This is a genomic window from Pelomonas margarita (assembly GCF_043555875.1).
Taxonomy (GTDB): Bacteria; Pseudomonadota; Gammaproteobacteria; order Burkholderiales; family Burkholderiaceae_C; genus Pelomonas; species Pelomonas margarita.
The window spans coordinates 1-228,681 of the sequence record NZ_JBIGHW010000005.1; the positions used below are offsets into that span (position 1 = coordinate 1).

Here is a 228,681-nt window from a genome sequence, read left to right on the forward strand (position 1 = left end):
TCGGGCCAAGAGGTCTCCCTCAACGACCTGGGGTCTGCTACCCGGCGCACCGACGCCTACCGGGACGGGACTCTCACCCGTTGGACATGCGCAGCATGCAGCAGCTTCACCTCGCCCCTGCGGGCTCAGTCTCGCTTTTGCTTCGTGACGCACCATGCGCCCAGTCTAGCCAGCCCGGATCTCAGGGCTGCATCTGCACGGTCGAGTAGTCGACAAAGACGCCCGCGCTGGCGTCGGGTGCCGGCGCCCCTGGACAGACCGCATCACCACGGACGACCAGGAAGTTCTGCCGAGCGAGCGAGTAGCTGACCCGCTGGTAGGCAGCCGGGTGCTCCTCGTTGTCGATCTTGTCCAGCCCCTCGGGGTCGGTCGTCGGGATGTGCGTGTATCCGTTGCCGTTGTAGTCGGCGCTGTAACGGCAGACCTTGTAGGTGCTGCTCGTGGCTCCCAGGCTCAGGCCGGTCAGCAGCAGTTGGCCCCACCAGTTGCGTGGGGATTGGGTGTTGGGATGCACCAGGCACGAGTAGTTCACCGCCGTGCGGGTCGTCGCGCCAGCCTCGGGCGCATCGCTGAAACACACATGGTTCGGCGACACCGGGTAGTCGCCGCCGGGGGCGAGCACGAGCACGCCGTTGCGCCGGGTTTTGAACTGGCTGGGCGTGAGGTTCAGGCTCGCGTTCAACGGCTGGGGCAGGGCCGTGGATTGCGGCGCGGTTGCATCCGGCGTGTCACCGAGGGAGAAGCGGATGGTGCCGCTCACCAGGTAGCCGACGGTGTTGTTGCGGCAGGACTCGACATCGCTGGCCATGAGCGTCGAGACGGCCTGGTCGACCGGGATCTCGCACACGCCGGTGATGACGCCGGTACGGTTGTTGAACACCCACACGGCGGAGCTGCCACCACCGGGGCGGAAGGCACTGGCGCCATTGCCCAGGTCCTTCGCCGACTGCGGGATGACCGGGTTGCGCTTGTCGGGCAGGCGAAGGCCGCTGCTGGGCGGCGCCACGCCCATGGCCAGCGAGAACACCGGTGCCGCCCGGGAGATGATGGTGTCCAGCACCAACTGCTGCTGGGCGCCACTGCGGTCCTCCCAGCCCACGGTCACCGACACCGCCTGCGCCCGCAGCGTTTGCGGCTCGTTCACGCCAGCCGGCAACGTGACGCCTTGCACGAGCGGTCTGACCGTGCGGGCCAACTGGAAAACGGTATTCGTGTTCTCTGCTGGCACCGTGCGAGCCGCCACGGCGGGCAGCAGGTCCTGGTCGTAGTCGCGGATGTTGGCGGCGGCACCTGCGGGCTTGGTCAGGGTCGAGAAGCTGCGCAGCAATTCAAGCTCAGCCTGTGCGATGCGCATGGCCTCACCGCGCTGCTTGGCGATGTCGCCGCTGTATCGCAGATTGCCCAGCAGGCCGACCAGCGCCACCATGCCGAACGACATGACCACCAGCGCCACCAGCGCCTCGATCAAGGTGACGCCGCGCTGTGCGGACATCGGTCGACGCAACATCATGACCGTCATTGCCTTCCGTCAATCCAGCTGCCAGACACGCGCACATAGCTGCCCATGCGGTTGCGCAGATGATCGGCGACCACCTGCTGGTAGGCGATGTCCATGCGGCCGGTGGTCTGCATGTCACCGCCTACGAGCAGAATGCCATTGATCATTGACGGCAGGCCGGAGTCGTTGCTCCAGCTGAGGTTGCCTGGCGTGACCAGCATGCCGTTGAGCTGGAATGGGCCGGTGAGCGTGACGTTGCCGGTCGCCACGATCAGCATGGGGTCGCCCACGGCGCCCAGCACACGGTTGCTGCCGATCGACAGGGCCCCGGAGACCCACACCATCCTCTGCCCGGCCTGGTAGGCCGCCGCAAGATCCGCGCTGCAATCACCGTTGCAGCTCAAGGTGCGGATGGCCGCATGCTGGGGGTAGCGGGCCAGGCTGGTGCCCATGTACATCATGAACACGGCCTCTGCGCTGGCGGCCATGAGTCCTGCGTCGCCCTGCAGGACGGCCTGGTTGACCGTCGACCCCGGAACAGAGTCCAGCCGGGATTCAACAGGGCTCACCCAAGCGCCCCCGATGGTCGCCAGCAGACCCGCCGAACGCGCATCGCTGTTGTGCAAACCAAGGCCAGCTCCGCTGCTGTTGACGTTGCCCTTCACGACCAGCGGCGCAGCGGGTGGGGTGCGCACTGCGCTGACCAGCCCCACCAGCAAGGTCGTGCGCGCGACTGCGACCTGCGCCTTGCTGATGTTGGCGCGATTTTCGCGACACTTGTCCACGACACTGTCCGTGCAGCCCAGCGTCACCAGCTCTATCGTCCCGCTGCGCTTGCCGCCAGTCAGATTGATGGTGAAGCTGGGCGTCAACCGATCGCCCCCCATGGCCGCACGAGCAACGTGGGCTGCATCGGCGGCCGGGCAACGACAGGCCCAGCCCCCATCGGCGACATCCCGGGCACAGTCCACCAGGTATTGCGCTGTGATGCGGGACGACATGCGACGGTCCGACAGATCGAACGACAGGTACTTGTCGGCGAAGCGCTGACCCGCATTGGCCACAGGCTTGCAGGCGGTGTCGATGGCGGTCCCGTTGAGCTGCGCCAGCGTCCATTCCACGGCGCCCTCTGCAGCCTCCTGAGCCAGCCCGGCGCGGAAATAGCTGGTCGCCACGCGCTGCTCGAACAGCATGCTGCGATTGGCGTAGGCCGCCAGCAGCGCCATGATGAGAAACAGCATCATGACGATGACCAGCGTGGCAGCACCGCGCTGTGCCTGCCGATTTGTGCGCAAGGCTGCATTCATGCGGGGCAGGCTCCAGTGATCTGGTCGGCGCGCACGCGCTCCACGCCGGAAAGGGTGCGACGCACCCGCGGATCATGTTTGGCCTCCCCGACGATGGTGAAACGCACTTGTCTGACCGCCAGGCTAGGGCAGGCGTTCGCGCCGCCGGCCATACTGCACGCCACCTCGCAGAAATCCGCCACGGGTGTGCTCTGCTCAATCAATTCGATGTTGAAGCCAGTGATGCGCACGGTATCGGGGTCGGTGATGGGCTGCCAGTTGTCCTGGCCGTTGACCAGCCCGACCCTCAAATAGAGCGTCTCGCCATCCCTGTTCCACTTCACGCCGAAATGCTCGGCACTTCTGGGGGCAAGGGCGCCGACCTGGTCGTCGAAGCTGCGCGCATAGGTGTAGGAGACGGCGCGAGCACCATCCTCATCCGTCAGCGTCAGCGGTGAGTAGTTGTTGTCGGCGGCAGGCATCTCGGCCGTCTCGTCAGTCGTTCCTACCGCCGTGGGCGGCGCCCACACGCTGCGCTCCGTCATGCCTCGGTAGCCGGCTCGCCGGATGTCCAGTTGCAACAGGTCCGCTGCGGTGCGCAAGTCTTGCTGAATCTGCGTCTCCAGCATCAGGCGACGGTGTTCCGTGATCTGGTTGACAGCCACCAGCGACGCGCCAGCCGCCACGATCAGGCCGACGGTGATGCCCACCATCAACTCGACCAGACCCATGCCGCGCTGGCTTGGGAAATTCATCAGCTGCATGCTGGAAATCCACCGATGCTGCCGTCCGGACTGCAGGTTCGCACCCGACCAGCATTGTTGAACTCGACATGCAGCAAGGCGTTGGACTTGACGCCCTTCACCACGATGCGGATGTCACTCACGTCAGTGGGGTAAGCCCCTCGGGTGAACGCGACGAGATAGTCCGACCAGCCCCACCTGGCGACCGTCTCGTCGACTGCGAAACGGACCGATGACGCATGCGGCAACACATATTCGCGCAACAGTCTTCCCTGACCAACCGCGCACAACTGGCTGGCAGGGCGGTCACATCCGCAAACATCCGTGTTGGCAGCGGTGCTCAGGCGCAGGCAACTGAAGGCACCAACACTCGCAGGCACGGGCTCCATGTGCAGATGGACCCGGTAACCCTCTTGGATGGCCGACTCAGACCTGGCCTGTGCAAAGAAGCTCGCGACCTCGCCAGCAGTGGCCACCACGCGCCTGCGTTCCATCATGTTGGTAAGCGACGGCGTTGCGACAGCCAGCAGAACACCAACAATGGCTACGCCTACCAGCATCTCGACCAGCGTCAGGCCGGCGCTCAGCAAGCGGGAACAGCGGCGCGACATGTCAGTGCCTCCAGCAGTTCTGCGCGGTCGTGTCGGCGCCGGCGAGGTCTTCAGACGAGTAGGTGTAGCGTGAGCCTTCCAGCTTCAGCTTCAGGACCTGGCAATGCTTGTCATAGTTCTGCGGACTGTTCGCGCGCGGCCTGGCGGTCAGGATGTAGCCGGTGGAGTAGGCCGGTTCGCCCAGCCCGCTCATGGTTACCTCGTAATACTTGTGCGCAGCGGCAAGATCGAGATTGAGGCCTTCATCATCAAAGCTGCTGGCATATCGGGTGCGGTTGGAGCGAAAGCGCTCCTGCGTCTGCATGACCGTCGTCAGCGCGGCAATCGCATCGGCCCGGCGGCCGCGGGCCACCATTGACGTGAAAGCCGGATAGGCCGCCGCTGCAAGAACGCCGGCCACCACGACAGCAACCATCAGTTCAATTAGCGTGAATCCGCGATTGCGGCCAGGGATGTGGGGGCACATGTGTGACATTTTCAACAGAGCGTTTGGCACAACAGGTTACAAGATCACCGCTCGTCCGCCCGGGCCAACCGCTGGTCGCGGGCCACCACGAACAAGGGGTTCACGCACACCGCTGCATCCCGGCCAGCTTGACGCCGCTGTAGCAATGCCGAACACGCCCGGTGATGGCGACGACCTGACGGATGCTGGCGCCGCCGGCCAGGCTGACCTCGATGCTGCCGGTCTGGGTCACCAGCCCCTGCCGATGCTGGAATTGCAGCGTCTCGGCATTGCTGCGCAGTTGCATCGGATGCTGGGTCGGCAGCCATTCGGCCTTGATCACCGCGCTGCCCGGCGCCGTGCAGACGGCCTGACCGCCCGCGCAGTCACAGTCGTTGCGATTGCCCGTGTAGATCACATAGCAAGCCTGGGCGCCCTTGCCGCTGACGCGGAAGTAGACGGCATCGCTCAACCGGGCCGCCTCGGCGCGCGCCAGACGCAGGTCGCCGCCCAGCGCCTCAGCCGTGGCACGCAACGCGCGCTCCTGGTGCAACTTGAGCAGCGCCGGCAGGGCTTGACCAGCCAGCGTGCCGACGATGCTCAGGCCCACGCACAACTCGACCAGCGTGAAACCAGCGTTGCCGGTGCGGCGAACAAAGGGGAAGGGGGTGCGGTTCATGGCGCTTCCTGCGGTTCGTTGGCGATGAACGAACTCTAGAAAGCGGCCGTGCGGACGTCTTTCCCCCTTAAGGCGGATCGAGGGGGGAGATGAGGCCTGCGCATCCCCCCGACTCCCCCTGAAGAGGGATAGGGAAAGCCCGCCTTAAATTTCCCGAATCAGCTGACGGAACTCGTCCACGTCCTCGAAGCTGCGGTAGACAGACGCAAAGCGCACGTAGGCGACCTTGTCGATGCGCTTCAACTCGCGCATGACCAGTTCGCCCAGCCGCGTGGACGCGATCTCTCGGGCACCGCTGGCGAGCAGCTTCTCCTCGATGTGGTTGATCGCCGCGTCGATCTGCTCGACGCTGACCGGCCGCTTGCGCAGCGCCAGTTGCATGGAGGCGCGCAACTTGCCGGCGTCGAAATCGGCGCGCCGCCCGTCCTTCTTGACGACCGAGGGCAGCGCGATGTCAGGCCGCTCGTAGGTCGTGAAGCGTTTGTCGCAGGACAGGCAGCGGCGCCGGCGCCGGACGACGTCGCCCTCGTCCGATTCCCGGGTCTCGGCGACCTGGGTTTCAGTGTGAGAGCAGAACGGGCAGCGCATTGGGCGCCTTAACCGCGGTAGACCGGGAAGGCTGCCGTGAGCGCAGCGACCTTCTCGCGCACGGCAGCCAAGTTGGCCTCATCGTGCGGCTTGTCCAGCACGTCGGCGATCAGGTGGGCCGTGGCGCGCACCTGCTCTTCCTTGAAACCGCGCGTAGTCATGGCCGGCGTACCCAGGCGGATGCCGCTGGTGACCATGGGCTTCTGCGGGTCGTTGGGGATGCCGTTCTTGTTGCAGGTCATGTGGGCGGCGCCCAGGATGGCCTCGGCTTCCTTGCCGGTCAGGTTCTTGGGCCGCAGGTCCACCAGCATGACGTGGCTTTCCGTGCCGCCGGAGACGATGCGCAGGCCGCGTTCGATCAGCGTCTCGGCCAGCACCTTGGCGTTCTTGACGACCTGTTGCTGGTAGGCCTTGAACTCAGGCGTCAGCGCTTCCTTGAAGGCCACGGCCTTGCCGGCGATGACGTGCATCAGCGGGCCGCCCTGGATGCCGGGGAAGATCGCCGAGTTGATCTTCTTGGCGATGTCTTCCTTGTTCGTCAGGATGATGCCGCCGCGCGGGCCGCGCAGGCTTTTGTGCGTGGTGGACGTGACGACGTCGGCGTGCGGCAGCGGGTTCGGGTAGACGCCCGCGGCGATCAGGCCGGCGTAGTGGGCCATGTCGACCATGAAGTAGGCGCCGATCTCCTTGGCGATCTTGCCGAAACGCTCGAAGTCGATGCGCAGCGAGTAGGCCGACGCGCCGGCGATGATGAGCTTGGGCTTCTTCTCGCGGGCCAGTGCTTCCATCGCGTCGTAGTCGATGGCTTCATTCGCGTCCAGACCGTAGCTGATGACGTTGAACCACTTGCCGCTCATGTTCAGCGGCATGCCATGGGTCAGGTGGCCGCCTTCGGCCAGGCTCATGCCCATGATGGTGTCGCCGGGCTGCAGCAGCGCGAAGAACACGCCCTGGTTGGCCTGCGAGCCGGAGTTTGGCTGCACGTTGGCGAACTCGGCGCCGAACAGTTGCTTCAGACGGTCGATGGCCAGCTGTTCGGCCACGTCGACGTACTCGCAGCCGCCGTAGTAACGCTTGCCGGGATAGCCCTCGGCGTACTTGTTGGTCAGCTGACTGCCCTGGGCTTCCATTACGGCCGGCGAGGTGTAGTTCTCGCTGGCGATCAGCTCGATGTGGTCTTCCTGGCGGCGCGTCTCGTTCTGGACGGCGGTCCAGAGCTCGGGGTCGACCAGGGCGAGGGTGGAGGTGTTGCGGTCAAACATGGCAGGTGTTCCGAAGGTCAGGCGGTCAATCCCCGGCGGTCACGGCGGACGTGAAGCTCAGGGCTGCCCAGGCGAACGGCTGAAAGCGGTTGCCATCCAAAGACAGCCGCCTCACGCTCCCCGGTGGTGGCCCACCTCAGGGCAGCTTGTGCCCCTGATCGCCAGTCGCGTGAGCCCGCAGTGTAGTTCAGCGGAGCAGGGCAATCTGGGCGGAATCGTCGCCCGTGGACGGCGCCGAGGCCGCATCGCGCAGTTGGCGCAGTGCTGGGACCGTACTGGGCGACACGGCGCGGCCCGAGATGACGGCTTTCAGCAGGTCATGCTCAGCCAGCACGCGGGCGGTGTAGCCCGTGTCCTCCGGCAGATTGGCGGCGCCCACGTAGAAGCGCAGACCTTCCTCCAGGCTCCCGCCGCGCTGGATGCATTCCTTGAGCACTTGCACGCCCACGCGCAGGTTGGTCACGGGGTCGAACGCGGCCAGCGAGCCACCGAAGGCCTCGTACTTGTCGTCGTGCACACGGGTCATGACCTGCATCAGGCCTTGCGCGCCGACGGCGCTCTGCGCGAACGGGTTGAAGCGCGACTCGATGGCCATGATGGCCAGGATCAGCGTCGGCTCGACCTTGGCGCGATTGCCCACGGCCCATGCCTCCTGCACGAGGCGGCTGATGGGCTCCGGCGCCACGCTGTAGCGGCGAGCCAGCCAGTGAGCGATGGCCGCCTGTTGGCGGCTCAACTCCTTCGGATCGGTGGCGGTGGCGCGCGCAACGGCGTCGGGCTCGGCAGCGGCCAGCAGCGTGTTGCCCTCGGCCTCGGCGCGCGCTTCCTGGCGGGCGTTCAGCCAGCCCAGGGCAGACGATTCCAGCTTGTGGCGCAAGCCGGCCTGGCTGGAGAACACCAACAGCACCGACACCACGGCCAGGCCCAGCAGGGCCAGCGTGTTGTGGCTAACCACCAGCAGGCCGTTGCCGATGTCCTTCACGAACAACGACGCCGAATCGCGCGTCAGGCGAACCAGGCTGATGAGATCTTGACGTGTCGTCATGCGACTCCTTGGTGTCGCGGCCCGCCACGGGCTGCCGTGGAAGCGGCGGCCTGGGCGAGGCGACGGTGATAATTTCCCGGCCGTTGACACACGGTCTGTGGCACCCGAGTGCCCGGTGGACCTGGCCGGTTGGGTTCCGTAGAAACCCGAGGCGGGCGAATTCTAGGGTTTGAAGATAACCCGTCAAGGCTGTTTTGGCCGATCAAAACTACTTTTAGTTATGAAATACAGCGACCTGCGGGACTTCATCGCCGGCTTAGAAGGATTGGGCGAACTCAAGCGCGTGCGTGAAAAAGTCTCGCCCGTGCTGGAGATGACAGCCCTCAGCGACCGCGTGCTGCGGGCGGGCGGACCGGCCCTGTTGTTCGAGAACCCAGCGGGGCATGCCACCCCGGCCTTGACCAATCTTTTTGGGACAACGCGTCGCGTCGCATTGGGCATGGGCGCTGAGTCTCTGGCCGATTTGAGGGATGTGGGGCGGGTGCTGGCCAGCCTCAAGGAACCCGAGCCGCCCAAAGGATTGAAGGACGCCGGGAAACTGCTGCAGATGGCCAAGGCGCTGTGGGACATGAAGCCTGCCGTGCAGCGCAAGGCGCCGTGCCAGGAGGAGGTGTTCGCAGGCGCGGACATCGACCTTGGCCGCCTGCCCATCCAGCATTGCTGGCCGGACGACGCAGCCCCCCTGATCACGTGGGGTCTGGTCATCACGCGCGGCCCGACGCGCACGCGCCAAAACCTCGGCATCTACCGCCAGCAGCTCATCGGGCCGCGTCAGGTCATCATGCGTTGGCTCGCACACCGTGGTGGCGCATTGGACTTCCGCGACTTCGCATTGGCGAACCCCGGCCAGCCATTCCCCATCGCCGTGGCGCTGGGCGCGGACCCGGCCACCATCCTCGGCGCTGTCACGCCGGTGCCGGACAGCCTGTCCGAGTACCAGTTCGCCGGCCTGCTGCGTGGGTCGCGGACGGAACTGGTCAACACCGGCGTCGGCGGCGACAAGCCGCTGCAGGCACCGGCTTCCGCCGAGATCGTGCTGGAAGGCCACATCCCGCCCGCGCCCCCCGGCTACACCGGCGTCAGCGAGCGTGGCGTGCCGCTGAAAGAGAAGGGCGGCTACCTGCACGCGCTGGAAGGTCCGTTTGGCGACCACACCGGTTACTACAACGAGCAGGACTGGTTCCCCGTCTTCGAGATCACGCGCCAAACCCAGCGCGCTAACCCCATCTACCACTCCACTTACACGGGCAAGCCGCCGGACGAACCGGCCATCCTGGGCGTGGCACTGAACGAAGTCTTCGTGCCCATCTTGCAGAAGCAGTTCCCGGAGATCGTCGACTTCTACCTGCCACCCGAGGGCTGCAGCTACCGTATGGCCGTCGTGTCCATCAAAAAGAGCTACCCCGGCCACGCCAAGCGGCTGATGTTCGGCATCTGGAGCTTCCTGCGCCAGTTCATGTACACCAAGTTCATCTTCGTCGTGGACGACGACATCGACACGCGCAACTGGCAGGAAGTGATCTGGGCGATCACGACGCGCATGGACCCGGTGCGCGACACGACGCTGGTGGACAGCACGCCCATCGACTACCTGGACTTCGCGTCGCCCGTCAGCGGCCTGGGCGGCAAGATGGGACTGGACGCCACCAACAAATGGCCCGGCGAGACCGACCGCGAATGGGGCCGCGGCATCACGTTGCCGGCGGACGTCAGCGCGCGCGCCGAAACGCTATACGGACAACTCTTCTTGAAGCCGTGACGCTGCTCGCCTATCTTTGTCAGGCCTTTTGAGGCAAATCCTCTGGCGCAATCTTTGCGCGCCAGGAGCCCAGGGGCAGATCGCCTCTGAGCCCCAAGGTGGCATCGCCACCCGACCCCGCCCGGCCCGCAAGCCCGGCGGGGTTTCTACTTCTAGCGGCCGCCCACGCGGGCCATCGCTTCATAGACGACGTAGCGCACGCGTTCGAAGCCGCTGTGGCTCGGGCACCAGTCGTCCCAGCTCATAGGGCCGGCTGCCCGCAGCCCGACGGGCGCGGCCACGATGCGCAGGCCCAGCGATGCGGCCTGGGCCTCGAAGGCGCGCAGCGCCCGCGCCATGTGCTCCTCGTGCGTGACGAGCAGCACCTGCCGCACGCCGTCCTGCGCCAGCAGCGGCAGCGTGTTGGCGGCGTTTTCCCGGGTGTCCCGCGAACGACCTTCGGCCCAGCGCAAGGGCAGGCCGTAGTCCTCCTGCGCCACGCGGCTGACGATGCTGGCCTCCGACTGCTGCAACTCCCTGGCCGTCCACCCGATACCGCCGGTGAAACCCAGCGGCCAGCCCGTGCGGCGCGCCAGCCAGACACCGTAGGCTAAGCGCTCGGCAGTGATCGCCTTCGGCCGGCCCATGCCGTACTCCGGCGCCTGGCGGCGCACGCCGCCGCCGAGCACCAGCACGGCGCCATCGCGTTGCTCCTTCAGCGCATCAACCTGGGCCGGCGTCAGCAGCGGCGGCTGGCCGGCCAGGCGGCTCAACGCCTCGCCAGTCGCCTCGGTGGCGGACAGCCATGCCAGCACCAGGCCCAGTGCCAGCAAACTGCCGCCGCCGCGACGCGCCTGCTTCAGGCGCCAGCCGCCCCAGGCGGCCAGCAGCAGCATCGGCGCCGGTGGCAGCGCGAGCACCAGCAGTAGCGTCTTGAAACCTGAATAGTCGAGGGGAAAGCTCACGGCGCCATCATCGTCGACATCAATAATGCGGCCGCCGTGATGCCTGTTTCCCGCTCCCCCTTCCGTATCGCCCTCTGGACCCTGGTCGGCCTGTCGGCCCTGGTCTCGCTGCTGCTGCTCATCGTCACCCTCGCGCTGCCAGGGTGGATGGCGGGCCGCGGCGTGGCGCTGGCCAGCGAGGCGCTGGGCCGGCCCGTGCGCATCGAGCAGGCGCACTTCCAGCCCTGGCGGTTGGCCGTGGTGCTGGACGGCCTGCAGATTGACGCCGCCAAACCGGGCCAGCCACCGCTGTTCACGCTCGTCCGGCTGGACGCGGCGCTGTCGCTGCGTTCGCTGCTGCGCGGCCATGTCGTCATCGAATCGCTTGCGCTGGACCAGCCGGTGCTGCGTGTCGCCCGGCTGGCCGAGGGGCGCTACGACATCGACGATCTGCTGCAGCGTTTCGCCACCCAGCCCGGCACGCCGCCGAGCGAGGACACCGAGTTCGCCGTCTACAACATCGAGCTCAGCGACGGCCGGGTGCTGTTTGACGACCGGCCCGTGCAGCGCCGACACGAGCTTGCCCAGCTGCGGCTGGCGCTGCCCTTCGTGTCGACGCTGGAGGCGGACGTGAAGGTCCAGGTGCAGCCCCACCTGAGCGGCCGCCTGGACGGCGTCGCCTTCGACAGCCGCGCCGAGGCGCTGCCGTTTGAAGACGACGCCAGCGCGCGCCTGTCCTTCAAGCTGGCCGGGCTGGACCTCGCGCCGCTGGCGGCTTACCTGCCGGCCAGCCTGCCACTGCGCCTCGCGGCAGGCCGGCTCGACCTGGATCTCGCACTGGACTTCGCCGAACGCACCGGCAAGCCGCCCAACGTCAAACTCAGCGGCGACGTGCAGTTGCACGAGTTGGCGCTGACGCAGCCGGACGGTCAGCCGCTGCTGGGCTTGAAACGTCTGCGGCTGCCGCTGACCGATGTGCAGCCGCTGCAACGCCAGCTGGGCTTCGGGCAGGTGGTGCTGGCGTCGCCCCGCGCCTGGCTGCGCCCGCTGTCCAGCCCCACGCCTGCCAGCGCCGGCACTGGCGCGCCGTGGACGCTGTCCGCGGCCGGGCTGCAGCTCAGCGACGGCAGCTTCACGGCGGGCGAGGTGGCGCTGTCGGCCATCGAGCTCAAGGTCGGTGCGGCCACCTGGCCTCTGAGGCAGCCCGTGTCGATGGACGCCAGCCTGCGCCTGGATAACGCCACGTTGAGCGCCCAGGCCCGCTTGTCACCCCAGATGCTGGAGGCGAACGCCGAATTGCAGGACCTGGCCGTGCAACAGCTGGCTGCCTGGCTGCCGCTGCCCGGCGGTGTCAGGCTCGCGGCCGGCCTGTCTGGCAGGGTGACGCTGCGCGTGGAGAAACCGCTGGAGGACGTGGCCGTCAACCGTGCGCGGCTGACGCTGCGCGACTGGCGGGTTGACGACGCCCGGCTCACGCTCGCCGGCAAACCGGTGCTGACGCTGGCCGGTGCGCGTCTCGATCAGGCGGAGGTCGACCTGGGCCCGCGCCTGCTGCGCGCTGGCACGCTCAAGCTGGACGCCCCGCGTGCGCAACTGGCCCGTGAGGCAGATGGACGCATCGACCTGCTGGCGCTGCAGCCCGCCGAGCCCGCCGTGTCAGCCCCTGCGCCCAGCCCGGCGTGGTCGCTGCGCCTGGCCGGCCTACAGGTCGAGCGGGGCGCACTGCGCTGGCGTGATGCGGCCGTGCCGGCCGGCGTGGCGCCGGTGGCCGTGGCGGTGGAGCCGCTGAATCTGCAGCTCGGCGCACTGACTTGGCCTGCCACCGCGCCCGTTCAGGCGCAATTCAGCGTTCAGCTGGCCGCGCTGGGCGCCAATGACAGGCCCGTGGCGGCCAGCGCCGGCAGCCTGCGCTGGCAGGGCAGGCTGGGCCTCGCGCCGCTGTCTGCGGCTGGCAGCCTGCGAGCCCAGGCGCTGCCACTGCGCTTGCTGGACGCCTACCTCGACCCCGCCTGGGGCGTGCAGATCGAGCGCGCCGAGCTGGGTTTCGCCACTGAACTGCAGGCGACGCAGCAGCCCGATGGCGCCTGGCAGGCCTCACTGACGGGTGACATGCGCATCGGCCCGCTGGCGTTGGCGCAGACGCGGCTCATCGACGGCCGACGGGTCACCGGTGAGGACCTGTTGAGCTGGCAGGTGCTGCAGCTGGACGGCCTGCGGCTTGCGCTTGCGCCCGGCGCGCCGCCACGGCTGGCGGTGCGTGACGCCCAGCTGGACGACGCCTACGCACGTCTCATCGTCGACGAGGCGGGGCGCTTCAACCTGCGCGACCTCGGTCCGGCGCGAGCGGCTTCGGCGCCCGAGCCCGCTGTCGCGACCGCGTCTGCCGCCTCGGCACCACCGCCCGAGATCGCTGTCGAGCGCATCCGCGTGCAACGCGTAACCGTGGACTTCAACGACCGCTTCGTGAAGCCCAGCTACAGCGCGCGGCTGACCGAGCTGCAGGGATCGCTCGGCGCGTTCTCGACCGCAGCGGCCGCCATGGCGCCGCTGACCGTGCGTGGCAAGGTCGCCGGCACCGGACTGCTGGAGATCGACGGCCAGCTCAGGCCCGGCAGCCCGCCAGCGCTGGACATCCGCGCCAACGCGAGCGACATCGAGCTCGCGCCGCTGTCCACCTACGCGGGCAAGTACGCCGGCCACGCCATCGAGCGCGGCAAGCTGTCGGCGCGGCTGGCCTACCAGGTCGATACAAGCGGCCAGCTCGTGGCTAGCAACCAGATCATCCTGAACCAGCTGACGTTCGGCGAGCGTGTGGAAAGCCCGGACGCGACCTCTTTGCCGGTGCGCTTCGCCCTGGCACTGCTGAAGGATGGCAACGGCGTCATCGACCTCAACCTGCCCGTCAGCGGTTCGCTGAACGACCCGGAGTTCAGCATCGGCGGCCTGGTGTGGAAGCTGTTCCTGAACCTGACGGCCAAGGCGCTGACCTCGCCGTTCTCGCTGTTCACCGGCAGCGATGCGCCCGAGGAAGCCCAGGTCGCCTTCGCGCCGGCCAGCACCACGCTGGCCAGCACCGATCAGCTGGACCGTATCGCCCGGCTTTTGACCGACAAGCCCGGCGTGCAACTCACGCTGACCGGATGGGCCGATGCCGAGAGCGAGATTCCCGCGCTGCGTGAGCAGCGGCTGGCCGTTGCACTGAAGGCCGAGAACGCCGCCACGCCCGAGGCTGCACTCAAGCGCCTGTACACCGCCACCCCATTGCCCAACAAGCCGCGCAACCTGCTGGGCCTGGCCCAGGACCTGCCGCCCGCTCAGATGCGCGGCCTGCTGATGGCCAGCTACGCGGTGGACGACGAGGCGCTGCGCCAACTGGCCGTGGCCCGCGCGGTGGCCGTGCGGGACGCACTGCTCGCCCGTGGCGCGCCCAATGCCCGCGTCTTCCTGGCCGCGCCCAAGCTCTGCGACGGGGCTTGCGCGACCGGCTGGCGCCCCCATGTCGAGCTGTCGCTCGCAGCCCACTGAAAGGCAACACATGACTCTCGAACGCATCACGCTAGCCGGCGGTTGTTTCTGGTGCTTGGAGGCCGTCTACGAGCACGTGCGCGGCGTGCACCGAGTGGAGAGCGGCTACAGCAATGGCGCGCATCCCAGCCCGAACTACGAGCAGGTCTGCAGTGGCACCACCGGCCATGCCGAGGTCGTGCGGCTGGATTTCGATCCCGCCGTCGTGTCGCTGCGCGAGCTGCTGGAGGTGTTCTTCACCATCCACGACCCGACGACGCTGAACCGCCAGGGCGCCGACGTCGGGACGCAGTACCGCTCGGCCATCTACTGGCACACCGAGGCGCAGCGCGCTCTGGCGGCCGAGGTCATCCGGGAGGCCAATGAGCACCACGGCGGCCGCGTCGTCACCGAACTGCAACCCGAGACCAACTACCACCCGGCCGAGGCATACCACCAGCATTACTACGCCCGCCACCCGGATCAGGGCTACTGCGCATTCGTCGTTGCCAGCAAGGTGGACAAGTTCCTTGCCAGCTTCAAGCGCCTCGTCAAATGATGCTGGCCTGGGACGGGCTGAGCCACCGCTATGCCGGCGGCGCCGAGATGGCGTATGCGGACTTCCTGCTGCCCGCCGGCCGGCACCTGCTGCTGCGGGGCGTGTCGGGCTCGGGCAAGTCCACGCTGCTGGCCCTGCTGGCCGGTCTGCTGCGCGTTCAGCAGGGGCTGCTCAGCGTGGCGGGCACCGAACTGCAGACCATGAATCCGCGCGCGCTGGACGCCTGGCGCGGTGCGACGCTGGGCGTCGTGCCGCAGCGGCTGCACCTCAGCGACGCGCTGACCGTGGCCGAGAACCTCGCGCTGCCGGCGCTGGCCGCAGGGCAGAGCGCTGACACGGCGCGGGCGGCCGAACTGCTCGCTGCGCTGGACATCGCCGACCTCGCCGGCCGCCGCCCACACCAGCTCAGCGTGGGCCAAGCCCAGCGTGTGGCGCTGGCGCGCGCCCTGATGCGCCGGCCTCGGCTGTTGCTGGCCGACGAGCCCAGCGCCAGCCTGGACGACGAACATGCGCTGCACATGCTGGCGCTGCTGCTCACCACGGCCGCGCGCGAGGGCTGCACGCTCATCATCGCCAGCCACGACGGCCGAGTTATTGACGCGCTGGGCGACCGCGATGACGTGACCGAGCTGGTGTTGCCCGGCCGCACGCTGGACGGGCGGCCGACCGGCGGCTCATCAGACCGCACGACGCTTTGGGCCAGCGGGGTGACGCGATGATGCGGCTGGCCTGGCGCTATCTTTGGTCGAGCCCGCTGACGACGGCGCTGAACCTGCTGCTACTGACCCTGGGCCTCGCGGCCGTGACCTTCGTGCTGCGCGCCAGCGCCCAGGTCGAGGCAGGGCTGCGGCGCGACCTCGCTGGCATCGACCTCGTCGTCGGCGCCAAGGGCAGCCCCATGCAGATCATGCTGGCCGGCGTGTTCCACCTCGATGCGCCCACCGGCAACATCCCGCTGGCCACGCTGGATTTGCTGAAGCGCCAGCCGCTGGTGGCCGAGGCGGTGCCGCTGTCGCTGGGCGATTCGTTCCGCGGCTTTCGCATCGTCGGCACGACGCACGAGTACCTCGGGCTGTACGGCGCCAAGATCGGGCAGGGCACGTTGTGGGCACAACCCATGCAGGCCGTGTTGGGCGCCGAGGTGGCACGCGCGAGCGGCTTTAAGCCGGGCGACCGCTTCGCCGGCAGCCACGGCCTGGCCGGCGGTGATGACCATGGCGAGCATCAGTTCGAAGTCGTCGGCGTGCTGGCCGACTCGGGCAGCGTGCTGGACCGCCTCGTGCTGACCGACCTTGCCTCGGTCTGGGAGGTGCATGGCGAACACCACGCTGACGCGCACGAGGGCCACGACGCTCATCACGAGGAGGACGAGGCGCGCGAGATCACGCTCGCCCTGGTGCGCTACCGCAGTCCGCTGGGCGCCGCCATGCTGCCACGCTGGGTCAACGCGCAGGAGGGACTGCAGTCCGCTGCGCCGGCGCTGGAAACGGCCCGGCTGATGCGTCTGGTGGGCGCCGGCACCGAGGTGCTGCGTGGCTTCGGCGTCGTGCTGCTGATCGCGGCGGGTCTGTCGGTCTGGGTCGCGCTGCTGCACGCGGTGCGCGCCCGCCAGGGCGACCTCGCCATGCTGCGCATGCTGGGCGCGCCGGCCCGGCGCATCGCCGCGCTCATCGCGCTGGAGGCATTGCTGCTGGCCGGGTTGGCCGCGGTGCTGGGCCTGGCGGCGGGCCATGGCCTCGTGGCCGGGCTGGAGCACCTGCTGGCCGAGCGGCAGTCGCTGCGGCTGGGCCAACTCGGCGTCAGCGAGGCCGAGTGGCTGGTGCCGCTGCTGGCCGGCGGCTTGGCGCTGCTGGCAGCGGCATGGCCGGCGTGGCGGGCCTACCGGCTGGATGTGACCACGCTGCTGCAGGCGCCGCGCTGAAGCCCGACAATCCGGCGCCATGAAGTTCAAGACCGTCCTCGCCCTCTGCCTGGCCGCCTCGGCCGCCTCCGTCGCGTTCGCGCAGAGCCCGCCTGCCATGGGCCAGGGCCCCGGCTATCACGACCCGCGCAGCCCCTTCAAGCCGCTGGAGGAGCGTGCCGACATCCTGTCGTGGAAGCTGCTGTCCCAGGTGACGGCCCGGGCCGAGAAGAAGAAGCTGGTGCCGACTTTCCCGGCCGCCGTGCAGGCGCTGGACCGCAAGACGGTCAAGGTGCAGGGCTTCATGACGCCGCTGGAGGCGGGCGACAAGCAGCAGCATTTTCTGCTGTCGTCGGTGCCCACGAGCTGCTCCTTCTGCGTGCCCGCCGGCCCCGAGGGCATGGTGGAGGTGCGCACCAAGAAGCCCGTGCGCTACACGCTGGAGCCGGTCGTCGTCGAGGGCATGCTGGCCGTGCTGACCGACGACCCGTACGGCCTGTACTACCGCGTGGAAGATGGTCTGGCCGTCAACTGATCAGGGCGCGAGCCGGTCACGGCGCCAGGCGCCGCCGTCCAGCGTGAACACCAGCCGGTCGTGCAGCCGCGAGCGGCGGCCCTGCCAGAACTCGTAGCGCTCCGGCACCAGCCGGTAGCCGCCCCAGTGCGGCGGTCGCTCCGGGTTGAGCCCGTGCTGCACGGCCGCCTTGGCCGCGTTGGTGACCAGCACCGCCCGCGAGCTGATGACGCGGCTTTGCGGCGACGCCCAGGCGCCCAGCCGCGAGTCCAGCGGACGGCTTTTAAAGTAGTCGTCCGACTCCTGCGCCGACGTCTTTTCGACACGGCCCTCGATGCGCACGACACGCTCCATCTCCACCCAGTGGAACTGCAACGCTGCGAACGGATTGCCTGCTAACTCCTCACCTTTGCGGCTTTCGTAGTTCGTGAACCAGACCATGCCGCGCGCGTCGGCGCCCTTCAGCAGCACCACACGCGTGGACGGCCGGCCGTTGGCTGCCACGGTCGCCACGGTCATGGCGGTGGGCTCGGACACATCGTGTGCGATGGCCTCGTCCATCCAGCGGTTGAACAGCACCAAGGGGCCGTCGGCGGCCTCGGCCTCGTCCAGTTCCCCCAGTTCGTAGCTCTTTCGGAAATCGCTTAACTTGCTCATGCCCCGAAGTATGCAGACCTTCCCTTAGGTGAACGTCCCAGTTGGTCAACATCGAACACGCCCGGCATGCTTCCGGCACTGCAGCAAAGAATTCACTCCCGATGATGAAACGACGCCCCGCCGTCGTCGTGCTCGCAGCAGGACGTGGCTCACGCTTTCGCGGTCCGGGACACAAGCTGGAACAGCGACTGGGTGGCGCGCCCGGCGCAGACACCTTGCTGACGCGCACGCTGCGGCACGCCATCGCCACGCAGCTGCCCGTGGTCGTCGTGACGACGGCCGCATTTGCTGCCACGGCTCATCGGTTCGTAGCAGCACGCGACGTGGTGACGCTGCCAGAGCGCGATGCCGCCGGCCAGCCGCAGCCCATCGGCATGGGGCATTCCATCGTTGCTGGCGTCAGCGCCTCGGGTGACGCCGACGGCTGGCTCATCCTGCCTGCCGACATGCCGCTGGTACAGCCCGCCACCATGCTGGCCGTGGCCCAGGGGCTGGAGCGCTACCCGGTCTGCTTCGCGCAGTACCGCGGCATACAGGGTCATCCGGTGGGCTTCGGCACGGAGCTCTACTCGGAGCTGATGGCGCTGCACGGCGACGAAGGCGCGCGGCGCATCGTCGCGCGCTACGCGGCCCAGCCCGTCCCCGTCGACGACCCTGGCGTGCACATCGACGTGGACACCGCCGAAGACCTCGCCCGCCTGCTCGGCTGACTCACAGCGGCGCGCACAGCCCGTGCCGCGCCGCCAGATGGGCCTGACGCTCCAGCTCCCTGTCCCGGATGCCATGCTCGCGCAAACCCTGGACGGTGCGCAGCAGGTAGTCCAGCGTCGTGCCGTAGCGGCCGCTGGCGTGCCGGAAGATGTGCAGCAGTTCTGGCTCGTGCAGCGGCCCGGTCCAGTTGGGGCTCTGGCGCGACAGCGTGAAGGCCAGCGCGCGCAGCCGGCAGGCCTCGCCAGTGCCGGTCTCGCAGTTCAGCCAGCGCGGCTCGTAGACGCCGTTGGGCATCTCGCGCGCCCAAAGACGTGGCAGCACCTCTTCGCCGGCCTCGCGCGGGACGCGGTAGACCAGGCCGCGACAGCTGCCACCGGACAACAGCGCCAGCACCAGGCCGGGCTCCTGCGGCGAACCGCGGTTCACGCGCGAGCGCATGCGCAGCACGCGGTGAAAGCCCAGCACACGGGCGGGCAGGGCCTGCGTGAAGTCAAATTCGGGCCGCCAGATCAGCGAGCCGTAGGCGAACAGCAGCAGGTCGTCGCCGCTGGCGCGCCATTCGGCCGTCGTGCGCTGCAGCAGGTGGCGGCTGCGTTCCGGGCCATGGGGGATGTGGATTGCCTGTGACGCCATCACCTTCAATCTTGTCACGGAGAAACGCCGAAGGTACCCAGCCCGTAACCCGAAAGCCCTTGTGGGCAAGTAATATGGTTACCTAAATTCTCAACGCCCGGTTACGAACGCCGAGGCGCCCGGAGACCAGAGATGAATACCACCCTGAACGAAGTCACCGCCCGCATCCGCGAGCGCAGCGCCAAGCTGCGCGGTGACTACCTTGCCCGCATCGCCCAGATGAACAACCGCCAGCGCGGTTTCGAACGCATGGGCTGCGCCAACGTGGCGCACGCCGTCGCGGCGCTGCCGGCCAACGACAAGCTGCGCATCGTGGCCGAGAAGGCGCCGCACCTCGGCGTCGTCACGGCCTACAACGACATGCTGTCGGCCCACCAGCCCTACGAAGACTACCCGGCGCAGATCCGCGCCGAGGCGCATCGCCTGGGCGCCACCGTGCAGGTGGCTGGCGGCGTTCCGGCCATGTGCGACGGTGTCACGCAGGGCCTGCCGGGCATGGAGCTGAGCCTGTTCTCGCGCGACACCATCGCGATGAGCACGGCCATCGCGCTGACGCACGACGTGTTCGATGCAGCGCTGCTGCTGGGCATCTGCGACAAGATCGTGCCGGGCCTGCTGATCGGCGCGTTGCACTTCGGCCACCTGCCTACCGTGTTCGTGCCGGCCGGCCCCATGGGCACCGGCATCTCCAACAGCGACAAGGCCAAGGTGCGCGAGTTGTACGCGCAGGGCAAGGTGGGCCGCGACGAACTGCTGAAGAGCGAGTCCGCCGCGTACCACGGTGCCGGCACCTGCACCTTCTACGGCACCGCCAACAGCAACCAGATGCTGCTGGAAGCCATGGGCCTGCACGTGCCCGGCAGCGCCTTCGTGCACCCGCACGACGACCTGCGCACGGCACTGACGCGCGAGGCCGTCGCGACGGCACTCAACATCTCCGGCCGCGTGGCCGGTAAGGCTGCCAAACCGATCGGCCATGTCGTCGACGAGCGCTGCATCGTCAACGCGATGGTGGCGCTGCTGGCCACTGGCGGCTCCACCAACCATCTGATCCACTGGGTCGCCGTCGCGCGCTCGGCCGGCATCCTGATCAACTGGACGGACTTCTCCGACCTGTCCAGCGTCGTGCCGCTGCTGGCGCGCGTCTACCCCAACGGCAGCGCTGACGTGAACCAGTTCCAGGCCGCGGGCGGCCCGAGTTTCGTCATCCGCGAGTTGCTGGATGCCGGCCTCATGCACGAGGACGTGCTGAGCGTGGGCGGCGACAACCTGCGCCCCTACACCACCGTGCCGCGTGCGGTGGGGCAGGGCGGCGAGGTGGTGCGCGAAGTGCTGCCGGCCGCGCCTATCGACGACAGCGTCGTGCGCACCGCGAGCGCGCCGTTCAGCGCCACTGGCGGCCTGAAGCTGCTGGACGGCAACCTGGGCCGTGCCGTCATCAAGTCCTCCGCAGTGCCGGAAGACCGCCACACCATCGAGGCACCCTGCCGCATCTTCACGACGCAGGAGGCCATGTTGGCCGCGTTCAAGAACGGCGAGTTGGAGAAGGACGTCGTCGTCGTCGTGCGCTTCCAGGGCCCGCACGCCAATGGCATGCCCGAGCTGCATAAGCTGACGCCGCCGCTGGCCGTGCTGCAGGGCAAGGGCTTCCGCGTTGCACTGGTCACCGACGGCCGCATGAGCGGCGCGTCGGGCAAGGTGCCTGCGGCCATCCACGTCAGCCCCGAGGCGCTGGCCGGCGGCCCGCTGGCCAAGTTGCGTGACGGCGACGTCGTGCGCGTCTGCGCCGTCAACGGCGTGCTGGCCGCGCTGGTGGACGATGCCGAGTGGGCCGCGCGCGAGAACGTGACGCTGGCGTCCGCCGAAGCCGACGTCAACGCGCACGGCCTTGGCCGCGAACTCTTCGCAGGTCTGCGACGCAACGTGCTGAGTGCCGAAGAGGGCGCTGTCACCTGGTTGTGAGAATCAAAGAATGCTTGAAACCCTGAGCCTGGCCAGCCACGGCCCCGTCATCCCCGTCATCGTCATCCAACGCCTGGAAGACGCCGTGCCTCTCGCCGAAGCCCTGGTGGCCGGCGGCATCAAGGTGCTCGAAGTGACCTTGCGCACGCCCGTCGCGCTGCAGGCCATGGAAGCCATGGCCAAGGTGCCCGGTGCCATCGTCGGCGCCGGCACGCTGCGCACGCCGCAGGACGTCACCAACGCGAAGAACGCCGGCTGCGTGTTTGGCGTCAGTCCCGGTTACACCGACGCGCTGGCCGCAGCCTGTAAGGCCGAGGGCCTGCCACTGCTGCCGGGCGTGTCCACCGCGTCGGAAGTGATGCAGGCCAATGCGGCCGGCTTCAATTTCCTGAAGCTGTTCCCGGCGACGGCGGTGGGCGGCGTGAACCTGCTGAAGGCCCTTGGCGGCCCGTTCCCTGACGTGGCGTTCTGCCCCACCGGCGGCATCTCGCTGCAGACGGCGCCGGACTTCCTGAAGCTGTCCAACGTCAAGGTCTGTGGTGGTTCGTGGCTGACGCCGCAGGACGCGATCGACGCCAAGGACTGGGGCCGCATCACGCGCCTGGCCGCCGAGGCGGCCGCCCTGCGCGGCGCCTGAACGCGCGGCGCGGCGTCAGTCGCCGCGCCTGTCGAACAACAGGCAGGTGGTGCTGGCGTGTGCGTACAGCCGCCCGTCGTGGCCCACCAACTCGGCCTCGGCCGTCATCACCTGGCGGCCGCGGTGCACCACGCGCCCCGTCGCCCGCACCAGCGGGACCTGCGCCGTCAGCGCGCGCACGAGGTTCACCTTGAACTCCAGCGTCGTGTAGGCGCGCCCCGGCGGCAGGGTCGTGTGCACAGCGCAGCCCAGCGCTGAGTCCAGCAGCGTCGCGAACCAGCCGCCATGCACGCTGCCCAGCGGGTTGTAGTGCTTCTCCTGGGGTTGCCCCTGGAAGACGGCCTCGCCGTCGGCGACCGAGATCAACATGAAATCCAGCGTCTCGCCGATGGGCGCGCGCGGCGCAAGGCCGTCAAGCATGGCCTGCATCTGCTGCAGCCCGGTCTTGCCGGCCAACAATGCCGGCGACGCCACGCCGACCTGCGGCATCAGGCGGGCGCGCACGGCCGCTTCGTCGGCGCGCCAGCGCGCGAGGGTTTCGTCAAGGTCGGGTGTGGCGGACATGGGGGCAACTCAAGTGTGGAGCCGCCGATTCTGCGCAGCGCCGCCCGGCCGGAGTGTCACTTCGGTTCAGGCCGCCAGTCGCATGGGCGCGGCCGCAGAGGCCGACACACGGCGTTGAGGGGCGCTTTGGCGCAACTCGTCCAGCACCGCACCCTGCCAGGGCAGCAGGTAGACCAGCGTGGCCAGCGTCGCCCGGCGCCGCGACGACAGCAGCGGCCGGCCGCGCTCGTCCAGCAGAAGCACGTTGGAGCGCACGTTCAGCGGGTCGGCCTGCACCACGGTGCCTTCGTCCATCTCGACCCAATTCCATTCCACCCAGGCCAGCATGTCGGCGTAACGACGCTCCCAACGCGTGATGCCACTCAGAAATGGGGCGTTGTCGGCACCGCGGGCGATGCGGGTCTGCGCATGGTGCACGTCCTGGGCAGCACTGGAGAGGGCCCCCACGGGCCAGCAGACACTGCCTTCAGGCAGGCGGATCAGGGATGACATGGTCAGCACCTCGCGGTCGTGTGATTCGAACGGGAGGCAGTCTCGTTTTCCGGTGAGGGGTACAACAAGCTGGCAGACTTGTCAGGTATGGCAGCCCCGGAAATGAACTATCAGCAACTGATCGATGTCGGCATGAGCGAGGACTTCGAGAGCTTCGAGCGTCGGCTGGTGGCGACGGCTGATGCGATGGGGTTTCCGATCATTTCAGGTTCGCTGATGAGAGGCGTGCTGAAAGATCCGGAGCGGCAGATCACTGTCTACGGGAACATTCCTCAGGCTTACCTCGAGGCCACGCACGACCGAGACGCAGCGCTACGTGATCCAGTCACGGAGCACTTGATGAACCATACGGTGCCGATCATCTACAGTCAGGCCACGTACGTAAATGCCGGCGTGGGGGAGCTCTGGGAGATGCAAGCCCCATACGGATACAAAAACGGCATCGCCGTCAAACTGCATCTGCCCGGAGACAAACACTTTCTCCTCGGTGTGGACCGTGACGAAGCGCTTCCTGCCTCTGGGCCAGCCTTGATGCAACTCGTCGCTGGCCTGCAACTGCTCGCCGCACATGCGTTGACCGCCGCAGACCGCCTGCTCAGTCCCAAGCTGCAAGTCGAATTGCCCAAGCTCACCAAACGGGAGATGGACGTTCTTAGCTGGACCGCGCAAGGCAAGACGGCTTGGGAAGTCAGCGTGATTCTTGCCATGAGCGAGAAGACAGTGAACTTCCACCTGGCCAACGTCATGCGCAAGCTTCAGGTCAACTCGAAGCATCAAGCGGTGCTTCGTTGTGTAGCCGCTGGGGTTCTTTAGCGGTAGACAACCTGGAAGACTTGCTAGGTTTCTAGGGGGAGAAAAAAAGAGACAGTTCGTTCCAAGCCAACTGCTCTCGACTCCAAGGAGCCCCTCATGGAACTCATCGACCTGATCTACGAACTCTTCGGCATTCCTCGACTCGGGAGCTGACTACCGATCTGCTTGCCGCAGTGGTTCACATGTTTGCCTACTCCGGTCGGTCAAGCGGCTGTCAATCACCGAATGCGGTCAAGCGACTGCACGCAACCGTGACCTCGCCTTCGAACGCTCCCAACTCCAAGGCCAGCACTGTGCCCATCTCGGCGGAGACCTACGCCAAGTTGATCAGCCTCGCAGACCAAGCGCCCCTGGAGTGCCTTTCTATCACCTCGCGGACATTGGCCTGCGCCAAGACGCTGGGCTACAACCAGATCGGCCAGATCCGAAGCACGCCGGCCAGTCGGCTGGCTGGGGATCTGGGCCAGGAGCGCGCCGACGAACTGCAGCGCGCGCTCAATGACTTTGGCATGAGGCAGACGGGCACCGCCGCTTGAGGCCCGGCCCGCTGACCGTTTTCATGCATGGCCCAGGGCGCTGAGGGCGGCCTGGGCTTTTTTTGCGCCGGGCGTGCGAGCATGTCGCCCATGCAAGATCGCCATATTTCCCTGGATGCCTGGCCGCGACGTGCGGCCCTTGAACATTTCCGCCACATGGCCCAGCCGGCCTTCAGCGTCACCGTGCCAGTGGACGTGACGGGCCTGCGCGAGCGTGCGCTGCGGCATGCCGCCACGCCCTGGCTGGCCTATCACCATGCTGCACTGGAGGCGGCCAACAGCGTACCGGCCATGCGCCAGACCCTGCTGCCGGCCGATCAGGGCGTGCATGAGTTCGGTGCCGTGCACGCCAGCACGACGGTGCTTCGCAGCGACGGCAGCTTCGGCTTCATCACCCTGGTCCGTGATCCGTCGCTAGCCGCATTTGCCGAGCGGGCGAGACCCCATCTGGAACGTGTGCGGCAAGCCAGCGGCAGCCTGTCGGCGGCGGACGAGCCCGGTGGCAGCGATCCGCTGGCTACCGTGCACATGACGGCCTTGCCTTGGTTTGCGTTCACTGCCTTCACGCACGCCCGCGGCAAGGGCGACGACAGGCCCAAGGTTGCCTTCGGGCGATTCAAGGAGGAGGGCGCCCGGCTGCTGATGCCGGTCGCCGTGGACGTTCACCACGCGCTCTGCGATGGCCTGCATGTGGGCCGCTTCTTCGAGCAGCTGCAGGCCAATCTCGACGCCATCTGACGCGCAGCCTGTCGAGAGGAGCGCGCTTCGTTCGTCGTCTCAGCACCACCCGAGGAGACTTCCCATGAGCCCAGCATCGCCCGTCAAGGGGCCGGCGTCCTACTTCCCATCCATCGAGAAGAAATACGGCCATCCCATCGACCACTGGCAGCAGATCCTCGCCGCGGCGGGGCCGCTCAAACACATGGAACTGGTGGGGCTGCTGAAGGTCGAGCATGGCCTGGGCCATGGTCACGCCAACGCCCTGGTAGCCCATTTCATGGCCCACCGGGCCTAGGGCGGTTACTCAGTCCTGCAGCGTCACGATGACGGGGGCGTGATCGCTGGGCCGCTCGTTTCGGCGCGGCTGTTTGTCGATCTCGCAGGCTGTCACGCGGCGCTTCAGCGCTTCGCTGACGAGGATGTGATCGATGCGCAGTCCCTGGTTCTTGCGGAAGGCCAGGTTGCGGTAGTCCCACCAGCTCCAGCTCTTGGGCGCCTGATCGAAAATGCGGAACGCATCGGACAGCCCCAGGTTCAAGAGCTGCTGGAAATGCTCCCGCTCCTCGGCGGTGCAGTGGATCTGGCCCGCCCAAGCGACCGGGTCGTACACATCGCGGTCATCCGGAGCAATGTTGAAGTCGCCCATCAGCACCAACTGCTCGTGCGCCTTCAGCTCATCGGCCAGCCAGCGGCGCAGCCCGTTCAGCCAGTTCATCTTGTAGGCAAACTTGTCACTGCCCGGTGCCTGGCCGTTGGGGAAATAGCCGCCGATGACGCGCACGCCGCCCACCGTGCCGGCAATGACTCGGGCCTGCTCGTCGGGCAGCCCGGGGATGTTCTTGACGACGTTTTCGGCCCGTTCACGGCTGATCAGCGCCACGCCGTTGTAGGTTTTCTGGCCGAACCACTGCACCTGGTAGCCGGCTTCGCCGATCTCCATCGTGGGGAACTTGTCGTCGGTGAGCTTGGTCTCCTGCAACACGAGGGCATCGACCGGATGCGCGGCCAACCAGTCCAGCAACTGCGGCAGACGGACGGCGAGTGAATTGACGTTCCAGGTGGCGAACTTTTTCATCGCGTCATCCTAGCGGCGCCGCCATCCGAAGAAAATCGACAATGTGCATTATGTAAACAATAGACATACCAATGTACATGGCACAATTGCGAACCATTCGCATTTAAAGAATCCACCGTAGCGGCTGCGCGCTTCCCGACGCGTCGTGCTGCCAGGCCATAGTGACGTGAGCGCCTCGACCCATCCCGCACCGCCACCCATCGCCACGCTGTACGGCGATCACCACGCCTGGCTACAGGCCTGGCTACGTCGGCGGCTGGGCAATGCAGCCGACGCAGCGGACCTCGCCCAGGACGCCTTCGTGCGCCTCCTGCGCCGACCCTTGCGCTTCGATAGCGCGCCACAGGCACGTGTCTACCTGCGCACCTTGGCCCAGGGCCTGTGCGTGGACCTGTGGCGCCGCCGGGAGATCGAGCAAGCCTGGCTGGACACGCTGGCCGCACAGCCACAAAGCCTGGCGGTCTCCGCCGAGGACCACGCGGCCGTGCTGCAGGCGCTGCAGGACATCGACCGGCTGCTGCAAGGCCTGTCCGCCCGCGCCGCCCAGGCCTTCGTGCTGGCCCAGGCCTGCGGCATGACGGACCAGGAAGTCGCCGACGCGCTGGGCGTGTCGTCCCGCATGGTGCGCAAGTACGTCGCGCAGGCCATGCTCTTGTGCCTGCAACTGGACGTGGCATGACGGCCGGCGACGCCGGCGCCTCTCACGAGGCGGCAGCCTTGCCGCACGCCACGCTGGCCGAGGCCGCAGATTGGCTATTTTTGCCCATCCCCCGAAAATGCAAAAATTCTCGTAAGTGGTTGAAGCATATAAATAATTCTGCGTAGATGTTTGGGGTTTTGGCTGCTATTGGCGCCCCGGAAATCTCTCTAAACTGCACGCCAGCGACGAACGCACCCAACGTCAACGCCTCGACGTGAACCGCTGCAAGGCGCGGACAAAACCCGCCACTTTGGACGGCCAACGAGTCCATCGCGCGTGCCGCATTCGCTAACGAATGGGCCGAGCGCGCGCAGGTCGATGTCGGCGTGCGAGGGGCCGTGACGACCGGCGCGGCGCAGCGTGTGAAGGAACTCGAACGCGACCTTTGCGAACTGCACAGGGCCAGGGCGTATCCCCAAGGCCTTGGCCGCCACTCCAGTAGCGCCGCCGGCCTTGACGTGCCTGACCGCCTCCTGCTTGGACTCTAGCCTGTCCTTCCCTCGGCTTCTTCCTTCGTTCACCACTCGGCCCCTGATTCGGGATTCTCCCGGGCTGCGCTATGAACTCCGAAGTTCGGCGCAACCTCAGACGCTGTCCTCTGCTGGCTGAGTCGAAGTCTTCGGCGTCAGCCTCGCTGCGGCTCGCGACTTCTCCCTTCGTCAGCAAGCTTCAAAGAGTCTGTAGCGGCTTCACGTTGGTGTAGTAAGATTGACAGAATGAAATGGTTGCTACTGATTCTCTCGCTTCCGACGGAGAACGCCACCGCCCGCATGCGCTGTTGGCGGGCGCTCAAGTCTTGCGGCGCCGCGGTGCTGAGAGACGGTGTCTACCTGTTGCCTGACTCAGGTGCGAACGCAGCCACGCTGCAGGCCATTGCCGAGGACCTGCGAGCCAACTCCGGCACCGCGCACCTGATGCCCACGCAGAGCGACGCCCAGGATTTCCACGCGCTCTTTGACCGCACGACGGAGTTCGGTGAACTATTCGCTTTGATCGCAGCAGCCCGTACCGACCTGCGTGAGGACAGCGCCCTGCACGTGCTCAAGCAGTGCCGCAAGCTGCGCAAGAGTCTGGAGCAGCTCGTCGCCATCGACTTCTTCCCTGGCGAGGCCCAGCGCCAGACCGACGCGGCCCTGCAGGCCCTCGAACTTGACGCCAACCGCGTGCTCTCGCCCAATGAGCCCCAAGCCGTCGAGCAGGGCATTGCCCGGCTGAACATCGCCGACTATCGAGGCCGTACCTGGGCGACCCGCAGTCGCCCGTGGGTGGACCGCCTTGCCAGCGCCTGGCTAATCCGCCGCTTCATCGACCCGGACGCCAGGTTCATCTGGCTCGATGCTCCCGGCGACTGCCCCAGGATCGCGCTCGGTTTCGATTTCGATGGCGCGGACTTCACCCACGTGGGCGCGCGCGTAACTTTCGAGACCCTGCTGGCCAGCTTCGGTCTAGAGACGCCCCCGCTGCAGCGCCTTGGCCTGCTAGTGCACAGCCTGGACGCGGGCGGCGTGCAGCCGCCCGAGGCCACCGGCGTCGAGCGCGTGCTGGCCGGCATGCGCGAGGCGATCACAGACGACGACCAGCTCATGCAGGTTGCGGCCGGCGTCTTCGACGGCCTGCTGACCGCTTTTCAACGCGAGACGGAGAAGTCATGAATGCGATCCCTGCGGCCCTTCCTTTCGACCCTGGCCTGTTCCAAGGCCTGTCCGAGGAGCTGCTGCGCAGCCACCACCAGAACAACTACGGCGGCGCGGTGAAACGCCTGAATGCCATCCGTGCGGCCTTGGCACAGGCCAGCGCCAGCAGCCTGGCCGGCTTCGAGCTCAACGGCCTGAAGCGCGAGGAGCTGATTGCGACGAATTCCATGCTGCTGCACGAGCTGTACTTCGACAGTCTGGCGCCTGAACCGCCCGCCATGACGCCGGCCATGGCCTTGGCACTGACGGGCAGCTTTGACAGCGTTGAGCGCTGGCGAGAGGAGTTTGTCGCGATGGGCAAGGCCCTTGGCGGCGGCTCGGGCTGGGTATTGCTGAGCTTCCAGCCGCGCGAGGGAACCCTCGTCAACCAGTGGGCGGCCGATCACACCCACGCCCTGGCCAGCGCAGTTCCGATTCTGGCGCTCGACATGTACGAGCACGCCTATCACCTCGACCACGGCGCAGCAGCAGGAGCCTATGTCGACGCCTTCATGGCCCACATTGACTGGGCCAAGGTCTACGAGCGTTACCAGCACGCCGTACATGCGGCCAGCGATGGCGCCGCAGCAGATCTCGCCGGGCTGGACCTTGCCGCGCAGGTGGTGGTTGACGTGCGGCGCGACGCCATGTTCAAGCAAGCCGCCACGGTGCTTCCCGGCGCACGCTGGCGAGATCCGGCCACGGTGCAGGACTGGGCGGCCGATATGCCGACCGACCGTGAGGTGCTGGTCTATTGCATCTATGGCCATGAGGTGGGGCGTGCCACCGCGCTGAAGCTGCGCGCACAGGGAGTCAAAGCCAGCTTCCTGCCGGGCGGCATCGACGCCTGGGCTGCAGCCGGCAAACCCCTGCAAGCCAAGGAGACGCTCGCATGAGTGAGCAGGATCATTCCGGCCCTCGATACACCCTCTGGCAGCTGGTGGCCTACATGCTCGGCCTGGGCACTTGGGGTTTCGGTGGTCCGGTGGCCCTGGTGGGCTTCATGTACCGCGACCTGGTCGAGCACCGGCGTTGGATCTCCGAGGCCGACTACAAGGAAGGCATGGCCCTGGCCCAGTTGATGCCTGGCCCCTTGGCCGCACAGTTGGCCATCTACCTGGGCTACGTACATTTCAGGACATGGGGCGCGACGCTGGTGGGGCTGGCCTTTGTGATCCCGTCTTTCCTGATGGTCGTGGCTATCGGGGCAGCCTATGTCGCCTTCGGCGGCATCGCCTGGATGCAGGCGGTGTTCTACGGCGTCGGTGCTGCAGTCATCGGCATCATCGCCATGAGCGCCTACAAGCTGACCACCAAGAATGTCGGACGCGACAAGCTGCTATGGGTCATCTTCGTGGCCAGCGCGGCCGTTACGGTCATCACGAAGTCCGAGGTGATCTGGCTCTTCTTGGGTGCCGGGGTGCTGGTCTGGCTGTTGCGCGCGCCGCCCAAGCTGGGTGGGCGCCTGAACAGCCTGGCCCTGGCGGCGCCCATCGCTGGCGCCGCCGCCGTCTCGGCGGTGGACTGGCCGCGCCTTGTCGAGATCGGCGCCTTCTTCGCCTATGCGGGCAGCTTCGTTTTCGGCAGTGGCCTCGCCATCGTGCCCTTTCTCTACGGAGGCGTGGTGCAGGATCACCACTGGCTCAACGACCGCCAGTTCGTCGATGCTGTCGCTGTGGCCATGATCACGCCAGGGCCGGTGGTCATCACCACGGCTTTCATCGGCTATCTGGTGGCGGGCTTCTGGGGTGCGGTCGTGGCGGCCATGGGCACATTCGTACCCTGCTATCTGCTCACCATACTGCCGGCGCCGTATTTCAAGAAGCATGGCAAGAAGCCCGGCATCGTCGCCTTCGTCGACGGCGTGACAGCCGCAGCCATCGGCGCAATCACGGGTGCGGTCATCGTCATCGGCCAGCGTTCGATTACCGACTGGGTCACGGCCGCACTGGCCCTGGCCACTGTGGTTGCGTTGTGGCGCTTCAAAAAGCTGCCCGAGCCTGTCACGGTTGCAGTAGCCGCAGTCGCCGGCCTCGTGCTGTATCCGCTGGCCCACCCCACTTGATCGCCTGGCAAGAAGAGAGTTCCATGGCCGCGAAATCCTCACCTGCGTATTCCACGCCATCGCGGACACCGTTCCGCTCTGATGGCGGACAGCATTCCACTGTGATGGCGGACACCGTTCCAGGCTGAAGGCGGACAGCGTTCCACGCCGATCGCGGACACCGGCGGGGTGTTCTGAGTGACCCAACGAGGCATAGGCTGCCCGGCTTTTTGGCCGGGAGAGGCGATGCCCACACCAAGGGTCCTCATGAGCAAGATCAGACAAGCACTTCGACTGCTGGCCGACGCCGGCCTGAGCATGCGGCAGGTCGCCGCCGCGCTGGGGGTGAGCAAGACCACCGTCAGCGAGATCGCGATGTACGCGCGTGACGCAGGGGTGGACTGGCCGCTGGCCAACACCCTCAGCGACGACGAACTGCAGGCCCGCCTGTACCCGCCGCCGCGCCCGCGCAGCAGCACCCGGCAGGAGCCGAGCTACGCCGTGCTGCACCAGGAGCTCGCACGCCCTGGCGTGACGCTGCAACTGCTGTGGGAGGAGTACCGCGCCGGGGCCGGTGACGCGGCCTACCGCTACAGCGCCTTCTGCGAGAAGTACCGCGCCTGGGTCAAGCGCCAGAAGCGCTCGATGCGCCAGGTGCACCCCGGTGGCGAGCGGCTGTTCGTCGACTACGCCGGCCAGACCGTGCCGGTGGTCGATGCGGCCACCGGCGAGATCCGCCGCGCGCAGGTGTTCGTGGCGGTGCTGGGCGCGTCGAACTACACCTACGCCTGCGCCACCTGGCAGCAGACGGCTGCCGACTGGGTGGGCGCCATCATCGGGTCGCTGGAGTTCATCGGCGGCGTGCCGCGGCTGCTGGTGCCCGACCAGCCCCGGGCGCTGATCGCCAATCCCGATGCCTACGAGCCCGTCACCGCCCGGCTGATGCAGGAGCTGGCCGAGCACTACGGCGTGGCGGTGCTGCCCGCACGCCCCGGTCGGCCGCAGGACAAGGCGAAGGTCGAGGTCGGCGTGCAGGTGGTCGAGCGCTGGATCCTGGCGCGGTTGCGCCACCAGCGCTTCTTCACGCTGGCCGAGCTCAACCGCAAGATCGGGGAACTGCTGGCCGCGCTGAACCAGAGGCCGTTCAAGGCACTGCCCGGCTGCAGGGCGTCGGCCTTCGCAGCGCTGGACGCCCCGGTCCTGAAGCCGCTGCCGGCGCAGGCCATGGTGCTGGCGCAGTTCAAGCCGGCCCGGGTCAACATCGACTACCACGTCGCCTTCGAGGGCCACCACTACTCGGTGCCGCACCAGCATGTCGGCGCGGCGGTGGAGCTGCGGGTGACCGCCACCACGCTGGAGGTGCTGCTGCGCCGCCAGCGCATTGCCGCCCATGCACGCAGCGACCGGGTGGGCGGCTTCACCACGGTGGCCGAGCACATGCCCGCCTCGCACCGGGCACATGCCCAGTGGACGCCGGCCAAGCTCATCGCCTGGGGTGAGCGCATCGGCGCGGCCACCGCCAGCGTGGTGCGCTGGCAGATGGAGCGCCGCCCGCACCCCGAGCAGGGCTACCGCGCCTGCCTGGGCCTGATGCGCCTGGCCCGCGAGTACGGCAACGACAGGCTGGAGGCCGCCTGCGCCCGTGCGCAGTCCATCCGCGCGCCCCACTACCGCAGCGTCAAGTCGATCCTGGCCTGCGGGCTGGATCGGCAGAGCAGCGCGCTACTAGGCGGGGACCGCAACCCCACCGCGCCCATGCCCAGCCACGACAACGTGCGTGGCGCCGGCTACTACGGCCACCACTGATGGCGGACACGACGCCCGCGACCGCAACCACCACCGACAACCCCGACATCACCATCCCCATGCTGCAACAACACACCCTGGACCAACTGCGCGGCCTGCGCCTGGACGGCATGATCGCCGCGCTCACCGACACCGCCACCCAGCACGCCGCCGAGGCGCTGCCCTTCGATCAACGCCTGGCGCTGCTGGTGCAGCGCGAGCTCGACTGGCGCGGCGGCAAGCGCGTGGCGCGGCTGCTGAAGGCCGCCAAGCTCAAGGTCAGCGCGGCCTGCGTGGAAGACATCGACTGGCGCGCCAGCCGCGGCCTGGACCGGCATCTGGTCACCGCCCTGGCCGGCGGCGACTGGATACGCCACGGCCGCAACGTGCTCATCACCGGTGCCACCGGCTGCGGCAAGACCTGGCTGGGTTGCGCCCTGGCCCAGCAGGCCGCCCGCCAGGGCTTCAGCGTGCTCTACACCCGCGCCACGCGGCTGCTGCAGGAGCTGCAGGTGGCCCATGGCGACGGCAGCTTCAGCCGCCGTCTGGCCCAGTTGGCACGGCTGGACCTGCTGGTGCTCGACGACCTGGCCATCGCCCCAATCACCGCGCCCGAGCGGCAGGACCTGCTGGAGCTGCTGGACGACCGCGTGGGCAGCCGCAGCACGCTCATCACCAGCCAGTTGCCCACCAGCGCCTGGCACGCCTGGCTGGCCGAGCCCACCATCGCCGACGCCATCATGGACCGGCTGCTGCACAGCGCGCACACCATCGCGCTCAAGGGCGAGTCACTGCGCCGGGCCCGGGCGCAGGCCTGACGGCATCGGCGGCGTGCCCCCAATGGTGCGCTGCCGACCCGCCTTGCCCACCGCGGCGGCTGTTCGTCGCAGGCGACGCCGCCGCCGTGGACAAGGCTGCCGGGCGCACCACCAGCGGCATCAAGACCGCCTTCGGCACCGGGTTGCCCACCCGGCGCTGACGCGCCGCGTGGACAGCCCGGCTGGGCGCGTTCCACGCTGATCGCGGACAGCGTTCCAGCGTGATGGCGGACAACTGCCCTACCATCCGCCCCGTCACTCAGGCACCCCGCTCAGGGTGTCCGCGATCGCATGGAACGCTGTCCGCGATCAGCCTGGAATGGGTGTCCGCGATCAGTGGAATGCGCACCGTAGCCATGAAGCGGTGCAGGTTGCGGGGTCGATCAGGCGCCAGCGCGCGGAGGGCGGGCAACACGTGCTCGAAGGGGGCATAGCAGGCGCTGCCATGTCGCTGGTTGGAGGGGTGGGCCACGCCGTCGTCGCCGGGCGCGGCGGCACGGGCGGCGAGGGCCTGGGGCGTACTGAATCGCGTCGCCTGCAGCACGGGGTAGTCGGCCGCGTTCGGAGTCATTTCCAGCAGGGCCAGCTCGCCGATGCCGCCGGCGGTTCAGCGTCAAAAGCACCTGCTCGCAGCGGCCGAAGACCTCGTAGCCGGCCGCCTCAGGCGAATCGGCACCCTCGTTCTGCTCGGAACGTACAAGCTCCTGGAAATCCGGGACCACAGCGCCCAGCTCATGCGCCGGAGCCAGATCGTGCATTTCCCCAGCTACCGGCTGGAGCAAAGGGAGGACCAAGTCGCTTTCAAGTCGACCCTGGATGCCCTGGCCAAGGCGCTACCCATACCGCTTGAGGCGGGCATGCTCAAGCGCGTGGACTACTTCTTCAACAAGACAGCCGGCTGCATCGGCATCCGCAGCTGCTCGCGCCGCTCATGTTCCGGCTTCGCCACGAGGCCATCGCCAAGTCACACAGACCCGTCAAGGTCGTCGAAGAATCCGGCCTCATTCCCGCCGGCCATGAGCGCGTCGAAGAGATGCTGGTGGGCGCGCACGGCGCCAGCATCGCCGCCCTGCGCAGCGTCATCCTCGAACGGGACATCAAGGAGATCCGCGCCAACCTCAGCGCGATCGCGAGGATCGAGCCTTGGGGGCGTGCCCAGCGCAACCCGGAAGGCACGCTGGCAGTCCAGACGCAAGGTCGGGCGCTGCTGCGCTTCTTCCGCTACGGCAACGACGCAGCCAACGCGAGGCTATTCGAGGCCGTCAAGGGCCTATTGAGCCACCTTGGACTGAAGCACCGGTTCTTCCGCCAGGGACGCCATGGCTGGTTCTTCGCGAGCCTGCTGGAGGTCGGTCAGATCACCGACGAGAAGTTCGACCAGTTGCTCTCCTTCCCAGGCCTTCGGCGGCTGATGCCCGAGCCGCGCATGCAGTCGGCGGCCACGCGCCGGCCCATTGGCGCCGCGGCCGCGCCGCCTCATCTCGCGCGACCTATCGAGGGCCTGCCGACGGTGGCTGTCTTCGACACCGGGACGTCGGCGGCGGCCACGGATCTGCGGCCGTGGGTGGTCGGCACGAAGACCTACGTGCTGCCGCCCGACACGGACCATGAGCATGGCACCCACGTCGCCTCCCTGGTGGCGGGCGCGCACGGCCTGAACGCGGGCCATGCGGACTTCCCCGCCCTGGGCGCCAAGGTCTACGACGTCTGCGGCCTGGAGGCCGGCGCCGGCGGCTACATCGGCGACCCGATCGGCCGGCTGGAAGAGGCCATCAGGGGCCGTCCCGATGTGCACGTCTGGAACCTGTCGTTGGGCACAGTCAAGTTCGTTAAGTTGGATTGTAGAAAGCAGCGCTAGGGATGCAAGGCCAGCGAATCCACGCATCTAACCGGGGCGCGCGCGGAGAACGGACCCCAGTAGACGCACGGTTTAAAATACATATGATTTACAACTAATTGTTGTAGACGGCAATCATGCCAACCCCTATGCGCGAACTAAGAGCCCTTGCCACGTTGTTGAAGGCGGCCGAACTCGGCAGCCTGACCAACGCCGCTGCCGACCAGGGCATCACGCCCCAGGCCGCGAGCAAGACGCTGGCACAGCTGGAGCGGCAGCTCGGAGTCAAACTGCTGGAGCGCACGACGCGGCGGCTGGCGCTGACACCCGAAGGTCAGGTGCTGGTCGACGCATCCCGACCGGCACTGGAGGCGATGAACGCAGCGTTGGACGCCGTGCGCAAGGCGCCGTCCAAGCCGCTCACCGGCCACCTGTCCATCGCAGCGCCGCGGATGGTGGTGTCGACCGTGCTCGCGCCGGTGGTCGACGCCTTCAGCGCTTTGCATCCCAAGCTGAACCTGCACGTCAGGTCTGTCGACCAAGCCACGCCGGCGATTCAGGGGGAAGACGAGGTGTGCTTCAGTTTCGGGCCGATGCTGGAGCAGGACGTCAGCAGCACCTTCCTGATGGAAGCGCTACTCCTGTACTGCGCCTCGCCGGGCTACCTGGCCAAGCACGGCGTGCCGCGGTCGGTAGAGGCGCTGGACGCGCGCCAAGCCGGGATGCCGGTGCTTGAGGCCCGGACCGGCGGCAAGGATCGCGGGCCGATGCTTTCGACCAACGACGACCAACTCGAACTGCAGATCGCCCGGTCTGGCCGCTTGGCGATGCAGCTGATCTCGCTGACGGCGATGCCGTGCATCGAGGACGGCACGCTTGTGCCGCTGCCATCACTGGGGGTCGATTCGGCTCACCTGTTTATTTGCCACTACAGCAGTGAAGTGCTGCCGCAGGTCGGCGCCTTCGTCGAGTTCGCGCTGGACCGCTTGCAAGGCAGCCAGGCATTTGCACCATCGGAAACCCGCCTGGCGGCGCTGGAGCGGGCGGCGACGCGGCGACGGCCTTCACCGAAGTCCTTCCGCCGATTGGAAGCGACGAGCGTGGCGCCATGAGCGCCACCGTTGAGCAGTACGTCCTAGCGGCCGACCGGGACAACACGGTCAAGAGCTATGCCGCAGCGCTGCGCAACTTCGAGCAAGTCTGGAACGGGCTGCTGCCCGCGACGGCTGACACGGTGGCGCGCTACCTGGCCGAGCACGCGGAGGTCTACCGCATCAGCACGCTGCGTCTGCATCTGGCTGCACTGGCGCGATGGCATGCCGACAACGGCTTCGGCGATCCCACCCGGTCGCCGCTGGTGCAGAAGGTGCTGCGCGGCGTCCGGGCCAAGCACGCCGTGCCGCAGAAGCGGGCCCGGCCGCTGCAGCTCGACGTGCTCGAAGCGGTGTCCGACTGGCTGCTGAAGGCGCAGGCGTCGGCACGCGAGCACGGCCGCCAGGCCGAGCAACTGCGCCGCAGCCGCGACCGCGCGATGCTCCTGCTGGGCTTCTGGCGCGCCTTCCGATCCGACGAGCTGGCCAGCATGCGCATCGAGGAGGTCCAAGCCCAGCGTGGCAAAGGGCTGACCTGCCGGCCTCGAAAGACCAAGACCACTGACGAGGGCGAGGACCGTGCATTCCATTGCCCGGCGCTGTCGCGGCTGTGCCCGGTGGACGCCTACCTCGACTGGATCGAACTGCGCGGCCGCAAGACCGGGCCGGTGTTCCCTGGCATCGATCGTTGGGGCAAAGTCTCGGACGAGCACATGCTGAGCAAGACTGTGCTGCCGCTGCTGCGGCGCATCCTGCACGAGGCTGGCGCCGAGGAGGCCGCCAGTTATTCCAGCCACTCGCTTCGCCGTGGTTTCGCCAACTGGGCCAGCAGCAACGGCTGGGACCTCAAGGAACTGATGGAGCACGTGGGCTGGCGCGACGTCGGCTCGGCATTGCGCTACGTCGATGTGTCTCACGCCGCGTTGAAGGGCAAGTTCGAGCGCGGCCTGGCCAATAGCCCGCCAGCGTCAGCACTGGGCACCACGAAGCCGAACAACTCGATGCCACCGACTGGCGGCGATGATGCGCTCGCGCAGCCCGACGAGCGGCCTCGCGACCCACCGCACTGAATGTCGACGGCCGCCGACTCGCACCGCCTCGCGCTACTCAGCGCCGCGGAAATCGAAGCCCTGTATGGCTTCCCTAATTTTTCCGACGAGGATCGGCAGGCCTACTTCGAGCTGTCCGAGCAGGAATTGGCTGTCGTCGAGGCGCGATATCGATCCGTCGGCCTCTTCTTGGCGCTGGAACTCGGGTACTTCAAGGCCAAGCAGCGGTTTTTCGACTTCACGCTGGAGCAGGCCCAGCAGGACCTGCGCTTCCTCGCGGCCCGCTATTTTCCAGACTTCTCCCTCAAGTCATTCAAGCTGCCGTCCAGGCCGACCCGGACCGGGCTGCAGCAGGACATCCTTAAGCTGACCGGCTATCGGCTGTGCGACGCCCAAGGCACGAAGGACCTCGAAGCGCGGGCCGAGCGCCTGGCGACGCGCTCCACGCAGCCGCAGTACGTGCTTCGTGAGCTGATGCAGCATCTGGCCAACGAGAACATGGTTCTGCCCGTGTACACGGCGCTCCAGGATCTCATCGGCCGAGTGTTGAGCCGGGAGCGCCAGCGCGTCGTGAGCCGGCTTGAGGAGAGCCTTCCGCGCCGCGTCAAGACCCAGTTGATGGAATTGCTCGCGACCGGCGACGACGACAGCCTGTACCAGATCACCGCACTCAAGAAGGAGGCCCGAGACTTCAGCCGCCGTGAGCTCAAGCAGGAAGTCCAACGGCGCCAGGTGTTCAAGCCCCTGCACGATTTCGCCACCCAGTTCCTGGTACAGGCCGGCCTGTCCAATGAAAGCAGCCGCTACTACGCCTCGTTGGTCAGGTTTTACACGGTCTACAAGCTGCGCCGGCAGCCCCAGGGCACCTCCAGGCTGTACCTGCTGTGCTTCGCCCATCAGCGATTCCGGGAGATCAACGACAACCTGATCGAGGCCTTCATGCACTTGGTCTCGACCTACAAGAAGGAAGCCAAGACGGCGGCTGAGGACGCCATGCGGCAGGCCCAGGTGGACGCCGCGAAGAATCTCGGTGCGGCGGGCCAAGTGCTGCGCCTGTTCATCGATCCGGCCACCCGCGCCGAGACCCCGTTTTCCAAGGTCCAGGCCAAGGCCTTCAAGCTGCTGGAGCGAGAGCAGTTCCCAACCGTTGCTGACTACCTGCTCAACATCGACTTCGACCGGACCGCCTACCAGTGGGCGCAGTACACCAAGCTCTCCAGCCGGTTCAAGATCAACCTGCGCCACCTGTTCTGCGAGCTGGAATTCGGTGTCCGCGTGGACAACGCTCCGCTGCTCAAGGCCGTCGAATTCCTGCAACGCGTATTGCGCGAGGGCAAGTCGCCGCAGCAGATTCCACCGCAGGATTTCCCGCAGCGCTTCATCGCGCAGGTACACCGGCCTTACCTGTACCAGGACGCCGAGAACTTGCGCGGCAAGGCCCGGGCCAAGCGGCTCATCGTCGATCGCTACGAATTCCTGGTCTACCGAGAGCTGTGCGATGCCCTGCAGGCGGGCAATGTCTTTGTCCGTCACAGCAACGAGTACAAGCGTTTCGAGGACGATCTCATCAGCGATGAGCGCTGGGCTGCCAAGGACCAGATCCTGAAGGACATCGCGGCGCCGCTGCTGACCACGCCGATCGAGACGACGCTGACCACGCTGCGTCAAGCGTTGGTGGATCGCTTCGACGAAGTCAACCAGCGCATCATCGACTCGACCAATGAGCACATCCGTGTCCGCGGCAAGGGCGAGAACCGGCGCTGGACACTGGCCTACCCGACGTCCGACGAGCCGGTGAACAGCCCCTTCTACACGCAGCTGCCGGGCATCGATATTGCCGATCTGCTGTGGTTCGTCGCCGGGCGCACGCAGTTCCTGAGCAAATTCACCCACGTCCTGGAACGCTACGTCAAGCAGCCGCCCGATCCGCGGCTAATCCTGGCCAGCTTGGTCGCCATGGGCACCAACATGGGCCTGGGCAAGATGGCGGAGGTCTCCGGCCTGGGGCTGGCGCCGCTGCAATCGGCTTCGCGCAACTTCCTGCGCCTGGAGACGCTAAAGGCGGCCAACGATGCGATCAGCAACGCTACTGCGCAGTTGCCGGCCTTCAAGCTGTACAACATCCAGGACAAATTGCATTCCAGCAGCGACGGCCAGCGCTTCGAGACGCAGATCAATACCTTCAACTCTCGGTACTCACCGAAGTATTTCGGGCTGAAGAAGGGCGTCAGCGCCTGCACTCTGGTCGCGAACCATGTGCCCATCAACGCCCGGATCATCGGCACCCAGGAGCACGAGAGCCACTACGTCTTCGACCTGCTGTACAACAACACCTCGGACATCAAGCCCGAGCGCCACTCGACCGACACCCATGGCACCAACCAGGTGAACTTCTGGATCTTGCAGGTGTTCGGCCACGGCTTCGCGCCGCGCTACAAGAACCTGCGCAAGAAGACCGAGACCCTGGTGGGACCCGAGTCGCCGAGCCACTACGCCGACAAGCTCATTCAGCCGCAGCGCAAATTCAACGAGAAGTTGATCATTGCGGAGTGGCCCAACATCCAGCGCATCATGGCCTCGCTGGCCGACAAGGACGTTAGCCAGGCCACCATCGTGCGCAAGCTCAGCAGCTATGCGCTGCAGAACCAGACCAAGAAGGCGCTCTGGGAACTGGACGACATCTATCGCACGCTCTACGTGCTGGATTTCATCGACCATGCCGACCTGCGCCAAGCGGTGCAGAAGGCGCTCAACCGCGGCGAGGCCTATCACCGCTTCCGCAAGGCCGTGGCCTTTGTGAACACTGGCGCGTTCCGGGTCAAGACCGAAGCAGAGCAGGCGCTGTGGAACGAATGCTCCCGGCTGATCGCCAACGCGGTGATCTTCTACAACACGGCGTTGCTGTCCAAGATCTACGAGCAGAAGCTGGCTGCCGGCGATGACGCCGCGATCCAGATCCTGCGCGGCATCTCGCCGGTGGCCTGGCAGCACATCAATCTGTTCGGCAGCTTCGAGTTCAGCGAGACGCCGGCGACGGTCGACCTCGATGGCCTAGCCGCACTGTACGAACGGGCGGACTACTGGCAGCAGGCGATGGCCGGGGATGATGCTGCCCCCGATGTCGGATGACCAGATTGGGGGAAAGGGTGGTCAGCATCGGGGTCTTCACGACCCGCAGCAGGTCGACCGGTATGGCATTGAAGCCAAACCCACACTTTGGCGGGAGCATGCGGGCGTGTGTGGCCGCGTGCGCAGGCAAGTCCCATCCTCGCGTTTCGATCAGATGCTCCCGGCGGCAATCTCGCATCGTCGTGCAGGGCGAGGGGGCAAATGTCGCAGAGACGGTCGCTGGATGGGACGTCGGAGGCCCATTTCTGGAGAGACTGGTTCATCAAATCTAGAGGGCGTCCGCGCACATCAGAAGTGAGCAAAAGGCACCTTCAGGCAGAAAAAGGTCGTTGCAAGTCAGATGCTTACGACAATTTTCTCGTTTTCGGGGGTTGGGCAAAAATAGCCAGATTGGTTTGCGTTACTGCGCTCCGGCGAGGCCACGCCGGCCGACCAGGCCCGCTGGCACGACTGGCTGGCCGCCGGGGCTGCCCACCGGGAGGCGTGGAGTCAGGTCGAACGCATCAGCCAGCGATTCGGGCCGCTACGCAACAGTCCCGATCCGCAGGCCACCGTCGGCGCTCTCGCTACGGCCCGCCAGCGCCTGGCGACGCGCCGCCACGTACTGCGCGGCGTGAGCTGGATGGCGGGCGGCGGCGTCGCCGGCTGGATGGCCTGGCGTTGCACCGAGCTGCCACTGCTGGCAGCGCACTGGACGGCCGACCACCGCGCCGCCAGCGGCGAGCTCGCCACCCGCGTGCTGTCCGACGGCTCCCGCATCTGGCTGGCACCCGGCGCCGCCGTGACGCTGCATTTCGACGCGCAGACCCGCTGCCTGCAACTGTTGGCCGGCCAGCTCTTCGTCGACACCGCCCCGGACGCCCACCGCCGCTTCATCGTCGACACTCCGCAAGGCCGACTGCGGGCACTGGGCACGCGCTTCCATGTGCGCCTGCTGGCGGACGAGCGTGCGACGCTGGCCGTCTACGACGGTGCCGTCGAGCTGCGCGCGGCCGGCAGCGCTGCCACTACCGTGGTGCAGGCCGGCCAGCAGCGCCATTTCGACGCTCAGGCCCTGGACGGCGCCACGCCGGCCGACCCGAATGGCCGCGCCTGGATCCGCGGCATCCTGCTGGCCCAGGACATGGCGCTCGGGGACGTGCTGGCCGAGCTGGCCCGCTACCGGCCCGGCCACCTCGCCGTGGCGCCCGAAGTGGCTGGACTGCGGGTGCACGGCAGCTTCCCGCTGACCAACACCGACCGCGCGCTGGCCATGCTGGCCGGCATCCTGCCCATCCGCCTGCACCAGCCGCTGCCGTGGTGGACATCGATCGAGCCCCGCCGCTGAACTTTTTTCATCGACGCGGTTCCGCTTTTGTCCGGCTCATTCGATCAGACGGGTAAGCAGCTTTTTCCATCGTCGATATCTCCAGCCACCCAGCGGTGAAGCGCGCGACGCGCGCGTTCAGCCCAGGCAGCCAGCATGAGTCGCGAAGGACCGTCCTTCAACGCCACGCCTTGCCTGACACGGGCACTCACTGCCATGCCTCTCCCGCTTTCACTACGCCGCCCTCCCCTGCGCCCGGCGCCGCTGTCGCTGTCGCTGGCGCTGCGCCTCGCGCTCTGCGGCGCCACAGCCCTTGCCACCGGCCATGCCGGCGCGCAACCGGCGCCAGCCCCGGCAACACCGGCGGGCGCTGCCCAGCGCCATGACATCCCGGCCGGCCCGCTGGGCGCCGTGCTGGCGCGCTTCGCCGCCGATTCCGGCGTGCTGCTGGCGGCGCCGTCGGCGCTGGTGCAGGGGCGCCAGAGCCCGGGGCTGCGCGGCAGCCATTCGGAGGCCAACGCATTGGCCGCGCTGCTACAAGGCACGGGCCTGCAGGCGCAGCGCCAGCCCGACGGTAGCTACGCCCTGCGCCAGACCGTCACGCCTGCCATCAGGCCCGCGTCTCCAGCGCCCGCCAGGCCCACCACGCCGGCCCGCCAGGACGCCGCCGCGACTGAGCTGCCACTGGACACCCTGCCCCATGTCAGCGTGCGCGCCGCCCACGAGCCCGGCACGACGACCACCGACGCCGCCTCCATCCGCCGCCTGCCGGCGCCCAACAACGACGTGCTCAGCGTGTTGCGCCAGTCACCCAGCCTGCGCTACGCCAACACGCGCGACAGTGCGCTGACGCAAGGCGAGCTGGCGCCGCCCGAGATCTCCATCCACGGCGCGAAGCCTTACCAGAACCTCTTCCTGCTTGACGGTCTGAGCCTGAACAACGACATCGACCCGGTGTCGCGCGTGGCCACCTCGGTGGCCGACGTGCCGGGCACGCCGCTGGGCATGCCCATCGACAAGGAACTGATCTGCGAGCTGCAGCTGCTGGACAGCAACATCAGCGCCGAGCATGGCAATTTCCAGGGAGGGGTCGTCAAGGCCGAGCTGTGCGAGGCGCGCGCGGCCCTCGCCGGCCGCGTGACGCTGAAGCTGGCGCGCAGCGCCTGGCAGACGCTGTACGTGGACCCGGCCGAAGCCGCCGCGCTCGAACAGTCCACCAACGAAGACCGCCAGGCGCGCTGGGACAAGCAGTTCTGGACCGTCCAACTTGAAGGCCGGCCGACGGCTGAGCTGGGCATCGTGGCCCAGGGCAGCTACGCCCAGTCCAAGATCCCGCTGCGTGGCTATGCGGCCAGCATGACCCCAGGCGACGAGACCCTCGCCGCCAAGGAACAGCGCCGCACGCAGCGTGATGGCATGGTCAAGCTGACCTGGCGGCCCGACGCTCAGACCAGCGCCTGGCTGAGCGTGCGCGAGCAGCCGCTGGCCGATCGCTATTTCATCGTCAACGGCCGCAACTCCAACTTCGAGGTGCAGGGCGGCGGCCGCGCCGTGAGCACTGGCGCCCAGCATGTCTTGGCCGACTGGACACTGCGCCACGACCTCAGCGTCACCGAGGTGCGGCAGTCGCGCCGCAGCGACGCGGACGTCTTCCGGGTCTGGTCCTGGTCGGCCACCGACAAGAACTGGGGTGACGGCACGCGCGGCACCTCGTCGATCAGCACCGAGGGCAGTTGGGGCGACATCGACTCCCGCCAGCGCGATGCGGCCTACAAGCTCAAGCTGACCCGCAGCGCGCCCATCGAGGCGCTGGGCGGCCAGCACCGGCTGAGCGCCGGGCTGGACCTGTCGCAGCGCGAGGCCTTCTACGCGCGGCCCGAGGCGCTGGTGGCCTACATCGGCACCACGGCCTACCGCGTGGCCACCAGCACCTGCACCTCGCCGCTGGGCGTGGTGGACACGGAAAGCTGCTCGCTCGCGCCGTCGGCCCGCTTCCCGACCAGCGGGCAGTTCTGGCGCTACCGCGACGTCTATCGCGCCGGCAGCTTCGATGTGCAGGCCGGGCAGTACGCGCTGTGGCTGCAGGACGCCATGCGCTGGGGCGCGCTGAACGTGCGTGCAGGCCTGCGGGCTGACCGCGACGAGCTGGCCCGCACTGCCGTGCTGGCACCGCGCCTGTCGGCCACCTGGGCCTTCGGCCCGCGCCGCGCCACGGAACTGGACGCCGGCCTCAATCGCTACTACGGCCGCAGCCTGTTCGGCATGGTCGTGCGCGAGAAGCAGGCCACGCTGCAGACCCAGGAGCAGCGCCGCGCCAGCGACTGGGCCTGGGTCAGCAGCGGCCAGTCGCTGCCGGCCAACCGGCTCAAGGAGCTGGACGTGCCCTACGACGACGAACTGCGGCTGGGCGTGCGCCACCGCTTCCTGGGTGGGCTGACAGTGGCCGGCAGCTGGGTGCACCGCGAGGCGCGCGATCAGATCACCCGCGTGCGCGAGCGCGACACCAGCGGCAACTACGCCAACAACCAGGCCTACTCGTACCAGAACAACGGCCGCGGCTCGGCCGACACGCTGGCGCTTGAAATCTCGCCGTGGCGGCCCTTCAAGGCCCTGGCCGGCACGCACGGCTGGCAGGTCTCGATGGGCCAGTCCAAGCGACGCAGCAACCACAACACCTACGACGACACGCTGACCGACGCCCAGGCCGACGAGCCTATCCTCTACCGCGGCCAGGTGATCCGCTACGGCGACCGCCCGGTCGAGAACTTCAACGCGCCCTGGGCCGCGCATGCGCAGTTGCAGAGCGAGTTCCCGGCGGCCGACATCGCGCTGGTGCAGACACTGCGCTGGCAGGGCGGCTACCAGCGCGTCGTGGACACCGGCCGCACCGAGACGCGCGACGGCGTGGCGCTCGCGGTGCATGAGTTGACGAGTTTCCCGGCCACGCTGTCCTGGGACGTCTCGCTGCGCTGGGAGCCGCACCTGGGCCGCCACCGGCCCTTCGTGCAGCTGTCGGTCAGCAACCTGAGCAACCGGCGCAACGTCATCGCGATCAGCGCCACCGGCATCGTCAGCTACGAAAGCGGCCGCGCCGCCACGCTGCAGGTGGGCTATGGCTTCTGAGCGCTCGCTGAACCTGGCCGCGCTTGCCCTGCTGCTGACCGGCGCGATGCTGGCCCCCGCAGCCCGTGCCGACGACTGCGCCGCCGTGCTGGCCCAGGGCGCCGGCACGGCGGCCGACACCCGCTGCGTGGAGCAGGCCTACCGGGCGCCGCGCGCGCAGTGGCCGGCGCCGACCGTGGACCCCGGCGTGACGTGGCAGGAGCTGGGCCCGCGCCCGTCGCTGTCGGCGCAGCCAGCGGCGCTGGTGGCGCTGGGCGAGCAGCTGTTCCATGACCGCCGCCTGTCCCGCGCGCAGGACATCAGCTGCGCGAGTTGCCACGCGCCGCACCTGGGCTTCGGCGACGGTCGCCGCTTTGCGGCCGGCCACGATGGCCAGTTGGGAACCCGCAACTCGCCCGGCCTGTGGGGTGTGGGCCTGGTGCCTCAGCTGATGTGGGACGGTCGCGCCGACAGCCTGGAGGCCCAGGCGCTGCTGCCCATCGTCAACCCCGTCGAGATGGCGATGGACCTGCCCGCGCTGCTGAAGCGACTGAACACCGAGACCGACTACCCGCAGCAGTTCGCCCGCGCCTTTGGCGGCCATGGGCCGACGCTGGCGGTGACGCTGACGCGGCTGTCCAGCGCCCTGGCCAGCTTCCAGCGCACGCTGCAGGCGCCGCGCACGCGCTTCGACGAGTTCATCGAGGGCCGCACGACGGCGCTGAACGCGCAGGAGCTGCGCGGCCTGCACCTGTTCCGAACCAAGGCGCGCTGCATGAACTGCCACAGTGGCCCACAGCTCACGCAGCACGAGTTCCACCAGATCGGCATCAGCCTGCTGGGCCGGCCCGCGCAGGATCTGGGCCGCCAGGCCATCACGCGCCGGGCCGAGGATGCCGGCGCCATGCGCACGCCCAGCCTGCGCGGCGTTGCCCGCACGGCGCCCTATATGCACAACGGCCTGCTGCCGCAGCTGCGCGGCGTGCTGGACCTCTACAACGCCGGCATGCCCCAGCCTCGCAACCGGCCCGACATCCCGCCGCCCTCGCCGCTGATCAAACCCCTGAAGCTGACGCCGGACGAGGCGCAAGCGGTGGAAGCATTCCTAAGAACCTTGTGACGTAGAAAGTTGAGCCATGGGATGGATGACAGAACGACGCTGTGCCGCGCTATCCGTGGGCCTGTGCGCCCTGGGCGCCACCGTGCACATCGCGGGTTGGCTGCTGGGTGCGGCGACGCGGGACTTCTTCGTGCTGTGCCTGATCGGCACGCTGTGGGCACAGTCCGCCCGGCACGGCTTGATGATCCAGCGCCTGCTTGCAGGCACACCCGCCGAGACGGTTGATCAGCAGCGCGCGCGCAGCTGACGCGGCGTGCAGCCGAAGCGCCGCTTGAACGCCGTGGCGAAGTTGGCCGCGTCGGCGTAGCCGCCAACGGCGGCCGCTTGGCTCACGCTGACGCCGTCGCGCTCCAGGGCCTGCCGGGCCAGGTCCAGCCGGCGGCCACGGAGATGGGCGAACAGGCTTTCGCCGCAAAAGTCCTTGAAGGCCCGTTGCAGGCTGCTGGGGCTCATGCCGACGCTGCGGGCGATCTCGTCCAGCGGGGCGGCATCGAACTCACCGGCGTCCAGGCGCGCCTGCAATTGACGCAACCGGCGGTGCATGCGCGTGCTCAGCGGGCCCGCCGGCGGCGGCGCACCGGCGATCGCGGCCAGCGCCTCCGCCACGATCTCCGTGACGCGGGCTTCCTGGTACAGGCGCTCGACCAGGCCCGGCTTCGACGGGGCATGCACCACCTGATGTGCCAGGCCGACCGCGCGCGCGGAGGGCTGCCAGTCCAGCCGCGCCAGATGGCTTGCGCAGAAGGCGCGGATGCGCGCCTGCACGGCTGGGTCGTCGGAACCGTACTGCTGCAGCCACTCGGGCAGCAGCGTCAGCACCAGCTTGTGCTCGTCCTGCCCACGGTGCGCCTGGCGGCAATACCCATCGGGTTCGGCCACCGCCACCAGCATGCCGCTCAAGGGCCCGGCCACCTGCGGCCCCAGCCGGAATCGCTCCACGCCCAACGCGAAATCCGAGCGCCCGCCCACGACGACGCCGATCTTCAGGCCGGGCAGGACCGTGCCCCGGGTTTCGCGGTCCTCCACGTCGCGCACTTTCATGCGCTGCACGATCAGCCCCGGGCGGGTCTCGCGCATCTCCACCAGCCCCGTGACGTGGTGATGGCTGCTGGCGCCCGCTGGCGACGGCAGTTGCAGCTTGGCCAGCAGGCTTGGCTGCGGCACAAAGGTTTCTTGCGCGGGCGCAAAGGTGTCTGGCATGGCGTACGGTCAGAATTCTTATTTGCGAATAATTCCCATTTACAGTGTGCCATGTCCAGCAGCCTGCCGTCCTTGAAACCCGTCTTCAAACTCAACCCGCTGAGCCAACTGCTCGCCCTGGCGCTCTGCGGGGCCGCCGGTGCGCAGCCTGTTGAACACAAGCTGCCCGACGTCGTCGTCACCGGCGCCGCCATCGAGAAGCGACTCGAGGACGCGCCGGCCAGCATCGCCGTCGTCACCCGCGCGGACCTGGAGCGCCGCCCGGTGCAGGAACTGGCCGAAGTGCTGGGCGCGGTGCCCGGCGTCACGCTGACGCGCAACGGCAACGGCGTGCCGGGCGTGCAGATCCGCGGCCTGAGCAGCAGCTACACGCTCATCCTCGTCGACGGGCGGCGCGTCAACTCGGGCTCGGCCGTGTTCCGCGGCAACGACTACGACCTGGGCTGGGTGCCGGCCGAGGAGGTCGAGCGCATCGAGGTCGTGCGCGGCCCGATGTCGTCGCTGTACGGCTCTGACGCCATCGGCGGCGTCGTCAACATCATCACGCGCAAGGTCGGCACGCACTGGCGCGGCTCGGTCCGGCTGGACGCCATCCACCAGGAAAACCGCCTGGCTGGCGACAGCCATATCGCCGGCTTCTCGTTCTCCGGCCCGATCATCGACAAACAGCTGGGCCTGAAGATCTACGGCGGCGCCGACAAGCGCGAGGCCGACGACCCGGCACTCAATCCCGCAGCGGCCAACGGCGCGCGCCAGGCCGCCCTGCCGGGCCTGAAGAACCGCTACGTCAGCGGCCAGTTGGCCTGGACGCCCAGCGATCAGCACACCGTGACGCTGGACCTGGACACCAGCCACCGTGACCACGCCGGCTTCAAGCTGGAGCGCAACGCGCTGTCGCTGCGCCACAGCGGCCGCTATGACTTCGGCCGCAGCGACCTGCGCTTCTACAACGACGACACCAAGAACCTGACCGGCACCGTCACCGGCCAGACCAACCCGAACAAATCCAAGACCCAGGTGCTGGACGGCAAGCTCAGCCTGCCGCTGGACCTGCTCGACCAGAACCTCACCATCGGCGGTGAGATCCGCCACGAGGAGCTGTGGGACCCCGCCAACCTCGCCGGCTCACCCGGCAGCCCGGCGCGCACCAGCCCGACGACGACGGTGCGCCAGAAGGCCGTGTTCTTCGAAGACGAGATCAAGCTCGCGCCCGACCTCGCGCTGACCCTCGGCGACCGCTACGACGACCACGAGAACTTCGGCGGCCACCACAGCCCGCGCGTCTACGGCGTCTGGCACCCGGCCAAGGCCTGGACGCTGCGCGCCGGCTGGGCCAAGGCCTTCCGCGCGCCCACGCTGCTGCAGAACAGCCCGGACTGGGGCTCGCCGTCGTGCGGCAGCGCCACGGTCGGCTGCTACATCGTCGGCAGCCGCGAGCTGCAGCCAGAGACCAGCACCAGCAAGGAACTCGGCGCGGCCTTCGACGGCGGCGCCTGGCATGTCGGCCTGACGGTCTACGACACCCAGCTGAAGAACATGCTGGACATCAACAACCGCACGTCCAACAAGACGCTGGCGCCGACGTATGCCAACTTCGTCGGCTTCCTGCCCGACGGCCGGCCCATGTTCCGCTACCAGAACCTGGCCAGCGTCAAGAGCCGCGGCGCCGAGCTGAGCAGCCGCTTCACCGTCAGCCCGACGCTGAGCCTGCGCGCCAACTACACGTACACGGACGCCAAGAACACCAGCGGCGCCATCGCGCTACCGCTGACCTACCGCTCCAAGCACGTGGCCAACCTCGGCGCTGACTGGCAGGCACTGCCGCAACTGGGCCTGAGTCTCTCGGGCCGCTACAACGGCGCGCAGTACATCAGCGTGCCGTCCAACGGCCAGAACCTCGTGCAGGCGCCGGCCTACTCGGTGTTCGACGCCAGCGCCGCGTGGACGGTCAACCCGACCTTCACCGTACGCGCCGGCCTGCTGAACCTGGCCGACAAGACCGTCGACCGCGAGACCAGCAACGAGTTCAACGAAGAGGGTCGGCGCCTCTACGTGTCGGCCACGGCGCGCTTCTGATGCGGGCGCTGCTGACGACGCTGCTGCTCGCCACGGCCCTGCCGCTGGCGGCGCAGGAGCTGCGCGTGCCCGCCCAGGCCGGCGACTACATCGTGGGCAGCGTCACGCTGCCCGACGCCGGCGTGCTGGAACTGCGCTCGCCCGACGGCCGGCTGCTGCGCCGCCAGGCCGCGCCGGCCGGCGAGTCGGACTTCCGCTTCGTTGCGAGCCAGGCCGGCGCCTACCGCGCCACGCTCGCTAGCCCGCAGCCGGCGGGCCGCCTGGCACTCGTCGAGCAGCGCCCGCTGGCCGAGCAGCAGCCCGAGGTGCCGCCGCCCGAGGCCGCGCTGCCAAGCCCGCGGCTGCAAGCGCTGGCCAGCGAGCACGGCGCCGGCACGCCGGCCTTCTGGGCCGCCGTCAAGGCGCTGGGCACGCCCATCGTCGAGCCCGTCGACGACAGCAAGACCGCGTACCGCGTGACCTTCCTGTGGCGCGGCGACGCGGCCACGCGCAGCGTGCGCCTGTTCTGGCCCGTGCGCCAGGGCGACCAGGAGCGCTTCGCCCGCGTGGCCGGCACCGACGTCTGGCACTACAGCCTGCGCCTGCCCAACGGCACACGGCTGGCCTACCAACTCGCGCCCGACGTTCCGCAACTGAAGGGCGCCGCGCGCCAGCCGCAGCGCCGCGCCATCCTGGCGCGCGTGCAGGCGGACCCGCTGAACCCGCAGCGCTGGAGCGCCGGCACGCCCGCGCTTGCCGGCTTCGACAACCGGCTGGGCGAGCACTCCGTGCTGGCGCTGCCCGGCGCGCCCGACGAGCCGTGGCTGGCCGAGCGCGCCGACGTGCCGCGCGGCACCGTCGAGCATGTGCGCTTCGCCAGCACGCAGCTGGGCAACGAGCGCCGGCTGACGGTCTACACGCCGGCCCACAAGTCCGCGGGCCTGCTGCCGCTGCTGGTGCTGTTCGACGAGGACGCCTACCTGACGCGCGTGCCCACGCTCACCATCCTGGACAACCTCATCGCCGCCGGCCGCATCCCGCCGCTGGTGGCCGTGCTGGTGGGCAACCCGACGCGCGACTCGCGCTCCGTTGAGCTGCCCTGCAACCCGCGCTTCGCCGACATGATGGCCACCGAGCTGCTGCCGTGGCTGGCGAAGCGCTGGCCCGTCACGGCCGACCCGGCGCAGACCGTCGTCGCTGGCTCCAGCTACGGCGGCCTCGCGTCGGCATGGCTGGCGCTGCGCCACCCGCAGCGCTTCGGCCGTGTGCTGAGCCTGTCGGGCTCGTTCTGGTGGGCACCGGCCCGACCGCCGGGCTTCATCGCCGGCGGGCTGGACGACACCGCCGAAGGCGAGTGGCTGACGCACCAGTTCGTCGGCGCGCCGCGCACCGACACGGTGTTCTACCTGGCCCCGGGCCTGCTGGAGCGCAGCGCGCCGTCCGACGGCCCGGGCATCCTGGAGACCAACCGCCACTTGCGCGATGTGCTGCGCGCGCGCGGCCACCGCGTGCTGTACCGCGAGTTCGCCGGCGGGCATGACTACGTGAACTGGCGCAGCGAACTGGCCGAGGGCCTGATCGCCTTGATGGGGCGGCCATGAGCAGCCGCCTCGTCTACCACCCGCTGCGCGCCCGCCTGCTGCAGGTGCTGCGCGTGGACGAACTCTCGCCACGCCTGCGCCGCATCACGCTGACAGGCCCAGGACTGGAGGACTTCACCAGCCCGGCGCCTGACGACCATGTCCGGCTGATCTTCCCGGCCGCTGGCGCGTCCCAGCCCATGCTGCCGACATTCGGCGCCCAGGGCGCCAGCTTTCCCGAGGGCCAAAGGCCGATCGCCCGGGACTACACGCCCCGTGCCTTCGACAAGCAGCGGCAGACGCTGACGCTGGATTTCGTGTTGCACGGCGACGGCCAGGCATCCGCCTGGGCGGCGCAGGCGCGGCCCGGCGACACCATCGCCGTCGCCGGGCCGCGCGCATCGCGCATCCTCGCCCCACACGCGCACAACCACTGGCTTCTGCTGGGTGACGAGACCGCGCTGCCCGCCATCGCCCGCTGGCTGGAATGGATTCCGCCAACACACCAGGTGACCGTGCGCGTGGAAATCGAAACCGCCGCAGAGTGCATCCCGCTGCCGGCCCATGACGGCCTCGACCTGGGCTGGGTGCAACGACGCGCGCCGGCCCAGGGCTGTGCGTTGCTGGCCCACATCACCGCGCTGGCGCTGCGGCCCGGCTACGCCTGGATCGCCTGCGAGTCCGCTCAGATGCGCGACCTCCGCCAGCACCTGCTGACCGAACGCGGCTGGCCGCGCGAACACCTCTACGCCGCGGGCTACTGGAAGCGCGGCACTGCCGACCATGACGATGAACACTGACCTCACCCGCCGCCAACTGGTCCTGGCTACCCTGATGGCACCGGCCCTGGCCAGCGCCAGGACCGTCACCGACCTCGCCGGCCGCCAGGTCGAGCTGCCTCGCAAGGTCGAGCGCATCGTCCTGGGCGAGGGCCGACAGCTCTACACGCTGGCGCTGCTGGAAGACCCGCCGCTGGCCCGCGTCGTGGGCTGGCAGGGCGACATGGCCAGCTTCGACCCCCAGACCTACCAGCAGTACCGGGCCCGGCACCCGCAGATCGACGGCATCGCCAAGATTGGCGCCACGAGCGAAGCCAGCGTCAGCCCCGAGAAGGTGCTGTCGCTGCGGCCCGACCTGGCCATTTTCAGCCTCAGCGGCCACGGGCCAGGCCGCCGCAACCCGCTGGTGGAGCAGTTGCAGAAGATCGGCGTGCCGGTGATCTTCATCGACTTCCGCGAGCACCCGCTGGCCAACACGATTCCCAGCCTGCGGGTGCTGGGCCAGGCGCTGGGGAGGGAGGCACGTGCCGAGAAGTTCATCGCCTTCTACGAGGCGCAGACACGTCGCGTCACCGAACTCACTGCAGGCATCCCCGTCAGCCAGCGCCCGCGTGTGCTGCTGGATGCGCGCGCCGGAGATATCGGTGGCGTGCTGACGGCCGGCAAGGGCAGCTTCGGCGAACTGATCGAGCTGGCGGGCGGCGTCAACGTCGGCAACGACCTCATCCCGTCGCCGCTGGGAGAAGCCAGCCTGGAGGCGGTCATGGCGTCCAAGCCCGATGTCTATATCGCCACCGGGTACCAGCATCCCGGCGCCACCGCACCGGGCCTGCGCATGGGCGCCCAGGTCGGCGAGCTGCTGGCGCGCGACAGCCTGCTGACCGTGGCCCGGCGCCGCCCCGAGATCGCCGCGCTGCCGGCCGTGCGCACGGGCCGCGTGCACGGCGTGTGGCACCACTTCTACAACACGCCCTACCACGTCGTCATGCTGCAGGCGACGGCCCGCTGGCTGCACCCGCAGCGGCTGGCCGCCGTCGACCCGCACGAGGCCTGGCGAACGCTGCACCGCGACTTCCTGGGCCTGGCGCCCAGCGGCAGCTACTGGATCTCGGCCACATGAGCGTGGACATGGGCATGGGACAGGCCTACGCCGGCCTGTTGCGCCGCCGCCTGGGGTTGATCGTCATGATCGCGCTGGCCATCGTCGCCAGCTTCGCCTGGGACTTCACGACCGGCCCGGCGGGCCTTGCGCCGGCGCGGCTGCTGGAGCTGCTGCTCGCGCCGCTGAACGATGCGGCGCACTTGGACGCGGACCGCGTCATCGTCTGGGACATCCGGCTGCCGCAGGCGCTGATGGCGGTCCTCGTCGGCGCCGCTTTAGGCCTGGCCGGCGCGGAGATGCAGACCGTGCTGGACAACCCGCTGGCCAGCCCGTTCACGCTGGGCCTGTCGGAGGCCGCCGCCTTCGGTGCGGCGCTGGCCATCGTGCTGGGCGCGGCCAGCGGCTGGATGGTCGCGGGCGCGGCCTTCGGCTTCGCGCTGCTGGCGGCGCTGCTGCTGGACCTCGTCGCGCGCCGGCTGGCGATGAACGCCAGTGGCGTCGTGCTGTTCGGCATCGCGCTGGTGTTCAGCTTCAACGCGCTGCTGTGGCTGCTGCAGTACCTGGCCTCGCCGGAGACGCTGCAGGCCATCGTGTTCTGGATCATGGGCAGCCTGGTGCGCGCCAACTGGCCCATGCTGGGTGGCCTGGCCGCGGTGCTGGCGCTGTGCCTGCCGCTGGCGCTGCGCGACGCGTGGAAGCTCACTGCGCTGCGGCTGGGCGAGGACCGCGCCGCCAGCCTGGGCATCGACGTGGCCAGGCTGCGCCGCGCCAGCCTGCTGCGCGTGGCGCTGCTGGCCGGCACGGCGGTGTCGTGCGTGGGCACCATCGGCTTCATCGGCCTGGTGGCGCCGCACATCGCCCGGCGCCTGTGCGGGGAGGACCACCGCTTCTACCTGCCTGCCAGCGGCCTGATCGGGGCACTGGTGCTGTCGGGCGCCGCCATCTCGGCCAAGCAGATCCTGCCCGGCGCCTCGCTGCCGGTGGGCGTCGTCACGGCGCTGGTGGGCGTGCCGTTCTTCCTGGCCATCGTGCTGCGCCGCGGAGGTTTGTCGTGACAGCGCCCCTCGCCCAATCTCGCCCCGCTGGACGCGGGCGCGCCCGGTCGGTCCCCCGAGGGGACGGCGATGCTCGCGGCGTTGAGCCACGAGCACATCGCCATGCCGGGCCGGCTTGGGGCGGTCCGGCGCTCAGCCCGCAATGCAACGGGACGCTGAAATGAGCCTCGAAGTCGTCGACCTGAGCGCCGGCTACCCCGGCAAACGCGTGCTGCACAGCCTGACGCTGCCGCGCCTGGCGGGCGGCAGCCTGACCGCACTGCTGGGCCCCAACGGCAGCGGCAAGTCCACGCTGCTGAAGGCGCTGGCCGGCCTGCTGCCCGCTGAAGGCGGCATACGACTGGACGGCACCGAGCTGCGCGGCCTGCCGCTGGCGCAGCGCATAGCGCGCATCGCCTACCTGCCTCAGTCGCTGCCGCGCGGCGTGCACCTGCGTGTGCTGGAGGCCGTGCTGGCGTCGCTGCGCGCCGGCGGCAGCCGCCGCCCGGATGACCTGGCCCGCGCCGAGGCCGTGCTGGCGCGGCTGGGCTGCGAGGCGTTGGCGCTGCAGCACCTGGACGCGTTGTCGGGCGGCCAGCGCCAGTTGGTCGGCCTGGCCCAGGCGCTGGTCCGCGAACCGCGCGTGCTGCTGCTGGACGAGCCGCTGTCGGCGCTGGACCTGCGGCACCAGCTGCGCACCATGCTGCTGCTGGCCGACCTCGCCGTCGAGCGGGACATGGCCGCCGTCATCGTGCTGCATGACCTCAACGTCGCGCTGCGCCACTGCACCGGCGCCGTGCTGCTGCATGACGGCTGTGTCGCTGCCGCCGGCCGCCCGGTTCAGGCGCTCACGCCGGCGACGCTGGCCCGAGTCTATGGCGTGCAGGCCCGCGTGGAGGCCTGCACGCTAGGGCATTTCCAGGTGCTCGTAGACAGGGAAACCTGAGTGCCGCGTACGATGCCGCCCCTGGAACAAGGGGTCGTTGTCGATGGCAAGCAGGTGGTTGGGCGGGAGTGATGCATGGGCGTGAAGCTGCTCGTTGGCCTGGTGTGGCTGCTGAGCTGGCTGCCGTTTCGGGCCATCTCGGCATTGGGCTGGCTGATCGGCAGCTTGATCCACGCGCTGCCGTCCTCACGACGGCGCATCGGCCGCGTGAACCTGCGGCTGTGCCTGCCCGACATGCCGGCCGCGGAGCGCGAGCGCCTGCTGCACCGGCACTTCGTGGCCATGGTGCAGATGCTGCTGGAGTACGGCTACTGCTGGTTTGCTTCGCCCGAGCGGCTCAAGCGCCTGATGCCCATCGAGGGGCTGGAGCACCTGCGCGCGCTGGACGGCCGCAATGTCATTCTGATGATGCCTCACTTCACCGGGCTGGACCTGGCCGGCCTGCGCATCTCGCTGGAGACCCACGTGGTGAGCATCTACTCGGTGCAGAAGAACCCGTGGCTGGACGCCTTCTTTCGCGCCAAGCGCATGCGCTTCGGCACCGGCACCATCTTCTCGCGCCAGCAAGGCACGCGGCCCACGCTGCGCGCGCTGAAGGACGGCGGGCGGCTGTATTACCTGCCGGACCAGGACTTCGGCGCCCGCGACTCCGTGTTCGTGCCCTTCTTCGGCGTGCCGGCCGCCACCATCACCGGCGTGTCGCGCATGGCCAGCATGGCGGACGCCGTGGTGCTGCCCTGCTACCCGCGCCGCGAGGCGGGCGGCTACACGCTGGTCATCGAGCCGCCGCTGCAGGACTTCCCCACGCGCGACCTCACGGCCGACGCTGCCCGCATGAACGCCGTCATCGAGGCACAGGCGCGTCGACAATTGCACCAGTACTTCTGGCTCCACAAGCGTTTCAAGTCCCGCCCGCCCGGCGAGCCGGACTTCTATGCCCATGACTGACATTCCCTACTTCAAGATCGCCGTCGTGGCGGTGTTCGTCGCGAGCACCGTCTACGTGCACTTCCGTGGCCGCGTGCGCCTGAAGTTCTTCCGCCAGCTGACGGACCACTCCACGTTCATGGCGCCGATCAACTGCTTCATGTACCTGTTTTCGAAGCTGCCGGCAAAGCCCTACCTGCCGGTGTCGGGCTTCCCGGAGCTGCAGCTGCTGCAGGACCACTGGCAGGACATTCGCGCCGAGGCCTACAAGCTGGCTGCGGCCGGCGAGATCAAGAAAAGCGACAAGTACAACGACGCAGGCTTCAACAGCTTCTTCAAGACCGGCTGGACGCGCTTTCACCTGAAGTGGTACGGCGACGCCCACGCCTCGGCCAAGACGCTGTGCCCGGTGACGACCGAGCTGCTGCAGCGCATTCCGACGGTGAAGGCCGCGATGTTCGCCGCACTCCCGCCGGGCGGGCGCCTGGTGACGCACCGCGACCCCTTCGCCGGCTCGGTGCGCTACCACCTGGGCCTGGTCACGCCCAATGCGGACAGTTGCTACATCTCGGTGGACGGTGAGCGCTACGCCTGGCGCGACGGCGAAGGCGTCATCTTCGACGAGACCTACCTGCACTACGCCGAAAACCAGTCGGACCAGATGCGCATCATCCTGTTCTGCGACGTCGAGCGGCCGCTGAACAACCCGCTGGCCCGCTGGGTCAACCGCTTCATCAGCCACACGCTGATCCGCGCGGCCTCGGCCCCCAACGCCGACACCGACAAGACCGGCGGCATCAACAAGGCCTTCGCCTACGTGCAGCAGGTGCGCCTGTTCGGCAAGCGCATCAAGGCGCGCAGCCGCTTCGCCTACTACGCCATCCAGTGGGTGCTGTTCGGTGGCCTGCTGCTGTGGTGGCTGTGGCCCTGAGCGACACCGCGGCACCCCGCTGACGCCCGGGCAAACCCGCCCGTGACGAACGGGCCGGCAAGCCTGGCTTCGCTAGCATCGAAGGTTTTGGTCACCCCCAAACCCTCACCATGCTCCGTCCGTCCGCCGCCCCTGCCCTGCTGCTGGCCGCCGCCCTGGCCGCCAACGCGCAGGACGCCGCCAAGCCCGCGTCTGCCGCCTGGAACGTCAACGCGCCGCCCGGTGCGGCCAAGACGGCAAGCATCGATACCCGCACCGGCACGTGGATGAGCGTGGACGTCAGCCCCGACGGCAAGACGCTCGTCTTCGACCTGCTGGGCGATCTCTACACACTGCCCATCACCGGCGGCGAGGCCCGGCCGCTGACGCATTCCATGGCCTGGGAACAGCAGGCCCGTTTCTCGCCCGATGGCAAGCAGATCGCCTTCCTGAGCGATGCCGGCGGCGGCGACAACCTGTGGCTGATGAACGCTGATGGCAGCGGCGCCCGCGCGGTCACCAAGGAAGACTTCCGCCTGCTGAACAACCCGGTCTGGCACCCGGACGGCAAGTACCTGCTCGCCCGAAAGCACTACACCGGCACGCGCAGCGCCGGCTCGGGCGAGATCTGGCTGTACCACGTCGACGCCGAGGCAGCCAAGAACAAGGGCGTGCAGCTCAACGAGAAGCCCAACTGGCAGAAAGACCTGGGCGAACCCGCCGTCTCGCCGGACGGCAAGTACCTGTACTACTCGCAGGACACGACGCCGGGCCGCACGTTCGAGTACAACAAGAACAGCAACGGCGAGATCTACAAGATCTTCCGCCAAGACCTCAGGGACGGCTCGGTAGAGGCCTTCGTGCAGGGGCCCGGCGGCGCGGTGCGACCCACGCCGTCGCCGGACGGCAAGTACCTCGCCTTCGTCCGCCGCGTGCGCAACCAGAGCACGCTGTTCCTGAAGGACCTGGCCACGGGCCGTGAGTTCCCGGCCTGGAGCGGCCTGTCGCGCGACCTGCAGGAAAGCTGGGCCATGTGGGGCGTGTACCCCAGCTTCGCCTGGCTGCCGAGCAGCCAGGAGATCGTCGTCTGGGCCGAGGGCCGCATCTGGCGCGTGGACCCGTTCAAGGGCACGGCCGCCGACATCCCCTTCCACGTCAAGCACACCCGCGAGCTGCGCGAGCCGCTGCGCTTTGCGCATGAGGTGGCGCCGGAGCGCTTCGCCGTGCGCCAACTGCGCGGCGCTCAGGTGTCGCCGGACGGCAAGCGCGTGGTCTACGCCGCGCTGGGCGCGCTCTACCTGAAGGACCTACCGAACGGCGAACCGCGCCGGCTGACGCGCCAGACCGAGGCCTTCGAACTGGCGCCTCACTGGTCGCGGGATGGCAAGTCCCTGGTCTACGCCACCTGGCGCGACGACACGCAGGGCAGCATCCGCCGGCGGGAGCTGGACTCGGGCAAGGAGACCGTGCTGGTCAAGGCACCTGGCAAGTACCTGGAGCCGCGCCTGTCGCCGGACGGCCGCCGGCTGGTGTACCGCAAGGTGCGCGGCGGCGCGCTGACCAGCCCCTGGCATGGCCTGGACACCGGCATCTACGTCGCGGCCGCCGACGGCTCGGGCAAGGCCGAGCGCATCAGCAAGGACGGCAGCGGCGCCCACTTCGGCGCCCGCAGCGACGAGCTGTTCTTCACCCGCGTCAGCAGCACCAGCGAGGTCGACCAGCGGTTCTCGCTGCTGCGCATGGACCTGCAGGACCGCAGCGAGACCGAGGTGGTGCGCAGCGATTTCGCATCCGAGTACAGCGTCTCGCCCGATGGGCAGTGGCTGGGCTTCGTGGAGCGCTTCCATGCCTATGTCGTGCCGCTGCCGTCGGTGCAGGGGCAGGCAGGCAAGGTGATCACCGTGGGCGGCAAGATGGACGCGCTGCCCGTGCGGCAGTTGGACGTCAATGCCGGCTACGCTTTGCACTGGAGCGGCGACGCGCGGCGCGTGCACTTCACGCTGGGCGAGGAGCTGTTCACCGCCAGCACCACCGGCAAGGACAAGGCCACCGCACAGAAGATCGGTTTCCAGCAGACCAGCGACAAGCCCGCCGGCAAGATCGCGCTGACCGGCGCGCGCATCGTGACGATGAAGGGCGACGAAGTCATTGAAGGCGGCACCGTGCTGGTGGACGGCAACCGCATCGTCGCCGTCGGCAAGGACGTGGCAATTCCGGCGGAAGCCCGCCGCATCGATGCCAGCGGCAAGACCATCGTGCCGGGCTTCATCGACGGCCACTGGCACGGCGCGATGAACGACGCCGGGCTGATCCCGCAGCAGAGCTGGGTCAACCTCGCCTCGCTGGCCTTTGGCGTCACGACGCTGCACGACCCCAGCAACCTCAACGCGGCCGTCTTCACGCAAGCCGAGATGCAGCGTGCCGGCGTTGTCGTGGGCCCGCGCATCTACTCGACAGGCAGCATCCTGTACGGCGCCCGCACGCCCATCACGGCCACGGTCGCCAACCTGGACGACGCCCTCACCCACCTGAATCGCCAGAAGGCCGAAGGCGCCATCAGCGTGAAGAGCTACCAGCAGCCGCGCCGCGACCAGCGCCAGCAGGTGCTGGAGGCTGGCCGGCAGACCGGCGTGATGGTGGTGCCCGAGGGCGGCGCGCTGTTCCAGAACAACATGACCATGGTGATCGACGGCCACACCACAGTCGAGCACGCGCTGCCGATCGCCGAGGTGTGGGACGACGTCAAACAGCTGTGGGGCCAGAACGGCGTGGGCTACAACCCGACGCTGAACGTGGGCTATGGCGGCCTGGACGGTGAGCATTACTGGTACGCCCGGACTGAGGTCTGGAAGCACCCGCTGCTGACCCGCTACGTGCCGAAGGCCGTGCTGGAGCCGCGCGCCATCCGCCGCGAGACCGCGCCCGAGGAAGACTTCAACATCCTCAAGGTCGCCCGCACCGCCAACGACCTGGCCAAGGCCGGCGTCAACGTGATGATCGGCGCGCACGGCCAGCGCGAGGGCCTGGGCGCGCACTGGGAGATGTGGATGCTGGCGCTGGGGGGCATGAAGCCGCACGAAGCGCTGCGCGCCGCGACCCTCAATCCAGCGCGCAACTTCGGGCTGGACAAGGATCTCGGCTCGCTGGAACCCGGCAAGCTGGCCGATCTCGTCATCATCGACGGTAACCCGCTGGCCGACATCCGGCAGAGCGACCGCGTTGTGCAGGTCATGCAGAACGGCCGGCTGTTCGATGCGCTGACGATGAACCAGATCGCGCCCGTGGCCAAACCTCGCAAGCCGCTGTTCTTCGAGGGCGCCGCTGCTGTGGGCATGCCCATCGACGCCGAAGGCCTGGAAGCCACGCACGGTCACGGCCACTGATGCCAAGCGCTGCGGTAGGCGGCTAGAATCCCGCCCGTCAGGAGAGCGTCCCGGTGCAGTTGGGGATCGCCGAAGGCGCAGGGTCACGCGATTCGAACGCTCAGGCAAAAGGACTGACAAACGCCCCGCAGTGCTCGACACTGCCGGCGTTCCTCACTGGAGAGAGGCGGGCCCGCGAGCTCGTCCACCGAAGGGGCAAGCGAGCGCGGGACAGGCCACCCGCTCGTCAATCTCTCAGGTACCCCGGACAGCGAGGACATCCAAACCCGAATTCCGTCGGAGCTTCTGATGTCCTCTTTGCTGCAAACACCGCTTCACGCCCTGCACGTCGAACTCGGCGCCAAGATGGTGCCCTTCGCCGGCTACGACATGCCGGTGCAGTACCCCACCGGCGTGATGGCCGAGCACAAGCACACGCGCGCGGCCGCCGGCCTGTTCGACGTATCCCACATGGGCCAGGTGCGCCTCGTGGGCGCCGACGCTGCCGCGGCGCTTGAAACGCTGGTGCCCGTCGACATCATCGACCTGGGCGTTTTCAAGCAGCGCTACGCGCTGTTCACGAACGACCAGGGCGGCCTGCTAGACGACCTGATGGTCTGCAAGCGGCCGGACGACCTGTTCGTCGTGGTGAATGCCGGCTGCAAGGACCAGGACATCGCCCACATGCAAAAGCATCTGGCCGGTCGCTGCGAGGTCATCCCCGTGCCCGAGCGCGCGCTGCTGGCGCTGCAAGGCCCCGAGGCCGTGACGGTGCTGTCGCGCCTGAACCCCGACGTCGCCAAGCTGACCTTCATGACCGGCAGGTTCTTCACGCTGGACGGCATTGACACCTTCCTGACCCGCTCCGGCTACACCGGCGAAGACGGCTACGAGATCTCCGTCCACGAGGATGACGCCGTGGCGCTGGCGCGCAAGCTGCTTGCGCATGCCGAGGTCAAGCCGATTGGTCTCGGCGCGCGCGATTCGCTGCGCCTGGAAGCTGGCCTGTGCCTGTACGGCCACGACATCAACGAGACGACCACGCCGGTCGAAGCGTCCATCACCTGGGCCATCCAGAAGGTGCGCCGCGCCGGTGGCGCCCGTGCCGGTGGCTATCCTGGCGCGGCGTGCATCGACGAGCAGTTGGCCAATGGTGCAGCGCGCAAGCGTGTGGGCCTGGTCGGCAAGGAGCGCATGCCTGTGCGCGAGGGCGCCAAGATCGTCGCTGCCGACGGCACCGAGATCGGCGTCGTCACCAGCGGCACGCTGGGCCCCACGGTCAACCAGCCGGTCGCCCTCGCCTACCTGGCGAAGGAGCACACCGCTGTCGGCACCGAAGTCTTCGCCATCGTGCGCGACAAGCGCACGCCGATGGTGGTCTCTTCCACCCCCTTCACCCCCAACCGCTACTACCGAGGTTAAGCATGTCCATCAAGTACACCCCCGACCACGAATGGCTGGAAGTCCACGGTGACGGCACCGCGACGGTCGGCATCACCGTGCACGCGCAGGACGCGCTGGGCGACGTGGTCTTCGTGGACCTGCCCGAAGTGGGCAAGACCTACGCCGAGAAGGAAGTCGCCGGCGTCGTCGAATCCGTCAAGGCCGCGGCCGACGTCTACATGCCCGTCGACGGCGAGATCACCGAGGTCAACGAAGCCCTGCGCGACGACCCGGCGCTCGCCAACTCCGACCCGCTCAAGGCCGGCTGGTTCTTCAAGGTCAAGCTGAGCAATCCCGCCCAGCTCGACGCGCTGATGGACTCGACCGCCTACGACGCCCTGCTCAAGACCCTGTAAATCTCCGAAGTGCCCGCCATGCCGACGCCGCTCTCCATTCTCGAAGACGCCACCGAATTCCACGCCCGCCACATCGGGCCGGATGCCGTCGATGAATCCCTGATGTGCGCCGCCGTCGGCGTGGCCAGCCGCACCGCGCTGATCGACGCGGTCGTGCCTGCGGCCATCCGCCGCTCGCAAGGCATGAAGCTGCCCGCCCCCATCACCGAGGCGGGCGCGCTGGCCGAACTCAAGGCCATCGCCGGCAAGAACAAGGTCTACAAGAGCTTCATCGGCCAGGGCTACTACGGCGTGCACACGCCAGGCGTCATCCTGCGCAACATCCTCGAGAACCCCGCCTGGTACACGGCCTACACGCCCTACCAGGCTGAGATCTCGCAGGGCCGCATGGAAGCCATTCTGAACTTCCAGACGCTGGTGACAGACCTGACCGGCATGGACATCGCCAACGGCTCCATGCTGGACGAGGCCACCTCGGCCGCAGAGGCGGTCACGCTGGCCAAGCGCTCGGTCAAGAGCAAGAGCAACACGCTGATCGTCGCCGGCGATGTGCACCCGCAGACCATCGAGGTCATCCAGACGCGCTGCAAGCCGCTGGGCCTCGAGGTGCTGGTCGGCATGGCGCCCGCGCTGATGGCCGAGCACGACTACTTCGCCGTCGTCTGCCAGTACCCCAGCACCACCGGGCTCATCCATGACCTGAAGGCCTTCACCGAACAGGCTCACGCCAAGCAGGCCGCGTTCATCGTCTGTACCGACCTGCTGGCGCTGACGCTGCTGACCTCGCCCGGTGAGTTTGGCGCCGACATCGTCGTCGGCAACAGCCAGCGCTTCGGCATGCCCATGGGCGCTGGCGGCCCGCACGCCGCTTTCCTGGCCTGCAAGGACGCGTTCAAGCGCTCCATGCCCGGCCGCCTGGTCGGTGTGAGCAAAGACGCACAAGGCCACTCGGCCATGCGCCTGGCGCTGCAGACCCGCGAGCAGCACATCCGCCGCGAGAAGGCCACCTCCAACATCTGCACGGCGCAGGTGCTGCCGGCCGTCGTGGCCAGCATGTACGCCGTCTACCACGGCCCGCAAGGCCTGAAGCGCATCGCCGAGCGCGTGGCCAGCTACACGGCCATCTTGCACGCCGGCCTGACCCGCATGGGCGTCAAGGTCGTCACGCCGCACGTGTTCGACACGCTGCTGGTGGAGTGCGACGTGGCGACCGTGATGGCCAAGGCCGTCGCGGCCCAGGCCAACCTGCGCAAGCTGAGCGACCAGCATGTCGGCATCGCGCTGGACGAGACGACGTCGCGCGCCGACATCGAGGCGATCTGGGGCTGGTTCGCGCCCGCTGGCGCCACCGTACCGACGGTGTCCGAGTTCGCCGCCGGCGTCGACAGCCTGATCCCGCCGCAGCTGCGCCGCACCAGCGCCTTCCTGACGCACCCGGTCTTCAACACCCACCACAGCGAAACCGAGATGCTGCGCTACATCCGCAGCTTGTCCGACAAGGACCTGGCGCTGGACCGCAGCATGATCCCGCTGGGCTCGTGCACGATGAAGCTCAACGCCACGGCCGAGATGATCCCCATCACCTGGCCCGAGTTCGCCAACCTGCACCCGTTCGCGCCGCAGGACCAACTGGCCGGCTACACCGAGCTGGACACGCTGCTGCAGCAGTGGCTGACCGAGTGCACCGGCTACGCCGGCATCAGCCTGCAGCCCAACGCCGGCTCGCAGGGCGAGTACGCCGGCCTGCTGGCCATCAAGGCCTGGCACGAGTCGCGCGGCGACCACCAGCGCACGGTCTGCCTGATCCCCGAGTCGGCCCACGGCACGAACCCGGCTTCGGCACAAATGTGCGGCATGTCGGTGGTCGTCACCAAGTGCGACAAGGAAGGCAATATCGACCTGGCTGACCTGAAGGCCAAGTGTGAGCAGCACGCCGACAAGCTGGCCGCCATCATGATCACCTATCCCTCCACGTACGGCGTGTTCGACACGCACGTGAAGGAGATCTGCGCCATGGTGAAGGCGCACGGCGGCCGCGTCTACGTGGACGGCGCCAATATGAACGCGCTGGTCGGTGTGGCCGCGCCTGGCGAGTTTGGCGGCGACGTCAGCCACCTGAACCTGCACAAGACCTTCTGCATCCCCCATGGCGGTGGCGGCCCGGGCGTCGGCCCCGTCTGCGTGGTCGAAGACCTCGTGCCCTTCCTGCCGGCGCACCGCACCGCGGGCCTGGGCAAGGAAACGAACATCGGCGCCGTGTCCGCCGCCCCGCTGGGCAACGCGGCCGTGCTGCCGATCTCGTGGATGTACATCCGCATGATGGGTGCCGAGGGCCTGAAGAAGGCGACCGAGGTCGCCATCCTGTCGGCCAACTACGTCGCCGCACGCCTGTCCGACCACTACGACATCCACTTCTCCGGCGGCATCGCCGGCGTGAAGGGTGGCGGCGTGGCCCACGAGTGCATCCTGGACCTGCGGCCGCTGAAGGACAGCTCGGGCGTCAGCGCCGAGGACGTCGCCAAGCGCCTCATCGACTACGGCTTCCATGCGCCGACGCTGAGCTTCCCCGTGGCCGGCACGCTGATGGTCGAACCGACCGAGAGCGAATCGCGCGCCGAGCTGGACCGCTTCATCGACGCGATGATCCAGATCCGCCACGAGATCGCTGACGTCGAGGCCGGCAAGGTCAGCCGCGAGGACAACCCGCTGGTCAACGCGCCGCACACCGCGATGGTCGTCAGCGCCAGTGACTGGGTCCACGGCTACAGCCGCGAGGTGGCGGCCTTCCCGCTGCCCAGCCTGCGCCGCCAGAAGTACTGGTCCCCGGTGGGCCGCGTGGACAACGTCTATGGCGACCGCAACCTGTTCTGCTCCTGCGTGCCGCTCAGCGAGTACGAGGACGCCTGATCATCACCAGGCCCCCTGAGATGGGGGCGAGTCGCGGCCGCCGGCAAACCCGGCGCCCCGGCTCCGCTGGATGAGCTGGGGCGGCCACAAGCCGCCCCCTAACCAATCGAGGCATCCATGGCCGTTTCCGTTTTCGACCTCTTCAAGATCGGCATCGGCCCGAGCAGCTCGCACACCGTCGGGCCCATGCGCGCCGCGCGCCTGTTCGGCCTGCGACTGCAACACGACGGACTGTTGGAGCATGTGGCCCGCTTGCAGGTCATCCTGTACGGGTCGCTCGGCGCCACCGGCAAGGGCCACGGCAGCGACAAGGCCGTGCTGCTGGGCCTGGCCGGGCATGAGCCGGACACGGTGGATGTCGAGACCATTCCCGCGATGCTGGATGCCATCCGCGCCGGCGACCTGAACCTGGTAGGCCAGCATCGCGTCGCGTTCGACGAGGCCAAGGATCTCGTCTTCAAACGCCGAGAGAGCCTGCCCTTTCACGCCAACGGCATGCGCTGCCTGGCCTTCGACGCCGAAGGCGCCGAACTCGCCAATCGCGTGTATTACTCGGTCGGCGGCGGCTTCATCGTCAGCGACGAGGTGGCCGCAGACGGCAGCAAGCACAGGGCAATAGCGCCTGACGCAACCGTGCTGCCCTACCCGTTCAAAACGGGCGACGAGTTGCTGGCGCTGACGAAGAAATACGGCCTGTCCATCGCCGAGGTCATGCGCCGCAACGAGGGCCACTGGCGGCCTGAGGCCGAGACGCGTGCCGGACTGCTGAAGATCTGGGGCGTCATGCAGGCCTGCGTGCAGCGCGGCTGCAGAACCGAGGGCATCCTGCCCGGCGGCTTCAAGGTCAAGCGCCGCGCGCCCAGCCTCTTCAACAGTCTGATCTCCAACCCCGAACAGGCGCTGCGCGACCCGCTTCAGGTCATGGACTGGGTCAACCTCTACGCGCTGGCGGTCAACGAGGAGAACGCCGCCGGCGGCCGCGTCGTCACGGCGCCCACCAACGGCGCGGCCGGCATCGTGCCCGCGGTGTTGCACTACTACGCCCGCTTCGTGCACGGCGCGACGGAAGACGGCGTCATCGACTTCCTGCTCACCGCTGCCGCCATCGGCATCCTCTACAAGGAGAACGCGTCCATCAGTGGCGCCGAGGTCGGCTGCCAGGGCGAAGTGGGCGTGGCCTGCTCGATGGCCGCCGGCGCGCTGTGCGCCGTCATGGGCGGCACGCCCGAGCAGGTGGAGAACGCCGCCGAGATCGGCATGGAGCACCACCTGGGCCTGACCTGTGACCCGGTCGGCGGCCTGGTGCAGATCCCTTGCATCGAGCGCAACGCCATCGCATCGGTCAAGGCCATCAACGCCGCGCGCATGGCGCTGCGCGGCGACGGCACGCACTTCGTGAGCCTGGACAAGGTCATCAAGACCATGCGCGACACCGGCGCCGACATGATGACCAAATACAAGGAAACGGCGCGCGGCGGCCTGGCGGTGAACATCGTCGAGTGCTGAGCTTTCAGGGCTGAGCCATGTGCCTTGCTGCCTTTGCGCTTAACGCCCACCCGCGCTTCCCGCTGGTGCTTGCCGCCAACCGGGACGAGTTCTTCGCTCGCCCCACAGCGGCCATGGACTGGTGGGCCGACGCGCCCGACCTGCTGGCAGGGCGCGATCTGACGTCCGGTGGCAGTTGGTTCGGCCTCACGCGCTCCGGCCGCCTTGCGCTGCTGACCAATGTGCGCGAACCGGGCCGGAACGACCCCACCGCCCCATCGCGCGGTGCGCTGGTGACGGACTGGCTGCGCAGCAACGCGCCCTTTGCCGACTTCGCCGCGCAGCAGCTGCCGGCCGGCCACAACGGCTTCAACCTGATCGCTGCAGACGTGGCAAGCAACACCTGGCACTGGCTCAGCAACCGTGTACCGGCGTCGAGGCGGCTCGGGCCCGGCCTGTATGCGCTGTCAAACGCCGCGCTGGACACGCCCTGGCCCAAGACCACCGGCCTGCGCGCGGCGTTAGCCGACGCGCTGGACCAGTCCGCCGACGCCCCCTCGCTGATCGAGCGGCTGTTGGCCGTGCTGGCCGACGACACCGCCGCACCCGACGCCACACTGCCCGACACCGGCGTGGGACTGGAACGGGAGCGCCTGCTGTCGCCGCGCTTCATCCGCATCCCGCCTTTGCCCGGCGCAGCTGTCTACGGCACACGCTGCTCGACGGTGCTGGTGCGAGAGGCCGACGGGGCCACCTGGGTCGTGGAGCGCAGCGTCACCGCGAACGGCGAGTCCCTGCCGCGCCGGGTACACCAGCTGTCGCACTGGCCGGCCTGAGCGCGCACGGCGCAGGCCACAATCGGCCCGCCGTGAGCGCCGTCGCCGTCCATCCCCGCCGCCCGCCTGACCCTCGCCTGGTGCAGCGCTCCCTGCTGCTGGCGGCGCTGCTGCATGTGTGGCTGGTGCTGGTGTTCGGCAACGCCCCCGGCAGCGCGGCGCCGGGCCAGAGCACCTGGGGCAGCCTGACCGTCAAGTTGCGCGGCCTGAGCGGCGCACAGGCCGATGCACCGCCGTCCCCCCAGCCCGGCGCCAGCCCCGCGCCCGAGGCCGGCGCGGCCACGACGGCTGTGCGTGTGTCGGCCATGAACGACGGTACGGACGTGCCAGCCGACGCCGCACCGAGCACCGCGACGCTGGTGCTGCCCGAAGGCTTTCGCCCGGTCGAGCGCCAGGATCTGGGGCCGCCACCCACTGCCACTGCGACCGACCTGCCGGCCGCTGACCTGCCCACCGGCCGGCTCGCGCGGCTGGAGGCGCGCCCCGACGTCACTGTCGCGCCGCTGGCGCCCGCCGCCCGGCTGGCCCAATCGCCGCCGCTGGCGGTGCGCCCGGATCTGCCCACGCTGGACGCCATGCTGCCCGCCCCCGTGAACCGGCTGGACGCCCCGGCGGCAGACACTGCCGTCAACCCCGCCCTGCCCCGGCCGGCCGAACTGCGTGCCACGGCGCCGCCCACCCCTGCCCTGCCGGCCGCTGCCGAGCTGCCCAACCCCGTGGCCCGGTTGGAAGCGCCGCAGGCTACGGTCGCCGCTGGCGCGCTGCCCCGCGCCGCCGACCTACGCGCCACGCCGCCCGGCGCTTCACCGCTGCCGCCGCCCACCACCTTGCCAGCCCCGGTCCAAAGGCTGGAAGCCGCCACACCCGACGGCAGCGGCCTCAAGCCGCTGAGCCGCGCCAGCGCGCTGCGGCCGGTGCCTACCACCGCCAGCACGGCAGCGCTGCCCGGAGCACAGGACCTGCCCGCGCCCGTACGCCGGCTGGAGTCCGAGAGCTCAGCGGCCGTGGCACCGCTGCAGCCCGCCGCCCCGCCGCGCGCGGCCGTGGCCGCGCCGGCGCCGGACGGTCTCGCCGAGCTGGCCAGCACTTTGCCCGGCCAGGTCAGCGCGCCCGCCGGCCCCGCCTCGGGTGACCCGGCAGCCCGCGTTCAGGCGGCCCCACGGGGTGTAGCGCCAGGCGCCGACGCCGGCACACGCCTCGGGCCCGAGCTGCCGCCGCCCCCGCAAGCGGCGGCCAGTGCGGCGCGGGCACCGCTGAACCTGTCGCTGCCCCGGGGAGACATGACGGCCCGGCGCGGCAGCAGCGGTGTCATCGACCTGATCCCGCCGCCGCCGGAGCGCAAGTCCAAGCTGGAGCAGTCGGTGGAGGATGCGGCCAACAAGGACTGCCGCAAGGCCTACAGCGGCGTGGGCCTGCTGGCCGTCGTGCCCCTGGCCATCGACGCGGCTCGCGGCAAGGGCTGCAAGTGGTGAAGCACCAGGTCTTCCGGCGCTGACGCCCAGGTTGTACGACCACTTGCAGGCCCGCTGGCATGCGATGCATGCAGGCCGCAAGGCTGGTGCGGCCGTACGCCCGACCCCCAGCACCCTCCGCTCCTGAGCGCTGCCTCAGCAGGGGACGCCTGACAAGCCCCAAGAAACAAAGTCAGCGCTGGGTCATGCAGTCGTCAAATCACCACACCCCTTCGGGGTATCCCGTAGGCCTGGCAAGCATCCGCTTGAGCGTTTGACAGCCGAGCATTGCCGCCACCCAGTTGTCCGATGACCATCGCAGCGCCCCGCCACAGAGGGCAACCGACGACTGGAGTAGACATGACCGAATTTCGTGGAAACAAGACCCGCGGCCCCTGGCGCCGCAGCGCCATCGCGCTGGCCATCGCAGCGGCCGGCAGCCCGGCCCTGGCACAGGAAGACACAAGCAAGCTCGATGCCGTCGTGGTCACGGGCTTCCGCGCCAGCCTGAACAACGCACTGGCCAGCAAGAAGAACGCCGACGGCATCGTCGACGTCATCAAGGCCGAGGACGTGTCCAAGTTCCCCGACGCCAACCTGGCCGAGTCGCTGCAGCGCGTGCCGGGCGTGTCGCTGGCCCGCGGCGATGGCGGCGAGGGCAAGCAGATCACCGTGCGCGGCCTGAACGCCGGCTTCACTCGCGTGCGCATCAACGGCATCGAGGCTATCTCGGCCACCGGCGCCTCGGACATCAACGGCAGCACCAACCGCAGCCGCGCGTTCGACTTCTCGGTGTTCGCCGCCGAACTGTTCAACAGTCTGGAGGTGCGCAAGACCTCGCAGGCCGACGTCGAGGAAGGCTCGCTGGGCGCCACCGTAGACCTGCGCGGCGCCCGCCCCTTCGACTTCAAGGGCCAGACGCTGAGCATCGGCCTGCAGCAGAACTACAACACGCTGGCACGCAGCTCGTCGCCGCGCGTGACTGGGCTGTTCTCCACCCGCGCCAACACCGGCGTGGGCGAGGTGGGCGTGCTGGTGTCCGGCGCCTATTCCAAGCGCAGCGCGACCGAGGAAGGCTATGAGGCCGTCGAGATGCTGAGCGCCAACGCCGACGGGGGCTTCTGCTCGCCGCTGGGCGCCACGCCGCAGAGCCCGGCCGACAACGCCCAGCGCGGCGTGACGGCCGCCAATTGCGGCTTCAACCTGCCGCGCACCTCCAGCACCACGGCCTACAACAACGTCTTCGGCCGCACCGACAACTACGGCGGCACCGTGGCGACGCCGGCCGCCGGCAGCGGCGCCTTCCACCCGCGCATCCCGCGCTACCGCCGCTCGGTGGCCGAGTACGAGCGCCTGGGCGTCAGCGCCGCGCTGCAGTGGAAGGCCTCGGAAGCCACCGAGGTCAACCTGGATCTGCTGGGCGGCCAGTTCAACAACAACCGCTACGACAACTACATCTCGGCCATCTCCTTTGGCCGCACGCTGGCCGCCGCCAACGGCAAGCCGCAGACCTCCATCGTCGAGGCCTCGTTCAATGGCAACGGCAGCTGGGAGTACGGCAAGTTCAACGGCGTGGACGTGCGCTCCGAGGGCCTGCTGGACGTCAACAACACCAGCTTCCGCCAGCATGTGCTGAGCGCCACGCACAAGCTCACCAACGACATCAAGCTCGAAGCCATGACCGGCATCTCGGCCAGCCGGCTGAGCTCGCCCATGCGCACGACGGTGCAGTTCGACGCACCCAACGTGAACGGCTTCTCGTACGACTTCCGCAACAACCGCAATGTGCCGGCGCTGAACTTCGGCATCGACGTTGCCAACCCGGCCAACTTCACCTTCGGCCCCACCGATGCCGACGGCACCGTGCACGGCCAGTTCGTCGGACGCCAGCTCAACACCGGCAACACGCTGAAGACCAACGCCGTGGGCGCGACCTGGGACGTCAACGACCACCTTGCCCTCAAGGCCGGCTACTCGGCGCGCAACAACACCTGGGACAACTTCGAGATCAGCTACGGCGCGGCCAACGGCCTGGCCAACCCAGCCGGCTTCACGATGGCCAGCGTGTCGCGCCTGATCACGAACTTCGGCAAGGGTCTGGAAGGCTCGGGCTACCCCAGCCAGTGGGTGGCGGTGGACCTGGACAAGTTCCGCAAGGTCTGGGACATCGAGTGCAACTGCGCCGCCGTGCCCGGCTCGCAGCTGGTGACGCTGAACCAAGCCAATCGCACGGTCAGCGAGAAGATCAACGCCGCCTACCTGTCGGCCGACTTCAACTACCAGCTCGCCGGCATCACCTTCCGCGGCAACGCGGGCGTGCGCTCGGCCGAGACCAAGGCCTCCGCGTCGGCGCTGGTCAACGTGGGCGGCGCGCTGCAGCCCGTCACGTTCGACAAGACCTACCGCGATGTGCTGCCCTCGTTCAACCTGACTGCACAGCTGCCCAAGGACGTGTTCGTGCGCTTCTCGGCCGGCAAGACGCTGTCGCGCCCCGAGTACGTGGATCTGGCGCCCTCGGCCTCGGTCAACACCAACGCGCAGACGGTCAGCATCGGCAACCCGCAGCTGGATCCCATCCGCGCCAAGACCTACGACCTGCAGGCCGAGTGGTACTTCGCGAAGAACTCCATGTTGTCCGCCGGCGTCTTCCACAAGAAGATCGACACCTACATCCAGCGCGTCAGCGAGCGCGTGGCCTACAACACCCTGGGCCTGCCCGACGCGCTGCTGACTGGCGGCGGCACCTGCTCCATCACCGGCGGCATCCCTGCATGCCCGACGCTGCCGTCCTCGACCGTGACGGTCAGCCGCGCGGCCAACACCCCAGGCGGCCCGCTGACCGGCTACGAGCTGAACCTGCAGATGCCGTTCAGCTTCCTGCCGGGCGTGTGGAGCAACTTCGGCATGCTGGCCAACATCACGCACGTGAAGTCGACCATCAACTACATCACCCGCACCGCCACGCCCACGCTGCCGCAGCTGGCCATGAACGCGGCGTTGGTGGGCATGTCGCCGGATGCACGCAACCTGACGCTGTACTACGAGGACAGCAAGTTCAGCGCCCGCGTATCGGCGGCCTACCGCTCCAAGTACCTGTTCAACGTGCTGGGTGACGTGAACGGCCATGACGTGACCTTCGTCAACGCGTCGACCAACGTGGACTTCTCGGCGTCGTACAACGTCAGCCCCAAGCTGAAGGTGAGCTTCGAGGCGGCCAACCTGACCGACCAGCCGCTGCGCTACGGCCGCGATTCGCAGCGGGATGACACGCTGCTGTACGCGCACTTCGGGCGCACGTTTGGGGTGGGCATGTCGTATAAGTTTTGACCCCTCACCTGGTCTCGCCTCGCTGAACGCGGGCGAGCCCAGGCGGTCGGCGCTCGGCCCCAATACCTAGAACCGAGTGCCCGCCGCGCTCAGCGAGGCGGCAGCTCGACGGCGTAGATCACTGGCCGGCCTTCGATGTTCGATCGATACACCAGCCACTTGCCGTCGGGCGTGAAGTGCTGGTTGGGCTCCAGCGTGTAGTCGTGGCGGGACAGGTCGGCCACGCGGATGCTCTCCAGCTTGCCGGGCGTGATCAGGCCCGGCACCGGGCGCTCGCGCAGCACCGGCTTGAGCAGGCTGATCCACTTGCCGGCGTTGCCGCCATCGCCCGAGAACAGACGCCCGTCGGGCGACTGCATGAAGTGGTAGGAGGCCTGGTCGCGTGCCACCTCGTAACGCCACTGTTCGCCGGTGACAAGGTTGCGCCCCGTCAGCCAGGTCACGCCGCCACGCGGCGTCTGCAGGTCGTACCAGACGGTCTGGCCGTCACGCCCCCAGAACTCGTGCCCGGCAATCTCGCCGGCCATGGTGCGGGTGTGGATCTTGGTGAGCTGTGAACCATCGGTGCGCACGGTCCAGATGCGGTCCACCTCGTGCCACGGGCCCTCGTGGCAGAACATCAGCAGCGCAGGGTCGGTGGGCGAGAACTTCAGGTGGTTCAGCCAGTCTGTCGCGCGGTGGATGCTCTTGCGCTCGCCGGTGGCGATCGTCACGCTGTACATCTCCATGGGCACGCGCGCGGCCAGCCGCGCGGCCATCCACTGGCCCTTGGCAGCGGCGAAGGACAGCGGCTTGCCGTCCTTGTCGACACCGGCATAGGCCGGAGAGCCGGTCACCGGGTCGCGCCGGCCCTGGGCCGCGATTTCGGGCGGCGGCGGCGAGGTTTCCCACACACCGGCCAGCAGCGTCTCGTCGGCATTGATGGCCATCACGCGGCCGCCAGGCAGCTCGGCGATGCGGCGGGTCTTGCCGCTGTCCAAGTCCACGGCCCACACGGTGGACGGTCCGCCGTCTTCCACGTTCGCGGCGCGCGTCGTGTAGTAAGCCGAGCGCGACTTCGGGCCGGCGAACAGCAGCCGGTCCACGGCGACCTTGAGCACCAGCCGGGTCTGCCAGGTCCTGGTGTCGGCGACGCGGATGCCCTCGGGAGTGAGGTAGATCATCAGGTCGCCCTGCGGCGTGAACGGGTTGTAGTTGAAGTAGAGCGCGTAGACGCCGGGGCTGTCGTCCACGCGCACGATGCGCTGGCCGGTCGTGGTGTCCAGCCAGCTGGCCGACGCGGCAGCGCCCTGCGGCGACGCGGGCGCAGGCGTGGCCGCCATGCCGGCGGGGCCGCCCAGCACCAGGGCGGCCGCGAGCGCGAGAGGAGTCAGAGAATTCAGCAGCGAAGCGGTCATGGCAGGCGCACGAAACGAAAAACCCATGCTAGCCAGCCGCCGCGAGACGGCCCGGGCGGGGTCGACATCGCTCATCCGATTGATCCGAGCGGGCGGTCGCCCCTGGCCAGGCGTGAGAAGTTGCCGCCTGCCGGCGCCAGACCGGCCCTGCACACCAAATCTCACGGATACCGGGCACGCCATGCCGGGAAGATGCGACCGCGGCAACCCCATGATCCCGACGGGACCGCCCCGCATTGCCACAATGCGCCCGCCTGCCGCTCCATCCGGAGCGGCGGCGCACGAGAGGAGACACTACCCATGATTCCACGCCAGTTCCTGATGCCCGTGCTCGCCATGGCCGCCATCGCCAGCGGCGCCGCGCAAGCCCAGGTCCTCATCGGCCAGACCGCCGGCTTCAGCGGCCCGGTGGCCGCCGGCGTCAAGGAAGTCAGCGACGGCGCCAAGCTCTACCTGGACGCCGTCAACGCCCGCGGCGGCGTGAACGGCCAGACCGTCCAGATCCTGGCGATGGACGACAAGTTCGAGCCCAAGCTGGCCGCCGACAACGCCCGCGAGCTCATCACGCAGAAGAACGTGCTGGCGCTGTTCCTGACCCGCGGCACGCCCCACACCCAGGCCGTCATGCCGCTGCTGACCGAGCACAAGGTGCCGCTGGTCGCACCGTCCACCGGCGCCATGGCGTTGCATGCCCCGGTGCACCCATGGCTGTTCAACGTGCGCGCCACGTACCAGCGCGAGGCCGACCGTGCGGTGCGCCACCTCAGCCTCGTGGGCATGACGCGCATCGGCATCGTGCAGGTGGACGACAGCTTTGGCACGGACGCGATCAAGGGGGCGCTCAAGACCTTCGAGTCGCTGGCCAAGCAACCCGCCTTCATCGAGAAGTTCGACCGCAGCAAGCCCGACTTCAGCGCCATCGTGCCCAAGGCGCTGGCCACCGATGCGCAGGCCGTGCTGTTCATTGGTGCGGGCCAGGCGGTGGCGGACGGCGTCGCTGCACTGCGCCGCGCCGGCTCGCGGGCGCAGATCGTCACGCTGTCCAACAACGCGTCGGCAGGTTTCATCAAGCTGCTGGGCGAGCATGGCCGCGGCACCATCGTCACGCAGGTCTCGCCTTACGAGCGTTCGATGTCTGCGGCCATCATCCGCGAGGCCCGCGAACTGGCCCGCGCACGCGGCACGGATGAAATCACACCGGCCATGGTGGAAGGCTTCACTGCGGCCAAGGTGCTGGTTGAAGGCCTCAAGCGCGCCGGGCCCAATCCCACGCGCGACAAGCTGCGCCAGGCGTTGGAGACCTTCAAGCGCATGGATGTCGGCGGTCTGGAGGTGAGCTTCAGCCCGACCGACCACTCGGGCGTGGACTTCGTGGACCTGTCCATCATTGGCGAGGACGGGAAATTCCGCCGCTGACACAGCGGCGCGGACTTCCCCCGAAACCCGCTGACACGTGACATCTGACAACCGCGCGGGTGATGGCGGCGGATAAGCTCGCCTCATCCCAGCCATGCGCATGTCGTGCATGCGTGGTCCGCTTGCGCACCTGGCCGTGTGGCCCGCGCGGGCCCAGGCGCCATCACCAAGGTCTTGGATGGGCTGCTACCGTCTGACGTGAACCCACGGGTCCGCACGACAGACGGGGCGATTCACTTCTTTCTCAACGGCCAAGCCAGCCACAGGGAGAACCGCATGGAATCGACGGCCTCTGATCCACCGGTCGTTCTGTTCGTTGACGACGAGCCGTCCATCCTGAGCGCACTGCGCCGGCTGTTTCGTCCGCAGGGCTATCGCATCCTGCTGGCCGAGAGCGGCGCAGCGGGACTGGATCTGCTGCGCAAGGAGAACGTCGATCTCGTGGTCTCCGACATGCGAATGCCGGAGATGGACGGTGCGACCTTGCTGGAGAAGGTGCGTGAGGGCTGGCCCGCGGTCGGCCGCATCCTGCTGACCGGCTACGCCGACATCGGCTCCACCGTCGCGGCGATCAACCGCGGCCAGATCCACCGCTACGTCGCCAAGCCATGGGATGACCGCGAGCTCGTGTTATGCGTTCAGGACGGGCTGGAGCGCCGCCGGCTGGAGCAAGAGAACAAGGCGCTGCTTCGCCTCACCCGGGAGCAGAACGACCAGCTCCAGACCCTGAACACCAGCCTCACCGAACGGGTGAAGGCGCGAACGGCAGAACTCGAGCAGGTCAACGCCATGCTGGAGACCTCGTTCGCCCAGGTTCAAGAGAACTTCCTGCTGTCGATCAACGTCTTCGCAGGGCTTGTCGAACTGCGGTCCAGCGGCCTGGCCGGCTATTCACGCCAGGTGGCAGACCTTGCCCGGCGCACGGCGCGCCGCATGAACGGCGGGGCCATGCTGGAAGAGGATGTCTACATCGCCGGCCTGCTGCACGAGATCGGCAAGATTGGCTTCCCGGACAGCCTGTTGCGCAAGCCACTGTCGGCCATGTCCAGCGACGAAGTGGCCCTGTACCGGCGCCACACCCTCCACGGGGAGGCCGCGCTGCTGCCGCTGGCGCGGCTTCAGCGTGTTGCGCGCTTCGTGCGCAACCATCATGAGCGCATCGACGGCAAGGGGTTCCCTGATGGTGTCAGCGGTGAGGCGGTGCCGCTCGGCGCCCAGATCCTCAGCGTGTCCAGCGACTATCACTCGGCGCAATCGGGGCGGTTGTCCCTCAAGCGCTATTCCCCCGCCGAGGCCCAAGCGCTGATACGGGGAGGCGCCGGCACTCGCTACGAAATCGCCGTCGTCGAGGCATTTGAGCTGGCGCTCGGCGACGAACCGACCGACAAGCCGCAGGACCGTGAGTTGCAAGCCCACGAGGTCATGCCCGGCATGGTGTTGTCCAGGGACTTGCTGTCGCCGCAAGGGACGCTGCTGCTCGCTGCGGGCTTCGTGTTCGACGTGCGCGTCGTGAAACAGCTGCGCGAGTTTGCCGGCCGAGAGGGAGTGAGACTGCGGATCTTCGTCAAGCTGGCGGACGAGGGGCACCCATGAGCAGGCGCATTCTCCTCGTCGATGACGAACCCCATATCCTGGCGTCGCTCCAGCGCCTGATGCGCAACGGGCTCAGGGACGCGGGCGGCGAGCGCTACCAGGTGGAGGGCTTCACCGATGCCATGACGGCCTTGGCCCGGGCACGGGAATGCGCATTCGCCTTGGTCGTCTCGGACCAGCGCATGCCGGCGATGACGGGCGTCGAATTCCTCAAGGAGCTGCGCCAGGTCCAGCCCGACTGCGGCCGCATCATCCTGTCTGGCTATGCGGACTTGAGCGCGTTGATGGCGGCCATCAACGAAGCCGCGATCGACCGCTTCATTTCCAAGCCCTGGACGGACTTCGAACTGCTCAGCGCCGTGCGCCAGGTGCTGCACATCAGAGAACTGATGCGCGAGAACCAGCGCCTGGCCGACCAGGTCAGAGCGCAACGGGGCCAGCTCAGCGCACAGGAGGCGGAGCTACGCCGGCTGGAACGCCTGGAGCCCGGCATCACCCATGTCAGGTGGGGCAGCGACGGTTCCTTCATCCTCGAAGACCCGGGCGAGGCAGTGCAATGAGCCGCGCGCCGCTGAACGACGATTTCCGGACGGCACTGCAGGCGGTAACCACGCCGACGCTCGTGCATGGCGCCGACCAGATCCATCTCGCCAACGCCGCGATGCAGCGGCTGCTCGGGTACTCGGAGGACGAGCTGAAGCGGATGTCGCCGCACGGTTGGGCTGCAGCCGAACATGCCGAGGAACTGAAGCGCTACGGGGAGCGTTGCCAAAGCGAGGACGGAGAACTGCCCGCCATCGAAATCGAGGCCAGCACCGGCAGTGGCGCGCGGCGCGTGCTGGAGATCAAAGGGCAGCGCGTCGTCCTGGGCGGCCACACCTATGTCGTGCTCAGCGGGCAGGACCTCAGCGACATCCGCCATGTACAGAACAGCCTGCTCGACATGGGCCGGGTGCTCACCCAGATTCTCGAGAACATCCCGGTTGCAACGTTCGTCATCGATCAATCGCACCGGGTGACGCATTGGAACTCCGCCTGCGCACAAACGACCGGCTGCCCAGCCGTCGACATGCTCGGCCGCGATGACGCCTGGCGCGCGTTCTACCCCCAGCCCCGGCCGCTGCTGGCGGACCTGATCGTGGACGGTCGCGTCCAGGAGGAGGGGGCGCAGTTGTATGGCGGGCGCTGCCACCCATCACCACACATCACCAACGCCTTCGAAGTCGAAAGCTTCTTCCCCGACTTCGGCGAAAACGGGTGCTGGCTCTTCTTCACGGCCGCCCCGATCATGGACATGCACGGCCAGTTGGTCGGCGCCATCGAGACGCTGCAGGACGTCACGCGACGGCATCAGGCGGAAGACGAGTTGCGTCGTCATCGCAACGAGCTGGAAAGCATGATTGCAGACCGCACCGCCGAACTGCTCAGCACGCACCATGAGCTGGAAGCCTTCCTGGAGAACGCGTCGGTCGGCATCATCGCGACGGCGAACCACCGTGTGCTGAGGGGCAACAAGAAGTTTGCCGAGATGTTCGAGCTTGCCGACATGTCGCCTCATGGGCTGGAGACGCGACGCCTGTTCAAGAGCGACGAGGATTTCATGGCCCTGGACCGAATCGCTCGCCCGGTGCTGTCCCAGGGGGAGTCCCTGCTGCACGAGATGGAGGTCTGTACGCTGACCGGGCATCGCCTGTGGGTCCAGATCATTGCCTACGTCTCCAACCCCTCGGAACCGACGGCGGGAACCTGGTGGCTGCTCCAGGATCGCACCGAGGTCCGTCGCGTCCAGCAGGAGCTGGAGCTGAACTACGAACGCATCAAGCAGACCAACACACGGCTTGCAGAAGCACAGAACCAGTTGCTCCAGTCCGAGAAGATGGCATCCATCGGCCAGCTCGCGGCGGGCGTTGCTCACGAGATCAACAACCCAATTGGCTTCGTCAGCTCCAACCTCGGCTCTCTGCGCGGCTACATCGAGCCCGTCTTCGGCCTCCTGGCGCTGCTCAAGCGGTTGCCGGCAAACACGCTGCCCGAAGCGCTGAACACCGAACTGGCGCGAGTCGACACGCTGGTGGATCTGGATTTCGTCCAGGAAGACATGCCCCAGCTGCTCAACGAGAGCGAAGAGGGCTTGTCGCGCGTGAAGAAGATCGTGCAAGACCTGAAGGACTTCTCTCGCGTCGATCACGCCGATTGGCAAGACGCCGACCTCAACGCCGGGCTGGACTCCACGCTCAACGTCGTCATGAACGAGGTCAAGTACAAGGCCGAAGTGCGCAAGAACTACGGGGCCCTGCCCCCGGTGCGCTGCATCGCCGCCCAGCTGAACCAGGTCTTCATGAACCTCATCGTCAACGCAGCCCACGCCATCCCGGAACGCGGCACGATCAGCCTGTCCACCCGGGCCGAAGAGGGCTGGGTCTGCATCGAAGTTGCCGATACCGGATCGGGCATGACCGACGAGGTCAAGCGCCGCATCTTCGAGCCCTTTTTCACGACCAAGCCCGTGGGCAAAGGCACGGGGCTGGGCCTGTCACTGTCGTTCTCCATCGTGCAGAAGCATGGCGGCCGTCTCGAGGTGGATTCCGAGCCCGGCGTTGGCACGCGCTTTCTCGTCTGGATTCCGATCGCGGGCGACGCCGGCAAGCGCTCGGACTCTCAATAACGGGCGCACGCAGGTCAGCGGCCGGTCCACCGGCATGCGCTGCGGGGCGGCCATACTGTGCCGATGCAACCCAGACCTGCGCTGCCCCGCCCCACCCCCGAGCAGATCGCCATGCTGCCGCCCTACCCGGCCCTGCTGCCGGCCCGCATCCATCTGCTGAAAACGACCGATCAGCTGGCCGCCGCCGAACAGGCCTTGCGCGCCGCACGGCACGTGGGCTTCGACACCGAGAGCAAGCCCACCTTCGTGGCCGGCCAGGCGCAGACCGGGCCCGAGGTCATCCAGTTCGCCACGGCCACCGACGCCTTCATCGTGCAGACAGCCACGCCCGGTGTCGTCCCCTTTCTGCAGGCCATGATCGAGTCGGACGAGGTCATCAAGGTCGGCTTTGGCCTGGCCTCGGACCGGCCGCAGATCCAGCGCAGGCTGGGGCTGACGCTGGGCCGCTCCATTGACGTGTCGCAGCTGGTGAAGCGGCTGGGCTTCAAGGACGCGGTCGGCCTGAAGGTCGCCGTGGCGGTCGTGCTGGGTCAGCGCTTCGCCAAGTCCAAGAAGGCCACCACGTCCAACTGGGCCAATGCAACGCTGACACCGCAGCAGCTGCAATACGCAGCCAACGATGCACACGCGTCGCTGCTGGTCTACAAGGCGCTGAGCGAAGGCGGCTGATCCAGCGACGGATGCGGCCAGCCTGGCTCGGGCGTCAAGGGCATGGCCACGCCGCGGCGCCAGGCGGCCTGCCAGTCCTGCACAGGCTGCGCCTTGAGGCCGCGCACCACACAACCGGCCGCCGCCCCCGCCGCAGCGATCTGCGTCAGCTGCACCGGCGCCGTCGCGCCGCCGATGCCGACGACCGGCAGCGGCGACATCGCTGCCCACCAGGCCAGGTTATCCAGCCCCTGCGGCCGCCACGGCATGTCCTTGGTGAGCGTGGGCCATACCGGGCCGCAGGCCACGTAGTCGGGCGCCCACGCCACGGCGCGGGCCAGCTCCCACAGGCTGTGCGAGCTCAGGCCCAGCCGCAGGCCACGCGCGCGGGCCTGGGCGAGATCGGCGCGGTCATCGGCTGCCAGCGCCAGCAGGTCTTCCTGCCCTAGGTGCACGAAGTCCACCCCCAACGCCAGCGCGGCGCGCCAGTGGTCGTTGACGATGAAGGTTGCGCCGTGCCGGCGCGCGGCATCGCGCGCGGGCTGCACCTCAGCGGCCAGGCGGGTGTGCCAGGCGGCGCCGCTCTCGCCGTCGGCGCGCTTGAGGCGCAGTTGCACGGCCCGGAGCCCGGCGTCGAACAGCGCTACCGCCTGCGCGCCACTGTCGGCGATGCCGTAGACGCCTTCCACGGCGGGCGGGCCGTCCAGCCGGGGGGGCCAGGCAGCCGGCGGGGTGTCGAACAGCGCGGGCAACAAGCTCGCGTCGGTGATGAAGCCTGCCGACGGCCGCACCGGGCCGGCGCCCGCGCCAGGGGTTGCACTGGACAGCAAACCTGACGTGGTCGCCATCTTGGCCAGCACGGCCGCGTCGGCCGGCACGAAGCCCCGCGCCAGTGCGGCCGCCAGCGCCGTCGCGAAGCAGCAGCCGGTGCCGTGGTTGTTGCGCGCGTCGCGGCGGGGCAGCGCCAGCCAGCCGCTGGCCTGCGTGCTGTGCAGCCAGTCCAGCGCCAGCGGGCCGGCCTCGTCGCCGCCGGTAATGCAGACGGTCTCCACGCCCAGCCGCAGGGCTTGCTGCGGTGCGCTGCCCTCGCCCACCAGCCGCGCGGCCTCGCGGCGATTGGGCGTGACGACCGTGGCGCGCGGCAACAACTCGTCGCGGTAGGCCCGCAGCAGGTCGTCGTCGGCAAAGCTGGCGCCGGTGGAGGCGCGCAGCACTGGGTCCACCACCAGCGCCACGGGGCCACGCTCGCGCAGCCGGTCAACCCAGCGCGTCACGATGCGCAGCTGCGCCACGCCGCCCAGCAGGCCGGTCTTGATGACGGCCGGGGGCAGGTCTTGCGCGAGTGCGGCAAGCTGAGCGTCCAGCTGCGCGGGCGCCACCGGAAAGACGGCCTGCACGACCACACTGTTCTGCGCCGTCAGCGCCGTCGCCACCGGGCACAAGGGCAGCGCAAAGGCATCCGCCGCTCGCTGGTCGGCCGACAGCCCCGCGCCGCCGCCGCTGTCCAGGCCGGCAATGCTCCAGAGGATCGGTGCCGTCATGGGATCAGCACCGGCCTGCCGCCCACCGGCGTGCTGGCCACCGCCATGTCCTGTTTTGCCATCACGCCGGCCTCGAAGCCCAGCCGCCCCGCCTGGATGGCCAGGCCGAAGGCGGTGGCCATGGGCACGGGGTCGCCGGCCTGCGCGACGGCGGAGTTCAGCAGCACGCCGTCCAAGCCGAGCTCCATCGCCTGCGCCGCATGCGACGGCGCGCCGATGCCGGCGTCCACGATCAGCGGCACGCCCGGCAGCCGTTCGCGCAGCGTGCGCAGCGCGAAGGGATTGATCAGCCCCTGGCCCGAGCCGATGGGCGCGCCCCAGGGCATCAGCAGCTCGCAGCCCACGTCCAGCAGGCGGCGGCAGGTGACAAGGTCGTCGGTGCAGTAGGGGAAAACGTCGAAGCCATCCTTCACCAGCGCCTCGGCCGCATGGACCAGCTCCCACGGGTCAGGCTGCAGCGTGTACTCGTCGCCGACGACTTCGAGCTTGATCCACGTCGTGCCGTAGAGCTCGCGCGCCATGTGGGCGAGCGTGACAGCCTCGCGCGCCGTGCGGCAGCCGGCCGTGTTGGGCAGCAGGTGGCCGCCGAGCTCGCGCAGCGTGTCGCGGATGGCGGCGACGAAGCCGTTGTCACCGGCGGCCGCCAGCGTGCGCTTCAAGCCCACGGTCACCACCTGGGCACCGCTGGCGTGCAGGGCCTGGCGCATCACGTCGGGCGAGGGATAGCCGGCGGTGCCGAGCAAAAAGCGGCTGTGCAGCGCGCGACCGTAGAGAGTCCAGGACATGCTTATCCGCCTGTGATGGGTTGAATGAGGGTGAGCGCGTCACCGGGCTGGATCAGCGTGGCGGCACGCTGGCCGCGCGGCACGAAGCAGCCGTTCAGTGCCGTGGCGACGGCGTCGGCCGCCCAGCCCTGCTCGGCCAGCAGCGCGGCAACGCTCAAGCCCTCGCGCCAAGGCTGGGCATGCTGGTTCAGCGTGAACTCAGACATGGTCCAGCACCTGTTCTGCCAGCGCCGGCGCCAGCAGCCAGCCGTGGCGGAAAAGGCCGTTGATGCGCAGCAGGCCGGGCTCGCGCGCCAGGTGCGGCTGGTGGTCCGGCAACGCGGGGCGCAGGTTCGTCTCCATATGCACGATGCGCGCCTCGGCCAGGCCCGGCAGCACGCTGTGCGCGGCCGACAGCAGCTCCACGGCGCTGCGCAGGCTGACCGGCGAGCGGTCCTCGCTCTCCACCTCCGACGCGCCGACGACGATGATGTCGCCCGGGCGCGGCACGAGGTAGACGCGGTGCCGCGGGTGCAGCAGCCTCACCGGATGGTGCAGCGCAACGCCGGGCGCGTGTAGCCACAGGACTTCCCCACGCACGCCACGCAGCGCGGCCAGGTCGGGCTGGGCACCGAGGCCGCGGGTGTCGATGACGAGGTCGGCATCCAGCCACTGGCCGTCGTCCAGTTCCAGCCGCCGGGGCCGCACGCAGGTCGCGCGGCGACCCCAGAACCAGTCGACGTCCGGTGCCTGCCGGGCCAGCGCCTGCAGCAGCTCATGCGGCAGCAACTGGCCCTCGCCCGGCAGCAGCCAGGCCTTGAGGTCGGGCACCAGCGCCGGCTCTAGCGCGTGCAGCGCCGCGCGATCCAGCGGCTGCGGCCCGGCCGGCAGCCGGGACAGCACTCGCTGGGCGGCCCCAAGGTCGGGCCCATGGGCCAGCAGCAGACTGCCCGCCGTGCGCACCAGCGCGGGCTGGCCCAGCGCCTGCGCAATCGCGGGCCACAGGGCCAGCGAGCGCCAGCCGAGTGCGGCCACCTCGGCGCTGGCATGTTCGCGCTCGGCCAGCGGGCTCAGCATGCCCGCCGCCGTGAAGGCCGCGGCCCCAGGCTGGGCGGGGCCCTCCGCCGGGTCGACGACTGCCACGCGATGGCCCGCGCGCGCCAGCTGCCAGGCCAGCAGCCGGCCCATGACGCCGGCGCCTGCAATGACGACCTGCATGGTCAGGCCTGGGCGATGGGAATGTAGAACTCGCCGCCGCCGGCCCGGAACTCGGCTGACTTCTGCGCCATGCCGTCGGCCACCACGTCGGCGGCCTCCAGCCCCTGGGCCGCCGCGTACTCGCGCACGTCCTGCGTGATCTTCATCGAGCAGAACTTCGGCCCGCACATGGAGCAGAAATGCGCCTCCTTGGATGAGTCCTTGGGCAGCGTCTCGTCGTGGTAGTCACGCGCCGTGTCGGGATCCAGGCCGAGGGCGAACTGGTCCATCCAGCGGAACTCGAAGCGCGCCTTGCTCATCGCATCGTCACGCGCGCGGGCGCCGGGGTGGCCCTTGGCGATGTCGGCGGCGTGCGCGGCGATCTTGTAGGCGATGAGGCCCTGCTTCACGTCGTCGCGGTCGGGCAGGCCCAGGTGCTCTTTGGGCGTCACGTAGCACAGCATGGCCGTGCCCATCCAGCCGATCATGGCCGCGCCGATGGCCGAGGCGATGTGGTCGTAGCCCGGTGCGATGTCGATGGTCAGCGGGCCCAGCGTATAGAACGGCGCCTCATGGCAGTGCTTCAACTGCTCGTCCATGTTGGCCTGGATCAGGTGCAGGGGCACGTGGCCGGGGCCTTCGATCATGGTCTGCACGTCGTGCTTCCAGGCCACCTGCGTCAGCTCGCCCAGCGTGCGCAGCTCGGCGAACTGGGCCTCGTCGTTGGCGTCGGCGCTGCTGCCGGGACGCAGGCCGTCGCCCAGCGAGAAGGTCACGTCGTAGGCCTTCATGATCTCGCAGATCTCTTCGAAGTGTGTGTACAGGAAGTTCTCGCGGTGATGCGTGATGCACCACTTGGCGAGTATTGAGCCCCCTCGCGACACGATGCCCGTGCGGCGCTTCGTGGTGAGGTGAATGAACGGCAGCCGCAGGCCGGCGTGGATGGTGAAGTAGTCGACGCCCTGCTCCGCTTGCTCGATCAGCGTGTCGCGGAAGATGGCCCAGGTCAGGTCCTCGGCGACGCCGCCCACCTTCTCCAGCGCCTGGTAGATGGGCACGGTGCCGATGGGCACCGGGGAATTTCTAACGATCCAGTCGCGTGTCGTGTGGATGTTGCGGCCGGTGGAGAGGTCCATCACCGTGTCCGCGCCCCAGCGGATGCTCCACACCAGCTTCTCCACCTCTTCCTCGATGCTGGACGTGACGGCCGAGTTGCCGATGTTGGCGTTGACCTTGACGAGGAAATTGCGGCCGATGATGGTCGGCTCCAGCTCCGTGTGGTTGATGTTGGCCGGGATGACGGCACGGCCGCGCGCCACCTCGTCGCGGACGAACTCGGGCGTGATGAGGTCGGGGATGCGTGCGCCCATCGCGTTGCCGCGCAGGCGCTGCTCGCGCTCGGCATCGCCCAGGTAGTCGCGCATCCATTCGCGCTTGCCGTTCTCGCGCAGCGCGACGAATTCCATCTCGGGCGTGACGATGCCGCGGCGCGCGTAGTGCATCTGCGAGACATTGGCGCCAGGCTGGGCTCGGCGCGGCGGGCGCTGCAGCGCGGCGGCCTCGGCACGCAGCGCGGCGATGCGCTCGTTGTCCTCGTGCTTGCCACCGTCGTCCAGCGCAACGCGGATGCGGCCGGCGTAGGCCTCGGTATCCGCTCGGTCGGCGATCCAGCTGGAGCGGATGGGCGGCAGCCCGCGGCGCACGTCGATCTGTGCAACCGGGTCGGTGTAGGGGCCGGACGTGTCGTGCACGACGACGCGCTCGCCGTTGGTCAGCGCGATCTCGCGCATGGGCACGGCCACGTCGGCGCGGCGCCCGGTCACGTAGACCTTGCTCGATGCCGGGAAGGGCTCGCGCGTCAGCGACAGGCGCTCGGCGAGCGAGAGGGGGAATTGGGGGGCGTTCATCGCAGCGGTCTCCTGGAGCAGTTGATCAAGTGCTCCAAGGCCGCCTGCGGATGCGCCGGGACACCCACCCCATGTGTGGTGATGTCCATGGCACGCCGCGAGGCATGCGCTCTCCTTACGCCGGTACTAGCCGGTTCAAGTTCACGGGTTCGGTCATCGGTGACCGTCTCAGCGTCAAGGCCCGCCTTGCGGCGAACCCCGGCACCCCGGAGCGGCCGCGATTGTGCTTGCGAGGCCTCGTGCTTGGCAAGCCCGGCGCATGTCAGGATGCGCCCCATGAGTTCACCAGGGACACCTCATTGCGCAGCAACGCTGCCGGCTACGGCCACCTCGGCGCGGGAATGCCTGCGCCTACAACTGGGCGCGGTGCGCGCCTTCAGTCTGGCCCTGCTGACCCTGGCCGCGCTGCCGGTGCTGTGGGCGATTGCGGCGTGGCTGCCGCTGGCCCTGCTGGCCGCTGCGGCCGTGCTGGCGCTGCCCGCCGTGTGGTGGGCGCGACGCCGTGCACGGGCGGCGTTCTGGCCGTGGGCCAGGAGCGCGCTCACGTTGTACGGCGTGAGCGGCCTCCTCATCGCGGCACCGATCTACTACCTGGCCCTCGTCACGTCGCTGAAGCCGCCCATCCAGCCCCAGGTGGTACTGACCAATGGCAGCCGCACGCTGACCTTCCAGGGCATGATGCATGTGGGCACCGACGCCTTCTACCGTTCGGTTGTCTACGACGCGGGCAAGGCGCTGGTGGAAGGCGCGGTCATCTACTACGAGGGCGTGCTGCCCGACCCGCGCGCCGACGCCTGGCTGAACGAGACGCTGGGCACCGGCGCAGACCTGACCCGCGCCTACGAGCAACTGGCCTCGACCTGCGGCCTGGTCTTTCAGGCCCACTACTTCGAGCCACTGGAGATCGACAAGCGGCAGCACCCGGAGCGGCATGTGGCGGCGGACGTGTCGTCGCGGGCGCTGCAACAGGAGTTCGATCGGCTGCTGGCCACCGATGTGAGCTTCCTGGAAGCCATGCAGGACCGCGAGGCCAGCAGCAGCGTGCCCGGCATCGGCAACCGACAGCTGTCGGCCTTTGTGGCCTGGCAGCGGCGCGGCAACGAACGCCAGCAGGCGATTGCGGGCACCGTCTGCCGCGGCATGCTGACGCTGCTGCTGCGCCCGCGCAGCGCCAAGGCCCGGCCGCGTGATCCGTTCGACGCCGTGACCATCGACTTCCGCAATCGCCAACTGGTGCAGCGGCTGCTGGCCGACCGGCACGACAAGATCTTCCTCACCTACGGCTCGGCCCATCTGCCGGGCGTCTACGCGCTGCTGAAGCAGGCCGATGCGCGCTGGCGCGTGGAGTCGGTCAAGTGGATGCGCAGCGTGGCGCCGCCCGAGCACCTGAACGGCCGGCTCGACCTGGAGCCCTGAGCCGGCCTATCAAAAAGGGCCGGCCACTTGCGCGGCCGGCCCAAAGCGCTGAAGCGCTCGAGGGGATTCAGTCGTCAGTCCTTGCCGGCCGGCATCGCGCCCGGCATGCCGTGCAGCGGCAGCGCGGTGGCGCCCTGCTCTGCCGCCGGTTGGATGGCGGGCTTCTTGTCGCGCACGAGGTAGCTGTACAGCACCGGCACCACCACCAGCGTCAGCAGCGTCGACGTGATGACACCGCCGATGATGGCGCGACCCATGGGCGCCTGGATCTCGCCGCCGTCGTTCAGCGCGATGGCCATGGGCAGCATGCCGAACACCATGGCCGCCGTCGTCATGATGATGGGGCGCATGCGAATCAGCCCCGCCTCGCGCAGCGCCTCGGCCACCGTCGCGCCGGCCTTGCGGGCGTGGTTGGCGAAGTCGACGAGCAGGATGGCGTTCTTGGTGACCAGGCCCATCAGCATGACGAGGCCGATCATCGAGAACACGTTCAACGTCGAGCGCCACAGCAGCAGCGCCAGCATCACGCCGATCAGCGCCAGCGGCAGGCTGGCCATGATGGCGATGGGCTGCAGGAAGCTGCCGAACTGGCTGGCCAGCACGATGTAGATGAAGATGGCCGCCAGCGCCATGGCCGCCAGCAGGCCGTTGAAGGCCTCGGCCTGCTGCTTGCCGGCGCCGTCCACCTTGAAGCTGGTGCCCGGGGGCAGCTGGGTGTTCTTGATGAGCTTCTGCACGTCGGCATTCACATCACCGGCCGGGCGGCCCTGCACGCCGGCAAACACGGCCTCGCGGCGCTGCAGGTTCTCGCGGCGGATGACCTCCGGGTTGAACACCGGCTCAATGGTGGCCACCTGGTCCAACGTGATAGGCGCGCCCGTCGCCGAGAAGGCCACCGGCAGCTTGGCCATCTGCTCGATGCGCTCGCGCTGGTCGCGCGGCAGGCGCAGCAACACCTCGACCTGGTTGCCATCGGGCGTCGTCCAGTAGGTGGCGATCTCACCGTTGACGTAAGCTCGCAGGGACGAGGCCACCTGCGGGGCCGTCAGGCCCAGCTCGCGAATGGCCGAGTCCTTCAACCGCACGGCGAAGGCTGGCAGGCCGGGCTTGACGGTAGTGTCCACGTCCACCGCGCCCGGGACCTTCTTGATGTTCTCGACGAGGTCCTTGGCGGCCTGCGTCAGCACCTCGGGGTCACTGCCCAGCAGCGTGATCCAGATCGGCCGGTCGAAGCCCACACTGACCTCCACGCCGGGTATCTTGGCGATGTCGGCGCGGATGGCGTCCTCGATCTCCTTCTGCGTGCGGCGGCGCTCCTTGCGGTCGGTCAGCGTGACGTTCAGCGAGGCTTGGTTGCGGCCGGTGGCCATGCCCTCCCCGGTGCTGCCCACGACGGTGGAAACGGTCTTGATCTCGGGGTAGGCCTTGAGCAGTTCCTCGATCTGCGCGACCTTGGCACTGCCGCGCTCGATGCTGCTGGCCACCGGCATGCGCAGGTTGACCTGCGTGAAACCGTTGTCGGTCTGCGGCACGAACTCGCTGCCCACCATCGGCGCCAGCGCGAGGGCGGCGACAAAGCTGGCGAAGGCGCCCCACATCACCAGGCCGCGCGGCGTCAGCGTGGCCAAGCGCAGCACACGCTTGGCGGCCTTGTCGCGCTGGCCGTCCGCGCTGAACGGATGGCCGTAGGCAGGGATGGGCGGCACGAACACGCGGTAGCGGCGGCCTGAGAAGGCCCAGTCAATGGTGCGGGCGTAGCCGTCGTGCAGCCGGTCCATCGCCCAGTCGGTCGTGCGGATGAGGTGGCCGATGACGGGCCACTGCTTGATGTGCGTGCTCGGCGGGTCCTGCCAGACGGAGGACAGCATGGGGTCCAACGTGAAGCTGACGAACAGGCTGACCAGCACAGCCACCGCCACGGTGATGCCAAAGGGGTAGAAGAACTTGCCGATGATGCCGCCCATGAAGGCGACCGGCACGAACACGGCACAGATGGCAAACGTCGTCGCCATGACGGCCAGGCCAATCTCGTTGGTGCCGTCGAAGGACGCTGTGCGGTGGTCCTTGCCCATGCCGACATGGCGCACGATGTTCTCGCGCACGACGATGGCGTCGTCGATCAGCAGGCCGATGCACAGCGACAGCGCCATCATCGTCATGAAGTTCAGCGTGAAGCCGAAGGCATGCACGGCGATGAAGCTAGAGATGACGGCGATGGGCAGCGTCAGACCCGTGATGATGGTGGAGCGCCAGCTGTGCAGGAACAGGAAGACGATGGCCACCGTCAGCAGCGCGCCTTCGATCAGCGTGTGACGCAGTCCATCCAGCGATCCCTTCACGAAGTCGCTGCTGGCGTAGATCAGGCGCAGCTCCACGTCCTTGGGCAGCACCTTGCGCAGTTCCTCCATGCTCTCCTTGATGGCGTCGCCGGTCTTGACGATATTGGCGTCCTGCTGTTTGAAGACGTTGAAGCTCACTGCCGGCTGGCCGTTGATGCGGGCGATGCTGTCCTGCTCGCGCTCGCGCTCCACGAGCGTGCCGAGGTCGTTCAGCGTCAGCGCCAGGTTGCCGCGGCGGGCCACCACCATGTGGCCGAAGGCCTTGGGGTCCTTCACGCGGCCTTCCACGCGCAGGATGGCGTCGCTGGTCTGGTCGGACAGCAGGCCCACCGGCTGGTCGGCATTGGCCTCGGCCAGCGCCTTGGCGATCTCGGCCGGCGTCACGCCATAGGCGCGCAGGCGCATGGGGTCGAGGTCAATGCGCACCTCGCGGGTCGTCATGCCGCCCACGTCCACCTTGGCCACGCCTTCCACGCGGCCCAGGCGCTTGGCAACGATGAGGTCGGCCATCATGGACAGCTCGCGCGAACCGCGCGTCGGGCTCAGCAGCGCCATGACGACGACGGGCTGCGCGTTGTCGTTCTCGAAGCGCTGCACCGTCGGCGGCTTGGCATCACGCGGGAAGCGCGCCTGCGCGGCGGCCACGCGGTCGCGCAGGTCCTGCATCGCGCGGCCCATGTCGGCGTTCAGCGAGAACTCGACGCTGGCCTGCACACGGCCCTCGAAGCTGCGCGACTGGATGCGCTCCACGCCGGCAATGGTGTTCAGCGCCTCTTCCAGCGGCTTGGCGATCTCGCGCTCCACGGCCTCGGGCGAGGCGCCGGGGTAGCGCACGTCCACCGACGCTCCGGGGAAGGAGATGTCGGGCATCTGCTCAACACCCAGGCGCGAGTAGGCAAACAAGCCCAGCACGCACAGCGCGACCATCACCATGGTCGCGAAGACCGGGTTCTGGATGGAAACACGGGTCATCCACATGGCGCGTCCCTCACTGCTTCACCGGGGCCGAAGCGCCGGCACTGGCCAATCGTGCGGCCTTGACGGCCACCACGCGCGCCGGGTCGCCCTCGCGCAGGTTGTCGAAGCGGGCGGCCAGCACCAGGGCTTGCGGCGCGAGGCCGTTCAGAATCTCCACGCGCCCCTCGCGCACATCGCTGCGCCCGGTGGTGACGACGCGGCGCGCCAGCGTGCCGTTCTCTATCATCCAGACCTGCTCCTGGCCCGCATTGCGGCTGATGGCCGCCATCGGCACAGTCAGACGCTGCGTGTCGTCGGCCAGCACCACCTTGGCCACGGCGTACTGGCCGGCGCGGTAGAGCTCCTTGGGGTTGTCCAGCACCAGCGTCACGCCGATGGACCGCGTGCCCGGCTCAGCGCTGGGCGCGATGCGGGCGATCCTGGCCTCCACCGGCTGGTCCAGCCCCTCCACCTTGACCTGCACCGCCATGCCCGGCTGCAGGCGGCTCACTTCGTGCGTGCCCACCAGACCGGCCAGTTCCAGCTTGGCGAGATCGACGATGGTCAGGATCTGCTGTTCGGCGGCAAGCTTCTCGCCCGGCAGCGCATGGCGCTTGGCGACGATGCCGTTGATGGGCGCGACCAGCCCGGCCTGGCGCATCGTCACCTGGCTGGTGTCCAGCTGCGCCTTGGCCGCCAGCCAGTTGGCGCGGGCGGATTCATAGGCGGCGCGCGAGTTGTCCAGTGCCGTCTGGGCAATGAAGTTCTTGCTGGCCAGGCCCTCGTTGGCCTTGTAGCTGCGCTCGGCCTGCTCCATCTGCGCCCGCATGGCGTCGACGCTCGCGCCGCGTTCGGCGATGCGATAGCGCAACTCTTCCAGGTCCACCTGGCCCAGCGCCTGGCCGGCCTTCACGCGGCTGCCCTCGCTTACCGCCAGGTTCAGCAATGTGCCGTTGGACTTGGCGCGCACGACCACCGTGCCGGGCGCCACCAAGGGGCCGCTGAACTCGATCTGCGCCGGCATGGCCGTGACAACCGGCTTGACGACCTCGCTGGCGACGAACTCCAGCGCCGGCTTGGCCTTCTCGGCCGGCGGCTGCTGCGGGCCCTCGCCCTTGCTCGCCATGACCCCTACGCCTGCGCCGCTGACCAGCACGACCGCGGCAAGGGCACCCCACTTGAACGACTTGCGCATGACTCCCCCGAATAGCTCTCTGAAACAGACCTTTGCAGTCTAGAAACAGAGGCGCATCGGTGCAGTGCCGGAGTGACGAAACGCGGTTTGCAGGGGCTGAGCTGCACAAGGCCAATGCCGGGCCGGCTGGGCTTGGGCGCCCACGCCAGACACCGCCCGTGAGGCCGGGCGACGGTGCCCGCCCGGCGCTGGCGTTGCCGATCAGCGGCGCGCGGCGATGGGCGGCACGGGCAGCGCCACGTCCCCACACTGCGCGCGGTGGCGCAACGCGTGGTCCATCAGCACCAGGGCCAGCATGGCCTCGGCGATGGGCGTGGCACGGATACCCACGCAGGGGTCATGGCGGCCGAAGGTCTCGACCACTGACGGCTGGCCGGCGCGGTCGATGCTGGCCTTGGGACTGCGGATGGAGCTGGTGGGCTTGATGGCAATCTCGGCCACGAGGTCCTGGCCGGTGGAGATGCCGCCCAGCACGCCGCCGGCGTTGTTGCTGGCAAAGCCGTCCGGTGTGAGCTCGTCGCCGTGCTCGGTACCCTTCTGGGCGACGGACGCGAAGCCCGCGCCGATCTCCACGCCCTTGACGGCGTTGATGCCCATCAGTGCGTAGGCGATGTCGGCGTCCAGCTTGTCGAAAAGCGGCGCGCCCAGGCCCACGGGCACGTTCGTCGCCTCCACGCGAATGCGCGCGCCGACCGAGTCGCCGGCCTTGCGCAGCGCGTCCATATAAGCCTCCAGCTCGGCGATCTGGCCGGCGTTGGCCGCGAAGAAGGGGTTGTCGCCCACGTGCTGCCAGCCTTCGAAGGCGATCGGCACCTCGCCCAGCTGCGTCATGCAGCCGCGGAACTCGGTGCCGAACTTCTCGCGCAGCCACTTGCGGGCGACGGCCCCGGCACCCACCATCGGCGCCGTCAGCCGCGCCGACGAGCGGCCGCCGCCGCGCGGATCGCGTACACCGTACTTGCGCCAGTAGGTGTAGTCGGCATGGCCGGGGCGGAAGGTGTCGAGGATGTTGCCGTAGTCCTTGCTGCGCTGATCGGTGTTCTCGATCAACAGGCAGATGGGCGTGCCGGTCGTCATGCCCTCGTAGACGCCGGACAGGATCTTCACCGCATCGGGCTCGTTGCGCTGCGTGACGTGGCGGCTGGTGCCGGGGCGGCGGCGATCCAGCTCGGGCTGGATGTCGGCCTCGCTGAGGCTCATCCCGGGCGGGCAGCCGTCGATGACGCAGCCGATGGCCGGCCCGTGGCTTTCGCCGAAGTTGGTGACGCGGAAGAGTTCGCCGAAGGTGCTGCCTGACATAGCCTGCGATTTTAGGTGGCAGCGAAAAGCAAAAGCGGCCTCGCAAGGCCGCCTTCATGCGTTGCGAACTTCAGAGCTTGGGTTCGGCTTCCGCAGGGTTCTCTTCCACCGGCCAGTCGCGGATGTAGGCCTTGAGCATGCGGTTCTCGAAGTCCTGACTGTCCACCACGGCCTTGGCCACGTCGTAGAAGGAGATCACGCCCATCAGCGTGCGGCCGTTGAGCACCGGCATGTAGCGCGCGTGGCGGCCCAGCATCATGCGGCGCACCTCGTCGATTTCGGTCTCGGGCGTGCAGGTCAGCGGCGCGTCGTCCATGACCGTGCGCACGATGGTGGCGCCGACCTCGCCGCCGTTCTTCACCACGGCCTGGATGGCCTCGCGGAAAGTCAGCATGCCCACCAGGTCGCCGTGCTCCATGACGACCAGGGAACCGATGTCGCGCTCCGCCATGACGGCCAACGACGCCTTCAGGGGCTCGTCTGGCGAGACGGTGAACAGGGTGCCGCCTTTGACACGCAGAATATCGACGACTTTCATGGGAGGCCTCCGGGGAAATCTGCGGGCAACATAGCACACAAACCGCAACCGGCCACCCCATGAAATACAGCATGTGGCACCGGCAGCGGCCGCGCTTGAATGCGGGCTCATGAGCGCCGACCGCTTTCAACGCTTTGCCGATTTCTACCCGTTCTACCTGCGCGAGCACGGCGACCGGCGCAACCGGCGCCTGCATTTCGCGGGCTCCACGCTGGTGCTGGGCTGCCTGTGGCAACTGGGCTGGACGCGCCAGCCGCAATGGCTGCTGTGGGGTCTGCTGTGCGGCTACGGCTTTGCTTGGGTGGGGCACTTCTTCTTCGAGAAGAACCGCCCGGCGACGTTCAAGTACCCGCTGTACAGCCTGATGGGCGACTGGGTGATGTACGCCGACATCTGGCGCGGCAAGGTCAAGCTCTAGTTCCGCCAGGCCAGGCCGATCGCCACGGTCTGACTGTCCGTCTTCTGTACCAGCGGGCTGTCGGCCGCCGGCCCCAGCAAGCGGCTCCTACCTGCGGAGCCGAAGACGAACCAATGCTTGTCCAGCGCATGACGCACGCCGACGCCGACGTAGGCGTCGCGCAGCCCGGCGCCCGGCCGGTAGGCCGGCCGATCCGGCGTCGCCGCGAAGTCGGGCACCCCGAAGTAGCTGCGCAGGTTTTGCGCATTGCCACCGGTCAGGCCGATGCCACTGGACCACTCGGTGGAGTCGCTGCGGAAGAAGCGCCAGCCCAGGTCCAGGCTGCCAACCAGGCCGCCGCCGCGCCCCAGCGCATCTTGGGACAGCGACGCGCCAAGGTTCCAGTCGGGCGCCAGGCTGTAGTTCGCATAGACCCGCGCACGCAAGGTGCGCTTCACATCAGGCAGGCCGCGCGTGGTGTCCGCATCGCCACTGTCACGGCCACTGTCCACGCGCAGTGAGAGCCCGGCGCGCCAGCGGCCGCTCTCGACCAGCTGGGTGCTGGCACCCGGGCCGGCCCCGCCTCGGCCGAAGCCCAGCAGCGCACTGCCGCCGCCCGACGCAATGCGGACGCGGCCGAACTTGAGCGCCCAGACCGGCCGGATCTTGGCGGCGTACTGGCTGGCGCCGTCGTACTCGGGAGAAACCGACACGGAGGCCCCCAGCAGGTAACGCGCCTCGTCCTCCTGAGCGGCCTGCACCGGCAGCACCGAGGACGCAAGGGCTAGCAGGGCAAGCAGCTTGGGTGTCATAGGCCCAGCCTAGCAGGCCGCGGGAGGGTTCACCCTAGGCTGCGGGTGCCAATTCCCGGGCGAGATTGGCGAGCATGTCGTCCACCATCGCATCCAGGTCGTACTGCAGCGCCCAGCCCCAGTCGGCCTGGGCTGCGCCGTCGTCGATGCGCTGCGGCCAGCTGGCCGCGATGGCCTGGCGGAAGTCGGGCACGCAGTCCATCGTGAAGCCGGGGATGCGGCGGCGGATGCTGGCCGCGATCTGCTCAGGCGTGAAGCTCACGCCGGCCAGGTTGTAGCTGCCGCGCTGCTTCACGGCCTCGGCCGGCGCGTTCATAAGCTCCAGCGTGGCACGCAGCGCGTCAGCCATGTACATCATCGGCAGCGCCTGATCCTGCTGCAAGAAGCAGGTGTAGCGGCCTTGCTGGATGGCGGCATGAAAGATCTCCACGGCGTAGTCCGTCGTGCCGCCGCCGGGCGGCGTCTTCCAGCTGATGAGGCCGGGGTAGCGCAGGCTACGCACATCCACACCATGCTTGGCGTGGTACCAGGCGCACCAGCGCTCGCCGGCAAGCTTGGAGATGCCGTAGACGGTCGTCGGGTCCATCACTGTGGTCTGCGGCGTGTCCACGGCCGGCGTGTTGGGGCCGAAGGCCGCGATGGAGCTGGGCCAGAAGATCTTGTCCAGCTTCTCGTGGCGGGCCAGCTCCAGCACGTTGAGCAGGCCCTTCATGTTCAGGTCCCAGGCCCACATTGGGTGCTTCTCGCCGTTGGCCGACAGCGCGGCGGCCAGGTGGTAGATCTGCGTGATCTTGTGGCGCTTGACGATGGTGGTGAGCGCGCCGGCATCGGTCACGTCCAGCGCCTCGTGGGCCAGCGTGGGCAGGCGGCCGTTGGGAGCCAGGTCGCTGGTGATGACGGCGTCGTTGCCGTGCAGCCTGGCCAGCTCGCCGGCCAGCTCGGTGCCGATCTGTCCGTTGGCGCCGATGATGAGGATGCGGGTGGGCTTGCTCATTTCACCAGCCCCAGTTCGCGGCCAGCCTGCGCGAAGGCGGCGACGGCCTTCTCCAGGTGCTCACGCTCGTGCACCGCCGAGATCTGCACGCGGATGCGCGCCTGGCCCTTGGGCACCACGGGGAAGAAGAAGCCGACAGCGTAGATCCCCAGCTCCAGGATGCGCGCCGAGAGCTTCTGCGCCATCACCGCGTCGTAGACCATGATGGGCACGATGGGGTGGGTGCCGGGCTTGATCTCGAAACCAGCGGCTTGGATGGCGGCGCGGAAGTAGGCGGTGTTGGCTTCGAGCTTGTCGCGCAGTGCGGTCGAGCCTTCCAGCAGATCCAGCACGGCCAGCGACGCGCCGGCGATGCTGGGTGCCAGCGTGTTGCTGAAGAGATAGGGCCGCGAGCGCTGGCGCAGCAGCTCGATGACTTCCTTGCGGGCCGCCGTGAAGCCACCCGAGGCGCCGCCCAGCGCCTTGCCGAAGGTGCCGGTGATGATGTCGATCTTGCCGAACACGCCGCAGTGCTCGGGCGTGCCGCGGCCGGTCTTGCCCATGAAGCCGCTCGCGTGGCATTCGTCCACACCCAGCAGCGCACCGTACTGGTCGCACAGCGCGCGGATCTTGTCGAGCTGCGCGATGGTGCCGTCCATGCTGAACACGCCGTCGGTGAACACCAGCGTGTGGCGCGCGCCCTTGGCCTTCGCTTCCTGCAGGCAGCGCTCCAGGTCGGCCAGGTTGTTGTGCTCGTAGCGGTAGCGCTGCGCCTTGCACAGGCGGATGCCGTCGATGATGGACGCGTGGTTCAGCGCGTCGCTGATGATGGCGTCCTGTTCGCCCAGCAGCGGCTCGAACAGGCCGCCGTTGGCGTCGAAGGCGGCGGCGTACAGGATGGCGTCCTCACAGCCCACGAAGCGGGCGATGCGCTGCTCCAGTGTCTTGTGCAGGTCCTGCGTGCCGCAGATGAAGCGCACCGACGACAGGCCGAAGCCGTGCGTACGCAGCGCCTCATGCGCGGCCTCGATGACGGCCGGGTGCGACGACAGGCCCAGGTAGTTGTTGGCGCATAGGTTGATGACCTCGCGCCCCTCGGTCGTCTTCACGACGGCGCCCTGCGGCGTCGTCAGGATGCGCTCGGCCTTGTAGAGGCCGGCCGCGCGGATGCCGTCCAGCTCGGACTGCAGGTGTTGATAGAAGGCTTGGCTCATGGCGCAGCTCCTGATGCACAATTCGGTAAATTGAACGCGTTCGATATATCGAACTTGCGTGCAGTATCTGAAAATCGTCCGCCGCCGTCAAGCATGACCATAGATACCGAACCGCCCCGCGTCGGCGCGGCCCTGCAGGCCCTGCGCACCAGTCGCAGCCTGTCGCTGGACGACCTCTCCAAGCGCGCCGGGGTCAGCAAGTCGATGTTGTCGCAGATCGAGCGCAACCAGGCCAACCCGACGGTTGCCGTCGTGTGGCGACTGGCAAATGCGCTGGGCGTGGACATGGGCGAGCTGCTGGGTGGCGAACGCACCGCGACGCCCGCCATCGAGACCGTACCGGCGCACGCCACGCCCGGCCTCACCAGCCCCGACGGCCTGTGCAAGCTGCGCATCCTCGGCCCCATCGAACTGGCCGGCCAGTTCGAGTGGTACGAGCTCAGCGTGCAGCCCGGCGGCGTGCTGGACAGCCAGGCGCACGAGCCGGGCTCGCGCGAACATCTGTCCGTGCTGACCGGCAGCCTGGAAGTCAGCGCCCAGGGCGTGACCAGCAAGCTCAAGGCCGGCGAGACCGCGCGCTATGCCGTGGACGGCCCGCATGCAATCCGCAACGTCGCCAAGTCGGCGGCCACGGCGCTGCTGGTGGTGCTGCACCCCTGAGAGACGCGCCGAGCGTCAGTACGGCCAGAGGCCCTGCCGGCGTTCACTCAAGTGTTGGCCAGGGCCGGCAGCGCCCGCATGATGCAGCCGCGCCTGAGGCGCCGGGCGCACCATTCATGGGTTCAGCGGGGGGGCGGACTGCCGGGCTGCAGCAGCCGGCCCAGCGTCAGGCCGGCCCACTGGCCCTGGGCCCACAGGTTGGCCAGCAGGCCCTGGCGGTCGGCCAGGAAGCCGGTCAGCAGCGGCTCGGCCGGCGCCCGCTCGGGCGCACACAGCAGCACCAGGCGCTGGGCGCCCTCCTCTTCCAGGCGGCCTATCCAGCCCATGCTGAGCAGCTTGTCGACGACGGGGCTGAGCTGCAATGGATCTACGCGCAAAGCGCGGGCCAGGCCCAGGTCGGACAGGCCCTGGCGGCCCGCATCTCGCACGCGCCACAGCTCGCGCAGCACCTCCAGCGCCATGGCCAGCGGCTGGCCCGGCGTGTCGGGGCGAAGGTGCAGGCGGCCGGTCAGGCTGGGCGTGTTGGCGGCCAGGATGGCGCCCAGCAGCACGATGACCCAGCCGAGGTAGACCCAGATGAGGAACACCGGCACGGTGGCGAAGGCGCCGTACAACGTCGAGTAGGTCGGCACCTTCTTCACGTACCAGGCCAACAGCGACTTGGCAATGGCGAAGCCGATGGACACGAAGGCCCCGCCCAGCAGCGCGTGGCGCCAGCGCACATGCGTGTTGGGCACGTAATGGAACAGGCCGGCAATGGCCAGTCCCAGCAGCACAATGTCCGCGCCACCCAGCAGCGTGGTGAGGCTGGCCGGCGTCTTGTTGATGAAGCCCTGGCCCAAATCCAGCGCGTAGCTGGTCAGCGCCAGGCTGCCGCCCAGCAGCAGCGGGCCCAGCGTCAGCGCGGCCCAGTACACCAGCACCCGCTGCGCCATGGGGCGCGGGCGGCGCACGCGCCAGATGGCGTTGAGCGTGCGGTCGATGGTGAGCATCAGCGCCAGCGCCGTCACTCCCAGCACGATCAGGCCCACGGCGCCCAGCTTGCTGGCCTTGGCGGCGAACTGCGTCAGCGAGGCCAGCACCGGCTTGGCGATGTTGGGCGGGATCAGGCTCTTCAGGAAGTACTGCTCCAGGGCCGATTGCAGGCTGGAGAACATTGGAAAGGCCGTGAACACCGCCAGCATCACCGTGAGCAGCGGCACCAGCGAGATCAGCGTCGTGAAGGTCAGGCTGCCGGCGGTCAGGCCCAGCCGCTCCTCGCGAAAGCGCTGGCGAAAGGTGTGCAGTGTCTGCAGCCACGGCCAGGCCAGCAGCTGGTCGATGAAGTTCTGCGCAAACGCGATGGGGTTGCGGGACAGCGGTGCGTCGGGGTTGTCGGCCAGGTTCGGCGGCACGGGAGCGGGGGACATGGCTTCTATGATGCCGCAGCTATGCCCATGCTCCCTGAAAGAACCTTGCCCACGCCGGCCGAACAGCTGTCGCGCAACCTCGCGCTGGCCTCGGTGTCGGCCCTGATCCTGCTGTGCCTGGCCTGGGAGCTGTGGCTGGCGCCCACCGGCAGCGGCACGCTGGCACTCAAGGTGCTGCCGCTGCTGCCCGCGCCGCTGGGACTGTGGCGCTACCGGATGTACACCTACCGCTGGGTGGCGCTGGCGATCTGGCTCTACGTGCTGGAAGGCCTGGTGCGCGCCACCAGCGAGGGCGGCCTGGGCCAATGGCTGGCGCTGGGTGAGGTGGTGCTGAGCGTCATCGCGTTCACGGCCTGCACCGCGCAGATCCGCCAGCGGCTGGCCGCCGCCAAGCAGGCATGAGCGCCCTGTTGGAGGGCCTGCGGGCCGCCCTCGGCGACGCCGGCCTACTGGCGGGTGGCGACCTGTCAGCCTACGAACAAGACTGGCGCAAGCGCTACGCAGGCCGTGCCTTGGCTGTGGCGCGCCCGGCCAGCACCGATGAGGTGGCAACCGTGCTTCGGCTGTGCCACGCGCACCGCGTGGCGGTCGTTCCGCAGGGCGGCAACACCGGCCTGGTGGGCGGCTCCACGCCGGACGATAGCGGGCGTCAGCTGGTGCTGAGCCTGTCGCGCATGAAGCGCGTGCGCGGCATCGACGTGGCCAACGCCAGCCTGACGGCCGAGGCCGGCTGCGTGCTGGCCGACGTGCAGGCGGCCGCCGCGGGCGCGGGGCTGCTGTTCCCGCTGAGCCTCGCGGCCGAGGGCTCGTGCACGCTGGGCGGCAACCTGGCCAGCAATGCCGGCGGCACGCAGGTGCTGCGTTATGGCAATGCCCGCGAGCTGTGCCTGGGGCTGGAAGTCGTCACCGCGAGCGGTGACGTCTGGCACGGCCTCTCCGGCCTGCGCAAGGACAACACCGGCTACGACCTGCGCGATTTGTTCATCGGCAGCGAGGGCACGCTGGGCGTCATCACGGCCGCGACGATGAAGCTCTACCCGCAGCCGCGCGAGCGGCTCACGGCGCTGGCCGCCTGCACGTCCATGGACGATGCTGTAGCCCTGCTGGGCCTGGCGCGCGAGCGAGCGGGCGATGCGCTGACGGGCTTCGAGGTCATGAGCGCAGCCGCGCTGGCGCTGGTGGCGCGCGAGCTGCCGCAGCTGCACCAGCCGCTGGGCGCGGCGCCGTGGACGGTGCTGCTGGAGCTGTCGGATGCCGAGAGTGCCGAGCACGCGCGCAGCGTGTTCGAGGGCCTGCTGGAAGCCGCCTTCGAGCGCGGCGCCGTGCAGGACGCGGCTATCGCCCAGAATTTGCAGCAGGCCAAGGCCTTCTGGCACCTGCGCGAGTCCATCCCGCTGGCCCAGGCGCAGGCCGGGCTCAACATCAAGCACGACATCGCGCTGCCGGTGTCGGCAATTCCCGACTTCGTCACCGAGATGGACGCGGCGCTGACAGCGTATCTGCCGGGCATCGAAGTGATCAACTTCGGCCACCTGGGCGACGGCAACCTGCACTACAACGTGCAGGCGCCGGCCAGCGTGGCAGCGTCAGAGTTCCTGGCTGCACACGAGGCGCCGATCAACACGAAGGTCTACGACGCGGTGCAGCAGCGCGGCGGCTCCATCTCCGCCGAGCACGGCATCGGCCGGCTCAAGCGTGAGGAGCTGGGCCAGCGCAAAGACCCGACTGCCCTGGCGCTGATGCGGGCGATCAAGCGGGCACTGGACCCGCTCGACCTGCTCAACCCGTCCCGGGTGCTCTGAGCCGGGCCGCTGGTCACCCCGCGGAAGAAACGACAGTACCGACCACCTCCAGCGCGCGGCGGCGACGCGCGGGCCAGGTGATGAGGCGCCACACGAAGCGCACCAGCAGCAGCGTCAGCACGCATTCGATCAGCGTCATCACGAAGGCGCCCACCACCGTGAAGCGCGGCGCGCGGCGGTGGAACTTGGCGATGGCGCCGTCGCGGGCGATCTCGATGCTGTCGTAGAAGCTGGGCACCACGAGCAGCGTCAGGATGGTGGACGTGATGGTGCCGCCGATGATGGCGACCGCCATCGGGCGGTAGAACTCGCCGCCCTCCCCGATGCCTATGGCCACCGGCAGCATGCCGGCGATCAGCGCGAGCGTGGTCATCAGGATGGGCCGGAAGCGCTTGCGGCCGGCATGCATCAGCGCCTCTTCGCGCTCAACGCCAGCGGCCTCTTCCTGGCGCGTCGCGTCCAGCAGCAGGATGGCGTTCTTGGCCACCAGGCCCATCAGCATGATGACGCCGATGAGGCTCATCAGGTTCAGCGTGCCGCCGGTCATCAGCAGCGCCAACACGACGCCGATCAGGCTCAGCGGCAGCGACATCATCACGCCCAGCGGCGCGGTGAAGCTGTTGAACTGGATGACGAGCACGAAGTACATCAGCGCGATGCCGGACAGCAGCGCTGTGATCATGGCCGTGAAGACAACCTGCTGGTCACGCGCCGCACCCGCCAGCTCGATGCCGAAGCCGGGCGGGAAGCTGATCTTCTCGGCCAGCTTCTTGGCCTCGGCCGTGATCTCGCCCGGCGAGCGGCCCTGCGCGTTGGCGCTGACGGTGATGGTGCGCTTGCCGTCGCCGTGCTGGATCTGGCTTGGGCCCTTGCCCATAGTGACCGTGGCGATCTGGTCCAGCGGCACCATGCGGTTGGTGCCGCTCACCGCGATGGGCAGGCGCTCAATGTTGGCCGCGTCCACGCGATCGGCCGGGTGCAGGCGGATAGACACATCACGGGCCTCGCCGGTCGGGTCGATCCAGTCGCCGGCCTCCACGCCCGCGAAGGCTACGCGCAGCGCCTGGGCGGCATCGTTGACGGAGATGCCCATCTGGTTGGCCAGACCGCGGTCCAGCTCGATCTGCAGCTCGTTCTGCGGGTCCTGCTCTGAGTAGCCGATGTCGACCGCGCCCTTGATGCCGGCCATGGTCCTCTGGAACTCCTGCGTGATCTCCTGCAGCTTGCGCGAGTCGGTGCCGTAGAAGCGGATCTGCACCGGCTTCTGCGCACCGTTGTTGAGGTCGTCGAGCACGACGTACTCCGCGCCCACCAGGCGCGAGACCTTGGCGCGCAGTTCCGTGGCGACTTCGGCAGCCGAGCGCTGGCGCTCCGTGCTCTTGCCGATGTCGACATAGATGCGGCCGCCGCTGGCGTTGGGATAGGCCGTGGTGGCCTTGGTTTCTTTCATGGTCGAGGCCAGCGCGGCAGCGGCGTCGAGCTTGAGCTTGGCGTACTCCAGGCTGCTGGACGCCGGGGCCCGCACCTCGATGGCCAGGAAGCCGGCATCTGCCTGCGGCAGGAAGCTGGAGCCTCCGAACTTGGCCTGCAGCGCGATCGCACCGACGAAGCTGGCGACCGCGAACACAGCCATCCAGCGCCGATGGTGCAGCGCCCAGGCGATGACCTGGCCGTAGCGGTCGGCCACGCCATCGAACCAGTGGTTGAAATGCTGGAACCACTTCTCGATGCCGCGCTTGGGCTGCTCGTGGTAACCCGGGGGGTCACCCCAGTAGGCCGACAGCATCGGGTCCAGCGTGAAGCTGATCAGCAGCGACACGATGACGGACGCCACGACCGTCAGCGCGAAGGGCTTGAACCACTGGCCCGGGCCGTTGCCCATGAAGGCCACCGGCACGAAGACGGCGACGATGGCGAAGGTGGTGGCGGCCACAGCCAGGCCGATCTCGGCCGTGCCCTCGCGCGCCGCCGTCACGCGGTCGCTGCCGCGCTCCATGTGGCGCACGATGTTCTCGCGCACGACGATGGCGTCATCGATGAGCACGCCGATGGCCAGCGACAGGCCCAGCAGGCTCATGAAGTTCAGCGAGAAGCCCATCAGCCACACGGCGATGAAGGCCGCCAGCACCGACGTGGGCAGCGACAGCGCCGTGATGAGCGTGGAGCGCCAGCTGTTCAGGAAGGCGTAGACGACGAAGATGGTCAGGCCGGCGCCGAACACCAGCGCATGGGTGACGTTGTGCAGGCTGTCCTCGGCATCCTTGCCGCCGTCCTGGGTAATCTCGATCGTCGTGCCGGCAGGCAGTTCCTTCTTGATCTCGTCGACCAGCTTGCGCGAGTCGTTGGCGACGCTGACCGTGGACGCGTCGCGCGACCGCGTGATGGAAATGCCGACATTGGGGCGGCCGTTGCGCAAGGAATAGCCGGTCATCTCGGCAAAGCCGTCGCGCACCTCCGCCACCTGGCCCAACCGAATGACGGTGCCCACGCCATTGACGGTCGTGCGCTTGATGATCATCTGCTCGAACTCGGCCGGGCTCTCCAGCCGGCCCAGCAGGCGGATGCTCTGGTCTTCCAGCGTGCCGCGCACCTTGCCCACCGGCGCCGTCGTGTTCTGCGCCCGCACGGCGTTCAGCACCTCGGTGACCGACACGCCGAACTCGCGCAGCTTCTCGGCGCGCAGCAGGATGGACAGCTCGCGCTTGAGCGCACCGTTGACGCCGACCGTCGACACGCCGGCAATGCCACGGAAGCGCTCGGCCAGCTTGTCCTCGGCCAGGCGGCTGAGCTGGGCATGGGTCAGCGCCGTGCTGGATAGCGACAGCTGCAGAATGGGCTGGGCGCCCGGGTCGGCCCGCGTGATGATGGGCTCGCGGATCTCGGTGGGCAGCTTGTAGCGCACCGTTGCGATCGCGTTTCGCACCTCATCGGCGGCCTCGATCATGTTTTTCGAGAAGTCGAACACCAGCACGAGGGTGGCGCTGCCTTCACGCGACGTGGAGTTAGAGCGGTCCACGCCCGAGATGCTCTGCAGCGCCTTCTCGATGCGGTTGACGACCTCGCGCTCCACCGTCTCGGGCGACGCGCCGGGGTACGGGATGTTGATGACGAGCACGGGCGGCTCGACCTCGGGGAACTGGTTGACCTTGAGCTTGGACAGCGCCAGGAGGCCGACCAGCATCAACCCGATGACCAGGACAACGGTCGCAACGGGCTTGCTGATGCTGAAGTTGGAGAGGAACATGGGCTCAGCCTCCGCTTACTTGCTGGCAGCGGCCGCCGGGACGGCGGACGCGGCGCCCGCGCCGGCAGCAACACGCTGCACCGGAGCGCCGTCCACCAGCGTGCCAGTGGGCGAGCGCAGCACCAGGTCGCCCTGGGCCAGGCCCGACAGGATCACCAGCTCGCCACGACGGTCATCACGCTCGCCCAGCGTGACGGCGACCTTCTTCAGCTGGTTGCCGGCGACCCGCCAGACAAACGCGTTGTCGCCCTGGCGCTGCACCGAACCCTCGGCCAGCACCAGCGCCTTGCGGTCCGCGCTCTCGACGCGACCCTCGGCATACAGACCGGACACCTGAGGCGCCTTGGTCTTGTCGTTGAACTCGGCCACGAGCTCCACCTGGCGCGTCGTGGCGTTGGCGGCGGCGTCGATACGGGCCAGCTTGCCCTGGAACTGCGTGTCGCCGAAGCCGTTGATGCGGAAGGACACCGGCTGGCCAAGCTTGAGCTCACCCAGCCGGTCGGCCGAAACCTGACCTTCGAAGCGCATGGAATTGGGGTCGATGACCTTCACGAGCTCGCGACCGACCTGCACCGTGTCGCCCACGGAGATCTTGCGTTCGCTGACGACGCCGTCGAACGGCGCCCGCACCTCGGTGCGCGAGACCTGCTGGCGGGCCGTGACGGCGCGTGCCTTGGCGGCGGCCAGCTCGCTCTGGGCGGCATTGCGGCGCACCTCGGCATCTTCCAGGCCTTGCATGGAAATCATGCCCTGCTGGTTCAGAGTGCGCTGGCGGGCCAGCACGCGCTCGGTCTGCTCGAAGCTCTGCTGAGCGGCGCGCAGGGCCTCTTCTGCCGACGTCAGCGCATCGCGGATGGAGGTGGGATCGAGCCGGATGATGAGGTCACCGGTGCGCACACGCTCACCGTTGTCCTTGGCGACCTGCAGCACCACTGCCGCGACTTCGGCGCGCAGATCGGCGCGACGGGCCGGCTGGATGGCGCCGGTGATGACCGGCGCCCCGATCAGCCCGCTCTGCCCCACCTGGCGCAGATCTTCCGGTGCCAGCAGCAGCGGCGCGGCCGGCTTGGGCGCGGCCTTGGCTTCTTCGGGCTTGCCGCCCTTGCCGCAAGCGGTGAGCAAGAGGGCCAGGGTCATGGCAGTCAGGATCGGCGTGGCACGCGTCATGGAGAGACCTTCTGTGAGGACTGTGGGCAAATTTTTTCGAACGCGCGAGCTTAACCACTTGACCTGCCCTCGCCAGAGGTCATGCGCTCGGTTGAAACCACGATGACACGCAACGCACCGCGTCGCGTGCAGCCATCAGGCGGGCTGCCAGTCCAGCGCCCAGGCGCCCTGCTGCCAGCGCTGCAGCCACAGCAGGCCGATCAGCGTCTTGGCATCTGTCAGTTCGCCCCGGGCCGCCAGTTGGTCGAGCTCATCGGGGCTGTGGACGACGAGGCCCAGGAACTCGCCCTCGTCCAGCTGCCGCTCGCCGCAGCGCAGCCCGCGTGCGAAGTAGACGTGAATGCCTTCGTCGGAGTAAGCGATGGCGTTGTGCAGTACGCCCGCGTACGCCCACTCGGCGGCGCTGTAGCCCGTTTCCTCCAGCAACTCACGCTGGCCGCAGCGCAGCGGCGGCTCACCGGCATCGAGCTTGCCGGCGGGGAACTCCAGCATCACGCGGCCCATCGGGTAGCGGTACTGCCGCTCCATGAGCAGGCGGCCGTCGTCCAGCAAGGGCACGACCATCACGGCGCCAGGATGGCGGATGTACTCGCGGTGGGCGGTTTTGCCGTCCGGCAGCGCGACGCGATCGCGCCGCACATCGAGGAAATGCCCCTGGTAGACCTGGGCGCTGTCGAGCTGGCGCTCGACCAGATGCTGCTCAGCCTCGTCCACGACGCAGGTATCTCCACACGAAGCCTGGGAAGCCCAGGGTGATGAACAGGCAGGCGGCCGCTGCATAGAACTCCCAGCCCTGCGCGTGCCGTTGGCCGATGCGGGACTCGAGCAGCGCCCCGACCGCGAAGCTCAGCACGGCCATCAGTACCAGCTCCAGCAGACGCCAGCCAGCGCTCTTGGGCGCACGGCGAGGGCCCACCAGCAGCAGGCGCTCACTCAGGTACGGCAGGTTGGCCGCCAGCACGCCGAAGGCGAGCACCAGCCAGACGGCGACGGTCTGGTCCATGCGTGCTCAGACGTCAGGTCGCCAGGGCCTGGCGGATGGCGACCTTGCACAGCTCCAGCAGGCCGCCCGGCATCAGGCCGAACACCAGCACGGCAGCGCCATTGAGCGTCATGACGAAACGCACGTCGGCAGGCGCCGCCAGCGGCGTCGTGTCGGTGGGCGCGTCAAAGAACATGACCTTGACGATGCGCAGGTAGTAGAAGGCACCGACCAACGACACGACGACCGCGAAGATCGCCAGTCCCAGGTAGAACGGATGACCGTTCACGACCAGCGCCTGCAGCACGGCCAGCTTGGCGTAGAAGCCCACCATGGGCGGTACGCCTGCCAGAGAGAACATGAACAGCGTCATGACCAGCGCGAACCACGGGCTACGCTTGGCAAGACCGGCCAGGTCCTTGATCTCCTCGGCCTCGTGCCCAGCACGCGACAGCAGGATGACCATGCCGAAGGTGCCCAACGTCGTCAGCACATAGGTGACGGCGTAGAACATGGCGGCGCTGTAGGCATTGCTGCCCCACTGCGTGCTCTCGTTGACGACACCGGCCGTCAGCCCCAGCACCATGAAGCCCATGTTGGCGATGGTGGAGTAGGCCAGCATGCGCTTGAAGTTGGTCTGCGCGATGGCCGCCAGATTGCCCACCAGCAGCGACATGATGGACAGCACGACCAGCATCTGTTGCCAGTCCACGGCCAGGCCACTCATGCCTTCGACCAGCAGACGCACGGTGATCGCGAACGCAGCCAGCTTTGGCGCGCCGCCAATCATCAGCGTGACGGCCGTGGGGGCGCCCTGGTAAACGTCGGGAACCCACATGTGAAAGGGGGCAGCGCCCAGCTTGAAGGCCAGGCCGGCCACGACGAACACCGTGCCGAACACCAGAACCGACTTGTTCGGGATGCCCTTGGTGATGACGTCGAAGACTTCGGGGATGGTCAGCGAGCCGGTGGCGCCGTACATCATGGACAGGCCGTACAGCAGGAAACCGCTGGCCAACGCACCCAGCACGAAGTACTTCATCGCCGCCTCGGTGGACACGGCATGATCACGGCGCAACGCCACGAGCGAGTACAGCGACAGGCTCATCAGTTCCAGGCCGAGGTAAATGACCAGGAAGTTGTTCGCCGACAGCATCACGTTGATGCCCAGCAGCGCGAACAGCGCCAGGATGAAGAGTTCGCCCTTGAGCATCTCGCGCGACGCAGCGTAGGGGCGTGCGTAGACGAGCGTGATCAGAGTGGCGACGCAGGCGAAGCCAGCCAGCAAGTGGCCCATGGGATCGGCCACCACCATGCCCTGCATGGCATAGGTGGTCACGCCGGCATTGAAGTAGGCGAAGTGCATGCCGCCCACCACCACCAGCGTCAGCTGGGTCAGCCAGTAGGTGGGGCGACGCTGTTCGTCGGTGACCCAGAGGTCCGCGAGGGCGACCACGCAGCCCATCACGAGCAGCAGGATCTCGGGGTAGATCGCGAGCCAGTTCATGTCGTTCATTGTTCTTGCCTCTAGCTCGGAATCAGGCCGGGATCTTGCTCAGCGCCACATGCTTGAGCAGGCCGGTGACGGACTCATGCATCACGTCCGTGAAGGGCTTCGGGTAGAGGCCCATGTACAGCGTGGCGATGGCGAGCAGTGCCAGCATGATGAATTCGCGCGAGTTGATGTCGGTCAGCTTGCGCACGTCGTCGTTGGCGATGTCGCCGAAGTAAACCCGCTTGACCATCCACAGCGTGTAGGCCGCACCGAAGATCAGCGCCGTGGCGGCGATGCCGCCCAGCCAGAAGTCGTACTTCACGGTGCCCAGGATCACCATCCATTCGCCGACGAAGCCGGCGGTGGCGGGCAGGCCGCAGTTGGCCATGCCGAAGAACACGGCGAAGGCGGCGAACTTGGGCATCGTGTTAACGACACCGCCGTAGGACGAGATCTCCCGCGAGTGCACGCGGTCGTACAGCACGCCGATGCAAAGGAACATGGCGCCCGACACGAAGCCGTGGGCAATCATCTGCACGAGTCCGCCGGACACGCCCAGCTCGTTGAAGACGAAGAAACCCAGCGTCACGAAACCCATGTGGGCGATGGACGAGTAGGCCACCAGCTTCTTCATGTCCTTCTGCACCAGCGCGACGAGGCCGATGTAGACGACAGCGATCAGCGACATGGCGATGATGAGCCACGACCATTCACGCGCGGCGTCCGGCGCGATAGGCAGCGAGAAGCGCAGGAAGCCGTAGCAGCCCAGCTTCAGCATGATGGCCGCCAGCACGACGGAGCCGCCGGTGGGCGCCTCGACGTGAGCGTCGGGCAGCCAGGTGTGCACCGGCCACATCGGCACTTTGACCGAGAACGCGGCCAGGAAGGCGAAGAACAGCCAGGTCTGAGCGCCGCCAGGCAGCGGCAGTTGGTGCCAGGTCTGGATGTCGAAACTGCCACCGGACTTCGCGTACAGATACAGCAGCGCGATCAGCATCAGCAGCGAGCCGGCCAGCGTGTACAGGAAGAACTTGAAGGCCGCGTAAACGCGGTTCGGGCCGCCCCAGACGCCGATGATGATGTACATCGGAATCAGCGTGGCCTCGAAGAAGACGTAGAACAGCATGCCGTCCAGCGCGCTGAACACGCCCACCATCAGGCCCGACAGGATCAGGAACGCGCCCATGTACTGGTTGACGCGGTTCTCGATGACCTCCCAGGCGGAGATGACGACGATGACGGTGATGAAGGCCGTCAGCGGCACGAACCACATCGAGATGCCGTCAACGCCGAGGTGGTAGCGGATCGCAAAGCGCTCGATCCAGGCGTGGTTCTCGACGAACTGCATCGCGGCCGTCGACGTGTCGAAGCCAGTGATCAGCGGCAGCGTGACGAGGAAACTCGCCACGGCAGCCACCAACGCCAGCCAGCGCACGGTGCGGGCCTGTTCGTCACGCCCCAGGGCCAGCAGCAAGGCGCCGCAGGCGATGGGCAGAAAAATCGCAAGAGTCAGCAACATTCTTTTTATCCCCTCACGAGCCGATCAGGGCTTTGAACTGGGGCTCGATGTAGGGCCACAGCTGCCAGGTCATCAGCCCCGTGACGCCGAGGATCATGACGAGGGCATACCAATACAGATAGCCGGTCTGCATGCGCCGCACGAGGCCGGCGATGCCACCCACCGTGCGGGCGGAGCCGTTGATGATGAGGCCGTCGATCAGCATGCCGTCGCCGCCCTTCCACAGGCCGGTGCCGAGCAGGCGCGCACCGCGGGCGAGGATGTTCTCGTTGATCCAGTCCATGAAGTACTTGTTCTCCATGACGACGATCAGCGGACGCAGCACTTTGGCGAAGGTCGCCGGGATGCTCGGGGCCACCATGTAGAACACGTAGGCCGTGACCACACCGCCCAGCGCCAGCCAGAACGGCAGCGTCTGCAGGCCGTGCAGGGCCATCGCCGCGGCACCGTGGAAGTGATGGGCGATCTCGGCCATCGCCGGGTGGGCGGCCGTGTTGACGGTGATGGCGTCCTTCAAGAAGTCGCCATACAGCATCGGCTGGATGGTCAGGAAACCGATGACGACCGAGGGAATGGCCAACAGCACCAGCGGCACCCAGACGACGGCGGGCGACTCGTGCGGCGTGTGCGCATGGCCGTGGTCATCGTCGTCGTGATCGTGCTCGCCCGGGAACGGCTTGTGGTGGAAGTGTTCCTTGCCGTGGAAGACGAGGAAGTACATCCGGAACGAGTAGAACGCCGTCACGAACACGCCGATCAGCACGGCGACGTAGGTGATGCCTGACGCCGGCAGGTTGCTGGCGTGCACAGCCTCGATGATGGAGTCCTTCGAGTAGAAGCCCGAGAACAGCGGCGTGCCGATCAGCGCCAGCGAACCCAGCAGCGACGTGATCCAGGTGATGGGCATGTACTTGCGCAGGCCGCCCATGTTGCGGATGTCCTGGTCGTGGTGCATGCCGATGATGACCGAACCGGCGCCGAGGAACAGCAGCGCCTTGAAGAACGCGTGCGTCATCAGGTGGAACACGGCGACCGAGTAGGCCGACGCGCCCAGCGCTACGGTCATGTAGCCCAGCTGCGACAGCGTGGAGTACGCGACGACCCGCTTGATGTCGTTCTGGATGATGCCCAGGAAGCCCATGAACAGCGCCGTGATGGCGCCGATCACCATGATGAAGTTCAGCGCCGTGTCGCTCAACTCGAACAGCGGCGACATGCGCGCCACCATGAAGATGCCAGCCGTCACCATCGTCGCGGCGTGAATCAGCGCGGAGATGGGCGTCGGGCCTTCCATGGAATCCGGCAGCCAGACGTGCAGCGGGAACTGCGCCGACTTGCCCATCGCGCCAATGAACAGGCAGATGCAGGCGACCGTCAGCAGTGCCCAATCGGTGCCGGGGAACAGCATCTGCGCCAGCATGTCCTTCTTCGCGAAGGTCTCGGCGTAGTTCAGCGAACCGCCGTAGGCCACCAGCAGGCCGATGCCGAGGATGAAGCCAAAGTCTCCGACCCGGTTCACCAGGAATGCCTTCATGTTGGCGAAGATGGCCGACTGCTTCTTGTACCAGAAGCCGATCAGCAGGTAGGACACCAGGCCAACCGCTTCCCAGCCGAAGAACAGCTGCAGCATGTTGTTGCTCATGACCAGCATCAGCATGCTGAACGTGAACAGCGAGATGTAGCTGAAGAAGCGCTGGTAGCCGTCGTCCTCTTCCATGTAGCCGATGGTGTAGATGTGCACCATCAGCGACACGAAGGTCACCACCACCATCATCATGGCGGTCAGGCCGTCGACAAGGAAGCCGACCTCCATCTTCAGCGGACCCAGCACCATCCATTCATAGATGGTGGCGTTGAAACGGGCGCCGTCGACGGCGACGCTATACAGCGTCTGTGCCGACAGGATGAAGGCGATCAGCACGCCCAGGATGGTGACGACATGCGAGCCGCGGCGGCCCACCGTCTTGCCAAAGAAGCCGGCGACGATGGCGCCCACCAGCGGCGCCAGTGGCACCGCCAGCAGCAGGTTCTGGTTCAGTGTTGCAGACATCTTGTGCTTAGCCCTTCAGCGCGTCGAGCTCTTGGACGTTGATGCTCGCCCGGTTGCGGAACAGCGCGACCAGGATGGCCAGGCCGATGGCCGACTCGGCGGCCGCCACGGTCAGGATGAAGAACACGAAGACCTGGCCCGCCATGTCGCCCAGGTAGTGGGAGAAGGCGATGAAGTTCAGGTTGACCGCCAGCAGCATCAGCTCGATGGCCATCAGCAGCACGATCAGGTTCTTGCGATTCAGGAAGATGCCAATCACCGACAGCGCGAAAAGCATCGCGCCCAGCGTCAGGAAATGGCCCAGAGTCAGGGCGCCGATCATGCCTGGCCTCCTTCTTGGGGTGCTTGTGCGGGGGCGGCAACGGTGGGCGCCATCTTGACGATCTTCAGGCGGTCAGCCTTGGTGACCTTGACCTGCTCGGACGCGTCCATGGCACGCGAGTCCTTACGGCGGCGCAGCGTCAGCGCGATGGCAGCGACGATGGCCACCAGCAGCAGCACGGCAGCGATCTGCAGCGGATACAGGTAGTTCGTGTAGATCTCGATGCCCAGCAGCTTGCTGTTGCCCAGCTGAACCTGCTCGGGCGTGGCCGCCGGCGCGTCGGCCAGCTGGAAACCGCCCATCAGCACGATGCCCATCTCGAATGCGATCAGTGCACCGACAACGGCCGCGATGGGCAAGTGCTTCCAGAATCCCTCACGCATGCTGTCCGTGTTCAGGTCCAGCATCATGACGACGAACAGGAACAGCACCATGACGGCGCCGATGTAGACAAGCACCAGCGCAATGGCGAGGAACTCGGCCTTCAGCAGCATCCAAATGCAGGACGCCGTGAAGAACGACAGGATCAGGAACAGCGCCGCATGCACGGTGCTGCGCGCCGTGATGACGCGGAAAGAACTCACCAGCAGGATGCCGGAGAAGACGTAGAAGAGGATGGTCGTGATGTCCATACGTATCCAGGCCAGCTGAGCTGGACCGCTGCGGCCGCCAGGCCCGCCAGCGATCAGCGGTACTTGGCGTCGGCCTCCTTTTGCGCAGCAATTTGCGGCTCGTACTTGTCACCAACGGCCAGCAGCATGTCCTTGGTGAAGTAGAGGTCGCCGCGCTTCTCGCCGTGGTATTCGAAGATGCTCGTTTCGACGATGGAGTCCACCGGGCAGCTTTCCTCGCAGAAGCCGCAGAAGATGCACTTGGTCAGGTCGATGTCGTAGCGCGTTGTACGGCGGCTACCGTCGGCGCGCACGTCGCTCTCGATGGTGATGGCCATCGCAGGGCAGACGGCCTCACAGAGCTTGCAGGCGATGCAGCGCTCTTCACCGTTCTCGTAGCGGCGCAGCGCATGCAGGCCGCGGAAGCGCGGCGACAGCGGCGTCTTCTCTTCCGGGAACTGGATGGTGATGTTGCGCGACAGGAAGTGCCGGCCGGTCAGCTTCATCCCCTTGAGCAGTTCCCAGAGGAAGAAGGTCTTGGCGAAATTCGTGATTGCAGTCATGGTCGCCGCCTCACTTCCAGATGTTGAACGGGGTCTGCATCCAGGCACCGACAACGACCAGCCAGATCAGCGTGATGGGAATGAAGATCTTCCAGCCCAGACGCATGATCTGGTCATAGCGGAAGCGCGGGAACGTGGCACGCACCCACAGGAACATCGTGACGACGAAGAAGGTCTTGGCGAACAGCCAGAACCAGTTCCAGAACGCCATCGTCTGCTGGAAGAAGGCCGGCGTTTCCATGCCCAGCAGGCTCCAGGAGATCGGCGCGCTCCAGCCACCCAGGAACATGACGACGGCCAGGGCCGACACCAGGATCATGTTGGCGTACTCAGCCAGGAAGAACATCGCGAACGACATGCCCGAGTACTCGATCATGTGGCCGGCAACGATTTCCGATTCGCCTTCGACGACGTCGAACGGATGGCGGTTGGTTTCAGCCAGACCCGAGATGAAGTAAACGATGAAGATGGGGAACAGCGGCAGCCAGTTCCACGACAGCAGGTTCAGGCCCATGGCCGCAAACGTGCCTTTCTCCTGCGCCTGCACGATGGTGGTCATGTTCAGGCTGCCCGTCACCATCAGCACGACGACCAGCGCGAAGCCCATCGCGATCTCGTACGAGACCATCTGGGCCGACGCGCGCAGCGCGCCCAGGAATGCGTACTTCGAGTTGGACGCCCAGCCGGCGATGATGACGCCGTAGACCTCCAGCGACGTGATTGCCATCAGGAACAGCAAGCCGGCGTTGACATTGGCCACAGCTGCGTCCGGGCCGAAGGGCACGACAGCCCAGGCGGCCAGCGCCGGCATGATGGTCATGACGGGGCCAAGGAAGAACAGACCCTTGTTGGCAGCCGTCGGCTTGATGATCTCCTTGAAGATCAGCTTGACCGCGTCGGCAATGGGCGTCAGCAGGCCGTAGGGACCCACGCGATTCGGGCCCGGGCGGATCTGGGACCAGCCGATCGCCTTGCGCTCCCACAGCGTCAGGTAGGCCACGCAGCCCAGCAGCGGCAGCAGCACCGCGACGATCTTCAGCAGGCTCCAGACCAGGGGCCACAGGGCCCCCAGCAGCGAGGCACCGTTCTGGTAGAGGGTGTCGATCATTTTGTAGGGCTCCCTCAGACCTTGCTGATGCTCAGCGTGCCAAAGGCAGCACCAAGCGTGGCGGTTTGGGCCAGGCCGGCCGGCACGCGGGCCAGACCTTCGGGCAGACCGGCTTCGAGGCGTGCCGTCAGTTGCGCGGCACCACCGTCCTGCACGACGCGGACCTGGTCACCCTCGGCCAGGCCGAGCTGCTCCCACAGCCCGGTCGGCAGGCCGACGGTCGCAGCATCACGACCGTCCGTGGTCAGCTGCAGCGAGGTCGAGTTGCGCACCAACGCATCGGTCGCGTAGATCGGCAGGTTGGCAAAGCGCTCTACGCCCTCGGCCTTGGCGACGGCCTGCACCGTGGCCGACGTGGTGTTGGACAGGCGGGCGCTGAAGTCGCCGCCCAGGGCCTGCTCGCGCACGGCCTCGGAGCTGTCCTGATCGAAGCCCGGCAAGCCCAGCAGGTTGCCCAGCACGCGCAGCACCTTCCAGCCCGGACGCGTTTCGGCCAGCGGCTTGACGACACCAACGAAGCTCTGCAGGCGACCCTCTGCGTTGACGAAGGAACCTGAGGTCTCAGTGAACGGCGCGACGGGCAGGAGCACGTCGGCGTAGTCAAGGCCGGTCTTGAACGGGCTCAGCACAACGACCATCTCGGCCGCGTCCAGCGCCTTGGCAGCGGCAGCGGCGTTGGCGGAATCCAGCACCGGATCGGTGTTCAGCAGCAGCGCGGCCTTCAGTGACGTGCCCGACAGCATCTGGCCGGCGTCCAGGCCGCCGGACTGCGGCTGCGCCTTCACGAGTTGCGCGCCAACGGTGTTGGCGGCCGCCGTCAGGTAGCCGACGCTGGCGCCGGTCTTCTCGCCGATCCACTGCGCCAGCACCAGCAAGCTGGTGGCCTGCGGATGCTCTGCGGCGGCGTTGCCCAGCAGCACGGCCTTGGCACTGCCGGACAGCAGGCTGGCGGCGACGACCTTGGCAGCCTCTGTGGCCGTACCGGCCACCGGCGCACCTTCGCCAATGGCGGCAGCCACATCGGCCAGGGCTTGCACCCAACCGGACGGCGCCACGGCCGTGGAGGCGGCCAGCGGCATCAGCCAGTCATCGCTGCTCACGCCGATGCGCGAGATCGCGGCGCCGCGGCGCGCGGCGTGGCGCAGGCGGGCTGCAAACAGCGGGTGGTCCTTGCGCAGGTTGGACCCCACGACCAGTGCGCGGTCCAGCTCGGACAGCTTCGCGATAGGCAGACCCAGCCAGCGGGCCTGGCCCGCAGGTGCTGCATTGCCGAAGTTGCTGTGGCGTAGGCGGTGGTCGATGTTGTCGCTGCCCAAGCCGCGCACGATCTCGCCCAACAGGTGCAGTTCTTCCACCGTGCTGTGGGCGGAGCCCAACGCACCGATGGCCTTGGCGCCATGGTCGGCCTTGATGACCTTCAGGCCGTTGGCAACGTACTCGAGCGCCGTCGTCCAGTCGACCTGCTTCCAGGCGCCGCCCTGCTTGATCATGGGCGCGTTCAGGCGCGCATCGCTGTTCAGCGCTTCATAGCTGAAGCGGTCGCGGTCGGCGATCCAGCATTCGTTGACATCTTCGTTCTCCAGTGGAACGACGCGCAGCACTTGGTGGTTCTTGACCTGGACGACCAAGTTGGCGCCGGTCGAGTCGTGCGGGCTGACGCTCTTGCGGCGCGACAGCTCCCACGTGCGGGCGCTGTAGCGGAACGGCTTGCTAGTGAGCGCGCCGACCGGGCAGATGTCGATCATGTTGCCCGACAGCTCGGAGTCCACCGTGCGACCGACGAAGGTCTGGATCTCGCTGTGCTCGCCGCGGTGGGCCATGCCCAGTTCCATCTGGCCAGCGATTTCCTGGCCGAAGCGAACGCAGCGCGTGCAGTGGATGCAACGGCTCATCTCTTCCATCGAGATCAGCGGGCCGACGTTCTTGTGGAAGACGACGCGCTTCTCTTCGGTGTAGCGGCTCTTGCTGCTGCCGTAACCGACGGCCAGATCCTGCAACTGGCACTCGCCGCCCTGGTCGCAGATGGGGCAATCCAGCGGGTGGTTGATCAGCAGGAATTCCATGACGCCCTGCTGGGCCTTGATCGCCTTGTCGCTCTTGGTGCGGACGATCATGCCCTGCGTGACCGGAGTCGCGCAGGCGGGCATGGGCTTGGGGGCTTTCTCCACGTCGACCAGGCACATGCGGCAGTTGGCCGCGATGCTCAGCTTCTTGTGGTAGCAGAAGTGCGGGATGTAGGCGCCGGCCTTTTCGGCAGCATGCATGACCATGCTGCCTTCCTGGACCGAGACCTTCTGACCGTCGAGTTCGATTTCAACCATGATGGTGTTCCCTAGGCGCTCAGGTCGGAGCCACCAGGGGCTTCTTGTGTTCAATCAGGTGCACGAACTCGTGCTTGAAGTGCTTGATCATGGCGCGCACGGGCATCGCGGCTGCGTCGCCCAGCGCGCAGATCGTGCGGCCCTGGATGTTGTCGGCGACCGAGTTCAGCAGGTCGATGTCCTCTGCCCTGCCCTCGCCGTGGTAGATGCGCTCCAGCACGCGGTGCATCCAGCCCGTGCCTTCGCGGCAAGGCGTGCACTGGCCGCAGGACTCGTGCGCGTAGAAGTAGGACAGACGGAGCAGGCTCTGCACCATGCAGCGCGAGTCGTCGATGACGATGACCGCACCCGAGCCCAACATGGAGCCGGCCTTGGCGATGGAGTCATAGTCCATCGTGCACTGCATCATCACCTCGGCTGGCAGCACTGGGGCTGACGAGCCGCCAGGGATGACGGCCTTGAGCTTGCGTCCCTTGCGCACACCACCTGCCATTTCGAGCAGGACGGAGAACGGCGTGCCCAGTGGGATCTCAAAGTTGCCGGGCTTCTCGACGTCGCCCGACACCGAGAACAGCTTGGTGCCGCCGTTGTTGGGCTTGCCGATCTCAAGATAGGCCTGACCGCCGTTGCGGATGATCCAGGGCACCGCGGCGAACGTCTCGGTGTTGTTGATCGTCGTGGGCTTGCCGTACAGGCCGAAGCTGGCCGGGAACGGCGGCTTGAAGCGCGGCTGGCCTTTCTTGCCTTCCAGCGATTCCAGCAGCGCGGTTTCTTCGCCACAGATGTAGGCGCCGAAGCCGTGGTGAGCGTGCAACTGGAAGCTGTAGCTGCTTCCCATGATGTTGTTGCCGAGGTAGCCGGCGGCGCGTGCCTCTTCCAGGGCCGCCTCGAAGCGCTCGTAGACCTCGAAGATCTCGCCGTGGATGTAGTTGTAGCCGACCGTGATGCCCATCGCATAGGCGGCGATGGCCATGCCCTCGATGACCTGATGCGGGTTGTGCATCAGGATTTCGCGGTCCTTGCACGTGCCCGGCTCGCCCTCGTCGCTGTTGCAGACGAGGTACTTCTGGCCCGGGAACTGGCGGGGCATGAAGCTCCACTTCAGGCCCGTCGGGAAGCCGGCGCCGCCACGGCCACGCAAGGCCGAGGTCTTCACTTCGGCGATGACCTGGTCAGGCGTGAGACCTTCGCCACCGTCCTTGCCGAGGATCTTGCGCAGGGCCGCGTAGCCGCCACGGGCCTCGTAGTCCTTGATTGACCAGTTCTTGCCGTTCAGGTCCGCATAGATCTGCGGGCTGATGTGACGACCGTGGAAGCAGGTCTCGTTGCCGGTGCTTTGGAATTTGGAGAGGTCCAGCATCGTCATCCTCAGGCCTTGGCGGCTTCAGCGCGCAGCACGTCGACGAGCTCGTCCAAGCGGTCGTTCGTCATGAAGCTGCACATCTGGCGGTCGTTGACCAGCATCACCGGCGAGTCGGCGCAGGCGCCCAGGCACTCGCTCTTCTGCACGGTGAACAGGCCGTCTGCCGTCGTGCCCCCCTGCTCGATGCCGAGCTTGCTGCACAGGTGGTCCAGCGCCTTTTGGCCGTCTCGCAGTTGGCAAGGCAGGTTGGCACAGACGTTCAACTTGAACTTGCCCAGCTTGCGCTGGTTGTACATGTTGTAGAAGGTTGTCACCTCGTACACGGCGATGGGCGCCATGCCAAGGTGAGCTGCGATCGCGTCTTCGGCAGCACGCGGCACATAGCCCTCTTCCTGCTGCACGATGGCCAGGCAGGCCATCACGGCGGACTGACGCAGCTCGTACGGGTACTTGGCGACCTCGCGGTCGAAGCGCGCGCGGGTAGCGTCGCTGAGCGTGTAGCTCGAAGCGGTGGTGTTGGAAGTCGTCATCGTCGTCACAGCTTCAACGGTCGATTTCGCCGAACACGATGTCCATCGTGCCGATGATGGCCACGGCGTCCGCGATCATGTGGCCTTTGCCCATTTCGTCCAGCGCAGCAAGGTGCGGGAAGCCGGGCGCACGGATCTTCAGGCGGTAAGGCTTGTTGGCACCATCGCTGACCATGTAGATGCCGAACTCACCCTTGGGATGCTCGACAGCCGCGTAGGCCTCTCCCTCGGGCACATGGAAGCCTTCGGTGAACAGCTTGAAGTGGTGGATCAGCTCTTCCATGCTGGACTTCATGTCCACGCGAGCGGGCGGCGCCACCTTGTGGTTGTCGGTGATCACCGGGCCAGGGTTGGCCTTCAACCACTTCACGCACTGCTCGACGATGCGGCAGGACTGGCGCATTTCCTCGACACGCACAACGTAACGGTCGTAGGTGTCGCCATTGGTGCCGACCGGGATATCAAAATCCATCTTGTCGTACACGTCGTACGGCTGCTTCTTGCGCAAGTCCCAGGCAATGCCCGAGCCACGAAGCATCGCGCCCGTGAAGCCCATGTTGAGGGCGCGCTCGGGGGACACGACGCCGATGCCGACGGTGCGCTGCTTCCAGATGCGGTTGTCGGTCAGCAGCGTCTCGTAGTCGTCGACGTTCTTCGGGAAGCGCTTGCAGAAGTCCTCGATGAAGTCCAACAGCGAGCCCGAGCGGTTCTCGTTGAGCTGAGCGATGGCCTTGGCATTGCGGATCTTGCTGACCTGGTATTGCGGCATGCTGTCCGGCAGATCCCGGTAGACACCGCCCGGACGGAAGTAGGCCGCGTGCATGCGTGCACCCGACACCGCCTCGTACATGTCGAAGATGTCCTCACGCTCGCGGAAGCAGTAGATGAGGATGTTCATCGCACCGCAGTCCAGCCCGTGGCAGCCCAGCCACAGCAGGTGGTTCAGGATGCGGGTCAGCTCACCGAACATCACGCGGATGTACTGAGCGCGGATGGGCACGTCGATGCCCAGCATCTTCTCGATGGCCAGGCAGTAAGCGTGCTCGTTGGACATCATCGACACGTAGTCGAGGCGATCCATATAGGGCAGCGACTGGATGTAAGTCTTCTGCTCAGCGAGCTTCTCGGTCGCGCGATGCAGCAGGCCGATGTGCGGATCAGCGCGCTGGATGACTTCGCCGTCCAGCTCCAGCACCAGCCGCAGCACGCCGTGAGCGGCCGGGTGTTGCGGACCGAAGTTCAGGGTGTAGTTCTTGATCTCTGCCATGTTCAGAGCCCGCCGTACTTGTCTTCGCGAATGATGCGCGGCGTGATCTCACGCGGCTCAATGGTCACCGGCTGGTAGACCACGCGCTTTTGCTCGGCGTCGTAGCGCATCTCGACGTGGCCCGACACCGGGAAGTCCTTGCGCATCGGGTGGCCGATGAAACCGTAGTCCGTCAGGATGCGACGCAGGTCGTTGTGACCGTCGAAGATGACGCCATACATGTCGAAGGCTTCGCGCTCGAACCAGTTGGCGGCACTCCAGACCGGCGTGACCGAGGCCACACAGGGGAAGTCATCATCGGTGGCAAAGACCTTGAGACGCAGGCGCCAGTTGTGGGTGACCGACAGCAGGTGGCTGACCACGGCGTAGCGCTGGCCTTCGTAGCCACCGTTGCCGTAGTCGCTGTAGTCGACGCCGCAAAGGTCGATCAGCTGCTCGAGTTTGAGCTCGGGGTGATCGCGCAGCGTGGTCGCGACGGCGAGGTATTCAGCCGCGCGCACCGTCAGCGTCAGTTCGCCCAGGGCGTTCTTCAACGCGACGACACGGTCGCCGAAAATGGCACCAATCTGCTGGGCCAGGGTGTCGAGGTTCACGCTCATTCCTTGACTCAGCGGGCGATGGTGTTTTCGCGGCGGATCTTGGCCTGCAGCTGCAGGATGCCGTAAAGCAGCGCTTCGGCCGTCGGCGGGCAGCCTGGCACATAGACGTCCACCGGCACGATGCGGTCACAGCCGCGCACGACCGAATAGCTGTAGTGGTAGTAGCCGCCACCGTTGGCGCAGCTGCCCATCGAAAGCACCCAGCGCGGTTCGGCCATCTGGTCGTAGACCTTGCGCAGCGCGGGCGCCATCTTGTTGCACAGCGTGCCGGCCACGATCATCAGGTCGGACTGACGTGGACTCGGACGGAACAGCATGCCGAAGCGGTCGATGTCGTAGCGCGCAGCGCCCGCGTGCATCATCTCGACGGCGCAACAGGCCAGACCGAAGGTCATCGGCCACAGCGAGCCGGTCTTGGACCAGTTGATGAGCTTGTCGACCGAGGTCGTGACAAAGCCCTCTTTCAGGACGCCTTCAATACCCATATCGAATTCCCAGCTTGTGTCGGCAAACGCTCACTCCCAGTCGAGGGCGCCCTTTTTCCACTCGTAGGCAAAGCCGACGACCAGAATGCCGAGGAAGATCATCATCGCCCAGAAGCCTGTCGCACCGATTTCCTTGAGCGCAACGGCCCAAGGGAACAGGAAGGCAATTTCCAGGTCGAACAGAATGAAGAGGATGGCGACGAGGTAGTAGCGCACGTCGAACTTCATGCGCGCGTCTTCAAAAGCCTCAAAGCCGCATTCGTAGGGGGAATTCTTGGCCTCGTCCGGCCGATTGGGGCCCAGCAGCGCGCCGAGCACCTGGGGTGCGATCCCGACCACTGCGCCGACCAAGATGAAGAGGATGACGGGCAGGTATTGTTCGAGATTCATCGTTGAGTTCCCGGGCCGGTAAAACTTCTGTGAACGTGACCGCTACACAAGCCGACCACAAAAGCAAACAGGCGCGCCACCAGCGAGATCGAATGATGTCGCTCGCGGATCGCGCCCGCCTGAAACCTTGCCACAACCCGACCGATTGACTCGGCGGATCGCGGCGACAGGCCGCTTCAATGTTCTGGTGCCGTCGGCGAGACTCGAACTCGCACAGCTTTCGCCACTACCCCCTCAAGATAGCGTGTCTACCAATTTCACCACGACGGCAGGTACTCAATTTGTCTGGTAACTATGGAGGGTTTTGCTTACCAGACAGCCTCGCATTCTATACCGAAAATTGGGGACTTCCCGGCAAAGAGGCGAGGGTTTTAGTCGGACTTAGTTCGATGCGGCCGAAGCGGCTGCAGGAGCCGGCGCCACGACGGCGCCCGGAATGGCCGCAGCACCCGATGCCGCCGGCGCAGGCGCCGTGACAGGCGCGCGATCCAGCGCGGTATCGGCACCACTGGCCGCCGACGGCTTGCCGTTTGCGATGAAGGCCAGACCCAGCGTGCAGGCAAAGAAAAGCGTGGCGGCCACAGCCGTACTGCGCGACAGGAAGTTGGCGCTGCCTGTGGCGCCAAACAGACTGCCGGAAGCGCCGCTGCCGAACGAAGCACCCATGTCGGCACCCTTGCCGTGCTGCACCAACACCAGCCCAATGATCGCCAGGGCCGACAGCAGCTGAACGATCAGCACCAGATTCGCAAAGAAATGCATTCCAAAAACTCCATCAAAACGCTTGTGGCGCACCGCCTTTTGGCGCGGCGCCGGAAAAACTCAGTGAGCGGCCGCCAGGCAGATGGCAGCAAAGTCGCCCGCCTTCAGCGACGCACCGCCGATGAGGCCGCCGTCGATGTCGGGCTGCGAGAACAGCTCGGCCGCGTTGTCCGCCTTGACGCTGCCGCCGTACAGGATGCGCATGGCACCCGACTTGTCGGTCGCCGCATGCAGCTGCGCACGCAGCACGGCGTGCACAGCCTGCGCTTCGGCCGGCGTGGCCGTCAGGCCGGTGCCGATGGCCCAGACGGGCTCGTAGGCAACGACCATCTCGCCGGTGCAATGACCCAGCGTGTGGATGACGGCGGCGAGCTGGCGCTTGACGACCGCTTCCGTCTGGCCGGCCTCGCGCTCAGCGCGGGTTTCGCCAACGCAGACGATGGGCGTCACGCCGTGCGCCAGCGCGGCCTTGGCCTTGTCGGCGACGAGCTGGTCGCTCTCCGCGTGATAGGCACGGCGCTCTGAGTGGCCGACGATGGCGTAGCGGCAGCCGATGTCCTGCAGCATGGCTGACGACACCTCGCCGGTGTAGGCGCCCTGCTCGTGCGAGGAGCAGTCCTGCGCGCCGTAGGCGATGGCCGTGCCGGTCAGCGCCAGCGCCGTCTCTGCGATGTAGGGAAACGGCACGCAGACGGCGACGTCGGCGTTCCAGGGGCCGGCTTCCTTGAGGCCGGCGAGCAACTGCGCATTGGCAGCGCGGCTGCCATGCATCTTCCAATTGCCCACGACGAGTTTCTTTCTCATCTCAGCTCCATCACCAGTTCAGCACGATCTTGCCGATGTGCTGGTTGGATTCCATCAGCGCATGCGCCTCGGCTGCTTGGGCAGCGGACACTTCGCGGTAAATGACCGGCCTGATCTGGCCGGCTTCGATCAGCGGCCAGACCTTGTCGCGCAGCGAGCGCGCCAAGGCGGCCTTGAAGGCGGCCGAGCGCGGGCGCAGCGTCGAGCCGGTGATCGTCAAGCGCTTGCGCAACACGAGGCCGGCATCGAAGTCCGACTTGACGCCGCCCTGCACCGCGATCAACGTCAGGCGGCCATCCTCGGCCAGCGCCTGCACACCACGGCCGATGTAGTCACCGGCCACCATGTCCAGGATCACGTCGACACCGCGGCCGCCCGTGGCTGCCTTGGCTTCGGCCACAAAATCCTGCTCGCGATAGTTGATCGCCACATCGGCACCCAGCGCCTTGCAGGCCTCGGCCTTGTCAGCGCTGCCGACGGTCACCAGCACGCGGGCGCCCAGCGCCTTGGCGATTTGGATGGCCGTGACGCCGATGCCGCTGGAGCCACCGTGGATCAACAGCGCTTCGCCGGCCTGCAGACCAGCACGATCAAACACGTTGGCCCAGACGGTGAAGCAGGTTTCCGGCAGCGTGGCCGCCTGCGTCAGCGTCCAGCCCGCCGGCACCGGCAGGCATTGCCCGATCGGCGCCGTGCACAGTTCGGCATAGCCGCCGCCATTGACCAGCGCACAGACCTGGTCACCCAGCTTGAAGCCATGCGCTGCCAGGGCTTCGGCGTCACCGGCGACGATATCGCCAGCCACCTCCAGCCCGGGCAGATCGCTCGCACCCGGCGGCGGCGGGTAAGCGCCCTTGCGTTGCAGCACGTCAGGGCGGTTGATGCCCGATGCTGCAACACGGATCAGGCACTCGCCCGGGCCCGCAACCGGATCCGGCCGCTCAGCCAGCTCCAGCACCTCGGGCCCGCCGGGGCGGGTGATCGCGATGACTTTCATCGCTCGGGGATTACTCCGCGGCGGGCGGCGTTTGCTCGGCTGCCGGGGCAGCTTCACGCGGCTCGCGCTCGGGGCGGTCGATCAGCGCCTTCATGGACAGCTTGATGCGGCCCTTCTCATCGGTCTCCAGCACCTTGACCTTGACGACCTGACCTTCTTGCAGGAAGTCGGTCACCTTCTCGACGCGCTGGTGCGCGATCTGGCTGATGTGCAGCAGGCCATCCTTGCCGGGCAGCAGGTTCACGAGCGCGCCGAAGTCCAGGATCTTGACGATCGGGCCTTCGTAGATCTTGCCCACTTCGACTTCAGCGGTGATCTCGGCGATGCGCTTCTTGGCCAGTTCGGCCTTGTCAGCGTCCGTCGAGGCGATGGTGATGGTGCCGTCTTCGCCGATGTCGATGGTCGTGCCGGTCTCTTCGGTCAGCGCACGGATGGTCGAGCCGCCCTTGCCGATGACGTCACGGATCTTCTCCGGGTTGATCTTCATCGTGTACAGGCGCGGGGCGAACTGCGACACCTCAGTGTTGGCAGTACCCATGGCTTCGGTCATCTTGCCGAGGATGTGCAGGCGGGCTTCCTTGGCCTGCGCCAAGGCGACCTGCATGATTTCCTTCGTGATGCCCTGGATCTTGATGTCCATTTGCAGGGCGGTGATGCCGGTCGTCGTGCCAGCCACCTTGAAGTCCATGTCACCCAGGTGATCTTCGTCACCCAGGATGTCGGTCAGCACGGCGAAGCGGTTGGCGTCCTTGATCAGGCCCATCGCGATGCCGGCCACGTGGGCCTTCATCGGCACGCCGGCGTCCATCAGCGCCAGGCAGCCGCCGCAGACAGAAGCCATCGACGACGAACCGTTGGACTCGGTGATTTCGGAGACCACACGCAGCGAGTACGGGAAGTCTTCCTTGCTCGGCAGCGCGGCGATCAGCGCGCGCTTGGCCAGGCGGCCGTGGCCGATTTCGCGGCGCTTCGGGCTGCCAACACGACCCGTCTCACCGGTGGCGAAGGGGGGCATGTTGTAGTGCATCATGAAGCGGTCTTCGAACTCGCCGTCCAGCGCGTCGATGCGCTGGGCGTCACGGTCCGTGCCCAGCGTGGCCACCACGAGAGCCTGCGTCTCGCCGCGTGTGAACAGCGCCGAGCCGTGGGTGCGCGGCAGGATGCCGTTGCTGATCTCGATGGGACGCACGGTGCGCGTGTCGCGGCCGTCGATGCGGGGCTCGCCGGCCAGGATCTGGCTGCGCACGATGCGGGCTTCGATCTCGAACAGCAGGCCTTCGACTTCAACCTTGTCGAACGACACGCCTTCAGCCGACAGCGCGGCGAACACGTTGGCAGAGGCGGCGCGGCAGGCTTGCGTGCGGGCCTGCTTGGAGCGGATCTGGTAGGCCTCGCGCAGCGGGCCTTCGGCCAGCGCGTTGACCTTGGCGATGAAGGCTTCGTCCTTGGCCGGGGCGACCCAGTTCCAGGCCGGCTTGCCCGCTTCCTTGACCAGTTCGTTGATCGCGGCGATGGCGACATTGCCTTGCTCGTGGCCAAAGACCACGGCGCCCAGCATGACTTCTTCCGACAGGCCCGAGGCTTCGGACTCGACCATCAGCACGGCGCTTTGCGTGCCGGCGACGACCAGGTCCATCTGGCTGTTGGCCAGTTCGGACTTGCTCGGGTTCAGCGTGTACTCGCCGTTGACGTAGCCCACGCGGGCGGCGCCGATCGGGCCGTTGAACGGGATGCCGGAGATGGCCAACGCAGCGGACGTGCCGATCATGGCGGCGATGTCGGCCTGCACTTCAGGGTTCAGGCTCACCACGTGGATGACAACCTGGACTTCGTTGAAGAAGCCTTCAGGGAACAGCGGGCGGATCGGGCGGTCGATCAGGCGGCTGGTCAGCGTCTCGTGCTCGGACGGACGGCCTTCACGCTTGAAGAAGCTGCCGGGGATCTTGCCGGCGGCGTAGGTCTTCTCGAGGTAGTCAACGGTCAGCGGGAAGAAGTCCTGGCCGGCCTTGGCCTCGGTCTTGGCGACCACGGTGGCCAGCACGACGGTGCCTTCGATGTTGACGAGGACGGCGCCGCTGGACTGGCGGGCGATCTCGCCCGTTTCCAGCACGACGTTGTGGTTGCCCCACTGGAACGACTTGGTGACCTTGTTGAACATGGACATGCTCATCTCCTGGTTGTGATGGGCGCTTGCGGCGCCCGATGAAACCGGAAACGAGGCTGGGTTTGGCCCAGATGCCATTCCAGGGCGGCTCGGCAGAGAGCCGTCTTGGAATGATCCGTGACCACGTCAGCTTGGTTCCGGCAGAAAGACGAAGAGCCTGTACTGGGCTTGATGGACCAGACAGGCTCCTCGACGGATTGGCTAGCTTACTTGCGCAGACCCAGCTTCTGGATCAGGGCCACGTAGCGGGCCGAGTCCACACGCTTCAGGTAGGCCAGCAGGCTCTTGCGCGTGTTGACCATCTTCAGCAGACCGCGGCGGCCGTGATGGTCCTTGGCGTGGGTCTTGAAGTGGGGCGTCAGGTCGTTGATGCGGGCGGTTAGCAGAGCGACCTGGACTTCCGGGCTGCCGGTGTCGTTGGCGCTACGTGCGTTGGCCTTGACGATCTCGGCCTTCTTTTCGGCGATGGACATTTGTTTTCCAAAAGGTTTCGGAAGTCCGGCCGGGCGAGACGCAACCAAAGGCGCTGCCGCAGACGGTTTCCGGGGTTGACTTGCGGACACGGGGGAAACCGCCCCGAGCCGTGCTAGTGATCTGCGCAAAGGTTGCCCAGCACGCAGAACTCGTGGATTCTAGCCCAAAGCCGGAAGCAGCCCAAACCGCGACCGGCCAAGCGGGCACAAGTCGGGGTGCGAACGCCGGGTTTCAAGAGCCGAAACCGCCCTGCCCCTGCAAATGCGTGACTTCTCTTGCCGGCCTGCTCAAACGCTCTTGAAGCGCCTGGCGGCCGCCCTATCTCCGGGTCATCGGGTGCTGCTCCCGAACGGTTCAGCAGCGCAAACCAACGGAGTCTTTCCATGTTCTACCTGACCCACCCTGCCCGTGTCGCCCGCGCCCTGCGCCAGTTCGATACCGACGTCGCCCGCACGCCGGCGCTCGACATCGCCGAGGACGACAAGGCCTACAGCGTGACCGTCGACATGCCCGGCGTCAGCAAGGAAGCGGTCAAGGTCCGTATCGAAGGCCGCCGTGTGCACATCGAGACCGCCAACGCCAACGCCGACGCCGCCGCGCCGACCGACGGCTCCCGCATGCTGTACCGCGAACGCCGCGCCGCCAGCTACGCCCGCAGCTTCTCGCTGCCAGTGGAGATCGACCAGACCCAGTCGCAGGCCCGCTTCGACAACGGCGTACTGACGCTGACGCTGGTCAAGCGCGTCGCCGAGAACGGCGGCCTGTTGAACGTCCTCTGAGCCGCAGACCGCTGACGCCGGCGCGTCAGCTGCCAAGCTCCCAGCGTGGGCGCACCTCGAAACCGCCGTCCCGCCGGGGCTGCGCCATGTCGCGCTGCACGCGCAGCGCGGCGGCCATCGCGATCATGGCGCCGTTGTCGGTGCACAGCGACAACTCGGGATAGTGCACGCGAACGCCGCGCTTGGCACAGGCGGCGTTCAACTGCTCGCGCAACCTCGCGTTGGCGCCCACGCCGCCCGCCACCACCAGGCGCTTCAGCCCGGTTTCCTTCAGAGCCAGCAGCGACTTCTTCACCAGCACGTCGACGATGGCAGCCTGCGTAGACGCGGCCAGGTCGGCTCGGGTCTGATCGCAGGGGGCCTCACCGATCTTCTTCACCTGCGTGAGCACGGCCGTCTTCAGGCCGGCGAAGCTGAAGTCCGGCTTGCCGCTGTGCAGCAGCGGGCGCGGCAGCGCATACGCCTCGGGGTCACCGAACTCGGCCATGCGCGCCAGGTGCGGGCCGCCGGGATACGGCAACCCCAGCAGCTTGGCACTCTTGTCGAAGGCCTCGCCAGCGGCGTCGTCAATGGTCTCACCGAGGATCGCGTAGCTGCCGACGTCGTCCACGCGCATCAGCTGCGTGTGACCGCCGCTGACCAGCAGCGCGACGAAAGGGAACTGCGGCGGGTCGGCCGACAGGAATGGCGACAGCAGATGCCCTTCCAGGTGATGGATGGGAAGCGCCGGCACGTCCAGCGACGCGGCCAGCGACACCGCCACGCCGGCGCCCACGAGAAGCGCGCCCGCGAGTCCCGGGCCCTGCGTGTAGGCGATCAGATCGATGTCATCCAGCGCCAGGCCGGCCTGCGACAGCACTTCGCGCGTCAGCGGCAGCACGCGGCGCACGTGGTCGCGCGACGCCAGCTCGGGCACCACGCCACCGTAGGCCTGGTGCATGCTGATCTGGCTATGCAGCGCCTGCGCCAGCAGATTCGGCGGCGCATCGCCCGCCACCTCGACAAGCGCCACCCCGGTCTCGTCGCAGGACGATTCGAAGCCGAGGATGCGCCGCACCGAACTCACTTGCCTTCCTTGGCGTGGTTGATCGAGTACTTGGGAATCTCGACCGTGATGTCCTGCTGACGCAGCAGTGCCTGGCAGGACAGGCGCGAGTCAGGCTCCAACCCCCATGCACGATCGAGCATGTCTTCCTCATCCTCTTCCATCGCACTCAGCGAACGGCCGCCTTCGCGCACGATGACGTGGCAGGTCGTGCAGGCGCAGACCTGGTCGCAGGCATGCTCGATGCGGATGTCGTTGGCCAGCAGCACTTCGCAGATGGAGGTGCCGGGCACCCCGGTCAGCGTTGCACCCTCGGGGCAGTACTCGGCATGCGGCAGGATCTTGATGACGGGCATAGTGTGAATCTCAGAGTTGGCTGACATCGCGGCCCGTCAGGGCGCGGGCAATGGAGCGGTTCATGCGTTCGGCGGCAAAGCCTTCGGTGGCTTCGGCCAGGGCCTTGACGGCGGCGTCGATGGCATCGGCATCGTCGGTCATGGCGGCCAGGGCCAACAGACGGCCGTCCAGCGCCTCGCGCTCGGCGTCAGGCAACAGGTCGCCATCGGCCGCCAGCGCGCTGCGCGTGGCGAGCACCATGCGCTCAGCTTCAACGCGGGCCTCGCGCAGCTTGCGCGCAGCCATGTCAGCATCGGCGCTGGCAAAGCCGTCTTTCAACATGCCAGCAATCTGGTCGTCGGACAGGCCGTAGCTAGGCTTGACGGTGATGGCGGCCTGCACGCCCGAGGTCAGCTCCTCTGCGGACACGCTGAGCAGGCCGTCGGCATCGACCTGAAAGCTGACGCGAATGCGCGCCGCACCGGCCGCCATCGGCGGGATGCCGCGCAGCTCGAAGCGCGCCAGCGACCGGCACTCGCTGACCAGCTCGCGTTCGCCCTGAACGACGTGCACCGCCAGCGCGGTCTGGCCGTCCTTGAAGGTCGTGAAGTCCTGGGCCTTGGCGACGGGGATGGTCGAGTTGCGCTCGATGACGCGCTCCACCAGGCCACCCATCGTTTCCAGCCCTAGCGACAGCGGGATCACGTCCAACAGCAGGATCTCGCCATCGGCGGCATTGCCGGCGAGCTGATTGGCCTGGATGGCCGCGCCGAGCGCGACGACTTCGTCGGGGTTCAGGTTGGTCAGCACCTCGCGGCCGAACAGCTCACTGACGGCCCGGCGCACGACGGGCATGCGCGTGGAGCCGCCGACCATCACCGCGCCCTGCACGTCCGCTGGCTTGACCTTGGCGTCGCGCAGCACGCGCTTCACGACAGACAGCGTCTTGGCGATCAGCGGCTGCGTCAGCTCTTCAAACTGGGAGCGCGTGACGACAACGCGCAATTCGCCGGCATCCAGCGCGGCAACAAGCTCGGTCGAGTCGGTGTCGGACAGCGCCTCCTTGGCGGCCCGCGCCGCGACGAGGACAGCGCGCTTGTCGTGCGCCGAAGCCAGGGCGCGGCCGGCCAAGGCCCAATCGGCCAGCACGCGGTCGAAGTCGTCGCCGCCCAGCGCCGCATCGCCGCCCGTCGCCACCACCTCGAACACGCCACGCGTCAGGCGCAGCAGCGAGATGTCGAAAGTGCCACCGCCCAGGTCGTAGACGGCATAGAGGCCTTCGCTGGCGTTGTCCAGCCCGTAAGCGATGGCCGCGGCCGTCGGCTCGTTGATGAGGCGCAGCACCTTCAGGCCGGCCAGCTCGGCCGCATCCTTGGTGGCCTGGCGCTGGGCGTCATCGAAATAGGCCGGCACCGTGATGACGGCGCCGAACAGGTCGTCGAGGAAGCTGTCCTCGGCGCGGAAGCGCAGCGTAGCCAGGATCTCGGCCGACACCTCGACGGGGCTCTTCACACCATCACGCGTGACGATGCCCAGCATGCCGGGACGGTCTTCAAACTGATAGGGCAGATGCTCGCGGTTGGCGACATCAGCCACCGCCCGACCCATGAAACGCTTGACCGAGACGATGGTGTTCTCGGGGTCTTCGGCCTGCGCGGCCAGCGCGTCGATGCCGATCTGGCGGCCGCCTTCGGGCAGGTAGCGCACCGCAGACGGCAGGATCACGCGACCCTGTTCATCAGGCAGGCACTCGGCCACGCCGTGGCGCACGGCGGCGACCAGCGAGTGCGTCGTGCCCAGGTCGATGCCGACGGCAATGCGGCGCTGGTGCGGGTCGGGCGAAGCGCCGGGTTCGGAAATCTGGAGGAGAGCCATGAGATTCAGGCGTCGAGCGCCGCAAGGCGCTGGTCAATGTCGGCCCGGAAGCGCTGGATGAACATCAGCGCGCGGACCTGGGATGCGGCAGCCGGAGCATCACCCGCCTCGTCGAGCAGGCGCTGCACGGTGTCGAGCGCGGCGGCTTCGGCGTGGGCTGCGTCGTCGTCGAGGGCGGTCAGCGCGGCCTCGTCGTTCGCATCGTCCAGCGCCTCACGCCATTCCATCTGCTGCACCAGGAAAGCGGTGGGCATGGCCGTGTTGTTCTCGGCCTGCACCGGCGCACCTCGCAGTTCGCACAGATAAGCAGCGCGCTTCAGCGGGTCCTTCATGCGCTGGTAGCCCTCGTTGACACGCATCGCCCATTGCATCGCCACGCGCTGCGCAGCGGCACCTTCTGCGGAGAAACGGTCGGGGTGGACTTCGGCCTGCAGCGCCTTCCAGCGCGCCGCGATGGCAGCACCATCCTGGGCCTGCGTTTCAGGCAGGCCGAAGAGCTGGAAGTCGTTGTCGGTGAGGCGCATGGCAGGAATGAAAAAGGCGCGGTCTGCACCGCGCCCATCATCGATTCAGGAAAGATTAGACACGGAAGGACTCGCCGCAGCCGCACTTGTCCTTTTCGCGCGGGTTGCGGAACTTGAAGCCTTCATTCAGGCCTTCGCGCACGAAGTCCAGCTCGGTGCCATCGAGGTAGGGCAGGCTCTTGGGGTCGATGAGGATCTTGACCTCATGACCTTCGAAGACCACATCCTCGGGCGCCACGTCGTCGGCGTACTCGAGCTTGTAGGCCAGGCCCGAGCAGCCGGTCGTCTTCACGCCCAGGCGAACGCCCACGCCCTTGCCGCGCTTGGCGATGTAGCGCTTGACGTGGCGGGCCGCGGCTTCGGTCAGCGTGACGGCCATCTCAGTTGGCGGCGTGCTTAGCGCGGTAGTCGTCCACTGCGGCCTTGATGGCGTCTTCGGCCAGGATGGAGCAGTGGATCTTGACCGGCGGCAGCGCCAGTTCTTCGGCGATCTGCGTGTTCTTGATCGTCAGCGCTTCGTCCAGGCTCTTGCCCTTGACCCACTCAGTCACAAGCGAGCTGGAGGCGATGGCCGAGCCACAGCCGTAGGTCTTGAACTTGGCGTCCTCGATGAGGCCGGTCGCCGGGTTCACCTTGATCTGCAGCTTCATCACGTCGCCGCAGGCCGGCGCGCCGACCATGCCGGTGCCGACGTCTTCGTCGCCGTTGTCGAACTTGCCGACGTTGCGCGGGTTTTCGTAGTGGTCGACGACCTTGTCGCTGTATGCCATGTTGTTCTCCTTAGTGGGCGGCCCACTGAATGGTCGAGAGGTCGACACCGTCCTTGAACATGTCCCACAGCGGGGACAGCTCGCGCAGCTTGGCGACGCGGTCGGTCAGCACACTGATGGCGTAGTCGATCTCTTCTTCGGTCGTGAAACGGCCGATGGTCATGCGAAGCGAGCTGTGAGCCAGCTCATCGCTGCGGCCCAGGGCGCGCAGCACATAGCTAGGCTCCAGGCTGGCCGACGTGCAGGCTGAGCCCGACGACACCGCCAGACCCTTGACCCCCATGATCAGCGACTCGCCCTCGACATAGTTGAACGAGATGTTCAGGTTATGGGGCACGCGCCGCTCGAGGTCGCCGTTGATGAAGGTCTGCTCGATGCCCGACAGCCCCTTGACGAGGCGGTCGTGCAGCGCGCGGATGCGCTCGTTCTCGGCCCCCATCTCTTCACGGGCGATACGGAAGGCCTCGCCCATGCCGACGATCTGGTGCACCGGCAGCGTGCCGGAGCGCATGCCGCGTTCATGGCCACCACCGTGCATCTGCGCTTCGAGGCGCACACGCGGCTTGCGGCGCACGTAGAGCGCACCGATGCCCTTGGGGCCGTAGCTCTTGTGCGAGGCCAGGCTCATCAGGTCGATGGGCAGCTTGGCGAGGTCGATCTCAACCTTGCCGGTGGCCTGGGCTGCGTCGACGTGGAAGATGACACCGCGCTCGCGGCACAGATTGCCCAGCGCAACGACGTCCTGGATAACGCCGATCTCGTTGTTCACGTACATGACCGACGCCAGGATGGTGTCCGGGCGCAGCGCGGCCTTGAACGCTTCCAGGTCGACGAGGCCGTTTTCCAGCACATCGAGGTAGGTCACGTCGAAGCCCTGGCGCTCCAGCTCACGCATGGTGTCGAGCACGGCCTTGTGCTCGGTCTTCACGGTGATCAGGTGCTTGCCGCGCGTCTTATAGAACTGCGCGGCGCCCTTCAGCGCCAGGTTATTGGACTCGGTAGCACCCGAGGTCCAGACGATCTCGCGCGGGTCCGCGCCGATCAGCTCGGCCACCTGCACGCGCGCCTTCTCGACGGCCTCTTCCGCTTCCCAGCCCCAGGCGTGACTGCGTGACGCCGGGTTGCCGAAGTGCTCGCGCAGCCAGGGGATCATCGCGTCCACCACGCGGGGGTCGCACGGCGTCGTCGCGCCGTAATCGAGGTAGATCGGGAAGTGCGGGGTCATGTCCATGGAACGACTACTTTTGAGTTCTTCTGACAGGGTGACTTACTTACTGAACGCGCCACCGAGCGCGAACACCGAATTCGGTGCCGTCACGCGGATGGGCTTGAGCACGGGCTGGCTGGAGATCGCGCGCTTGACCGGCGCCGCCTCGACCTCGAAGCCCTTGGCCAGTTGCTCGTCCGCCAGCTTACGCAGCGACACGGAGTCGAGATACTCGATCATCTTGGCGTTCAGATTGGTCCAGAGTTCGTGGGTGATGCAGCGCCCGCTGTCTTCGCCCATGCAGTTTTCCTTGCCGCCGCAGCCGGTGGCATCCAGTGCCTCATCAACGGCGACGATGATGTCGGCGACCGTGATGTCCTCGGCCTTGCGGCCCAGCGAGTAGCCGCCGCCCGGGCCGCGGGTGCTTTCCACCAGTTCATGGCGGCGCAGCTTGCCGAACAGCTGCTCCAGGTAAGAGAGCGAAATCTGCTGCCGCTGGCTGATGGCCGCCAGGGCAACCGGGCCGGTATTCTCGCGCAGCGCCAGATCCAGCATCGCGGTGACTGCAAACCGGCCTTTGGTGGTGAGACGCATGTGAAACTCCTTGGCGAGATGCCCGGACCGGATTTGTCCAGGTCATTGATTCGGGGTTAACCCGTGATGGCCGGGACAATAGCCGAGCGAATCATTTCCGATGATTTTACTCGACTACTGAATAGGCGCGACGCCCGGGCCGGTGCCCCCAGTCGGCCCGGGGTTTTTGCTGCAGCGCAGCAGCCTTAGCGCACCGCGCCGGCCTTGCGGACGGCGTCGATGGGCACGATGTTGTCGCGCCCACTTGCCCCGAACGCCTGCTCGCGCAATTGCGCCAACTGGTCGCGCAGGCGGGCCGCCTTCTCGAACTCCAGGTTGCGCGCGTGCTCCAGCATCTGCTTTTCGAGCTGGGCGATACGTTTTGCCAGATCCTTTTCCGACAAGTCCTCGACCTTGGCCGCCGCCAGCAATTTCGCCTCGTCGCGGCCTGACTCCTCCGAGTAGACGCCGTCGATGAGGTCCTTGATGCGCTTTTGCACGCTACGCGGCGTGATGCCGTGCTCCTCATTGAAGGCCATCTGCTTGGCGCGGCGCCGTTCGGTTTCGCCGATGGCCTTGCGCATGGACTCAGTGATGCGATCCGCGTACAGGATGGCCTTGCCGTTCAGGTTGCGCGCCGCGCGACCGATCGTCTGGATCAGGCTGCGCTCGGCGCGCAGAAAGCCTTCCTTGTCGGCATCCAGAATGGCGACCAGCGACACCTCGGGGATGTCCAGCCCCTCGCGCAGCAGGTTGATGCCCACCAGCACGTCGAAGGCGCCCAGCCTCAGGTCGCGCAGGATCTCGACGCGCTCCACCGTGTCCACGTCGGAGTGTAGGTAGCGCACCTTGACGCCGTTGTCGCTGAGATAGTCCGTCAGCTGCTCAGCCATACGCTTGGTCAGCGTCGTGATCAGCACGCGCTCGTTGACCTCCACGCGCAGGCGAATTTCCTGCAGCACGTCGTCCACCTGATGCGTCGCCGGGCGCACCTCGACGATGGGGTCCACCAGCCCGGTCGGCCTCACGACCTGCTCGACGACCTGGCCCGCGTTGTCCTGCTCGTACTGCCCCGGCGTGGCGGACACGAACACCGCCTGGCGCATCTTGCGTTCGAACTCGGCGAACTTCAGCGGCCGGTTGTCCAGCGCCGACGGCAACCGAAAGCCGTATTCCACCAGCGTCGTCTTGCGCGCCCGGTCGCCGTTGTACATGCCGCCGAACTGGCCGATCAGCACGTGACTTTCGTCCAGGAACATCAGCGCGTCCTTGGGCAGGTAGTCCACCAGCGTCGGCGGCGGGTCGCCCGGCTCGGCGCCCGACAGATGCCGCGTGTAGTTCTCGATGCCCTTGCAGTGGCCCACCTCCTGCAGCATCTCCAGGTCGAAGCGGGTGCGCTGCTCCACGCGCTGCGCCTCGACGAGCTTGCCCTCCTTGACGAAGAAGGCCACGCGCTCGCGCAGCTCCTCCTTGATCGCGTCGGCGGCGGCCAGCACGCGCTCGCGCGGCGTCACGTAATGGCTGCTGGGGTAGACGGTGAAGCGCGGGATCTTCTGGCGGATCTGGCCGGTCAGCGGGTCGAACAGCGACAACGCCTCGATCTCGTCGTCGAACAGTTCGATGCGGATGGCCAGCTCAGAGTGCTCGGCCGGGAACACGTCGATGGTGTCGCCGCGCACGCGGAAGTGGCCGCGACTGAACTCCATCTCGTTACGCGTGTACTGCATGCGGATCAGGTGCGCGATGACGTCGCGCTGGCCCATCTTGTCGCCCACGCGCAGCGTCATGACCATCTGGTGGTAGTCCGCCGGCGAGCCGATGCCGTAGATGGCCGACACAGACGCCACGATGACGACGTCGCGGCGCTCCAGCAGGCTCTTGGTGCAGGAGAGGCGCATCTGCTCGATGTGCTCATTGATCGCGCTGTCCTTCTCGATGAACAGGTCGCGCTGCGGCACGTAGGCCTCGGGCTGGTAGTAGTCGTAGTAGCTGACGAAGTACTCGACGGCGTTCTTCGGAAAGAAATCCTTGAACTCGCTGTACAGCTGCGCCGCCAACGTCTTGTTGGGCGCAAAGATGATGGCCGGGCGGCCCAGGCGGGCGATGACATTGGCCATCGTGAAGGTCTTGCCCGAGCCGGTCACGCCCAGCAGCGTCTGGTAGCTGAGGCCGTCGTGGATGCCTTCGCAGATCTGCGCGATGGCGGTCGGCTGATCCCCCGCCGGAGGGAAAGGCTGGAACAGCTGGAACGGGGAGCCTTCGAAGCTGACGAATTCGCCCTTGCGTTCCTCGGTGTCCCCGTCCGGGGCGGTCTTGGCGTTCAGGGCGTCTTGCATCGGGTAAATCCTGGGAAAATCTGCGGCTTGCGCAACCCGTCAGCTTAAGCGCAGTCCCTCGCTGACACCCTCCCCCTGCTGCCAACGCCCCTTCAGGAATCTCGTCATGTCTTTGTTCGCCGACGTCGCCCTCGCCCCCCGTGACCCCATCCTGGGCCTGAACGAGCAATTCAACGCCGACACCCGCCCGGGCAAGGTCAACCTCGGCGTCGGCGTGTATTACGACGAGAACGGCAAGCTGCCGCTGCTGAAGTGCGTGCGCGAAGCCGAGGCCGCCATGGCCGCGGCGCCCAAGCCGCGCGGCTACCTGCCAATTGACGGCATCGCCGCCTACGACAAGGCCGTGCAGAAGCTGGTGTTCGGCAGCGAGCTGAAGAACGTCGCCACCGTGCAGGCCATCGGCGGCACCGGCGCGCTGAAGGTCGGCGCCGACTTCCTGAAGCAGCTCAACCCGACCGCCAAGGTGCTCATTTCCGACCCGAGCTGGGAGAACCACCGGGCGCTGTTCACGCAAGCCGGCTTCACCGTCGAGACCTACCCCTACTACGACGCGGCCAAGAAGGGTGTCAACTTTGACGGCATGCTGGCCGCGTTGAACGCCGCCCCCGCCGGCACCGTCGTCGTGCTGCACGCCTGCTGCCACAACCCGACCGGCTACGACATCACGGCCGAGCAGTGGGGCCAGGTCGTTGGCGCCGTCAAGGCCCGGGGTCTGACGCCCTTCCTGGACATGGCCTACCAAGGCTTCGGCTTCGGCCTGAAGGAAGACGGCGAGGCCGTGCGCCAGTTCATGGCAGCCGGCGTGGGCTTCTTCGTGTCCACCAGCTTCTCCAAGAGCTTTTCGCTGTACGGCGAGCGCTGTGGTGCGCTGAGCGTCGTCTGCAGCAGCGATGAGGAGGCGGTGCGCGTGCTGTCGCAGCTGAAGATCGCGATCCGCACCAACTACTCCAACCCGCCCACCCACGGTGCGCAGGTCGTGGCCGCCGTGCTGTCAGACGACAGGCTGCGCGCGATGTGGGAGGAAGAACTGGCTGGCATGCGCGTGCGCATCAAGGCCATGCGCTCGGCGCTGGTGGCCGCATTGAAGGCCGCCGGCGTCTCGCAAGACCTCTCCTTCGTCACCGAACAGCTGGGCATGTTCAGCTACTCCGGCTTGTCGGCCGAGCAGATGCAGCGTCTGCGCAGCGAATTCGGCGTCTACGGCGTGGACTCCGGCCGCATCTGCGTGGCCGCACTGAATGAGGGCAATCTGCCTGTCGTCGCGGCCGGCATGGCCGCCGTCATCAAGGGCTGACCGCCCCGCAACGCACCGTTGAAGTGCGAAGGATTGGCGGTTTGACCGCCAATCCATGTTGCAGCGCACAACGCTGCAAGCGTTTTCTGGCACCATCGGGTCATTCCTGACCCTTGCCAAGGCCGGCCATGCTGTATCAATTCTTCGAAACCCAGCGCGCCCTGCTGAGCCCGTTCTCCGAGTTTGCCGCCGCATCGGCCAAGCTCTACAGCCACCCGCTGTCGCCGTTCACGCACACGCCGATGGCGCAGCGCCTGTCGGCCGGGCTGGACCTGATGCACCGGCTGGCCAAGGACTACGAGAAACCCGAGTTCGACATCAAGACGGTGGAAGTCGACGGCGTCGACGTCGCCGTGCAGGAGCTGGTGGCCATCGAGAAGCCGTTCTGCCGCCTGCTGCGCTTCAAGCGCTACACCGACGACTCCGCGGTGCTGGCCAAGATGAAGGACCAGCCGACAGTGCTGGTCGTGGCGCCGCTGTCCGGCCACCACAGCACGCTGCTGCGCGAAACCGTCAAGCAGCTGCTGAAGGATCACAAGGTCTACATCACCGACTGGACCGACGCGCGCATGGTGCCGCTGGAAGTGGGGCCCTTTCACCTGGACGACTACATCCGCTACGTGCAGGAGTTCATCCGGCACGTCGGCGGCGCCGACTGCCACGTGATGTCCGTCTGCCAGCCCACGGTGCCCGTGCTGGCCGCCATCTCGCTGATGGCCTCCGCCGGCGAGGCCACGCCGCGCAGCATGACCATGATGGGCGGCCCCATCGATGCCCGCAAGAGCCCGACGGCCGTCAACAACCTGGCCATGAACCGCAGCTACAGCTGGTTCGAGAACAACGTCATCTACCGCGTGCCGACCAACTTCCCCGGCGCCGGCCGCGAGGTCTACCCGGGCTTCCTGCAGCACACCGGCTTTGTCGCGATGAACCCGGACCGCCACCTCTCTTCGCACTACGACTACTTCCTGGACTTGGTGCGCGGCGACGACGACAGCGCCGAGGCGCACCGCAAGTTCTACGACGAGTACAACGCCGTGCTGGACATGCCCGCCGAGTACTACCTGGACACGATCAAGACCGTGTTCCAGGACTTCGCGCTGGTCAACGGCACCTGGTTCGTCGATGGCCAGCAGGTGCGCCCGCAGGACATCCAAACAACTGCGCTGCTGACGGTCGAGGGCGAGCTGGACGACATCTCCGGCGCCGGCCAGACCCGCGCCGCACACGACCTGTGCGAAGGCGTGCCCAAGGTTCACCAGTTCCACTATGACGCCATCGGCGCCGGGCACTACGGCATCTTCTCGGGCCGGCGCTGGCGCGAGAAGGTCTACCCGCAGGTGCGCGACTTCATCGCCAAGTACGAAGCCTCCCCGCTGAAGCAGACGGCCAAGGCCACGCCGGTGAAGGCGGCGCCCAAGCCCGCCGCCAAGCGTACCCGCCGCGCGTGAGCCTCGCGGCTCTCATCGACGCCGCGCTGCCGCAGACCCAATGCACGCGCTGCGGCTACCCGGACTGCCGCCGCTACGCCGAGGCTGTCGCCGCCGGTGACGCCGGCATCAACCAGTGCCCGCCCGGCGGCGCCGAAGGCGTGGCCCGGCTGGCCGCTATCACCGGCCGCCCGGCTCTGCCGCTGAACCCGGCCCACGGCATCGAAGCCACGCGCGGCGTGGCCGTCATCGACGAGGCCTGGTGCATCGGCTGCACACTGTGCATCAAGGCCTGCCCGGCCGACTGCATCGTCGGCGCGCCCAAGGCCATGCACGTCGTCGTCACGGCGCAGTGCACTGGCTGCGAGCTGTGCGTGCCGGCCTGCCCGGTGGACTGCATCTCCATGCCCGAGGTGACCACGGCCACCGGCTGGGCGGCCTGGAGCCAGCCGCAGGCCGAAGAAGCCCGGGAACGCTACGTCTTCAAGCAGTTCCGACGCCACCGCGAGGCCGAGGAAAACGACGCCCGTTTGGCCGCCAAGGCCGAGGCCAAGCTGGCCGACCTGCCCGCCGCGTCACACATCACCGACCCCGCCCAGCTCGACCGCAAACGCGCCGTCATCGAAGCCGCTCTCGCCCGAGCCAGAGCCAAGCGAGGCTGAAGGCGGCTGACAATGCGCGGCATGAACGCCGCTCAAGTCGAACGCTTCTTCGCCACGCTGAAAGCCGTCAACCCGGCGCCGCAGACCGAGCTGGAGTTCTCCAGCGTCTTCGAGCTGCTGACGGCGGTGCTGCTGTCCGCGCAGGCCACCGACGTCGGCGTCAACAAGGCCACCAGGCGCCTGTTCGCCGTCGCCAACACGCCGGCACAGATCCTGGCGCTGGGTCAGGACGGCCTCGAGTCGCACATCAAGACCATCGGCCTGTACCGCAGCAAGGCCAAGCACCTGCTGCAGACCTGCCAAATCCTCATCGAGCAGCATGGCGGCGAGGTGCCGCGTTCGCGCGAGGCGCTGGAGGCGCTGCCCGGCGTCGGCCGCAAGACCGCCAACGTCGTCCTCAACGTCGCCTTCGGGGAGCCGACGATGGCAGTGGACACGCACATCTTCCGCGTCAGCAACCGCACGGGCCTCGCACCGGGCAAGACGCCGCTGGCCGTCGAGCTGGGCCTGCTGAAGCGCGCGCCCGCGGCCTATCTCGTCGACGCCCATCACTGGCTCATCCTGCACGGCCGCTACGTCTGTCAGGCGCGCAAGCCCATGTGCAACGTTTGCGCTGTCATCGACGAATGCGACCACGGTCGCCAACTAAAATCAGCGTCCGCCTGATCAGAAGCCCCTCCATGGCCAGCCTCACCGACCTGACCGACCGCGTTGAGCGCCTGCTCGTGCGCCACGACGAAATCCTGCGCACCAACCTGCTGCTGCAGGTGCAGCTCACCGCCATCACGCAGGAGCGCGACAGCCTGCGTTCGCGCCTGAGCGCCGCCCGCGCCCGCGTCGACGCGCTGCTGGAACGCCTACCCGCCGAGGCACCCAAGGAGGAGCAGCCATGAAGCAGATGGAAGTCACCATCATGGGCCAGAGCTACCTGTTGGGCTGCCCGCCCGGCGGCGAGGCCGCACTGACCGCGGCCGTCGCCCAGGTCGACCGCGAGATGAGCGCCATCCGCGACGCCGGCAAGGTCAAGGCTCGCGAGCGCATCGCCGTGCTGGCCGCGCTGAACCTCGCCTACCAGCTGGTCGAAGCGCCGCGCGAGACGACTGCGGCCGCTCCCTCCCAAACCCCGGACGAGCCGCCCGAGCTCGATGCCCTTATCAAACGCCTGGATGAAGCGCTCGGACACGACGGCCAGCTGCTCTGACCGCGTAAACTCCACCCCGTCCACTGCTTTCCTCTGGGGCTTTAATTTCCTTCATCCGATGCTCTATGAGCAAGGGCTTGGAATATGCCGGATGGGCGTGAGCGTCTCGCGTCAGATGAACCCGAAGTCCGGATGACCTGGCCCACCTGATTACCCCTGGGTGTTCAGGATCTCGGCCCCCAGGATGGCGGTGGACACCTTTTCCTCCCCTAGCATCGGCCCATGAACTACTGGCTGATGAAGTCCGAGCCCGACGAGGCGTCCATCGAAGACCTCCAGCGTGCGGGCACCCTGCCCTGGACCGGCGTGCGCAACTACCAGGCCCGCAACTTCATGCGCGATGACATGCGCATCGGTGACGGCGTTCTGTTCTATCACTCATCCTGCGCCGAGCCGGGCATTGCCGGCCTCGCGGAGGTCTGCAGCGCACCCTACCCGGACGCCACGCAGTTCGACCCGGCCAGCCCCTACTTCGACCCCAAGTCCAAGCCCGAGGCGCCACGCTGGGTGCATGTGGACGTGCGCTGGCGCGAGACGACCCGACTGCTGAGCCTGAAGGCCATGCGCGAGGCGCCCGAACTGGCCGGCATGGGTGTGCTGCAGCGCGGCAGTCGGCTGTCTATCACCCCCGTCACGCCGGCCGAATGGCAGGCCGTGCTGACCAGGCTGCATCAGGCATGACGCTCACCCTCGCCGTTGAACTGCTGGCCCTGGGGCTGAGCGCCGGGTTCCTGGCCGGCCTGCTGGGCATCGGCGGCGGCATGCTGATGGTGCCGTTCCTGACCTTCATCCTGGATCAGCGCGGCGTGGAGCCCGGGCTGGCTGTCAAGATGGCCATCGCCACGTCCATGGCCACGATCATGTTCACGTCACTGTCCAGCGTGCGAGCACACCACCGTCGCGGTGCCGTGCGCTGGGACCTCGTCAGGGGGCTGGCCCCCGGCATCCTGGCCGGCGGGCTGCTCGCGGGCGCCGGGCTCTTCAGCCTGCTCAAGGGCGCCTGGCTGGCCCTGCTGTTCGCGCTGTTCGTCAGCTTCTCCGGCTGGCAGATGCTGCGCAACAAGCGCCCGGCGCCCAGCCGGCAAATGCCCGGCCCTGCCGGCCAGTTCACGGCTGGCAGCGGCATCGGCCTGCTGTCCGGCCTGGTGGGCGCCGGCGGCGGCTTCGCCAGCGTGCCTTTCATGGTCTGGTGCAATGTACCGGTGCATGCAGCCGTGGCGACCAGCGCGGCACTGGGCTTCCCGATCGCGCTGGCCAACACGGCCGGCTATGTCGTCGGCGGCTGGGGCCAGCCGCCGGCACTGCCCGGCGCTGCGGGCTACCTCTACCTGCCGGCGCTGGCACTCATTGCTGCCGCCAGCGTGACCATGGCCCCGCTCGGCGCCCGCGTGGCGCATGCGATGGACGTGGCCCAATTGAAGAAGGCCTTCGCCACGCTGCTGTTCGCGCTGGCGGCCTACATGCTCTACAAGGGACTGAGCGGGCTTTAGCCGAACGCGATGGAGGCCAGCACGACCTGGTTGCCGCCACGGCGCTGGGCCTCGTGTACGGCGTTCTCGCTGGCCGTCATCAGCTCATCCTGCCGCGACGCGGTGTGCGGAAAGCTGGACACGCCCATGGAGATCGACAGACCCAGGTCCTGCCCGTTGAGCACGACGATCTGCGCCGCGCACTGACGGCGCAGTTGCTCCATGCGGGCATGCGCCGTCGCCAGGCCCACGCCGGAAAGCAGCACCGCGAAGCGCTGGGGCCCGATGCGGCAGGCCGAGTCCATCGCCCGCGTGTTGGCTCGCAGCATGCGGCCAATACCTTCAAGCAGGCGCTGCTGGGCTTCGTCACCCAGTTGCGTGACGGCCGGCGATGCGTCCAGCGCGATGACCACCAGCGCGAACTCACGGTGCTCGCGGGAGGACAGGTCGATCTCGCGCAGCAGTTGATCGTCGAACTGCGCGCGCAGGTAGAGGCCCGACACATCGTCGCGCCCAGAACCGAGCTGCAACTCGCGGCGAATCTGCTCGATGGCACCTTGCTGCTGCTCGATCTGCGTCAGCGCGCGCTGCAGCTGCGTCTCGCGATGCCGCTCTTCGGTGCGCTCCTGCCAGACCGCCAGCAGGAAGTCCGACCCCAGCGCCAGTCGCGTGACGCTGAACTCGCGCCGACGCGCATTGATCTCGAGCTTGTGCTCGGACACGACCGGGTGCCGCTGCGCCATGACCGTCTGCTCGACGCGGCGCAGCGCGCCAATCTCGTCGGGCCGGAGCAACTCGGCGTCGTTGCGCCCCACGACCTCCTCACGCTCCAACATCTGGCCGAAGCCGGCGCTGGCGAACACATAGCGCCCGCTGGAGACCAGCTTGATGGCCGCCTGGCAGCCCAGGGGCTCGATGAGCGCCACCAGGCCCGCCAGCGTATCGCCGCCCAGTTCGGGATGCTCGGCCAGCCAGGCAGACAGGCCGCCCAGCTGCGTCGCGGAGGAGTCGGCGATCGTGTTCATGAACTCGTGGTGATTCGATCGTGTGCCGCTGGTGGGGGCCAGGGCGGGCGCTGATGTCGAGGCACTGTAGTGGGCGGGCTGCGCAGCCGGCAAGGCCGCGCCATCCCGCGATCCGGGCCTCCCCCCCTAAGAAGCCTGGCGCGTCAGTTGGGAGGCATCGTAGCGAGTTTCAATCCCCCGCCCCGCGAGAATGCATCCCTATTCGAGGGAGGTTTATGCAGGCATTTGATGTCGTCGTGGTGGGGGCTGGCGCCGCCGGGCTGTTCTGTGCGGGGCGCGCGGGACAGCGTGGCCTGCGCGTGCTGCTGATCGACCATGCCCCCAAGCTGGCTGAAAAAATCCGAATCTCCGGCGGCGGTCGTTGCAATTTCACCAATCGTGATGTGACGCCGGCCAACTTCCTGTCCGAGAACCCGGCCTTCTGCCGCTCCGCGCTGGCCCGGTTCACCGCGCAGGACTTCATCAAACTCGTCCAGCAGCACGGCATCGCCTTCCACGAAAAGCACAAGGGCCAGCTGTTCTGCGACGACTCCAGCGAACTGATCATCCAGATGCTGCTGCGCGAGTGCGAGGCTGGCGGGGTCACGCGCTGGCAGCCCTGCACCGTCGCCGATGTGCGCCCGGTGGCCGAGGGCTTCGAGCTGGACACGGCACACGGCCCCGTGCAAGCACGCCGCGTGGTGGTGGCCACAGGCGGCCTGCCCGTGCCCAAGATCGGCGCCAGCGATTGGGGTCTGCGCCTGGCCAAGCGCCTGGGCCATGCCATCGTCGAGCCCCGTCCTGCCCTGGTGCCGCTGACCTTCGATGCCGATGCCTGGGCGCCGTTTGCCGCGCTGGCCGGGCTGTCGCTGCCGGTGGAGGTCAGTGTCGGCAGTGGCAAGGCGCGCGCGCGCTTCCTGGAGGATCTGCTGTTCACCCATCGAGGCTTGAGCGGCCCGGCCATCCTGCAGATCTCCAGCTATCGCACGGCGGAGCAGCCGCTGCAAATCAACCTGGCACCCGAGCTTCGACTGGACACCGAGCTCGTGCAGGCCAAGGCGAGCTCGCGCCGGCAGCTCGGCAACGAGTTCGGCGCGCGGCTGCCGCAGCGCCTGGCCGCCGCCTGGCTGGAGCGGGCCGCGCTGGATGCCGCGCGGCCGCTGCCGGAATGCCGCGACGCCGACCTGCAGCGCCTGGGGCGCAGCGTGCACGAGTGGCAGCTCATGCCCAGTGGTGATGAGGGCTGGCGCAAGGCCGAGGTCATGCGCGGCGGCGTCAGCACCCGGGACCTGAGCTCGCAGACCCTGGAAAGCCGTCACGTGCCGGGCCTGCATTTCATCGGCGAGGTGGTGGACGTGACCGGCTGGCTCGGGGGCTACAACTTCCAGTGGGCCTGGTCCAGCGCCGCAGCCTGCGCTGAGGCCCTGGTAGCCGGCTGCGCCGCAAACTGAGGGAATCTTGGCAGACCCTTGATTTCCCGGCTACAATCCTCGGCTTTGCTAGCAAACCCGCGCGTCGATTCGCTGCACTTCTCGAAGAAGACCAAGAGAAGCAGTAATCCGGAACCTGCTGCTGAAACTTAGCCGCGAACACCGAGCGCATTCTGAAGGAAATACATGACCACCATCCGCGTCAAGGAAAACGAGCCGTTCGACGTCGCACTGCGTCGCTTCAAGCGCACCATCGAAAAGCTGGGCCTGCTGACGGACCTGCGCGCCCGCGAGTTCTACGAAAAGCCCACCGCTGAGCGCAAGCGCAAGAAGGCCGCGGCTGTCAAGCGCCACTACAAGCGCGTGCGCAGCATGCAGCTGCCCAAGAAGCTGTACTGATATAGCCTCCTGACGCGACCCGGAACCTCGCGTTCCGGTGAACTCCAGAACCCGCCACAGGACGCTGTTGCGGGTTTTTGTCTTTTTGAACCGGAATCCCCCATGAGCCTCAAAGACCGCATCACCGAAGACATGAAGGCCGCGATGCGCGCCAAGGACAGCGACCGGCTGCTGACCATCCGTGGCCTGCTGGCTGCCGTGAAGCAAAAGGAAGTGGACGAGCGCATCGTCGTGGACGACACTGGCCTCGTGGCCATCGTCGACAAGCTGATCAAGCAGCGCAAGGACTCCATCAGCCAGTTCGCCGCGGCCGGCCGTGACGACCTCGTCGCCAAGGAAAGCGCCGAGCTCGCCGTGCTGCAGGTCTATCTGCCGGAGCGCCTGTCCGCCGAGGCCGTCGCCGAGAAGGTGGCGGCCATCGTGGCCGAGCTGGGCGCCAGCGGCCCGGGCGACATGGGCAAGGTCATGGCCGCCGCCAAGGCTGCGCTGGGGAATTCCGCCGAGATGAGCACCGTCTCCGCCGCCGTCAAGGCCGCGCTGGCCAAGTAAGGAGCTGCCATGAGCCTGCCGCTGCAAGCGATCGCCCCCGACATCTGCGCCGCGCCGCAACTGACGCCTGACGCCATGGCCGAAGCCGCGGCCATGGGTTTCAAGAGCGTGGTGAACAACCGGCCAGATTTCGAGCATGGACCGGACCAGCCGACCTCGGCCGAGATCCAGGCCGCAGCGCGGGCCGCCGGCCTGCAGTACCGCCACCTGCCGGTGGCCGGTGGCTACCAGTCGCCCGAGGAGATCGCCGCCATGGCCGAGCTGCTGGCGGAGCTGCCGCGGCCGCTGCTGATGTTCTGCCGCTCGGGCGCGCGTTCGGCACGCCTGTTCATGCAGGCGCAGCAACTGGGCTGAAGCCCGTCGGGGCTTTCCCTGAACGACAGCTGCCGTCAGCTGTTGCACGCACAACGGTCGCTACATTGGCGGCCGTTTTGCATTTCACACCCTTGCTCCATGAACGCCCTGCTCAGCCTGGCGCGGCGCATCGACCGCCTGAACGATCGCTTTGGCAGCCTGGCCGCCTGGGCCGTGCTGCTGTCTTGCGTCATCAGCGCCGCCAATGCCGTCGTCCGCTACACGCTGGACTACTCGTCCAACGCCTTCCTCGAAATCCAGTGGTATCTATTTGCCACCTGCGTGATGCTGGGCGCTGCTCAGGTGCTGCGGCTCAATGAACATGTGCGGGTGGACCTGGCCTACAGCCGCCTGAGTGGCCGGGCCAAGGTGGGCGTGGACCTGTTCGGCCTGATCGTGTTCCTGTTGCCGGTGATCGGCTACATGACCTGGCTGTCCTGGCAGCTGTTCATCGTCAAGCTGAGCACCGGCATGACGCCGACCGACTCGGTCGCGAGCCTCGGCTTCGTGGGCTACTGGGTCAAGCTGCTGACATCGGGCGAGGTGTCCAGCAATGCCGGCGGCCTGATCCGCTGGCCTGCCATGCTGATGCTGCCGCTGGGCTTCGCGCTGCTCGCGCTGCAAGGCGTCAGTGAGGTGATCAAGCGCGCGGCCTGGCTGGCGCACAAGCTGGAAATGGACATGCACTACGAGAGGCCGCTGCAATGATGGCGATGGAGAGCTTCCCGCCGCTGATGTTCGCGGGGCTGATCGTGGTGCTGCTGATCGGCTTCCCGGTCGCGTTCTCGCTGGCCGCACTGGGGCTGGCCTGCGGCTTCTTCGCCGTGAGCCAGGGATGGTTCCCGCCGGAGTTCATGAGCGCGCTGCCGCAGAACGTGTTCGGCATCCTGTCCAACGACCTGCTGCTGGCCATCCCGTTCTTCACGCTGATGGGCGCGCTGCTGGAGAAATGCGGCTTGGCCGAGGACATGCTCGATGCCATGGGCCAACTGTTCGGCCCGGTGCGCGGCGGCCTGGGCTACTCGGTGATCATCGTCGGCTTCATCCTGGGCGCCATCACGGGCACGGTGGCGGGCCAGGTCATCGCGATGGCCATGATCTCGCTGCCGGTCATGATGCGCTACGGCTACAACATGCGCTACGCCACCGGCGTGCTCGCGGCCTCGGGCACGATCACGCAGCTGGTGCCCCCCTCGCTGGTGCTGGTGGTGCTGGCCGACCAGTTGGGCCGGCCGGTGGGCGACATGTACAAGGGCGCCTGGGGCCCGGCCATTCTGCAGGTGCTGATCTTTGCGCTCTACACCTTCCTGCTGAGCCGCATCAAGCCGGACCACGTGCCCGGCGTGCCCAAGGAGGCCCGCACGCTGCAAGGCTGGGCGCTGTGGCGCAAGTGCCTGCGCGGCATCATCCCGTCGGCCGTGCTGATCTTCGCCGTGCTGGGCTCCATGGGCGGGCTGCCGGGCATCAACACTGCCATTTGCACGCCCACCGAGGCCGGCGCGATGGGCGCGGTGGGTGCCTTCATCCTGGCCGCCATGCACCGCCGGCTGAACTGGCCGCTGGTCAAGGAAGCCATGATCGGCACCATGCGCATCACCGCCATGGTGGTGTTCATCCTGATCGGCTCGCGCACCTTCTCGCTGGTGTTTCAGGGCGTCGAAGGCGGCCACTGGATCGAGAACCTGCTCAGCGACCTGCCCGGCGGCCAGATCGGCTTCCTGATCGCGGTCAACCTGTTCATCTTCTTCCTGGCCTTCTTCCTGGACTTCTTCGAGATCGCCTTCATCATCCTGCCGCTGCTAGCGCCAGTGGCCGAGAAGATGGGCATCGATCTCGTCTGGTTCGGGGTGATGCTGTGCGTGAACATGCAAACCAGCTTCATGCACCCGCCGTTCGGCTTCGCGCTGTTCTACCTACGCGGCATCTCCGACACGCTGTTCAAGAACGGCGCCCTGCCCCGCAAGGTGCTGTCCAAGGACATCTACCTGGGCTCCATCCCCTGGGTAGTGATGCAGCTGGTGCTGGTAGCCATCGTCATCTTCTTCCCGCAGACGGTGACGGCCTTCCTGGACAAGGAGAAGGCGGTGGACCTGAACCAGGCCTCCGAGCTGCTGCAGCAGATGGGCGGCCAGGAAAAGCCGGCCGAGGACCTCAGCGCCGACGACGCCAGCAAGCTGTTCGCGCCCGAGGCGCCTGCGTCAGAGGCCAGCGCCCCGGCCGACGACGGCGACGCGGTGCGGCGTGCGCTGGAAGAAGCGGCGCGCAAGTAGGCGCCACCAAGCACAACGGGCGCTTCAGGCGCCCGTTGCTTATTGCTGCCGCTCAGGTGGCGGCGGTCAGGCGATCAGCTCGGCAGCTTCAGCAGCTCGAACGGCCCACGGCCGGCCGCGGCGGTGATGAGGCCCAGCACGCGGGTCGGCTCCGCGCCGACCCAGTCCCAGCGGAAGCGCCAACCCCAGTTGCCACCCAGCACGCCGGGCACGTTCATGCGGTGGGCGCTGTCCAGCCCCAGCACGTCCTGCAGCGGGTAGACGGCCATGTTGGCCACGGAGTTGGCGCAGGCGCGGATCATGGCCCAGTGCACGTCGTGCTCGCCGCAGGCCAGGTAGGAGCCGGCGAACGCCCGCTCGCGCGGCTTGGCCTGGTTCCACCAGCCGCGCACGGTGTCGTTGTCGTGCGTGCCGGTGTAGGCCACCGAGGTGGTGGGCCACATGTGCGGAAGGAACTCGTGGTCACCCTCGGCGCCGAAGCCGAACTGCAGGATCTTCATGCCTGGGAAGCCGCAGCCGTCGCGCAGCGCGTGCACGTCGTCGGTGATGAAGCCCAGGTCCTCGGCCACGATGGGCAGCGGGCCCAGCGCCTTCCTGATGGCGTCGAACAGCGCCATGCCCGGGCCGGTCTTCCACTCGCCGCGGGTGGCGTCGGGGCTGTCGCCGGGGATCTCGTAGTAGCCGGCAAAGCCGCGGAAGTGGTCGATGCGGAACACGTCGGCCTGAGACAGCGCACGTTGAATACGCGCCGTCCACCAGGCGTAGTTCTCTTCGGCCATCTTGTCCCAGCGGTACAGCGGGTTACCCCAGCGCTGGCCCAACGGGCCCAGGTCGTCGGGCGGGCAGCCGGCGACGACGGTAGTCTGGAAGTGCTCGTCGAGGTAGTACAGGTCAGGGCGCGACCAGCAGTCGGCGCTGTCGTGCGCGACGAAGATGGGCAGGTCGCCCATGATGTGCACGCCGCGCGCGTTGGCGTAGCTTTTGAGCGCGCCGATCTGCACGTCGAACTGCCACTGGACGAACCGCCAGAAGGCGATCTCGTCGGCGTAGTCCTTGCGGGCCTGGGCCAGCGCGGCGGGGTCGCGGCGCTTCAGGCCTTCGCTCCATGTCCACCAGGGCTGGCCATTCAGCGGCGAGCGGATGGCCATGAAGAGCACGTAGTCGTCCAGCCAGCTCTGCGCCTGCAGACACCATTTGGCGAAGGCGATGCGGTCGGCGTCCAGCGCGCTGGCGAAGAAGCCCTTGGCCGCAGCGCGCAGTTGCTGCTCGCGCCAGGGCGTCACCTCGCCGTAGTTGATCAGCTCGCCGTTGAAGGCCGGCACGCTCGGCGACTTCAGCCAGCCCTTGGCGATCAGCGGCTCCAGCGCCACCATCCACTGGCTGCCCGCGAAGGCGGACACGCCCTGGTAGGGGCTGTCACCGGGGCCGATGGGCGTCGTCGGCAGCAGCTGCCACACGCGCTGGCCGGCGGCCTGCAGCCAATCGACGAAGCGATAGGCATCGGGGCCGAAGTCACCCATGCCGTGCGGGCCGGGCAGCGAGGTGATGTGCAGCAGCACACCGGAGGAGCGTTGGTTGAGATTCATTGGTGTCTCAATACAAGGAGCGAACGGGCCGGCACGTTCAGCGGCTGGCCGGGGAGGACAAGAGGCGCGGCCGATTCGCCGCTGCTGTCGAGCACCAGTTGCCACGGCCCGTTGCAGAGCAGGAAGGGCAGCGGCGCCGGGTCGGGGTTGAAGACGATCATCAGCCGCGGTGCGCCGACACCGGCCTCGCGAAGCTGGGCGCCGAAGGCGCGCTGGCCAGCGTCATGCCAGTCGTTGGGCGTCATCTCGTGGCCGCTGGGGGCGTACCAGGCGATGCTGGCCTCGCCCGAGCCGGCGGCGAACCAACGCGGGTGGCGCAGCAGTGGCTCCTGCGCGCGCAGCGCCAGCAGTTGCGACACCAGCTCGGTCAGCCAGCCGTCGGCGTGATCCCAGTTCAGCCAGGTCGTCGGGTTGTCCTGGCAGTAGGCGTTGTTGTTGCCGCCCTGGCTGTTGGCGATCTCGTCACCGGCGCACAACATGGGCGTGCCCTGCGCCAGCAGCAGCGTGGCCAGCAGCGCGCGGCGCACGCGGTCGCGGGTGGCGTTGATGGCCGCATCCTCGGTCGGCCCCTCCGCGCCGAAGCTGGCGCACAGCTCGCCGTCGCGGCCGTCGCGGTTGTCCTCGCCGTTGGCATGGTTGTGCTTGGCGCTGAAGCTAGTCAGGTCGGCCAGCGTGAAGCCGTCGTGCACGGCGATGAAGTTGACTGAGGCCGTGGGCTGGCGCTGGCCGTGATGGAACACGTCGCTGGACGCCATGAAGCGCCGCGCGAACTCGCCGCGCCCGACGCCGGGGCCCGCCTTGAGCCAGTAGCCGCGCACCGCGTCGCGGAACTTGTCATTCCACTCCAGGAAGCGGCCGGGGAAGCGCCCGACCTGGTAACCGTCGTAGGCCGCATCCCAGGGCTCGGCGATAAGGTGCACGCCGGCCAGCACCGGGTCCTGGCGCAGCGCGGTGAAGAAGGCCGCGTTCGGGTCGAAGCCGTGCGAGCTGCGCCCCAGCACGGGCGCGAGGTCGAAGCGGAAGCCGTCCACACCCAAATCGGCCACCCAGTAGCGCAGCGAGTCCAGCACGAACTGCGTCACACGCGGATGCGAGGCGTGCAACGTGTTGCCGCAGCCGGTCAGGTTCTCGTAGCGGCTCCAGTCGCCGCCGACAAGCCGGTAGTAGCTCTTGTTGTCCAGGCCACGCAGCGACAGCGTGGGGCCGAACTCGTTGCCCTCGGGCGTGTGGTTGTAGACGACGTCCAGCACCACCTCCAGCCCGGCCTCATGCAACGCAGCCACCATCTGGCGGAACTCCGCCGTCACGGCCGTGGGGTCGTCGCGATGCGAGGCTTGCGCCCAGCGCGGGTCGGGGCAGAAGAAGCCCAGCGTGTTGTAGCCCCAGTAGTTGTGCAGGCCACGCTCCGCGAGATGGGGCTCGTCGATGCAGTACTGCACCGGCAGCAGCGACAGCGTCGTCACGCCCAGCCGCCTGAAGTGCGCGATGGACGCCGGATGCGCCATGCCTGCGTAGGTGCCGCGCAGTTCTTCCGGCACGCCCGGCAGCAGCTTGGAGAAGCCCTTGACGTGTACCTCGTACAGCACGGCGTCGGCAGCCGCCACACGCGGGCGGCGAAGCGCGCACGGCACGGGCGGCGGCGCCACGCGGGCCTTGAGCGCCTGCGTGGCGTTGTCCCGCGTGTCGAAGGAGCGCGGCCCGTCCGGATGGCCCAGTTCGTAGCCATGGTGCTCAGCCCGCCAGCCGAAGTGGCCGACGATCTCGCGCGCCTGCGGGTCCAGCAGCAGCTTGTGCGGGTTGAAGCGGTGACCTTGCTCCGGCGCGTAGGGGCCGTGCGCACGCAGCCCATAGACAAGTCCGGGGCCGACGCCGGGCAGGAAGCCATGCCACACGCCGTCGTGCGGACCGTGCAGCGCGTAGCGGCGCAACTCGCGCTGGCCCTCGGCGTCGAACACGCACAGCTCGATGCAGGTGGCGTTCTCGCTGAAGACGGCGAAGTTCACGCCGCCGTCGCGGGCCAGCGAGCCCAGCGGCTCGTGCCAGCCGGGTTGGAGGTCGGGCAAGTGCGCCATGCGTTACTGCTGCAAGGTGACTAGATGGGGATGAAGAAGACAGTCGCCAGCGGGGGCAGATTGATCGTGATGGACAGTCGCTTCCCATGCGCCGGCTGCGCCTGCACCGGCAAGCCGGCCGCCGCAACGCCATTGCCCATGTTGCTGCCGCCGTAGTAGGCGGAGTCGGTGTTCAGCGCTTCCTTCCAGGCCGTCACGCCATCGGGCACGCCCAGCGAGTAGCCCTCGCGCGGCACCGGCGTCATGTTGCAGACGACGAGCACCATGCGGCCCGTGCCGTCGCGGCGCACCCAGGCATAGATGGAATGCTCAGCGTCGTGCGCGCTGATCCACTCGAAGCCGCCGGCCTCGCAGTCCAGCCGGTGCAGCGCGGAGTGCTCGCGGTAGAGCTTGTTGAGGTCGCGCACCAGGCGCTGCACGCCGGCGTGGCGGTCGTCCTCCAGCAGCCCCCATGGCAGGCTCTCGGCATGGTTCCACTCGTTGCGCTGGGCGAACTCCTGGCCCATGAACAACAGCTTCTTGCCCGGGTGGCCCCACATGAAGCCGTAGTAGGCCCGCAGATTGGCGAACTTCTGCCAGTCGTCGCCCGGCATCTTGGCGAGCATGGAGCCCTTGCCGTGCACGACCTCGTCGTGCGAGATGGGCAGCATGAAGTTCTCGCTGAACGCGTAGATCAGCCCGAAGGTCATCTTGTCGTGATGCCAGCGGCGGTTGATCGGGTCCTCGGCCATGTAGCGCAAGGTGTCGTTCATCCAGCCCATGTTCCACTTGTAGTGAAAGCCCAGACCGCCCGCGTACGTGGGAGCCGACACACCGGGGAAGCTGGTGCTCTCCTCGGCCACGGTGATGGCGCCTTCCACCTCGCCGACGTGTTCGTTCATCTCGCGCAGCAGCGAGATGGCTTCCAGGTTCTCGCGGCCGCCACGGATGTTGGGAATCCATTCGCCGGCCGGGCGCGAGTAGTCGCGGTATAGCATGCTGGCCACAGCATCCACACGCAGGCCGTCCACGCCCCAGCGCTCGATCCAATAGGTAGCGCTGCCGACCAGGAACTCGCGCACCTCGGTGCGGGCGAAGTTGTAGATCAGCGTGTTCCAGTCGCGGTGGAAGCCTTCCTTGGGGTCGGCGTATTCATAGAGCCGCGTGCCGTCGAACTCGGCCAGGCCATGCGCATCGGCCGGGAAGTGGGCCGGCACCCAGTCCAGCAGCAGGCCCATGCCCTGCTCATGCACGGCCTTCACAAAACGCGCAAAGCCCTCGGGCGGGCCGAAGCGGGCGCTCGGCGCGTACATGCCCAGCGTCTGATAGCCCCAGGAGCCGTCGAACGGGTGCTCGCTGATGGGCATGAGCTGCACATGCGTGAAGCCCAGGTCGGCCGCATAAGCCGGTAGGTGCTCGGCAAGTTCGTCCCAGGTGGGGAACTCGCCCGACACGCCCCGCCGCCACGAGGCCGCATGCACCTCGTAGACGCTGATGGGCGCCTGACGCTGGTTGGCGCGTTCGCGCTGGCGCGGCAGCGGCGTGGGTTCGGGCAGCGGCGCGACGATGCTGGCGGTGTCCGGCCGCAGCTGGGCGCGGCGCGCATAGGGGTCAGCCTTCAGCGGCAGCAGGGCTCCGTTGCCGTTCACGATCTCGAACTTGTAGAGGTCGCCCTCGGCCGCGTGCGGCACGAAGATCTCCCATACGCCGGCCTGGTGGCGCAGGCGCATGGGGTGGCGGCGCCCGTCCCAGTTGTTGAAGTTGCCGACCACGCTGACGCGCCGCGCATTCGGCGCCCAGGTCGCGAAGCGCACGCCACTCACGTCGCCATGCGTGACAAGGTGGGCGCCCAGGCTCTGCCAGGGGCGGAAGTTGCGCCCCTCGGCAAACGCCGCCAGCTCCTCGTCGCCGAGCTGCGGGTAGAAGTTGTAGGGGTCGGCGTAAACGCCCTCCCCGCCCCCCGCCCAGCGCACGGCCAGCCGGTAGTCGAAGCGGTGCTTGCGGCGCGGCACCTGGGCTTCAAAGAAGCCGCCGCGGCGTTGCGTCAGATCGACGATGTGCTTCTTGCTGCCGGAATCCAGCAGCGCCACGTCGGACGCGCCGGGCAACAGCACCCGCACCCACAGCCGACCACTGTCATCCGCGTGAAGACCCAGCCGACTGAAAGGGTCGGCATGGCGGCCTGCCAGGAGGGCGTCGAGGTCGGCTTCGGTGAGCATCGGATCAGTTCAGAGATTTGACGGACCAGACACGGTCCACGTACTCGGCGATCGTGCGATCGGACGAGAACGGGCCCATGCCGGCGATGTTGCGCAGCGCACGCTCAGCCCAGGCGGCACGGTCGGCGAACAACGCATCGACCTTGGCCTGGGTGGCGACGTAGTCAGCGAAATCGGCCATCAGCAGGTAGACGTCGCGGTGCAACAGGCTGTCCACCAGGGCGCGGTAGCGCTCGGTATCGCCGTTGCTGAAGACGCCCGCAGAGATGGCATCGATGACTCGCTTCAGCTGCCGATTCTCTTCGACGTACAGGCGCGGGTCGTAGCCCAGCTGCTTGATCTTGGCGACCGCATCCGCACGCAGGCCGAACACGAACATGTTCTCCACGCCCATGGCCTCGGCCATCTCAATGTTGGCTCCGTCCCAGGTGCCGATCGTGACCGCGCCGTTCATGCCGAACTTCATGTTGCCGGTGCCCGAGGCCTCGGTGCCGGCGGTCGAGATCTGCTCCGACAGGTCGGCCGCCGGGATGATGCTTTCGGCCAGCGTGACGCTGTAGTTGGGCAGGAACACGAGCTTGAGCTTGTCGCCCACGCGCGGGTCGCTGTTGATGACGCGGGCCACATCGTGCGCCAGGCGCACGATGCTCTTGGCCATCTGGTAGGCCGACGCCGCCTTGCCCGCAATGATGACCGTGCGAGGCACCCAGTTCGCGTCCGGGTTGTCGCGAATCGCCTGGTAGCGGCTGATGACGTGCAGCAGGTTCAGCAGCTGGCGCTTGTACTCGTGGATGCGCTTGATCTGGATGTCGAACAGGCTGTCCACGTTGACCGAGATGCCGAGTTCGCGGCGGATCAGCGCGGCCAAACGCTCCTTGTTGGCGCGCTTGACGGCCAGGAACTCCTCACCCAGCCCACGGTTGGCGGCCAGGGCACCGAGCTCGCCCAACTGCGCCAGGTTCTTGCGCCAGCCCTCGCCGATGCGGCTGTCCAGCAGGCTGGACAGCGCCGGATTGGCCTGCTGCAGCCAGCGCCGCGGCGTGACGCCGTTGGTGACGTTGTGGAAGCGCTCGGGCCAGATGCGGGCGTAGTCGGCAAAGATGGTCTGCACCATCAGTTCCGAGTGCAGTGCCGCCACGCCGTTGACGCGGTGCGAGGCCACCAGCGCGAGGGACGCCATGCGCACGCGGCGCTCGCCGTGGCCGTGACCGCCCTCGTCGATGAGGGACACGCGGGCCGCCAGCGCATGGTCGCCCGGGAAGCGCTGCTGCAGCTCTTCCAGGAAGCGATGGTTGATCTCGTAAATGATCTCGAGGTGGCGCGGCAGCAGCTGCTCGAACATGCGCACAGGCCAGGTCTCCAACGCCTCGGGCATCAGCGTGTGGTTGGTGTAGGCCACCGCCTGGCGCGTGATCTTCCAGGCGTCGTCCCAGCCCAGGCCATGCTCGTCCAGCAGCAGGCGCATCAGCTCGGCCGGCGCCAGCGCGGGGTGCGTGTCGTTCAGGTGGATGGCGTTGGTCTTGCCGAGGTTGTGCAGCGAGCCGAACTCGCGCAGGTGGCGCGCGATGAGATCCTGCAGCGACGCGCTGACGAGGAAGGCCTCCTGCTTCAGGCGCAGCTCGCGGCCGGCCTCGGTGGAGTCGTCGGGGTACAGCACCCAGTTCAGCGCGTCGGCCAGCACCTGGTGGCGCGCTGCGCGGGCGTAGTCGCCCTCGCAGAAGGGCTTGAACGCGATCGGCGCGGCCGTGGCCTGCCACTGGCGCAGCGTGGAGACACGGTCGCTGTGGTGGGCGGGCACGACGAAGTCGAAGGCCTGCGCCTCGATCTCGTCGGCCGGCAGCCAACGGCGCACGCCGGAGGCATCGACCTCCACACGGCCACCAAAGCCGACGTGGAAGCGCACGTCGTGGCGCGGCAGCTCCCAAGCGGGCGCGTCGCGCGTCCAGTCATCGGGCTGTTCCTGCTGGCGGCCCTGCTGGATGACCTGCGCGAAGGTGCCGTAGCGGTAGCGCAGGCCGTAGCCAAAGGACGGCAGTTCGAGCTCTGCGAACGAGTCCAGGAAGCACGCGGCCAGGCGACCCAGGCCACCGTTGCCCAGCGCGGCATCAGGCTCGCGCTCCAGCACGTCGCCCAGCGTCGTGCCTTGCGCGGCCAGCTTGGCCTGCAGCGGGTCGACGAGCTTGAGCGCGGCCAGCGCGTTGGACAGCGCGCGGCCCATCAGGAATTCCATCGACAGGTAGTGCACGCGGCGCACCGGCGCCTTCTCGCCGCGCTGCGCGTCCTCGGCCTGGGTGCTGGCCCAGCGGCGCGCCAGCGTCTCACGGCAGGCCACGGCCGCCGCATGCAGCGCCGCCTGCGGCGTAGGGCCATGACTGGATTGGGACAGCTCGCGCTCGTAGGCAGTCTCGAACGCGGCATGCAGCGCCTGGTCTTCGGCGGTCAGAGGGGTCGGCTTCTTCATCGCGGGGGAGGCCTTGGTGCTGGACGTGCGCGCCACGGCGGACGCGGCGCTCTTGGTGGTTGGGGTGTTCATCAGTGCCAGCCCCCGGCGACGGGGGCAAGAATGCTACTCGACCGGCAGCGTTGACCGAAGTATCGGCCAGTCACGGCAAGTTGTGTAGTTTGACTACATCGGGAAAACCCGATAAGCATCGCAACACATTGATTTTCCTTGTTTTCTGAAGCATTCACAAAGAAAACTCCTGTTGTTGCCACCCGTCTCGGAATGTATATTGTCTACAAAGACGGCCAAACACGTGAAATTTGAGCCCAATTCTGCGAGACAAGCGGGCCCACGCCAAGCGCCGGCGCCCGTTGATTGAAAGGTAAGAAGTGGCAGACGTTCGACTGACCGGTGTGGAGAAGGCTTATGGCGACATCCACATCCTTCACGGCATCGACCTGGAGATCCGCGACGGCGAGTTCATGGTGTTCGTCGGGCCCTCGGGCTGCGGTAAGAGCACGCTGCTGCGCTCCATCGCCGGGCTGGAAGAGATCACCGGCGGGACGCTGAGCATCGGGGGCCGCGTCGTCAACGACGTGCCGCCGGCCGAGCGTGGCATCGCCATGGTGTTCCAGAGCTATGCGCTCTACCCGCACATGAACCTGTTCGACAACATGGCGTTCGGGTTGAAGCTGGCCAAGGTGCCCAAGGCGGAGATCGAGACGGCTGTTCAGAATGCCGCCAAGATCCTGCACATCGAGCACCTGCTGGACCGCAAGCCCAAGGATCTCTCCGGCGGTCAGCGCCAGCGCGTCGCCATCGGCCGCGCCATCGTGCGCAAGCCCGAGGTCTTCCTGTTCGACGAGCCGCTGTCCAATCTCGACGCGGCGCTGCGCGTGCGCATGCGCTACGAGTTCGCCAAGCTGCACGAGGACCTCAAGACCACGATGATCTACGTGACGCACGACCAGGTGGAGGCCATGACGCTGGCCGACCGCATCGTCGTGCTGTCAGCCGGCAAGGTGGAGCAAGTCGGCTCGCCACTGGAGCTGTATGAGCACCCGCGCAACCTGTTCGTGGCTGGCTTCATCGGCAGTCCCAAGATGAACTTCGTCGCCGGCGAGCTGGTGGCCGTGACACCGGGCCAGGTGAGCGTAAAGCTGGCAGGCAGCGGCGTGGTGCTGCGCGCACTTGTAGATGCGGCTGACAGCCGGGTGGGTGACGCCGTGACGGTGGGCGTGCGCCCCGAGCACATCCGACAGGGCGGGCCCGACAACCTGCTGCAAAGCACCGTAGCCTTCGTCGAGTCGCTAGGCGGCCTGACCTTCGCCTACTGCCCCTACCCGGGCCTGGAGGAGCCGCTGACCTGCCAGTTTGAGGGCCGCAACGGCGCCGACCGGCTGCGCAGCGGCCAGGCGCTGGACCTGCACCTGCCGGCCGAGGCGCTGTATGTCTTCAACGCGCAAGGCCTGGCCCTGCGCCGGCTTGCCGCACCGGAGCTTGCATCGTGAGGCTGGCCGCTGTCTGCATGGCGGCCCTGCTGGCCGCCGGGTCGGCCGTGGCGAAGTCGCCGCAGCTGCTGGTCTGGATCAACAGCGACAAGGCCTACAACGGCCTGCAGAAGGTCGGCGACGCCTTCGAGAAGGTGTCGGGTGTCAAGGTCGTCGTGGAGCACCCGGTGGATCCCACCGACAAGTTCCAGCAGGCAGCCGGCGCCGGCAAGGGGCCGGACATCTTCTGCTGGCCGCACGACCGCGTCGGCGAGTGGGCCAAGGCCGGCCTGCTGACGCCGCTGCGACCGTCCGCGCGCCTGAAGGCCGAGTCCGAGTCGCAGGCCTGGGACGCGCTCAGCTACCGCGGCCGCATCTGGGGCTATCCGCTGGCCATCGAGACGACCGGGCTCATCTACAACAAGGCGCTGGTGAAGACCCCGCCGCAGACCTGGGACGAGGTCATCGCGCTGGACCGCCAACTGCAACGCCAAGGCAAGCGCGCCATCCTCTGGCACTACAACAAGAGCTTCTTCACCTGGCCCCTGCTGGCCGGCGCGGGTGGCGAGATCTTCGGGCGCAACGCGCAGGGTGATTTCGACGCCGGCAAGGTCGGCGTCAACACCGACGGCGCCCTGCGCGCCGCGCAGGTGCTGGACCGCCTGATCCGCGACGGCCACATGCCCAAGGGCGCCAACTACGCGGAGATGGAATCCGGCTTCGCGCGCGGCGAGGTGGCAATGATGATCTCCGGCCCCTGGGCCTGGGACAACGCGCGACGGGCCAAGATCGACTTCGGCGTGGCCGGCATCCCAGCCGTCGTGCCCGGCCAGCCGAGCAAGAGCTTCGTCGGCGTGCTGGGCTGCATGATCGCCGCGCCCAGCAAGCACAAGGACCTGGCCAAGGAGTTCATCGAGAACCATCTGATGCGCCCCGAGGCGCTGAAGGTGCTGGATGCCGACGTACCCATCGGCGTGCCGGCCAACAAGGCTTTCTATGCCGAGCTGTCGGTCAACCCGCTGATCGCGGCCAGCATGGTCAACGCGCGCAACGGCGCGCCCATTCCCAACATCCCCGAGGTGGGCCGCTTCTGGACCGCGATGGACGCGGCACTGGAGGCCATCACCAACGGCCTGCAATCACCGAAGGACGCGCTCGACGGCGCGGCCGCCCGGATGCTGCTGAACAAATGAACGCGACCTCCTCTCCCCTCGGGCAGGGCAGCTACACGACGCTGCCGCCCAGCGTCGGCGAGCGGCTGCTCCGGGCGCTGTACTGGCCGGCCGCCGTCGTGCTGATGCTGGGTGCGCTGTACCTCGTCTTCGGCATCTACACGTCCGGCCAGGCCGCCTGGGCCACCGGGCTGCTGGTGCTGTTCACGGCCGGCTTCTACGTCTACCTCAGCCGTGGCGGCTTTGCGTGGCGCTATCTGTTCCCCGGCATGGCCGGCATGCTGGTGTTCATCGCCTTCCCGCTGCTGTACACGGCGCAGATCGGCTTCACCAACTACTCCAGCACTCACCTGCTCGGCGAGAGCCGGGTGCGCGAATACCTGCTGGAGCAGCGCGACGCCATCGAGCCCCAGGTGCTGGGCTACAGCCTGCATGCCGAAGGCGCCGAGTTCCGCCTGGCGCTGCAAGCCGACGACGAGACCGCGCCGCGCTGGCTGTCGCCGCCGCTGGCGCTGCGCAGCGGCAAGCCGCTGAAGGTGGAACTTGCCCCTCCCACCACGGGCTTCATGCTGCAGCCGCCGCTGGCGCTGGCCGACCTCGTGAAGCACCGCGACGCGCTGGCGCAGCTGGTGCTGGTGCTGCCCGACAAAACCGAGCTGCACTACCTGGGCCTGCGCGAGTTCGGCCCCGTCAAGCCGCAATGGACGGCGGCCGACGACGGCAGCCTGACGCGCACGGCCGACGGCGTCGTCTTCAGCCCCAACCGCGACACCGGCTTCTTCGAATCGCGCAAACCGGACGGAACGGTCGAAACCCTGCAGCCTGGCTTCAAGGCCTTCATCGGCACGGCCAACTACAGCCGCATGCTGTTCGACGCCGAGTTCCGTGGCCCCTTCCTGTCCATCTTCACGTGGACGGTGGTGTTCTCGGCGCTGACCGTCGTGTTCGCCACGGCCATCGGCATGCTGTTCGCCGTGATGCTGAACTGGGAGGGAATGAAGTACCGCACCACCTACCGCACGCTGCTGTTCCTGCCGTACGCGGTGCCGGGCTTCATCTCCATCCTCGTCTTCAAGGGCCTGTTCAACCAGAACTTCGGCGAGATCAACGCCATCCTGGACGCGCTGTTCGGCGTCAAGCCCGCCTGGTTCGCCGACCCGCTGCTGGCCAAGACCATGCTGCTGATCGTCAACGTGTGGCTGGGCTACCCCTACGTGATGATCCTGTGCTCGGGCCTGCTGAAGGCGATTCCCGCCGACCTGTACGAGGCGTCGGCGCTGGCCGGCGCGTCGCCAGCGACCAACTTCTTCAAGATCACGGCGCCACTCATCATCAAGCCGCTGGCGCCGCTGCTGGTGAGCGCGTTCGCGTTCAACTTCAACAACTTCGTGCTGATTGCGCTGCTGACCGACGGCCGGCCGGACTTCCTGTCCACCAAGCTGCCGGCGGGCCAGACCGACATCCTCGTCAGCTACACCTACCGCATCGCATTCAAGGACTCGGGCTCCGACTTCGGTCTGGCGGCAGCGATCTCGACGCTGATCTTCTTCCTGGTCGCGGCGCTGTCGTTGATCAATCTTCGGTTGTCTGCGAAGGCGCAGCGATGAAGGACTTCGCTTGCAAGGGTGGAGCCGGATCAGGCCGGGTGCTGGCACTGATTTCGGCGAGCAAGACCGGTGTCGCCGGTTGGCGAGTGCGGTGGCCGAGGGACGCAGGTAAAGGAGGAGCCCGCGCAGCGGGCGGGGGACACGGAGTCCCTCGGTCACCGCGCTCGCCAACCCACACGGATCCGGAGTATTGAAGACATGGCCATCGTCCTCGGCAAACAAGCCCGCTGGCGCACCTTCGCCGCCCACGCGGTGATGTGGGTGTTCATCGCCATCACCCTGTTCCCGCTGCTGGCGGTCGTCTCGATCTCGCTGCGGCCCGGCAACTTCGCCACCGGCAGCCTGATCCCGACCGAAATCAGCCTGGAGCACTGGAAGCTCGCGCTTGGCATCCCCTACCAGGCCGCCGACGGCAGCCTCGTGCAGCCGCCCTTCCCGGTGCTGACCTGGCTGTGGAACTCCATCAAGATCGCCACCGCGTCGGCCTTTCTCATCGTCGCCATCTCCACAACCGCGGCCTACGCCTTCGCGCGGCTCAAGTTCAGCTTCAGCAAGCCCGTGCTCAACGGCATGTTGCTGCTGCAGATGTTCCCGCCGGTGCTGGCGCTGGTGGCCATCTTCGCGATCTTCGAGACCATCGGCACCTACATCCCGGCACTCGGCGTCGAGACGCATGCCGGCCTGGTGCTGGCCTATCTTGGCGGCATCGCCACGCATGTGTGGACCATCAAGGGCTACTTCGAGACCATCCCGGTGGAGATCGAGGAGAACGCCAAGGTCGACGGCGCCACGCACTGGCAGGCCTTCTCGCGCGTGCTGCTGCCCATGGCCGTGCCCATCCTGATGGTGGTGTTCGTGCTGGCCTTCATCGGCACCATCATCGAGTACCCCGTGGCCAGCATCCTGCTGCGCGAGGAAAGCAACCTCACCCTCGCGGTCGGCTCCAAGTACTTCCTGCATGACCAGCGCTTCCTGTGGGGCGACTTCGCCGCCGCGGCGGTGCTCTCCGGCCTGCCGATCACGGCGGTCTTCCTGCTCGCCCAGCGCTGGATCGTCTCCGGCCTGACTGCTGGCGGCGTCAAGGGCTAATCACATGATCAAGATGACCGCGCTGTGCGCAGCGCTGCTTTCGCTCGCCTCGGCGTCCCACGCCGCAGACTGCAAACCCGCGCCGCTGGGCGACGCCACGCTCTACCTCCGCGGCGGCGTGAACAACTGGGCGGCTGCGGACGAGTACGCCTTTGAGTACCGCTGCGACGCCTACTTCCTGAACCTCAAGGCCAGCGGCGTGCAAGAGTTCAAGCTCGCGGACGAGGACTGGACAGGCCGCCTCACCTTCGGCGGCGACGGTCAGGGCAACCCGGCCCGGGGCGGCGCCGGCAACATCCGGCGTGAGTTCTCCGGCGAGCACACGCTGCGCCTGAGCATCGCCGCCGACGGCAGCGCTCAACTCAGCGTCGGCCCGCTCAGCTTCAAGCCCACGCCGCCCGCGCCGCTGACCGACAAGGTCGCGCTGCGCACCCGCTTCGACTCGCGCGACACCGCCTTCAAGCAGCCCTTCGGCGCCCAGCCGGCTGGCACCGACGTGAGCTTCAGCATCGGCAACGACGTGCCTGGGCTGAAGGCCGCCACGCTCATCATCGAGCGCCGCCAGATGAGCGGCAACCAGGAGCAGCTCGCCTACGAGCCGCTGGCCCGCATCCCCATGACGCCGCGCTCCCGCGGCCTGGGCACCGGCTTCAGCGCGCGCTACCGCTTCGACGCTGCCGGCGTCTACGGCTATTGGTTCGAGATCGAGACCGCCCAGGGCAAGTACGCGCTGCAGAACAACAAGGACGCCATTTACTGGACGCGCGAGAAGGGCTCCATGGGCCCGGCCACGGTCGAGCGCCTGCCGGCCAATCTCAACCGCGTGCGCCGCTACCGCCAGACCATCCACGCGGCTGACTTCCAGGTGCCGGCCTGGGCGCGCGACGTCGTCTACTACTACGTCTTCCCCGAGCGCTTTCGCAACGGCGACAGCGCCAACGACCCGCGCCCCGGCGGCGGCCGCCCGCAGGACCGCTACCAGGACCGTGACGTGGAGCGCCACGCCCGCTGGAACGAGAAGCCATTCAAGCCCGGCACGGGCGACGGCTCCGACGCGCTGTTCAACAACGACTTCTTCGGCGGCGACCTGCAGGGCCTGATCGACAAGCTCGACTACATCAAGGCGCTGGGCGCCAACGCGCTCTACCTCACACCGGTCTTCCGCGCGCCCAGCAACCACAAGTACGACGCGGCCGACTACAAGCAGATCGACCCCGCCTTCGGCAGCAACGCCGACTTCGAGCGCCTGTGCGCCGAAGCCGCCAAGCGCGGGATCCGCGTCATCCCCGACACCTCACTGAACCACGTCGGCGCCGACTCGCCCTACTTCAACCGCTTCAACAACTTCCCGACCTATCAGCCCCCACGGCTGCCTGACGGCAGCCTGCCCCCCGAGGGGGCGGCCGCGAGCTCGGGGCGGCCCAGCGCCCGCGGCGGCGGCGCCTTCGACGGCGGCAAGATCAACCCGCATTCGCCGTACTACAGCTGGTTCAAGTTCAAGCCCGAGGAGAAGGACCCCAACAAGCAGTTCCAGGGCTGGGTGGGCGTGAGCGACCTGCCGGAGTTGGACAAGAACGACCCGTCCTGGCGTGCCTACGCCTACCGCGACCCCGACTCGGTCACGAACTACTGGCTGGACCGTGGCGCCGCCGGCTGGCGCATGGACGTGGCGCCATGGGTGCCCGACGACTTCTGGCGCGAATGGCGCAGTGCTGTCAAGGCCAAACGCCCCGACGCGCTGACCGTCGCCGAGACCTGGTTCGACAGTTCCAAGTACTTCCTTGGCGACATGTTCGACAGCACGATGAACTACATCTTCCGCAACGCGGTGCTGGACTACGCCGCCGGCAAGAGCGGCAAGCTGGCGGCCGCTAACCTGGAGCTGATGCGCGAGGCCTACCCGCCGCAGGCCTTCTCGGCACTGATGAACCTGCTGTCCACGCACGACCAGCCCCGCGCGCTTCACCACTTCGGCGAAGACCGCGACCTGCCGCAGGCCAAGCGCCGGCTGCTGCTGTCGGTGTTCTTCCAGATGACCTACCCCGGCGCGCCCACCATCTACTACGGCGACGAAGTGGGCCTGGGCGGCGGCGACGACCCCTACAACCGCGCGACCTACCCCTGGGCCGACCAAGGTGGCCAGCCCGACGAGGCGCTGCTGCGCGAGTTCAAGCGCCTGGTGGCACTGCGCCACGAGCTGCCGGTGCTGCGCCACGGCACGCTGTCGGCGCCGCTGCACGCGGACGAGCAGGTGCTGGTGCTGGCTCGCCAGCTCGGTCAGACCTGGGCGCTGACAGCCACCAACAACAGCCTACAGCCGCGCACCGTGCAAGTCACGCTGCCGGCGGGGCTGCCGCGCGATGCGCGCTTCACGAACGCGCTGGACGGCGGCGTGCCGCTGCAGGCGCGCCAGGGCCGGCTGACGCTGACGCTGGCGCCGCTGTCCGGCCTGGTGCTGACCCGCTGATGGAACAGCGGCCGCTGGGGCACACGGGCCTGCGCGTGTCGGCGCTGGGCTTCGGGGCCATGCACCTGAACGACCTGCGCACCACCGAGGCCGAAGCCGCAGCGCTGCTGCACCAGGTGCTGGACCTGGGCATCACCCTCATCGACACCGCGCGCGGCTACGGCCTCAGCGAGGAGCGCATCGGCCGCCACCTCAGTGCGCGGCGCGCCGAATTCGTGCTGTCCACCAAGGTCGGCTACGGCGTGGACGGCGTGCCCGACTGGACCTACGACTGCATCATGCAAGGCGTCGAGCGCGCGCTGCGGCTGATGCGCACGGACTGGCTGGACATCGTCCACCTGCACTCCTGCCCGCTGCCGGTGCTGCAGCAAGGCGACGTCATCCGCGCACTGCTGGACTGCCGCGCGGCAGGCAAGCTGCGCGTGGCCGCGTACTCGGGCGACAACGACGAGGTCGACTTCGCCATCGCCAGCGGCGCCTTCGGCAGCCTGCAGACCTCCATCAGCCTGTGCGACCAGGCCCACCTGAGCTACCGCGCGGCTCGGGCCGACCACGCCGGCACCGGCGTCATCGCCAAGCGCCCGCTGGCCGGCGCCGTGTGGCGCCACGTCAGCCGGCCGGACGACGTCGCCGAGGGCCAGTACTGGGATCGCTTCCGGACCATGGGCCTGGCGAGCGCCGAGGACTGGGCCGACGTGGCGCTGCGCTTCGTCGCCTTCCACACCGGCGCGGCCAGCGCCATCGTCGGCACCGCCAGGCCGGCCAACCTGGCCGCGCTGGCCCGCGGCCCGCTGCCGGCCGAACTCAGCCGCGCGCTCCGTGACGCCTTCGAGCGCCACAGCCGCAGCGCCTGGCCGGGCCTGATCTGACACAGAGCGCGCGGCACCCGCCAGCGCTGCCCCTGTCGCGCACCACACCAACGAGCAGCCTCAAGCCAGCCACCAGCCCCAGGGCTTGAGCGCGTGGCCGCGCCAGGTCTGCGGCGTGCCGGACAGGTTGACGGCCACGCGCACGACATCCGCGCCCAGCCGGCGCTCGAAGGCCACCACGCCGTCCGGTGCGTCCAGCAGCGCGACCGGCGCGCCGTACTGACCGGCCGCCAGCGCCGGGTGCCGGTGCTTGAACGCGATGAGCTGCTGGTAGAAGCCGGTCAGCTCGTAGGTGTTCCACGCGATGGCGTCCTTCTCGAAGAAGGCCAGCCGCTTGGCCAGGCGCGACTCCTGGCCGTTGTAGATCAGCGGCATGCCGGGCAGCGTGAAGCTCAGCACCGCCAGTGCCTGGTGGGCGTCGCCGTACAGCTCGGCGTCACTGCCGTGCCAGGAGTTGTAGTCGTGGTTGCTGGTGAAGCGCATGCGGTAGGCATGCGCCGGGTAGCCAGCCGGCTGCTTCTGCAGCCAGGCCTTCAGCAGCGCAGCATTGCCTATCGGGCCTGCCTCGCCCTTGCCGATCTTCTTGAACACCTGGTCCGGCAGGTCCCAAGAGTAGGTCATGTCGAAGGCGCCGCTGGCGTGCAGGTCCACCGCGTCGGACTCGGCCAGCATGAACAAGGGCTTGACGGCGTCCAGCTCGCGGCGCGCGCGCACCCAGAAGTCGGTAGGCACCAGGCTGGCGACGTCGCAGCGGAAGCCATCCATGCCCACTTCGCGCACCCAGAACTTCATCGCGTCCACCATGGCGTCGCGCAGCGCCGGGTTCTTGTAGTTCAGCGCGATGACGTCGGTCCAGTACTCGACCGTGGCGCCCTCGCCGAAGGTGACGGGGAACAGCTCGCCCTTGGCGTCGAGCTGGTACCAGTCCTTGTGCTGCGAGGCCCAGGGGTGATCCCAAGCGGTGTGGTTGGGCACCCAGTCCAGAATGACCTTCATGCCCTGCAGCTGCGCCGCCGCGACGAAGGCCTTGGCATCGGCGAGGCTGCCGAACTCGGGGTTCACGGCGGTGTAGTCGCTGATGGAGTAGTAGCTGCCGAGCGTGCCCTTGCGGTTGCGCTTGCCGATGGGCTGCAGCGGCATCAGCCACAGGATGTCCACGCCCAGCGCCTTGAGGCGCGGCAGGTCCGCCTGCACCGCGGCCAGCGTGCCGGCCTGGGAGTACTGGCGCACGTTGATCTGGTAGATGACGGCCTGGCGCGTCCAGGGCAGGTGGGACATGTCGGCGACGGTGTCGAAGGCGGCGGCGGGCGCGGTGGGCGAGGCACTCATGGCGGGCAAGGCAGGCAGGGCAAAGGTGGCGGCGGTGGAAAGCACCGTGCGGCGGGTGGGCATGGCGGGACCTTTCATTCAGGGGGCGGTCGGAGGCGCGCGGCGTCAGCCGGCGCGTGCGGCGCAATGCCGGGCGATGTAGGCCGCGTGGTCAGGCATGACGTCCACGCACTTGGCGATCACGGCGCGCACGTTCTCCAGGTACTCCTCGGTGTCGCGCACGTCCTGCAGCGCGGCCAGCGGGTGGTGGCGAGCCGGGTGCAGGTTCTGACCTTCCATCACCTGCAGCCAGCCGACCTCGGTGAACAGCTCGTTGTTGAAGCGGAACAGCCGGCCGTGGGCGAGGTAGAGGTCGATCTTGTCCTTCAGCGTCTGCGGCACCTGCATGCGGGCGCAGTCCTGCCAGAACGTCGAGTCGTCGCGCTGGTTGGCGTGGTAGTGCAGGATGACGAAGTCGCGGATGCGCTCGTAGTGGAAACGGCTCTGGCGGTTGAACTCGTCGATGTCCACCGGGTTGAAACCGGAGTCGGGGAAGAAGTCGATGAGCTGCTGGATGGCTGACTGGATGAGGTGGATGGACGTGGACTCCAGCGGCTCCAAGAAGCCGCTGGCCAGGCCGATGGCGACAACGTTGTGATGCCAGGCCACGCGCCGCATGCCGGTGCGGAACTTGATGAGACGCGGCTCGGCCAGCGGCTTGCCGTCGAGGTGGGCGAGCAGCGTGGCGGCGGCTTCGTCGTCGCTGACGTGGGCGCTGCTGTAGACGTGGCCATTACCGGTGCGGTGCTGCAGCGGGATGCGCCATTGCCAGCCGGCGCGGTGGGCGGTGGAGCGGGTGTAGGGCGTCAGCGGCGACACTGACTCGCACGGCACGGCCAGCGCCCGGTCGCAGGGCAGCCAGTGCGTCCAGTCCTCGTAGCCGGTCTGCAGCGTCTGCTCGATGAGCAGGCCACGAAAGCCCGAGCAGTCGATGAACAGGTCGCCCTCGATGCGCTCACCGCTCTCCAGCACGACAGCGTCCACGTGGCCGGCCAGGGCGCCCTCGTTGCGGCGCGTCGCGTGGGTGATCTTGCCCTCGGTGCGCTGCACGCCGCGCGCCTCGCTGAGGCGACGCAGGTAGCGCGCATACAGGCTGGCGTCGAAGTGGTAGGCGTAGGCGATCTCGCGCAGCGGCGAGTTCTCCACGTCCAGCCGCGGCGGCATGAACTTGTTGGCCTTGCTGGCCATGCGGGTGATGGAGTACTCCTCCAGCGGCCGGGCCTTGCCAAGCGCGCGCAGGCGGTGCCAGTACTGCTCGAAGGGCACGGTCCACAGGTCCTGGCCAACGCGGCCGAAGCCGTGCATGTAGCGGTCGCCCAGGCGCCCCCAGTTCACGAACTCGATGCCCAGCTTGAAACTGCCCTGGGTCTCGCGCATGAACTCGTTCTCGTCGATGCCGACGATACGGTTGAAGCGCTGGATCATGGGAATGGTGGCTTCGCCCACGCCCACGATGCCGATGTCGTCGGACTCGACGACACGAATGCGGTAACGCCCCCGCAACACAGTGGACAGGGCGGCGGCCGTCATCCAGCCGGCGGTGCCACCACCGACGATGACGACGTCCTGGATCAGGGATTCGGATGACATGGTCTGAGGTTCCTGCAAACAAAAAAAGGTCCCGCCGGCGCGGACGCTGCGGGACCTTTTCTAACCGATGACAGGGAGGGCCGACAGCGGCTCTCCCCGCATCGCGGCGTCAGAACTTGTAGTTGACGCCGAACAGGTAGGTCTTGCCGTACTTGATCGACTCGGTGATCTCGCTGGGCGACGACGAATAGCGCTGGAACTTGGAGTTCGTCATGTTGTTGCCCTGGGCCAGCAGGGACAGGCCCTTCAGCCAGCCACTACCGAACTCGTACGCGATCTGCAGGTCGACGATGGACTCGCCCTTGATGAAGGTCAGCTGACGGTTGTCCTGGAAGTCGCTGACTTCGCCGAGGAAGTCCGAACGCTTGCGCTGCGCCACCGCGATCTGGAAGCCGTGGGCCTCGTAGTAGAAGCGCAGGTTGGTGACCTTCTTGGACAGGCCTGGCAGCGGGATCGAGATCGGGTTGACGCTCTCGGTCGAGAAGCCCGACGTCGGCAGCACCACGGAGCTGTTCGTGCTGGAGTGGTTCAGCTGGATGCCGAAGCCGTCGAGCCACGAGTGCACCATGGACAGCGGCACGTTCAGCGCCAGCTCGATGCCGCGGATGTTGCCACCTTCACCGTTGATGGGCTGGTTCAGGATGCCAACCGTGGAGCCGGCGGCGGGGCCGGTCGTGGGCAGCGGGGTCGTCGGGCCGACGTAGGGCTTGAAGTCGAAGACAGTCGGGATGCGAAGGATGTAGGTGTCCAGCTTCTTGTAGAAGCCCGCCACGCTGAGGTAGCCCTTCTTGCCGAAGTACTTCTCGTACGACAGGTCCAGCGCCGTGGCCTTGAACGGCTTCAGCTCGGGGTTGCCGCCGCTACCGTTGAGGATCTGCGTGCCGCTGTTGTTCAGGCTGAAGCCCAGGCTGGCGCGCATGTCACCCATGTTCGGGCGCGACAGCACCTTGGCCGCAGCCAGGCGCACAACCTGGTCGTTGCCGAGGTCGAAGCCAACGTTCAGGCTGGGCAGCACATCGGTGTAGCTGGTGCCGCGGCCAACCGTGGCGCCCGGGCAGGTGGCGGCGGTGTTGCCGGTGCAGCTGTTGCGGTCGACGTTGAAGCCGGTGGAGCTCTGGTCGGCGCCAACGATCTGCAGACCCACGTTGCCGCGGTAGTTCAGGCCGAACAGCTCACCATCCAGGTCACCCTTGGCGTAGGCGGTGGTGACCTTCTCGCTGACGGTCCAGTCCTTGTTCAGGATGTCGGCATCGATCTTCTGGCCCAGTTCATAGACCGAACCCAGCGAGCCCTTGGGATCCCAGGAGACGACGCTCAGGCCCGTGGTGCCGGCCGTCGTGGTGGCACTGCCAGGCACGTCGGCCACGCCGTAGGGGTTGCCGCCCTTGATGACCAGGCGACCTTCCTGGGTCGTGCGGACCTTGTCGCGCTTGGTGTAGTTGACGCCGAATTCGGCGGCGGTCAGCGGGCCCCAGCCCAGATCAGTTTTGCCCGACAGGCGGATGGAGTCCACCTTGTCTTCCACGTGCGGAAGTGCGACATAGCCAGCCTGCGGCGAGCTCGCGCCACCGCTCCAGCCGTTCACGTCCGTCAGCTTGGCGACGGCGCGGTCGGCGTAGCTCAGGCTGGTGTTGTACTTGACGCTGGTGTAGTTGCCGCCGTCGAAGCCCGACCAGCTGATGCTGCCCAGCCCGGCCTGCGTGGCGGGGCTGGCCGAGCCCGGCTGGCCGGCGGTGGTCTCGTAGCGCGAGCTGTCACGCGTCACCTTGGACTGCGCGATGTCGGCCACCAACGTCCAGTCGGCCACGCGCAGCTTGTTGTTCCAGCCCCAGGAGGTCAGCTTGTCGTCGCCGCCCTCGACGTGGTTGCGCACCACGCCCTTGTAGTTGGACAGCGTGCCAGCGCTGACGACGCCGTTGCTCAGCGTGTAGCCGGTGATGACGCCGACCGGGTCATACGTGCCGTTGTCGTTGCCACCAATGGCGCCTTCCAGGCCGGTCTTCTTCAGACCAAAGGTACCCTTGGAGCGGAAGAAGTCCAGCGTGGACTCGAAGTCCTTGTTGGGCTTGAACTGGAAGGTGGCCATCGCGCCATCGCGCTCGGCGGTGCTGCTCTCGGTGTCAGCCGTGAAGCCGCCCTGCACCTTGTACTTGGTCGTGCCGCAGACGATGGTCGCGTCGGTGCGGGCCATCGTGGCGCACTGGGCTTCACGGGCCAGCGCCGAGCCGGTGCCCTTGGTGGTCACCCAGTCGTCGACGTTCCAGCCGCCCCAGGAGTTGAACTTCTGCTGATCGGCGCCCTCTTCCGTGAAGCGCACGAGGCCCACGGCCACGCCGACCTTGCGGTCGAAGAACTGGTCCACGTAGGACAGCGAGGTGCGGTCGCCCGTGCCCTCGCCGGCGCCGGAGGCCACGCCCGTGCGCTGCTTGCGGTGGTTGACGGCGATGGTGCGCTTGCCGAAGTCCAGCGGGCGCGCCGTACGCAGGTCGATGGTGGAAGCCAGGCCCTGGCCCACCAGTTGCGCGTCGGGGGTCTTGTAGATGACGACCGAGCCCAGCAGCTCGGACGGGTACAGGTCGAACTCCACGCCGCGGCTGTCGCCGCTGGACGCCTGCTCGCGGCCGTTCAGCAGCGCACCGTTGAAGTCGGGCGACATGCCGCGCACGCTGACCGAGCTGGCCTTGCCGGTGGACTTGTTGCGCTGGGACGTGACGCCCGGCAGGCGCGACACGGACTCGGCCACGCTCGCGTCGGGCAGCTTGCCGATGTCCTCGGCGGAAATAGCTTCAACGATGGAGTCGTTGTTCTTCTTGACCGAGATCGCGTCCTCGATGCCCTTGCGGATGCCGGTCACGGTGACGGTCTCGAGCTGCTGCGGCGTCGCCTGCTGGGCGGTCGCGCTGGCGGCGGCGATCAGCATCACGCAGCCGACGGCCACCGGGCTGATGCGGAAGGAAGCGCGGGCGGCGGCGCTGCGCTGTTCTGTGTTCAGGGTCATGGATGTCTCCTCTGGTTCATTGGAAAACGGCTTGGCCCTCAGCACGGTACCGGCACATCGGCGCACCACACAGGGGCGAGAACCCAACGTCTCAGCCAAGTTTGTATCAAAACTAGATTTTGATCCGCACCTGCGTAAACCCTAGACGTTGCGAAGAAACGACCCGATTTCGCCTCAATACCAAGGGATAACCCTTGACAAATAAGGGGAAGCACTCAAAACAGTCGACGCAACTTCCAGAAGACCAGGCCGATTCTGTAGCTCAACTACATTCACAGGAAAGCCACTAAACAGGGCGCAAAAAGGGTGAACAAAGTCACACCAGGCGCCGCACTGCAGCGCAGGCGCGACCTGTGCCGCGGCAGCCCCGCAGCAGCGCAACGAGCAAAGCCCACCGCAGCGGGGCGATGCCATTGCGACACGGCGCAGCGCCAGGCAGCAGCAGGCCGCCGCCGCTCTGCGGAGGAGGAAAAAGAGGAAACGGCGGACAAGTCAGGCAGGCGGCGCCCGGCCGCCCTGCCTGAACGGGGTCAGGCCTGGGCCTGCTCCAGCGCCAGCGCGGCGCCCGACAACGCCGCCAGCGTGTCGATGATGAGAGCCGTGGAGATCCCAGCCAGGAAGGGCTGGAAGCGCCCCTTCGCCTCGAAGCGAGCGCGGAACGCGGACTGGAAGAAGCGCTCACCCAGCCGCGGCACGATGCCGCCACCGATGAAAACGCCGCCGCGCGAGCCCAGGGTCAGCGCCACGCTACCAGCGAAGCCGCCCAGCATGGCGCAGAACACATCCAGCGTCCGTGCGCAGGCGGCCGACTCGCCACTCAGCCCGCGCGCGACGATCTGCTCGGTCGTCAGCGCCGCCACGTCCTCGCCCTGCCCCAGCGCGGCCGCGACCGAGCGGCAAAGCACCGGCAGGCCGATACCAGACAGGAAACGCTCCGCAGACACATGCGGGAACTCGCGCCGGGCATGGCACAGCACCTCGCTCTCGAAGTCGTTACCGGGCGCCAGCGTTGCATGACCGCCCTCGCCGGGCAGCGTCAGCCACAGGCCCGGCGCACGCACAACCCCGCCCACACCCAGCCCCGTACCGGGGCCGATGACCGCCAGCACCGTGCCGACCGGCACCTGCTGCGCCGCCACCGGCGCCTCTCCCCAGGGGCGCAGCTGGTGCGGCCGCAGGCGCGGCAGCGACAGCGCCTGCGCCTCGAAGTCGTTCAGGCACAGGAAGGTCTGCAAGCCCAGCTCGGCCTGGGTGGCGCGGCGGGAAAAGTCCCACGCGCCGTTGGTCAGCGCGATGCGGTCCTCATGCACCGGCGTGGCCAGGGCCATGGCCACGCTGCGCGGCGCCGGGCCGTCACGGCCCTGCAGGTAGTGGCGCACGGCGGCGGCCGGCCCGGCATGCGCAGCTACCGGCAGCACGCGCACATCCTCCACCTCGGCGCCCGGGCCGGACACCGTGCCGAAGCGCGCATTGGTGCCGCCAACATCGGCCACCAGCCACGGATACGGCGCGCTCATGCACGCCTCCGGCAAGGCGCCGCTGCAGGCGCGGCGGCGGGAATGAATTTCAGGTGATGAACAGACACGGCCATGAAAACTCGAAAAATGGGTCGCTGCGGACGGTAGCAAAACTACAACACATCGGCAATGAAGACTCACCCCAGCCTCCCTGCGGAAATGCTGAACCCTCGCTCTGAAACCAGGATGTCACTCGCGCCGGAAGCGTAGTGAAGCTACAGCGCCGCCGCCGCTGGACATCAGGACAACGACACACGGGGCGTGCTGAATAATCCGCTCCCTCCCCTTCACCGGTTTGCCGAGCCCCACCGATGCCCCGTTTCGACAGCCCCCGCCTGCTTGCCGACATCGGCGGCACCTACGCCCGCTTCGCGCTGGAGACCGGCCCCGGCGAGTTCACGCAGATGGCCTCGCTGCGCTGCGCCGACCATGCCGACTTCCACGCCGCCGTGCGCGCCTACCTGGGCGGCCTGAGCTGGCAGGACGGCAACCAACAGATCGCGCACGCCGCCATCGCCATCGCCAACCCGGTGGAGGGCGACCGCGTGCGCATGACCAACTACCACTGGCAGTTCTCCATCGACGAGATGCGCCAGCGCCTGGGGCTGGACACGCTGGTCGTCGTCAACGATTTCACCGCGCTGGCGATGGCGCTGCCGCGCCTGGCGGAGGTGGACGTGCGCCAGGTCGGCGGCGGCCTGGCGCGCCGGCCCAGCGTCATCGGCCTGCTCGGCGCGGGAACCGGGCTGGGCGTGTCGGGGCTGATCCCGGCTGGCGAAGGCTGGATCGCGCTGGGCACCGAGGGCGGCCACGTCAACTTCGGCCCGCGCGATGCGCGCGAAATGGACATCCTGCAGTTCGCGTGGAAGCACCTGGACCAGGACCACGTGTCCTACGAGCGCCTGATCTCCGGCCCCGGCCTGGAGCTGATCTACAAGGCCCTGGCCGACCGAAACGGCGTGGCCGGCGCAGAACCGCTGGGCGCCCCCGCCATCACGCAGCGTGCGCTGGACGATGGCGACACACTGTGCCTGGAGACACTGGAGGTCTTCTGCGGCCTGCTGGGCACGGCGGCGGCCAACCTGGCGGTGACGCTGGGGTCGCTGGGCGGCATCTACATCGGCGGCGGCATCGTGCCGCGGCTGGGCGAGTACTTCGACCGCAGCCCGTTCCGTGCGCGCTTCGAGGACAAAGGGCGCTTCCGCGACTACGTGTCGGCCATCCCCACCTTCGTCATCACGGCCGAGCACGCCACGTTCAAGGGCGCCTCCGCCATCCTCGAGAACCAGCTGCGCCACCTGCAGGCCTCGCCCGGCTCGGCCATCCTGGGCCAGATCCGCCGCGCCCGCAGCGAGCTGTCGCCGGCCGAGTTGCGCGTGGCCGACCTGGTGCTGGCCCAGCCGCGCTCGGTGCTGAACGACCCCATCGCCGAGATCGCCCGCGCGGCCGGCGTCAGCCAGCCCACCGTCATCCGGTTCTGCCGCTCGCTGGGCTGCGAGGGCCTGTCGGACTTCAAGCTGCGCCTGGCCTCTGGGCTGACGGGCACGGTGCCGGTCACGCACACGCAGGTCAACACCAACGACTCCATGCTGGAGCTGGGCGCCAAGGTGCTGGGCAACACGGCCAGTGCCATCCTGCAGGTGCGCAGCCACCTGAACCGCGACACCATCGACCGCGCCACCGAGATGCTGCTGGCGGCAAGCCGCATCGAATTCTTCGCGCTGGGCCACTACGGCGTCGTCGCACAGGACGCGCAGTTCAAGTTCCTGCGCTTCGGCATGCCCTGCGGCGCTTACACCGACCCGCGCCTGCAGCTGCTCGCCGCCGACGTGCTGCGCGAGGGCGACGTGGCCGTCGTCATCAGCAGCGGCGGGCGCCTGCCGGAGCTGCTGCAGGTGGTAGAGAAGGCCCAGGAGCGCGGCGCCAAGGTCGTGGCCATCACGGCCAGCCAGAGCCCGCTGGCCAGACGAGCCGACGTGGCGCTGATCGTCGACCACGTGGAAGACATCGAGACCCACCTGCCCATGGTCAGCCGCATCCTGCACCTGCTGGTCATCGACATCCTGGCCGTGGGCGTGGCCATGCGCCGCAACCCCGACAGCATCTCCGCACTGGCCGTGGGCCCTGGCGAAGACGAGGCCAAGCCCGGCCGGCCCGGTGCCAGCAGCGTGGCCCCGGGCGTGAGTGCCGCCACGCCACTTGCACGGCTGACTTCGCACAGCCGTTGAGTCGTGGAGTCAGAGGTTTAGAGTTATTCGGCCGTGCCAGAAAGGCGCGTCAAAGCGCCCTCGAACTAGGCGCAAAGCGCAGCCATAGTTCGGGCTATGGCGAGCATTTGCAACGACGGGCGAGGGCGTTTTGGCGTGCAAGGCGGGCATGGGTGAAAGACTCTCAACCTCTCAGGCAAGCCCTGACCCCACATGACTTTCGCCAGACTGCGCGGCAGCTCACACCATGCGCCTGCAGGATGCCGTGCTGCGTGGCGGCTGCTACGCTGCGGCGCAGTCACTGACGGGGCGTTGACCCCGAGACCCAGGGAGGGACATGAAAGCAATGCTGAAGCGCTGGCGCACGCGCCTGATCGTCGTCGCCGTGCTGGCCGCTGCGGGCGGCGGCTGGTGGGCCACCCGTAAATCGGATGCGCCGCCGCCGCCGCCCAGCGGCGTCGTCGCGCTGGCCGACATCACGCAGGCCGTGCAGGCCGCCGGTGTGCTGCAAGCACGCACCAAGGTGGATGTCGGCGCCCAGGTGAGCGGCCAGATCCAGACCATCCATGTGCAACTGGGCCAGCAGGTCAAGAAGGGCGAGCTGCTCGTCAGCCTGGACCCCGAACTGGCACGCAGCGACGTGGCCCAAGCCGAGGCCTCGCTCGCCCAGGCCCGCGCTCAACTGGACGCCAGCCGCGTGGATGCCGACGCCGCCCGGCGCGAGCTGGCCCGCCAGCGCCGCCTGCTGGCCGGCCAGGCCACGGCCGCCACCGAGGCCGAGCGGGCCGAGACCGAGCTGGCCAAGATCGAGGCGGCGCTGCGCGGCCAGGCCGCCACGCTGGCCCGGCTGGAGGCCGAACTAGACAACCGCAAGCTGCGCCTGTCCTACACCCGCATCACCGCGCCCATGGACGGCACCGTCGTCAGCCTGCCGGTGCAGGCCGGCCAGACCGTCATCGCGGTGCAGGTCACGCCGGTCATGCTGACGCTGGCCGACCTGGACACCATCACAGTGCGCACCAAGGTGCCCGAGGCCGACATCCAGGCCATCAAGGTGGGCCAAGTGGCGCGCTTCTCCACGCTGTCGGGCGAGGGCAAGCGCTACGAGGGCAAGCTGCGCGTCATCCAGCCGGTACCGGAGCGCGCCGGCAACGCCGTGTTCTACAACGTGCTGTTCGAGGTGGACAACCGCGACCGCGCGCTGTTCAGCGACATGACGGTGCAGGTGGACATCGAGACCGGCTCGGCCAAGCAGGTGCCGGCCATGCCCATCGTCGCCCTGGGCGAGCGTGGCAAGGACGGCCGCTTCACGGTCACGGTGCTCGACGCCGCCGGCAAGCAAGCGCCGCGGCAGGTCAAGGTCGGCCTGCAGGACGGCGCCAAGGTGCAGGTGCTGGACGGCCTGAAGACGGGCGACAAGGTGCTGCTGGCACCGCCGAGCGCGGCGGATGCCGCCGCCTCAGCCGCCAGCGCTGCGTCCAGCTGACATGGCCCTCATCGAACTGAAAGACGTCGCCCGGCATTACCAACTGGGCGAGATCGACGTCCCGGCACTGGCCGGCGTGAGTCTGGCCATCGAGGCCGGCGAGTTCGTGGCCATCATGGGCCAGTCGGGCTCGGGCAAGAGCACGTTGATGAACGTGCTGGGCTGCCTGGACAACCCCACGCACGGCAGCTTCCACATCGACGGCCAGGACGCCAGCGCTTTAGGCGCGGACGAGCTCGCCGCGCTGCGCCGCGAGCGCTTCGGCTTCATCTTCCAGCGCTACCACCTGCTGCCCCACCTGGACGCCCGTGCCAACGCGGCGCTGCCGGCCGTCTACGCCGGCGTGGCCAGCGGCCCGCGCACCAGCCGCGCCGAGGCCCTGCTGGAGCGCCTGGGCCTGGGCGAGCGCCTGCACCACAAGCCCAACGAGCTGTCCGGCGGCCAGCAGCAGCGTGTATCCATCGCGCGGGCGCTGATGAACGGTGGCCAGATCATCCTGGCCGACGAGCCCACCGGCGCGCTGGACTCCGCCTCTGGCGCCGAGATGCTGCGCTTGCTCAAGGAACTGCACGGGCGTGGCCACACCATCATCCTGGTCACGCACGACCCCAGCGTCGCCGCCCACGCGCAGCGCGTCATCGAGCTGCGCGACGGCAAGGTGGTGGCCGACAACGGCACACCGGCCGGCCATGTGCCGCCCACCGCGCTGCCCAGCGACGCACCGCCGGTCAAGGAAGGGGGCCGGCTGCGCCGCCTGCAGGTGCAGTGGCGCGAGGCCGTCGCCACCGCCGTGCTGGCCCTCAAGGGCAACCGGCTGCGCACGGCGCTGTCCATGCTGGGCATCAGCATCGGCATCGCGTCGGTGGTCAGCATCGTCGCTCTCACCACCGCGGCGCGGGCCTCCATCGAGACCGACCTCAGCAGCCTGATCTCCGGCCGCATCCCCGTCTGGCGCGGCAACCCAGCGCTGCCGCCCGGTGCCGTGGCGCAGCCCTTCCGGCCCAACGAGATCGATTCGCTACGAGCGCTGCCGGGCGTCAAGGGCATCACGCTGAACCGCCAGATGCAGCTCACCGCCCGCCACCAGTCGCGGGACGCGATGCTGGAGGCCGTCGCGGGCGACCCCAACACGCTGCGCGCCCGCAAGCTCAAGCTGGCCCAGGGCCGCTACCTGGCCGCGATGGACTACGAGACGCGCAGCCAGGTCGTCGTGCTGGACGAAAAGGCGCGCGATGCGCTTTTCAAGAAGGGCGAGTCGCCGCTGGGCAAGCTGGTGTTCGTGAACCCCATGTCGGGCGGCGGCGGTGACATGCAGCCACTGTTGCCCGGCGCGACGCCGCCACCGGTGGCCGCCCTGCCCTTCACCGTCGTGGGCGTCGTCGCGCCCGAAGGCGGCGCCTTCAGCTTCGGCAGTTGGCTGGGCCAGATCTATCTGCCGCACACGACGTTCTCGCGCAAGCTGGACGCACGCGCCGACGTCGACAACTTCGACGTGCTGTTGGACCTGACGGTGCCACCTCAGCAGGTTCGCGAGCAGATCATCCACCGCCTGAAGGCGCTGCACGGCGCCGAAGACTTCGGCACCTGGAACGGCGAGGAAGAGTTCCGCAAGTTCCAGAGCGTGACCAGCGCCATGGCGGCGCTGTTCGCCGGCGTGGCGGCCATCTCGCTGCTGGTGGGCGGCGTGGGCGTCATGAACATCATGCTGGTGTCGGTGTCGGAGCGCACGCGCGAGATCGGCATCCGCATGGCCGTGGGCGCACGCCAGGGTGATGTGCGCCTGCAGTTCCTCATCGAAGCCGTCGTCCTCTGCTGCCTGGGCGGGCTGGTGGGCGTGCTGCTGAGCTGGCTGGCTGCACAAGGCCTGAACGCGGCCCAGCAGCACCTGCAGGTCAGCATCAGCTGGGCGGCGCTGGGCGTGGCGTTTGGCGTGTCCAGTTTGGTGGGCCTGGTGTTCGGCACGCTGCCGGCGCGCCGCGCCGCGGCGCTCAGCCCCGTCGATGCGCTGGCTCGGGAGTGAAACCATGAAGACAAGACTGACCGCCCTGGCCGTCGCGCTGTGGCTTGCGGGCTGCGCCCACGGGCCGGCCGCGCGTGCGCCCGAGGTCGCCATGCCAACCGCCTGGAGCCAGGCCGCCGGCAACGCCGCGCCCGACTGGGCCGGCCTGCTGGACCCGACGCTGGCCGCACTGCAGGCCCGCGCGCTGGCCGCGAACCTGGACATCGCCATCGCCGCCCAGCGCTGGCAGCAGGCCCAGCGCCTCGCTGAGCAGAGCGCGCTGCGCTGGCAGCCCAGCGCCGGACTGTCCACCAGCGCCAGCCGGCCCGTGGAGACGCAGAGCAGCACGCGCAACGTGGATGTGGGCGGCGGCATCACGGTGCCCGTGACCACCAGCACCGGCTGGAGCCGCAGCTACGGCGCCTCGCTGGGCGTGGGCTACGAGCTGGACCTGTGGGACCGCCTGGCCAACACCACCGCGGCGCAACGGGCCAGTGCCGACTCGGCGCACACCGACATCGAGGCGGCGCGGCTGTCCATCCGCAGCCAGGTGGCCGAGGCCTACTGGACGCTGGCCGCGCTGCGTGCCCAGCAGCCGTTGGCCGAGACCCAGCTAGCGCTGACCCGCGAAACGCTGGGCCTGACTCGCCAGCGCGTGCGCGAAGGCAAGCTGCTGCCCGTGGAGCTGGACAAGATCGCCATCACCGTGCAGACCGCCGAGAACCGCCTCGCCGACCTGGCCGCCGACACGCTGCTGCAACGCCAGCGCCTGGCGCTGCTGCTGGCCGAACCGTTGCCCGGCCCGGCACCCGAGGCCGCCCTGCCCACGGCCGAGCCGCCGCGCTGGCGGCTGGCCGAGCCCGCCGACCAGCTGGCCCGCCGCCCCGACGTGCAGCGCGCACGGCTGGGCGTGGACCAGGCGCTGGCCCAGTTGCGCGTCAGCGAGACCGAGCGCTACCCGCGGCTGAGCTTCAGCGCCGGCCTCAGCACCGGCGGCACGCAGGCGCGTGACTGGTTCTCCCAGCCGCTGGCCAACCTGGGCGCCAACCTGGCCGTGCCGCTGATCGACTGGCAGCGGCTGAACCTGCAGCGCGACAACGCCCGCAGCCAGCTCGACAGCGCCGCGCTGGGACTGCGCGACACGCTGCAGAAGGCGCTGGCCGAGATCGAGGCCCAGCGCATCGAGGCCGAGCGTCTGAGCCAGCAACTCGTCGCCAACACCGGCCGGCTGCGCGAGGCCAGCGAGAACGAGCGGCTGGCGCAGCTGCGCTACGACACCGGCGTCATCGCCCGCGCCGACTGGCTGCAGGCGCGCAGCGCCAAGCTGGACGCCGAGCAAAACGCCATTCAGCTGCGGCTGCAGCAATGGCTGCGGCAGGCGGCGCTGTTCAAGGCACTCGGCGGCTGAGCAGCACGGCCGGCATGCCCTGCGCTTGATTTACGCTGCCGGCATGCAACCGAGTTCCTTCCCGCGCCGCCGGGCGCTGCTGGCCGCGCTGGCCGCTGCCGCCTTCGCGCCCCTGGCGCTCGCCGCCACGCCCGTGCAGGGCTACAAGGTCGTGCGCAGCTATCCGCACGACCCCGACGCCTTCACGCAGGGCCTGTTCTTCCACGACGGCTTCTTGTACGAGGGCACGGGCCTGCGCGGCCGCTCCAGCGTCCGCAAGGTCGAGTTGGAGACCGGCCGCGTGCTGCAGGCCGTGGAACTGCCGCCCGAGGTGTTCGGCGAGGGCATCACGCGCTGGGGCGACCGCATCATCGCCCTCACCTGGCAGGAGCAGACCGCCTTCGTGCTGGACCTCAAGACCTTCAAGCTCTGGCGCAAGTTCAGCTACTCCGGCGAGGGCTGGGGCCTGGCGCACAACGAGCGCGAGTTGGTCATGAGCGACGGCAGCGCCGAGCTGCGCTTCCTGGACCCGCTGAGCTTCAAGGAGCTGCGCCGCGTGAAGGTGACGGCCGATGGCCGGCCGCTGACGCAGCTCAACGAGCTGGAGTGGGTGGAGGGCGAGATCCTCGCCAACGTCTGGCAGACCGACCGCATCGCCCGCATCGACCCCAGGACCGGCCGCGTGACCGGCTGGATCGACCTGACCGGCCTGCTCGCCGGCCCGCAGCGCCCGCACCCGGACGCCGTGCTCAACGGCATCGCCTACGACGCCAAGGCCAGACGCCTGTTCGTCACCGGCAAGCTGTGGCCGCGGCTGTATGAGATCCAGCTGACGGCACCGCGCTGACGCTGCAGCGCGGGCCGGCGCTCAAAACGCTGCGATGCCGGTGATGGCGCGACCCAGGATGAGCGCATGGATGTCGTGCGTGCCCTCGTAGGTGTTCACGACCTCCAGGTTCACCAGGTGGCGAGCCACGCCGAACTCGTCGGAGATACCGTTGCCGCCCAGCATGTCGCGCGCCATGCGGGCGATGTCCAGCGCCTTGCCGCAGCTGTTGCGCTTCATGATGGACGTGATCTCCACGGCCGCCGTGCCCTCGTCCTTCATGCGGCCCAGCCGCAGGCAGCCTTGCAGGCCCAGCGTGATCTCTGTCTGCATGTCGGCCAGCTTTTTCTGGATGAGCTGGTTGGCTGCCAGCGGCTTGCCGAACTGCTGGCGGTCCAGCGTGTATTGGCGCGCGGTGTGCCAGCAGTCCTCGGCGGCGCCAAGCGCGCCCCAGGCGATGCCGTAGCGGGCGCTGTTCAGGCAGGTGAACGGGCCCTTCAGGCCGCGCACCTCGGGGAAAGCGTTCTCCTCGGGGCAGAACACACGGTCCATGACGATCTCACCGGTGATGGACGCGCGCAGCCCCACCTTGCCATGGATGGCCGGCGCCGACAGGCCCTTGGCGCCCTTCTCCAGCACGAATCCGCGGATCTGGCCGCCATCGTCCTTGGCCCAGACGACGAAGACGTCGGCGATGGGGCTGTTGGTGATCCACATCTTGGCGCCCGTCAGCTCGTAGCCGCCGTCCACCTTTCGCGCACGCGTGACCATGGAGCCGGGGTCGGAGCCATGGTTAGGCTCGGTCAGGCCGAAGCAGCCGATCCACTCGCCGCTGGCCAGCTTGGGCAGGTACTTCTGCTTGGTGGCATCGGAACCGAACTCGTTGATCGGCACCATCACCAGCGACGACTGCACGCTCATCATCGAGCGGTAGCCCGAGTCCACGCGCTCCACCTCTCGGGCGATCAGCCCGTAGCTGACGTAGTTCAGCCCCGCGCCCCCGTACTCGGCCGCAATGGTGGGGCCCAGCAGACCCAGCTCGCCCATCTCGCGAAAGATGGACGGATCCGTGCGCTCATGGCGGAAGGCCTCGCGCACGCGCGGGCGCAGCTGGTCGGTGCAGTAGGCCGCGGCGGCCTCGCGCACCATGCGCTCCTCGTCGCTCAGCTGCGCGTTCAGCAGCAGGGGGTCGTCCCAGTGAAAGCTTGCCTTGTGGGCCATGGCGGTCTCCGTGTAATCGTGGGGCCTGCAGTCAGGCACTGATGATGGCGCAGGCGGTGGGCCTGCGCAGCCGCGCCAGTATTCCGCCGCGAACGATTCGTGTCCAATTCAAGAATCCACTTTCACGATTCGCCATGCCTATAGAGGCCATCCGCTCGCTGGAGTTCCGCCACCTGCGCTACTTCCTCGCTCTGGCTGAAGAGCTGCACTACGGCCGCGCAGCGCAGCGCCTGGCCATCTCGCAGCCGCCGCTGTCGGTCGCCATCCAGCAGCTGGAGGCCAGCGTGGGCGCGCGGTTGTTCGACCGCGACAGCAAGGGCGTGCGCCTCACGCCGGCCGGCGCCGCCTTTCGCGGCAGCGCCCAGGCGCTGATCGACCGCGCAGAGGGCGCCTGCGCGCTGGCGCGCGACGTGCAGGCCGGCGAGGTGGGGCGGCTGCGGCTTGGCTTCGTCGGCTCCACGCTGTTCAACGACCTGTCCGGCTGGCTCAAGGCGTTCCAGGCCGCGCACCCCAAGGTGGAGGTGGTCGTGGTGGAGCTGAACTCGCAGGACCAGATCGACGCACTGCTGCACGACGAGTTGGACCTGGGCCTGGTGCACACCGACCGGCTGCCGCCCGCGCTGGCCTCGGCGGCGCTCTACACCGAGCCCTTCGTCGCCTGCCTGCCCGCGGCGCACCCGCTGGCGACGCAGCCCCGCATCGCGCTGCCCAGCCTCGGCGAGCAGCCCTTCATCCTGTTCTCCCGCAAGGGCTCGCCGGACTACCACGCCCGCATCGTCGACATCTGCCGCCGGCACGGTTTCTACCCGCGCCTGCAGCACGAGGGCCGGCACTGGCTGTCGGTGGTGTCGCTGGTGGCGCAGGGGCTGGGCGTCAGCATCGTGCCCGCAGCCTTCCAGCGCGCGGGCGTGCAGGGCGCGGTGTTCAGGCCGCTGGTGGAAGCCATCGAGCCCTCGGCCGTGTTCGCGGCCTGGCGCGCTGACACTGCGGCCGTGCTGCGGCAGCGCTTCCTGTCCGCGCGCCCGCCCTGAGCGCGCCGCGCCGGCTCGCGCCAGCCAGGCAGTTGGAAATAACCGACACCACGCACCCGACGCCGGCGCTAAGGTGCCGCCCCCATGAGCAGCAGCACCGCCTCCCCGCCCCCACGCCTGTGGGACATCTCGCCCACCGTCGCCCCCAATGCGCCCATCTTTCCGGGCGACGCCCCCTATCGCCTCGACTGGACCGCACGCCTGTCGCACGACTGCCCGGTCAACCTCAGCGCGATCACGATGTCGCCCCATGTCGGCGCGCATGCCGACGCACCGCTGCACTACGCCAACGGCGCGCCTGACATCGCCGACGTGCCACTGGACACCTACCTCGGCCGCTGCCGCGTGATCCATGCGCTGGGCGCCGCGCCGCTGATCACGGTCGAGCACCTGCAGCACGCTGGCGCCGACCTGCCGACCCGCGTGCTGGTGCGCTGCTGCGAGCGCGCCGACACCGTGTGGAACGACCACTTCACGGCCTTCGCCCCCGAGGCCATCGCCTGGCTGGCGGCGCGTGGCGTGCGGCTGATCGGCATCGACACGCCCAGCGTCGACCCCGCCAGCTCCAAGTCGCTGGACAGTCACCAGCAACTGCTGCGGCTGGACCTGCGCGTGCTGGAAAACCTGGTGCTCGACGACGTGCCGCCGGGGGACTATGAATTGATCGCGCTGCCACTCAAACTCCAAGGCGCCTGCGCATCTCCCGTGCGCGCCATCCTGAGGGAACTGCCATGAATCTCGACGACGCGAAGCGGCTGGACGCCGCCGACCCGCTGCGCAGCCTGCGCGAGCTGTTTGCCTTGCCCGAGGGCATCACCTATCTGGACGGCAACTCGCTGGGAGCCTGCCCCAAGGCGACGCCCGAGCGCATCCAGCGCGCAGTGACGCAGGAGTGGGCGCAGGGCCTCATCAAGAGCTGGAACAGCGCCGGCTGGATCGACCTGCCGCGCCGCCTGGGCGACCGCCTGGCCCCGTGGCTGGGTGCGCGGCCCGGCGAAGTGCTGGTGGCCGACTCCACCTCCATCAACCTCTACAAGGTGCTGCACGCCGCGCTGCAGCTGCAGCAGGGCCAGCGCCGCGTCATCGTCAGCGAGCGCAGCAACTTCCCGACCGACAACTACATCGCGCAGAGCGTGGTGCGCGCGCATGGCGGCGAACTGGTGCTGGCCGAGACGCCAGAGGACATCCCCGCGCTGCTGGACGAGCGCTGCGCGGTGCTGATGCTCACGCACGTGAACTACCGCAGCGGCCGCATGCACGACATGGGCCTGCTGACCCGCTGGGCCCAACAGGCCGGCGCGCTGGCCGTGTGGGACCTGGCGCACAGCGCCGGCATCGTGCCAGTGGACCTGCTGGGCTGCGCGGCGGACTTCGCCATCGGCTGCGGCTACAAGTACCTCAACGGCGGCCCCGGCGCGCCGGCCTTCGTGTGGATGCACCCGCGCCACGAGGGACAGGTGTTCCAGCCGCTGACCGGCTGGCTGGGCCACGCGCATCCGTTCGACTTCGACAGCGAGTACCTGCCGGCGCCCGGTATCCAGCAATACCAATGTGGCACGCCGCCGGTGCTGGCCATGACGGGGCTGGACACCGCGCTGGACGTCTACGACGCCGCGCAGCAGCGGGGCGGCATGCGTGCGCTGCGCGCCAAGTCGCTGGCGCTGACCGAGGCCTTCATCGCCGGCGTGGATGCCCGCGTGCCCGGTGCCGAGATCCACACGCCGCGCGATGCCGCCGCACGGGGCTCGCAGGTGTCGCTGTCCCTGCCCGAGGGCGTGGACGGCTATGCCGTCATGCAGGCGCTGATCGCGCGCGGCGTCATCGGCGACTTCCGCGCCGGCGTCCCCGAGCTGCTGCGCTTCGGCTTCGCACCGCTGTACAACAGCTTCGCCGACGTCGTGCAGGGCGTGGACGCGCTGGCCGACGTGGTCACCTCGGGCGCCTGGAACGCACCCGAGTTCACCAGCCGCGCCAAAGTGACCTGACATGAGCGACACAGTGCAACACCACGGCGCGCAGCTCGATTTCTCGCGCGACATGAGCTATGGGGACTACCTCCAGCTCGACGCCATCCTCAACGCCCAGACGCCGCTCTCGCCCGATCACAACGAGATGCTCTTCATCGTGCAGCACCAGACCTCGGAGCTGTGGATGAAGCTGATGCTTCACGAGCTGCAGGCGGCGGTCGCCCACGTCGCGGCGGAACGTCTGCCCGAGGCCTTCAAGATGTTGGCGCGCGTCTCGCGCATCATGGAACAGCTCGTGCATGCCTGGGATGTGCTGGCCACGATGACACCGCCCGAGTACAGCGCCATCCGTCCCTACCTCGCCAAGAGCAGCGGCTTCCAGAGCGCGCAGTACCGGCGCATCGAGTTCATGCTGGGCAACAAGAACCCGGCCATGCTCAAGCCCCACGAGCACCGCGCCGACCTGCTGGCCCAGGTGCAGGCCGCCTACGAGGCCCCGTCGTTGTACGACGAGGTGCTGCAGCTGATGGCCCGCCGCGGCATCGCCGTGCCGGCCTCGCACACGCAGCGCGACTGGACACAGCCCTACGCCGCCGCCGACGGCGTCAAGGACGCCTGGCTCACCGTCTACCGCGCGCCGCAGCAGCACTGGGACCTCTACCAAATGGGCGAGGAGCTGGTGGACTTGGAAGATGCGTTCCGGCTCTGGCGCTTCCGCCATGTCACGACGGTGGAGCGCGTCATCGGCTTCAAGCGCGGCACCGGCGGCACCGGCGGCGTCAGCTACCTGCGCAAGATGCTGGAGGTGGTGCTCTTCCCGGAACTGTGGGCATTACGAACGGAGCTCTGAGGGCCCAAACCTAGAATCGGCGCACCGTTGCTGCCGACAAGGTCCGCCACCATGGACGCCCGAACCTCCACCACCCGCCTACGCATCGAACGCCTGCGCGATGCCCTGATCGCCACCGGCACCCACGCCGTGCTGGTGCCGTCCGCCGACCCGCACCTCTCCGAGTACCTGCCGCAGCGCTGGCAGGGCCGGGAATGGGCCTCCGGTTTCACTGGCTCCATGGGCAACCTGGTCGTCACGCGGGACGGCGCCGCGCTGTTCGCCGACAGCCGCTACTGGGCACAGGCCGAGGTGCAGCTGGCCGGCAGCGGCATCGCGCTGGAGAAAACCACGTCCGGCGCCTCCACGCAGTACATCGACTGGATCGCCACCCACCTGCAGCCCGGTCAGGCCCTGGCCGTCGACGGCCAGGTGCTGGGTCTGGCGCTTGCCAAGGCGCTACGCGCCGGCCTGAGCGCCAAGGGCGTTGCGCTGCGCACCGACCTGGACCTGGTCCAGCAGGCCTGGGACGACCGCCCCGGCCTGCCCACCGAGCCCGTCTACGAGCACCTGCCGCCGCAGGCCGCCGTCACGCGTGTCGACAAGCTGGCCCGCGTGCGCGCGGCCATGGCCGGCATCGGCGCCACGCACCACCTGGTGTCCACCGTCGACGACGTCGCCTGGCTGCTGAACCTGCGCGGCAGCGACGTGGAGTGCAACCCCGTCTTCATCGCCCACCTGCTGCTGGATGCGGCCGGTGGCCGCCTTTTCATCGCCGACGGCAAGGTTCCCGCCGACCTGAGCGCGCGCCTGGCGGCCGACGGCATCCAGCTCGCGCCGTACGGCGAGGCTGCCGGCGCGCTGGCCGCACTGCCGGCGCAGGCCGCGCTGCTGATCGACCCCCGCCGCGTCACGCTGGGCCTGCGTGAGGCCGCGCCAGCCGGCGTGAAACTGATCGAGCAGATCAACCCCAGCACGCTGTTCAAGAGCCGCAAGACCCCGGCCGAGGCCGTCTTCATCCGCCAGGCCATGGCCGAGGACGGCGCAGCCATGTGCGAGTTCTACGCCGAGTTCGAGGCCTCGCTCGCGCGTGGCGAGCGCTGGAGCGAGCTGGACGTGGACGAGCGCCTCACCGCCGCGCGCCGCAAGCGCCCCGGCTTCGTGGGGCTGTCGTTCTCCACCATCGCCGGCTGGCAGGCCAACGGCGCCCTGCCCCACTACCGCGCGCTGCCCGAGTCCTTCGCCCACATCGACGGCGACGGCCTGCTGCTGATCGACTCCGGCGGCCAGTACCTGGGCGGCACGACCGACATCACCCGCGTGTGGCCCATCGGCAGCGTCAGCGCCGCGCAGAAGCGCGACTACACGCTGGTGCTCAAGGGCACCATCGCGCTGTCCGCCACGCGCTTTCCGCGCGGCACGCTGAGCCCCATGCTGGACGCCATAGCCCGCGCGCCGCTGTGGCAGCACGGCCTGGACTACGGCCACGGCACCGGTCACGGCGTGGGCTACTTCATGAACGTGCACGAGGGCCCGCAGAGCATCAGCAAAGCCATCCCCGAGCCCACGATGGCGATGGAGCCCGGCATGATCACGTCCATCGAACCCGGCCTGTACCGGCCTGGCCAGTGGGGTGTGCGCATCGAGAACCTGGTGCTCAACGTGGCCATCGACACACCCGAGCACAACGCCTTCGGCGAGATGCTGGCCTTCGAGACGCTGACGCTGTGCCCTATCGATACGCGCTGCATCGACCTGAGCCTGATGCGCGCTGACGAACTTGTCTGGCTGAACAGCTACCACGCCACCGTGCGCGAGCGCCTACAGCCACTGGTGAGCGGCGCGGCACTGGCCTGGCTGCTGGCCCGCACCGAGCCGCTGGCTGCATGATGGCCGCGCTGGCCCTCGCGCTGGTGGCCGGCTCGGCCGTGCAGCATGTGGGCCTGAGCGACGCGTCGGCCGGCATCGCGCTGGACGACGCGCACTTCGTCGTCGCCAACGACGAGCACAACCGCCTCGTCATCTACCGCCGGGGCCTGCCTGCCGCGGTGCGTGAGGTGGACCTCAGCGCCTTCCTGGGCGCCCGCAAGGAAGCCGACCTCGAAGGCGCAGCCCGCGTCGGCAGCCGCCTCTACTGGATTGCCTCGCATGCCCGCAACGCCAAGGGCAAGGTGCGTGAGGACCGGCAGCGCTTCTTCGCTACCGACATCGGCGCCGGCCCCACCGTGCGCGCCGTCGGCACGCCCTACACGCGGCTGCTGGACGACCTGATCGCATCGCCCGCGCTGGCTGCACTGAAGCTGGCCGACGCAGCCCGGCTGGCACCCGAACTGCCCGGCGGCTTCAACATCGAGGGCCTGGCCGAAGGGCCGCAGGGCAGCCTGCTGATCGGCCTGCGCAACCCGCTGCACCGGGGCCGCGCGCTGCTGATCCCGCTGCTGAACCCGGCTGAGCTCGTCGTGCCCGGCGGCGGGCCGGCACGCTTCGGCAGCGCGCTCACGCTGGATCTGGCCGGCCTGGGCGTGCGCAGCCTGGAGCGGCTGGCCAACGGCAGCTACCTGATCGCCGCCGGCCTGCCGGGCGATGGCGGCCGCTTCCAGCTTTTTCACTGGACCGGGCGCGCGGGCGACACCCCACAGGCCACGTCGCTGGACCTGGGCGACCTGCGCCCCGAAGGCCTGTTCGCCTGGCCTGACGGCCGCTTGACGCTGCTCAGCGACGATGGCTCGCTGCACAAGGACCTCCCCGAAGCGCGCCAGCGCTTTCGCGCTGTCGAGATCAGGCCTTAGGCACGCCCCGGCACCGCCTGCACGGCCGGATAACGCCACACCAGTGCCGCGCTCACCAGCAGCTGCAGCCCCACGCCGCAGAACACCGGCACCGCGCCGGCATCGCCATCCAGGAAGGGCGCCACCAGCTGCGTGCCCAGGGCCCCGGCCGCCAGCAACGCCAGCACCAGCAGCGCCGTCGCACGGCCCATCTGCGCGGGCGGCACGGCCAGCGCGTCGACAAAGGTGGCCGGCCCCCGCAGAGCCAACGCGCCGCAGAAGCACATCCAGTAGGCCGCCACCGCCGCGTAGGTCAGCATGCCCAAAGCGGCGCCGGCCAGCGCCAGCCCACAGGCCAGTACCTGCAGCGAGGCCCCCAGCCGCACGATGCGCGCATGGCCCAGACGCTTTGACAGCCGACCTGACTGCGACGCACCCAGCATGAACGAGCCCACGCCCAGCACCTGCAGCAGCGGGAAGGCCTGCGGGCCCAGGCCCAGCGCGTGGTGCAGCAGCTGCGGCGCACTGGCCAGGAAGGTCAGCAGCGCGCCGATGCACAGCGCATGCGACAGGGCCAGGCGCAGGTAGCTGCGGTTGCGCAGGATGGTGGCGTAGCTGGCATCGTGGTCAAGGTTGAGCCCGGGCAGCTCGCGCGGCGCGATCTTCACCACCCAGGGCAACACCAGCAGCGACAGCGCCGCCAGCACCCAGAAGGTGCCGCGCCAGTCCACCACCTGCAGCATCAGCGCGCCCAGCACGGGGCCGGCCGCCGGCACGATGGCTTCCACCATCGAGATGGCGGCGATGCCGCGCACGACATCGGCATCGCCCAGCGTGGCGCGCACGACAGTGGGCGCCACGACGGTGGCCGCCGCCGCCGCCACGCCCTGCAGCAGCCGGCACAGCAGCAGCCACTCGATGCCCGGCGCCATCGCGCAGCCCAGACTGGTCAGCGCCAGCAGCGCCAGGCCGATCTGCAGGCACCGGCGCGGGCCCAGCCGGTTCAGCAGCTCGCCCCATAGCAGCTGCGCGCCGGCCAGGCCGGCGAGGTAGACGGCCACGGTGGCCTGAGCCAACGACACGCTGATACCCATGCCCAGCTGCAAGGCGGGCACGGCGGGCAGGTAGAGATCCATCGCGGCCATGCTGACGCCTGTGACGAAGGCCAACGGCAGGATGGTGCGTATGGACGCGGAAGGAGGGATAGCAGACACGAACAGCCCTGGTTCACAGAGGGCGCCCTTGTCCCGTCGTCGGCACCGAGCGTGGCGGAGACCGGGCTCCGTCGCAGCACCCCTCGGCGGGACGTCACCGCCACGCGGTGTGGCCGGATTCTAGGATCCTGCCGGGCTCGGGGTCGGGTGCTAGGCTCACCGGCATGGATCAAGTGGACATTGCCGTCATCGGCGCGGGCGTCGTGGGCCTGGCCATCGCGCGCGAACTGGCGCTGCGCGGCCGTGAGGTCGTCGTGATCGAAGCGGCCGGCGCCATCGGCACCGGCATCTCGTCGCGCAACAGCGAGGTCATCCACGCCGGGCTCTACTACCCGGCCGGCAGCCTGAAGGCGCGGCTGTGCGTGCGCGGCAAGGCACTGCTGTACGACTATTGCGCTGCGCGGGGCATCGCGCACCGGCGCTGCGGCAAGCTGGTCGTCGCGACACGGCCCGAGGACGTCGTGCGGCTGCAAGCGCTCGCCGCCAGCGGCGCCGCCAACGGCGTGGACGATCTGCGCCTGCTGGCACGCGCCGAAACGCTGGCCCTGGAGCCCGCGCTGCAGGCCGCAGGCGCGCTGCTGTCGCCGTCCAGCGGCATCGTCGACAGCCATGGCCTGATGACGGCGCTGCTGGGCGATGCCGAGCAGGCCGGCGCCATGCTGGCGCTGGCCAGCCCGGTGACCGGCGGCCGGCGTGACGGCGACGGCTGGCGGCTGCAGGTCGGCAGCGACTTCGCGATAGGGGCGCGGGTCGTCATCAACGCGGCGGGGCTGTTCGCAGCGCAGGTGGCGGCGTCGCTGGGCACACCGGCGCCGGCCTTGCGTTTCGCGCGTGGCCACTACTTCTCGCTGGCCGGGCGGGCGCCCTTCTCGCGCCTGATCTACCCGCTGCCGGTGGACGGCGGCCTGGGCGTGCACCTGACACTGGACCTGGGCGGCCAGGCGCGCTTCGGCCCCGATGTGCAGTGGCTGCCCGACACCGACCCCGCCACGCTGGCCTACGCCGTCGACCCGGCGCTGGCACCTGCGTTCGAGGCCGAGGTGCGCGGCTACTGGCCCGGCCTGCCGGCCGGCGCGCTGCAGCCGGCCTACAGCGGCATCCGGCCCAAGCTGGGTGGCCCGGGCGAGGCCGCGCCGGACTTCCGCATCGACACCGGCACGCCGGGCCTGGTGCAGCTGTTCGGCATCGAGTCGCCCGGGCTGACGGCCGCGCTCGCGCTGGCCGAGGACGTCGCCGCCCGGTTCTGACGCCGCCCGGTCAAGCCGTGGTGCTGAGTTGCGTGGCCGTCGTGGCCGTGCTCTGCAGCCAGTTCTTCGCGATCTGGTCGTAGAGCTTCTGCGCGAGCTGGGCGATCTCGGTGGTGGCGGGGTCCTGCGCAGCGTCGCTGGCCGTCGCATCGGCCAGTTCCTTGAGCTGGCCCGCCAGGCGCTCGATCTCGGACACCGTGCCGTCCTGGTTCACGTCCAGCGGGTCGTAGTCCGTCGATGTCGCGCTCGTGCTGCTGGTGCTGCCACCGCCGGCTGCCGGGGGTGGCATGCCGCCGGGCGGCGGCGCCGGGCGGCCGGCCTCGAACTCGGCTCGCGTCAGCTGGCCATCGCCGTCGGCGTCCAGCTCGGCGAAGGCGTCTACCTCGTCGTTAGCAGCGCCGCGCGACTGCGCGAACGCCAGCGTGGACGACGGCGGCGGCATCAGCTCGCGCATGCCCTGGCCCAGCTCCTCGCTGGACAGGCTGCCGTCGCCGTCACCGTCCATCTTGGCCAGCAGCTCGGCGCCGTCGCCGGACTGGCCCGTGTGTTCCAGCATCGAGGCCAGCTCGGTGGCGTCCACGCCGCCGCTGCCGTCGCTGTCCACCTTGGCGAACAGGCGCGCCTCGTGTTCGGCCTTGCGGCTCTGGCCGCTTTCGGCGCTTGGCCAGGAACGGCTCGTGCCGCCCAGGCCGCTGATCGTGCTCATGGTGACTCCTTCGCAAAGAGGTTGAGGCCCCGCCGCCGCCGGTGCGGCAGCGGGTGACGTCATTCTTGGAAGCGCAGGTAAGCCCTCTGTCGCCGCTGTGTGTCGAGGCGGATACAAAGCGGCGCCGCAAGCCCCGAACTGGCCGGCGTTGGAGGCCTTGTTCGGCAGATCAGATCGCCAGCGCGGCATCCCGCGCCGACGCTGGCGCGCGCGGCCACAGCGCGAGGCCGCCGGCCAGGCTCCAGGCTTGTACGCACCCCAGCCGGCGCAAGGCCCGCGCGGCCTGGGCGCTGCGGTTGCCGCTGCGGCAGAAGAACACGACGGGCGTGCCGGCCGGCAGAGCCAACCAGCGCGACAACGCATCAGGCAAGCCACCAAGCGGCACAGCTTCCACCACGCAGGAGCCCGGCAGCGCGGGCCTCAGCCCCAGGCACTGCTCGTACGGCTCGCGCACGTCCACCAGCCGCAGACCGGGGTGCGCCGCAAACAGCGCGCGCAGGGCCGGCGCGCTGAGCTCCACGGCGTCCGCCGGCCGGTCGGGTTCCACACGCGCACCGCAGGCCAGCGTCTGGTACCGGGTCGGTGCCAGGTCTTGTTCCAGTTGGGCCTTGGCCTGGGCCAGCCCGACGGCATCCAGCCGCCCGGCCAGCGCCGCGGCCAGCAGCGGCTGTGCAGCGCATTCCACGGCCAGGGTGGTCGCCAAGGCGCCAGCTTCGTCATGCCCCGGCAGCAGCAGGCCGTGCAAGCCCACGGCCTGGGCCAGGCGCTGCAGCGAACCGGCATAGGACAGCGGCGCGCTTTGCGGGAAGTCGCTGCGCCCCAGCGCGCCAGGCAGCACGGTGTCGCCAACGAAGGTGTGACGCAGGCCGGTGGCGTCATGCAACAGGTAGGCGGTCGAATCCTGCGTGTGGCCGGGTAGCGCCAGCCGCGTGATCGAGCGCTCGCCCAGCGCGAGCGCCGCCGCCGCGTGCGGCCAGCCCAGTGCATCCACGTCGCCGGGCGCCTGCCCAACCGCGGCCCACAGCGCCGCTGCCGACGACGCGTGATCGCCGTGGCTGTGGGTGTCGAGCACGGCCGCGAGTGTCAGCTGCTGGCTGCCAAGCCAGCGCGACAGGCGCTCGGTGAGCTCCGGCAGCGGGTCAATCACCACCGCACGCCGGCTGGCGGTATCGGCCAGGGCGTAGCAACAGGCGCCATCCACGACGAAGCGGGTCAGGCCGGCTACCGGCTGGCCGCTGTCGCGCAAGGCCTGGCCACAGCCCCGGATGCGCGCACAGGCTTCGGCGATGAAGGCCGGGTCTGTCGCCGGCCCGAACGACAGCCGCACTGCCGACGCGGCCTGCCAAGCCGGCAGGCCCATGGCCGTCAGCACCTCGCTGGGCCGGGCGGCGGCCGCACTGCAGGCCGAGCCGCCGCTCACGCGCAGCTCGGCCGCGTCGAACAAGTCCAGCAGTTGGCGCGAGCTGACACCGGGCACGGAGAAGTTCAGCGTCGTGGGCAGGCACAGCGCAGGTGGTGCGTTGAACACCAGGGACGGGAAGGCATCGCGCAGCGCCGCCGCCAATTGATCGCGAAGGCCCGTCAGCGTCGCGGCATCGGCAAACGTGCGCCCGTCCTCCAGCGCGCTGAGTACAGCGCCCAACGCGGCGATGCCTGACATGTTCTCCGTGCCCGCGCGCGAGGCGCCCTCCTGGCCACCCCCTGCCAGCAGTGGCGTGAACGGCGCACCGTCGCGCACGTACAGCAAGCCGATGCCCTTGGGCGCGTACAGCTTGTGGCCCGAGAACGGCGCGTAGTGAATGCGCCGCCGCGTCAGTGCTAGCGGCAGCTTGCCCAGCGCCTGCACGCCGTCCACCATCCACAGCGCCTGGCTGCCGGCCAGCGCGTCGGCGATGCCGTCAAGATCGCTGATGACACCGGTCTCGTTGTTGGCCGCCATGGTGCACACCAGCCCGGCCCGCGGCGCATGGGCGCGCAGCCAGTCAAGGTCATGCCGGCCGTCCCGCGTCACCGGGATGGCCAGCAACTGCATGTTCAGCCCCAGCAGCGCCTGCCAGTGCTGCAAGGCTTCGGGCACGGCCTTGTGCTCCGTGGCGCCGTAGAGCAGCAGTGCCGGCCGATCCACGCGGTCGCGCAGCGCCAGCAGCGCGGACAGCACGGCTGTCTGTATGCCCTCGGTCGCGCCGCTGACGAAGAGCAAGCGCCCGCCCTCGGCACCCAGCACGCGGCGCGCGCGATCGCGCACACCATCCATCAATGCCCTCGCCTTCAGGCCGGTGCCATGGATGCTGCTGGGGTTGCCGAAGTCCTCCGCCATCGCCGCCAGCGCCGCCTCACGGGCCTGGGGCAGGACGGGCGTGGTGGCATTGGCGTCGAGATAGATGTCCATGCCGGCATTCTGCGGACGGCGGCAGAGCACCACATTGCCGAAACGGCGCCCGTCAACGCGTCACACGCAATCCAATTCCTCTTAGCATCTCAAATATGAAACTGGATGCCATCGATATCAGGATTCTCGACATCCTTCAACGGGATGCGGAACAACAGGTCGCGCAGATTGCCGAGCAGGTGGGGTTGTCCAGCACGCCGTGCTGGCGGCGCATCCAGCGGCTGAAGGAAGCGGGTGTCATCACGCGTCAAGTGGCGCTGGTGGACGCGCGCAAAGTCAACGTCGGGGTGACGGTGTTCGTGTCGGTGCGCACCAGCGTGCATACCGAGGCCTGGTTCGAGACCTTCAAGGCCACGGTGCAGGCCATTCCCGAGGTCGTCGAGTTCTACCGCATGAGCGGCGACGTGGACTACCTGCTGCGCGTCGTTGTGCCGGACATCGCCGCCTACGACAAGGTCTACAAGCGCCTGATTGCCGGCACGCAGCTGCACGACGTGAGTTCGAGCTTCGCGATGGAGGAGCTCAAGCTCACGACGGCGCTTCCGCTGGGCTACGCCTCTTGAATCCCACGGCACTCGGCCGGGCCTGAGCGCGCGCCGCACAAAGAAAAAGACCCGGAGGCTTTCGCTTCCGGGTCTTTGCTTTTTTTGGGGTGGCTGATGGGGCTCGAACCGGAAACGGGGGGTATCAAGGGGGTTTCAGGGGCCTCGATCGCACCTCTGTCCCAGGGAGATGCCCCTGGATACCCGCCTTTGCCCCGGCTCCGCCCCCAAATATGCCCCTGACTTTGGCTTGAGCGTGGCTTCTTTTTCACCAACTTGATGGTGCCGAGTCTACGCGTCTGCATCCCCACCCGAAGCTGCAAATCAGGAAGGTTGCGGAGGACCAACTCAGACTCCATGTCTTGTCTGCCACGCGGACTCCGGCACGCACCATTTTCTGGCAAGGCGGGCCAAACTTCATGGAAGTGTCACACGCTCCAACTAGTCTGACCGATGTAACCGTATGCATCAAAAAGATGGAGTCACTGGGTGCGTCATCGAAGCGAGGGGGCAACTGACGAACTTTTTAGGGAAGCCGAGATACCGGTGGCCCAGTACGTTCGCATGTCCACGGAGCACCAAAAGTATTCCACCGAGAACCAAGCCGCAGCAATCTCTGAATATGCCAGCCTGCACGGCATGCGGATCGTCAAGACCTATGAGGACGCTGGCAAGAGCGGTCTGAACCTTAAAGGTCGTCGTGGCCTGCAGGCGTTGCTTCATGACGTACAGAAGCCAATGCCAGGCTTTCAGGCAGTTCTTGTTTACGACGTCAGCCGGTGGGGACGCTTTCCCGACCCAGACGAAGCGGCGGCCTACGCGCACACGTGCAAAAGCCACGGCATTCAGGTGATTTACTGCGCCGAGCCATTCAACAATGATGGATCCATTTCATCCACCGTTCTTGTCGGCCTCAAACGCAGCATGGCCGCCGAATACGTGCGAGAACTTGGCGTCAAGGTGTTTCATGGGGCGTGCAATATCGTCAGGCATGGCTTTCGACAAGGTGGAACGCCGGGCTTCGGCCTGCGTCGCCAACTCATCGACGAACAGCTGAACGTGAAGGGCCTGCTTTCCCGCGGCGAGAGAAAGAGCATTCAGACGGACCGCGTCATCCTTGTGCCAGGTCCGCCAGAAGAAGTCGCGTTGGTGCACCGCATCTACCAGATGTTTCTCGAGGACGGTATGCCGGAACGCGTGATCGCCACTGTGTTGAATCGGGAAGGACTGGTTTCCGACATGGGCACGCCGTGGACACGCGGCACCATTCATCAAATCCTCACGAACGAAAAGTACATCGGCAACAACGTCTATAACCGCACCTCTTTCAAGTTGAAGGTTCAGCACGTTCGCAACCCGCCGGAGCAGTGGGTTCGTCGGGAAGGCGCATTCGAGGCGATTGTTTCCGTCACTCTGTTCATGCAGGTGCAGGCCATCATCGCGGCTCGTTCGCACCATTTGGACGACGGACAGATGCTTGGCATGCTGCGGCAAACGCTTGAGCGACACGGTGCACTCTCCGGCATCCTGATCGACGAGGACGATGATGCGCCGTCCAGTTCCGCATATCGAAGTCGATTCGGCAGTCTGCTCCGCGCTTACAGCCTCATCGGCTACACCCCTCGGCGCGACTACGCCTACCTGGAGATCAACCGCGCGTTGCGGAGGCGCCACCCTGAACTGATAGACGAAATGGCCTTTGGTATCCAACAGTCTGGCGGTTGGACTGTCAGAAACGAGACTACCGACTTGCTCACAGTCAACGGGGAGTTCACGACGTCACTGGTCATTGCACGGTGCAAACCGACGCCAGCAGGAACCTACCGCTGGCGCATTCGGTTCGACGCAAGCCTTCACCCAGATATCACGGTGGTAGCGCGCATGGATCCCTCGAATCAGCGTGCTCACGACTACTACGTATTGCCCGCGATCGACTTCTCCGCTGAAACACTGCCGACACTGGAAGACAACGGCTTCACGCTGGACGCCTATCGCACCGATTCCTTAGACAGCTTTTACCAGTTGGCGGGGCGGATGCCCCTGTCGGAGGCCGCATGACCAAACCACCGCCGCGCATCGAGATGATCCGCATCGCCGAGATCACCATCGCAAACCCGCGCGTACGCAATCCGAAAATTCACAAGACCATCACGGAAAGCATCGAGCAAGTCGGGCTAAAGCGGCCGATCACAGTCCGCCGCGTCCACCCTGGTCAAGGTGATCTGCCTTACGCACTAATTTGTGGACAGGGGCGACTGGAGTCCTGCAAATTGCTGGGTCAGAGCGAGATTGCGGCTCTTGTACTGGATGTCGATGAAGAAACCGGCCACGTCATGAGCATCGTGGAGAACGTCGCCCGGCGGACGCCGAGAGCAGTCGAGACCATGGAACAGGTTCGGGTGCTCAAACAGCGCGGCTACAGCGACACGGAAATCGCTACCAAGTTGGGCTGCACGGCGTCCTGGGTCAACAACGTGGCTAACCTGTTGGAGCGTGGGGAAAAGCGCCTGTTGGCTGCCGCCGAGGCCGGGCATATCCCGCTGCACCTGGCCGTCAGCATTTCCCGATCCAGCGACAGCGAAGCACAGCAACTTTTGCTTGACGCCTATGAAAGCGGTGATCTCAAAGGCCGCAAGGTGACCATCGTGCGCAAGATACTGGAGCAGCGCACCCGCAGCGGCAAGAAGGGAAACAACAGTTTCGCCAAGGCCTCCACTCGCAAGCCAATGACGCCAGAAGAACTGGCGAAGCTGTACAAGCGGGACGTGGAGATGCACCGACGGATTCAAAAAAAATCCGAGTACACACAACAGTCGCTTCTGCTGGCCCGGCAGATTTTCAAGGAGCTGTTTGCAAACAAGGAATTCTGCGCACTCCTCAAGACCGAGAAGCTCACCAGCGTTCCGCAGCCTTTGGCCGATTTGTTACCTCGCGGAGGACTGGGGCGATGACGAAGATGGCGCAAAAGCAGGTCCGATTGGGGTTCGAACGCGACTGCGTGGAAGTTCCTCTAGATCAGATCCATTGCCCGATTCCATTGCCGGGCGGCATCAAGGAATCGGTGATGTACCTGCAGATTCGCAGCTCAGTTCAAGTGATAGGGTTGGTCGAGCCGGTCGTCGTGGCCCTCAACCGTGAGCAGACGGGTACTTTCATCGTGCTCGACGGCCGAATGCGGCTAGAAGCTTTGCGCGACTTGGGTGCACAACGCGTGTTGTGCCTGATTTCCACAGATGACGAAGGCTATACCTACAACAAACGGGTGAACCGGCTTTCTGTCGTCCAGGCACATCGCATGATCGTGCGCGCCGCCGAGCGCGGGGTTTCCGTACAGCAACTGGCAGAAGCACTGAATGTTTCCCCTGGCGCCATCCGTGAGAAGTTTCGGTTACTTGATGGTATTTGCACCGAAGCCGTGGCGCTGCTGGCGGACAAACCGGCAACCTATGGCATGTTCCGTGTTCTCAGGCAGATGAAGCCCTTTCGCCAGATCGACGTGGCACAAGCCATGGTCAATCTTGGCAACTACTCCATCAAGCTGGCAACCGCGATGCTGCAAATGACTCCCGCAGATCAGTTGACGGAAGAAGCGACCTCCAAGGCACAGCGCGGGGGGCCAACTGAAGCCCTTCAGCGTCTGGAGCGCGAACTGGCGGCCACGCAGGCCGATACACGACTACTTGAGGAAGGGTACGGCCCTGCAAGCCTTCAACTGGAGATTATCAAGACCCATATCGGGGCGTCCTTGCTGGAAAACGCCGCGGTCGTTCGATGGCTAGCCAAAAGTCACCCAGAGTATTTGCAGCAGTTGCAACGCATTGCGGACATCAAAGAACTGGCTTCTCAGTGAGCACGCAAGAATTCACTCCTTCTTGACGAACGAAGTGCGCGCTGCCTTGCTCCGAAGTCCACTTCAGGGAGATACACCTCACCTTACCCGCCGCTCGACTCACGGCCTTTGGCCGACACGCGCTGTGACAGCCCCTGGAGGGATGAGGGCCCGAAGGGAAGGCCTCGCTCTAGGCTGCAGCAGGCTCAAAGAATGAGGTATTGATCGATTTATTGGGGTAATCAGAGACTCATGTACCCCAATTCACTGTAGCATTACCCCATTCTTCGCTGCCTGGATGATGCTGCATGCACTCGCTCTCGCCCGACTACCTCGCCAAGCTACGTTTCGATACGCAGCAGTTGGCGACGCTGCGCGCCCTCGGTGAGTACCGGGGCAAGCAGCAGCTCTATGTCGCCCAGTCGCCAGAAGTCTTGAGCGACCTGCGCCAGGTGGCTGTAGTGGAATCGACCGAGTCTTCGAACCGCCTAGAAGGCGTGGTCGTAGCGGCGCACCGACTCAAGTCACTGGTGCTCAAGAACGCCGCGCCGCAGAGCCGATCCGAACAAGAGGTGGCGGGCTATCGCGACGCACTGAGCCTGATCCACGAAAGCGGGGACCAGATGCCGTTCTCGGAAGGCACCGTGTTGCAGCTCCACGGCATCTTGTATCGCTACATGCCCCAACCAGGCGGGCACTGGAAGGCGACCAACAACGACATCATCGAGCGCCACTCTGATGGCAGTTCGCGCATCCGATTTCGGCCGGTGGCCGCGCATCTAACGCCCATGGCGATGGCAGACATGATCGCCCGCTACCGCACTGCGCTGGATCAACATCTGGCCGATCCGCTGGTGCTGGTGCCGCTGGTCGTCCTTGACTTCCTCTGCATCCATCCGTTCCCGGATGGCAACGGACGCATGGCGAGACTGTTGACACTGCAGCTGCTCTACCACTTCGACTACGCCGTGGGCCGCTTCATCAGCCTGGAGCGGATTTTCGAGGAATCGAAAGAAAGCTATTACGAGACGCTGGAGGCCAGCTCGCAGCACTGGCACGACGCTGCCCACAACATCGCCCCATGGCTGGATTACTTCTGGGGCGCCCTGTTGCGCGCCTATAAAGAGTTTGAAGAACGGGTGGGCACCATCGAACGCGGGCGCGGAGCCAAGGGCGACCGTGTCCGCGCGGAGATTCTCAAGCGCCGGCTGCCCTTCTCCATCTCGGAAATTGAGGAAGCCTGTCCTGGCGTCAGCCGCGACATGGTGCGGGTGATTCTCCGCGCCATGAAGGCTGAAGGCTTGATTGAACCAAATGGCAAAGGCAGAGGTGCCAAATGGCAGCACAAACAGCCATGACCCTCTGCAGGGCCGCCGTGGCCCTTGGCGCGTCACGCGCCCACAAAGAAGACAAGGGAGAGAAGAACCGTGGATGACGTTTTTCAGTTTCGCAACCAGTTGGTTGACCGTTACAGCAATTTCTCTCGCAGCTTTGTTCGCATTGCTGCGGATGACATCCAGCAGGAAGTTGAGCGCCAGTACCAGGATGGTCGCTATTGGCCTGAGCCCCTGGTTCAGATCAATCCCAACTACCAGCGCAAAGGTACCGTTCAGTCGTTGGCCGCGGAAGGTGTGTTGCACCCCGTGTGCGCGGATGTCTTTCAGGTTGGGAAGCCCGAAGGCCATCCGCAACCGCTCCACCTCTACGCCCACCAGTTGCAGGCTCTCGCCAAGGGGCAGGCAGGCCAAAGTTATGTCGTGACAACCGGGACGGGATCCGGCAAGTCACTGTCCTTCTTCATCCCCATCATTGACCGCATCATCAAAGCCAAGGCAGAGGGGGATAAGGCGCGCACACGGGCCATCGTCATCTACCCGATGAACGCTTTGGCAAACAGTCAACTGGAAGAACTCGACAAGTTCCTCCATGGCTACGGGTCAGATGAACGCCCATTCACCGTCGCGCGGTACACCGGCCAGGAAAAAATGTCCGAGCGCGATGCCATAGCGGACAACCCGCCAGACATCCTGCTCACCAACTTCATGATGCTGGAGTACATCCTCACCCGCTTCGATGATGTGGATCGCAGGGTGGTGGACCATTGCGAAGGCTTGGAGTTCTTGGTGTTGGATGAACTCCACACCTATAGAGGCCGGCAGGGAGCCGATGTGGCCCTGCTCGTTCGTCGCCTACGCGAACGGCTCAAGGCCGACAAGCTCGTGTGTATCGGCACCTCCGCCACCATGTCGAGCGCGGGCACCCAGGCAGATCGCAACCGCACCGTGGCCGAGGTGGCCGCCAAACTTTTTGGCGCCCACATCAGCGAGCACGATGTGATTGGCGAAACACTGGAACGCGTCACGAACCCGCTCAAAGACGTCGCGGCGATTGCCGCTGAATTGCCAGCCGCCGTCATGCGCGAGCAGTTCGGCTGGCCAGACTTTGAAGCATTTCAGCGCGATCCATTGTCCATCTGGGTCGAGCTCAACCTTGGCATTGAGCTACCCGATCACGAACCCCCAAGACGAGCCAAACCCAAGACACTTCAGGTCGCCAGCGAAGATCTAGCGCTGGACGCCAAGTGCGATGTGGCGCTGGCTCGAGCGGCGTTGCAAAAGTTTCTGGTGGCCGCCCATGAGGTGCGGACACCCCAAGGGCGCCCGCCCTTTGCCTTCAAGCTGCACCAATTCATCAGCGGCCCCGGCAAGGTACTCACCACGCTGGAGGCCTCAGGTCATCGGCACATCACCCTAGATGCGCAACGCTTCGCGCCAGGTAGGCAAGACGAAGGCGTGCATCTGTATCCCGCTCACTTTTGCCGGGATTGCGGCCAAGAGTACCTGCCCGTGTGGCAATCTGGGCAACGCCCCATCACCTATCTGCCCAGAGAGATCGACGACGTCAGCGCAGACGACAATGAAGACGCCAGCTACGGGTTTCTCTGCCCAACGAAAGGCGGACAGCAGTATGGCGGTCAGATCGACGATCTGCCTGAGGCGTGGCTGGACCTGAGCCGGGAAGAGCCGAAGGTCAAGCCAGCCTACAGAAAGGCCATCCCCTATCGTGTCGCCGCCGACCCTCAGGGACACGATGGGTCAGGTGAGGATTTCTGGTTCATCCCAGGCAAATTCCGCTTCTGCCTGAGTTGTGGCGTGGTGCATGAGGCACATGGCAAGGATGCCAACCGCCTATCCAGCCTGTCCGGTGAGGGCCGATCCTCGGCCACCACAATGATCGCGCTGAGTGCCCTACAACAGCTCTTCGCTTTGCCCGATCCCTCGCCTGGGCAACCCGACCCACGCAAGCTTTTGGGGTTCACCGACAACCGGCAGGATGCCGCCTTGCAGGCAGGGCATTTCAACGACTTCATCTTCTTGCTGACCCTGCGTTCGGGCCTGATTGGTGCCCTGCAGGACAACGCTGGCGTGCTCAACGAAGAGCAGCTTGCTGATGCTGTGTTCAAAGCGCTTGGCTTCCAACAGGTGGAGCAAAGCATCTTGGTGGAATACCTGCGTTCTCCCAAGCTGATGGGCCTGGCACGTCAAGAGGCACAGCGCACCCTGCGCTTCATCATCGCCTATCGACTGCTGCGCGACCTGCGCAGAGGCTGGCGATACAACAACCCCAATCTTGATCAGCTCGGTCTGCTGGCCATCCGCTATCGCGGCCTGGACGAGTTTTCCGCGGATGCTGGTGCATTTGCGGAAAACAAGGTGTTGTCCGGTCTCAGCCCGGCACACCGCACTCGATTGAGCGAGCTGCTGTTTGACAATCTGCGTCGCCATCTGTGTCTTGAAACCCGATATCTTGACCCTGTCGAGCACGACAAAGCGCGCACGAGCGGACATACCTACCTCACGGAGCGCTGGGCTTTTGCTCCTGATGAAAAGCTCGAAACGGGCCGCTATCTGATTCTGGGCAAACGCCCTGAATACAAAGGCAAGCCACGAACCGACCTTGTCACCGGCGGCGCGCGCTCGCGATTGCTGCGGCTGGTCAAGACATCCAGCTTCTGGCAAGACACCGTGTTTGCTGGTGAGGTCAAATGCTGGAAGGACCCTGAGTGGGTTGAACTCATCGAGGCGCTGCTGCGCGCCGCAGGCAACTACGGCTATGTTCAGAAGCACGCCATCGACGCGCAATTGGCAGGCTGGCGCCTGAACGCCGCCGCCTTGGACTGGTGCCTGACCAGCGATCAGGCGCTTGGTGACGACAGTCGGGTCAACACCTTCTTCCGGGAGCTCTACCTCAGCGTGGCCGATCTGCTGCGCCTGCCGTCTCACCCCCTGTTCGAGTTCGAGGCCCAAGAACACACCGCACAGGTTGACGCCCCGCGCCGCCAGCTGCTGGAACAGCGCTTCCGCTACACCGACAAAGACCGCAACGACTGGTCGCAGAACCCCGCGCATGAGGCTCCGTTGGAGCGATTGCCCGTCATGTTCTGCTCACCCACCATGGAGCTGGGCGTGGACATCTCCGCTCTCAACACCGTGTATCTGCGGAACATGCCGCCCACTCCAGCCAATTACGCGCAGCGCAGCGGCCGGGCGGGCCGCTCCGGCCAACAGGCTTTGGTCGTCACCTATTGCGCTGCACTCAGTCCGCACGACCAATGGTTCTTCCACCATGCCAACGACATGGTGCATGGTGTGGTCCGCGCGCCCACACTGGATCTGGCCAACCGCGACCTCGTGGACAGCCACCTGCAGGCCGTGTGGCTGGCCAGCACGCAAACCCCGCTGGATGCCAGCATCGCCCCAATGCTGGATCTGGACCAGCCAGGCAAGCCGCTCAAGCAGAGCTACCAAGACGCCTTCAACGCACCCGGTGTGCGTGAACGCGCCATGGGCAGCGCGCAGCGCGTCGTGGACCAGCTTCTGACCGACTTGAACGGTAGCCACTGGTTCACAACTGAGTACGTGCAGCAGGTCATCGAGCGCGCTCCCCAACAGTTTTCGGGCGCCCTGGAGCGCTGGCGTGTCCTGTTCGACGCCACTCGGCAGCAGATGAACATGGCCGACCAAATCGTCAAGAGCCATACCGCATCGCACGCAGAGCGCCAGAACGCCCAACGCCGCTACGGTGACGCGGCACGGCAGTACGCCGTACTCCTCAAATCAGGCAACAGCCAGAACACCGATTTCTACACCTACCGCTACCTGGCCAGCCAGGGTTTCTTGCCGGGCTACAACTTCCCTCGCCTGCCCCTCATGGCCTGGATCCCAGCCCGCGGCGGGCAGACCACCAACGGCAAAGACGACGAGGGCAGCATGGTCAGCCGCCCCAGGTTCCTGGCCCTGTCTGAGTTCGGACCGCGCAGCCTCATCTACCACCAGGGGCGCATGTACCGCGTGGTACGTGCCAAGCTCAACGTGGGCAATGCCGACCACATCTCAGGCAACAGCCAGCTCTCAACGATCACCTCCTTGGTGTGCAGCCAATGCGGCTACGGCCACCTGGGCGAGCCGGGCGGCGGGCAGCCGCTGGTCAACCGTTGCGAAAACTGCGATGCGCTGCTGACGGAAACCGATTGGGTGCGCGAGCTTTACCGCATCGAGACAGTCGAAACCCTGCCGGTCGAACGCATCTCCATCAACGACGAAGACCGTCAGCGACAAGGCTTCGAGCTGCAGACCACATACCGGTTTCTGCCTGGTCCTGATGGGAGGATTCAAAAGCAAAAGGCCGACGTTCTGCAGAGCGAGGAAGCTCTGGCCGAACTCAGCTACGCGCCGGCCGCACGCATCTGGCGCATCAACCGGGGATGGCGTCGCCGCAAGGACAAGGAGCAACTGGGCTTCTACATCAACCCCATCACGGGCACCTGGAGCAAGCAGGATGCCCCGGATGCGGGCGACGACAACGGCAACGATGACGCGCTCATGGACAAGGTGCCCAACCAGCGCATCGTCCCTTTCGTCGAAGACCATCGCAACCTGCTGATTCTGGCGCCGGTGCATGCGCTTTCGCTGGAGGCCATGGCCACGTTGCAGGCTGCGCTCAAGCGTGGTGTCGAAATGACTTTTCAGATCGAAGAGTCCGAGCTGGTGGCCGAGCCATTGCCAAAGCTCGACGAACGCCGCGCGCTGCTGTTCTACGAGGCCGCAGAAGGCGGGGCGGGCGTGCTCACCCGGCTGGCCAATGACTCCGCCAGCTTGGCCCTGGTTGCACAAAATGCGCTTCGGCTCCTGCATCACAGAGATCCCACCGATGGCATCTGGCGAATTGAAGACCTGCCTGCGCTGGAAGAAACCAATGATCTCGGCAACCACATCTGCGAGGCTGGCTGTTACCAGTGCCTGCTCTCGTACTTCAATCAGCCTGACCACGAGCACATCAACCGCCGCAACCCCGAGGCGCTCAAACTGCTGGTTGCCATGGCCAACGCTCAGGTCAGGTTGCGCCCCTCAGATGACAGTTCACCGGCCGGCCAGGCCGGCACCGCCGGTGCTGAACCAACCGACGACACGCCTCAGGCGCGTTGGCTGGCCGCCCTGAATCAGGCAGGCCTCGCCACACCAGACGCCCTGAGCATCCCCGTCAATCAGGGCGCGGCCACCGCCGCGGCGCAGTACAAGGCCGCGCGCGCCTTGGTGTTCCTCAGCCCGGTCGATGCCGCCACAGCCGCCTCGCTGCAAGACAAGGGCTGGCAATTGCTGGACTTCTCCGAACCCGAACATTGGTCCAAGCGCTTCGCTGAACACCCGGCCGTGTTCGGTTCGGCCAGCTGATATCCCTGAACGCATTCCATGACAACCCTTGAACACGACTTTCAGCCTGGCAACCTGGTTCGCGCACGTGGCCGCGAATGGGTGGTGCAGACCGACTCGCACCGCGACTGGCTGCGCTTGCGCCCTCTGGGCGGCGCCGAAGACGAAACGATCGCCCTGATCCCCGAGTTGGAACTGGCACCGGTTGAACACGCCACTTTTGACCTGCCGGATCCCGCCCTCGCGGGCAACCATGCAGCGGCCGTCCTGCTACGCGATGCTTTGCGCCTCACTCTGCGCGCCGGTGCTGGCCCGTTCCGGTCGTTTGGCAACATCGCGGTGGAGCCACGTGGCTACCAACTGGTGCCCCTGCTAATGGCCCTGCGCCTGTCCACAGTTCGCCTGTTGATTGCCGACGACGTGGGCATCGGCAAAACCATTGAAGCAGGGCTGATTGCCCGCGAGTTGATGGACCGTGGCGAAATTGCCCGTCTCGCCGTGCTGTGCCCACCCCACTTGGTCGAGCAATGGCAGTCCGAGCTCGAAACCCGGTTCAACCTCCATGCCGTCGCGCTCACGGCATCGTCGGCCGCTCGGGTCGAGCGCGAACTACCCCACGGCGTGGCTCTGTTCGATCACCACCCCGTGGTGGTGGTGAGCCTGGACTACATCAAGAGCGAACGCAACCGCGAGCAGTTCATCGCCACGGCGCCCGAATGCATCATCGTGGACGAGGCCCACACCTGCGCCAGCAGCGGCGCCGGCAAGCAACTTCGCTTTGAGCTGTTGCAGCGGCTGGGAAGGAACGAGCACAGGCATCTGATCCTACTCACCGCGACACCACACTCCGGCGACGAAGTCGCCTTCTACAACCTGCTGTCGTTGCTGGATCAGCGCTTCCTGGCGCTGCAAGGCCGCATGTCAGCCAGCGATCCGCTGCGCCAGGAACTGGCCCGCCACTTCGTACAACGCCGCCGCAAGGACATCACCGAGTGGCAGGCCGAAACAGAAGACGGGCGCGGCTTTGCCCGGCGCATGAAGACCGAGCTGACTTACCAGCTCAGTGGCGACTGGGGCAACTTCTTCGACGCCGTGCAAGACTACTGCCGCGAACTGGCAGAGGCTGCCGAACGCGAAGGGGTGGCCGGAGGCTCCGGACTGATGTGGTACGCCACGCTCGCCTTGCTGCGTTGCGTGGCGTCCTCTCCTGCCGCAGCGGTCAAAGCGTTGACCACTCGTCTTGAAGGCACCCAGTCCGAAGAAGACCTGCTGACCGACGAGCGATTGCACGATGGCGCGGCCGATGACCTGTCGGCCAGCGACCTGGAGCCTCCTGCTCAGGTGCAAGACGCGTCCCGCCTGCAAGACCTCATCGCCACGGCCCAGCGCCTTTCCGGCCAATCCGGCGACCCCAAGCTGGCTGCATTGATTCAGCATGTCGGCCAACTGCTCAAAGATGGCTACCACCCGGTGGTGTTCTGCCGCTACATCGCCACCGCACACTACGTGGCGGACCACCTCAAGACGAAATTTCCCCAGGCCACCATCGAAGCCATCACAGGCGAATTCACGCCCGAAGAGCGGCGTGAGCGTGTGGAGGACATGGGCGAAGCCGACAGCCGCATCCTGGTGGCGACCGATTGCCTGTCAGAAGGCATCAACCTGCAGCACCTGTTCACCGCAGTCGTCCACTACGACCTGGCCTGGAACCCCACGCGCCACGAACAACGCGAAGGCCGGGTAGACCGCTTTGGCCAGCAAGCGCCTGAAGTGCGCTGCACCATGCTCTATGGGCAAGACAACCCGATCGACGGCTTTGTACTGAAGGTCATCTTGCGCAAGGGCGAGGCGATCCAGAAGGAGCTGGGCGTGATGGTCCCTCTGCCTGAAGACGATGCCCGCATCAACCAGGCCTTGGTCAAGGCCGCGCTGATGCGCCGCGAGCACAGGGCACCGGCCATCATGCTGCAAGAGTCCTTCGACTTTGGCGAGCCGGAGCGGCTGCTCGCACCTTTGCAGGCTCAGTGGCAAGACGCACTGGAAAAGGCCAAGGCCAACCGCACCGTGTTTGCGCAGCGCCGCATTCGCCCCGACGAGGTACTGCCCGAGTGGCACAAACAGCAGCAGGCCCTGGGTGCCCAAGCCGATGTGAAGCGCTTTCTGCAAAGCGCCTGCGTACGCCTGGGCTCACCACTGGACAACACGCGCCGCGCCAACCAGGTGCGCTTCACCCCTCAACATCTGCCCGAGGCCTTGCGACTGCGCCTGGCCGATGAAGGGCTGGACGCAGCTCAGCTGATCGATTTCGACGAGCTGCACCGCAGCCACCCTCTCGTGGGCCTGCTGGCTCAACACCTGCTGGAAGACGCGCTGGGCAACACCCAGCCCGTAGCAGCCCGCTGTGCGGCCACGCTGACCAACGACGTGGAAGTGGCCACCACCCTATACCTGCTGCGCGTGCGTCATCAACTCAGCTACGTGCGCCGCCGCGAACCCTTCCAGATGATGGCCGAAGAGTCCGTGGCCTTGGCCGTACGCGGCCGGGCAAACCCAGAGTGGCTGGCCGATGACCAAGCAGCCCGCCTCATCGAATGCACCCCCAGTGGCAACCTGCTGCCTGAGGCCGTGCAGCGCGAGGTGCGCCAAGCCCTCGAATTCCTGGCCGCCCACCCTCAGCAGTTGCAATCCCTGGCACAGCAACGTGCTGATGCCCTTCTGGACGACCACAAGCGCGTGCGTGAAGCCGCTCGAGACGTGGGCCAATACAACGTCAAGCCCTGCCTGCCGGTGGATGTGATGGGCGTGTATGTGCTCCTTCCCGATTCGCTGTAAGCCTGAGCCAAGAAAAACATGAAACGCATACGCAACAGCAAGCACCAGGCCACGCTCAACCTACCCACCATTCAACTGGAAGGCAGCCTGTTCCTGCCCGACCAGTTGGAGAAGGCCGCGCAAGGCCGCGCCCAAGGTCAAACCGAGGTGGACTACGGTGTGCCCAAGGGCGTCAAGCTCAAAGACGAGTACAGCCGCGCCTTCCAGATTGCCTGCGCGCAGTGGCAACACTTCGCCGCCCAGCTGGACCGTGCCGACGTAGATGCCCACCGGCTAACCATTGGTTTTGTGAGCGAACTGCTCCGCGACGCCTTGGGCTACACCCCAGTACAGCCCACCACTTCGGTGCAAGTGGCCGCCATGGCCTACCCCGTCAACGTGATGGCAGGCCGCATGGCTGTGTTGGTAGCCCCGCACAACCTGGCGCTGGACGATGCCGACCCACGTTTCGCAGTGGCGGGCAGTGGTAACCGCAAGAAGTCCGCCTTCCAGGCCATGCAAGAGCTGCTCAACGCCAGCCCTGAGCACACCTGGGGCATCGTCAGCAACGGCAAGCAACTCCGTCTGTTGCGCGATGCGGCCTCGCTCACCCGACCCACCTACTTGGAATTCGACCTGGCCGATCTGCTGGGCGGCCAGCGTTATGCCGAGTTCGCCAACGTGTGGCGCCTGCTGCACGGCAGCCGTGCACCGCACTCTGGTGGTGCCGCTTGCGTCTGGGAGCAATGGCGCGAAGCAGGCAAAGCCGAGGGCACGCGTGTACGCGACGGTCTGCGCAACGGCGTCGAGAAAGCCCTGCTCACGTTTGGCGAAGGCTTCCTGCAGCACCCCACCAACGATGCACTGCGCGCCGCACTGCACGACGGCAGCCTGAGTAAGGACGCCTACTTCCAGCAACTGCTGCGCCTCATTTACCGGCTGATCTTTGTCTTCACCGTGGAAGAACGCGGTGTGTTGCATCCGGTTGATGACAGCGCCGAGGCATTGGCTGCCCGCAAGGCCTATGCCGCAGGCTATGCACTGGGCCGTTTGCGTGAGCTGTGCCTGAAACGCCGTGCCCGCAACCGGCATGACGACCACTGGCAGGCCATCCGCATCGTCTGGCGCGGCTTGGCGCACGGCCAAGCACGGCTGGCTCTGCCCGCTCTGGGCGGCCTGTTCGCGGAAGATCAATGTCCGCAGCTGGACGCCGCGAACCTGCACAACACCCACATGCTCGCCGCGCTGCAACACCTGCGCTGGGCCGTCATCACTCAGGGCAAGGCCAGCAGTCTCACCCCGGTTGACTATCGCAACATGGGGCCAGAAGAGCTGGGCAGCGTGTACGAAAGCCTGCTGGAACTGGTACCCACCATCGATCTGCCTGCGCGCCGTTTCGGCTTTGTCGGCATCACCGAAGAAGGCAGCACCGCTGGCAACGCCCGCAAAACCTCGGGCAGCTACTACACGCCCGACAGCCTGGTGCAGGAGCTGATCAAAAGCGCGCTGGACCCTGTCATCGAACAACGCCTACAGGCGCGCACCGACAACCCCACCGAGGCTCTGCTATCCATCCGCGTGATGGACCCCGCCTGCGGTAGCGGCCACTTTTTGCTGGCAGCAGCCCGCCGGCTGGCAGAGAAGCTGGCAGAACTGCGCAGCGTTGAGAGTGGGCAGGAGGGTGCCGTGCGCCCGCAAGACTACCGCCACGCTTTGCGTGAGGTGGTGGCCCGCTGCATTTTTGGGGTCGACCGAAATCCCATGGCCATAGAACTGGCCCGCACCGCTCTATGGCTGGAGGGCTTTGAAGAAGGCCGCCCCCTGGGCTTTCTGGACCACCACCTTCAAGTAGGCGACGCGCTGCTGGGCCTAACCGACCTGAAGGCGCTGGAACTCGGCATCGCCAAAGACGCCTTCAAGCCCCTGAGTGGCGACAACAAGGACGTCTGCAAGCAACTCGCCAAGACCAACGCCGCTGCACTGAAAGACTTGGACAGAAAACGCGACGCCCACGTCTTTGGTCAAATGGATGTGGCAAGCCAGAGCGGCAGCGGCCTGACAGAGTTGCGAGCACTCGAATCCCAGCCCGAAGACAGCACCGTTCAGATAGCGGCCAAGGCTGAAGCCTATGGTGCTTACCTACGGCAGGCCCGAGCTGGCCGCCTGGCCCAAGCCGCCAATCTTCTGCTGGGCGCCTACCTGTTGCCCAAGCGCGCGGACACCGCCAGCCACGTTCCCACCACCGCCACGCTCTACCTGACGCTGCAAGGTGTACCGCTTCCTGCTGACCAAGAGGGCACCCTGGCCGCTGCACAACTTGCATGCGATGAAGCCCGCGTGCTGCACTGGCCGCTGGCTTTTCCTCAAGTGTTTGCTCAGGGTGGATTTGACTGCGTGCTGGGTAATCCGCCGTGGGAAGTCTCTCAATTGGGTGGAGAAGAATTCTTTGCAACCCGTGCCCCGCACATTGCTGACTTGGTCGGCGACAAGCGCAAGCAAGCCATCGCGTCACTGGCAGTGGCTGACCCTCGTCTGTGGCAGGCATACGTAGTGGAAAGCCAGCGCATCGCTGCCGCAAACACCTTCTTCCGAGAATCTGGGCGCTACCCACTAACAGCCTTCGGAAAACTCAATACTTACGCCCTATTTGCCGAAAGCATCAACCAGATCACGCAGGCCAGCGGGCGATCTGGCTTCATTGTGCCCACTGGCATTGCCACAGATGACAGCACCAAGGCCTATTTCGCCGATCTCACACAGAGCGGCCGGCTGGTTAGTCTGTACGACATGGAGAACCGCGAGGGGGTGTTTCCCTCCGTCCATCGTAGCTACAAATTTTGCCTGCTCACGCTTGGCTCTGTGCCGAGAGCCGAGTTCGTTTGCTTTGCCGCGCAGGTGGATCAGTTGGCCGATCCACTCCGCCGGTTCAACCTCACGCCGGATGAGTTCCGTCTCATCAACCCAAATACTCTCACTTGCCCGGTGTTCCGCAGTGGGCGCGATGCAGAGCTGACCAAGAAGCTATACCGCGCCGCTCCCGTGCTCATCAATGAGAACCGTCCTGACGGAAACCCTTGGGACGTCAGTTTCTCGCAGGGCTTGTTCAATATGACGAGTGACAGTCCGTTTCCCGAAGCGTCGGGGGCGGGTCTGGTACCACTATACGAAGCCAAGCTTATCCACCAGTTTGACCATCGCTGGGCCACCTATACGCCAGACGGCAGCAGCCGCGACTTGACTGACGCCGAAAAAGCAGACGCGAACTGCGCCGTCATCCCGCGCTACTGGGTGAGTCAAGTCGAGGTAGAGAGGCGGCTGAAAGACAAGGATTGGGCACGTGGGTGGCTTATGGGTTGGCGTGACATCTGTAGGGCCACGGATGAACGCACCGTAATTGCCAGCGTGGCGCCAAAGATGGGAATCGGGCACACCATGCCATTGATCCTGACATTGAAGTCGCCGCAGCTTGCGGCGGCACTGCTGGGTAACCTTTGCTCATTGGTTTTGGACTACTGCGCCCGGGTCAAAGTAGGTGGCACGCATCTCACCTATTCGTATCTCAAGCAGTTTCCTGTCCTAGCGCCAGATCAATACACCGACGAAGACCTCGCCTTCATCGTCCCGCGGGTGCTGGAGCTCACATTCACAGCCCACGACCTGCAACCTTGGGCGAAAGACCTAGGATTTGACGGCCCGCCCTTCACCTTCAACTCGCAGCGCCGTGCTGAGATTCGCGCAGAACTTGATGCCTATTACGCTCATTTGTACGGTCTGACCCGCGAAGAGCTGCGCTACATCCTCGACCCAGCAGATGTTATGGGCTCGGACTACCCCAGCGAAACCTTCCGTGTGCTCAAGAACAAGGAGCGCATTCCTGGTACGAACCAATACCGCACTCAGCAGTTGGTGCTGGCCGCATGGGATATGTTGGAAGTTCGACAGCCGATCACGACGCCGGCACCCAAGCCAGTCCGCCGCGGGGCACCGTTGCCGATCTACGCAGAAGGCGGTACTCCGGCTTCCGCCGCAGAAGATTGGCTGGCGGGGCTGATAGTCGATGTGCTTCAACAAGCCGGACCATGTGATGACAATCAACTTCGGCGACTTCTCGGCGCCCGTCTCCCAGATGAAACTCCGGATGCCGAGGTTCTGCATGCTTGGCTGGCACCCGTGAATACAGAACGCTGGGGTCACATTTGCAGTTGGCTTCGAGCTCTGTTGGGTGTTCCAGCAACAGCGCCCCTGTCAATCCGTAATGCTCAAGCGCAAGCAGAAGTCCTGGGCGACCATCGCACCGAGGCGCTCGCTCGCGCTTTGATAGCGGCTCGTCGCCAACAAGAAGCCGCGCTGGCAGAAGCTCTGGCAGGTTCCACATCAGAAGTTCGACCCGACGAAATACGCAAACAGGGATAAAGACCTATGGATGACGCAGCCACTCCACCCATTGACCATGCCAGACCACGCCTGTGGGTGGAAACACTGTGGCTGCTGGATTCGCTGACGACTAAGGAGCCCTTACGCGAGATTCCCTTGCGGCGTGGACTCAACCTGGTCGTTTCGCCGCCTGGCAAGGGCAGCGCCGGCCACGGGGTCGGCAAAACGGCCTTCTGTCAGTTGTTGCGCTTCGTGCTGGACGACCCCCTCTGGTCCGATGGCTCAACCCTTCGCGACGAACTGCTGCACAGCCGCGAGCTGAAAGAAGGGGCGGTGGCTGCCCGCGTGCACGTCGGCGGCGAGGTGTGGACAATTCTGAAACCCTGGCTGCATCAAAAGCAATACCGCGCATCCCGCACGGCCGACTGGCGACAATTGGCTGCCAACGAGGTCGAAAACGAGTTCAGCGCCTACCAAGCTGCGCTCCGGCAGCATCTGGTGGAAATACTGCCTGTACAAAAACTGCCGGGGTCCGAGCAGCCCATCGAATGGCACCAGATTCTGGCCTGGTGTTCGCGTGACCAGAACGCCCGTTATCAAAACTACTACCAGTGGCGGTCGGATGGCGTCAGATTCAGCCTGCCTGCCAAGTCACCCGCCGCACTGATGCAGATCGTACTGGGCCTGATGCACGATGCCGCGACATTGCAGGAGTTGGACGGCACAGCCAAGACGCTGGAGGAACAAAAAGCCAATCTGCAAGACCTGCGAGAGGAACCTGCACGCTTGCTCAAGCACGTGCGCCGCCAATTGACACGCCGCCTCAACGCGTCTGCCACCACGCCGTTCCGCCAGGATGGCTTGCTCGAACTCCCCAACCTGATCGGGCTCGCCAAGCAGCGGCAAGGCGCGTATCAGCAAGAACTGCGCGACATTGAAGCCGAACGGCAAGAGCTCACGGCAACGCGTCAAACTTGGCTGGAAACACGTGCGCCTCTGAAAAGCAGCATGGATCTTCTGACCAACGAAATCCAGCAGATAGAGGCACTGATTGCGGGCGACATGCAACGCGTAACGGAACTGCAGAACGAGGCCGCGTCATTGCAGCAACAGTTGCCGACACGTTGCGATGCCGGGAACCTGTTGCGCAGGGACTGCAGCTACGTGATCAATCGAATCGAGCAGACCCAGCTTGATCGAAGCCAGCGCATCACAGGGCATCAACGATCCAAGCAGGCTCTCGAGAATGACATGCTGCCTCTGCGCCGCAGGCTTCAAGAACTGAAAGCCGAGGTTGCCCCAATGGATTTACAACTGGCCGACATCGACCAAAAAAGCACTGCCCTAAGCACGAGGCAGGCGCAATCCTTGTCTGCAGTCCAGTTGCTTGACGACGCCCTCGAAGACTACGAGCACTACGACGGCATCGCGACCGGAAAGTCTTCGTCAGCCGATATCGTATCGGTGGAGCGGCAACTTGAATCGGCTCAACGTCGCCATGACCAGCTTCAAATCCAGCTTGACAAGGAACGGGCCGCGTTGAAGGGGCGACATCAGGTCATCAGCAGTGCCATGCACGCCGTTGCCAAGGCCCTTCCCTCATTTCATTGGGGCGTGCTGAGTGACGACGACAAGAGCCGCAGCCGCCCCTTCCAGATGGGGCCGATGCACTCCACAACCTTCAAGGTTCTCGAAATCCTGGCCGGAGATATCGCCTGCCTGCTCGACAGCAGCAAGGCACAAAGCTATCACCCGGGGTTCCTGTTGCATGACTCGCCCCGGGAGGCCGAAATGAGTGAATCCATGCTGTGGGCGCTGCTGGGCCATGTGGCATCGGCTGGAAATGATTCATTTCAGTACATCGTCACCACGTCGACAGAACCTGTCGAGGCGTTCCGCCCGCATGTACGCCTCAGGCTCTCCGCAGACAGCGACGGCGGGTTCCTTCTGCGTCATCGTGTGGGCGTGGGGCAGATGCCTTTGACCTGAGACCACGACGCATGAGATCGCTCCAACAATGCCTACCGATGAACCTGCTGCAACGCTCATTGATTGAAAAAGCGGGTCACGATCATGGCTTCGAGCATGTAGTCGCCAGCGAGCCGGATGGTGTACTGCTGGCTTCAGCACGGCACGCCGCAACCGCGCAGGTAGTTGTCCAGCCCACAGGCGGTTACCTGCTGCGCTTGCGCGCCGAAACGCCAGCCCTGCTACCCGAGATGCGCCGCTCATTTCCCCAGCAGCGTCAAACCGATGGCTTTTCTGCCGACACGGTAGCGAGCTTGGCGACTTTGCTTCGCCGCGCCGCTGGTTTGGCGCGTGCCCTGCCCAGCCAAGCTGCCAACGACTATGAGGCGACAGTGGCCGGCCAGTTGGCTCAACTGCCACCGAACCTTGGCGGGACAGAGGTGGAACGACTGGTCCGTCAGAGAGTAGGACAGCAGAAGTTCCGGGAGGCCATGCTTGACTACTGGGGCGGCGCCTGCGCTGTGACAGCCGTGGCACTGCCCGAAGTGCTTCGCGCCAGCCATGCAAAACCATGGGCGGAGTGCGCCAGCGATGCGGAGCGACTGGACGTGTTTAACGGCTTCTTGCTGGTGGCCAATCTGGATGCGCTGTTCGACCGGTTTCTGATCAGCTTTGACGATGACGGTGGACTTTTGATATCGCCAACATTGACGGATGAGATCCGGAGTCGCCTGGGGCTACATCCCGGCCTGGCGCTGCGCTGGCTCAGCGATGCACATCGCGTGTACTTGGCTTGGCACCGATTGCGGTTGAACGCAGGGTTCGCCTGAACAATCAGGGCCCAGGGCGCCTTCGCACTTTTCGCGGGCCTTGATTCGTGATCTTCACCGCGGCTCCACGACTTGGACTGTCGTGATCCGACACCTCCTCGGTGTGGTCCTGCTGCGATACCAGTTGTGCAGCCTTGCGGCGCCGCCACGGCTGCAAATCGGATGCACGGTCGTCAACGACGTTGATGACATGCGCAACTTTCTGCGGGGATGGCCGTGGCTCCCCCATTGCAGCCAACCTGGCCTTCAAACGCACCAGCTTGCTCGCCTGCTCGTCAAGGGCTTCCACCCGCGCATTCCGGCGTCGCAGGCGCGCGTTGAGGCTGGCCCGCCCTCGGGCTGCAGCACCATTGAGGCCGACGTGGACTGTGGGCAGCCTTTGAATCCCTCTGACCTTGAAGCTGCGGTGATCAACACGCGCATTGGAGCCCTTGCGGGCAAGCGCGGTGTTCACCGCGTCCTGCCAACGTGGCCGCAGCCACGACACGGAATCCGCTGCGCCACTTCGCCGGCAGGCGATGGGATCGAGCCGTTCTGCTTTTTTGCCGAGCCCGCCGTCGGCATCGACGATGCATGCGGTCAGAAGCAAGTGCGCGTGAAAATTTCGGTCATCACCGTCACGGGATGGCGCGTGCAGGGCGCAATCCACTCCGACACCAAACTCGGTGGCGATGTCTTGGGAGAAGCCGAAAGCCAACGCGGCGCGCTCGTCGGCATCCAGCTCGTTGGGGAGCGCGAGCACAACCTCGCGCGCGAGCACGGCATCACGCCGGCGGTGGTGCAGCTCCAGGTCGCTCCAGAATTTTTCGCGATCCCGCACAAGCCGGCCACCCGGCAGGTGGATGCGCGCGTCGAGCACGCCCTTGCGGCGACGGTAGTCAAAGACCTGACCGGTGCGTTGATCAGTGATCAATGCGCCGGCGCGATAAGCCGCCGCCGCAGTTGCAGATCGGCCGCTGGCGCGCGCAATGGGCGGGCGAGCGCTCAAATGAAAAATTGCCATCGCAGTTCCTTCGGGGTGTCGGGGTGCAGCCCTGACCGCACGTAATCCGTAGGATTACTCTAAGTGCGCCCTTCGGGGGGTAAGTCGTTCGCGACCACCATCCAAGAGCCATTCGCAATATGGGCGAAATGACCGGGGGTAATCAGGATCGCGCAGCCCCACAGCTGGCTTGCCAATAAATACACTGTACTGAGCAAACGTATCCGAGTGGCGCTATGACACCCAACAACATCCAGTCGATTGACATCAAACTTCAGCAGCTCAAAAACCGACGCGCCCTGTTGCTCGCGCAGCATGGTGCCACTGAGCGAAAACGCATCACGCGCCAAGCCGTGATCATCGGCAAATGGGTCATGGCCAAGCGGCCGGAGCTCGTGACCGAGATCGCCGGCATGCTGGAGCGCGACCAGGATCGCGCGGTGTTCAAAATGCCGCCCGCGGCAGCTGGAGGCCAGGTGGCTTCCGGCATTTCCCATGTGGACATCCAACTGCCTTTTGATGACGACGCCGAGCCCACCGCCATCAGCTGACCCGCAGAGGTGCCGTGTCCACAGCTTGGACGCAGCTGCAAGGGCGCCGGACCCCGGCACCTGGCGCATCAGCTGTGCACAAACCCCATCGCTGCGCGTCGGGCCGGCTGGCGTTCATCCATGCGCAGCGCCGGCCAGTCTTCTTCGACGAGATGGCTGCGTCCTGCCATCACGGCACGCGCGAACGCGATTTCCGCAGCGTACTTGATGGCCCGCGGGCTCATGTCTCCGATCTGCCCGCTCAACGCTGCGGGCAGATCGGCTGAAAACGGCACTCGCATCTTGCGGATCAGCTCCGCCAGGATCTGCCGGGCGACGTTCATCAGTTGCCCAGCGGACGGCGGCGAGATCTGGAAAACCAGCATGCGCGAGCGCAGCGCCGCAGGGATCTCATCGGCATTGTTGGCCGTCGCGATGAGCCTGAGGTGACTGGCATCGAAGATCAAATCGGGCAGCGATTGGTCAACGAAAAACTTCGACGTGTGCTCCTCCAGAAGCGAATACAGCGGCCCGAGCCCGCTGTACCCGGTCGTGTGGGCCTTGTCGATTTCGTCCAGAACGATCAACCCATTCGCCACCGGATCATGCCCGGCGCGGCCCCAGGCGATGAACTCGAAAACCTGACCCGGCGAGGAGTTCGACCAAAAAGTGCTCGACCCCGCAATCGAGCTGCCATTTGTCTCGGCCGCCATGGACACGAACAGCGGCGGCGGCGTGCCCAGCAAAGCCGCCAGTGCATTGGCGAAAGTGGTTTTTCCAATCCCGGGTCCACCGACGAGAAGGATGGGCGCCAGCCGGTGAGGCAACCCCTGCGCGCACAGTGTGATGTGCGGGCGGATGGCCGTCTCGATCACCTGCGCGAAGCTGGGGAAGCTCGCCACCAGTGCGTCCAGCCGCTGCAGCCAATCAGCGGGCGGTGGCGCCATCGGCCGGCTGATGCCGCTGAGCGCAAGGCGCTCCAGTGTCTGCGCGATACGTCGGCCGGCTTCGCCATCGCGGCCTTTGATGCGCTGCTCGAGCTGTTCTGCGTCCTCTGCGAACTTGAAGACATCGATCGGCTCAAGTGCGCGCGGGCCGGTGACCAGCCCCAGCAGGTCGAGACCGCCATCCACGTCAGGCAGGTCGAAGTCCGGGACCTCGCTTCTGGCCGGCTGAGTGCGGTCGCGCAGCTCGGCTGCCAAGCGGCGGTTGTGCAGTTCCTGCAGGGACTCGGCCAGACTGCTAAGGGTTGCGTGCTCGATATCGCCGCGTCGCGGGGAGAAGTCGAACATCACATGCAAGGCACCCTCCACGCTCACGCAGCTGACGGCTGCCCGACGGGGCTGCCTGCGGCCCAGGATCAGGGCAAACGTGCGCAGGAAGATTTCGCTCAGGTGCCGGCCATCGCGCGACAGCTCGGGATCGAGCCGAACGCTCAGCCAGTCGGGGCATTGAAACAGCGGCAGCAGCTCGCCCACGCCGACTGCGGTCTCAAACAGGTTTTTGGTCATACATAACGCTCAGTTGGGGCGAACGAAGTCCGCGATGACGCCGACATCCAGTGCGGCGCGCCAACTGAGGAATGGGCGACCTATCGTCTGGCTATGCCCGCGAAATCTGGCCGGCCGCGCTCACGCACCACCTGCTGAGGCGATGAGGTTCGTGCGTCGAAGAACTGGGGCATGTGGTGTGCAAGGCAGAAAACGCGGGATGCCGCTGAATCGGGTGCGAGCCATGATGGCAACCGCTATCACTGTAGCGGCACACCCATCGTCCGCACAAGAAAAACCTGGCCGGCTGGCCGGCCGGTGAAGGCGGCATGCGACCTCCGGTCACCTGGCCAGCTCGTCACCCTCAGTGCCTTGGAGGAGCTCCTTGTAGGCTCGCTCGAACTCTCGAGACAGCACGGGCAGGCTGCATCCCAGTGCAGCGGCAATCTTGACCGCGCCGACAAAATTGGGAACCGTCCGGCCGTTCTCGATAGACGACATGTTCGAGCGACCGATGGCGGCCGCCAATCCAACAGATTCTTGCGACAAACCCTTGGATGTCCGCAACAGAACGACCGCTTGGCCGAAGGCCTTTGCAATCGTCGGGTCGGTCGATTTGGAGCCAACGGGCCGGCCCCTGGGGATGACTTTTTTGCTTGCTGTTGCCATCCCACAAGGGTTGCCTTACGTATGCATAAAAACCACACTTAATTAAATACATCAATGATAGAGTCGGTGCAAATGCTGGCCGGCTGGAGATTCAGTCACCGGGACCGCCGCGAAAACTTCCCTCACCACCCATCACTGATGACCCCATCCATCTGGACTGACCTGAAAACCTCTGTCGCCCTTCTCTCGATGGGCTTGCTGATGAATGGCGCAGCACTGGCGCAGGCCGCTCAGATGCCGCACAAGACGTCCGCACGCGTCGCAACACCTCATCCCGTCGCGGCCGCCGTGTCGGCAGGCGCGTCCCAGCGCGACCTCGAGGCCCGAGCAGCGGCAGCCGCACAGAAGGACACGGACCCGCACCTCAACGGATCGGTCCGGGACGTTCCGCAGGTCAGTTCAACGAAATAGTTCGTCACCCCGCTCACCACTTGTTCAACCACTGTGGGAGCACGTCCGTGATCGCATCGATTCTTCTCATCGCCTACGCCACCGCGTCCGTCGCGCTGGCCTTCTGGATCCGCCGCGCGGTCAAACTGCGGCTGGACTGGTCCGACCCGCGCATGCGGTCGCCCATCTTTTCGGGGCATGTGCGCAGCACCGGTGGCGCAGGGGCCCTCGGGGCTGCTGACGCGGCCAGCACAGCGGTGCTGAGTTCAGCCTCGCCGAACGCGGTCATGCTGTTCGTGATCGTCGTCGCAGGCCTCATCGGCGGCGTCATCGGTGCTGGCGTGCTGCCCGCTCTGGTGGGCGGCATCGGCCAGCCCGGGTGGGCGGGCATGGTGGCGCTGGTCGTCGCGATGCTCGCGTGGGTGTGGATCGGCGGCACCCTCTCGGTGCCTGCGCTGGCCCTGGCCTTCAGCCTGGCGCCCATCCTGGCCGGCTTGGCCGTGATCGGGTTCATCGCCATGATGTTCGGGCAAACGTTCGGCTCCGGGCATCCCGGCCTGCTCTCGTCAACCGGAACATGGCAAGCAGGCTTCGGCGCACGGATGGACTACAACCTCTGCGCGGCGGGAACCGCGATGATCACACTGGGCAATCCGCTGGAAATCGCGCGGCAGTGCAAACAGAAAGTCGTCGGCCCTCATCCTGTTGAAGGGCGATTCGCCGGCGTCTACAGCTGCCGGCCGGGCCAGAGCGTGGCGGCCATCGTGGATGTTCGCCCCTTCGGCCCCTACAGGGACGGCCTGAAGGACGCCGAGTTCAGCTTCGGCGATCGGCCGGAGGCCGCGTTTCCGAACGGGGCGTTCGCGGGCTTTGTCCGCCCCAGCGGCACCACGGGCGAGTTCCGATCTGACGAACTCAAATGGACGCAGAAGCCCACAGCCGGCTGGGGCAAACCGGATCAACTGTCTATCACCGCGCTGCCCTCTGGCGGCATCAGCGTGCGGCTGATGAACACGCCCTGCGCCGTGCTACAGGCCAAGCGCTGCGAGCCCGCCGAGCCGGGCCGCGTGCCCACCTGCGAGCGTGAGTTCGCGCAGCTGGGCATCAAGCTCTACAAGCCCGGCACGTTCAAGGAACTGAGCCAGATGATCGCCGACCAAGAAGCCCGGCAGAAGGCCGGCCGCTGAAGCGCTCGGCTCGCGGTCAGAAGCCAGCCTCTTCCCGGCGCCGCACCGCTACGGTGGCAACGGCATCCGGGCCAAGTCGGTGACACACTGACCAGCGCGGATCGCCGCTGGGTGTCAGACAGTGCCGCGCGGATCACGCGGCGTGGCGGCAGGCTCGGCGCCATCGCGGTCAGGGGTGCGGTCATCGTCTTTGGCTTCAGCCTTGCGCGCTGCCTGCCGCAGCCGTGCAATCTCGGACTGCTGCACCACGCAACGCGCTTGCAGCGATGACGAAGCCTTGGACAGCGTTTTGATCTCATCTTTCAGCTTGCGCTCCAATGCCAACGCCGCCGCTTGCTGTTCCTGCAGACCCTGCAACTGAGTCTCCAGCTTGGCCTCACGCAGTTCGGCTTGGTGTGCGCGGTAGGACTGGGCCTTGGTTCGTTCTTCCGCGACGGCAGCAGTCTGTCTAGCCATGGCAACATCGTCGGCGCTGCCCTTGATCAATTGCCGGGCCTGATGCAGCTCGGCTTCCAAAGCCTCAAGCCGATCCAGACCGATCGAATCACGCTCCAGCTTCCGATGTAGCGCTTCTACTTGGCCGCGGTCGGCCGCGGCGCGCTCCTCGGCCTCATTGATCGCCTTGGATGTCAGGTCCCGCAGCTCCTCCAGTTCTCTCGCCCGCTCCTGCAGTTGCCCCTGGTGCCGAAGCACTTGGGTCTGTGCCGTGTTCAGCTCCTGCTCCTTTCCGGCCAGCCGGCCTTCCATCGCCTCCAATTCCGCGGCCAGTTGCCCCATCGCTTCTTCTGCATCCGCAGCGCGCATGTTGGCGTCGTTCGACGCCAGGCTAGCGGTCTCTGCGATTTGGGCGAGGATCAGATCGACGATGCCTGGGTTGAGCTGGACGTTGCTGGCAACGCGGGCCGCACGGGCCTCCTTCCACTGCCGCAACATCGGCAATACCTTGCTGTTGGAGCCGCCACCCAGTTGATCACGAACCGTGCGAACGCTGGGCTCCAGCCCTTGCTGTTCCATCGATTCCGCAACGGCCGCAACGGCGCTGTAGGTCAGGTCGAGTGTTTTCATGTTTTCATTCCTTCATTTCTTCGGTTGGTAACAGGTAGCGTTACGGTGCGTTATCGCGTGTAGCGTTACGCAGCGTTATCAGGTGGGTGTTACGGGCAGCGCCGATGGCGACGGCTCGGTGCCCCACCATGTCGGGGTGATGTGCACAGGTGGCCCGGGTGGCGCGGCCATGTGCTCAGGACCCAAATGCGCCGGCCAGGCTTGCAGGTGTTGCCCGGGCAAGAGCTCGACCTGGGGTTGCAGGATGTCGATTCCTGGGAAACAGGCTGCGCCCCCCTTCGCACCGTGCCGGTAGACCTCCAGCGCGCGTCCCCGGTGTCCGATCAGGACCGCATTGACTCCGTTGAACCCACCCAACCCAGCCGGGTAGCTGATCGAGGGGCGATGGTCCTCAAACGCCTTGATGAAGTCACGTCGAGCGAATGAGACGCTGCCGGCATCTCGGACCAGCCGGATCACTGAGTGCCATCCCCCGATCACCTCGATGGAAAAGTGGATGGCGGCGTGCTCGAAGATGACGAAGAAGTTGCGGTCTGCACACGCCAGGGCTGCCTCCCTGACCATCAGCCACGCACCCGAGATGCCGCCGAATCGAGAACGGTCCAGCTCCTGGCGAATGGCGGCCATGCTGGGCGCGAAGGGCGAAGTCAAGGCATGGTTGTCGAACGCCTCACGGAGTTCGAAGGGCTGACAGGCAGCGAACGCCTCGTACCATTTCGCCATCTCCAGGGCACCGACCTCCTTCCCGGTGCGCTCCGCGACCTCGCACAGGCATTCAGTCACCACACGCACGACCGATGGCGACGGTTTGACGGTCACGCGGTTCATGCTGCGCTCCCTTCGATCGTCAGCACCGATGGCGCTTCGGCATCGATCACGTCGGCCTGGTACCGTGCTGCCACGGCTGCGGCGATTTCTGCTGTGCGCTGGGCCGCAGGCTTGAGCATGCTGATCTGCGGGGCGTTGTCTGAACGGGCCTCGCTGGCCAGGCCCACGACGCGATCGGTGGTCTTGCAGATGACCTCGAGCGTGTCGAGCCTGCGGGTGCATTTGGCCGTGCGCCCTTGGTAAAAGGGGTCCTGCGCCGCATGGCTGATGGCGCGGCAGATCAGCGCTGCGCTGACACCTTCGTCCAACCGGGCCTGGATGACGCTTCGGCGGGCCTTCAACAAGTGCTCATCGGGACGCGCTGTTGCCTGCTTCCAGTGCTCAAAGATCACCAGAACAGGATCGACCTCGCCCACCAATTGGCTGTCCTCCTTTGTGCCTGTGTCCTGGTCGACATGAGACGAAGTAGTACCTGCTGAGGAGGGGAGCCAGGAGCTGTCTGACGATGTGCTCCTGTCCCTCTCCCTCTCATGTGTCTTTTCATCTACCTTATGTTTTGACTCTTCGGTCATCTCATATGGCTGAGCCGCGGCCGGGCCGTGGCCCGCTCCCGACGGCAAGACCACTGCGGCAGCGGCCTGCCTGCGGGCAACGCCCACCAGCGCGCGCTCGCGTTGCTTTTCAGAGCTGCGGTCGGTCTTCTGTTTGCTGTCCCATGCCTGCAAGGCCCATCCTCCGAACTCAGGGTGATGCCAGCGGCCATCTCTGGCCAGGTACCAGTCAGCCAGGACTTCGGGGCGAATGACCGTCCAGCCGGCGACATCCCGGCCAAAGCCCGCCATGGCCGCCAGTTGCGTGTCGTTGTCCGGCAGCGTCATGGCGGGCTGCTGCCGCCAGGCCTGCGCCATCAGCAGCACCAGGGCCCGGAATGGCTCCGGGTTGGCGGCCAGCGCGAGCAGGTGCCCGGTGAAGTAGTCCATGCGGACAGGCGCCCAGGGGTACGTGGCCAGATTGACTTGCGCAGGAACCAGCGGCTCATCTTGCTCCGCGGCCGGCCCGCTGACCGCGCTTGTTTCTGATTTACTCAGTCTCATCGGTTCCCAAATATGTGTTGGCCTGAATCGGCCGTAACTTTGATGGGAATGAAATGGGGGCTCTGGTTCAGGGTACCCATTTCAAATCCCGCGAAGGAGACGAATGGCAGAAACCCCGGGCCACCGAAAATAACGGAAAACCCCACGATGGTGAGGAACACGGATTTCAAACATTCGCCATCGAAACGCCTTCTTCTTCGGCGATCGATGGGGAAAGTTTGCCGGATATGACGCAAATTGGCACGCCGGCCAATCTGGCGAAAGTTACATCTGAAAATTCAAGATCGGCAATAGTTTTTGAACTACTCGATAAACCATCGATTCACGTCGTGACGTGAATAACAGGTCAAATCAAACGTCTAAACGTTTAATAACTTGCCCGCCAAATAAGCCGCTTGGCGCTTCGCAACAAATGAAACAAAATGCAACCGAGAAAAAGAAGCGAAACGGCAGAAGACGTCTATTGGTGAGCGAAGCGCCCGCCCGCCCCTCTGCCCACAGCGTCGCGGCACACCATCTGACCGAGCGGCGCAACGTCGCCACGACTCCTGCCGGCGGTCGACTCAGCGCCTCCGGTACGCGTTGCATAAAAACATCAGCCTCGAGGAAGCCAACATGCGCATTTCTTGACCCAAGGTGCGATGTATCCAGATACTGACGACGTCCCTGAGCGAAAAAGAGTCTGATGCGGCGTATGGGTGCACGGGATCGCAGCAGGCAGTGACGGGACTTCATATAGTGCACTGACGACATCAGAGGTAGCCCTCTGATCCACGACGGAGCCCAGGAACAAGTTCTCTTGGGGCAGTGGACGGTCGGACATCAGTAGATCCGGTTCGTATCCCCCAATTCTGGGTAAGGGGATCAGGAGCGCAAAGTTGCGACGAACGGTGACCCGGTTCTTTCCCCTCGGGGATTTCGAACCTTGGATCACCATGCACGATTGCCAAAAATCGGCCGCTCGCCCGAGCCACACCCTCAATCCCCTTCTGTCGCGAATCGCGGTTTTTACTGCGGGCAACGATTTGCGCTGCGATTCAGCGCCGGAATCACCGCGCCAGGGATTCGCCCCATGGCAGACGCAAGCCGAAGAACTCCAGGGTGCAGCGCGGCACCATGCTGAATGGGCACTGAGCCAACTGAGCGAAGGGGCCACCCAATGAGCGCAGCCCAAACCCTGACCATCGAAGCGGCAGCCGGGTTGGTGACCGTGAACAAGGCCGCCGAGTTGACAGGCCTCTCGGTGAAAGCCATTCGCCGCAAACGCGAGGAAGGCATCTGGCGCGAAGGACGCGAAATCGTGGTCGGCCCTGACAAGCGGATCTACGTTGACATCGAAGCCTTCCAGAAGTGGGTTCGGGGGCTGCAATGAAAACGGAAACCTCGATCAAGAGCCTCCCCGGTGTGGAGAAGCGCGGCAACTCGATCCGCATTTCGTTCACGACCCGGGACGGCACCCGCCACAAGAAGACCTACAAACTCGACGGCATCGTGATGGCCCCCACCGGGCCCAACATGAAAGCCGCGATGCGACTGGTCCAAGAGATCAAGTCGGAGATCAAGCTCGGCGTCTTCGACATGTCACGGCACTTCCCCGACGATGCAGAGGTGCTCGCTGCTGCGCAGGCCGAGCAAGCCAAGCGCCGTACGGTCGCACAGCAACTGGACATCTGGCGCTCTTCGCTGATCGTCGCCCCGTCCACGGCTGAGGGCTACGACACCGCCGTGCGGTTCTGGAAAAAGGCGCCCGCAGCCGCTCCCCTGGAGGGACAGACATGGCAAGACATGCCACTGATCGGCGAGGTGCCCATCGACGCTCTGGTGCTGTCACAGGTCAAGGCTGCCTTGGCCAGCAAGGCACACCGTTCAGGCAAGACGACCAACAACTACATCAGCGTGCTGAAGCAGGCGCTGGATCTGGCTGTCGGTGATCGGCTCATTCCTGATCACCCGGTAGTTGGCAAACCGGTGAGGCGCACGTGGCAGACGGGTACGCCTGACCCGTTCTCCAAGGCAGAGGTCAGCCTGATCGTGGCAGACATGTGGTCGCACTACCCCGCGCAGGTCGCGGCCATGTGCGAATTCTGGTTCCTCACCGGTCTGCGGACATCCGAACTGCATGGCCTGCGGTGGGGCTCGGTCGATCTCCGGCAAGGAACCATCCACATTCACGAAGTCATGGTGCGCGGCAAGTCCAAGGCGACAACCAAGACGAACAAAGATCGGCAGATCAAGCTGCCCCAGCGCGCTCTGGAACTGCTCAAAGCACAGAAGGCCAACACCTACCTGCGTGGAGAACACGTGTGGGACGACCCGCGCAATGACGGCGGCCCCTGGGTAGACGAGCGCCCCTTCCGCCGCTCGTACTGGACGCCGACCATCAAGCGCCTCGGCATCCGCTACCGCAAGCCCTATCAATGCCGCCACACCAACGCAACCATGCGACTGATGGCCGGCCAACGCCTGGGTTACGCGGCGCAGCAGATGGGCCACACCGTGGACATGTTCGTCCACACCTACACACGCTGGATCAACGACGGCCACAGCTCACTCGAAGACCAGAAGCTCGAGCAGTTCCTCGCACTGGAGACGCCTGGGGTTGCCGTGATCGGCGGCGTCAGCTGACGCCAGCCAGTTGCAGCTGCGCTGTGCTCACATCACGGCGATGTGGTGGTAAATGCGAGCCAGCAGCGCCTCGGAATCTGCTGCCCCTGGTAGTAGAGCGCAGCGGTCTTGCGGTGGCGCTGGTGACTACAACGTACGCAACTCCTGTGTCCCGCCGTCGAGGCCGACGTCAGGCAACCGCTGTTCCTTCGTGCTTGACCTTGAGCTTGGATTTGCTGGCAGGACGAGCCGCCGACTTGCGAGCCACGCCGGACGCGCGCGCGCGATGTGGCGCCGATGGCTTGGCGAGGGAGCTCAGGCTATCAAGCATGATCACAGTGCCTGCGCCCGTTCTGACAGCCACGGCCAGTTCTCCGCCCATGGCTTCCACGTACTTGCGTAGCGTCGAGAGCAGCAGGTCCGAACGCTTCTCCAGTTGAGCCACAGCGTTTTGTTTGACATTGAGCACCCGCGCCACTTCGTCCTGGGTCTTGACCAATGCCGAGCGGACCTCGGCCAGCGAGTCCGCGTGGCGAACCATCTCCTCGGCCAGGACGCTCGCCTTGCTCTGGATGAGCTTCTGATCCTCAGCGGAAAACTCTTCGATGATGCTTTGCAGTGTGGTGCTCATGGTGATTCCTTCTTCGCCTTGGCGAGCTTTTTCAGGTGGGCGTCGAACCGCTTGTCGGCCGTCTTGATCAGGGACTTGTAAAACGCTGCCTCGTCCTGCCCCTGCTTGTCGCCAGCCACCAGCACATAGGCCTTTCGCTGGGGATCGAAGGCAAAAGCCGCCCGCCAGATCTCCGAGCCGTTGTGTGCCTTGAAGCGCAACTCCTTCATGTTGTCGTGCTTCGAGCCATTGAGCGTGTCGACATGAGGCCGTCCTGTCTTCGGCCCTGCCAGCTCGATGGCCTTGGCAGCAGCAGCCAGTTCGCGGCGCACGTCCAAGTCGAACGCGCGGAACTCCGGCAGGAACTCATCGTGAAAGATGACTTCCCAATTCTCCGAGGGAGCCGGTACAGCAGGCTCGGACGCCGACGACGATTTCTTGGATCTTCCCGCCATAATAATTTTAACGTGATATCACTTTAAAATTATCTCACAAGCAGAGCATGGCTGTCAGAGATCGCGTTGTCAAGACAGGCCCTGCCCGCAACCTGCTCGACTCAGGACAGGGGACCCTCTCCTCGACGCGACACATTGATGGCACCAACAAAGGCGACATGCGTCCCGCATGACGTCTTGAGGCAGTGTTTGCCGGCGATGCTTGAGTGAGTCGATCTGCGCCGAGGCAGCAAAGACCCGCCGAAGACTGGAAGTCCGATCAGGCCGCGAGAGTACCAAGACAACAGTCGGCGATTTCAGCTTTGCCCCTGGCGTGCCCCTGAAACGAAACAAGGACCCGAAGGTCCTTGTTTTTACTAGCATTTTTTGGGGTGGCTGATGGGACTCGAACCCACGACAACAGGAATCACAATCCTGGACTCTACCAACTGAGCTACAACCACCGCAGAGCCATAGAGTATAGCGCAGAAATTCAGGGTGCGCTAGCAGATGATGCAGGAGCGGCCACATTGATGACCGCTTTGTACTGGGACTTCAACACCGACAGGTAAGCCTGACCCTCCGCACGCGCCCAGGCGGCGACGTATTGCTGGGCGGCGCGCTTGTCGTCGATGACGCTGGCATCGCGCGGCTGCAGTTGGTTGATGCGCGCGACGACATAGCTGCCGTCGTCGGCGGCAACGCCCACGGCGGCGGGCAGCTTGGTCGCGTCGGCACCGAGCACGGCCTCGAGCTGGGCACGGCTGAGGTTCAGCGGCTTGGCGCGCGACACGGTCGTCGCGGCGTCCAGGCCGGCGGTGTCGGCCGGGTTGGCCTTCAGCGCGGCCAGGCGCGCCTCACCGGCCTTCCTGGCTTCGGCGCTGGCGAGCTTCTGCAGCAGCTGGCCGCGGACCTTGTCCTTCACATCGGCCAGCGGCGGCACGCGCGCCGGGTTGTGTTGCACGACACGGGCAGACACGAGCTGGCTGGGGCCGGCCTCGACAGCTTCGGTGTTGCGCTTGTTGCGCAGCGCCTCGGCGCCGAACACGGCGTCCAGCACCTTGGCCGAGGCCAGCGGGCCGACGGCGCCAGGCAGGGGCTGGCGGGCAACAGTGGCCGTCTGCACCTGGAGCTTGAGCTTGTCGGCGGCGGGCTGCAGGCTGTCGGACTGTTCGTAGACGAGATTGCCGAACTGCTCGGCCGCCTCGGTGTACTTGCGCTGGGCGAGCTGCTTGCGCACCTCGGCCTCGACCTCGCCACGCACGTCGTCGAACGACTTCTTGTCACCGCCGCGGATGCCCGTGAGCTGGATGATGTGGAAGCCGAAATCGGTCTCGACGAGGTTGCTGATCTCGCCCTGCTTCATCGCGTACACGGCGGCGTCGAATTCCTTGACCATGGCGCCGCGGCCGAAGAAGTCCAGGTCGCCGCCGTTGACGGCCGAGCCCTCGTCCTGCGAGTTCTTCTTGGCGACGTCGGCGAACGAGGCCGGGTTCTTGCGCACATCGACCAGCAGGGCTTCGGCCTTGGCCTTGGCCTTGGCGTGCTCGTCGGCCGCTGCGCTGCGCTCGGCCTTGATGAGGATGTGGCTGGCGCGACGCTCCTCCGGCACGCCGTAGCGCGAGGCGTTCTCGTCGTAGTACTTGCGCAGGTCTTCCTCGGTGAAGCTGACCTCCTTCTTCAACGCCTCAATGTCCAGCACGAGGTACTGGATCTGGGCCGATTCGGGCAGCTGGAACTTGGCCGCATTGGCCGGCTCCTTATAGAAGGCCTCCAGCTCGGCATCGCTGGGATTCAGCTTGGCGGCAAAGGCGGCGACGTCAAAGCGCTGCAATTGCACTTCGCGCTGCTGCAGCAGCGCATCGAAGGCGAGCTTGGCGTTGGCCGCGCCGCCGATGGCAGACGTCTCCACGGGTGCCATCACCTGGCGCAGGCCGTAGTCCTGGCGCAGACGCTCCAGGAAGCCGGACGGCGTCATGCCCTGGGCCGCCAGGATGGCCTTGTTGACCGTGCCATCGGGGTTGCGCAGGAAGGCCAGTTGCGGATCGGCCCAGAAGCGCGCCTTGGTGGCTTCGGGGCTGGGCGTGAAGTGCTGGTGCAGCGCCGCGGCCTGCAGCGTGCGCTCGTTGACCATGCCTTCCAGCGCCTGGTGCTTGGCTTCGGGCGTGTCCAGCAGCTTGGCATCCACGGTGGGGTTCTGGCGGCGCACACGATCACTCTGCTCCCGCACGGCCACGTCCCACTCGCCTTGCGTGATCTTGCGGCCGTTGACGCTGGCCACGCCGGCGTTTGCGCCTCCCATCATGCTGGTGTAGCCCTCCATGCCAACGAAGGCGAAGGACGGCAGGATCAGCAGCAGCAGGATGAACTGGAACAGGCGGTTGTGCTGGCGAACGAAATCAAACATCTCGGAGAGCCTTGAGGGATCAAACGCAACGAAGGCGAACCGAGGTTCGCCTTCGAGGGGAGCCGCATTCTAGATGCGGCACCGCAGCTGCCGCTGCAGGGTGGGTGGTGGGCGCTGACGGGCTCGAACCGCCGACAATCTCCGTGTAAGGGAGGTGCTCTACCAACTGAGCTAAGCGCCCGGAAAAACCGGGATTATCAGGCCTGGCGAGGCCGTCAGTTGCAAGCGTCCCTGAGTGCCTTGCCGGGCTTGAACTTGGGCACCTTGGCCGACTTGATCTTGATCGCGTCGCCGGTCTTCGGGTTGCGGCCGGCACGCGCCGCACGCTTCGTGACGCTGAAGGTGCCGAAGCCCACCAGCGACACGGTGCCGTTCTTCTTGAGCGTCGTCTTGACGCCGCCAATCACGGCTTCGAGTGCGCGGCCGGCCGCAGCCTTGGAAATGTCGGCCTGCTTGGCAATGTGCTCGATCAATTCGGACTTATTCACTCATGCCCCCAAGATTGGACGATTCAGCGATTGGGTCCCGCGTACTGCCGCCAGCCCCTTGGTGGCCGTGATGACGACGGCCAGGACTGGCGCGGGGAAACGGATTCTAGACGCGGGCCACCGGTGCGGCGGGGCGGGAAAAGTCCGGATACAACTCGACGCGCCGTGGGCCGCGAAGGCTCGTCGTCAGCGCGCCTTGGCCCGGATCTCGGGCAACGCCTTCTGCAGGTAGTACACCATCGACCAGATGGTCAGCACGACGGCTGCATAGATCAGCCAGGTGCCCCACACGCGCGTCGGGATGACGCCGAACAGCAGGCCGTCGAACAGCAGGAAGGGGATGGCCACCATCTGCACGGTGGTCTTGAGCTTGCCCACCATGTGCACGGCCACGCTGCGCGACGCACCGATCTGCGCCATCCATTCGCGCAGCGCCGAGATGGCGATCTCGCGGCCGACGATGACCAGCGCGACGAAAGCATTCACGCGCCCCAGCTCCAGCAGGATGAGCAGCGCAGAACAAACGAGGAACTTGTCGGCCACCGGGTCCAGGAAGGCACCGAAGGACGAGGTCTGGTTGAGCTTGCGGGCCAGGTAGCCGTCCAGCCAGTCGGTCAGCGCGACGACGATGAACAGCACTGTCGCGAACAGGTTCTGGTGCACAGGCGCCAGCTCCAGGTAGAACACCCCGACGATGAGCGGGATGGCCACGATGCGGGCCCAGGTCAGTAGGGTCGGGAGTGTCCAGAACATGGCAGACATT

Annotated in this window: 189 protein-coding genes, 3 tRNA genes, 1 other RNA gene, 1 pseudogene and 5 riboswitches; of the genes and pseudogenes, 104 read left to right on the forward strand and 90 right to left on the reverse strand. The window is 67.1% G+C overall.

The window, feature by feature from the left end; translation table 11 throughout:
• Nucleotides 1–181: 181 nt before the first annotated feature.
• The 9 genes from ACG0Z3_RS10855 to ACG0Z3_RS10895 form a co-directional block, all read right to left on the reverse strand.
• Complete coding sequence (locus ACG0Z3_RS10855; protein ID WP_394397513.1) at nt 182–1,510, reverse strand: type IV pilus modification PilV family protein; 1,329 nt, start codon at nt 1,508–1,510, stop codon at nt 182–184.
• 5 nt (nt 1,511–1,515) lie between these two features.
• Complete coding sequence (locus tag ACG0Z3_RS10860) at nt 1,516–2,805, reverse strand: pilus assembly PilX family protein (RefSeq protein ID WP_394397514.1); 1,290 nt, start codon at nt 2,803–2,805, stop codon at nt 1,516–1,518.
• Entirely contained in the window at nt 2,802–3,548 is a 747-nt protein-coding gene (locus ACG0Z3_RS10865) for a PilW family protein (RefSeq protein ID WP_394397515.1), read from the reverse strand. The genes ACG0Z3_RS10860 and ACG0Z3_RS10865 overlap by 4 nt, the downstream gene beginning before the upstream one ends.
• Nucleotides 3,539–4,138, reverse strand: a complete 600-nt coding sequence (locus ACG0Z3_RS10870; protein WP_394397516.1) for a pilus assembly FimT family protein — start codon at nt 4,136–4,138, stop codon at nt 3,539–3,541. The genes ACG0Z3_RS10865 and ACG0Z3_RS10870 overlap by 10 nt, the downstream gene beginning before the upstream one ends.
• Nucleotide 4,139: 1 nt before the next feature.
• A complete protein-coding gene (locus ACG0Z3_RS10875; protein WP_394397782.1) occupies nt 4,140–4,613 on the reverse strand; it encodes a type IV pilin protein in 474 nt (157 codons plus the stop codon).
• A 91-nt stretch (nt 4,614–4,704) separates the two neighbouring features.
• Nucleotides 4,705–5,262, reverse strand: coding sequence for a GspH/FimT family pseudopilin (locus tag ACG0Z3_RS10880; protein WP_394397517.1), 558 nt, complete (start codon nt 5,260–5,262; stop codon nt 4,705–4,707).
• 144 nt (nt 5,263–5,406) lie between these two features.
• The gene (gene nrdR, locus ACG0Z3_RS10885; RefSeq protein ID WP_394397518.1) at nt 5,407–5,850 is read right to left on the reverse strand and encodes a transcriptional regulator NrdR; all 444 of its coding nucleotides are present in this window, start codon (nt 5,848–5,850) and stop codon (nt 5,407–5,409) included.
• Nucleotides 5,851–5,858: 8 nt separating this feature from the next.
• Nucleotides 5,859–7,112, reverse strand: coding sequence for a serine hydroxymethyltransferase (gene glyA / locus ACG0Z3_RS10890; protein WP_394397519.1), 1,254 nt, complete (start codon nt 7,110–7,112; stop codon nt 5,859–5,861).
• Between the two features lie 58 nt (nt 7,113–7,170).
• Nucleotides 7,171–7,291: riboswitch (ZMP/ZTP riboswitch) on the reverse strand.
• 8 nt (nt 7,292–7,299) lie between these two features.
• A complete protein-coding gene (locus ACG0Z3_RS10895; protein ID WP_394397520.1) occupies nt 7,300–8,157 on the reverse strand; it encodes a lytic transglycosylase domain-containing protein in 858 nt (285 codons plus the stop codon).
• A 220-nt stretch (nt 8,158–8,377) separates the two neighbouring features.
• Between ACG0Z3_RS10895 and ubiD the strand changes: the two genes are divergently transcribed.
• Nucleotides 8,378–9,916: a 4-hydroxy-3-polyprenylbenzoate decarboxylase gene (gene ubiD, locus ACG0Z3_RS10900; RefSeq protein WP_394397521.1), complete on the forward strand. Its 1,539-nt coding sequence runs from the start codon at nt 8,378–8,380 to the stop codon at nt 9,914–9,916.
• Between the two features lie 152 nt (nt 9,917–10,068).
• On the opposite strand, the gene ACG0Z3_RS10905 is transcribed toward ubiD, so the two are convergent.
• Complete coding sequence (locus ACG0Z3_RS10905; RefSeq protein WP_394397522.1) at nt 10,069–10,860, reverse strand: YdcF family protein; 792 nt, start codon at nt 10,858–10,860, stop codon at nt 10,069–10,071.
• 39 nt (nt 10,861–10,899) lie between these two features.
• Between ACG0Z3_RS10905 and ACG0Z3_RS10910 the strand changes: the two genes are divergently transcribed.
• The 5 genes from ACG0Z3_RS10910 to ACG0Z3_RS10930 are packed head-to-tail and all read left to right on the forward strand — an operon-like array spanning nt 10,900 to nt 17,337.
• Nucleotides 10,900–14,364 (forward strand): DUF748 domain-containing protein, encoded by a 3,465-nt coding sequence (locus ACG0Z3_RS10910; RefSeq protein WP_394397523.1) that lies wholly within the window; start codon nt 10,900–10,902, stop codon nt 14,362–14,364.
• 10 nt (nt 14,365–14,374) lie between these two features.
• Nucleotides 14,375–14,902 (forward strand): peptide-methionine (S)-S-oxide reductase MsrA, encoded by a 528-nt coding sequence (msrA, locus tag ACG0Z3_RS10915; RefSeq protein ID WP_394397524.1) that lies wholly within the window; start codon nt 14,375–14,377, stop codon nt 14,900–14,902.
• On the forward strand, nt 14,899–15,621 hold the full coding sequence (locus ACG0Z3_RS10920; RefSeq protein WP_394397525.1) for an ATP-binding cassette domain-containing protein: 723 nt from the start codon (nt 14,899–14,901) through the stop codon (nt 15,619–15,621). Before msrA ends, ACG0Z3_RS10920 begins: the two co-directional genes overlap by 4 nt.
• On the forward strand, nt 15,618–16,823 hold the full coding sequence (locus ACG0Z3_RS10925) for an FtsX-like permease family protein (protein WP_394397526.1): 1,206 nt from the start codon (nt 15,618–15,620) through the stop codon (nt 16,821–16,823). Before ACG0Z3_RS10920 ends, ACG0Z3_RS10925 begins: the two co-directional genes overlap by 4 nt.
• A 19-nt stretch (nt 16,824–16,842) precedes the next feature.
• Nucleotides 16,843–17,337 (forward strand): DUF3299 domain-containing protein, encoded by a 495-nt coding sequence (locus ACG0Z3_RS10930; RefSeq protein ID WP_394397527.1) that lies wholly within the window; start codon nt 16,843–16,845, stop codon nt 17,335–17,337.
• On the opposite strand, the gene pdxH is transcribed toward ACG0Z3_RS10930, so the two are convergent.
• A complete protein-coding gene (gene pdxH / locus ACG0Z3_RS10935) occupies nt 17,338–17,973 on the reverse strand; it encodes a pyridoxamine 5'-phosphate oxidase (RefSeq protein ID WP_394397528.1) in 636 nt (211 codons plus the stop codon). It abuts the gene before it with no gap.
• A gap of 104 nt (nt 17,974–18,077) precedes the next feature.
• On the opposite strand from pdxH, the gene ACG0Z3_RS10940 reads away from it, so the two are divergent.
• On the forward strand, nt 18,078–18,683 hold the full coding sequence (locus ACG0Z3_RS10940) for a nucleotidyltransferase family protein (protein ID WP_394397529.1): 606 nt from the start codon (nt 18,078–18,080) through the stop codon (nt 18,681–18,683).
• A gap of 1 nt (nt 18,684) precedes the next feature.
• Here ACG0Z3_RS10940 and ACG0Z3_RS10945 read toward each other — a convergent pair whose 3' ends face one another.
• Complete coding sequence (locus ACG0Z3_RS10945) at nt 18,685–19,317, reverse strand: gamma-glutamylcyclotransferase (RefSeq protein WP_394397530.1); 633 nt, start codon at nt 19,315–19,317, stop codon at nt 18,685–18,687.
• 132 nt (nt 19,318–19,449) lie between these two features.
• Here ACG0Z3_RS10945 and edd point away from each other — a divergent pair, with 132 nt between their 5' ends.
• Together edd and eda are read left to right on the forward strand one after the other, a co-directional pair.
• Entirely contained in the window at nt 19,450–21,279 is a 1,830-nt protein-coding gene (edd, locus tag ACG0Z3_RS10950; RefSeq protein WP_394397531.1) for a phosphogluconate dehydratase, read from the forward strand.
• Nucleotides 21,280–21,289: 10 nt separating this feature from the next.
• Nucleotides 21,290–21,916 (forward strand): bifunctional 4-hydroxy-2-oxoglutarate aldolase/2-dehydro-3-deoxy-phosphogluconate aldolase, encoded by a 627-nt coding sequence (eda, locus tag ACG0Z3_RS10955; protein ID WP_394397532.1) that lies wholly within the window; start codon nt 21,290–21,292, stop codon nt 21,914–21,916.
• A 15-nt stretch (nt 21,917–21,931) separates the two neighbouring features.
• On the opposite strand, the gene ACG0Z3_RS10960 is transcribed toward eda, so the two are convergent.
• Both ACG0Z3_RS10960 and ACG0Z3_RS10965 read right to left on the reverse strand, forming a co-directional pair.
• Entirely contained in the window at nt 21,932–22,480 is a 549-nt protein-coding gene (locus ACG0Z3_RS10960; RefSeq protein WP_394397533.1) for a PaaI family thioesterase, read from the reverse strand.
• A gap of 66 nt (nt 22,481–22,546) precedes the next feature.
• On the reverse strand, nt 22,547–22,972 hold the full coding sequence (locus tag ACG0Z3_RS10965; protein WP_394397534.1) for a hypothetical protein: 426 nt from the start codon (nt 22,970–22,972) through the stop codon (nt 22,547–22,549).
• A gap of 102 nt (nt 22,973–23,074) precedes the next feature.
• Here ACG0Z3_RS10965 and ACG0Z3_RS10970 point away from each other — a divergent pair, with 102 nt between their 5' ends.
• From ACG0Z3_RS10970 to ACG0Z3_RS10985, 4 genes are all read left to right on the forward strand, one after another.
• Nucleotides 23,075–23,785 carry a helix-turn-helix transcriptional regulator gene (locus tag ACG0Z3_RS10970; protein WP_394397535.1) on the forward strand — a complete coding sequence of 237 codons (711 nt, stop codon included), beginning with the start codon at nt 23,075–23,077 and terminating at the stop codon, nt 23,783–23,785.
• A gap of 182 nt (nt 23,786–23,967) precedes the next feature.
• Nucleotides 23,968–24,321: a hypothetical protein gene (locus tag ACG0Z3_RS10975; RefSeq protein ID WP_394397536.1), complete on the forward strand. Its 354-nt coding sequence runs from the start codon at nt 23,968–23,970 to the stop codon at nt 24,319–24,321.
• A 90-nt stretch (nt 24,322–24,411) separates the two neighbouring features.
• On the forward strand, nt 24,412–25,059 hold the full coding sequence (locus ACG0Z3_RS10980) for a CatA-like O-acetyltransferase (protein ID WP_394397537.1): 648 nt from the start codon (nt 24,412–24,414) through the stop codon (nt 25,057–25,059).
• Between the two features lie 64 nt (nt 25,060–25,123).
• Nucleotides 25,124–25,336, forward strand: coding sequence for a DUF4287 domain-containing protein (locus tag ACG0Z3_RS10985; protein WP_394397538.1), 213 nt, complete (start codon nt 25,124–25,126; stop codon nt 25,334–25,336).
• A gap of 9 nt (nt 25,337–25,345) precedes the next feature.
• Here the strand turns inward: ACG0Z3_RS10985 and xth are convergent, their stop codons facing one another.
• Nucleotides 25,346–26,116, reverse strand: a complete 771-nt coding sequence (xth, locus tag ACG0Z3_RS10990) for an exodeoxyribonuclease III (RefSeq protein ID WP_394397539.1) — start codon at nt 26,114–26,116, stop codon at nt 25,346–25,348.
• A 166-nt stretch (nt 26,117–26,282) separates the two neighbouring features.
• Here xth and ACG0Z3_RS10995 point away from each other — a divergent pair, with 166 nt between their 5' ends.
• The 6 genes from ACG0Z3_RS10995 to istB all read left to right on the forward strand — a co-directional run bounded on the left by ACG0Z3_RS10995 (nt 26,283) and on the right by istB (nt 33,136).
• Nucleotides 26,283–26,795: a sigma-70 family RNA polymerase sigma factor gene (locus ACG0Z3_RS10995; RefSeq protein WP_394397540.1), complete on the forward strand. Its 513-nt coding sequence runs from the start codon at nt 26,283–26,285 to the stop codon at nt 26,793–26,795.
• A 791-nt stretch (nt 26,796–27,586) separates the two neighbouring features.
• Nucleotides 27,587–28,468 (forward strand): chromate resistance protein ChrB domain-containing protein, encoded by an 882-nt coding sequence (locus ACG0Z3_RS11000; protein WP_474101445.1) that lies wholly within the window; start codon nt 27,587–27,589, stop codon nt 28,466–28,468.
• Nucleotides 28,465–29,385 carry a Fe-Mn family superoxide dismutase gene (locus ACG0Z3_RS11005; protein ID WP_394397542.1) on the forward strand — a complete coding sequence of 307 codons (921 nt, stop codon included), beginning with the start codon at nt 28,465–28,467 and terminating at the stop codon, nt 29,383–29,385. The genes ACG0Z3_RS11000 and ACG0Z3_RS11005 overlap by 4 nt, the downstream gene beginning before the upstream one ends.
• A complete protein-coding gene (locus ACG0Z3_RS11010; protein ID WP_394397543.1) occupies nt 29,382–30,554 on the forward strand; it encodes a chromate transporter in 1,173 nt (390 codons plus the stop codon). Before ACG0Z3_RS11005 ends, ACG0Z3_RS11010 begins: the two co-directional genes overlap by 4 nt.
• 225 nt (nt 30,555–30,779) lie before the next feature.
• Complete coding sequence (gene istA, locus ACG0Z3_RS11015) at nt 30,780–32,339, forward strand: IS21 family transposase (RefSeq protein WP_394397544.1); 1,560 nt, start codon at nt 30,780–30,782, stop codon at nt 32,337–32,339.
• A 59-nt stretch (nt 32,340–32,398) separates the two neighbouring features.
• Nucleotides 32,399–33,136: an IS21-like element helper ATPase IstB gene (gene istB, locus ACG0Z3_RS11020; RefSeq protein WP_394397783.1), complete on the forward strand. Its 738-nt coding sequence runs from the start codon at nt 32,399–32,401 to the stop codon at nt 33,134–33,136.
• 259 nt (nt 33,137–33,395) lie between these two features.
• Here istB and ACG0Z3_RS11025 read toward each other — a convergent pair whose 3' ends face one another.
• Nucleotides 33,396–33,707, reverse strand: a complete 312-nt coding sequence (locus tag ACG0Z3_RS11025) for a hypothetical protein (RefSeq protein WP_394397545.1) — start codon at nt 33,705–33,707, stop codon at nt 33,396–33,398.
• Nucleotides 33,708–34,067: 360 nt separating this feature from the next.
• On the opposite strand from ACG0Z3_RS11025, the gene ACG0Z3_RS11030 reads away from it, so the two are divergent.
• The 9 genes and pseudogenes from ACG0Z3_RS11030 (at nt 34,068) to ACG0Z3_RS11070 (ending at nt 46,017) form a co-directional block, all read left to right on the forward strand.
• Nucleotides 34,068–34,994, forward strand: coding sequence for a S8 family serine peptidase (locus ACG0Z3_RS11030; protein ID WP_394397546.1), 927 nt, complete (start codon nt 34,068–34,070; stop codon nt 34,992–34,994).
• A 128-nt stretch (nt 34,995–35,122) separates the two neighbouring features.
• On the forward strand, nt 35,123–36,085 hold the full coding sequence (locus tag ACG0Z3_RS11035; protein WP_394397547.1) for a LysR family transcriptional regulator: 963 nt from the start codon (nt 35,123–35,125) through the stop codon (nt 36,083–36,085).
• Nucleotides 36,082–37,134, forward strand: a complete 1,053-nt coding sequence (locus tag ACG0Z3_RS11040) for a tyrosine-type recombinase/integrase (RefSeq protein ID WP_394397548.1) — start codon at nt 36,082–36,084, stop codon at nt 37,132–37,134. Before ACG0Z3_RS11035 ends, ACG0Z3_RS11040 begins: the two co-directional genes overlap by 4 nt.
• The gene (locus tag ACG0Z3_RS11045; protein ID WP_394397549.1) at nt 37,135–40,242 is read left to right on the forward strand and encodes a Tn3 family transposase; all 3,108 of its coding nucleotides are present in this window, start codon (nt 37,135–37,137) and stop codon (nt 40,240–40,242) included.
• A 400-nt stretch (nt 40,243–40,642) separates the two neighbouring features.
• A pseudogene (locus ACG0Z3_RS11050) lies at nt 40,643–40,735 on the forward strand (DUF4880 domain-containing protein); the annotation flags it as partial.
• A gap of 129 nt (nt 40,736–40,864) precedes the next feature.
• Nucleotides 40,865–41,569, forward strand: coding sequence for a FecR family protein (locus ACG0Z3_RS11055; protein WP_394397784.1), 705 nt, complete (start codon nt 40,865–40,867; stop codon nt 41,567–41,569).
• 195 nt (nt 41,570–41,764) lie between these two features.
• Entirely contained in the window at nt 41,765–44,671 is a 2,907-nt protein-coding gene (locus ACG0Z3_RS11060) for a TonB-dependent receptor (RefSeq protein ID WP_394397550.1), read from the forward strand.
• Complete coding sequence (locus tag ACG0Z3_RS11065; RefSeq protein ID WP_394397551.1) at nt 44,661–45,770, forward strand: cytochrome-c peroxidase; 1,110 nt, start codon at nt 44,661–44,663, stop codon at nt 45,768–45,770. Before ACG0Z3_RS11060 ends, ACG0Z3_RS11065 begins: the two co-directional genes overlap by 11 nt.
• Nucleotides 45,771–45,795: 25 nt before the next feature.
• Nucleotides 45,796–46,017: a hypothetical protein gene (locus tag ACG0Z3_RS11070; RefSeq protein WP_394397552.1), complete on the forward strand. Its 222-nt coding sequence runs from the start codon at nt 45,796–45,798 to the stop codon at nt 46,015–46,017.
• Here ACG0Z3_RS11070 and ACG0Z3_RS11075 read toward each other — a convergent pair.
• A complete protein-coding gene (locus ACG0Z3_RS11075; protein WP_394397553.1) occupies nt 45,996–46,970 on the reverse strand; it encodes a helix-turn-helix transcriptional regulator in 975 nt (324 codons plus the stop codon). The two genes, ACG0Z3_RS11070 and ACG0Z3_RS11075, sit on opposite strands and share 22 nt — an antisense overlap.
• A 72-nt stretch (nt 46,971–47,042) precedes the next feature.
• On the opposite strand from ACG0Z3_RS11075, the gene ACG0Z3_RS11080 reads away from it, so the two are divergent.
• The 16 genes from ACG0Z3_RS11080 to ACG0Z3_RS11155 all read left to right on the forward strand — a co-directional run bounded on the left by ACG0Z3_RS11080 (nt 47,043) and on the right by ACG0Z3_RS11155 (nt 71,470).
• Nucleotides 47,043–49,046 carry a TonB-dependent receptor domain-containing protein gene (locus ACG0Z3_RS11080; RefSeq protein WP_394397554.1) on the forward strand — a complete coding sequence of 668 codons (2,004 nt, stop codon included), beginning with the start codon at nt 47,043–47,045 and terminating at the stop codon, nt 49,044–49,046.
• Complete coding sequence (gene fes / locus ACG0Z3_RS11085) at nt 49,046–50,626, forward strand: enterochelin esterase (RefSeq protein WP_394397555.1); 1,581 nt, start codon at nt 49,046–49,048, stop codon at nt 50,624–50,626. The genes ACG0Z3_RS11080 and fes overlap by 1 nt, the downstream gene beginning before the upstream one ends.
• Nucleotides 50,623–51,405 carry a siderophore-interacting protein gene (locus tag ACG0Z3_RS11090; protein ID WP_394397556.1) on the forward strand — a complete coding sequence of 261 codons (783 nt, stop codon included), beginning with the start codon at nt 50,623–50,625 and terminating at the stop codon, nt 51,403–51,405. The genes fes and ACG0Z3_RS11090 overlap by 4 nt, the downstream gene beginning before the upstream one ends.
• Nucleotides 51,389–52,504, forward strand: coding sequence for an ABC transporter substrate-binding protein (locus tag ACG0Z3_RS11095; protein ID WP_394397557.1), 1,116 nt, complete (start codon nt 51,389–51,391; stop codon nt 52,502–52,504). The genes ACG0Z3_RS11090 and ACG0Z3_RS11095 overlap by 17 nt, the downstream gene beginning before the upstream one ends.
• Entirely contained in the window at nt 52,501–53,541 is a 1,041-nt protein-coding gene (locus ACG0Z3_RS11100; RefSeq protein ID WP_394397558.1) for a FecCD family ABC transporter permease, read from the forward strand. The genes ACG0Z3_RS11095 and ACG0Z3_RS11100 overlap by 4 nt, the downstream gene beginning before the upstream one ends.
• A 160-nt stretch (nt 53,542–53,701) precedes the next feature.
• Nucleotides 53,702–54,466, forward strand: coding sequence for an ABC transporter ATP-binding protein (locus ACG0Z3_RS11105; RefSeq protein WP_394397559.1), 765 nt, complete (start codon nt 53,702–53,704; stop codon nt 54,464–54,466).
• Nucleotides 54,467–54,547: 81 nt separating this feature from the next.
• Entirely contained in the window at nt 54,548–55,414 is an 867-nt protein-coding gene (locus ACG0Z3_RS11110; protein ID WP_394397560.1) for a lysophospholipid acyltransferase family protein, read from the forward strand.
• The gene (locus ACG0Z3_RS11115; RefSeq protein WP_394397561.1) at nt 55,407–56,324 is read left to right on the forward strand and encodes an aspartyl/asparaginyl beta-hydroxylase domain-containing protein; all 918 of its coding nucleotides are present in this window, start codon (nt 55,407–55,409) and stop codon (nt 56,322–56,324) included. The genes ACG0Z3_RS11110 and ACG0Z3_RS11115 overlap by 8 nt, the downstream gene beginning before the upstream one ends.
• A 110-nt stretch (nt 56,325–56,434) precedes the next feature.
• Nucleotides 56,435–59,686, forward strand: a complete 3,252-nt coding sequence (locus tag ACG0Z3_RS11120) for an amidohydrolase family protein (RefSeq protein WP_394397562.1) — start codon at nt 56,435–56,437, stop codon at nt 59,684–59,686.
• 28 nt (nt 59,687–59,714) lie between these two features.
• Nucleotides 59,715–59,812, forward strand: a riboswitch (glycine riboswitch).
• Between the two features lie 20 nt (nt 59,813–59,832).
• A riboswitch (glycine riboswitch) is annotated at nt 59,833–59,947 on the forward strand.
• 27 nt (nt 59,948–59,974) lie between these two features.
• Complete coding sequence (gene gcvT, locus ACG0Z3_RS11125) at nt 59,975–61,087, forward strand: glycine cleavage system aminomethyltransferase GcvT (RefSeq protein WP_394397563.1); 1,113 nt, start codon at nt 59,975–59,977, stop codon at nt 61,085–61,087.
• Between the two features lie 2 nt (nt 61,088–61,089).
• A complete protein-coding gene (gene gcvH, locus ACG0Z3_RS11130; RefSeq protein ID WP_394397564.1) occupies nt 61,090–61,464 on the forward strand; it encodes a glycine cleavage system protein GcvH in 375 nt (124 codons plus the stop codon).
• Nucleotides 61,465–61,482: 18 nt separating this feature from the next.
• On the forward strand, nt 61,483–64,371 hold the full coding sequence (gene gcvP / locus ACG0Z3_RS11135; RefSeq protein WP_394397565.1) for an aminomethyl-transferring glycine dehydrogenase: 2,889 nt from the start codon (nt 61,483–61,485) through the stop codon (nt 64,369–64,371).
• 117 nt (nt 64,372–64,488) lie between these two features.
• The gene (locus tag ACG0Z3_RS11140; protein WP_394397566.1) at nt 64,489–65,877 is read left to right on the forward strand and encodes an L-serine ammonia-lyase; all 1,389 of its coding nucleotides are present in this window, start codon (nt 64,489–64,491) and stop codon (nt 65,875–65,877) included.
• Between the two features lie 17 nt (nt 65,878–65,894).
• Complete coding sequence (locus ACG0Z3_RS11145; protein ID WP_394397567.1) at nt 65,895–66,692, forward strand: NRDE family protein; 798 nt, start codon at nt 65,895–65,897, stop codon at nt 66,690–66,692.
• A gap of 32 nt (nt 66,693–66,724) precedes the next feature.
• Nucleotides 66,725–68,164, forward strand: a complete 1,440-nt coding sequence (locus ACG0Z3_RS11150) for a hypothetical protein (RefSeq protein WP_394397568.1) — start codon at nt 66,725–66,727, stop codon at nt 68,162–68,164.
• A gap of 339 nt (nt 68,165–68,503) precedes the next feature.
• Entirely contained in the window at nt 68,504–71,470 is a 2,967-nt protein-coding gene (locus ACG0Z3_RS11155; RefSeq protein ID WP_394397569.1) for a TonB-dependent receptor, read from the forward strand.
• Between the two features lie 89 nt (nt 71,471–71,559).
• Here ACG0Z3_RS11155 and ACG0Z3_RS11160 read toward each other — a convergent pair whose 3' ends face one another.
• Nucleotides 71,560–72,867, reverse strand: coding sequence for an oligogalacturonate lyase family protein (locus ACG0Z3_RS11160; protein WP_394397570.1), 1,308 nt, complete (start codon nt 72,865–72,867; stop codon nt 71,560–71,562).
• Between the two features lie 300 nt (nt 72,868–73,167).
• Between ACG0Z3_RS11160 and ACG0Z3_RS11165 the strand changes: the two genes are divergently transcribed.
• The 5 genes from ACG0Z3_RS11165 (at nt 73,168) to ACG0Z3_RS11185 (ending at nt 79,210) form a co-directional block, all read left to right on the forward strand.
• On the forward strand, nt 73,168–74,283 hold the full coding sequence (locus tag ACG0Z3_RS11165) for an ABC transporter substrate-binding protein (RefSeq protein ID WP_394397571.1): 1,116 nt from the start codon (nt 73,168–73,170) through the stop codon (nt 74,281–74,283).
• Between the two features lie 276 nt (nt 74,284–74,559).
• Entirely contained in the window at nt 74,560–75,876 is a 1,317-nt protein-coding gene (gene nosR / locus ACG0Z3_RS11170) for a response regulator c-di-GMP phosphodiesterase, NosR family (protein WP_394397572.1), read from the forward strand.
• Entirely contained in the window at nt 75,873–76,436 is a 564-nt protein-coding gene (locus ACG0Z3_RS11175; RefSeq protein ID WP_394397573.1) for a response regulator, read from the forward strand. Before nosR ends, ACG0Z3_RS11175 begins: the two co-directional genes overlap by 4 nt.
• On the forward strand, nt 76,433–78,541 hold the full coding sequence (locus tag ACG0Z3_RS11180) for an ATP-binding protein (protein WP_394397574.1): 2,109 nt from the start codon (nt 76,433–76,435) through the stop codon (nt 78,539–78,541). The genes ACG0Z3_RS11175 and ACG0Z3_RS11180 overlap by 4 nt, the downstream gene beginning before the upstream one ends.
• Nucleotides 78,542–78,604: 63 nt before the next feature.
• On the forward strand, nt 78,605–79,210 hold the full coding sequence (locus tag ACG0Z3_RS11185) for a 3'-5' exonuclease (protein WP_394397575.1): 606 nt from the start codon (nt 78,605–78,607) through the stop codon (nt 79,208–79,210).
• On the opposite strand, the gene ACG0Z3_RS11190 is transcribed toward ACG0Z3_RS11185, so the two are convergent.
• From ACG0Z3_RS11190 to thiC, 5 genes are read right to left on the reverse strand one after another with little or no spacing between them, the layout of a single operon-like run.
• A complete protein-coding gene (locus ACG0Z3_RS11190) occupies nt 79,183–80,730 on the reverse strand; it encodes a PfkB family carbohydrate kinase (RefSeq protein ID WP_394397576.1) in 1,548 nt (515 codons plus the stop codon). The two genes, ACG0Z3_RS11185 and ACG0Z3_RS11190, sit on opposite strands and share 28 nt — an antisense overlap.
• Entirely contained in the window at nt 80,727–81,515 is a 789-nt protein-coding gene (locus ACG0Z3_RS11195) for a thiazole synthase (protein WP_394397577.1), read from the reverse strand. Before ACG0Z3_RS11195 ends, ACG0Z3_RS11190 begins: the two co-directional genes overlap by 4 nt.
• Nucleotides 81,516–81,517: 2 nt before the next feature.
• Nucleotides 81,518–81,721, reverse strand: a complete 204-nt coding sequence (gene thiS / locus ACG0Z3_RS11200) for a sulfur carrier protein ThiS (RefSeq protein ID WP_394397578.1) — start codon at nt 81,719–81,721, stop codon at nt 81,518–81,520.
• Complete coding sequence (locus tag ACG0Z3_RS11205) at nt 81,714–82,712, reverse strand: FAD-dependent oxidoreductase (RefSeq protein WP_394397579.1); 999 nt, start codon at nt 82,710–82,712, stop codon at nt 81,714–81,716. Before ACG0Z3_RS11205 ends, thiS begins: the two co-directional genes overlap by 8 nt.
• A 2-nt stretch (nt 82,713–82,714) precedes the next feature.
• Complete coding sequence (gene thiC, locus ACG0Z3_RS11210) at nt 82,715–84,598, reverse strand: phosphomethylpyrimidine synthase ThiC (protein WP_394397580.1); 1,884 nt, start codon at nt 84,596–84,598, stop codon at nt 82,715–82,717.
• Nucleotides 84,599–84,693: 95 nt separating this feature from the next.
• Nucleotides 84,694–84,817, reverse strand: a riboswitch (TPP riboswitch).
• A gap of 57 nt (nt 84,818–84,874) precedes the next feature.
• Here thiC and ACG0Z3_RS11215 point away from each other — a divergent pair.
• Nucleotides 84,875–86,014, forward strand: coding sequence for a hypothetical protein (locus ACG0Z3_RS11215; protein WP_394397581.1), 1,140 nt, complete (start codon nt 84,875–84,877; stop codon nt 86,012–86,014).
• Between the two features lie 74 nt (nt 86,015–86,088).
• Here the strand turns inward: ACG0Z3_RS11215 and ACG0Z3_RS11220 are convergent, their stop codons facing one another.
• The 4 genes from ACG0Z3_RS11220 to ACG0Z3_RS11235 form a co-directional block, all read right to left on the reverse strand.
• Nucleotides 86,089–89,331, reverse strand: coding sequence for an efflux RND transporter permease subunit (locus tag ACG0Z3_RS11220; protein ID WP_394397582.1), 3,243 nt, complete (start codon nt 89,329–89,331; stop codon nt 86,089–86,091).
• Between the two features lie 10 nt (nt 89,332–89,341).
• The gene (locus ACG0Z3_RS11225; protein WP_394397583.1) at nt 89,342–90,505 is read right to left on the reverse strand and encodes an efflux RND transporter periplasmic adaptor subunit; all 1,164 of its coding nucleotides are present in this window, start codon (nt 90,503–90,505) and stop codon (nt 89,342–89,344) included.
• Between the two features lie 201 nt (nt 90,506–90,706).
• Nucleotides 90,707–91,804: a chorismate synthase gene (gene aroC, locus ACG0Z3_RS11230; RefSeq protein ID WP_394397584.1), complete on the reverse strand. Its 1,098-nt coding sequence runs from the start codon at nt 91,802–91,804 to the stop codon at nt 90,707–90,709.
• A 70-nt stretch (nt 91,805–91,874) separates the two neighbouring features.
• Nucleotides 91,875–92,342, reverse strand: a complete 468-nt coding sequence (locus ACG0Z3_RS11235) for a CBS domain-containing protein (protein WP_394397585.1) — start codon at nt 92,340–92,342, stop codon at nt 91,875–91,877.
• 109 nt (nt 92,343–92,451) lie between these two features.
• On the opposite strand from ACG0Z3_RS11235, the gene ACG0Z3_RS11240 reads away from it, so the two are divergent.
• The gene (locus ACG0Z3_RS11240; protein WP_394397586.1) at nt 92,452–92,760 is read left to right on the forward strand and encodes an Mpo1-like protein; all 309 of its coding nucleotides are present in this window, start codon (nt 92,452–92,454) and stop codon (nt 92,758–92,760) included.
• Here the strand turns inward: ACG0Z3_RS11240 and ACG0Z3_RS11245 are convergent.
• Genes ACG0Z3_RS11245 through kbl form a run of 3 tightly spaced genes read right to left on the reverse strand, consistent with a single transcriptional unit; the run spans nt 92,757 to nt 95,738 of the window.
• Complete coding sequence (locus ACG0Z3_RS11245; protein ID WP_394397587.1) at nt 92,757–93,551, reverse strand: MipA/OmpV family protein; 795 nt, start codon at nt 93,549–93,551, stop codon at nt 92,757–92,759. The genes ACG0Z3_RS11240 and ACG0Z3_RS11245 overlap by 4 nt on opposite strands.
• A gap of 34 nt (nt 93,552–93,585) precedes the next feature.
• Nucleotides 93,586–94,545 carry an NAD-dependent epimerase/dehydratase family protein gene (locus ACG0Z3_RS11250; RefSeq protein ID WP_394397588.1) on the reverse strand — a complete coding sequence of 320 codons (960 nt, stop codon included), beginning with the start codon at nt 94,543–94,545 and terminating at the stop codon, nt 93,586–93,588.
• On the reverse strand, nt 94,542–95,738 hold the full coding sequence (gene kbl / locus ACG0Z3_RS11255) for a glycine C-acetyltransferase (RefSeq protein WP_394397589.1): 1,197 nt from the start codon (nt 95,736–95,738) through the stop codon (nt 94,542–94,544). The genes ACG0Z3_RS11250 and kbl overlap by 4 nt, the downstream gene beginning before the upstream one ends.
• A gap of 93 nt (nt 95,739–95,831) precedes the next feature.
• Here kbl and ACG0Z3_RS11260 point away from each other — a divergent pair, with 93 nt between their 5' ends.
• Complete coding sequence (locus ACG0Z3_RS11260; protein WP_394397590.1) at nt 95,832–96,398, forward strand: helix-turn-helix domain-containing protein; 567 nt, start codon at nt 95,832–95,834, stop codon at nt 96,396–96,398.
• A 122-nt stretch (nt 96,399–96,520) separates the two neighbouring features.
• On the opposite strand, the gene ACG0Z3_RS11265 is transcribed toward ACG0Z3_RS11260, so the two are convergent.
• The gene (locus ACG0Z3_RS11265) at nt 96,521–97,807 is read right to left on the reverse strand and encodes a YihY family inner membrane protein (protein WP_394397591.1); all 1,287 of its coding nucleotides are present in this window, start codon (nt 97,805–97,807) and stop codon (nt 96,521–96,523) included.
• A gap of 27 nt (nt 97,808–97,834) precedes the next feature.
• On the opposite strand from ACG0Z3_RS11265, the gene ACG0Z3_RS11270 reads away from it, so the two are divergent.
• Nucleotides 97,835–98,209: a DUF2069 domain-containing protein gene (locus ACG0Z3_RS11270; protein WP_394397592.1), complete on the forward strand. Its 375-nt coding sequence runs from the start codon at nt 97,835–97,837 to the stop codon at nt 98,207–98,209.
• Nucleotides 98,206–99,609, forward strand: a complete 1,404-nt coding sequence (locus ACG0Z3_RS11275) for an FAD-binding oxidoreductase (protein ID WP_394397593.1) — start codon at nt 98,206–98,208, stop codon at nt 99,607–99,609. Before ACG0Z3_RS11270 ends, ACG0Z3_RS11275 begins: the two co-directional genes overlap by 4 nt.
• Before the next feature lie 13 nt (nt 99,610–99,622).
• Here ACG0Z3_RS11275 and ACG0Z3_RS11280 read toward each other — a convergent pair whose 3' ends face one another.
• From ACG0Z3_RS11280 to rpsO, 24 genes are all read right to left on the reverse strand, one after another.
• Nucleotides 99,623–102,853 carry an efflux RND transporter permease subunit gene (locus tag ACG0Z3_RS11280; RefSeq protein ID WP_394397594.1) on the reverse strand — a complete coding sequence of 1,077 codons (3,231 nt, stop codon included), beginning with the start codon at nt 102,851–102,853 and terminating at the stop codon, nt 99,623–99,625.
• 15 nt (nt 102,854–102,868) lie between these two features.
• Nucleotides 102,869–103,990, reverse strand: coding sequence for an efflux RND transporter periplasmic adaptor subunit (locus ACG0Z3_RS11285; RefSeq protein ID WP_394397595.1), 1,122 nt, complete (start codon nt 103,988–103,990; stop codon nt 102,869–102,871).
• Nucleotides 103,991–104,155: 165 nt separating this feature from the next.
• Nucleotides 104,156–104,734 carry an NUDIX domain-containing protein gene (locus ACG0Z3_RS11290; protein ID WP_394397596.1) on the reverse strand — a complete coding sequence of 193 codons (579 nt, stop codon included), beginning with the start codon at nt 104,732–104,734 and terminating at the stop codon, nt 104,156–104,158.
• On the reverse strand, nt 104,721–105,023 hold the full coding sequence (locus ACG0Z3_RS11295; RefSeq protein ID WP_394397597.1) for a DUF2818 family protein: 303 nt from the start codon (nt 105,021–105,023) through the stop codon (nt 104,721–104,723). The genes ACG0Z3_RS11290 and ACG0Z3_RS11295 overlap by 14 nt, the downstream gene beginning before the upstream one ends.
• 13 nt (nt 105,024–105,036) lie before the next feature.
• Nucleotides 105,037–106,518, reverse strand: a complete 1,482-nt coding sequence (nuoN, locus tag ACG0Z3_RS11300) for an NADH-quinone oxidoreductase subunit NuoN (protein ID WP_394397598.1) — start codon at nt 106,516–106,518, stop codon at nt 105,037–105,039.
• Nucleotides 106,519–106,540: 22 nt separating this feature from the next.
• Nucleotides 106,541–108,016 carry an NADH-quinone oxidoreductase subunit M gene (locus ACG0Z3_RS11305; RefSeq protein ID WP_394397599.1) on the reverse strand — a complete coding sequence of 492 codons (1,476 nt, stop codon included), beginning with the start codon at nt 108,014–108,016 and terminating at the stop codon, nt 106,541–106,543.
• Nucleotides 108,017–108,029: 13 nt separating this feature from the next.
• Nucleotides 108,030–110,066, reverse strand: coding sequence for an NADH-quinone oxidoreductase subunit L (gene nuoL / locus ACG0Z3_RS11310; RefSeq protein ID WP_394397600.1), 2,037 nt, complete (start codon nt 110,064–110,066; stop codon nt 108,030–108,032).
• Nucleotides 110,067–110,073: 7 nt separating this feature from the next.
• Entirely contained in the window at nt 110,074–110,388 is a 315-nt protein-coding gene (nuoK, locus tag ACG0Z3_RS11315) for an NADH-quinone oxidoreductase subunit NuoK (RefSeq protein ID WP_394397601.1), read from the reverse strand.
• Nucleotides 110,385–111,020, reverse strand: a complete 636-nt coding sequence (locus tag ACG0Z3_RS11320) for an NADH-quinone oxidoreductase subunit J (RefSeq protein ID WP_394397602.1) — start codon at nt 111,018–111,020, stop codon at nt 110,385–110,387. The genes nuoK and ACG0Z3_RS11320 overlap by 4 nt, the downstream gene beginning before the upstream one ends.
• Before the next feature lie 53 nt (nt 111,021–111,073).
• Nucleotides 111,074–111,562 (reverse strand): NADH-quinone oxidoreductase subunit NuoI, encoded by a 489-nt coding sequence (gene nuoI, locus ACG0Z3_RS11325; protein WP_119046407.1) that lies wholly within the window; start codon nt 111,560–111,562, stop codon nt 111,074–111,076.
• Nucleotides 111,563–111,572: 10 nt separating this feature from the next.
• Complete coding sequence (gene nuoH / locus ACG0Z3_RS11330) at nt 111,573–112,670, reverse strand: NADH-quinone oxidoreductase subunit NuoH (protein ID WP_394397603.1); 1,098 nt, start codon at nt 112,668–112,670, stop codon at nt 111,573–111,575.
• Nucleotides 112,671–112,684: 14 nt separating this feature from the next.
• The gene (nuoG, locus tag ACG0Z3_RS11335) at nt 112,685–114,991 is read right to left on the reverse strand and encodes an NADH-quinone oxidoreductase subunit NuoG (protein ID WP_394397604.1); all 2,307 of its coding nucleotides are present in this window, start codon (nt 114,989–114,991) and stop codon (nt 112,685–112,687) included.
• 19 nt (nt 114,992–115,010) lie between these two features.
• Nucleotides 115,011–116,351 carry an NADH-quinone oxidoreductase subunit NuoF gene (gene nuoF, locus ACG0Z3_RS11340; RefSeq protein ID WP_394397605.1) on the reverse strand — a complete coding sequence of 447 codons (1,341 nt, stop codon included), beginning with the start codon at nt 116,349–116,351 and terminating at the stop codon, nt 115,011–115,013.
• An 8-nt stretch (nt 116,352–116,359) separates the two neighbouring features.
• Nucleotides 116,360–116,884: an NADH-quinone oxidoreductase subunit NuoE family protein gene (locus ACG0Z3_RS11345; protein ID WP_394397606.1), complete on the reverse strand. Its 525-nt coding sequence runs from the start codon at nt 116,882–116,884 to the stop codon at nt 116,360–116,362.
• Nucleotides 116,885–116,897: 13 nt separating this feature from the next.
• Nucleotides 116,898–118,151, reverse strand: coding sequence for an NADH-quinone oxidoreductase subunit D (locus tag ACG0Z3_RS11350; protein ID WP_394397607.1), 1,254 nt, complete (start codon nt 118,149–118,151; stop codon nt 116,898–116,900).
• Between the two features lie 2 nt (nt 118,152–118,153).
• Nucleotides 118,154–118,750, reverse strand: a complete 597-nt coding sequence (locus tag ACG0Z3_RS11355; protein WP_394397608.1) for an NADH-quinone oxidoreductase subunit C — start codon at nt 118,748–118,750, stop codon at nt 118,154–118,156.
• 8 nt (nt 118,751–118,758) lie between these two features.
• Nucleotides 118,759–119,235 (reverse strand): NuoB/complex I 20 kDa subunit family protein, encoded by a 477-nt coding sequence (locus tag ACG0Z3_RS11360; RefSeq protein ID WP_046113908.1) that lies wholly within the window; start codon nt 119,233–119,235, stop codon nt 118,759–118,761.
• 30 nt (nt 119,236–119,265) lie between these two features.
• Nucleotides 119,266–119,625 carry an NADH-quinone oxidoreductase subunit A gene (locus tag ACG0Z3_RS11365; protein WP_268165887.1) on the reverse strand — a complete coding sequence of 120 codons (360 nt, stop codon included), beginning with the start codon at nt 119,623–119,625 and terminating at the stop codon, nt 119,266–119,268.
• A 185-nt stretch (nt 119,626–119,810) separates the two neighbouring features.
• Nucleotides 119,811–119,895, reverse strand: a tRNA-Leu gene (locus ACG0Z3_RS11370).
• A gap of 111 nt (nt 119,896–120,006) precedes the next feature.
• A complete protein-coding gene (gene secG, locus ACG0Z3_RS11375) occupies nt 120,007–120,387 on the reverse strand; it encodes a preprotein translocase subunit SecG (RefSeq protein WP_394397785.1) in 381 nt (126 codons plus the stop codon).
• Between the two features lie 60 nt (nt 120,388–120,447).
• The gene (tpiA, locus tag ACG0Z3_RS11380; RefSeq protein ID WP_394397609.1) at nt 120,448–121,191 is read right to left on the reverse strand and encodes a triose-phosphate isomerase; all 744 of its coding nucleotides are present in this window, start codon (nt 121,189–121,191) and stop codon (nt 120,448–120,450) included.
• Between the two features lie 10 nt (nt 121,192–121,201).
• Nucleotides 121,202–122,188: an NAD(P)H-quinone oxidoreductase gene (locus tag ACG0Z3_RS11385; RefSeq protein WP_394397610.1), complete on the reverse strand. Its 987-nt coding sequence runs from the start codon at nt 122,186–122,188 to the stop codon at nt 121,202–121,204.
• Nucleotides 122,189–122,198: 10 nt separating this feature from the next.
• A complete protein-coding gene (gene pnp, locus ACG0Z3_RS11390) occupies nt 122,199–124,352 on the reverse strand; it encodes a polyribonucleotide nucleotidyltransferase (protein ID WP_394397611.1) in 2,154 nt (717 codons plus the stop codon).
• A gap of 206 nt (nt 124,353–124,558) precedes the next feature.
• Nucleotides 124,559–124,825, reverse strand: coding sequence for a 30S ribosomal protein S15 (gene rpsO / locus ACG0Z3_RS11395; protein ID WP_268165882.1), 267 nt, complete (start codon nt 124,823–124,825; stop codon nt 124,559–124,561).
• Between the two features lie 384 nt (nt 124,826–125,209).
• Here rpsO and ACG0Z3_RS11400 point away from each other — a divergent pair, with 384 nt between their 5' ends.
• Nucleotides 125,210–125,605 (forward strand): Hsp20/alpha crystallin family protein, encoded by a 396-nt coding sequence (locus tag ACG0Z3_RS11400; protein ID WP_394397612.1) that lies wholly within the window; start codon nt 125,210–125,212, stop codon nt 125,603–125,605.
• Between the two features lie 25 nt (nt 125,606–125,630).
• Here ACG0Z3_RS11400 and tsaD read toward each other — a convergent pair whose 3' ends face one another.
• The 9 genes from tsaD to uvrB form a co-directional block, all read right to left on the reverse strand.
• Nucleotides 125,631–126,662, reverse strand: coding sequence for a tRNA (adenosine(37)-N6)-threonylcarbamoyltransferase complex transferase subunit TsaD (gene tsaD / locus ACG0Z3_RS11405; RefSeq protein WP_394397786.1), 1,032 nt, complete (start codon nt 126,660–126,662; stop codon nt 125,631–125,633).
• 5 nt (nt 126,663–126,667) lie between these two features.
• Nucleotides 126,668–127,006 carry an ISC system 2Fe-2S type ferredoxin gene (gene fdx / locus ACG0Z3_RS11410; protein WP_394397613.1) on the reverse strand — a complete coding sequence of 113 codons (339 nt, stop codon included), beginning with the start codon at nt 127,004–127,006 and terminating at the stop codon, nt 126,668–126,670.
• Nucleotides 127,007–127,016: 10 nt separating this feature from the next.
• Entirely contained in the window at nt 127,017–128,861 is a 1,845-nt protein-coding gene (gene hscA, locus ACG0Z3_RS11415; protein WP_394397614.1) for a Fe-S protein assembly chaperone HscA, read from the reverse strand.
• 5 nt (nt 128,862–128,866) lie between these two features.
• The gene (gene hscB / locus ACG0Z3_RS11420) at nt 128,867–129,385 is read right to left on the reverse strand and encodes a Fe-S protein assembly co-chaperone HscB (RefSeq protein WP_394397615.1); all 519 of its coding nucleotides are present in this window, start codon (nt 129,383–129,385) and stop codon (nt 128,867–128,869) included.
• Nucleotides 129,386–129,440: 55 nt separating this feature from the next.
• Nucleotides 129,441–129,764 carry an iron-sulfur cluster assembly protein IscA gene (iscA, locus tag ACG0Z3_RS11425; RefSeq protein ID WP_394397616.1) on the reverse strand — a complete coding sequence of 108 codons (324 nt, stop codon included), beginning with the start codon at nt 129,762–129,764 and terminating at the stop codon, nt 129,441–129,443.
• Nucleotide 129,765: 1 nt separating this feature from the next.
• Nucleotides 129,766–130,155 carry a Fe-S cluster assembly scaffold IscU gene (gene iscU / locus ACG0Z3_RS11430; protein ID WP_394397617.1) on the reverse strand — a complete coding sequence of 130 codons (390 nt, stop codon included), beginning with the start codon at nt 130,153–130,155 and terminating at the stop codon, nt 129,766–129,768.
• A 10-nt stretch (nt 130,156–130,165) separates the two neighbouring features.
• Nucleotides 130,166–131,386, reverse strand: coding sequence for an IscS subfamily cysteine desulfurase (locus ACG0Z3_RS11435; RefSeq protein WP_394397618.1), 1,221 nt, complete (start codon nt 131,384–131,386; stop codon nt 130,166–130,168).
• Between the two features lie 36 nt (nt 131,387–131,422).
• A complete protein-coding gene (gene iscR / locus ACG0Z3_RS11440; protein ID WP_025563988.1) occupies nt 131,423–131,956 on the reverse strand; it encodes a Fe-S cluster assembly transcriptional regulator IscR in 534 nt (177 codons plus the stop codon).
• Nucleotides 131,957–132,141: 185 nt separating this feature from the next.
• Nucleotides 132,142–134,271 (reverse strand): excinuclease ABC subunit UvrB, encoded by a 2,130-nt coding sequence (gene uvrB, locus ACG0Z3_RS11445; RefSeq protein WP_394397619.1) that lies wholly within the window; start codon nt 134,269–134,271, stop codon nt 132,142–132,144.
• Between the two features lie 106 nt (nt 134,272–134,377).
• On the opposite strand from uvrB, the gene ACG0Z3_RS11450 reads away from it, so the two are divergent.
• From ACG0Z3_RS11450 to ACG0Z3_RS11485, 9 genes are all read left to right on the forward strand, one after another.
• Nucleotides 134,378–135,565, forward strand: coding sequence for an amino acid aminotransferase (locus ACG0Z3_RS11450; RefSeq protein ID WP_394397620.1), 1,188 nt, complete (start codon nt 134,378–134,380; stop codon nt 135,563–135,565).
• Nucleotides 135,566–135,693: 128 nt separating this feature from the next.
• Nucleotides 135,694–137,016 (forward strand): polyhydroxyalkanoate depolymerase, encoded by a 1,323-nt coding sequence (locus ACG0Z3_RS11455; protein WP_394397621.1) that lies wholly within the window; start codon nt 135,694–135,696, stop codon nt 137,014–137,016.
• Nucleotides 137,013–137,657: an electron transport complex subunit RsxB gene (gene rsxB / locus ACG0Z3_RS11460; protein ID WP_394397622.1), complete on the forward strand. Its 645-nt coding sequence runs from the start codon at nt 137,013–137,015 to the stop codon at nt 137,655–137,657. The genes ACG0Z3_RS11455 and rsxB overlap by 4 nt, the downstream gene beginning before the upstream one ends.
• Nucleotides 137,658–137,678: 21 nt before the next feature.
• Nucleotides 137,679–138,323 (forward strand): endonuclease III, encoded by a 645-nt coding sequence (nth, locus tag ACG0Z3_RS11465; RefSeq protein WP_394397623.1) that lies wholly within the window; start codon nt 137,679–137,681, stop codon nt 138,321–138,323.
• Between the two features lie 14 nt (nt 138,324–138,337).
• A complete protein-coding gene (locus ACG0Z3_RS11470; protein WP_268165868.1) occupies nt 138,338–138,550 on the forward strand; it encodes a DUF904 domain-containing protein in 213 nt (70 codons plus the stop codon).
• A complete protein-coding gene (locus ACG0Z3_RS11475) occupies nt 138,547–138,858 on the forward strand; it encodes a cell division protein ZapA (RefSeq protein WP_394397624.1) in 312 nt (103 codons plus the stop codon). Before ACG0Z3_RS11470 ends, ACG0Z3_RS11475 begins: the two co-directional genes overlap by 4 nt.
• 17 nt (nt 138,859–138,875) lie before the next feature.
• Nucleotides 138,876–139,056: non-coding RNA, 6S RNA (gene ssrS, locus ACG0Z3_RS23435), on the forward strand.
• 24 nt (nt 139,057–139,080) lie between these two features.
• Complete coding sequence (locus tag ACG0Z3_RS11480) at nt 139,081–139,539, forward strand: EVE domain-containing protein (protein WP_394397625.1); 459 nt, start codon at nt 139,081–139,083, stop codon at nt 139,537–139,539.
• Nucleotides 139,536–140,348, forward strand: a complete 813-nt coding sequence (locus tag ACG0Z3_RS11485) for a sulfite exporter TauE/SafE family protein (RefSeq protein WP_394397626.1) — start codon at nt 139,536–139,538, stop codon at nt 140,346–140,348. Before ACG0Z3_RS11480 ends, ACG0Z3_RS11485 begins: the two co-directional genes overlap by 4 nt.
• Here the strand turns inward: ACG0Z3_RS11485 and ACG0Z3_RS11490 are convergent.
• A complete protein-coding gene (locus ACG0Z3_RS11490; RefSeq protein WP_394397627.1) occupies nt 140,345–141,352 on the reverse strand; it encodes a GGDEF domain-containing protein in 1,008 nt (335 codons plus the stop codon). The two genes, ACG0Z3_RS11485 and ACG0Z3_RS11490, sit on opposite strands and share 4 nt — an antisense overlap.
• Before the next feature lie 215 nt (nt 141,353–141,567).
• Between ACG0Z3_RS11490 and ACG0Z3_RS11495 the strand changes: the two genes are divergently transcribed.
• The 6 genes from ACG0Z3_RS11495 to ACG0Z3_RS11520 all read left to right on the forward strand — a co-directional run bounded on the left by ACG0Z3_RS11495 (nt 141,568) and on the right by ACG0Z3_RS11520 (nt 146,333).
• Nucleotides 141,568–142,782: a BaiN/RdsA family NAD(P)/FAD-dependent oxidoreductase gene (locus tag ACG0Z3_RS11495; RefSeq protein WP_394397628.1), complete on the forward strand. Its 1,215-nt coding sequence runs from the start codon at nt 141,568–141,570 to the stop codon at nt 142,780–142,782.
• A gap of 165 nt (nt 142,783–142,947) precedes the next feature.
• Complete coding sequence (gene rpsU / locus ACG0Z3_RS11500; protein ID WP_007833691.1) at nt 142,948–143,160, forward strand: 30S ribosomal protein S21; 213 nt, start codon at nt 142,948–142,950, stop codon at nt 143,158–143,160.
• Between the two features lie 102 nt (nt 143,161–143,262).
• Nucleotides 143,263–143,709, forward strand: a complete 447-nt coding sequence (locus ACG0Z3_RS11505; protein ID WP_394397629.1) for a GatB/YqeY domain-containing protein — start codon at nt 143,263–143,265, stop codon at nt 143,707–143,709.
• Between the two features lie 9 nt (nt 143,710–143,718).
• Complete coding sequence (locus tag ACG0Z3_RS11510) at nt 143,719–144,063, forward strand: protein tyrosine phosphatase family protein (protein WP_394397630.1); 345 nt, start codon at nt 143,719–143,721, stop codon at nt 144,061–144,063.
• A 99-nt stretch (nt 144,064–144,162) separates the two neighbouring features.
• Nucleotides 144,163–144,771 carry a TRAP transporter small permease subunit gene (locus tag ACG0Z3_RS11515; protein WP_394397631.1) on the forward strand — a complete coding sequence of 203 codons (609 nt, stop codon included), beginning with the start codon at nt 144,163–144,165 and terminating at the stop codon, nt 144,769–144,771.
• On the forward strand, nt 144,771–146,333 hold the full coding sequence (locus ACG0Z3_RS11520) for a TRAP transporter large permease (RefSeq protein ID WP_394397787.1): 1,563 nt from the start codon (nt 144,771–144,773) through the stop codon (nt 146,331–146,333). Before ACG0Z3_RS11515 ends, ACG0Z3_RS11520 begins: the two co-directional genes overlap by 1 nt.
• 74 nt (nt 146,334–146,407) lie before the next feature.
• On the opposite strand, the gene malQ is transcribed toward ACG0Z3_RS11520, so the two are convergent.
• The 4 genes from malQ to ACG0Z3_RS11540 are packed head-to-tail and all read right to left on the reverse strand — an operon-like array spanning nt 146,408 to nt 154,650.
• Entirely contained in the window at nt 146,408–147,919 is a 1,512-nt protein-coding gene (gene malQ / locus ACG0Z3_RS11525) for a 4-alpha-glucanotransferase (RefSeq protein WP_394397632.1), read from the reverse strand.
• Nucleotides 147,916–149,991 (reverse strand): glycogen debranching protein GlgX, encoded by a 2,076-nt coding sequence (gene glgX, locus ACG0Z3_RS11530; RefSeq protein ID WP_394397633.1) that lies wholly within the window; start codon nt 149,989–149,991, stop codon nt 147,916–147,918. Before glgX ends, malQ begins: the two co-directional genes overlap by 4 nt.
• A gap of 20 nt (nt 149,992–150,011) precedes the next feature.
• On the reverse strand, nt 150,012–152,189 hold the full coding sequence (glgB, locus tag ACG0Z3_RS11535; RefSeq protein ID WP_394397634.1) for a 1,4-alpha-glucan branching protein GlgB: 2,178 nt from the start codon (nt 152,187–152,189) through the stop codon (nt 150,012–150,014).
• A 4-nt stretch (nt 152,190–152,193) separates the two neighbouring features.
• Nucleotides 152,194–154,650, reverse strand: coding sequence for a glycogen/starch/alpha-glucan phosphorylase (locus ACG0Z3_RS11540; protein ID WP_394397788.1), 2,457 nt, complete (start codon nt 154,648–154,650; stop codon nt 152,194–152,196).
• Between the two features lie 371 nt (nt 154,651–155,021).
• Here ACG0Z3_RS11540 and ACG0Z3_RS11545 point away from each other — a divergent pair, with 371 nt between their 5' ends.
• The 6 genes from ACG0Z3_RS11545 (at nt 155,022) to ACG0Z3_RS11570 (ending at nt 163,326) form a co-directional block, all read left to right on the forward strand.
• Nucleotides 155,022–156,143 (forward strand): ABC transporter ATP-binding protein, encoded by a 1,122-nt coding sequence (locus tag ACG0Z3_RS11545; RefSeq protein WP_394397635.1) that lies wholly within the window; start codon nt 155,022–155,024, stop codon nt 156,141–156,143.
• Nucleotides 156,140–157,315, forward strand: coding sequence for a maltose/maltodextrin ABC transporter substrate-binding protein MalE (gene malE / locus ACG0Z3_RS11550; RefSeq protein WP_394397636.1), 1,176 nt, complete (start codon nt 156,140–156,142; stop codon nt 157,313–157,315). The genes ACG0Z3_RS11545 and malE overlap by 4 nt, the downstream gene beginning before the upstream one ends.
• Nucleotides 157,312–158,901, forward strand: coding sequence for a maltose ABC transporter permease MalF (gene malF / locus ACG0Z3_RS11555; protein ID WP_394397637.1), 1,590 nt, complete (start codon nt 157,312–157,314; stop codon nt 158,899–158,901). The genes malE and malF overlap by 4 nt, the downstream gene beginning before the upstream one ends.
• A gap of 198 nt (nt 158,902–159,099) precedes the next feature.
• Entirely contained in the window at nt 159,100–159,990 is an 891-nt protein-coding gene (gene malG, locus ACG0Z3_RS11560) for a maltose ABC transporter permease MalG (RefSeq protein ID WP_268165853.1), read from the forward strand.
• A gap of 4 nt (nt 159,991–159,994) precedes the next feature.
• On the forward strand, nt 159,995–162,457 hold the full coding sequence (locus ACG0Z3_RS11565; RefSeq protein WP_394397638.1) for a glycoside hydrolase family 13 protein: 2,463 nt from the start codon (nt 159,995–159,997) through the stop codon (nt 162,455–162,457).
• On the forward strand, nt 162,457–163,326 hold the full coding sequence (locus tag ACG0Z3_RS11570) for an aldo/keto reductase (RefSeq protein WP_394397639.1): 870 nt from the start codon (nt 162,457–162,459) through the stop codon (nt 163,324–163,326). Before ACG0Z3_RS11565 ends, ACG0Z3_RS11570 begins: the two co-directional genes overlap by 1 nt.
• 60 nt (nt 163,327–163,386) lie before the next feature.
• Here ACG0Z3_RS11570 and ACG0Z3_RS11575 read toward each other — a convergent pair whose 3' ends face one another.
• From ACG0Z3_RS11575 to glk, 4 genes are all read right to left on the reverse strand, one after another.
• On the reverse strand, nt 163,387–164,718 hold the full coding sequence (locus ACG0Z3_RS11575; protein ID WP_394397640.1) for an alpha-amylase family glycosyl hydrolase: 1,332 nt from the start codon (nt 164,716–164,718) through the stop codon (nt 163,387–163,389).
• 42 nt (nt 164,719–164,760) lie between these two features.
• Complete coding sequence (locus ACG0Z3_RS11580; RefSeq protein WP_394397641.1) at nt 164,761–166,284, reverse strand: tryptophan halogenase family protein; 1,524 nt, start codon at nt 166,282–166,284, stop codon at nt 164,761–164,763.
• 109 nt (nt 166,285–166,393) lie between these two features.
• Nucleotides 166,394–169,282: a TonB-dependent receptor gene (locus tag ACG0Z3_RS11585; RefSeq protein WP_394397642.1), complete on the reverse strand. Its 2,889-nt coding sequence runs from the start codon at nt 169,280–169,282 to the stop codon at nt 166,394–166,396.
• Between the two features lie 530 nt (nt 169,283–169,812).
• Nucleotides 169,813–170,799: a glucokinase gene (gene glk, locus ACG0Z3_RS11590; protein ID WP_394397643.1), complete on the reverse strand. Its 987-nt coding sequence runs from the start codon at nt 170,797–170,799 to the stop codon at nt 169,813–169,815.
• Between the two features lie 311 nt (nt 170,800–171,110).
• On the opposite strand from glk, the gene ACG0Z3_RS11595 reads away from it, so the two are divergent.
• The 5 genes from ACG0Z3_RS11595 (at nt 171,111) to ACG0Z3_RS11615 (ending at nt 178,725) form a co-directional block, all read left to right on the forward strand.
• Nucleotides 171,111–173,027 (forward strand): glucokinase, encoded by a 1,917-nt coding sequence (locus tag ACG0Z3_RS11595; protein WP_394397644.1) that lies wholly within the window; start codon nt 171,111–171,113, stop codon nt 173,025–173,027.
• Between the two features lie 316 nt (nt 173,028–173,343).
• Nucleotides 173,344–174,492 carry an efflux RND transporter periplasmic adaptor subunit gene (locus tag ACG0Z3_RS11600; protein ID WP_394397645.1) on the forward strand — a complete coding sequence of 383 codons (1,149 nt, stop codon included), beginning with the start codon at nt 173,344–173,346 and terminating at the stop codon, nt 174,490–174,492.
• A gap of 1 nt (nt 174,493) precedes the next feature.
• Nucleotides 174,494–176,512, forward strand: a complete 2,019-nt coding sequence (locus ACG0Z3_RS11605; protein ID WP_394397646.1) for an ATP-binding cassette domain-containing protein — start codon at nt 174,494–174,496, stop codon at nt 176,510–176,512.
• Between the two features lie 4 nt (nt 176,513–176,516).
• On the forward strand, nt 176,517–177,899 hold the full coding sequence (locus ACG0Z3_RS11610; protein ID WP_394397647.1) for a TolC family protein: 1,383 nt from the start codon (nt 176,517–176,519) through the stop codon (nt 177,897–177,899).
• Between the two features lie 43 nt (nt 177,900–177,942).
• Nucleotides 177,943–178,725 (forward strand): glutaminyl-peptide cyclotransferase, encoded by a 783-nt coding sequence (locus ACG0Z3_RS11615; RefSeq protein ID WP_394397648.1) that lies wholly within the window; start codon nt 177,943–177,945, stop codon nt 178,723–178,725.
• A gap of 21 nt (nt 178,726–178,746) precedes the next feature.
• Here ACG0Z3_RS11615 and ACG0Z3_RS11620 read toward each other — a convergent pair whose 3' ends face one another.
• Nucleotides 178,747–179,925: an acyl-CoA dehydrogenase gene (locus ACG0Z3_RS11620; protein ID WP_394397649.1), complete on the reverse strand. Its 1,179-nt coding sequence runs from the start codon at nt 179,923–179,925 to the stop codon at nt 178,747–178,749.
• Between the two features lie 158 nt (nt 179,926–180,083).
• Between ACG0Z3_RS11620 and ACG0Z3_RS11625 the strand changes: the two genes are divergently transcribed.
• The 6 genes from ACG0Z3_RS11625 to ACG0Z3_RS11650 all read left to right on the forward strand — a co-directional run bounded on the left by ACG0Z3_RS11625 (nt 180,084) and on the right by ACG0Z3_RS11650 (nt 186,541).
• Nucleotides 180,084–180,956, forward strand: a complete 873-nt coding sequence (locus ACG0Z3_RS11625) for a LysR family transcriptional regulator (RefSeq protein ID WP_394397789.1) — start codon at nt 180,084–180,086, stop codon at nt 180,954–180,956.
• Between the two features lie 84 nt (nt 180,957–181,040).
• Entirely contained in the window at nt 181,041–181,691 is a 651-nt protein-coding gene (gene kynB, locus ACG0Z3_RS11630) for an arylformamidase (RefSeq protein WP_394397650.1), read from the forward strand.
• Complete coding sequence (kynU, locus tag ACG0Z3_RS11635; protein ID WP_394397651.1) at nt 181,688–182,941, forward strand: kynureninase; 1,254 nt, start codon at nt 181,688–181,690, stop codon at nt 182,939–182,941. The genes kynB and kynU overlap by 4 nt, the downstream gene beginning before the upstream one ends.
• A 1-nt stretch (nt 182,942) precedes the next feature.
• Complete coding sequence (gene kynA / locus ACG0Z3_RS11640; protein WP_394397652.1) at nt 182,943–183,773, forward strand: tryptophan 2,3-dioxygenase; 831 nt, start codon at nt 182,943–182,945, stop codon at nt 183,771–183,773.
• Nucleotides 183,774–183,824: 51 nt separating this feature from the next.
• Nucleotides 183,825–185,642, forward strand: a complete 1,818-nt coding sequence (locus tag ACG0Z3_RS11645) for an aminopeptidase P family protein (protein WP_394397653.1) — start codon at nt 183,825–183,827, stop codon at nt 185,640–185,642.
• The gene (locus tag ACG0Z3_RS11650; protein ID WP_394397654.1) at nt 185,639–186,541 is read left to right on the forward strand and encodes a DUF3616 domain-containing protein; all 903 of its coding nucleotides are present in this window, start codon (nt 185,639–185,641) and stop codon (nt 186,539–186,541) included. Before ACG0Z3_RS11645 ends, ACG0Z3_RS11650 begins: the two co-directional genes overlap by 4 nt.
• On the opposite strand, the gene ACG0Z3_RS11655 is transcribed toward ACG0Z3_RS11650, so the two are convergent.
• Nucleotides 186,538–187,734: an MFS transporter gene (locus ACG0Z3_RS11655; protein ID WP_394397655.1), complete on the reverse strand. Its 1,197-nt coding sequence runs from the start codon at nt 187,732–187,734 to the stop codon at nt 186,538–186,540. The two genes, ACG0Z3_RS11650 and ACG0Z3_RS11655, sit on opposite strands and share 4 nt — an antisense overlap.
• A gap of 13 nt (nt 187,735–187,747) precedes the next feature.
• Nucleotides 187,748–187,825, reverse strand: a riboswitch (S-adenosyl-L-homocysteine riboswitch).
• 73 nt (nt 187,826–187,898) lie between these two features.
• Here ACG0Z3_RS11655 and ACG0Z3_RS11660 point away from each other — a divergent pair.
• A complete protein-coding gene (locus ACG0Z3_RS11660) occupies nt 187,899–188,981 on the forward strand; it encodes an NAD(P)/FAD-dependent oxidoreductase (protein ID WP_394397656.1) in 1,083 nt (360 codons plus the stop codon).
• Between the two features lie 10 nt (nt 188,982–188,991).
• Here ACG0Z3_RS11660 and xopAW read toward each other — a convergent pair whose 3' ends face one another.
• A complete protein-coding gene (xopAW, locus tag ACG0Z3_RS11665; protein WP_394397657.1) occupies nt 188,992–189,687 on the reverse strand; it encodes a XopAW family type III secretion system calcium-binding effector in 696 nt (231 codons plus the stop codon).
• 169 nt (nt 189,688–189,856) lie between these two features.
• Entirely contained in the window at nt 189,857–192,076 is a 2,220-nt protein-coding gene (locus ACG0Z3_RS11670; RefSeq protein ID WP_394397658.1) for an aminotransferase class V-fold PLP-dependent enzyme, read from the reverse strand.
• A gap of 95 nt (nt 192,077–192,171) precedes the next feature.
• Here ACG0Z3_RS11670 and ACG0Z3_RS11675 point away from each other — a divergent pair, with 95 nt between their 5' ends.
• From ACG0Z3_RS11675 to ACG0Z3_RS11720, 10 genes are all read left to right on the forward strand, one after another.
• Nucleotides 192,172–192,639: an Lrp/AsnC family transcriptional regulator gene (locus tag ACG0Z3_RS11675; protein ID WP_394397659.1), complete on the forward strand. Its 468-nt coding sequence runs from the start codon at nt 192,172–192,174 to the stop codon at nt 192,637–192,639.
• A gap of 525 nt (nt 192,640–193,164) precedes the next feature.
• Entirely contained in the window at nt 193,165–194,676 is a 1,512-nt protein-coding gene (locus ACG0Z3_RS11680; RefSeq protein WP_394397660.1) for a recombinase family protein, read from the forward strand.
• Nucleotides 194,673–195,569: a plasmid partitioning protein RepB C-terminal domain-containing protein gene (locus ACG0Z3_RS11685; protein ID WP_394397661.1), complete on the forward strand. Its 897-nt coding sequence runs from the start codon at nt 194,673–194,675 to the stop codon at nt 195,567–195,569. The genes ACG0Z3_RS11680 and ACG0Z3_RS11685 overlap by 4 nt, the downstream gene beginning before the upstream one ends.
• Nucleotides 195,566–196,468 carry a plasmid partitioning protein RepB C-terminal domain-containing protein gene (locus ACG0Z3_RS11690; protein WP_394397662.1) on the forward strand — a complete coding sequence of 301 codons (903 nt, stop codon included), beginning with the start codon at nt 195,566–195,568 and terminating at the stop codon, nt 196,466–196,468. The genes ACG0Z3_RS11685 and ACG0Z3_RS11690 overlap by 4 nt, the downstream gene beginning before the upstream one ends.
• 287 nt (nt 196,469–196,755) lie before the next feature.
• Complete coding sequence (locus ACG0Z3_RS11695) at nt 196,756–197,805, forward strand: Fic family protein (protein ID WP_394397663.1); 1,050 nt, start codon at nt 196,756–196,758, stop codon at nt 197,803–197,805.
• A gap of 69 nt (nt 197,806–197,874) precedes the next feature.
• Nucleotides 197,875–203,178: a DEAD/DEAH box helicase gene (locus ACG0Z3_RS11700; RefSeq protein WP_394397664.1), complete on the forward strand. Its 5,304-nt coding sequence runs from the start codon at nt 197,875–197,877 to the stop codon at nt 203,176–203,178.
• Between the two features lie 18 nt (nt 203,179–203,196).
• Nucleotides 203,197–205,989, forward strand: a complete 2,793-nt coding sequence (locus tag ACG0Z3_RS11705) for a helicase-related protein (protein ID WP_394397665.1) — start codon at nt 203,197–203,199, stop codon at nt 205,987–205,989.
• Between the two features lie 18 nt (nt 205,990–206,007).
• Nucleotides 206,008–210,381 carry an Eco57I restriction-modification methylase domain-containing protein gene (locus tag ACG0Z3_RS11710; protein WP_394397666.1) on the forward strand — a complete coding sequence of 1,458 codons (4,374 nt, stop codon included), beginning with the start codon at nt 206,008–206,010 and terminating at the stop codon, nt 210,379–210,381.
• A gap of 6 nt (nt 210,382–210,387) precedes the next feature.
• Complete coding sequence (locus tag ACG0Z3_RS11715; RefSeq protein ID WP_394397667.1) at nt 210,388–212,331, forward strand: chromosome partitioning protein ParA; 1,944 nt, start codon at nt 210,388–210,390, stop codon at nt 212,329–212,331.
• A 38-nt stretch (nt 212,332–212,369) separates the two neighbouring features.
• The gene (locus tag ACG0Z3_RS11720) at nt 212,370–213,140 is read left to right on the forward strand and encodes an HNH endonuclease (protein ID WP_394397668.1); all 771 of its coding nucleotides are present in this window, start codon (nt 212,370–212,372) and stop codon (nt 213,138–213,140) included.
• A gap of 4 nt (nt 213,141–213,144) precedes the next feature.
• Here ACG0Z3_RS11720 and ACG0Z3_RS11725 read toward each other — a convergent pair whose 3' ends face one another.
• Entirely contained in the window at nt 213,145–214,143 is a 999-nt protein-coding gene (locus ACG0Z3_RS11725) for a MobA/MobL family protein (RefSeq protein WP_394397669.1), read from the reverse strand.
• 215 nt (nt 214,144–214,358) lie between these two features.
• On the opposite strand from ACG0Z3_RS11725, the gene ACG0Z3_RS11730 reads away from it, so the two are divergent.
• The gene (locus ACG0Z3_RS11730) at nt 214,359–214,673 is read left to right on the forward strand and encodes a hypothetical protein (RefSeq protein ID WP_394397670.1); all 315 of its coding nucleotides are present in this window, start codon (nt 214,359–214,361) and stop codon (nt 214,671–214,673) included.
• Between the two features lie 68 nt (nt 214,674–214,741).
• On the opposite strand, the gene ACG0Z3_RS11735 is transcribed toward ACG0Z3_RS11730, so the two are convergent.
• A complete protein-coding gene (locus tag ACG0Z3_RS11735; protein ID WP_394397671.1) occupies nt 214,742–216,163 on the reverse strand; it encodes an AAA family ATPase in 1,422 nt (473 codons plus the stop codon).
• A gap of 321 nt (nt 216,164–216,484) precedes the next feature.
• Nucleotides 216,485–216,811 (reverse strand): helix-turn-helix domain-containing protein, encoded by a 327-nt coding sequence (locus ACG0Z3_RS11740; protein ID WP_394397672.1) that lies wholly within the window; start codon nt 216,809–216,811, stop codon nt 216,485–216,487.
• Nucleotides 216,812–216,949: 138 nt separating this feature from the next.
• Here ACG0Z3_RS11740 and ACG0Z3_RS11745 point away from each other — a divergent pair, with 138 nt between their 5' ends.
• Complete coding sequence (locus ACG0Z3_RS11745) at nt 216,950–217,222, forward strand: hypothetical protein (RefSeq protein ID WP_394397673.1); 273 nt, start codon at nt 216,950–216,952, stop codon at nt 217,220–217,222.
• Between the two features lie 47 nt (nt 217,223–217,269).
• Nucleotides 217,270–218,388, forward strand: a complete 1,119-nt coding sequence (locus tag ACG0Z3_RS11750; RefSeq protein ID WP_394397674.1) for a PTS sugar transporter subunit IIC — start codon at nt 217,270–217,272, stop codon at nt 218,386–218,388.
• 114 nt (nt 218,389–218,502) lie between these two features.
• Here ACG0Z3_RS11750 and ACG0Z3_RS11755 read toward each other — a convergent pair whose 3' ends face one another.
• The 3 genes from ACG0Z3_RS11755 to ACG0Z3_RS11765 form a co-directional block, all read right to left on the reverse strand.
• Nucleotides 218,503–219,453, reverse strand: a complete 951-nt coding sequence (locus ACG0Z3_RS11755) for a DNA-binding protein (protein WP_394397675.1) — start codon at nt 219,451–219,453, stop codon at nt 218,503–218,505.
• A 78-nt stretch (nt 219,454–219,531) separates the two neighbouring features.
• Nucleotides 219,532–220,281 carry a hypothetical protein gene (locus tag ACG0Z3_RS11760; RefSeq protein ID WP_394397676.1) on the reverse strand — a complete coding sequence of 250 codons (750 nt, stop codon included), beginning with the start codon at nt 220,279–220,281 and terminating at the stop codon, nt 219,532–219,534.
• The gene (locus ACG0Z3_RS11765; RefSeq protein ID WP_394397677.1) at nt 220,278–221,261 is read right to left on the reverse strand and encodes a hypothetical protein; all 984 of its coding nucleotides are present in this window, start codon (nt 221,259–221,261) and stop codon (nt 220,278–220,280) included. Before ACG0Z3_RS11765 ends, ACG0Z3_RS11760 begins: the two co-directional genes overlap by 4 nt.
• Nucleotides 221,262–221,428: 167 nt before the next feature.
• Between ACG0Z3_RS11765 and ACG0Z3_RS11770 the strand changes: the two genes are divergently transcribed.
• From ACG0Z3_RS11770 to ACG0Z3_RS11780, 3 genes are all read left to right on the forward strand, one after another.
• Nucleotides 221,429–221,713: a hypothetical protein gene (locus ACG0Z3_RS11770; protein ID WP_394397678.1), complete on the forward strand. Its 285-nt coding sequence runs from the start codon at nt 221,429–221,431 to the stop codon at nt 221,711–221,713.
• Between the two features lie 821 nt (nt 221,714–222,534).
• On the forward strand, nt 222,535–222,747 hold the full coding sequence (locus ACG0Z3_RS11775; protein WP_394397679.1) for an excisionase: 213 nt from the start codon (nt 222,535–222,537) through the stop codon (nt 222,745–222,747).
• Nucleotides 222,744–224,000 carry a tyrosine-type recombinase/integrase gene (locus ACG0Z3_RS11780; RefSeq protein WP_394397680.1) on the forward strand — a complete coding sequence of 419 codons (1,257 nt, stop codon included), beginning with the start codon at nt 222,744–222,746 and terminating at the stop codon, nt 223,998–224,000. Before ACG0Z3_RS11775 ends, ACG0Z3_RS11780 begins: the two co-directional genes overlap by 4 nt.
• A 169-nt stretch (nt 224,001–224,169) precedes the next feature.
• Here the strand turns inward: ACG0Z3_RS11780 and ACG0Z3_RS11785 are convergent, their stop codons facing one another.
• The 7 genes from ACG0Z3_RS11785 to pgsA all read right to left on the reverse strand — a co-directional run bounded on the left by ACG0Z3_RS11785 (nt 224,170) and on the right by pgsA (nt 228,671).
• Nucleotides 224,170–224,610, reverse strand: coding sequence for a helix-turn-helix domain-containing protein (locus tag ACG0Z3_RS11785; RefSeq protein ID WP_394397681.1), 441 nt, complete (start codon nt 224,608–224,610; stop codon nt 224,170–224,172).
• Complete coding sequence (locus ACG0Z3_RS11790; RefSeq protein WP_394397682.1) at nt 224,607–225,044, reverse strand: type II toxin-antitoxin system RelE/ParE family toxin; 438 nt, start codon at nt 225,042–225,044, stop codon at nt 224,607–224,609. Before ACG0Z3_RS11790 ends, ACG0Z3_RS11785 begins: the two co-directional genes overlap by 4 nt.
• Before the next feature lie 367 nt (nt 225,045–225,411).
• Nucleotides 225,412–225,487, reverse strand: a tRNA-His gene (locus ACG0Z3_RS11795).
• A gap of 29 nt (nt 225,488–225,516) precedes the next feature.
• On the reverse strand, nt 225,517–227,430 hold the full coding sequence (locus tag ACG0Z3_RS11800) for a SurA N-terminal domain-containing protein (RefSeq protein WP_394397683.1): 1,914 nt from the start codon (nt 227,428–227,430) through the stop codon (nt 225,517–225,519).
• A gap of 105 nt (nt 227,431–227,535) precedes the next feature.
• Nucleotides 227,536–227,611, reverse strand: a tRNA-Val gene (locus ACG0Z3_RS11805).
• A 34-nt stretch (nt 227,612–227,645) separates the two neighbouring features.
• Nucleotides 227,646–227,918 carry an HU family DNA-binding protein gene (locus ACG0Z3_RS11810; protein ID WP_394397684.1) on the reverse strand — a complete coding sequence of 91 codons (273 nt, stop codon included), beginning with the start codon at nt 227,916–227,918 and terminating at the stop codon, nt 227,646–227,648.
• A gap of 186 nt (nt 227,919–228,104) precedes the next feature.
• On the reverse strand, nt 228,105–228,671 hold the full coding sequence (gene pgsA / locus ACG0Z3_RS11815; protein ID WP_394397685.1) for a CDP-diacylglycerol--glycerol-3-phosphate 3-phosphatidyltransferase: 567 nt from the start codon (nt 228,669–228,671) through the stop codon (nt 228,105–228,107).
• Nucleotides 228,672–228,681 lie beyond the last annotated feature (10 nt).

Excerpts from the sequence above, each read along its gene's own strand:
- ACG0Z3_RS11685 (WP_394397661.1), top strand. The coding sequence starts at position 194,673 with ATGACCAAACCACCGCCGCGCATCGAGATGATCCGCATCGCCGAGATC.
- pgsA (WP_394397685.1), bottom strand. The coding sequence starts at position 228,671 with ATGTTCTGGACACTCCCGACCCTACTGACCTGGGCCCGCATCGTGGCC.
- ACG0Z3_RS11705 (WP_394397665.1), top strand. The coding sequence starts at position 203,197 with ATGACAACCCTTGAACACGACTTTCAGCCTGGCAACCTGGTTCGCGCA.
- ACG0Z3_RS11610 (WP_394397647.1), top strand. The coding sequence starts at position 176,517 with ATGAAGACAAGACTGACCGCCCTGGCCGTCGCGCTGTGGCTTGCGGGC.
- nrdR (WP_394397518.1), bottom strand. The coding sequence starts at position 5,850 with ATGCGCTGCCCGTTCTGCTCTCACACTGAAACCCAGGTCGCCGAGACC.
- msrA (WP_394397524.1), top strand. The coding sequence starts at position 14,375 with ATGACTCTCGAACGCATCACGCTAGCCGGCGGTTGTTTCTGGTGCTTG.
- ACG0Z3_RS11505 (WP_394397629.1), top strand. The coding sequence starts at position 143,263 with ATGAGCCTCAAAGACCGCATCACCGAAGACATGAAGGCCGCGATGCGC.
- rpsO (WP_268165882.1), bottom strand. The coding sequence starts at position 124,825 with ATGTCCATCGCCGAAAAGAAGGCCGAGATCGTCAAGGCCAACGCACGT.
- ACG0Z3_RS11790 (WP_394397682.1), bottom strand. The coding sequence starts at position 225,044 with ATGGCGGGAAGATCCAAGAAATCGTCGTCGGCGTCCGAGCCTGCTGTA.
- ACG0Z3_RS10925 (WP_394397526.1), top strand. The coding sequence starts at position 15,618 with ATGATGCGGCTGGCCTGGCGCTATCTTTGGTCGAGCCCGCTGACGACG.
- ACG0Z3_RS11720 (WP_394397668.1), top strand. The coding sequence starts at position 212,370 with ATGAACCTGCTGCAACGCTCATTGATTGAAAAAGCGGGTCACGATCAT.
- ACG0Z3_RS11320 (WP_394397602.1), bottom strand. The coding sequence starts at position 111,020 with ATGGACATCACGACCATCCTCTTCTACGTCTTCTCCGGCATCCTGCTG.
- ACG0Z3_RS11215 (WP_394397581.1), top strand. The coding sequence starts at position 84,875 with ATGAGTTCACCAGGGACACCTCATTGCGCAGCAACGCTGCCGGCTACG.
- ACG0Z3_RS11070 (WP_394397552.1), top strand. The coding sequence starts at position 45,796 with ATGACAGAACGACGCTGTGCCGCGCTATCCGTGGGCCTGTGCGCCCTG.
- kynB (WP_394397650.1), top strand. The coding sequence starts at position 181,041 with ATGAGCAGCAGCACCGCCTCCCCGCCCCCACGCCTGTGGGACATCTCG.
- glgX (WP_394397633.1), bottom strand. The coding sequence starts at position 149,991 with ATGGCGCACTTGCCCGACCTCCAACCCGGCTGGCACGAGCCGCTGGGC.
- ACG0Z3_RS11240 (WP_394397586.1), top strand. The coding sequence starts at position 92,452 with ATGAGCGCCGACCGCTTTCAACGCTTTGCCGATTTCTACCCGTTCTAC.
- ACG0Z3_RS11160 (WP_394397570.1), bottom strand. The coding sequence starts at position 72,867 with ATGACCGCTTCGCTGCTGAATTCTCTGACTCCTCTCGCGCTCGCGGCC.
- ACG0Z3_RS11185 (WP_394397575.1), top strand. The coding sequence starts at position 78,605 with ATGCAACCCAGACCTGCGCTGCCCCGCCCCACCCCCGAGCAGATCGCC.
- ACG0Z3_RS11575 (WP_394397640.1), bottom strand. The coding sequence starts at position 164,718 with ATGCCCACCCGCCGCACGGTGCTTTCCACCGCCGCCACCTTTGCCCTG.
- ACG0Z3_RS11010 (WP_394397543.1), top strand. The coding sequence starts at position 29,382 with ATGAGTGAGCAGGATCATTCCGGCCCTCGATACACCCTCTGGCAGCTG.
- nuoL (WP_394397600.1), bottom strand. The coding sequence starts at position 110,066 with ATGTCTGCAACACTGAACCAGAACCTGCTGCTGGCGGTGCCACTGGCG.
- ACG0Z3_RS11270 (WP_394397592.1), top strand. The coding sequence starts at position 97,835 with ATGCTCCCTGAAAGAACCTTGCCCACGCCGGCCGAACAGCTGTCGCGC.
- ACG0Z3_RS10895 (WP_394397520.1), bottom strand. The coding sequence starts at position 8,157 with ATGACGACACGTCAAGATCTCATCAGCCTGGTTCGCCTGACGCGCGAT.
- ACG0Z3_RS11005 (WP_394397542.1), top strand. The coding sequence starts at position 28,465 with ATGAATGCGATCCCTGCGGCCCTTCCTTTCGACCCTGGCCTGTTCCAA.
- ACG0Z3_RS11595 (WP_394397644.1), top strand. The coding sequence starts at position 171,111 with ATGCCCCGTTTCGACAGCCCCCGCCTGCTTGCCGACATCGGCGGCACC.
- ACG0Z3_RS11510 (WP_394397630.1), top strand. The coding sequence starts at position 143,719 with ATGAGCCTGCCGCTGCAAGCGATCGCCCCCGACATCTGCGCCGCGCCG.
- ACG0Z3_RS11105 (WP_394397559.1), top strand. The coding sequence starts at position 53,702 with ATGAGCCTCGAAGTCGTCGACCTGAGCGCCGGCTACCCCGGCAAACGC.
- ACG0Z3_RS11755 (WP_394397675.1), bottom strand. The coding sequence starts at position 219,453 with ATGAAAACACTCGACCTGACCTACAGCGCCGTTGCGGCCGTTGCGGAA.
- ACG0Z3_RS10980 (WP_394397537.1), top strand. The coding sequence starts at position 24,412 with ATGCAAGATCGCCATATTTCCCTGGATGCCTGGCCGCGACGTGCGGCC.
- ACG0Z3_RS11450 (WP_394397620.1), top strand. The coding sequence starts at position 134,378 with ATGTCTTTGTTCGCCGACGTCGCCCTCGCCCCCCGTGACCCCATCCTG.
- ACG0Z3_RS11295 (WP_394397597.1), bottom strand. The coding sequence starts at position 105,023 with ATGGACCAGACCGTCGCCGTCTGGCTGGTGCTCGCCTTCGGCGTGCTG.
- ACG0Z3_RS11385 (WP_394397610.1), bottom strand. The coding sequence starts at position 122,188 with ATGAAAGTCATCGCGATCACCCGCCCCGGCGGGCCCGAGGTGCTGGAG.
- hscA (WP_394397614.1), bottom strand. The coding sequence starts at position 128,861 with ATGGCTCTCCTCCAGATTTCCGAACCCGGCGCTTCGCCCGACCCGCAC.
- ACG0Z3_RS11570 (WP_394397639.1), top strand. The coding sequence starts at position 162,457 with ATGGAACAGCGGCCGCTGGGGCACACGGGCCTGCGCGTGTCGGCGCTG.
- ACG0Z3_RS11650 (WP_394397654.1), top strand. The coding sequence starts at position 185,639 with ATGATGGCCGCGCTGGCCCTCGCGCTGGTGGCCGGCTCGGCCGTGCAG.
- ACG0Z3_RS11235 (WP_394397585.1), bottom strand. The coding sequence starts at position 92,342 with ATGAAAGTCGTCGATATTCTGCGTGTCAAAGGCGGCACCCTGTTCACC.
- ACG0Z3_RS11060 (WP_394397550.1), top strand. The coding sequence starts at position 41,765 with ATGCCTCTCCCGCTTTCACTACGCCGCCCTCCCCTGCGCCCGGCGCCG.
- nuoF (WP_394397605.1), bottom strand. The coding sequence starts at position 116,351 with ATGCTGGACCTCTCCAAATTCCAAAGCACCGGCAACGAGACCTGCTTC.
- ACG0Z3_RS11800 (WP_394397683.1), bottom strand. The coding sequence starts at position 227,430 with ATGTTTGATTTCGTTCGCCAGCACAACCGCCTGTTCCAGTTCATCCTG.
- gcvH (WP_394397564.1), top strand. The coding sequence starts at position 61,090 with ATGTCCATCAAGTACACCCCCGACCACGAATGGCTGGAAGTCCACGGT.
- ACG0Z3_RS11120 (WP_394397562.1), top strand. The coding sequence starts at position 56,435 with ATGCTCCGTCCGTCCGCCGCCCCTGCCCTGCTGCTGGCCGCCGCCCTG.
- ACG0Z3_RS11285 (WP_394397595.1), bottom strand. The coding sequence starts at position 103,990 with ATGACCCTGGCCCTCTTGCTCACCGCTTGCGGCAAGGGCGGCAAGCCC.
- malF (WP_394397637.1), top strand. The coding sequence starts at position 157,312 with ATGAACGCGACCTCCTCTCCCCTCGGGCAGGGCAGCTACACGACGCTG.
- ACG0Z3_RS11615 (WP_394397648.1), top strand. The coding sequence starts at position 177,943 with ATGCAACCGAGTTCCTTCCCGCGCCGCCGGGCGCTGCTGGCCGCGCTG.
- ACG0Z3_RS11480 (WP_394397625.1), top strand. The coding sequence starts at position 139,081 with ATGAACTACTGGCTGATGAAGTCCGAGCCCGACGAGGCGTCCATCGAA.
- hscB (WP_394397615.1), bottom strand. The coding sequence starts at position 129,385 with ATGCGCCTCACCGACAACGACTTCCAGCTCTTCGGCCTGCCTGAAACG.
- ACG0Z3_RS10875 (WP_394397782.1), bottom strand. The coding sequence starts at position 4,613 with ATGTCACACATGTGCCCCCACATCCCTGGCCGCAATCGCGGATTCACG.
- ACG0Z3_RS11515 (WP_394397631.1), top strand. The coding sequence starts at position 144,163 with ATGAACGCCCTGCTCAGCCTGGCGCGGCGCATCGACCGCCTGAACGAT.
- ACG0Z3_RS11785 (WP_394397681.1), bottom strand. The coding sequence starts at position 224,610 with ATGAGCACCACACTGCAAAGCATCATCGAAGAGTTTTCCGCTGAGGAT.
- ACG0Z3_RS11740 (WP_394397672.1), bottom strand. The coding sequence starts at position 216,811 with ATGGCAACAGCAAGCAAAAAAGTCATCCCCAGGGGCCGGCCCGTTGGC.
- ACG0Z3_RS11265 (WP_394397591.1), bottom strand. The coding sequence starts at position 97,807 with ATGTCCCCCGCTCCCGTGCCGCCGAACCTGGCCGACAACCCCGACGCA.
- ACG0Z3_RS11190 (WP_394397576.1), bottom strand. The coding sequence starts at position 80,730 with ATGACGGCACCGATCCTCTGGAGCATTGCCGGCCTGGACAGCGGCGGC.
- ACG0Z3_RS11565 (WP_394397638.1), top strand. The coding sequence starts at position 159,995 with ATGATCAAGATGACCGCGCTGTGCGCAGCGCTGCTTTCGCTCGCCTCG.
- ACG0Z3_RS11735 (WP_394397671.1), bottom strand. The coding sequence starts at position 216,163 with ATGACCAAAAACCTGTTTGAGACCGCAGTCGGCGTGGGCGAGCTGCTG.
- ACG0Z3_RS11780 (WP_394397680.1), top strand. The coding sequence starts at position 222,744 with ATGAAAACGGAAACCTCGATCAAGAGCCTCCCCGGTGTGGAGAAGCGC.
- nuoN (WP_394397598.1), bottom strand. The coding sequence starts at position 106,518 with ATGAACGACATGAACTGGCTCGCGATCTACCCCGAGATCCTGCTGCTC.
- ACG0Z3_RS11400 (WP_394397612.1), top strand. The coding sequence starts at position 125,210 with ATGTTCTACCTGACCCACCCTGCCCGTGTCGCCCGCGCCCTGCGCCAG.
- nuoK (WP_394397601.1), bottom strand. The coding sequence starts at position 110,388 with ATGATCGGCGCCCTGACTCTGGGCCATTTCCTGACGCTGGGCGCGATG.
- istA (WP_394397544.1), top strand. The coding sequence starts at position 30,780 with ATGCCCACACCAAGGGTCCTCATGAGCAAGATCAGACAAGCACTTCGA.
- ACG0Z3_RS11115 (WP_394397561.1), top strand. The coding sequence starts at position 55,407 with ATGACTGACATTCCCTACTTCAAGATCGCCGTCGTGGCGGTGTTCGTC.
- nuoI (WP_119046407.1), bottom strand. The coding sequence starts at position 111,562 with ATGACTGCAATCACGAATTTCGCCAAGACCTTCTTCCTCTGGGAACTG.
- ACG0Z3_RS11365 (WP_268165887.1), bottom strand. The coding sequence starts at position 119,625 with ATGAATCTCGAACAATACCTGCCCGTCATCCTCTTCATCTTGGTCGGC.
- kynA (WP_394397652.1), top strand. The coding sequence starts at position 182,943 with ATGAGCGACACAGTGCAACACCACGGCGCGCAGCTCGATTTCTCGCGC.
- ACG0Z3_RS10910 (WP_394397523.1), top strand. The coding sequence starts at position 10,900 with ATGCCTGTTTCCCGCTCCCCCTTCCGTATCGCCCTCTGGACCCTGGTC.
- malG (WP_268165853.1), top strand. The coding sequence starts at position 159,100 with ATGGCCATCGTCCTCGGCAAACAAGCCCGCTGGCGCACCTTCGCCGCC.
- ACG0Z3_RS11025 (WP_394397545.1), bottom strand. The coding sequence starts at position 33,707 with ATGACTCCGAACGCGGCCGACTACCCCGTGCTGCAGGCGACGCGATTC.
- ACG0Z3_RS11245 (WP_394397587.1), bottom strand. The coding sequence starts at position 93,551 with ATGACACCCAAGCTGCTTGCCCTGCTAGCCCTTGCGTCCTCGGTGCTG.
- ACG0Z3_RS11670 (WP_394397658.1), bottom strand. The coding sequence starts at position 192,076 with ATGGACATCTATCTCGACGCCAATGCCACCACGCCCGTCCTGCCCCAG.
- ACG0Z3_RS11040 (WP_394397548.1), top strand. The coding sequence starts at position 36,082 with ATGAGCGCCACCGTTGAGCAGTACGTCCTAGCGGCCGACCGGGACAAC.
- pnp (WP_394397611.1), bottom strand. The coding sequence starts at position 124,352 with ATGTCCATGTTCAACAAGGTCACCAAGTCGTTCCAGTGGGGCAACCAC.
- ACG0Z3_RS11690 (WP_394397662.1), top strand. The coding sequence starts at position 195,566 with ATGACGAAGATGGCGCAAAAGCAGGTCCGATTGGGGTTCGAACGCGAC.
- ACG0Z3_RS11600 (WP_394397645.1), top strand. The coding sequence starts at position 173,344 with ATGAAAGCAATGCTGAAGCGCTGGCGCACGCGCCTGATCGTCGTCGCC.
- nuoG (WP_394397604.1), bottom strand. The coding sequence starts at position 114,991 with ATGGTTGAAATCGAACTCGACGGTCAGAAGGTCTCGGTCCAGGAAGGC.
- ACG0Z3_RS10920 (WP_394397525.1), top strand. The coding sequence starts at position 14,899 with ATGATGCTGGCCTGGGACGGGCTGAGCCACCGCTATGCCGGCGGCGCC.
- ACG0Z3_RS11745 (WP_394397673.1), top strand. The coding sequence starts at position 216,950 with ATGACCCCATCCATCTGGACTGACCTGAAAACCTCTGTCGCCCTTCTC.
- ACG0Z3_RS11760 (WP_394397676.1), bottom strand. The coding sequence starts at position 220,281 with ATGAACCGCGTGACCGTCAAACCGTCGCCATCGGTCGTGCGTGTGGTG.
- ACG0Z3_RS11730 (WP_394397670.1), top strand. The coding sequence starts at position 214,359 with ATGACACCCAACAACATCCAGTCGATTGACATCAAACTTCAGCAGCTC.
- ACG0Z3_RS11220 (WP_394397582.1), bottom strand. The coding sequence starts at position 89,331 with ATGTGGATGACCCGTGTTTCCATCCAGAACCCGGTCTTCGCGACCATG.
- ACG0Z3_RS11000 (WP_474101445.1), top strand. The coding sequence starts at position 27,587 with ATGCGCTGTTGGCGGGCGCTCAAGTCTTGCGGCGCCGCGGTGCTGAGA.
- ACG0Z3_RS11145 (WP_394397567.1), top strand. The coding sequence starts at position 65,895 with ATGTGCCTTGCTGCCTTTGCGCTTAACGCCCACCCGCGCTTCCCGCTG.
- ACG0Z3_RS11175 (WP_394397573.1), top strand. The coding sequence starts at position 75,873 with ATGAGCAGGCGCATTCTCCTCGTCGATGACGAACCCCATATCCTGGCG.
- ACG0Z3_RS11035 (WP_394397547.1), top strand. The coding sequence starts at position 35,123 with ATGCGCGAACTAAGAGCCCTTGCCACGTTGTTGAAGGCGGCCGAACTC.
- ACG0Z3_RS10975 (WP_394397536.1), top strand. The coding sequence starts at position 23,968 with ATGTTTGCCTACTCCGGTCGGTCAAGCGGCTGTCAATCACCGAATGCG.
- iscU (WP_394397617.1), bottom strand. The coding sequence starts at position 130,155 with ATGGCATACAGCGACAAGGTCGTCGACCACTACGAAAACCCGCGCAAC.
- gcvT (WP_394397563.1), top strand. The coding sequence starts at position 59,975 with ATGTCCTCTTTGCTGCAAACACCGCTTCACGCCCTGCACGTCGAACTC.
- kynU (WP_394397651.1), top strand. The coding sequence starts at position 181,688 with ATGAATCTCGACGACGCGAAGCGGCTGGACGCCGCCGACCCGCTGCGC.
- ACG0Z3_RS11725 (WP_394397669.1), bottom strand. The coding sequence starts at position 214,143 with ATGGCAATTTTTCATTTGAGCGCTCGCCCGCCCATTGCGCGCGCCAGC.
- eda (WP_394397532.1), top strand. The coding sequence starts at position 21,290 with ATGCTTGAAACCCTGAGCCTGGCCAGCCACGGCCCCGTCATCCCCGTC.
- ACG0Z3_RS11065 (WP_394397551.1), top strand. The coding sequence starts at position 44,661 with ATGGCTTCTGAGCGCTCGCTGAACCTGGCCGCGCTTGCCCTGCTGCTG.
- ACG0Z3_RS10870 (WP_394397516.1), bottom strand. The coding sequence starts at position 4,138 with ATGTCGCGCCGCTGTTCCCGCTTGCTGAGCGCCGGCCTGACGCTGGTC.
- xopAW (WP_394397657.1), bottom strand. The coding sequence starts at position 189,687 with ATGAGCACGATCAGCGGCCTGGGCGGCACGAGCCGTTCCTGGCCAAGC.
- ACG0Z3_RS11260 (WP_394397590.1), top strand. The coding sequence starts at position 95,832 with ATGACCATAGATACCGAACCGCCCCGCGTCGGCGCGGCCCTGCAGGCC.
- ACG0Z3_RS11490 (WP_394397627.1), bottom strand. The coding sequence starts at position 141,352 with ATGAACACGATCGCCGACTCCTCCGCGACGCAGCTGGGCGGCCTGTCT.
- ACG0Z3_RS11140 (WP_394397566.1), top strand. The coding sequence starts at position 64,489 with ATGGCCGTTTCCGTTTTCGACCTCTTCAAGATCGGCATCGGCCCGAGC.
- glyA (WP_394397519.1), bottom strand. The coding sequence starts at position 7,112 with ATGTTTGACCGCAACACCTCCACCCTCGCCCTGGTCGACCCCGAGCTC.
- ACG0Z3_RS11095 (WP_394397557.1), top strand. The coding sequence starts at position 51,389 with ATGACGATGAACACTGACCTCACCCGCCGCCAACTGGTCCTGGCTACC.
- ACG0Z3_RS11475 (WP_394397624.1), top strand. The coding sequence starts at position 138,547 with ATGAAGCAGATGGAAGTCACCATCATGGGCCAGAGCTACCTGTTGGGC.
- ACG0Z3_RS11585 (WP_394397642.1), bottom strand. The coding sequence starts at position 169,282 with ATGACCCTGAACACAGAACAGCGCAGCGCCGCCGCCCGCGCTTCCTTC.
- ACG0Z3_RS11090 (WP_394397556.1), top strand. The coding sequence starts at position 50,623 with ATGAGCAGCCGCCTCGTCTACCACCCGCTGCGCGCCCGCCTGCTGCAG.
- istB (WP_394397783.1), top strand. The coding sequence starts at position 32,399 with ATGCTGCAACAACACACCCTGGACCAACTGCGCGGCCTGCGCCTGGAC.
- ACG0Z3_RS10960 (WP_394397533.1), bottom strand. The coding sequence starts at position 22,480 with ATGTCCGCCACACCCGACCTTGACGAAACCCTCGCGCGCTGGCGCGCC.
- ACG0Z3_RS11075 (WP_394397553.1), bottom strand. The coding sequence starts at position 46,970 with ATGCCAGACACCTTTGCGCCCGCGCAAGAAACCTTTGTGCCGCAGCCA.
- ACG0Z3_RS11645 (WP_394397653.1), top strand. The coding sequence starts at position 183,825 with ATGGACGCCCGAACCTCCACCACCCGCCTACGCATCGAACGCCTGCGC.
- ACG0Z3_RS11435 (WP_394397618.1), bottom strand. The coding sequence starts at position 131,386 with ATGGACATGACCCCGCACTTCCCGATCTACCTCGATTACGGCGCGACG.
- ACG0Z3_RS11520 (WP_394397787.1), top strand. The coding sequence starts at position 144,771 with ATGGCGATGGAGAGCTTCCCGCCGCTGATGTTCGCGGGGCTGATCGTG.
- ACG0Z3_RS10970 (WP_394397535.1), top strand. The coding sequence starts at position 23,075 with ATGAACTATCAGCAACTGATCGATGTCGGCATGAGCGAGGACTTCGAG.
- ACG0Z3_RS11620 (WP_394397649.1), bottom strand. The coding sequence starts at position 179,925 with ATGGCCCACAAGGCAAGCTTTCACTGGGACGACCCCCTGCTGCTGAAC.
- ACG0Z3_RS10965 (WP_394397534.1), bottom strand. The coding sequence starts at position 22,972 with ATGTCATCCCTGATCCGCCTGCCTGAAGGCAGTGTCTGCTGGCCCGTG.
- ACG0Z3_RS11660 (WP_394397656.1), top strand. The coding sequence starts at position 187,899 with ATGGATCAAGTGGACATTGCCGTCATCGGCGCGGGCGTCGTGGGCCTG.
- ACG0Z3_RS11770 (WP_394397678.1), top strand. The coding sequence starts at position 221,429 with ATGGGGGCTCTGGTTCAGGGTACCCATTTCAAATCCCGCGAAGGAGAC.
- ACG0Z3_RS11165 (WP_394397571.1), top strand. The coding sequence starts at position 73,168 with ATGATTCCACGCCAGTTCCTGATGCCCGTGCTCGCCATGGCCGCCATC.
- ACG0Z3_RS11225 (WP_394397583.1), bottom strand. The coding sequence starts at position 90,505 with ATGCGCAAGTCGTTCAAGTGGGGTGCCCTTGCCGCGGTCGTGCTGGTC.
- ACG0Z3_RS11305 (WP_394397599.1), bottom strand. The coding sequence starts at position 108,016 with ATGTTGCTGACTCTTGCGATTTTTCTGCCCATCGCCTGCGGCGCCTTG.
- malQ (WP_394397632.1), bottom strand. The coding sequence starts at position 147,919 with ATGAATCTCAACCAACGCTCCTCCGGTGTGCTGCTGCACATCACCTCG.
- ACG0Z3_RS10930 (WP_394397527.1), top strand. The coding sequence starts at position 16,843 with ATGAAGTTCAAGACCGTCCTCGCCCTCTGCCTGGCCGCCTCGGCCGCC.
- ACG0Z3_RS11485 (WP_394397626.1), top strand. The coding sequence starts at position 139,536 with ATGACGCTCACCCTCGCCGTTGAACTGCTGGCCCTGGGGCTGAGCGCC.
- ACG0Z3_RS11045 (WP_394397549.1), top strand. The coding sequence starts at position 37,135 with ATGTCGACGGCCGCCGACTCGCACCGCCTCGCGCTACTCAGCGCCGCG.
- pdxH (WP_394397528.1), bottom strand. The coding sequence starts at position 17,973 with ATGAGCAAGTTAAGCGATTTCCGAAAGAGCTACGAACTGGGGGAACTG.
- fes (WP_394397555.1), top strand. The coding sequence starts at position 49,046 with ATGCGGGCGCTGCTGACGACGCTGCTGCTCGCCACGGCCCTGCCGCTG.
- rpsU (WP_007833691.1), top strand. The coding sequence starts at position 142,948 with ATGACCACCATCCGCGTCAAGGAAAACGAGCCGTTCGACGTCGCACTG.
- tpiA (WP_394397609.1), bottom strand. The coding sequence starts at position 121,191 with ATGAGAAAGAAACTCGTCGTGGGCAATTGGAAGATGCATGGCAGCCGC.
- ACG0Z3_RS11055 (WP_394397784.1), top strand. The coding sequence starts at position 40,865 with ATGGCGGGCGGCGGCGTCGCCGGCTGGATGGCCTGGCGTTGCACCGAG.
- uvrB (WP_394397619.1), bottom strand. The coding sequence starts at position 134,271 with ATGCAAGACGCCCTGAACGCCAAGACCGCCCCGGACGGGGACACCGAG.
- ACG0Z3_RS11715 (WP_394397667.1), top strand. The coding sequence starts at position 210,388 with ATGGATGACGCAGCCACTCCACCCATTGACCATGCCAGACCACGCCTG.
- ACG0Z3_RS11470 (WP_268165868.1), top strand. The coding sequence starts at position 138,338 with ATGGCCAGCCTCACCGACCTGACCGACCGCGTTGAGCGCCTGCTCGTG.
- glk (WP_394397643.1), bottom strand. The coding sequence starts at position 170,799 with ATGAGCGCGCCGTATCCGTGGCTGGTGGCCGATGTTGGCGGCACCAAT.
- ACG0Z3_RS10985 (WP_394397538.1), top strand. The coding sequence starts at position 25,124 with ATGAGCCCAGCATCGCCCGTCAAGGGGCCGGCGTCCTACTTCCCATCC.
- ACG0Z3_RS11345 (WP_394397606.1), bottom strand. The coding sequence starts at position 116,884 with ATGACGACTTCCAACACCACCGCTTCGAGCTACACGCTCAGCGACGCT.
- ACG0Z3_RS11360 (WP_046113908.1), bottom strand. The coding sequence starts at position 119,235 with ATGGGTATTGAAGGCGTCCTGAAAGAGGGCTTTGTCACGACCTCGGTC.
- ACG0Z3_RS11195 (WP_394397577.1), bottom strand. The coding sequence starts at position 81,515 with ATGTCCTGGACTCTCTACGGTCGCGCGCTGCACAGCCGCTTTTTGCTC.
- thiS (WP_394397578.1), bottom strand. The coding sequence starts at position 81,721 with ATGTCTGAGTTCACGCTGAACCAGCATGCCCAGCCTTGGCGCGAGGGC.
- xth (WP_394397539.1), bottom strand. The coding sequence starts at position 26,116 with ATGAAAAAGTTCGCCACCTGGAACGTCAATTCACTCGCCGTCCGTCTG.
- ACG0Z3_RS11775 (WP_394397679.1), top strand. The coding sequence starts at position 222,535 with ATGAGCGCAGCCCAAACCCTGACCATCGAAGCGGCAGCCGGGTTGGTG.
- kbl (WP_394397589.1), bottom strand. The coding sequence starts at position 95,738 with ATGAGCCAAGCCTTCTATCAACACCTGCAGTCCGAGCTGGACGGCATC.
- ACG0Z3_RS10860 (WP_394397514.1), bottom strand. The coding sequence starts at position 2,805 with ATGAATGCAGCCTTGCGCACAAATCGGCAGGCACAGCGCGGTGCTGCC.
- ACG0Z3_RS11280 (WP_394397594.1), bottom strand. The coding sequence starts at position 102,853 with ATGTTCCTCTCCAACTTCAGCATCAGCAAGCCCGTTGCGACCGTTGTC.
- thiC (WP_394397580.1), bottom strand. The coding sequence starts at position 84,598 with ATGAACGCCCCCCAATTCCCCCTCTCGCTCGCCGAGCGCCTGTCGCTG.
- glgB (WP_394397634.1), bottom strand. The coding sequence starts at position 152,189 with ATGCTCACCGAAGCCGACCTCGACGCCCTCCTGGCAGGCCGCCATGCC.
- ACG0Z3_RS10880 (WP_394397517.1), bottom strand. The coding sequence starts at position 5,262 with ATGAACCGCACCCCCTTCCCCTTTGTTCGCCGCACCGGCAACGCTGGT.
- ACG0Z3_RS11180 (WP_394397574.1), top strand. The coding sequence starts at position 76,433 with ATGAGCCGCGCGCCGCTGAACGACGATTTCCGGACGGCACTGCAGGCG.
- ACG0Z3_RS11605 (WP_394397646.1), top strand. The coding sequence starts at position 174,494 with ATGGCCCTCATCGAACTGAAAGACGTCGCCCGGCATTACCAACTGGGC.
- aroC (WP_394397584.1), bottom strand. The coding sequence starts at position 91,804 with ATGTCAGGCAGCACCTTCGGCGAACTCTTCCGCGTCACCAACTTCGGC.
- ACG0Z3_RS10945 (WP_394397530.1), bottom strand. The coding sequence starts at position 19,317 with ATGGCGTCACAGGCAATCCACATCCCCCATGGCCCGGAACGCAGCCGC.
- edd (WP_394397531.1), top strand. The coding sequence starts at position 19,450 with ATGAATACCACCCTGAACGAAGTCACCGCCCGCATCCGCGAGCGCAGC.
- nosR (WP_394397572.1), top strand. The coding sequence starts at position 74,560 with ATGGAATCGACGGCCTCTGATCCACCGGTCGTTCTGTTCGTTGACGAC.
- iscA (WP_394397616.1), bottom strand. The coding sequence starts at position 129,764 with ATGGCCGTCACGCTGACCGAAGCCGCGGCCCGCCACGTCAAGCGCTAC.
- ACG0Z3_RS11250 (WP_394397588.1), bottom strand. The coding sequence starts at position 94,545 with ATGAGCAAGCCCACCCGCATCCTCATCATCGGCGCCAACGGACAGATC.
- ACG0Z3_RS11540 (WP_394397788.1), bottom strand. The coding sequence starts at position 154,650 with ATGAAGAAGCCGACCCCTCTGACCGCCGAAGACCAGGCGCTGCATGCC.
- ACG0Z3_RS10855 (WP_394397513.1), bottom strand. The coding sequence starts at position 1,510 with ATGATGTTGCGTCGACCGATGTCCGCACAGCGCGGCGTCACCTTGATC.
- ACG0Z3_RS10865 (WP_394397515.1), bottom strand. The coding sequence starts at position 3,548 with ATGCAGCTGATGAATTTCCCAAGCCAGCGCGGCATGGGTCTGGTCGAG.
- ACG0Z3_RS11205 (WP_394397579.1), bottom strand. The coding sequence starts at position 82,712 with ATGCAGGTCGTCATTGCAGGCGCCGGCGTCATGGGCCGGCTGCTGGCC.
- ACG0Z3_RS11030 (WP_394397546.1), top strand. The coding sequence starts at position 34,068 with ATGTTCCGGCTTCGCCACGAGGCCATCGCCAAGTCACACAGACCCGTC.
- ACG0Z3_RS11355 (WP_394397608.1), bottom strand. The coding sequence starts at position 118,750 with ATGAGCGTGAACCTCGACACCCTGGCCCAGCAGATTGGTGCCATTTTC.
- gcvP (WP_394397565.1), top strand. The coding sequence starts at position 61,483 with ATGCCGACGCCGCTCTCCATTCTCGAAGACGCCACCGAATTCCACGCC.
- secG (WP_394397785.1), bottom strand. The coding sequence starts at position 120,387 with ATGCATTTCTTTGCGAATCTGGTGCTGATCGTTCAGCTGCTGTCGGCC.
- ACG0Z3_RS11710 (WP_394397666.1), top strand. The coding sequence starts at position 206,008 with ATGAAACGCATACGCAACAGCAAGCACCAGGCCACGCTCAACCTACCC.
- ubiD (WP_394397521.1), top strand. The coding sequence starts at position 8,378 with ATGAAATACAGCGACCTGCGGGACTTCATCGCCGGCTTAGAAGGATTG.
- ACG0Z3_RS11695 (WP_394397663.1), top strand. The coding sequence starts at position 196,756 with ATGCACTCGCTCTCGCCCGACTACCTCGCCAAGCTACGTTTCGATACG.
- ACG0Z3_RS10940 (WP_394397529.1), top strand. The coding sequence starts at position 18,078 with ATGAAACGACGCCCCGCCGTCGTCGTGCTCGCAGCAGGACGTGGCTCA.
- ACG0Z3_RS11155 (WP_394397569.1), top strand. The coding sequence starts at position 68,504 with ATGACCGAATTTCGTGGAAACAAGACCCGCGGCCCCTGGCGCCGCAGC.
- fdx (WP_394397613.1), bottom strand. The coding sequence starts at position 127,006 with ATGCCCGTCATCAAGATCCTGCCGCATGCCGAGTACTGCCCCGAGGGT.
- nth (WP_394397623.1), top strand. The coding sequence starts at position 137,679 with ATGAACGCCGCTCAAGTCGAACGCTTCTTCGCCACGCTGAAAGCCGTC.
- nuoH (WP_394397603.1), bottom strand. The coding sequence starts at position 112,670 with ATGATCGACACCCTCTACCAGAACGGTGCCTCGCTGCTGGGGGCCCTG.
- ACG0Z3_RS11580 (WP_394397641.1), bottom strand. The coding sequence starts at position 166,284 with ATGTCATCCGAATCCCTGATCCAGGACGTCGTCATCGTCGGTGGTGGC.
- ACG0Z3_RS11495 (WP_394397628.1), top strand. The coding sequence starts at position 141,568 with ATGCAGGCATTTGATGTCGTCGTGGTGGGGGCTGGCGCCGCCGGGCTG.
- ACG0Z3_RS11100 (WP_394397558.1), top strand. The coding sequence starts at position 52,501 with ATGAGCGTGGACATGGGCATGGGACAGGCCTACGCCGGCCTGTTGCGC.
- ACG0Z3_RS11275 (WP_394397593.1), top strand. The coding sequence starts at position 98,206 with ATGAGCGCCCTGTTGGAGGGCCTGCGGGCCGCCCTCGGCGACGCCGGC.
- ACG0Z3_RS11765 (WP_394397677.1), bottom strand. The coding sequence starts at position 221,261 with ATGGACTACTTCACCGGGCACCTGCTCGCGCTGGCCGCCAACCCGGAG.
- iscR (WP_025563988.1), bottom strand. The coding sequence starts at position 131,956 with ATGCGTCTCACCACCAAAGGCCGGTTTGCAGTCACCGCGATGCTGGAT.
- ACG0Z3_RS11350 (WP_394397607.1), bottom strand. The coding sequence starts at position 118,151 with ATGGCAGAGATCAAGAACTACACCCTGAACTTCGGTCCGCAACACCCG.
- ACG0Z3_RS11455 (WP_394397621.1), top strand. The coding sequence starts at position 135,694 with ATGCTGTATCAATTCTTCGAAACCCAGCGCGCCCTGCTGAGCCCGTTC.
- ACG0Z3_RS11675 (WP_394397659.1), top strand. The coding sequence starts at position 192,172 with ATGAAACTGGATGCCATCGATATCAGGATTCTCGACATCCTTCAACGG.